Consider the following 230,686-nt stretch of genomic DNA (forward strand, 5'->3'; position numbering starts at 1 on the left):
TCCTTAAGTGGTGTTTAACTCACTCAGAATACAAGACCAAACAACAACAGCAATACCAATCATCCAGACTTCCAACGAGTCTATCGCCAAACCATACTTTGCTTACTTTAGAGTGTGTGTCCCTTTTAATTTTCTGAAACACTAATTCAATAATTGGGGCGTATCTCCGCTAATATTCGCTTATCAAGCAGATTGAGTTTACCAGCAACATCATATGAGGTTCTATTTGCAATAATTACGCTGGCAAGCCGTTCGTTTGGGTAGATTCGCATCTCTGAATGGTAACCAGCACCGCCACCTTCTTTATAGAAATAGGGCCTTCCATGGCTAGTAGATGTGTGCCAGCCTAAAGTCATTTTTATATCTCGACCGTTGCTATCTATCTGTTTAGTTAAAAGAAGTTCTTTAGAACTACCACTTAATAACACGGACTGTTCTTTTAATATGTCTTGTAGAATACTAAACATTCCTTCGGCTGTAGCAAAAACACCGCCATATGACGGGCCATAAACATGTACCGCTTTAATCTCTGTCCAAGACATGTCTATGTTGGTGAACAAATCTCTATCCAACATTAATGGTGCGATCATTCCCATAGGGCTGAAGCGCTTTAGGTGTCCTTTTGCTAACTTTGATTCATTAATAGTAAAACTAACTTGATCGTTCTTTAAGTTCAGAGGAGTAAGCACATTTTCTTCTATGTAAGTCTGATATCTTTTTCCGCTAACTTTTTCTATCACTTTACCTGCTAACCAATACCCTATGTTTGAGTATCGATACTTAAAGCCTGGTGGCGACTTGATTTTGTTGTTTGTCAACATGAGTGCGTTCAACTCATTATCTTCGTCAAATAACGCTTTCATTTCAGGAAGGTATACCCACTTTAAAGGTATCGGATTAGCTATTCCCGAAGTGTGAGTTATCAGGTGTCTAATATTGATTTCATCTGGATATGGAGTATCTAGTAAAGTGTTTATACTATCCTCCAACTCTAACTGGCCACGTTCCAATAGCTGTAAAATGGCTATTGCAGTGACTGTCTTAGTCATAGAAAATGTTGCCATTAAGTGTTGACGAGTTAACGGTTCCTTGCTGTTTACATCTGCCAACCCTGGTGAGGATGAAACTAGCAACTTGTCCTTATCACCTATTACGTATTGATAACCTGGTTCCATTTCATTCTCCCCACTTGTCTGTAGAACGGCACAACTAGCTACAACTAGAAGTGACAAAGAGATCCCTATACATCTCATTTGTTCTGAAATGCGAGTGTGAGTTGCTTTAGAGAGCTAGAAAGACATTTCAATTGTTCGCTATCAAGAGGAATATCTACTGTGTTTATTAGCGCTGCTTCTATGTCAAGTATTCCTGTAAGTACATGCGTTCCACGTTCGGTAAGTTCTATTAAACTCGAAGTCTTGTGGTCTGGATTCGAGGTTAAGGAAATTAAGCCTTTGCTTTGCATATTGGAGATCGTTTTTTGCAGATATTGTCTTGAACGTTGAGTCTTTCGAGCTAACTGTGGAATTGTCTGGAAACCCTCTGATTTCAAGATCAACATTACACCACGGGTGCAGCTATTGACCCCTTTTTCTTTGTGAATTTGATCTACTAACGTATTCATTTGATTCATAAAAGCACGAGAGCTTTCTATTATTTCGTATAAGGCTTTTGTATTATCCATTATCGTTGCTTCTCCACAGGAACACATACATATTATGACAACCTGATTGTCAATGTAGAAATAGATTGTCAATTTGTCAAGTTGATTGTCAAATGTGTAGAGCTTAGAGTATTAAAAGCCAATGCAAAGAAGGTGAGTGCTTATCGCATTGATATAGAGCCTGGCCCCTCTAGTACATTATGTTCAGTTCGAGCTAGATCTTTCAGAAGGTTCGCATAAAAATTCAACCTAGATTTACTGGTTAGGTATCCCCGCTTTTGAACGAAAATGGGAGATTCCGCGCATAAGTGATGCGCGGCCTGCCATTAGTAAAAGTCGGGCTAATTCCTGGCGGGGATTATCAGCGTTATGTTGCGCAAGCTCGGAATGGGGCAAAACCTTGTCAGAGCACAACGCAAACAGCATTGAAAAGTTTCGAACTTTATTGCCAGCTCTCGTCTTTATTGTCGAGTTTTCAAACTTGAATATTCGACGACACAAGCCAAATCACCAAACCAACAGAGTTTCATCGGCTGATTCATGTCTCTGATTTGCATTACCGCAGAAAGGCTCATGCGTTTGAACAAGCAATCGATAAGTTCTCCTCGTTACTTTTTGCAAAACATTATCTACGGCAACACCCCAATCAAAGCGCTAAGCTTTAGTGACGTGATTTTAACCAAGGTTAACAATTAGCTCTCCTAACCTATACACTTTAGATTTCCTAACTATGATGTCCTAGCTATGAAGGTAAGTAAGCCAATGAAAGTCATTCAACAACTGAACATCTTGATGTTTTCTTTGTTCATCACAGCAACCGCACATGCTTGGCAAGCAGAAAAAGTCGCCAGTGGGCTCTCGATACCTTGGGGGCTTGCCTACGTTGACGAACGTACCATGCTCGTGACTGAAAAAAACGGCACACTAAAGCGCGTCGACCTAATGACAGGCGATCACCATGTTCTCGCAACTGTCCCTGACGTATGGGCAAAAGGGCAAGGCGGCCTGCTGGATATTGCTCTCTCCCCTTTTGACAACAAAACTATCTATGCCACTTACAGCAAAAATATCGATGGCGATGGCGTCACAGCACTCGCTTCGGCGCAATTCAACAACAACACCATCTCCGGTTGGAAGGATGTGTTTGTTTCTCAATCTCAAACCGATACAGGCCGACACTTTGGTAGTCGAATCACCTTTGATAACGACAGCCTTTATTTTTCCATTGGCGATCGTGGCGAACGCGAGAATGGACAAAACACACTGACTCATGCGGGGGCTATCTTACGTTTGTCCCCTGATGGTAAAGCCCCTGCCAATAACCCATTCGTCAATGATGACAGTGTTCTAGATGAGATATGGAGCTTTGGTCATAGAAATCCACAGGGGTTATTTTTCGATATCGAAACCCAAAACCTCTGGTCAATCGAACACGGGCCTCGCGGGGGGGATGAAATCAATCTCATCAAAAAAGGCGCGAACTATGGCTGGCCAATGGTGTCTTTTGGCAAAGAATACTGGGGGCCAATCGATGTCGGTGAAGCGACAGAAAAAGAAGGAATAGAAGCGCCCGTTAAAGTCTATATCCCCTCTATCGCGCCAAGCAGCTTGGTTGTGTATCGCGGTGAAAAATTCCCTGAATTAAAAGGAAAACTTCTTTCAGGGGCGCTAAAGCTCACTCATATCAACATCGTTACGGTTAATCGTCAGGGGCAAGCCATCGAAGAGGAAAGGATTTTATCCCATTTAGGTGAGCGGATCCGAGATATCGAGATTTCTCCTCAGGGCGACGTCTTTTTCAGTACCGATAGTGGCAATCTTTATCGACTCAAACGCTAATTCAGTTATGATGAAGCAGCCCATCACCCAATAACCCATCAACAAGAACGATGGCAGACAAAATGGTTTGGTTTACGTGTCACATTTGAGTCCTTGTATTCATCAACGCGGTTTATACAACGCATTTTATGTAACCAAACCTGTTTGAAAACGTGCTTAGGGCACATTTGTAAGCAACATATCTCACCGCAATTCATTAAAGTTTGATTTACATTTTGGTCACTTTTAGACTCCTTAGCTCACCAAACAACAATAAAAAGAGCCGTCATGAAATTAGAGACCGTCGATTACCTTGCTGAAGATGCCGCTGAGCAGTTTGTAAAGTCACTAAAAGAAACCGGATTTGGGGTATTAAAGAATCACCCAATCCCTAAAGAGCTGGTTGAATCTATCTACGAGAATTGGTACCAGTTTTTCTCTACTGAACGAAAAAACGAATTTCAATTTAACGTAGAAACACAAGATGGGTATTTTCCTCCCAGTGTATCAGAAGTTGCCAAAGGCCATAGCGTAAAAGACATCAAAGAGTATTTTCATATCTACCCTTGGGGGCAAATCCCAGAGGAATTGAAAGCGCAAATATTAGATTACTACCAACGGACCAGCCAATTTGCAGAAGAGCTGCTCGGTTGGGTTGAAGCTCATGCACCAAAAGAGGTTCAAGAACGCTTCTCCATTGCTCTCTCAGAAATGATCAACGGGAGCGACAAAACCTTGCTGCGCGTGCTTCACTACCCACCGATGACTGGGGAAGAAGAGCCCGGTGCAATTCGAGCTGCCGCCCATGAAGACATCAACTTACTCACCGTTCTTCCTGCCGCCAATGAACCAGGCTTACAGGTAAAAAGTCAGGAAGGGGATTGGATCGATGTGCCTTGCGACTTTGGTAACTTGATTATCAATATTGGCGACATGCTTCAAGAAGCGTCTGGGGGCTACTTTCCTAGCACCACGCATCGCGTAGTGAACCCTGATGGTGGTCGTCAAGAGCACTCTAGAATCTCACTACCCCTGTTTTTACACCCGAAACCCGAGGTTGTTCTGTCAGACCGCTACACCGCAGACAGCTACCTAATGGAACGTCTGCGTGAGCTGGGTGTCATCTAAAATTAGCAACCATTAAAACTAACCGCAATAAGTGGCACGCCAGCCATTTCCCCTGGTGAGCGTGCCCAACAATGGCGAAATAAGCAGAAATAGGAAAAAGCTGAAACGCTGATGAAGAAAAACAGAGTAAGGAAAACAACCGGCCAGTAAAATGCTCCGGTTTATCTATTTTAGCCTTCAGAAACCATCACATCCCATCTATAAGTGCCGTCCTAAAACCAACCATATAGATCACAACTCAAATAATTACACCTCTAATCTTAAGCATTCAATACACTCTCAACCCACTGTTATTATTATATTTATTACCACTCCTTTCCAGTTATTACACTGCACACCTCAAAATAATGGTTTGAACTCTAATGATTTATCTGTCATTTTATAATTAATTGAACGTTCAATATAAAATAAAAAGGACCTCAACATGCCCAAGGTCGGGATGCCCGATATCCGAAAACCACAGCTTGTTAACGCAACCATGACGGTCATCGATCGTGTTGGCTTACACGCAGCAAGCATCGCTTTGATCAGCAAAGAAGCGGGAGTATCAACCGGGATCATTAATCACTACTTTGGCGGCAAGCAGGGCCTTCTTGAAGAAACCATGCGAGCAATCCTTCGCCAACACTCAAGCACCATAGGCTCCTTACTTAAAGCACTGCCCACGGATGCTCACCAGCAGAGAATCAATGCCATTATCAAGGGCAACTTTGAGGGCTATCAGGCAGAGAATAGGGTTGCTAAGACTTGGCTCGCGTTTTGGTCGTATTCAATGCACGACGCACAACTCAAGCGATTGCAGCGTGTGAATGAAAAACGATTGTTGTCTCATCTACTCATTGAGTTAAAAGCCCTATTGACTCACGAACAGGCAGCGCTTGTTGCACAAGGTATTGCCTCCCTCATTGATGGGATTTGGCTACGAGGCACATTGAACCCTGATGGGATCAACGCTGATAAAGCCCGCTTTATTATCAACGACTACTTGGATAAACAACTCGCGTTTTATTCGACACGTCCTAACACTACTAATGACTGAGTTTGAGCTTCAAATGGAAATGAATTCGTTATACATCGATTCCTTATATATCAATGGAAAGAGCACGCCTGCAACCTCTGGCGAAACATTCACAAGCATTAACCCAGCCAATGGCAAGGTCATCGCGACGCTAGGCCAGGCATCTGAGCAAGATGTACAAAGTGCGGTTGAATCGGCGCAGCGTGGCTTTGCCGTTTGGTCAGCCATGTCAGCCATCGAGCGCAGCCGTATTTTACTCAAAGCGGTAGAAATACTTAGAGCTCGAAACAATGAACTGGCAGCGCTGGAAGTGGCCGATACTGGCAAGCCATTACAAGAAGCCATTGAGGTTGATATTGCTTCTGGTGCCGACGTGATTGAATACTTTGCGGGGCTGGTTCCAGGAATGCAGGGCGATCAACAACCGCTCAGTGATACGCAGTTTTTCTACACACGCCGAGAGCCTCTTGGTATCTGTGCAGGCATTGGTGCATGGAACTATCCGATTCAAATTGCGATGTGGAAATCTGCGCCTGCACTCGCGGCAGGCAATGCCATGATATTCAAGCCTTCAGAAGAAACCCCGTTAACCGCCTTGAAGTTGGCGGAAATTTTCACGGAAGCAGGGTTGCCTGATGGTGTATTTAACGTGGTTCAAGGGGATTATCGCGTGGGTCAAATGCTGACCGCTCATCCTGATATCGCCAAAATCTCATTCACTGGTGAAACAGGCACCGGCAAAGCCGTCATGGCTGACAGCGCAAAAACACTCAAAAGCGTCACGATGGAGCTTGGTGGTAAGTCACCGATGATCGTGTTTGATGACGCCAAGATCGATGATGCTGTCTCTGCATCGATGGTCGCTAACTTCTACACTCAAGGCGAAGTGTGTACTAATGGAACACGCGTATTTGTTCACGAAAATGTTTATGACGCGTTCATCAACCAACTGAAAACGCGCACTGAGAAACTGATCATTGGCGATCCGATGAACATCGACACTCAGATCGGCGCACTGATTTCAAAAGATCATCTCTCGAAAGTACTCGATGCGATTGAACAGGCAAAGGGATCCGGTGCCACCCTACTGACTGGGGGCCATCAAGCCACTGACAACGGTTTAGACAATGGCAATTTTGTTGTCCCTACCGTGTTTGTTGATTGCCAAGACGATATGCCACATGTGCAAAAAGAGATCTTTGGCCCAGTGATGTCGATTCTCAAGTTCAGCGATGAAGACGATGTTATTCGCCGAGCCAACGACACAAAATACGGTCTTGCTGCGGGTATTTTCACGCAGAATCTCTCCCGCGCTCATCGCGTTATTCACCAAATGCAAGCGGGGATCTGCTGGGTGAATACATGGGGAGACTCACCCGCAGAAATGCCGGTCGGTGGGTACAAACTGTCTGGGATAGGCCGAGAAAACGGGCCTGAAACCCTACTCCATTACACGCAGACAAAGAGCATTCTTATCGAGTTAGGCGATTACGCCAGCCCCTATGCTTAATTAACCCGTCTAACGAATAATCAGTTTAGCCCTACCGACTTGCAACTAGGTAACTAGGTAACAAAGTAACAAAGTAACAAAGTAAGTAAGCAGACAAATCGGTGCAGGGCGACACGGAGACAACAGATGCAACACATACAACAACACTACGATTATATTATCGTCGGTGCAGGTTCGGCCGGCTGTGTATTGGCTGACCGACTCACCGAGAGCGGCAAACACAACGTATTGCTGCTAGAAGCCGGTGGCTCTGATAAAAGTATTTTCATTCAAATGCCCACTGCACTTTCTTATCCGATGAATACCGATAAATACACGTGGCAGTTTGAAACACAGCAAGAATCGGGGCTGGATGGCCGACAGTTGCACTGCCCCCGCGGGAAAGTACTCGGTGGCAGCTCGTCCATTAACGGCATGGTCTATGTGCGTGGCCACGCTTGCGATTTTGACGAATGGGAAGAACAAGGCGCAGCAGGTTGGAACTACCAAGCGTGTCTGCCTTATTTCAAACGTGCAGAAACGTGGATTTCAGGCGAAGACCAATACCGTGGTGGCAATGGCCCATTAGGTACATGCGGCGGAAACGAGATGGAACTCAACCCACTCTACCAAGCCTTTATCGATGCTGGAAAAGACGCGGGTTACCCTCAAACCGCTGACTACAACGGCTATCAGCAAGAAGGTTTCGGCCCAATGCACATGACCGTCGACAAAGGTGTTCGAGCATCAACGGCTAACGCCTATCTACGTCGTGCTCTCAAACGCCCAAACCTGACGCTCATGAAAGGCGTGGTCACTCGTAGAGTGCTCCTTGAAGAGCAAGAGAACGGGTTAACAGCGGTGGGCGTTGAATTTGATAAATCTGGCAAAACACAAACCGTACTAGCAACTAAAGAAGTCATTTCTAGCGCAGGTTCGATTGGATCGGTTCAGCTTCTTCAGTTATCAGGCATTGGCCCAAAAACAGTATTAGAAAAAGCAGGGGTTGACCTAAAACACGAGTTACCGGGCGTGGGTGAAAACCTTCAAGATCACCTTGAAGTGTATTTCCAGTATCACTGTAAACAGCCTATCACCCTAAATGGCAAACTCGATTTGGTCAGTAAGGGCTTGATTGGCGCAGAATGGCTATTAACGCGCAAAGGGCTTGGTGCCACCAACCACTTTGAATCTTGTGCGTTTATCCGTTCACGTAAAGGGCTTAAGTGGCCGAATATTCAATACCACTTTCTACCAGCAGCGATGCGCTACGACGGACAAGCGGCCTTTGATGGACACGGTTTTCAAGTGCATGTCGGGCCAAATAAACCGGAAAGCCGTGGCACCGTTTCTATTACCTCTGCGGATCCACATGTGGAACCCGAGATCAGATTCAACTACATCTCTACCGAGCAAGACCGCCAAGACTGGCGCGACTGTATTCGCTTAACTCGTGAAATTTTATCTCAGCCTGCGATGGACAGCTACCGTGGTGAAGAAATTCAACCAGGTGCTGAACTGACCTCAGATGAAGACATAGACCGATGGGTTAAGGAAAACGTAGAAAGCGCCTACCACCCTTCTTGCGGCTGCAAAATGGGCGCAGATACCGACGAAATGGCGGTTTTAGACGCTCAGTGTCGTGTACGCGGAATTCACCACCTTCGCGTCGTAGATTCATCCATTTTTCCAACCATTCCTAACGGCAACTTAAATGCCCCAACCATCATGGTGGCTGAACGCGCCGCGGATATGATCCTGGGTCATGTCATGCTCGAACCACAAAATGTGCCGGTTTGGATTGCACCAGAATGGGAAGAAAAACAACGCATCAATGCACCACTAAGAGCGATCGATAGCTTCACTTAATCGCTCGCAAAACCCATAGATAATTATTAGATACACAGAACATAAACTAAAAAGTCAGTCATCACATTTAGGAAACTGAGAGAAAGCAGTTTCAAGGTATGAAAAAAAGGAATCATTATGCCAACCATTAAAAAGACACTTACCGCACTCGCCATCAGCTCACTTGCGTTTAACGCATATGCCAACGCGTCTATGGAAGCGCAACAATGTTCAACCGTACGCTTTGCAGACGTAGGCTGGACCGACATTACAGCGACTACGGCAGTGACCTCAGAGCTGTTAAAAGGCCTAGGCTACACCACAAAAACCGATCTGCTCTCTGTTCCGGTGACCTATTCTTCAATGGCAAACAGCGATATTGATGTTTTTCTTGGCAACTGGATGCCCACCATGGAAGGTGACATTGCCAAATACCGTGAAGCAGGCACGGTAGAAACCGTTCGTGCCAATCTAGAAGGCGCGAAGTACACGCTTGCTGTGCCTAAATATGTTTACGATGCTGGCGTAACAAGCTTTGCTGATCTGGTAAAACACGCCGACAAATTCAAAGGTCGTATCTACGGTATCGAACCGGGTAACGATGGAAACCGACTCATTCAGTCAATGATCGACTCAGATGCCTTTGGTCTAAAAGACTTCAGCCTGGTTGAATCAAGCGAAGCAGGCATGGTGTCTCAAGTAACTCGTGCGGTGCGTCGTAATCAATGGATTGCCTACCTTGGTTGGGCACCACACCCAATGAACAGCAACGTTGACATGGAATATCTTTCAGGCGGCGATGACTATTTCGGTGCGAATTACGGCGGCGCAAATGTCTACACCAATGTTCGCGCAAACTACCTGTCAGAATGTAAAAACGTCGGCCAACTCCTGCAAAACCTCGAGTTTTCATTAGAAATGGAAAATGCGTTGATGGAAGCGATTTTGAACCAAGATATTCAACCAGAAAAAGCCGCTCAACAGTGGTTAATCAGCAACCCTGAGCAAGTAGAAGCTTGGCTAGAAAACGTAACGACTCAACAAGGTGAAGCCGCTACGAAAGCCGTAGCTGCATACCTAAAACAAGTGAAAGCGTAATCACTGTTTCGAGCAATCGATGGGCTTCGGTCCATCGATTGTTCGCAGACACAAGTAACACAACTCAATGCAACAAATCACAGAAATAAATAATTAAAGGCAATGACGTGAATTTTATTACGGAAAACAAAATCCCTTTTGGTCAATGGATGGAAACAGGTGTCGACTGGTTAACCATCAATGCGGCCGGATTTTTTGACGCGATTTCAATCTTCTTAGAGACGGTCATCCTATTTTTGGTCGATGTATTCAAATGGATGCCCCCTGCTCTGCCAATCGTAATAACCGCCGCTCTTGCTTGGTTTTTACACCGTAAACCGTCGCTGGTTATCTTTGTTGTTGCTGCGTTATTGACCATTCTCAACCTAGGTTACTGGCAAGAAATGCTGGAAACCTTCGTACTCGTGTTTGCAGCGACGTCTATTTCCGTGTTGATCGGTGTCCCTGTTGGCATCATGGCAGCGCATAGACCTTGGCTTTATACCGCACTGAGGCCCATTCTCGACTTAATGCAGACGGTGCCTACGTTCGTCTACCTTATCCCTACCTTGGTTTTATTTGGTCTGGGTATCGTACCGGGGCTCATTTCGACCATTATTTTCGCCATTGCCGCGCCTATTCGCCTGACTTACCTAGGTATCATCAAAGTCCCAGAAGAACTGATTGAAGCAGGCAAGGCATTCGGCGCAAGCAAAATGAAGCTTCTGATGAAAGTAGAACTGCCTGCCGCGTTACCCAGCATTATGGCGGGGGTAACTCAGTGCATCATGTTGTCCTTGTCAATGGTGGTGATAGCAGCACTGGTAGGTGCGGATGGATTAGGAAAGCCGGTTGTGCGAGCACTCAATACCGTGAACATTTCACAAGGTTTTGAAGCCGGACTGGCGATTGTGCTTGTCGCAATGATTCTTGACCGCCTATGTAAAACACCCAACCAAAAGGATGCCTAATCATGAACATGAATGTTGCAGATGCGATCACCATTAAAAATCTAGACGTTGTGTTTGGTGACAAAACAGCAAAAGCGCTCGAACTATTGGACGATGGGAAAACACGCCAAGAAATCATTGATGAAACCGGCCAAGTGGTAGGGGTCGACAATGTATCCCTCTCAGTCAAAGAAGGCGAGATCTGTGTTTTGATGGGGTTATCTGGCTCTGGGAAATCAAGCCTACTGCGCGCGGTTAACGGCTTAAACGACGTCAGCCGTGGCACTCTCGACATCAAAGACGGAAACCATCAGGTGGATGTTGCCCAGTGTGACGAATCAACCCTGCGCCATCTGCGCACTCACCGTGTTTCAATGGTGTTTCAAAAGTTTGCGTTGATGCCCTGGCTGTCAGTTTTGGATAACGTGGCGTTTGGCCTTGAGATGCAAGGTGTGGCGAAATCTGAACGTCGCGCTAAAGCCAGAGAACAAATAGAAATGGTGGGCCTTTCTGAATGGGAAACGAAATACCCGCATGAACTTTCTGGCGGTATGCAGCAACGTGTTGGTCTTGCTCGCGCTTTCGCGATGGATACCGACATACTGCTCATGGATGAACCTTTTTCGGCGCTTGATCCCTTGATTCGAGCGCAACTGCAAGATGAGCTGTTACTGCTGCAAAGTAAACTCAATAAAACGATTCTCTTTGTCAGCCACGATCTCGATGAAGCGCTTAAAATTGGTAATAACATCGCAATCATGGAATCAGGTAAGCTCATTCAACACGGCAAACCGGAAGAGATCGTCCTAGCGCCAAAAACAGAATACGTGAAAGACTTTGTGGCACATACCAACCCGTTGAACGTCTTAAAAGGTCGCTCATTAATGCAGCCTTTAGAATCGCTAAAGCAAGATAACGAACGCTGGCAAATCTGCGAGACCAAAGATGTCTGGATCAAACACCATCAAGGTGAAGTGGCTATTCACGGTGAATCAGAGGTGAGCTTGGTCAACGGGCAAGATTCTAAGGATGATTTAAGCAATATTGATGCGACAACGGTGGTGATGGCTAGCCCAGACATTAGTATGCGTGATGCAATCAAACTGAAACAGTTAAGCAATTACCCAATTCTGTTGGTCGAAAAGAACCAGTTGGTTGGCATTCTGGATGATAACGCTTTTTACAACGCACTCATCGGTAATTTGCAAACCAAGTCTGCCGCGTAAATCACCAGAATGAGCATCAATCTGAATGTGAAAGGCGTGAGATTCCCCTTTCACATTAGAAAAGATTGAGAATGGTGCGAACATCAGTACAATGCGAAAAATAGAGAAGTAATTCTTCCATTTCAACACTGCATTTAGATACTGCATTTAGACAAAGGTCCGTCACTTGGAAAAACATGATGAAATTCTCGTCGCTATCCGCCAAATCATTCGTGCGATCGACTTACATTCAAAAAAATTGAGCAAAGAGTACGGATTAACCGGGCCTCAACTCATTTTGATGCGTGCTATCCAAGAAATGCATAACGTGACCATCAAAGAATTGTCGAATCACACCAATGTTAGCCAAGCAACGACAACCACGATCATCGATCGATTAGAGCTCAACGGCTATGTACAACGTGTCCGTAGCGAATCAGATCGTCGTAAAGTACATGCTAACCTAACCGAAAAAGGCGAAGAGTTACTCAGTAAAGCGCCAAAGCCCCTGCAAGATAGCTTCGTCAATAAATTCCAAAATATGGAAGCGTGGGAGCAGAGCCTATTGTTATCGTCAATGCAGCGTGTCTCTTCAATGATGAATGCAGAAGATATCGACGCCGCACCTGTTTTACAGCTGGAAAGCATTTCAAAGCCTAGTGCCTAACCTTATTAGCGAGCACCATTAGCGAGCACCGATGGATTTAACGCCATTAATGAGCATTAATGTTCAGCACGAATAAAATAATCACGGGCAAATACAACGTGAACAAGAGAATAGAACAATGAACAACGAACTTGATGTAATCGATAACCTTGAAGAACTCGAAAAATTCCTGATTTCAGTAGAAAATGGTGGATTAGGTTTACAAGGTGTTTCTGGCGTCGGGATGGCAACCAACAACAGTGACGGTCGCCATTTTGTTGCGGTATTTGATGGCAACCAAAAACTGCTTTTGGCTCGTTGGATTACTCAAGAAGTCTTCGAGACAGGTAAGGACCTGGTTCGCAATGGGCCCAAGAAGTAATCAATGACTGACTTTTAAAGTCAGTCATTTGTCTATTCCAAACCGTATATTAGGACTCACACCCAGAGACAAGCAGGGTTATTTCCTTTTTAGACCACACCTGAATAACGTGAATGTCAAAAAGACATCGCCTCACATCCTAGTGATGAATACGAGGCGATGTTAAGACTCAATAGCACTCTATTTCATCAACGAAATGAGCGACCTTTAAGCGGTAATCGAATTTGCTTGAGGGTGTTTGCGACTCTTGGCTTACTCACCTCAGAGCGCTTGATGGATTCAAACAAAGCAGGATCGAATGCTCCAGGCTGTTTAAGGTCGTGGCACAAGTTGTCGATCAGTGATTTGTCTACGCCCCACATCGTGAACAGGTGAACATAGTGCCGCTGTTGTGTATCTTGGCCACCAAAACTCATGCTCTCTTTGGCAAGCGAGTAACGGAAAATAATCTCCTCATTGGGCTGGCAGAATATCAACGAAAGGGATAAAGGGGTTCTTTGCAGCCACAAATCCTTCGGCAAGTCAGCATCTTTGCCACGCCAATATTCAGCGACCAAAGATAACTGCTCATAGGTATATTGCGCCATTTTCTGTGCTTGCATCGCAAGATCGATCTGTTTCTGATAGCTGTTACGCGCAAAGTACTCCCAAAGTATTAGTGGAGAAAGTCCGTTTCGCGAACCGGCAAATGTGGTGTCGGGTGAGCCAATGTATTCTGGGTTATCGGGAGGGGATACCATGAATTTTTGTTTCGTCATATAAACACCGGTGGGCCACGGTGCACCCGGCCACTTATGTCCACTCGTCACAATAGAGTTAATCATCGGGTTACTAAAATCGAAGTTAGGTCCGGTATCGCTCCCCTGTTCGGCAAAGAAACGTTGGTACTCTGGACAATCTTTCGCCATCTTTATAAAAGGGAGATAGCTTGCGCCAAGCGCGCCATCCACATGCACCCAATAGCCGCTTCGCATCTCATAATCGCTCTTTGGATCTTGTGGATCGATGGGCACCTTTCTTTGCCATAGACCATTCTTTTTTAAGATAGGCGCCAAACGAGACGTTATGTGGTCAACATCATCATAGGCCCCTTTGAAGGTTGTCCCGCAGTTTAAAACCAATAAAATAGGGTGCCCTTTTTCAGCAAAAAATCTGACATATGCGACCAGCTTTTCCACGTCGATAGCGCCAGAACCGGCTGGAAGTTCAGCCGTAGGTTGTTCTGACTCAACCTCACTAGGCCAAGGCTTACCTAGAGTAACAGGGTTCTCCTTTGGATAAAGTCGGTTACCGAGCGCCCCAAACGTGTCGATTTTTTCAACCGCCATCGCCTTTACAATAGAGTAATGGGTGTCTTGTGAAAAAAAAGCCACAGGCGTGTAAGCATTAGCTTTTGCACGCGGTGTACAAGGGTAGTGAGCGTAAACTTCGTTATTGACCAAGGTGGCACCACTCACCGTTTCAGATTTTATCTCCTCTTCTAGTAACATCACACCGCTTAAATAGTCACGAGCATTAAGCATGGCATACAAGTTACCTTCTGTGCTTCCCATGGTGAGAACATAGCCCCAATAACTGTCAGGATCACCGGGGTGAAATTGGTCGTTTTTATCAATATACGGCCCTTGTGAAGGCCAACTTGCATTCCACAAACAAGCAAAATAATCCAGCACTGATCGCTCTACACATTTTGAGTTAATTGTGTAGTTTCCATTGACGAAAGGGTCACCCACATTATTTAGGCTCGCGTCAAGAAACGGAGAGAGCCGCTTTTGGTAGTTAATGTTTTCTTCGGTTTGATAGCCAAGAAAGTGCTGCTTTTGAACATCCACATAAGCAAGTAACTGGCTATACACTTGATCTTGCTCCGTCACCGTTTGTCCTATGGGTGGCAGTTCAACATCAAAGCTATCGACAGCCTGTTCGGTGTAATGAAAATCATAATTTCTTTCAGCATAAACCTTCGTTGGATCGGCGGAGGGGGGTGACACTTTCCCAAGCGCGAACTCGGGTACTTGCTCTATCCATGGCTTGCGCCCAGGGCCGTATTTTATCCTTGTCTGATCACTCATTGTGTTGCTCCAAGTTTTTAAGATTGATTTATTCGGAACAAGTAGCGCGAGTTTTTTCGCTACTTAGCCAACCACGAAAAATTCGTGTATCGCTAACTATAGGCACATTATTGAGTATGAGTTCAGTTACTTATCAATAAATTAAAAAATATCATATTAACTTCAACATGATGATCCTTATATTTTGAGTGCTTAGTTGCAAAAATAAACACATTACAAATATTGATAGTTTGACATTCAACAACTAAAGTCTAGTGTCAGCTTAGTTGCATATTGGTCCATTTAGAAAGCAAATAAGCTGCCATGGCTAGGTGATAGACTGATCGAATACTTCATGGACTGATTGTTCGGTGACATGAAATAAAAATAAAAGATCGGCGTCATCATAATATCGCTCTAACTATGTTCGAATATAGTGAGGTATAAGATGAAATTAGGCTTTAAATCAAGAATTTACTTCGGTGTCGGGGCGCTTGTCGCTGCGTCACTCATCGTGCTGGGAACACTGAATATACTGGCTATGCGCGACAACATGGTTGAAGGTTTGGTGGAAAAAACATCGGATAAACTCAGTTTCCATGTTTCAGAACTGGAACAGATGATGCAGTTCAAAACTCGGTCGATTAAGAATGGGGCTAAAAGCTTTAATCGTCAACTTAGCAGTGAAGACAATCAACGTTTAGTTGAACTTCTGGCTCAGAGTTCATCGCTTTCTAACGTTATCATGACCTATGAAGACGGCCGGGCATTCATGTCCTTAGAAGGCGAAAAGTATGATTTTCGTCAGCGTGATTGGTATCAAAATGCAAAAAATGCTCGTGACGCAATGATTACTGGTGTGTATCAAGATCAAGTCACCCAGCAAAAAGTAGTGAGTGTCACGACACCCGTTATCCAAGACGGGCAATTTATTGGTGTTCTTCTTGGGGATGTACAGCTAGGAGATGTGGTAAGCGCCGTCAGTAATATGCGTTTTGCGGGTGGTGCGGCAACGTTAACCGACAACAAAGCGGTCTTTTTTGCCAGTGATGACCCGAATGATATAGGAAAAACCCCCTCACAAATTAGCCCCAATTTCACAGACATGGAGCGCGCTTTTTTCTCTCAGCAATCGGGAAATCTTAGCTTTCCTTACCTTGGTATTCAATTTGATGGCTACTTTGAGCGCGTCAACCTTAGTCCTGATATGTATTGGACTCTAATGGTATTTGTGGACAAGGAAAGCGCACTGACTACCGTGTACGACGCTATGTATAAGTCACTGATGACTGGTACCTTACTGCTGCTTGTCAGTTTCGGGGCTATTTTTATCATTTTACAATACGCGTATCGTCCGCTACTCAAATTAAAAAGAGCGGTGTTGGATCTCTCAAATGGGACTGGCGATCTGACCCAGCGACTCAAAATAGAAGGCGAAGACGATTTGGCTCAAATAAGCCAGGGCTTTAATCGATTTGTAGAGAATCTACAAGAAATGATGCTACAGATATCACAAGCAAGTCAAAATATCTCAGTCAGCGCCAAGCAGCTAGGGGCAACAGCGCGAGAAAACAAAGGAATGCTCGTGACTCACTCTAGTGAAACAGAACAAGTGGTGACGGCCATTACTGAAATGAGTGAAAGCGCCAGAACGGTTGCCGAGAATGTCAATCAATCGAATCGTATTACAGAAGAGGCAAGCAAAGAAGCAGAATCATCGTTGCTTATTGTTAACAATGCAGTTAGTACCGTCAGTGCATTGGTGACAGAAGTGGAGGATATGTCCAACAGCATTCTTCGTATGAATCAAGACGCGAATAAAATCAGTAATGTGCTCAATGTCATCGGTGAAATCTCTGAACAAACTAACTTACTGGCACTCAATGCCGCGATTGAAGCAGCGCGTGCAGGTGAACAAGGGCGCGGTTTCGCGGTAGTGGCTGATGAGGTTCGGGCGCTTGCAGGCCGAACACAAAATAGCACAATGGAAATTTCAGAAATGCTAAGTCAGTTGCTGGGCGGGACAGAAAGTGTTGTTAAAGCGATGGATTCGACCAAAAGACAATGCCAAGAAACCGCCGACAAGACGGGCGAAGTGTCGGAAAGTTTGACCGTGATGAGCACATCAGTCAAAGAAATCGACGATGTAAGCACTCAGATTGCAGCAGCGACAGAAGAGCAAAGTACCGTTGCTGAAGAGCTAAGTCGCAATATGCTCTCTATCCGCGATATTGTAGAGTCCCTAGTCAACAGCGGGCAACAAACCGTGCAAGCGACAGAGTTACTCAATGATACGAATGATGATCTAAAACGTCAGGTTGCCAACTTTAAATTGAGTTAGTGCGATGGGTATTAGTGTAGTGGGCAATAGTTAGAAAGTGGCTAAAGCCCATCATACTGCACCGTTGGTCTCTTCAGTTTCTACCGTAAAACATTATCTTCTAACTAAAAAATGGCCTAGCTAACAACTAGGCCAATTTTAACTAAAATTAATACCTTAGGGATCGATGGGAGTATCAACTGCCATAGGTTCCACGTCTACATACCATCAAATAGCGTGCTCCAGCCGCCCAATTTTTCTGTCACCCATTTTTCTGTCACCCAATGGCAATTTAGGGAATTGAACTTATGAGGTAGCTAAATTATGCCTCGAGCAACGCCAACTCTTCGCCCCTCTTCCATTTCCCACTGAACCCCATACTTATCTAGCCAATAGAAAAATGAAATCGGGAATCCATTCAGCTTCTCAGGGTGATACTCTTCAGAAGTATCAATCATTGTGATTCCCTCTTGAGTCTTTAAGTAGTTGAACACTGCTGTGCAGTTAGAAACTTCAAGGGCAATATGTCTAGGCCCGCCGAGATCGTAGGTTTTTGGCTGAGGGGGTACCTCTGACTTTCCTTCAGGTCTTTGGTAGTGCATCAGTTCAAGATAAACGGAGGCGTATGGGTGCTTAAGAAACAAGACATCAACCTTAACGTCTTGATTCGCTAAGCCTGCATCTTGATTAAACTCATTCATTTCGACATTTCGATAGTCCATTTTTTCACCCTGAGCATCTAAAGCTCGCTCAAACCCTAGTACTCTATGATAGTAATCAGCGGCCTTATCGACATCTTCGACAATTATATTAATGTGAGACAAGCCAAGCACAAAACTACTGATGTCTCTTTGGGCAAGACGCTTCATTATTTCAGGTTTCACATTAGGGGTAATCTCTACAGCATACTTAGCTTCTTTACCTGAAGTTAAGTCTTCATTACAGACTAAATAATTTTTAGTTTCATGCTTGTGTGTATCACTTTTCCCCGGTTCAATCTGAACCTTCCAATGCTTGATTGCGAACCAGTCAGGGTTGATAACATAAGCCGCGGCTACTAAATCAAATGGAATAAATCCTTGTTTGGAGCCAAATATGAACGCCCACTCTAGCGCCCACACTCGAGAATGTTTTTCTAGATATTCGGCTAATGAACTTCCACGCTTCATCTCTTTAAGTTCATGAAAGTTGATCCAAAGATCATCACATATTTCAAACGGAATAAATGTTACTTTAATATCGCTATTAAGCACCACCTTAAACGCAGCTTCATCAACTTCGAAATTTAAGTCCTTAAATGGCCGGGGTTGACGTTGACTCACTATGAAGTGTTGTTCTTTGTTCCTTCGCCCTGCTACGCACACTACTTCTTGAATATTCTTGACTTGATCAGGAAAATGCTCGACCAGCAATGCAATATTGGTTAATGCTCCGATTGCCAGTATGGTAAGAGGCCCTTGTTTCAATTCTTCAGCTAGATCCCGTACAGAATCGGGAATATCTATACCCTGCGACTCAGAAAAAAATACAGAGCTACCCTTGGACACTCTTAGACTTGTCGGGCCAAATAAGGAAGTAAATTGAGTCGCAATTTTAGTAGAAATCTCAATATCATTAGTATTCCCTAATGTTGAGCTCAAACCAACGATATCTATTTCCTGACTTCTAAACAAAAGGCCAAGCGCATACCCGTCGTCAACATCGCAGGGGGAAAACCCGTTAACGTGACCGATCGTAATATCGGTATCTACCCAAACGCGTTTTTGAGGTTGCCTAAAGAACTCACTAGTTTCTAAGCTGCGCATAATATTTTCCTTTATTGGCTAAGAAATGAAACAGTGTCATGAACGGTATTGGTTAGAGGCTCTCTATTTCAAAACTATCGCTATGCATAACGATATTTCTGCCCGCTTCTTTCCCAGCGTATAACTGTTGATCAGCTAGCGTTAGTGCTTTTTTAAGGTTCAAATCTAACTGATTAAGCGTGATATTGTTGAGTGTTGATACAATAGGAATCGCGCCGATAGATACAGTAACGACATGATGAGGCAAATTATTCTTATGAGGAATAGACAATTCCAATACAGCAATTCGCAACGCGTCAATTTTGTGTATTAAGCTTGTTTTGTTATTGCTCGATAATATATAAACAAACTCTTCTCCTCCGAGACGGCAACCTAAGTCATGCGGCTCAAGAATGTCATTCATGGCGCTAGCCACGGCAGTCAAGGCATTGTCACCTTCTGTATGACCATAAGAGTCGTTGAAGCGCTTAAAATTGTCGATATCGCATATAACGACATAAACTAAGTTTCCCTTGAGCAAGGCATGTTGAACTATCTTAGCAGCGTGTTTTTGATATTTATATCGTGAGCCGATCCCCGTAAGAGGGTCGGTTTCTGTCTGGTTATGAAGAATACGCAATTGGTTTTTAATCTTGGTGATCAAACTCGAGTAAGAACGCGCAAGATCACCAATTTCGTCTGCTCTTTGTATTTCTGGAATCTGTGATTGGTCGATTTTTTCAATATCTTGCTTCATTGAAGTGGAAAGATCTTTTAGCGGGCTGACTAACCAATATGTAACAATATAAATAAGAACAAACGATATAAACAACGCTATGAACGCTTCATTTAAAATATTAGCTAGCAGTTTACTTTTTATGTCTTTTAAGTCCGTTGCGTCAAGCACCGCCCAGAGATACCCACCGTTTATGTTTCTTAGAGTTATTTGAATATGAAGTAAGTCTGAATCAACATCTAGGAAATAACCGACCTCTTGCATTTTTTCTGGGATCTGAGGGATGGGTTGAGATTGTAAATTAATGCTCTCAGTAATAACGTCAAGATCAACTTTAACTTTATTGATCAGATGGTTAAGCTTTTTTATATGAACCGTATTGTCAGCGGGTGTATCTAATAGATTACGTTGTAATTGGTTTAACTTTCCCGACAGTTTTTTTGCATCATCGGTGGAAACATCGAGCCGCCATCCTTTGCTTTTCTCTATTGAATATCTCACTTCAACCTGACGGTTCAAATAGTCACTCGTACCCGAAACACCAACAAACTTCAATTTAGGGATTGCTTTTAGGTTATCCAACGTTGATTGCATGAGAAGGTTGGCATAATTTCTACCGGCAACCGAACCAGAAAAAAAAGTGTTATACGCCTCAAGCTGGCTAGCCGACACATCTGCAAGGTACTCAACTTTGTTTATCCAATCGTTTTGGTAACGAGAATAAGACATACCAAAAATGATAGATAGAACAAGAGTAAGATGCGAAATAAACAGCATCTGGTTTATAGTCAACCAGCCAAACAGTCTATTACTCAAGGTATTAGTCTTTGTTATCTGTGTAAGGGCTTAATACCGGTTCGGCACATGTGCCATTGATACAGATATCTTTGTATGTTGTATGGCAGTTTTCACAGAAACTAGGCTGTAAAGATGGGTGCATTGAGGTGATATCTTTACCTTCTCTATCATAACTTCCATATAATGCCAAACCATCTATATGTTCGGTGACCCAAACAATTCCCTGCACCTCAGATACCGCCACAACCGTAGGTCCATCAGTGTATGGCCCATGTGTTTGGTATTGTTCCAACTTTTCAGGGTTGACTCTAATCGTAAGAGGCGAGCCTTGTCCATTGTTTATCCATGCATAAGCTCGAACAGATTCTTGTATGAACAAAGAGGTATCAGGTGGCAAAACAGTATCAGCAGGTAAGTTTACCGACTCTTTAACAATAGGCCATTGATCCCACCCCTCAGGGAAACTTGCATCTGACTCAGCATAAACCAAGTTGGTTGTTGTAAATAAGGCCAAAGCACCAGCAAAAACGGCAACTAGGCGTATAAAAGCTTGCATGTTATTCCTTAAGAGTTAACGACCACGTTCAGTTCATAGCTATAAAAGGCATAGACTGAATAGTGATTTCCTTTTCTGTTTACATTCAAACGCACGATATAGCACAGGTGTAGTTAAAATGTTGAAGTTTAGCATTATATTGATTACCACTGAAAATAACATGCAGCCACATCAATAGATGTTAAGTATGTTATCTATATCACCTCTCTTGAATCAGCAATAAGTACAAGTTTTGGGCAAGGGAAACCAGACATAATAACACAGCGACTCGTAGATCTACTCATATGCGGTTCGTCTAATACGCTGTTATTACTTAGACTATAAAGGAAGCTTTTTGAAGATAGGCAAACTTTGGTGCGATCGTAGTCATAAAAAACTCCCCAGTACAACGTACTAGAGAGCTTTATACTAGAAACAATGCTGAAGATAAATAAACGAACGCGATGGGTCAGTTGATAACTCAGGGTTATCCATTTCTGTAAGTAACCCTTTGAACAGGCTCACGCATCCTAACAAGAGCATAATCGTAAACGGCATGGCTGCCATAATGCCGAACGTTCACGAGCAAAGTGTTAAGCAATAACCGAAACGCGATTTCGACCACCTCGCTTAGCTTTATACAGTGCTTTATCAGCCCTATCTACGCACTCCTCCCAACTTTCCGTAAGCTGTAACTGTGCAATACCAAAGCTCGAGGTGAACGCTAACCGTGGTTTTCCATCGATAACAGTCTCGGCAATAGCATGTCGTAAATCGTCGATAAACGTCTGGGCATGGCTCAAGTCGTATTCGGGTAACAGGATGATAATTTCATCGCCCCCTAACCGAAACGCCGCTGCATTGTCAGGCAAGGTTTGTGTAATACTATCCGCAATGGCTTTAATCACCTCATCACCCACAAGGTGCCCATGCCCATCATTGATCGCTTTAAAATGATCAATATCTGACATCACTAGGCAAACTGGCGCATGGCTGGGGTTATATTTAAAATCAGACATTGCTTCATCTAACGCACGACGATTCTTAAGACCCGTCAACGGATCCTGATAGGATAAGCGATGGATTGAATGCAATAACCTGGCGTTAATCATCCAGAGCATCGAAAAGCTCATAGACACAATGAGAGTGACACTAAAAAGAAAAGTCAGCTGGTGGATCGTATTTGCGCTCATGAAGCTGTCTATTTCAGCTTCTGATAGGGAGACATAAGCCCTTATCAGCATAAACCCACCATAAGCGAGAAATGGTAATGCCATCATTCTCGTCGCGAGGGGCAAATCTTTGCGAGTTCCTTTCACCACGGCGATGGCTGTACTAATGGTAGTAAAGGCTAAATATAAGCTAATAACGATAATCCGATTGTTTATCGAAGGTACAAAATACGTAAAATAAACAAAGCCTACTAAGACGGCAAACAACAGCACGCGACTGTGATAAGTTAACGTCAAGGAATAGTTTCGGAAAATAGACAGACTATATAGCGTGAGATGAAAGCCGAGTGCAATGAGTACATTCGCCCCAATAATACTGAGAAAATCTGGAATAATGCCTCTTAAACTCAATAGCAATGGGCCAAACCCGATCAAAAATATAGATAGTGAAAACAGCGATAACCCTTCAATCGGCTTTTGAGCGACTTGAAACAATAGCAACCCAATACAATAAATCACCGAAAACAAGATCATGATAAAGTTAAGCGTTCTTATGTCTAGCGAAAAACTATCCATACAGCCCTTCTTTCTTCAAAATACCGCTCCAATCACTCATGAGTTTTACCGCTTGTAAAATGTGGTACTGACATATATTTTTTACTCTAAATAGAATAGCAATTTAACAGATATCTTGACGGATGGATAACTTAGTTGATAGATAACAAACGCTCATGAGCCGACACATAATCACGCTTTCTCTCTACGCGAAAGCTATAGTGTTACTACGAGGCATGGGGCAAGTCACGTTTCAAGAGAACGCTGCCACTGGCATTTTTGTTGCGATGGCTGTTGGCTTTCATTCGCTGCCATTATTCTCTGCGATGTTTGCTGGGCTTTGGGTATCTACTTGGGTCGGAAAAAGAGTCTGCAGCAACACACAAGATGTCACTCGCGGATTATACGGTTATAACGGGGCGCTAGTTGGCCTCGCCTTCTACACCCTATTCCAATCCATACCGTTCTTTTGGATGACACTCTCCATCTTCGTAGCCTCAGCAATTTGCAGTGTTATCCAATCTCGGTGGCGATCTTCTTTGCCTATCTTTACCGTGCCATTTTTACTGGTTACATTACTGTTTACTTTGTTGTTTACTCTTGTTGAGGGTAGTTTCAATCTGCCATTTGGCAAGCTCGAACCCTTGACTTCATTGCATAATGCAACTCAACGCACAATAACAGTATTAGATGGGCTCAAGGGAGTGCTTAGTGGCGTCGGTCAAATTATGTTTGTGCAACCTTTGCTACCCAGTGTTTTGATCCTCATAGGGATTGCTTGCTCTTCTCGTTCAACTGCTCTTTGGGCTTGTGTGGGTTCTGCGTGTGGAATGATGGTTGCGGTTACAATCAATCTTCCCAATTCATTGTCTCTTCAAGGTTTGTGCGGTTTTAGTGCTTCGCTCACGGCCATCGCACTGTCTCAACGATATGACCTACCTCAGTCAAGAGCCCTATCACGCTCAAATCTATTGGCAAAGGGCCGTATTATGGCAGGCGTGATTTTTGCGACTTTACTGAGCGTTTTTAGCGATTGGCTTGGTGTCGTGACTCTTACTCTGCCCTTTGTCCTTTCCTGTTGGATAATGATCTTAAAACGCACTAGCCCCTCAACGCCACCCCCTTAGAGCCACACCATTACTCTATCTTCCTTGGCCCTATCATACTTGGCTCCATTCCCTTTGACTTATAGACGTCCAATCTGATCATTCACTCAAATTGGTGATTTTTCGCCTCAAGCAACAAATTCGCTCCCGCATGGTCAACGCCCAATTTATCTTGAGGGTTACGTAACGCGCAGTTTTCTAAGGATAGGCAACCACAACCTATGCATCCGCCTAAGTCTTGCTGTAACGCTTTCAATTGTGTGATTCGTTGTTCTAGCAAATCGTGCCAAGAAGTAGCAAGCGCTTCCCACTGCTGCTTGGTTGGTGCTTGATGTTTCGGCAGGGATGACAAGGCACAGCCAATATCCTCTAGGCTTAATCCAACTTGTTGCGCTGCTTTTATTACCGCGACTCGTCTTAACACACTTCGGTGATACCGCCGCTGGTTACCCTCATTTCTCCAACTGCTTATTAACCCTTTTCTTTCATAGAAGTGCAACGCAGACACTTTGACTCCAGACCGCTTTGCCGCTTCACCAACGCTGATATCCATATCCCCTCCCTCGCTCTTTATAGAAAGCAACTCATACAGAAAGCTCCTAGTAGAAAAACTCACTAGGAAATAAGTAAACAAATCACTTTACCTTAACTTAAGTTGAGGTTTTACAGTAGCAACAAATGATATTACTTTCACGGATGAACACATGAAAAACAAAACCATACCTTATTTAACAGGAAGACTTTTCGACGGCATCTCTTCCGGGCTATTTATGATGGCTCTCCCTTGGGTCATGTTACAAACCCCGAATATGGGAACGTTTGTCGCTTTGGTCGCGTTAGCTTGTACTGTGGTGTCGTTTTTATTAACCCCTCTCTTTTCAACCTATATCGATAGGCATTCACGCAAGTTTCTGTTGATCTTGAATCAGGGGATTCAATCGCTAACCGCGGGGGTGGTGATGCTTGCCTATTGGTATGATTGGAGTTCTTACTGGTTGCTGGCCGGAGCACAGCTGTTCATTTGGGTTTCAAGTAACTTTGCGTGGGCGGCGAACAATGCGTTTACTCAAGAAAACTATGATCGTGACGAATACGCGGCTATTTCGAGCTACCAAGAAATTGTGATGCAAGGCACCACATTAGGCGCTGGGGCGTTAGGGGTGATGTTATTACAGATTTGGGGCATGTTTGAGTTTGCTTTGTTTGCAGCTGTCGCGTCTGCCCTTGCCGCGTTCAGTTACACATTGACGCCTTACCGTCAACAATTGCGCCCAAAGAGCCGTGTTCCATTTTTTAATCAGCTGATTGAGAGCAAATCGATATTTTCTCAGTCGCCAAAATTCTACGGTTTTTTAATGATTTCATGTTTGTCGTACCCTATTCTGACTTTCCTTGGAAAATTAGTGCCGATCTCTTTTTCAGAGCAAGGTTTGTCAGGCCAATGGTACGCTGCCTATAACATTAGTTTTGGCCTGGGTTCATTGCTAACAGGGTTCCTGCTACAACAAATATTGGCGAAATTTTCTCTACAAAATACCATCCAATACGCGATGTTTTTCGTCGCTCTCATGTTATTTGGCATGAGTATTTCTAGTGAACCAGAACTGCTGATGGTGTTCACATTCGGGTTTGGCTTTTTCAATGCCATCAACCGCATTGCAAGAACCAACTGGATGCACCATACCATTGCAATAGAACAACGGGGTCGAGTAGACGGTGGGCTCGCCATGTTTTCAACCCTAGCCCAGAGCTTGAGTTATGTCATGATTGCACTGCTTAGTCACTATCAACACATCTCAATGGGGTTTGCTATCGCCGCGGTTGTCGTGCTCATCGCAAGCATTATGATGCTCAATCTCGGCAGAACCCTGACGGGTAAATCATCGCTTGATATGAAAGGTGCAACAGCGAACAGTTAGGGCGTGGTTACTTCCTTGGAGATACTCTGAGGTATGATCTCGGATCTACACACTTTTATCCTCTTATAAAAAGGCTTGAGTTCGCTAAATCAGCCGGCACTGGCCTTTTTTAATTCTCGAATCAATGCCCATAATAGAAGCCCCCCCGTGACAGCCAAACCGATTCCGATCCCCGCCCAAATGCCACCCAGTTCGAACCGTTTCATAAGCCACCAAGCAGCGGGAAGCCCAAATAGCCAGTAACCGATCGCAGTAATAAAAGTCGGAGCAATAACTATTTTCATTCCTCGCAGCAGGTTGATCGCCAGCAGTTGCCAGGCGTCAACAATAAAACTTAGCGCCACCACCCAAATAATCCCCGACAGCATCGCGACCAGTTGTGGGTCGTTGAGTTGGAAAAATTGAGCGACTAGCCCTGGATTCATGATAAAAGCCCCAGACAAAGCAACACTAATGACGGTGACCAATACAAAACTGTTCCAAGAAGTCCGCTTCATTTCTTGATGATTACCTGCGCCAAAGTCGCGTCCTACCAGAATCGCGGCAGCTTGAGAAAGTCCAAAGTTTATGTTCCACGTCAGGCTCAGGCATTGAAGTAAGATTTGATGAAGTGCTAACGCAGCAATACTGATGGTTCCCGCCATCAAGGTGCCACCGTAAATAAGCCCATGCTCTAGAAGCGCAGCCACAGCGATCGGGATGCCCATTGCCAGTAAGGGGTTTATCAATGACAAAGAGTATTCTTCTCGATGTTTCCACGGAGCAAATATAGCAAACTCTTCGCGTTGAAATACCCAGATCCCATAACCAACGGTGACAAATAAAGTAGAAAGCGCGGTACCTAACCCGAGCCCAGCTAGCTCTAACCCCAGTGGAAAAGCCAACATATAACTGATTGGGATATTAATAATAACGGTAATGACGGACATCACCATCACAGAGCGTACATGTCCTAGTACACTCGTAAGACCTCGTAAAACAAGCAATAGCAGCGATGGGAGCATAGCCCACTTTAATGTATCGACATACACCATTGCCAATGCCACTACCTCTTCTGGTTGCTTCGCCATGGTTAACACCCAAGGGGCAAAGTGAAAGAGAGCGAATAAAACAGCGGACAAAATGAAGGAAAGTAACACCGCCCCTTTTACCGCGTAACGAATTTGTTGGTTACCATAATCAGGTCTTGCCACTCGCTGACCATAAGCAATCGCAATCAAGTTTGCGACACACCCCACCGTGCTACTGGCAATAATGAAAATGAAGAAATAGATCGATGCGCCTAAGCCACCCGCCGCTATTGCCATCACGCTAATTCGCGACATCATCCATACATCCGTCAAAACTAATGCCATAGCAATCAGCTGAGATATGATTAATGGGAATGCGAGTGATAGTATGTTTTTCATGGTGACCTCTATTATTTCTCGCAACATTAAGAGGGAATGTGATGGATTTCAAATGATATATAATCCAAACTAACATTACCTCAGATCATGTTAATGGAGAGTCGTCATCACCCCTTATTTGAATCTTCCTTATTCTCACAATGCACTCAAGGCTTATGAAGCGGTCGCGAGACTGTCAAGCTTTACTCTGGCAGCAGAAGAATTGTATGTGACTCAAAGCGCAGTCAGTCGCCAAGTGAAGCAACTGGAGTCTGAGTTGAATATGGCATTAGTTATTCGAAAACATCGGGCGATTGAGCTTACCAAAGAAGGGCAACAGCTTTATTTTACCTTGCAGCAAAGCTACCAATCCCTACAGACGTTATTTGAGTCTTGGCAAACGCCAAAAAGAGAGAAAATCGTCATTAAGGCCGCCTTAACGTATGCGACTCGCTGTCTTATTCCCAAGATTCATCAACTCAGCGAACGTTATCCAGAACATGACATTGTGGTTATCCCATCGTTAGAAGAAGAAGCCAGCCTCAATAACAGTGACTATGACTTATTGATTTTCAGCACCCGTTTAAAAGACCATTATCATCACCAGCCGGACATTTCATTTTTGCGTGATGAATACATGGCTCCAGTTTGTCGGACGAAAAGCACAGCAGAGAGCGAAGATCTTGCTTCTTTGCTAGCGATGCCACGGCTGCATTCGACACTCGCTCACGATGATTGGACAGATTGGCTGGCATCTCACCCACAGGCTCACTCTTCAAACGTTCGAAGCACGACATTCTTTACGCTCGATCTTGCCTTAAGTGCTTGTCTTTCAGGGCAGGGCGCCACAGTGACCGATCTCCTTTTAATTCTTCCTGAACTGCAACAACGCTTCTTGTATTGCCCTATTGGCACAGAAGTAAAGCCCAGTGCGTGGCAATACTATTGCCACAAGCGAACCAAATCCCCGCTGATTGATGATATTGTCGAGTGGGTGACCAACCTGGCTGCACAAGAAATTACGGCACTGAACGTATTGGCCCGTGGCAACAAATGGACAGGAAGCGTTGGAAATTAATGGGCTAGCTTTTCGATGATTCTCATCAACAGGCGAATACGCGGCTCAATAGATTCAAGCAATAAGTATTCTTTGTCACTGTGAAAATCAGCACCAATTGGCCCTAAGCCATCCAATGTTGGCACCCCTAAAATTGCGGTATTGTTTGCATCTGAGCCGCCACCTACTTCTTTCCAGCTAATATCAATATTAAGCTCTTTGGCACTTTGCTCCACCAGCTTGATCAGTGTTGCTGTCGCTTCACTGGCTAACATAGACGGTTTATAAGCTTCGCGTTTTAACGCCACGTGAATGCCATCCAGAAAGGGGTTGTGACTCAAGCCATTCAGTTGGCTATCAATCGCGTCATACTCATCGTTGCTCCAAAAACGCACATCCACTATCGCCTCGGCATAATCGGGAACGATGTTGGCCCCTGAGCCTCCAGAAACAACACCCACGTTCAACGTACTTCCCGATTCAAAGTTCGTCATCTTGTTCATGGCGATGATCCACTGCGCCATTTCAGTAATGGCGCTGCATCCATTTTGTGGTTCATTGCCAGCGTGAGCAGCCTGACCATGAAACATCAGCTTATAACGAGCCATTCCTTTTCGAGACTTCACCAAACCACCATCGGCACGAGCGGCTTCCACCACTAACACTTGCTTTGCATGTTTTGCGACCGATTGTATCCATTCAACCGAGTCTGCCGATCCTGTTTCTTCATCTGGGTTCATGCAAACGCATATCGAGAGGGTGTCTAATATTTTGGTATCAAGGTGGCGAAGTGCATAAACAACATTCAGCAATCCTGACTTCATATCAGACACGCCAGGCCCATAGGCTTTATGGTCGTCCACGCTCATTGGCCTTTTTGCTACCGTTCCAGGAGCAAACACCGTATCCATATGCCCAATCAGCATAATATCGATATATTCAGAATTCGGCTTATTGCGCACTTCAAGCCCCACACCTGCTGGCCCACAATCTCTGCGTTTAACATCCCACCTTTTCATCGCAGAGTATTTTTGTTCAAACTGAGAGGCAATGACCTCAATGCCATCAAGCGTGTATGTACCACAATCAACGTTGACCAATAGTTCGAGTTCTTCCAAATAACTTTTTAGTGAAAAATCCATGTTCATTCCTTGTGTGGCATTCTATTGATGCAAAATCGATATAATCAAAGCGCAAAGATAAACGCAAAGCACAGCGACGTGACACCGAGCAACCTTATTCCAGCCTATCTCTTTTTGATTAAAATTAATACGATTCAAACAGATCCGATGCGCCTCACAGCGAGTGTAAGCAAATGTGTATACACTGGTTTCCATCATCATTTCAAGGAGCGAATATGTATGAATAAGCTGTGGTTGTTACTCGGTGCTCTCGTCACTTTTTTTTCTACCCCGTCCTTTGCATCTGTCAACAATGAACAATACCTGTCACTCACCCAATCGACTGTCGGCTTTGCTGCTTTAGCGTTATTTACGGTCGCTTATATATTAGTCATGCTGGAAGAATACCTTCAGCTCAGAAAGTCCAAACCGGTACTGCTCGCAGCGGGTTTGATATGGGCAATGATTGGTTACGTTTACCAACAAAATGGCATGGGAGAGATAGCCAAAGCGGCACTTGAGCATAATTTACTCGAATACGCTGAACTACTGCTGTTCTTACTCGTCGCGATGACGTACATCAGTGCGATGGAAGAACGTAAGCTCTTTGACGCTTTACAAGCATGGATGGTCGGTAAAGGTTTTGATTTTAAAGCGCTCTTTTGGATTACGGGCGTACTGGCTTTTTTCATCTCACCTATTGCTGATAACCTAACCACCGCGCTTTTGATGTGCGCTGTGGTACTAAAAGTAGCAGGTGATAACCCCAGATTTGTTAATCTAGCGTGCATTAATATCGTGATCGCTGCGAATGCAGGGGGCGCGTTCAGTCCATTTGGTGACATCACCACCTTAATGGTGTGGCAAGCAGGGCATGTTTCATTCTCTGAATTTATGCCACTATTTGTTCCGTCAGTCGTGAACTATGTTGTTCCAGCTGCGATCATGTCATTTTTCATCCCTGCGACTAAGCCTAATGTGGTGCATCAGCACGTTGAGCTAAAACGTGGGGCTAGGCGCATTGTAGGCCTTTTTATTCTGACTATCGCCACGGCCGTTGCTTTCCACGCAGTACTGCATTTTCCACCGGTAATTGGCATGATGATGGGGCTGGCATACCTGCAGTTTTTTGGCTTTTTCTTGCGCCGGACTTTGCATTCTTCACTGTCAAAGAAAGCCGCACTGGCAATCGCAAATGGTGATGACTACGCCTTAAAGCGCTTAGGATCAGTGGCACCGTTTGATGTTTTCCGCCGCGTTGCTCATGCCGAGTGGGACACTCTGCTGTTTTTTTATGGGGTGGTTATGTGTGTCGGCGGGTTAAGCTTAATTGGCTACCTGGGCCTTGCGTCGGAAATCATGTATTCCCAGTGGGATCCTGTTTGGGCCAATATTATGGTGGGTATGTTATCGGCGATCGTCGATAACATACCGGTGATGTTTGCCGTGCTGACGATGGATCCGGTTATGTCCATGGGTAACTGGTTATTGGTGACGCTTGCGGCGGGTGTCGGAGGGAGCTTACTGTCGATTGGGTCGGCGGCTGGGGTTGCTCTGATGGGAGCAGCGCATGGCAAATACACCTTTTTTGGTCACCTGAAGTGGATGCCAGTCATCATGCTGGGATATGCTGCGAGTATTGCAATACATCTATTGCTTAATGGTCATCTATTTGCTTAACAGTCGTTTATTTAATTAACGCATATTCAACATAGTAACTCGGTGATGTGAACTTGATTTTATCACCTATGGGTAAAAGAGAAAGTGTGTGATTTTCTGTCTTGAAAGTTTCTGTCTTGAAAGTTAAGGCTGACTAGGCTCAAAGTTTTCTTTTACCCAAAAGTTCATCAAGCTATGTCGAGCGCACGCGCTGCACGTCAGCACTTCTCCGTCACCATGGATACGCATGACAAGATCGTCTCGCTTTTCTTTAGAACTGTTGCGGAATATCACATAAATCTCACTGCCATCAACTTCAAACGCTCGTGTCATGGTCTGATCACCAGCTTGATAGGTCATCACGCCAGCTTTGAATACCAGTGTATTACTGTTGTATTGATTGGAATAGACCCCTTCAAAAGATAGGGTTTCACGATTAGCGATCTTTTCTATCTTTTCTTGAAAACACCCCTGAATCGAGGCTAAAACTACCCCAATAACCATACATTTCAAAAACCTAGACCTTCCCATAGTCGCTATATTCCTTGTGCTAATTCACTTCTAGCTCTAATAATGCTTTTTTTGCGTCAATTCCGCCAGCATATCCCGTTAATTTTCCGTTTTTTCCGATAACTCGGTGGCAGGGAATGATTATTGATATCGGGTTTTTCCCATTTGCCATGCCAACGGCTCTGACTGCTTTCGGGTTATCAATATCGATAGCCAATTGCTGATATGTTCGTGTTTCACCAAAGGGAATCTCTTCTAGAGCTTGCCAAACCTGCTGCTGAAACGGTGTACCTTTAGGCGCGACAGGCACACTGAACTGGGTTCTCTTTTTGGCAAAGTACTCTTCAAGCTGCTGAATCGCTTCTTTAAGTATAGGGTGACCTTCGTCTTTTGTTCCTAATTGTTGAGGTAGCGTGGTATTAACGGGTAGCCAGATACCCAGCAATCCTTTCTCGTTAGCTTGAAGAGTCAATAGCCCTAGTGGGCTCTGGTAATAAGTGAATGATGTCATAATGTATACTCCCAGCAATGAAACGTCGCGTAACTGCCCCAGGGTGACACAGAAGCATGATTAAGTTGAGGCAATTTTTGCAGTACTTTTTTAACTATAAGATCACTACCTAAGAAGCAGTCGGGGTCTGAAACCCCTCGCAACAGGGCGTAATCAACCGTCCACGGGCCGATTCCTTTAATTGATAACCAATCTTGTGGGTTGTTATCTGGCGTATCGAGATAAAACTGTGCAAATCGCTTTAATGTTTCTTTTCGGCTTTGAGGCATTTTAAGAAAATCCAATTCAGCCTCAGCAACCTCTTGAGCCGTGGGAAAATGCACGTGGCTGCAATTGACACCTTCGACACCCTTGCTAGCACTCTGACCAGCGCTAAGCTTCGATGTCAATAAGTTCAACTGCCCAATAGCGGCTTTAACAGAGACCTGTTGCCCCAGAATCGCCCTAACACCAGCCTCCCACGCATTCCAGACACCGGGAATACGAATACCTTCATGATGTACAAGTTCAGGAACAACACTGCGCAGGTGAGCTTCTATCAGGTCGGTATCCGCATCAAGGTCAAACATGGTACGGATTCGAGCAACTAAGTGCCTCAATTGGCTGAGGTCTTCGAGTTTGAACTCAACATTGAGTGCATTTTTATTATGATGCATCTCCACCTTAAACCACGCATTGGTTCCATTAATGCATACATGTCGTTCATAAGTGGAATCTGTCACCAATTCAACACCTCGGATAGCGCGCTTTTGATAAAATTGAAGCATGTGCTGCCAATCAAAGTGCCCTCGAAAAGGTAAATAAATGGTATGTTCAGTTCGAGTTGTTTTTTCGGTTTTTCGCACCTGACTCGGTGTCAATTGCAGTGTTTTTCTAAACGCATCATTAAAGCGACGAACACTGTTAAACCCACTCGAAAATGCGATCTCTGAAATAGGTAAAGTACTCGAATGAAGCAGTTGTTTAGCAAACATCAACTGATGATTCTGGGCGTATTGCTTGGGGGATAGCCCTAGGTAGTTCCGAAACAATCGACGAAGATAACGGCTACTTATGCCTAAGCGCTCTGAAAGTGACTCAATACCCCCTGTTTGCAGTGCACCTTGCTCGATCAAGCTTATGGCTCGAAGAAACGTGGTTTCCACACCTTTCCACGCCCAAGAGTTTGGCGCGCTATCAGGGTGGCAACGTAAACATGGTCGATACCCCGCGTTCAACGCTTGCGCTTTATCAACAAAATACTCGACATTTTCTTCTTTAGGAGAATTAGCAGGGCAAATAGTCCGACAAAATATCCCTGTTGTTTTGACCGCAATAAAGAACTTACCATCAAAACGCGCATCTCTGGCTAAACGTGCACTTTGGCATTGTTTCGTGGTTAAAGTTGAATAGTCCGTGAACGCCACTTTCCTTGCCTCATGAAAATCATCGAATCACCAGTGTAGCAACAATTGCCGCTTGAATTCGCCACATTCGGAACTCAATGACCATAACGGAAATGATCATAACGGAATGAGAGTTCGTCCAGTTGACTACCATTCCATCTCCCTGACATATCCAGTGACATGCATACTCGTTCTATTAGAATACCTTGTCTATTGGACCACCATCTTTAAGCGTGCTGACAACCGTTGCTATTTACACTGAAAAGGGCGAGAAGGGGGAGGCTATTGCTCTATTGCTGGAGAAACGACATCCTGCTGATTGAATACCCACTTATAAAATTCTTTCGCGGGCATTGGGCGCGCAAAGTAATAGCCCTGCATGGTGATACCAGCAGCACGAAAGAAATCAGCTTGGTTTTTCTCTTCAATCCCCTCGGCAACCACGTCAACCTTTAGATGATTAGCCAGTGTAATGATGGTATCTACAATGCCAGTGCCTACTTGGCTGACTTTCATATTATCGACAAAACTCTTATCTATTTTTAGTTCATTAATGGGAAATACCTGTAGATATGCAAGAGACGAGTACCCAGTCCCAAAGTCATCAATAGATACACGAAAACCCTCTTGTTTTAACCCCTGCATTTGTCGTACGGCATTATCCACATCTTCCACTAGCATGCTTTCCGTCAACTCAAGAGTGATATGGCAAGGAGAAATTGACTCTGAATTAAAAAATTGGACTAATTCAGTGCATAAATCGACATTTTTACCTTGAGCTGCACTGATGTTTATAGACAGGCTAAAGGAATGATCGATCATTCCCTTTTCTTTAAGATGACGAAGCAACTGACAGCTGTCTTCCATCACTATTCTTTGTAAATCGTTTATTACACCAATTTCTTCTGCGACTGCAATAAATTCGAGAGGTGGAATAAGCCCCCGCTCAGGGTGAAGCCAACGAACAAGGGCTTCAGCGCCTTTAAGTCGACCATTTGAGCCAATCTGAGGCTGGAAATAGGTAACAATTTGCCCGAGCTTTATCGATTCTTTAAGCTCACTTTCGAAAGTGAAACGACTCTTTAGGCTTTCGTGAATTGAAGGATCAAAGAAACAGTAATCGGAGTGCGTGCTTCGCTTCGCTGAGTACATGGCGGTATCCGCACACATTAATATCTCGTCTGCATTCTTATCCTTGTCAGTCATCAAAGTGATCCCAACACTCGCTTCAACAGTGATGTTCCTTCCGCACAAAGAAAAAGGTTGATTTAGTACATTCAGTAACTGATCTGCAATTTGAGACGCGTAGTCCGTGAGCGGCTGCTCTTCATCAAAAAACTCAGAAAGTATAATGACAAATTCATCTCCCCCTATCCGAGAGAAAGTGTCATTGGGGTTGAGGCTGGTTGATAACCGAATACAAACATCTTTGAGTAAGTTATCCCCCACGGTATGGCCTAGTGTGTCATTGACACTTTTAAAGTTATTGAGGTCAATGTACAAAAGCGCCGTCATTTTCTTCGTCTCGATGAGCGCTGTAATGGTGGTTTTTAAGTGGTTAAGCAAATACCGTCGATTGGGTAAGTTGGTCAGTATATCCTGGTAGGCCAGTTCTTTTATTTTTTCTGCGGCTTCTTTTCTTTCTGTTATATCGCGTTCAAGCCAAAGTGCGTGGGATATCCCCTCAGCTTCTTTACCATATCCCTCAATTGGGGTGATTCGACTTTCATAATAGTGGAGGCCATCACTTTTCTGTCTTTGATACTCGAAGACTTTAAGGGTGCCACTTTCAATAGTACGTTCTATTGCTTCCTGGCAAGAACAGTTCTCAGATTGGCTTTCCCCAGAAAGAATAAGCTTGCCAGTAAGGCTTTTCTTCGGCGCACAATGGGGGCCCATATTGCTGCCATAATAATCGATACATTGCGCTTTTTGGTCATAGATAAAAATTTGATCCGGCAACACGCTAGTCATCGCCTCAACTTTGCTGTGGCTCAGTCTCAATTTTTTGTTGAGTTCAACTTCACGTTTAAACGCTCGGTGCTTTTCTATGGCCAAGCCCGTTAAGTGAGAGAATCGGTCAATGACGCGCAACTCGGCTTCTGAGGGCGATCTCGGTTGCGCATAATACACAGCGAACGTGCCCAGCACTTGATAATCGGTGGACAATATCGGGGTTGACCAGCAGGCGTGTAAGCCAAAGCCCATGGCGAGATCTTTAAAGTTCTGCCATTTAGAATCGGATCCAATCTCTTTCGCAATATAGCGCTCTTTGCTGAATGCTGCGGTTCCACATGACCCAACACTGGCTCCAATCACAACACCATCGATGGCTTGGCAATACGCTTTGGGCAAGCTGGGCGCAGCACCGTGGTAAAGAGTGTCGTTTCTGAGCAGCAGAATAGAACTCATTGCCTGTGTAGAGGAAAAGATCTGTTCGATGCCATTGCATATGTAGCCAAGCGCTTCTTTAAGGTCAACGCTCAGAGCAATTTTTTCAATCGCGCCTTGCTGAATCTCAAGTAGCTCATTGAGATGAGACGCAGAATCAAACTGATTGTTATCGATATCCGACATAGCATTCCCTTGGCGTTTGCACACAAGACGTAATTTTATGAAACAGGCTTCATTAACAATATAGCTATTGATTTATGCTTTAACACAACGGAGCAACGTAACTGTGAAGTTTGTATCCTGTCGCTTCTCACCGATTTGAGGGGGGGGGGGTTATTTAAATAAACACGCCCTGCACATTAGCTATTATGAGCCGCAGTCATTGTTAGTCGTTTCTATTTTTATTCAAACACGCGAGATTTTTTTCTTCTTTCTTCCGTGTTGCAATAACAATGAAACATTAATCAGCAAAATTAGGCTAAGTCACCCTAGCTTGGGTGAAGGAATGAATGCTAGTCATGTATTCGCTTTCTAAAATTGGCCTTAACGGGCGTGAACACACTAGTGATATACAGAGGATGTTATGTCTGAAACTGAATTTCGATTTGGGAAGAAGCGTTATTACGATAACAAAAAGTTCCCGCGCGGGTTTGCCAAATCTGGCGACTTCACCCTTGCTGAAGAAGAGCTTTTGATTCTCTATGGCGATACAATGAAAGCGCTTGAGCTAGGAGAAATCGATCCTGAGAATGCCGAAGAAAAACACTTCATAAAAACATTGAAGTCACCACAAAAGGCAAAATCAAAATTGGAAAAAGTGTGGCTCAAATATACGCAAATCGTAACAGGGAAAAAGCGTTTTCATTCGCTCAGCAGCAGTACCAAACCGCGAATGGAACCTCGCAATCAAACGATTCGTTCTTCAGAAATGGAGCACGATGAGACGAACTATGAGGCCGATGTTTCGTTAGATGAGTTGTCACTAGAAGAAGCCGAATTCAGCCATGCGAATGTATCTCATACATCCAATAATCAGGCAGCTTTAAACGATCGCCATTAAAGCGCTCATCATTAAGTGTATAGCATTCTTTGAAATCCATTAATTCAAAATTATGCTTTACAAACTGTGCGCTTATAAACCAGTCGCAATTAACTAATCACTATAAACTAATCACTATAAACCAGTGAGAAAATGCGGATAAGAATAACAGGCTATACCGAACGATGAATAAGGCTTTAAACCTTATTGTGCAAGTATGGCCAGTTGTTTTAAAAATGCATCTCGGCAACTGAGTTGGTTGTAATCAAGATGAAAACGTTTCAGCGAACAGACTTTAAGATCGACCCCTTCTCCACGCAAATGAATAGGGAAGCCATCATGTTTATTCAAAGCTTCGATACCGTCGAGTACTCTGCCTTGCGGCGTGATGCGCCCTTGTTTCATAACCGTCTCGTAGGCCTGCAATATTTGTGTCGGGTTTAAGCCATTCTTCATTGGACTCACTATTCTGAATTAAGACCTACTGAGTATGGATTCAAATGTGCTTCGGTGCAAAAGAATGAAACAAGAAACCATGTGATTCTCTCACCTATATCGCGTATTGATAAAGCTATCGCCTCCGGACAATACCACAGCCTGCTACCATTAAATTGTAAACGATTTTGAAGCTATCAATGCGCTGGTAAAAAGACAGCCTCAATAGTGAGACTCAAGCCATTCGATATTCACAGTGGTCAAAGAAAACACAAAAACTTGACCGAAAACAATAGCAGATCGCAAAAACTTATTTTATAATGCGAATTAATGTTTCAAGGCATCCAAAATTCCAATATTAGAGGCACAAAATGAGACTTATCCCGTTAAACAAAGCAGCACAAGTAGGCAAGTGGGCAGCGGCACACATCGTAAAACGCATCAACGATTTCAACCCAACCGCAGACCGCCCATTCGTATTAGGTCTACCAACTGGTGGAACGCCACTTGCAACTTATAAAGCACTGATCGAGCTACATAAAGCGGGTGAAGTTAGCTTCAAAAACGTTGTCACCTTTAACATGGATGAGTACATTGGTTTGCCTGCTGACCACGCTGAATCATACCGCACGTTCATGTACTCAAACTTCTTCAATCACATTGATATTCAAGATGAAAACATCAACCTTCTTGATGGCAATGCCGCAGACAATGAAGTTGAATGTCAACGTTACGAAGACAAAATTAAGTCTTACGGCAAGATTAACTTATTCATGGGCGGTGTAGGCAACGACGGCCACATTGCATTCAATGAGCCTGCATCTTCTCTCGCATCACGCACACGTATCAAAACGCTGACTGAAGACACTCGTATTGCAAACTCTCGTTTCTTCGATGGCGATATCGATCAAGTACCTAAGTACGCACTGACTATCGGTGTGGGTACTTTGTTAGATTCACAAGAAATCATGATCCTAGTGACTGGCCACAATAAAGCACAAGCCCTACAAGCGGCTGTTGAAGGCTCTGTAAACCACTTATGGACAGTGTCTGCTCTACAACTTCACCCTAAATCAGTGATTGTATGTGATGAAGCATCAACGCAAGAGCTGAAAGTGAAAACGGTAAAATACTTCTCTGAGCTAGAAGCTGAGAACATCAAAGGCTTCTAATAGTTATTAAACCAAAAGCATAAGTTTCGCTAGCACGATTCGTATGAGATAAAAAGCCACGCAAATGCGTGGCTTTTTAATTAGCACCTTCTCGCTTTTTATAATTTAAACCGCGATACCATTTGTTCCAGTTCCTCGACTTTACCATACAGCTGGCTAATCGCTTCAGCGCCCTCTTGCGTGCTTCGTACCGACTCGTCCGCAATCTGACTGATCGAGTTAATATCTCGAGACATCTCTTGTGCAGCCACGGATTGCTCATCACCGGCAATAGCGATCAACTCTATCATGCCATTGACATCTTTTGCTCTGGCCACTATTTGGACCAAGGCGTCTCCTGCTGAGTTAGAAAGTGCCACACCCTCTCCAACCATTTGGGTACCTTCACTCATTCTGGTGACCGCTTGGCGAGTCTCACTTTGGATGGACGTGATCAATCCTCCGACTTCCTCCGTCGCTTTTGAGGTTCGCTCAGCAAGGCCACGAACTTCATCCGCCACCACAGCAAAGCCTCGGCCTAGATCCCCCGCGCGCGCCGCTTCTATGGCTGCGTTGAGAGCAAGAAGATTGGTTTGCTCTGCGATATCATTGATCACTTTTATGACGTTACCAATCTCTTCTCCTCGCTTACCTAGGCTATCAACCGTGGTCGCGGTTTCATTAACCACTTCCGATATCCGGTTCATACCGTTTACCGTTTCCTGCATTAAATCACCACCATTGACCGCCTCTTCGCCGGCTTGTTTGGCATTTTCCGCGGCATCTTTACTCTGCTCGGCAACTTGGTTAACAGTGGCGGTCATTTCCTCGACGGCACTGGCAATCAGTGTTGCTTTATCCGCTTGTTCTTGAATGCCGGAAGCCACATTCTGACTCGTTCCATCCACCATTTTGGTGTATGAGGCCACTTCAGAGGCCACATTGGTTATGTTAGATATCACCGCTTTCAACGCAGTTTGCATATCATCAATGGAGCGAGCAAGCTCACCCAATTCATCTTTATTCTGTTCATTGATCAGCTCAGCCGATAGATCACCATTAGCAATGGCTTGAGCTCGATCGGAGATCACCATAAGTCGTCTTCTCAGCATTCGAGACAACAGTATCGCCACCGCAAACCCCACCACAATGACCGTCACAACATTAACCGATAACCACAACACAATAGTCGACATATTGTCATTCAATACCTTCAGCGCATTAATTGAGTCATCTCGCTCTTCTTGCGCTGAAGCATCCAGTATGTCTTCTATCGGTGTAAAAATAGAATGTTCTAATTCATCGACCGTACGTATCGCAGAGTTCTTATAGTACGGGTTGTAGCCATCAAACACTTGCTGAGCAACCTGAACGATTTCAGAAAAGTATTGCTCTATTTGTTTAATGTCTTTCACTTCATTCGGTTTTTGCTCTAGAGGTTTTAGCTTCTCTAAATAGTCAGAGAATGAAGCCGCGTCTTTTTTGAACGCCTCTCGAGCATCCGGATCGCCCATAATGTATGCATTGAGTGAGGAGATCATATCTCCCCCTTCGTCAACCAGCTCTAAGTAATAGCGAACCCCAGGCAGATCGTCATTGAGTGATTCACTTAAATCGGTGGTCTTGTACGCATCAGCGAACTCGCCGTCTTTCAGTTTGTCCAGAAGCTCTTCCAGTGGAATACCGACATTTCTAGTTAATTCGCTAATTTTCTTAATCGCAAGCTGTTCGGCGGCAGGATCGTATTTATTAAACACTTCTCTGTCCATCGTATCGATATAGTCATTGGCAAGATTGAGTATCTTGTCCATTTTTTCGATATCCGAAGGCTTGCCTGATTCAAGAGGCCTAAGCACAGAATAGTAGTAATGAAATTCCTTCGCGTTTTCTTTAAAGTTCTCATATTCATCGGCTTCACCATTGAGATACTCCAAAGCGTTGGTTTGTAAATCACCGATTTCATCTAATACGTTCAAATAAGCCAAAACACCGGGAACATCATCCGCTTCAATTTCAGCTGAGATAATGGCCGATTTATTCACCAGAGACCAAACCACGAAAGCTAACACCAGAGTGGTTGATATGATGACTGAAAAGCCCATGTAGAGGGCGTGAGTAAGACGAATGTTCATCCTTGATGCTCCATAAGTGTTAGTTCTTATTTACCTAAGTATGGTTAATTTATGGTCAGGTGCCATTTATTATTGATACTTTTGTTTTTATTTATTTAAATGATAAGGTTAGGAAGAAATACCAATATGTGAACAAAGCGATACAGACATAGACAGTGATTTTTAACGTCTAAGAAGAATGAAATATGAAAAGAGGAAATATGGGGGTATAGAGATAGGCAACCATATTCGAAGCCTATCTCATCATTACTGGCAAGGGAGGATTATTTTGAATTTACTGCTTTAATAAACGCTTCTTGTGCCCCTTCAACATTCAATGCTTTGGCTTCTTCTAGTAGGGCGAGGGCTTTATCTAACATTCCAGCATTGACTGCTCTTTCAATGCTATCAATATAAAAGCTCTGCTGATCTGGATTCAGGGTATCAGTTGACTTAGAGCTTTCACTTACAATGACGGTTGTTGCGGTCGCGCTTGCGGCAATAGCGGCTTGATTCTGTTGTTCAGCAAGATCAGCTTTAAATTTTTCTTGGGCAGTATCCGAACTTCCGACCGTAATCGGTTCCTCAAGCACTAAAGCATCATCCACTGAAGCTATTACGCTCAACTCACCAAAAGCTGAATGAGGGATCATTGGGTTCGGAACATCTGGTGGATAATTACCGCGAGCAATAGCATCAAGCTTAACTGGGTGAAGCACTTCAGTCTCGCCTTTAATTAACTCAGGTGTTGTGTAAATAAGTAACTTAACACGTTGCTTACCAACAGGCTGAATCGTGACTTTCGAGACTAAACGATCCCCCTGCATGCCGTAAGCATGCTTATATTCAAAATCACTGGTTTCAAATGTTTTAATAATTTGATTTTGTTCATTCAATAACACAGCGTTTGGATAGAAAACGGTTTTTTTAAAATGACTAATAAGCTCTAAATCAAGCTCTTTCCCTTTAGTATTAATATCAAAAGCAGCGATATAGCTCTGACCGTTTGAGAAAGTAAATTTTTGATTAGATTCTTTAATTGTAAAATTAATGCGCTTTGTTGGTTCAATGTTCGCCCAATTTACCTGGCCGTAACTTTCTGCTACCTGCTGTACATTTTCGGCATCGAACACAACTGTTTCTGTTGCCGTACATCCCAATAATGCCATGCTAATAGCGCAACCTAGAACGAGTCGTTTCATTTGAACCTCTTTTTACAACGATGAAAGCCGACACTTAAGCCGGCTTGATTTTTTACTTACTTAAATATGGACTATTTAAATAGGACTTCGTAATTCTTACCACCAAGCTTCCATTTGGATACCAACACTGAATTCAGTGTCGTCAGTCTTGTTTGCAAAGCTATCTGCTTCGTGATCCATGAAGTATGAACCGTATACACGGATTTCAGGGCGAGCCCAGAAGCTAGAACCAGCAGACCAAGCTTGTGCGATGGTTAATTTAGAACCAGACGCATCTGTTGTTGAGCCATCTTTCTTCGTTTCATCAGCAAAGTAACCCGCTTCGAAAACAGTCTTCATATGGTCATCCCACTTATACACAGGGCGAACAACGGCATTGTACGCTGTAATGTCACCATCTTTTGTATCTGATGCTTGAGCAAACATCACAGTGTGACCCACTTCCCAAGAATCCCCGAAGCCTTTCACGCCCCAGTTGATGATACGGAAACCATCTGCATCATTATTGTTATCAGCACGGTTATACCAACCGCCACCACCGTAAGTCGCCATCTGGTGACCATAAGCCGCTGTACCGTATTGAAGAACCGTTTGATTGAAACCGTTCTCAATTCCTTGACCTATAACTGCAGTTAGAAGCACACCGTTATCGGCAGCAACTGTTTGGTTTTTCGCTTCAGAAGCAAAATCGTAAGCAAGCGCAAGCTCTAAGTTAGCACCTTCCCAAAGATCGATGCCAGCGTAACGCATATCGAATGTGTAACCTGAAACAGTTTCATCTTTTGTTTTTGAAACAGTTTCATAATTGGTAGCATCACCTTCAACACCTAGCTCACACGCTTTATCACCGTTACATGCATTCCAAGCTGTCGAACCAGCTTTAGTTAAAGCACTTTCAACACCATCATCAACTTTTTGAGAGCCATCATCGTGCATAACAGCAAGAGAAAGCTTACCACCACCCAAAGAGATATTTTCGATACCACCACCAGCACCGCCAGATGTATCTAGGAAGTAGAAATCAGTGATGTGGATATCTTTACGTTGGTAGTAACGCTGACCAGCCCAAAGAACCGCTTCTTTATCGCTGAATAAACCTTGTGCTTGAACATTCATTACACGTAGAGCGTTAGCATTACCTTCCCAGTTGTTATTACCTGCTTGACCGTAAGCAACCAAAGACTCAAGTTTGAACGTAACATCGTTTTGGTTGTACAGTTCAGCGTTTAAACCAATCTCTGCGTACAAATCATCTTCATTACCTAAACGGCCTACTCTGTTCTTTTCATATGTTACGTGTGAACCTTCCCCACTCAGGCCTACACCACCACGAGCATAACCGTGGAAATCAACAGCCGCCGCAAACGCACCAGCACTTAGAGACGCAGCCACTGCAGCAGCAATTAAACTTACTTTTTTCATTATTAACTCCATTTAGGGTTTTTATTTTTATCATTTTCTCAACAACGCTCATAAAGGCAGAAATGGGCGACACCAAGAAAAAGTAAAGCGGGACTGAGTCAGTCCCCTCTCGTTTCAACTGTGGCTAGATTACCTAGGGAGTAGGAAGGCTGCGTCCTCCACCTTTGATTTATTTAGGGGGGATGAGTAAGGAGGAGAAAACACGTGATAAGTGATTTAACAGAGGTGGATCACATAACTAAGGGGGAGCACGACCAATTAGTACCCACTTTCACAGATCAAAATGAGTTCAAGCTCAAATTTTTTAATCGTATCGCAAAAAAACTGAAATAAAATTACATTCAAATATTATTACTAAGGCGCTTGACCAATGTAGAGCAAAGTCTTTTACTAAGGACTCCTAAATAAAAACAAAAATATAGTTACCATAATGATAGGCACAAGCTCTCAGCCATACCCTTTAGGGGCGACACTCAGCCAATGTGGGTGCAACTTTTCAATTTATGCTCCTGCTCAAGACAGCATAGCTTTGGTTCTTTTTGATGATGCAGGCAATCAACAGGTTCACCCGATTCACAATAACGATGCAGGTATCAAACATATCTTCATTGAAGGCATTCAGGCCAGACAAAAATATGGGTATCTCATAGAGGTAGATAACGCGCCTCACCTACTTTCTGACCCCTACGCAAAAGCCATTGATGGGCCACTTCACTATCAACCCCCATTTGATTCGACAACAAGTTTCTCACTACCAAAATGTTTGGTCACTAATGATGAGTTTGACTGGCAAGGCACTGCACCGCCTAGAATCCCCCGAGAAGAAACAGTTATTTTTGAAACGCATATTAAGGGCGTCACCAAGCTCAACTCTCATTTGCCCGCAGAGAAACAAGGTAAATATTTAGGTTTGGTTCAAGAGGAGATGCTGGATTTTTATCGAAAACAATCCATCAACACCATTCAGCTATTGCCTATTGCAGCATGCATGCACGAGCCACACTTGCTGAACATGGGCAAAAGCAACTACTGGGGATATAACCCTTATTTGTTCATGGCACCAGACCCTAGATATGGGGATGTAGATGCAGTCACTGAACTAAAGACCATGGTGAGGGAACTGCATAAAGAGGGCATTGAAGTCATTTTAGATGTGGTGTACAACCACACCGCAGAAGCGGGAGAAGACGGCCCTGTCTTTAATTTAAAAGCTCTCGATTCCCATTATTATCTTAAGCATGGGCCACACTTTGCGAACTACACAGGCTGTGGTAATACGGTCGATGTGAATCATCAAGCATCTTTAAACCTTGTCATGGATACATTGCGATACTGGGTTTCTGAATACCACATTGATGGGTTCCGATTCGATTTAGCAGCAACGCTTGGACGTGAAGGCGAACATTTCAATAATCAAGCTGCCTTCTTTAAAGCGGTTGCCCAAGACCCCATTTTAAAGCAAGTTAAACTGATCGCAGAGCCTTGGGATATTGGCCCTAACGGGTATCAAGTGGGTAACTTCCCATTAGGCTGGAATGAATGTAATGATCGCCTGCGTGATATAACCCGTAGCTTTTGGCGTGGCGATAAAGGCTATTTAAAAGAATTTGCTACTCGTCTTATGGGTTCACGGGATCTCTACAGTGCATCAAATTGGCCATTGAATATGACGGTGAATTACATCACTTACCACGATGGCTTCACCATGCAAGATCTAGTCTCGTATAAGCACAAACATAACGAGGCCAATGGGGAAAAAAACCGAGACGGGCACGGAGATAATCGTTCGGACAACTACGGGACAGAAGGCCCAACCGAGAATAAAGCAATCATCGAACTGCGTGCAAAGCAAAAACGCAACTTCATGGCGAGCTTATTGTTCGCGTTTGGTATTCCGCATGTACTCACCGCCGATCTGCTTTCTCACAGTCAACAAGGTAACAATAACGCTTATTGCCAAGACAACAACATCAGTTGGTTAAATTGGCAAGAGCAAGACACCAAAGCACGGTTCCAGTCTTGGGTTGCTGACATGGTTAAAGCAAGGAAAACCTATATGGTTCCTTTTATTCATGCGTTCAGCGGGGAAACACGTAACGACAACCGTATTTTTTGGCGTCGTATTGATGGCTCTTATATGGAGCATGACGATTGGAACAACTTAAGCTCAGTAGCGTTGCACTTAGGAATAGGGAAATCCGGTAATGAAATGCTGTATTGCATCAATCAAACTAATGCGCCGGCCCGATTTAGCTTACCAAACGCTCACCATCAGCAATGGAAAATGATTTGTAATACCGATTCCCATGAATTGCACAAAACGATTGATGAAAAACAAGTCCTTCTCGCTCCTACATCACTTGCCATCTTCCATCTCACAAAAAAATAACAAAAGTGTGATCGGTGATTTACATTCACCGCTCACTTTTAACCATAATCACTAGATTATTAGTCATTGATATGCATGGCCATTCACTCTACTATGGCGTCATAAAAATAAAATTATGACACTAACTGGCTTAACGACATGGCTTTACCCAAAATTCTTTTACGCACCCTCAGACCGTGCATCATGCTATTAACGATTGGAATGATATACCTTGCTTATCAGCAGCTAAAATCATCAGAGCACAAAGCTTATTTGCAATCTGAGGCCAATATCCATATCGCTTCTCTATTGGCGGCTTCTCATATTGAAGCGGCAGCCAGTAAGCTCTACTTGCTCAAAGAGGCGAAAAGCCATGCTTCATTTGAAACACTCGCAAAAAACATACTTCGTGGTAACTTATTTTACTCTGATATTTTGCTCGTTGACCCTTACATAGGTAGCTATCAAGCCATTGAACGAACAAACACTAACGCAGATACACTTGATCTCTTAAGTTGGCGATCGCCCCCCACTCTTTCTTCTGAATTTTCAGTGTCGCCGATTTATCAAACCAGCAATAATCGGTGGGTTTTTGCTGTTCGATACCAGCCAAATGAACGTGAAGCCATATGGCTAGAGCTCGATCTTTTACATGGTTCTACCCTACTAAAAGGGATGCGGACGCTAAATGAAGGGTACCTCTTTGTCGTTGATAAACTGACAGGAAAAATTGTCTTTCACCCAAACCCCAGACGTATCGGCAGTGAATCTATTAGTTATCAATCTGGCATCAAGGATTTAGTTAATCAAGGGCGTCGTTATGGGCAGCTAGAGTATTACTATAATAATCAATTCAAAGTGTCCGTATTTAACGCAGATAATGACAACAACTTCGTCTTTGTTGCAGGGACGAACAGAGCGGATATTCTTGCAAACTCTCATCAATTCACGCTATCAGCACTGGTTCTGGCTTCACTTCTCTTACTCACTATTGTGATTAATTACTTGATCTACCAAATAAATAGTTCACTTTCATTATTGAACACTAAAAATAATCTAGCCGATTTCAAGCACCAGTTGCGCTCCATTTTAGACCGATTCTGTCACCATCAAGGTGTTCAATTTTGTCTCTATGCACAAGAAACCGGGCAACTAACCACCATCGATTTTCATGGCAATGAAACGCTCATCCATACTGATAAACGATTCTCTACTGCCTACACCCCTGGTGATATTTACTATTTTGGAAAAAAAAGCGCTGATATGCTTGCCACAAAGCTGCGTATCAATACACGCCACTACGCTATTCCGCTCTTCAATACGCAAGGTCTTATCGCTATCATCTACATGCCAATGCGAATACCAACAAACCGTAGCTTATTGAAAATAATAAGAAATTATACGGAAATCACCTTAAACAATTTGCTTCTAAATCAAAAGATGCAGAGCAAAGATGTGATGACGAATCTAGACAATAAACTCACCATTCGCAGCTTGATTGATGAGCAATTGGGGCAGCAACATGTCTATCTAGCACTGATCGACATCGACCATTTTCGCGTCCTCAATGACAGATTTGGGTACCAATCTGGTGATAACATCATCATGCAAACAGCGAAATTGATGCAGATATGCTTTCCTAAGCCAAAGGCATTGAGCCTGGCTCGCTTTGGAGGAGAAGAGTTTGGCTTACTCTTTCAGGCGAATGACGAAAACCATGCCTATGACTTGTGCGAAATTCTGCGTCACAGAATAGAGCAAACGAGTCTAGACGATGGAAATAGCACGATAAAATACACCATCAGTATCGGGGTAACCTCGGTCAGTGACAGTCAGCATGCAAGTATTGGTCGGGCCGACAAGGCACTCTACCAAGCGAAAGGGCTTGGACGGAACCAAGTGGTTCTTAATACCTTTCAATCTTGATATTTACTGCATTCTAACGAGACAATACCGCGAAAGCGCTCGGTTTTTAGAATTCAATTTCTAGTAACAGATTTCTAGGATTAGATTTTGAGGCATCGGTTTTAAGGATTTAGAACGTTAAAGCCAATAATGAACATCCTAGTTTGATGCGTTCACCAAACTAGGATAACTCTAACGTGTATGAATCGTTCGCTGTGAGTATGTCTCTACGAGCAAGGTGTGAGATTGCGTTAGCTTTAACTACGCCAGCTTTAGATCGAATTGAGTGCGGTACATCACCATATCTTCAATCGTCAGGATTGGCATATTGTGTTTACGGCTAAACTCCACGAGCTCTGGTGTTTTCGCCATGGTGCCGTCTTCGTTTTGCACTTCACAAAGCACACCCGCAGGTTGTAACCCAGCCATTTGCATCAGATCAACCGTACCTTCGGTATGGCCTCGACGAGTCATCACTCCCCCGGCTCGTGCGCGCAGTGGGAAGACATGTCCAGGTCGAGCAAGATCATCCGGTTTGGCCATTGGGTTTGCTGCCGTTTTGATTGTCGTCACACGATCTTGCGCAGAGACACCAGTAGTCACACCCACTTTCGCTTCAATCGAGACAGTAAACGCCGTCTGATTCGCGCTGTTGTTGTTTACAACCATCGGTGGGAGCTCAAGCTTGGTCGCTTGCGCATCGGTCAAACAAAGACAGACGATGCCACTGCATTCTCGGATCATCAGTGCCATCTGAGCGTTGGTTAAGTGCTCAACAGAATAGATGATGTCACCTTCGTTTTCACGATCTTCGTCATCAAGCAAGATGACACCTTGGCCTTTTCTTAAAGCTTCGAGAGCGTTTTCAACACGAGTGATTGGGTTGCCAAATTCGGCAAGTAATGAAGACTGATTCATGGTTAAACTCCTAAATATCACCAGAATCAGGGCTGTATGAGGGATATAACATCCAAAACGAAATGCACCAGTAAGAAGCACCAATAATAGAGTGCCACTCGCTGATGTGTTTTCATTCTCTCTCATCCGGACTTTAACCGTCGGCTCTGGGTTTTCACCAGATCTGCTGACCTCGACGTATCGAGCGCTCGCGGGCTGATCTTACGCACAATCGTGCAATGCTGAGTAATGCAAAGCTAAGTAATGCAAAATAATGCGAAGGTAAGATTTACCGCCGGTGGGGAATTTCGCCCCGCCCTGAGAATAAAAATTAAAATAATGAAGCTAATTCGAGCTAAACGCCCAAAATAAAGCGAGGCAATGTTAACGTGTTATCGACCATAAAACTACAATCTACACCACGAAACAGACACGAAATAGCGATAAAACTAGCGGATAAACAGCCTACTGATGACCTTTTGAGTAACATTTCGCCATCTCAACATCATTCTACTTCGAGGCAACCAAGTTGGGGTCACGAGTACCGTTTTTAAATTTGAGAGTGCTTTAAAGCCTTCGATGCCGTGATAACGCCCTATCCCAGACTCACCACTGCCGCCAAACGGTGCATCATCCAACGCCACATGTAAGAGCGTGTCATTAATACAAACACCACCGCTGTGAGTGTTTTGGAGAACATGAGCTTGTAATGCTCTATCATTACTCATGATGTACAGTGCAAGGGGCCTTGGACGCTGGTTAATCCGTTCGATGACCTCATCCATAGAATCATACCCAATCACAGGCAGCAGTGGGCCAAAGATCTCTTCTTGCATGACCAACATATCTTCGGTCACATTCGTCAGAATATGAGGCAACATCTGACGCTCGACAAGTTGCGCACAGTCAATCGTCTCTATGTTTGCCCCTTTCTCTTTTGCATCATCAATATAATTCTGCAATCGTGAATATTGGGCTTGATTGATAATGCTAGTTAAGTGGCGTTGGCCTTTCTTCACGGGAAATAGATCTTCAAATCGCTTCAGATAAAGAGCACCAAATTCCGACACTTTATCTTTTGGAACAAAGACATAATCGGGAGCGACACAGATTTGACCGCTATTGATTGACTTGCCAAGCATGATGGCGTCAATCGCTTTTTGAAGACCCGCATCTTTACCCACAATCACTGGCGATTTTCCGCCAAGCTCTAAAGTGACAGGGGTGAGATTTTTAGCGGCGGATTGGGCCACTTTACGACCAACGGCAGTTGAACCGGTGAAAACTAAATGATCAAAGGCGAGTGAGCTAAATTGCGCAGCAATGGAAACACCGCCCTCTATCGAGTAGATATGATCACTCAAACAGGCAAAGACTCGATTTAGGACTTCATTGGTATGGGGTGTGGCTTCACTCAGTTTAACCATCACACGGTTGCCCGCTGCAATAGCAGTGACGATAGGGGCAAGACTCAAAAAAATAGGAAAATTCCAAGGGACCATAACGCCAACCACACCAACGGGTTGAAACTGAACCTGAGCTTTTGAGGGCGCAAGTAATAATCCAGCAGAACGATGGCTAGGTTTCATCCACTTCTTCAGCTTTTTTAGCGTGTAATTAATATGGCCAACCGTCGGCATCACATCACAAATAGTGCTATCAAATTCCGTTCGATAACCATAATCTTGATTTAACGCTTCAACTAACTCAGCTTGCGTGGCTAACAACTCTAACTTGAGCTTAGCAAGTAACCCAACACGCTCCTCATAACTCGAATAAGGCGATTGATGGTATGCTTTTTGAGCCAGTTCAAACGTGGCGACTAGCGCTTGTTCAGATTCTAATTGATCTTGATTACCACACACTAATTCCATGCATTTGCCCTCTTTATAACGTTAATCACTACGTTATATTATCTAATTGAACAGTGTTCAAGCTTTTTAATGATCCAAGTTTATACTGGTTTAAGATACACAGATTTCATATTGATCTATTGCCGTTTTTAACAAGTTGATCGGCTATGGATTGTTGTTTTTCTGTACACGCTTCTACGGCTTTTGCCGTTACTTGTAACGCCTGTGCCATTTGAGACACATTAGTGGTTGCAGACAATACCGTTGATTGAAGTGGTCTTAACAATAGCCAATAAATACAGCCGATAATGGCAAGTAACGCCAATACCGTCAGCGATACAATCAAGATCAGTTTAAACTTCACATCGTCCAGAAAAAGCTGTGTTTTGTCGCCCACCACTTGTTTAGATTGAGCAAAAGCAACCGGCAGCTGTTCAAGTGATTGAGTCGAAATATCGATAAGTTGATTGACATTATTAACCGTTAATTCAATATTTTTTTGTTGTTCGGGAGTGAAATCAGGGCTGGTAGCGATCGCATTTAAGGAATCAGCAAGAGAGTTGAGTGACTGGCTTGTGGTATCAATCGATTCTTCTATACCTTGCAGATCCAAGCTTACATTCACTTGAATGAATGCGTTTTTATTGGGTTTGTCTTTATCGGGTTCATCTTGGGAAGCAAAGGCGTTGGGAATCAGTAGCATCAAGCTAACAAGAGTAAAGCCAACCGATTTTAGCAGAGTTCCTTTATGTAACATGCTGTGTCCTTTAATGTTTAAGCATCTCATTTCGCGATCATTTTAATGCTATAACCATAGAAGGCTTAAGTTATAAATTCCAATTAATAATCAAATAGATAACATTAGAAATCAAACGTGAGGCCCACATTCAACTTATAGTCATTCCTATTGGGGATCACCCCGTCAGAGTCCACTTTCGGGTTTGAGTTATGATCCCAGATAAATTTCACGCTGAAATCAAGATCGTCCACCAACTCAACATCAACACTGATATCATTGCTATGACGAACACCTCCCGAAGCCGCATTGGCCCAGTTCAAATCGTAGCCATAACTCACATCGATGTCTTTGGTTAGCTCGTACTCCAAATCCGAAGAGAATACGACAATAGGGCTATTTTCAGTGGTACTTTGGCCTTCTAATACGGTATCAAATTGAGTTGTCTGAAAACCAGGACCAAGAGAGACATCCCATTCTAAATCTGACTGGGTAATAATAAAGTAACCCATCTGCATCGAGGCGTTGACCCGATAATCAATGTTTTGAAATTTATCGCTATTCACGGCCATTTTTATCGGGCGAAAGAAAAGCCGATTGCTGAGGTAGATATCGTAAGATCCATTGAACTGGTGATTTTGAGCCGTTTTTTCACCCGATGATTGAGTGATGTTTCCATTGTATTTGAGCAAGGTACGGGAGTAGACCGTTTGTCGCTTGCCATTTAGCTCTGCTGACACAGAGAGTTCATCAGTGTTGCCTTTGCTAAAGTTCGCGCCTAAAAAAAGATCCGTTTCCCAACGCTCTATTTCCGACTCCACACTGCTGTAGACTGATACCACAAAACTGACAGGGTAAATATATAGCTTGTCGCCTTGGATCGTCAGCTTATCATCAGCAATGGTTAACTGGCCTTGATGGGTTTCGCCATTGGCTAACCGAACTCGAAAAACATCGGCCGTTTGCAACACGGCGATATCTTCAACATCGATCTCCACATCGCCCAATTCCTCACTATCGAACTCAAGCGTCAGCTCGTAAGAATTGTGTTCATCTTTGACCGTTCCGGTTAAGCTTCCGAGCAATACCTCACCAGAGACTAACTGAACCCACCCTTGTCCTTTTTCGACGGTAATCGTTGGTTTAAGCTGCGTAGTGGGGTTAAGATCAACTGCGGATTTGATAGCATCTGACGATTCAAGCGGCGCATTACCCACTCCACTGTTTACCACCGATTTTTCGTTCTCGATCGTTTGCTCCTCAGTAAAAACCTGATCTTCTGCCACAACGGGCAAACTCAGTGGGAGCATCATCAAAAATGCTAGGGCAGTGGGTTTAATAATATTGGTCATCATTCCTGGAAATTTAACGATCTCGCATACCTATTGACGATTATATTGGTCTCTGCAGTACTCAATAAACTGAACACTCACACAGCACATGGAACAGGCTAATAATCGCACAGCAAGCGAGAAGACCGACAGGTGAGTGTAAAAAGTGTGAACATACTTACGCTATATTGAAGAAACCACACATTAAGTCAGTTTTCTTTTTCACGACTCTTTAGCCTCAAGGCATGCTCCTCCTCACAAGTTTAGTTTTTAGACTCCATGAAAATATTCCTATCTAACAATCAAATATACCGAGTAAACGACAATCACAGTGATTAAAGAATGTTCAATGATATTGATAAGCGACAACAGTATAATGGCATCACATCCTGCTCAAATGCAGTCCAAGGATAAACTCAAAGATAACTTTAAGTAGATAAATATGAATAATAAGGCGAGTCGCCGTCAGTTTTTAAAGTTCTCCGGCGCAGTCTCTGTTGGGGCCGCCTCTAATTTGGCCATACCCAAACTGGCGTTAGGGTCACCATCTAATTCAAGTTGCTGCACTATTAAAAATAATCCTTTGGGTTTTAACGGGCAACGTCGTGATCCTGTTACCGGTTGCTACCCTCTTGGGAATGGCTATCGACTGTATAACCCAAGGCTAATGCGGTTCAATGCTCATGACAGCCTGAGTCCTTTTGGAAAAGGAGGAACGAATGGGTATGCCTATTGTTTAGGTGACCCAGTTAACCAGAAAGATCCTAGTGGGCACTTTGCACTCCTCAGTTTATTAATCGGAGCGATTGTCGGGGCAGTTGTCGGGGCGATGGTCTCCGCTGCTGCTGAAGGCATACAAATGGCAATCAATCCCGATCATAAATTTGATTGGAAACAAGTGGGAATAGGAGCGGCTATAGGTTTTATTAGTGGAGGGTTTGGTGCTGCAGCCCAAGGCACTAAGGCCGGTGCTCAGATAGGACTGGCGGTGGCAGAGACAGTGATCTCTGGAGGCGCTGATTTTGCTTTGAACGTAGCAACAGGAACCCCAATAAAGCAGGCAGGAATTAATGCAGGTATGGGGGCTTTAATAGGATTAGGTGGATTTGGAATAGGGAAGAGCGTAGGAAAACTTAGTAGACCAAAGCTTGGAATAAAGAGTTTTTATTCAGGAAAACAAAAACTAGGTTTCAGCGACAATTTCAAAGGAACAGGGCAAGATGTAATTCTAACCCACGGAAGTTCAAATGGAAAATTACTCTCGCCAAGTGGAAAAGCAGTCTACCCAGCAGAGTTCGTCAACGATCTAAGGCGTTATTTGGGGGTGAATAATATAGCCAACAAAGATACGCCAATTCACTTAGTTGCATGTAACGCAACTAATGGTGGTTCCGCGCAGGAGTTAGCTAACATTCTAAATAGGCAAGTTATAGCGTATGGTAAAGGTGACTTGATTCAAACAGGGAAGATGTGGCTTGATCACATTGAAACTCCAGACTTTACTTTTGACGAAAGCTTCATGTTTGGCCTGATTCCCAAAAGAGCCAATCCCGTTGTCTTTAATCCGTTAAGATCAACCATTATAGATATGTCATTTTTAGATGAACCAATACCTCAGATTAAACATCTTTAGGTAAACTTTGATTGTTTCAAGCAATAACACCTGGATTAACTCGACAATATCAATTTTTATAATATATCTGTTATCAGCAGGCATAAATTCTAACTGATTATTTTTCTCTCTTTTCAGCTTTAATTGCAGAAGACCGGTTCGATTTGTTCAGGTCTAACTCCTTTTTTCGTCGCTTTCGTTCCAATTCTGCTATCGACCTTTTTATTGTGTAATGGATCATCTCTCATCCTATTCTAAATACGTGTTCGCTTCCCATTTTTAGGCTGCTAAGCTAATCTTGAAAATCACCCACATGGTTTTATACCAAGAGTAATGTGCAAGTTAAGGTAGATGACAATGATAGTAACAACAACCCAATCTGTTGAAGGCAAAAGAATCGTCGCTTACAAAGGTGTCATTGCGGGCGAAGCCATTTTAGGGGCAAACTTGTTTAAGGATATGTTTGCAGGGATACGCGATATGGTGGGAGGCCGCTCAGGTACCTATGAAAGAGAGTTGGAAAAAGCTCGCTTGATCGCATTTGAAGAGCTTGAAATGAAAGCAAAGGAACTGGGTGCCAATGCGGTGGTGGGTGTCGATATTGACTACGAAGTACTGGGGCAAGGAAACGGAATGCTGATGGTGTCGGCAAGCGGCACCGCGGTCGTCGTTAGCTAAACGATGAATTCGCTTATTAATACAAGCAATTGAAACCACACAGGGACGATAATAATGGAATATCCGATATCTGGAAGCTGCCAATGTGGCCAATTAACCTACCAAATAAAGCAAGCACCTACGATGGTACTCGCTTGCCACTGTACTGAATGCCAAAAGCTATCAACAGGGCCATTCAGTGTCACCGCTATCTTCCCTCGTGAAGCCATTGAATTTAGTGGGACGCTAAAAGAATGGACTCGCCTATCGGATAGCGGCAATACAAATGGTGCCAAGTTTTGTCCTGAATGTGGTAACCGTGTTTATCATTTTAATCCTGATGACCTTTCCACCCTGAAGCTTAAACTAAAACCCACCCAGTTAACTGATGACACTCTATTCGAGCCAACGGTGCACATCTGGGTAGGAGAAAAGCAAACATGGTATCCGATCCCAGAAGGGGTCAAAGCGCATGAAAAGCAGGCACAATAAAGCGACTAAAAATACGTGCAATACGATAAAAAAGAGGGACACATGGACTTAGCCTCAAGTTTCAAAATGTTGGCAACGTACAATCAACGAATGAATGAACAGCTTATCGCCGTCTGCCAGCAACTTACCGCTGAGCAGCTACAAAAAGAAACGCATTCGTTCTTTCCTACAGTAATGGATTACTGGAATCATATTTTATTCGGCGATCTCATCATGTTGCAACGCCTGGTAGCCAACAACATCGTCGTTCTTGATACCGCTACGGCCGAGCGATTACCAATTGCTAAAGGTATTCATGATACCTTTGTTGACGATCTCTTATCCTTAAAGACGCTTCGCCACACCGTAGATCGCGCTTATATTTCAATGACTCGTGATTTTGATACCAATACCTTTGATAAAAAAATCCATTACATCACGACAGAGGGTCAAGCCATTGAAAAAAACGTTGGGGAGTTTTGTCAGCATATTTTCAATCATCAAACTCACCATCGCGGTCAGCTTACCTGCTTATTGAGTCAGTTTGGACTAGACTTCGGATGCACCGATCTACCGATGATTGTTCCTGAAGGCTCGTATATTCAGTAATAACTGAAGTTTTTTACCCAACACCCGGTCTAATAAGTCACTGGGGAGTCATCCATACCGTTAAATGCAATCCAATTGAATTTAATCGCCGAAAAGGATACGTATGAAGCTTATCTACACTTGTGAAAACCAATTTCTGATCACAAACGCCAAAAACATCATCGATGCATTAGGTATCGAAACTTTTATTAAAAATGAATTTTCAACCGGTGCTGTGGGAGAAATATCCGCCTTCGACTGCTGGCCTGAACTGTGGGTTGTTGACGATACCGACTTCGAAACTGCGGTTCTTGCGATCGAATCCATGATCAAGCCGAAGAACACCTCAACTTGGGTTTGCCTGCACTGCAAAGAAGTGAATGAGCCAGCGTTTGAACTGTGCTGGAAATGCCAACACGACGCTTAATTCATAGTCTACAAAGTCTTAGTGATAAAAACCTTAACGATAAAACAATCCGTTACTAATAAAAATGGTGATAAAAGCCATTTACAGTGTAAACCCGGCCTTATTTAAGAGAGAAGGTAATGACCGCAATAAAAAAAGCAACGTTATATTATGTCTACGACCCTATGTGTTCGTGGTGTTGGGGGTACAGACCCACTTGGGAAAAAGTAAAGCAAGGAGTCAATGACCATGTTGATATTACCTATGTCCTGGGGGGATTAGCCCCTGACAGTGACGTTGCAATGCCTATTGATATGCAAAAGCAGATTGCCTCCTATTGGAAAAAAATAGAAGAGTATTTAGGGACCGAATTCAACTACGATTTTTGGACCAAGAATACCCCAAGACGTTCTACCTACCCTGCTTGTCGAGCACTACTGGCGGCGAGAGCTCAAGGTGCAGAAGAAACCATGTTGGCAGCGATTCAAAAAGCGTACTACCTTGATGCGCAGAACCCCAGTGATAACGAGACGTTAATTCAACTTGCTGGCGAACTGAACCTTGATCTGGACGCTTTTAAAAAGAGGCTGGTGTCGCAAGAGACACAAAATACCCTTTTGAGAGAAATTCAATTTGCTCGATCAATAGGTGGTAACAGTTTTCCATCGTTGTTTATTGAAAAAAAAGGTTCAGTAACGGAATTAAAAATTGATTACCAAGACGAAGCAGCAACGGTCAAGGCTATATTATCGGATTAAGGTCAAGCTCCATAAGCCAATTGAACTCAATGGCTTATGAAGCAAACAAAGTCTTACGAACTCGCTTCCGATTTAATAGAACGTATCAGTACCGAGGTATCCATTCTATTGTCGCCAGCCTTACTAAGCGCCTCATAGCGTTCATTGGTTTTGTCTGTCAATGGTAAAGAGATCCCCTGACGTTCCGCTTCATCTAAGCAAAACCCTAAATCTTTGATCATCCAATCAATCGCGAAACCAAAATCAAATTTATCTTGAGACATGGTAACTGCGCGGTTTTCCATCTGCCACGATCCAGCTGCACCATTTTTTAGGCAATCAACCAATGTCGGAATATCTAAACCGGACTTTTCCGCCAACATTAAGCCTTCTGATAACCCGGTTAACACGCCAGCGATGCAGATCTGATTCACCATTTTAGCCCGTTGACCCTGCCCAACTCTGCCCATCAGCACAGAAGACTTTCCGTACGCGCCAAAGACAGGTTGAAGTTCATCAAAGAGATCTTGATCACCACCACACATGATCGTGAGTACACCGTTTTCAGCGCCGGCTTGGCCACCCGAAACAGGCGCGTCCATAAACCGAAGCCCAGCTTTCATTGCCGCATTTTCCAGCTCTTCAGAAAGCAGCGCGGATGTAGTGGTGTGGTCGACAAGTATTGCGTTCGGCTTCATCGCTGCAAAGGCGCCCATTTCGCTGGTGGTCATAGAACGAACGTCGTCATCGTTACCGACACACAGTAAAACTACATCAGCCTCAGCGACACATTCAGCGACCGTTTCAGCCGTATTTCCAAAGTACTTTTCCTTCCAAGATAAAGACTTAGAGTAGGTACGGTTAAATACGGTGACATCAAACCCTGCCTTTTTTAAATGCCCTGCCATAGGGAAACCCATCACTCCCAGTCCGATAAAACTTATTTTCATTGCTTTTTCTCCCTGATTTAACTGGTGTGTTTTACTGCATTAACGTGACTCCTGACATCAGGGCATCGAACAATAATGTCAGCGCTTTCAATGTAATTTGTCTTTCTTTGTACACTAAATAAGCCTGTCGGTCACTACGATGATCATCATGTTGTACTTGAACTAAATTCATCTCGTTAGGAGTAAAGGTTTGGAACAATGATCAAGGGGGACAGGTTCTATGATCATAAAAAAACCGAGCACTAGAGGCTCGGTTTATCTGTCATAATCCGCTAAAGATTACAATTCTGCGTTATGGTAAACCTGCTGAACATCATCACAGTCATCAAGCATGTCCATAAACTTCTGGAATTTCTCAGCGTCTTCACCCGTTACTGGCGTGTGTGTTTGAGGAACAAAAGTGATTTCCTCAACATCTAACGTAAGCTCTGGAAAAGCACTATTTAGAGCCGTCTTCGTTTTGAAGAACTCGGTGTGCGGTGCAAATACCGTGACTACGCCCTCTTCCACTTCAACATCGGTCACATCTACATCTTCCATCATTAGCGTTTCTAAAATGATTTCGTCATCATCGCCTTTGAATTGGAATACCGCTTGGTGATCAAACATGTGAGAAACCGTGCCTTCAACACCAATTTTCGCCCCTGTTTTCACAAAGCACTGGCGTACATCTTGGAAAGTACGATTACCGTTATCTGTTAAGCAGTCAACAATTACACTGGTACCACCAGGGCCGAAACCTTCATAGCGAGCCGGTGTGTAATCTTCACCACCGCCACCATTTGCTTTATCAATCGCTTTATCGATAACGTGAGCTGGAACTTGGTCTTTTTTAGCTTTAGCAATCAAATGCTTAAGAGGTAGATTCATGTCTGGATCAGAACTGCCGTTCTTCGCACACATGTAAATCTCTTTACCGTATTTAGAATAAACTTTAATTTTTGCGCCTGCGGTTTTTGCCATTGAGGCTTTGCGCACTTCAAAACTTCTTCCCATCGGGATATTCTCTCTAATTCAATTTAACGCGAAGGATTTTAGCAAAAAGCTGAATCATTTCAATTTTTAGCTCAACAAAGACAAGGGATGTGTTCGACTACATCACACCCATGACTCGCTTGTACTTTGAAATAGACTGTTCAAACCATTCTCTTTGTTGCTCATCGGTGATGTTATTTTTTTGTTCAATAATTTCACTCGGAATCGCTTTTGCCTCTCGAAGTTTCCAAACTAAGAACGATGCTTGTTTATCAAGTTCAATCTTATTTTTTTCATCCGTCGGCAGTTGTGAGAGATTAATTGTCATAGCGGCTTGTCATAGTCAGTACATGGGCGGGAAATATATCACACAGGAGTTGATCTTTGGGGCATTTATGACGATTGAGATCAACTTATCATTGAAAATAATAAGGGTGGCTTGAGCGCCACCCTTGCTGTGTGTTGCAAATATTGTTAGTGCAGAATGCCTAACTCTCTTGCCTCTTCAATGGTTAAACCACTTTCGCGAATTTCTCGTAACGCTTCAATGCGACGACGAGCATCCGCTGATTTAACTTTGATAACTGGCTCTTGTGAATGCATCTCTTGTTCCTCGAGATCCCACTTATTTGCAATGTTAGTCATATCATCATGGTCAATAGAATTTATGGACATATTTCCTCCGAAAAAAACCATGTTTGGACAGGTAATCTGTAGCAAACCACCTTCCGCTTGTTAAGACTTTTCGATTCAGAATGTGATAAGCATAATGAATCTGATACCTAGTTAATAAATTACTCAATTAACGTTTGCACCCTTATAATTGTAGTCGTACTTTTAAGAGATTCCGCTCCAAACTTTCTGTTTGATCTAGATCTCAGTTTTATTTCTCTCTCGCTCCGCCCTTTTCTCTTTGAAGCGCATCAACTCTCTTCATGTTCCGATGCCCCAGAAAGTTATTTTTCGAGCCACTTCACTGTTTTATCTTTGTTAAGTGTTCCATTTAAAACAAATGCTAATGATAATGGTTATCATTTCCTTTATTTTGGACTATTTATGGATAACCGACCGTTAAATGACGCCTTTCATCCCGACCCTATTATTCGCGTCCGCCACCTGTGCGTGGACTACATTACCGATAACGGAGATTTCGAAGCCGTTAAATCCGTGAGTTTTGATATTGGTAAAGGGGAGATCTTTGGACTGGCTGGAGAATCAGGCTGCGGAAAAAGCACCATTGCCTTTGCGTTAAATCGCCTGCACAAACCGCCAGCTTTTATCTCAGGTGGTTCAGTCCACTTTGATGAACATGACCTACTCAAGCTCTCTGACAATGAAATCCGTGCACTTCGCTGGAGTGAGATAGCAATGGTGTTTCAAAGTGCCATGAACTCCTTAAACCCAGTCCTAAGTATCAAAGAACAGTTTTGTGATGTCCTACGCCACCACAAAGGAATGAGCGATGCACAAGCTCAAGACAGAGCTGAAAAACTGCTTGATCTGGTCAACATCCCTCGTGAACGTCTTAGTGAGTACCCACACCAGTTTAGTGGTGGAATGCGTCAGCGACTTGTCATCGCGATTGCACTTTCTCTTAACCCTAAACTCATCATCATGGATGAACCGACAACCGCCTTAGATGTGGTCGTTCAACGAGAAATTTTGCAGCAAATTTATCAATTGCGCGAAGAGTTCGGTTTTTCGATTTTATTCATCACTCACGACTTAGCGCTCATGAGTCAATTGTGCCATCGGATCGCAATTATGCGTCATGGCGAAATTGTTGAAGTCAACACGTCCGAACGAATTCGAAATGCGCCTCAACATCCCTACACTAAGAAGTTGTGGGCTTCCTTCCCCAACATTCATGAAACCTCAACACATCACCACCAGGGCGATTCTGTGCCGCGTAATGCACAAGAACAACAGCATTTTTCTTCTGTGAAACAGAATCAGCAGCAAGGAGCATCACTATGAACACCCCAATTCTTCAAGTAAACAATGTGGTTAAGGATTTCACTGTGGGGGGCGGCCTCTCTAAACAAGACACTTTCCGAGCGCTTCAAGGGATTAGCTTTAATATTCATGCCGGTCGGACATTAGCCCTAGTCGGAGAGTCTGGTTGCGGTAAAAGCACCTGTGCGCGCTTAATGACAAAGGTATACCCAGCGACAAAGGGAGAAATTCTGTTCAACGGACGTAACATCAATGAGCTCAAGTCTCGCAAAGAGATCCTGGAGTACCGTGGTAAAGTTCAAATGGTGTTTCAAGACCCATTTGGCTCGCTAAACCCGACCCATACGATTGAACATCACCTCACTCGTCCGCTTAAAATTCATAAACAAATCACTCATACCAGTGGACTGCCAAATCGTCTTCAAGAGCTGTTGGCTATGGTCGAGCTAGATCCGGATACACTTAAAAAATATCCACACGAGTTAAGTGGCGGTCAACGACAGCGAGTTAATTTGGCTCGAGCACTAGCAGTAGGTGCTCAAGTTATTTTGGCCGACGAACCGACCTCTATGCTTGATGTTTCCATCCGTTTAGGGGTTCTCAATTTAATGCAACGAATGAAGAAAGAGCTCGGAATAGGGTTTCTTTACATCACACATGATCTCGCGACTGCGCACTATATCGCTGAAGAAACAGCGGTGATGTACAAAGGGCAGATCGTTGAGTGGGGTGACACGCAATCCATCTTATCTAATCCCCAACACCCCTACACCAAACTGCTGATCTCCGCCGTTCCCGATCCTGATATGCCATTTGGTAAATTGGTTAAAAATGAACCAAACTATTCAGTGAATGCTGATCAAATTCGACAGCGATGCAGCCTTGTTCAAACTGAAACACAACAAGTTGGTATTAATCACTTTGTAAAACAATGGGATAGCGCAGCATGAATAAACTAGATAGTTGGATAACACAAATCGAATCTTGGTATCAACTGCGAAAGCATGATCAAGTGGCGTTACTTGAACCATTGATCCTCAAAACGCCAGATCAATTATGGGGACCAACTATCACCAATGCACAAAGCAAAGCGATTGCATGCTGGCTGGACGCTTGCTTACGGGTATTTGAACACAATCGCTATACTGCATCGGAAAAAGCGTTTCAGTACCTTCAGCTGGCATACAGTAAGCTTCAGCAGGTAGCATGCGATCCGCTATCCGATCGGGATCTTAAAGATTGGTCAATGAAGCGGGTGCAACATCTTGTTGTTTTACTGTTGGAGTTCTGTAATCAGCAGACGCAAGAAAACTGGCGGCATCAATCTTACCAACTGATTGAAGCCCATGTTCACTTTATGGCTGCCAATGATCACGAGAACATTGGTAGGAACGATGATCAAGGTTATCACGCATCGCGATCGTTTCATTAGTGGATCGTTTCATTAATCAATGCCCAGTTTAATAACTCTGCTTGTTAGCAGTGAACATTCTCGCGTTCTCCGAAAGCATGATCATAGATCTCCTTGATCATGCTTTCATAGATTATGTTAATGCTTGAATTTTAGGCAAAAAAAAGCGAGTTCTTATGAACTCGCCAACAATTCAGAATGTAACAAATATGAGCCAATCTATTTAGAAGGGACAAAAGGTTGTCTATTCGAGATAAATACTAGCTCTATCTATGAGTAACAATGTCAAATGTGTGTCAGAGCAATGTCTTAAAACGGTCTAAAAATCACTCACACAGCGTGTTGGGTCTCTATTTCCTAAACACTACGATAATTGAATGAAAAGTATCTGAGCTGTAGGTACGGCTAATGTTAGACCGCAACTTCGTCAAGTGCTCTAAACACGGTTTCATCCAAATGACCGTCAAATACTTGTTTGCATACTTTTCGTCTTACCGCTAATCCAGAAATTAAACGCTCAATGGAAAGATGCTTGTTTTCACTTTGTTGATTGTATAGCTCGACAAGCTTACTCAATGTTTCATACGGAAGCGGCACTTCTCCGACTCGAAGCCAGTCAAGCTTATCCAGAAGCTCTGTACACTCTTCTTTAATAGAAGAGTGTGAATGCCCTGTCATAGCTGCTAAAGCCGTTATACCGCGTTCTAGGGCTTCTTCAGAGGTATATTTGGATAGCGTGATGGTAATTTCATCCGCATTAATTTCTACAAGGTGTTTTCTCAACTTAACCCGGCGACCTAAACGCCCCCGAGGTGAAGGGGCTTTTCTCTGAATAGGCTCAAATTCACCATCAATGATCTCTGATAGCTCAGCAAGTTTCTGCTTGGACACCATTTCATGTCTTAACGGATTGGGTAGCGTAGGCGCCATATTGCGCTTACCAGCGTTCGTTGTGCGAGCACGAGAATAGCGTAACACTTCCTCTGCATCGCACTTAATATCGACTTGATAATCCGTGACTTTGTCTTTCTCGATCATGGTCGTGATCGTTAAATGATACCCCCAAAGGTTAACAACAAATAATTGATCATCGCCCTTCCCTTCTGAGAGTTTCTTTAATTCACGGATCAAATCCATCGAGAATCTTCGCCATTCAATATTACGTGCGAGCTTTTGGTTAAGCTCGGTCAGCAGCATGACATCGGTGTGGCGGCGCGACATACGAGTCCGAAAATAAGAGTACAATTGGAAGACCAAAGTATGCTGTTTCAAGATTTCTGGCGGGAATAAGAAAAAATAATCTCGGGTCATTAACTCTTCATAAAAAGAGGGCTCCCACACTAAAATATACAGATTAGGCTTAATTCTAATTTCGCCGTCAGCGTTTTCTGTTGGTGCTTCTTCTGAGGCCGTGATGGTACGCGCTAGAAATCGAAAACGGTCACTCTTAAAGCCTTCTGGCATATTTTCACTGAGCCAACGGCCAGTCAACTCATGCAATTGAAAGTCTGTAAACTCAATGCGATCAATACTATCTCTGATAGAGTCTCGTGCTGGACCACTGTCTTTTTTACCACGCAAAGACAAAATATCGGTGATGTATAACGGTGTTTTATTTGGGGCCGCTTGTGCTTCGAGTTGATAATCTTCTCTATGATGATCATGATATTGAACCGTCAAGGTGAACAGCGCGAATAAGGTCATTAAATCATCTACGGTCATGATATTTTTAGATGATCGAGTTTCAATGACTGCACGAGTACCTGAAATTGACACCATAGATTTTTGGTAATTTTTACGAGTTCTTGGCGGCGCTAGAGCTTGATCAATGATACCTGCCCAGTTGGTTGGCGATACTATGAATTGATCAGCCTCATCCTTCATTGTGGGTGGGATGTTCAATCCATGTTCATTTAGCAATCGCTTATTAACTTGTGTTTGAGCTAGCGCTTTAGAACGTTTTTGCTTTTCATTTTGCTTAACAGATTCAGTGACTAAGCTCGTTGAACCTAATACTGATATCAAGAGATTAGGGTTAACAAATTGATGCAGCATGGTTTTACCTGCCAATCCTTCTTCAAAACGAACAGGTAGTTGTTTGAAAAGGCCAATCGTTACAGCAGCGCGTAATCTTTGTTGAATTGCCGCTCGCGTTATTTGGCCGTCGGTGGCATCGATTAATTCAGTCGTAGAAACGTAGCCATCCTTGCTGCGAAAGCCTTGCAGTGAAATGAGATTCAAAAGTTCTACAATACTTTTGGTGACTCCTTTGAAGTGCTGATACTGCTCTACCCAGCCCACAGCAGCTTCTGATACTTCAAAAAGGTGTCCTCCCTTGTGACTTCGGGGAGATTTAATTAGTCGTTTTTCTTCTGAACTCATTATTGGATCCGGATCACGTTGGCCGTAATATCGCTGTAGTTCCAAGAGAATAAAGAAAAAAAGATCATAAAGAAAGAAAAATTTATTGCTTTTAAATAACTGATCTATTTGATTAAGATGATCTATATTGATTATATGATCTAATGATCCGAGTGTGTTTTTACTTGTAAGTGTCTGTATATAAAGAAAATAAAAAAAACACACATGAAAGCATGATCATCGTAACAATGAAACAATGATCATCTGTTCTATGAAAGCATGATCAATCATGGCCCTAAGCATGATCAATGAAATCGAGGATAGATGATCATTGTAATAACGAAAACATGATCATCATCTCTTAACACCTTATCCACAACCCTTCATGAAATTGAGCCATCCATTCACTCGTCTCTTTTTATTCCAACGGGTAGAGACGGTTTTCATTCCAGAAGCATGATCAAGAATGCGCATTATTTAAGAGCTTACGACACTTTATTGTTTGATTATTGACCAACAGTAAGTGCAACAGCAAATGGAGTATATATTAACCATCATCGATTCCACTGTTAGTCAATTCGAAAGCATGATCAAGAATAAGTGGATTTTGAAATGTATGTGTAGATAACCTCTTCATTTCACTTAGTCTACGGTGATTATTGCCGTTAACCATTATTACATCTACATTCTTCCGTAATTTGAGAGATAATTTACATGCTTCCGATGACGTATATTACTTGATCATCGTTCCGACTAATGATCCTAAATCAAGATCCGAATGAGGTGCTGAATTTGAAGGGATTTCACCTTGATCATCTTTCCATAAAAGCCGTTTTTCTTCGGAAGAATGATCATGATTTAGCTCTTGATCATTCTTCCGCTATTCATTCAATACGTGGTCCAGTACGGCATGACTGATTTTTGTTCTTTTTCCTATGGTTTGACTACTTAATCGAATGCTGAGTGAAAATTTGGTCTATTGGTAATTCAAATGACACTGACCGTAATTTATTCGACCTTTATAATCGTTCCGCACAGAATCTGTTCTCCGTCACCTTTTAATCAATAAAAACGCCTTTTACATTGTAAATTAGTGACGTGGTAACACTTTTGTTCTTTACTCTTTTCTGGGGTTAGTGCCATAGAAAGTAATGCACTATATTTCTATGAAATAGATATTTATCATCAATTACATCAATAATACTCTTATTAATGGAACACTAATCTTTTATTGAATGTTCACCTTTTTATTGAGTGTATCTTAAATTGCTGTACAATCGGGTGTTAGATAAATAACAACGGAATTTGGCAATGAAAAGAGAACAAACAATAAAGAATCTCTACCAGCTCGCTGAACAGACCCAACAAGTCCAAGCTGACCGTATTGAGATAGTGTTAGAAGAAAGAAGTGATGAGCATTTCCCTCCAATGTCTAAAGCATTGATGGAAACTCGTTCTGGGCTCACTCGAAGAAAACTCGATGATGCCATTAGTAAACTTGAGGCCGCTGGGCACCAATTTACCAAAAACAACGCAAATCACTACTCTATTTCGTTGCAAGAAGCACACATGCTAATGGATGCTGCGGGTGTCGCCAAATTTCATCAACGCAAGAAAAATGGCGATAATAAGCCTTGGATTATTAACGTTCAAAACCAGAAGGGTGGAACGGGTAAGTCAATGACGGCGGTTCATCTTGCTGCCTGCTTAGCTCTTAATTTAGATAAACGTTACCGTATTTGCTTAATAGATTTGGATCCTCAAGGTTCACTGCGTTTGTTCTTGAACCCTCAAATCAGTATCTCAGAGCATGAAAATATCTATTCTGCGGTCGATATTATGCTAGATAACGTACCTGACGGTGTCGAGGTAAATAAAGAGTTTTTGCATAAAAATGTCATGATGCCAACGCAGTATCCGAACTTAAAAACAGTATCAGCGTTCCCAGAAGATGCGATGTTCAATGCCGAAGCCTGGCAGCATCTTTCTAAGAATCAATCACTTGATATTGTAAAACTGCTGAAAGAAAAACTGATTGATAAGATAGCTGATGATTTTGATGTCATTATGATTGATACCGGCCCGCACGTTGATCCTTTAGTTTGGAATGCAATGTATGCCTCGAATGCACTGCTGATCCCATGTGCGGCCAAACGGTTAGATTGGGCGTCTACGGTTAATTTCTTCCAACATTTGCCGACCGTATATGAAATGTTTCCTGATGACTGGAAGGGGCTCGAATTTGTGCGTTTAATGCCAACCATGTTTGAAGATGATAATAAGAAGCAAGTGTCGGTATTGACTGAAATGAATTATTTGCTAGGTGACCAAGTGACCATGGCGACCATACCTAGAAGCCGAGCATTTGAAACGTGTGCTGACACATATAGTACGGTTTTCGATCTTACTGCTGGGGACTTTGAAGGTGGTAAGAAAACATTAGCAACCGCCCAAGATGCAGTCCAAAAAGGGGCGCTAGAGCTAGAACGTGTCCTTCACAGCAATTGGTCTTCACTAAATCAGGGGTAATGAAAAATGGCAATAAAAACGTCTGACTTAAACGCAAAACTCTTTGGTAAAGCGAATAAACGCAGAGCAACCACACCGTTAGAAGCGCAAACGGCGGCCAAAGAGCAAGCTCAAATTATTGAACTTGCGGTTGCGGGTGAACAATTGGTCTCTTTTGAGCTCGTCCGAATTCCAGCCAATGAGCTAGAACAACGCACGACTGTATTTGCCGAGAATGCTCGTGAGCAGTCTTTTCTTAACGAACATGCATTATCAGATGTATTGACAACGTTAAAAGAGAGAGGTCAACAGTACCCTGCGGTCGGTCGAAAAGGCAAAGATGGTAAGATCGAAGTTTTAGACGGTAGCCGCCGTCGTATGTCGTGTATTTTGGCAAACAAAGAGTTTTTGATCTATGTTGCTGAAGACATTAATGCAGAGCATGCGAAGTTTCTATCTGATGTCGCCAATGCTCATAAGCCCTTGTCATTATATGAAAAAGGCAAAGAAATGCTGGCCAAACTGGATAGTGGTGAAGCAGAAGATCAAAAAGCCCTTGCACGTATGTTTCAGTGCAGTGAAGCATTGGTCAGTGGTGCATTAAAAGCCGCTTCGCTACCTCTAGCGCTTTTGCAAGCGTACCCAAATGTCAGTGACCTAGGCCGCCCAACGATCGTAAAACTTCATAAGCAATACCATGAATTGTCTGAAGAACATCGCTCAACACTATTAGACAAGTGTCAGTCGAGTGATGGATATGTGTGGCAGCGTAGCCAAGTTCAAGGCGTGGCTCGGTTAACGAAAGAAGTGTCGGAAACGATAGAAAATTGGATTGATGAATTGTCCCCGCCAAAGAAAAGTGGGAACAGTAAAATTGATCTCATCAAAGGTCGCGCGACTTATAGTCGAAAAGGCGCGAACCTAGCATTGAACCTAAAAAAGGTCGATGATGAGACAATGAGGGACATTTTATCGTTCATTGAAACAAAGCTGGGTTAACTCGGCTCATTCTACAAGGCCGCGATTTCGCGGCTTTTTTTATGGTGTATGATAAGATTATCCCACCTAAATCAGCCTGAACGCATACTTATGTCTACACCCATCTCGTTTCTCTCCAAGCTATCTTCTATTGCGATTCAAAATCATATTCGTTTTGGTGTTGTACTGCGTGGACAAAAACATTGGCAAGAGCAGACTGTTCAGCAGTTTATGGATGTCATTTACCCGCGAACTATCTACCAGTTAGGGGGTGAACCTTTTTCATCTAGCGATACACTTTCATCCAGTCATCATGTGCCATTTAAGCAAGGCAAGCGCCTCCTTGGTCAAGAATGCCAACTTTTAATTTGTGACTTTTCACAAGGTTTTGACGCGAACAGTTTCAGTGCTGCTATTGGAACCTTGGTTGGCGGCGGTATTCTAGTTATCATTCCCAGCGATAGAAATAACGAGTGTTTAGCCCAATTAAGCTTTGATGCTCAATGGCTAGAAAAAGGGCTGTATCAGTTACTGAATATTGAGCAAAATAGCACACTACCAAGGCTCCCTGATGTTGCAGACATTCCGATAAATTCAGTCTATCACGAGCAAGAATACGCGATAAAAAAAATAGTCAGAGTGGTAGAAGGCCACCGAAAACGTCCATTGATGTTAACAGCCGATAGAGGAAGAGGAAAAACCGCGGCGCTCGGGCTCGCCTCTGCTCAGTTAATGATGTCGAAGTCGTTAGATATCATTGTTACTGCCCCGACGTTAACGATGGTTTCTCCCTTGTTTCACCATGCTGCTTTATCGTTGTCATTGCCGGTTACACGAATTGGCGAACTTGATTACAGTTCGGATCGTCATTCATCATCGATTCGCTTTGTCGCTCCGGATGATCTTATTCAATCAAAACATCAATGCGATCTACTGATCGTAGATGAAGCCGCGGCTATTCCGGTACCCATGCTAAAAACCTTAGTACAGCGTTATCACCGTTTGGTATTGTCTAGCACCATTCATGGCTATGAAGGTTCAGGACGAGGGTTTAGCTTAAAGTTCATACCTTGGTTGAAAAATGAAAGGCCCGGTAGTTCGGAATTGCATTTAAAACAGCCTATTCGTTGGCAGCAGCACGACCCGTTAGAGCTTTGGCACAATACCGCCTTTTTATTGGATGCAGATTGTCTAGATATTGATGATATAGATATCGATCGTATTGGTGCCTTGGTGGCCGAACAGCCCAACCTTGAAGCGCTGTCGCTGGTAAAAGTGGAAAAAAGTCAGCTGATTGGCGATCCCGCTTTGTTACGCCGATGCTTTGGTTTATTGGTGAACGCTCATTATCAAACATCACCGAATGATCTCTTTCATCTTTTAGGAGACAACCTCACCTGTCTTTATGTGCTGATGCTAAAGGATGAGTGCCTTGGTTGTATGGTAACGGTTGAGGAAGGAGGCCTGAGCAGAGAGATGGTCGAGCTTATCCAGCAGGGAAAGCGTAGACCGCCAGGCCAACTGGTCTCTGTATCCATCGTGAATCAGTTAGGCATTGCCAAAGCGGCTTTAGATAAAAGCTTACGCATCATGAGAATTGCTGTACATCCCGCTTACCAAGGAATCAACATAGGATCTCTGATGTTGAAACAGCTTCAGCAACGGAATAAGACTTCATTTTTGTCCACCAGTTTTGGTGCAACGTCAGAATTAATTCGGTTTTGGAGGAACAATCATTTCTCTGTAGTAAGAGTCGGAAGCCAACGAGATAAAGCCAGTGGCTGTTATTCTGTGACCATGATAAATGGTGATAATGTGGATTGGTTAGATAGGGCAGAGCAGATGTTTTCTGGTAGTTTGGAATATCGAGTGTCCGATAGTTTGACTGATATGGAATTCTCGGTTCTACGAGCGATATACCAACATGTCCCGTCTTCTCATCGTGACCTGTCACAGGAAGAGATGAATCTACTCCAGTTTTATGTTCAAGGCGGTGCCAGCTTTGACAGTATAGCGTTTATTTTACGTCGCTTAATCGCTTCTATATTGAGCCAAGAAAATGGCTTTAGTCTCAGTGTTCAACAGAGTGAATCTACCGCTTTCAAATCATCTTCTGCTTTCAAATCATCATCGACTTGCTTAGTGACCGATCTACTTATTGCTAAAGTTCTTCAACAGAAAAGTTGGTTGGAATGTTCTGCTGTTATTTCCGCGTCAGGGCGAAAACAAAGCGAGTCACAATTGAAGCAAGATATAGAGAGTTTACTCTGTAATTTACAGTGTAAACTCTCTACCAAAAATACATACCCGTAGTATTTACACTGTAAACTGGTCAAAACATCATTTAATTCAACCCCTTTGTTCAACAAATCCTACTAATAATAAAGTATTAGTAGGATTTTTTTGTTTAAAAGCGGTGGGTTTTTAAGTGATTAATAATTAAAGAAAAATAGGTGTTCTGCAAAGAACGCCGCATTTTTATTCATTCACAATCAAGTATCGACATTTGCGTATTAGTCAATTCTTCCTACACTCAAAATTAACGTCAATAGAGAAAAAAACAGCACCAGTAAGCACTAACAAGAAATAAACATAGGAAAAGATAATGGACTGTTTATTAGGTGAATCGCTAGAGATCTCCACCGTAATGGATGCAAAAATTCAATATGCGGAATGGCTTAAACAATCATCCTTGCTGCGCGTAAATGCGTCGCAAGTTTCTAAGGTTGATACTGCTGGAGTTCAATTACTGGCTTCCCTTTTTGTAAGTGCGAAACAATTGAATGTGGCAATTGAGCTTAGTGAAAGCTCGGCTGTGTTGACCGAGGCGTTCGTTACCCTTGGTTTAACGAGCGTTTTCAATGATGAAACGGATGGTTGAAGGTGAGTAATATGACAAAGATTTTAGCAGTAGATGATTCGATATCTATTCGTCAAATGGTAAGCCATACATTGAAAGATGCAGGGTATGAAGTTGAAACAGCCAATGATGGCAGCGATGCGTTAAAAAAAGCTCAACTGACAAAATTTGATGTGGTTATCTCGGATGTCAACATGCCGATCATGGGTGGATTTGATTTGGTAAGAGCAATACGCGGTAAGCCTCAATATAAGTTCATCCCCATTCTTATGTTAACAACAGAAACCAGTATTGAAAAAAAACAGGAAGGTAAGTCCGCAGGAGCAACGGGGTGGTTAGTCAAACCGTTCAATCCTGAAACATTGCTCAAAACATTAAAACGTGTGATCTAGCGAACTATTAAAACAAAAAATAATGTCAACTCGCAGGGATTAGTTATGGCTTTAGACATGGACCAGCTTCGCAAAATGTTTTACGAGGAATGTCGTGAAAATTTAGAAGTGCTGGAAAACGAGTTACTGAATATTGAAGTATCAAGTGTTGAAAAGGAAACGATCAACACCATATTTCGAGCTGCTCACTCAATCAAGGGTGGAGCGGCTACCTTCAATCTATTTGATATTAGCGAGTTCACCCACGCTATTGAAGCCTACCTTGACCTTGTTCGCAACGATGAAAAAGAACTGACCAAAAATAGCATCGATGTTCTGCTCAAAGGCGGAGACTGCATTAAAAATATGCTAGAAGGGCATGAAAGTGATGAAGTCGTTGATGAAGCACTGAAGGCCTCGGTTAATCAATTGCTTGAACAGTTGCTTAATAATACTGATGAAGACTCACGACTGAACCAAGAGCCTAATGCTGCCCAATGCTCAGAAGAAGTTGATTCGCCCGAACAAGCTATCCCTGAAACTGACAATAGTCAAGAGATCCCAACGTTGTGGGCGATTCAATTTACCCCCCATCGAGAAATGTTTTTTAGTGGCAATGACCCCCTGCGCATTCTTCGAGAGCTTTTGGAACTTGATCAGCAAGCAACGGTAGAAGTTTGTATTAATGAGCTTCCTGAAATAGCAGAAATAGAAGAGGAGTTGTCATATCTCTATTGGAAAATAGCGATCGACGGCTCTGTGGCGCTCGATGAAATACAAGAAGTGTTTGAATGGGTGGAAGATGAATGTGATCTCGCCATTGAGCCGATTTTTGATTCTGCGATAGCTGACGATTCTTCATTGATAAAAACAGAACAAGACGACACTTCAACAGATTTACCCGTTCACTCGCCAGAACCGTTGCAAAAATCCCTTCAGACAGGCCTTGATGAGTCAACGTCAGACCGTCAATCTGCAACTTCTAAGCCTACAGAGAAAGGCAAAAGCTCAGCGGCCAGTAAAGCCACTAAATCGGATTCAAGTGTGAGTTCCATACGCGTTGATATCGACAAAGTGGATGGACTCATTAATTTGGTTGGAGAATTGGTTATTACACAATCGATGCTCAATGAGATCGGTAACGACTTCTCAATGGACAAACTAGATAAACTGAAAGAAGGCCTCGATCAACTGCTGCAAAACAGCCGAGATTTGCAAGAAAATGTCCTCAATATTCGTATGTTACCGATGAGTTTTGCCTTCAGCCGCTTTCCTAGACTGGTTCGAGATTTGTGTGGGCGACTGGAAAAGCAGGTCGATCTTCAAATCAGTGGAGAAAATACCGAACTTGATAAAACGGTGCTAGAGCGGATAGTTGACCCGTTAGTTCACTTAGTGAGAAATGGGATTGACCATGGTATCGAGGTTCCGGAAATTCGTGTCGCGAATGGCAAACCTGAAGAAGGTGTTATCTCGCTTAATGCATACCACCAAGGCGGCGCGATTGTTATAGAGATTAAAGATGACGGTGCTGGGATCGACTGTGATGCACTTTGGAAAAAAGCCATTGAAAAAGGCGTATTGGATGCGGACTCTCGCCGAGAGGAAATGACCGATAAACAAGTACTGAATCTGATTTTTGCTCCAGGATTCTCTACCGCGGATGAAGTCTCTGATATCTCAGGTCGCGGTGTAGGTATGGACGTTGTAAAGAGGAATATTGAAGAGCTTGGTGGCCACATCGAGGTGAAATCAAAACTGGGCTTTGGATGCCACTTTACCATCAATCTACCGCTGACTTTAGCCATTCTGGATGGACAGTTAGTCAAAGTAGGTAGCGAAGTTTATGTCATCCCATTGTTGACCATCATTGAATCCATTCAAATCAGTACTGACTGCATTAAACACGCGTCTGGCGGAATAGAACTGTATCGCTTAAGAGATGAAAATATCCCTATTTTGCGTTTACAAGATGAACTTGAAATGGGAGAAAGCGGTGTGCTCAATGAGCGTATTCTCTGTTTTGTTGAAGCCGCAGGAAGCCGAGTGGGACTAGTGCTTGATGAACTGCTCGATCAGCAGCAAGTGGTTATCAAAAGCCTCGAATCCAATTACACCAAAGTACCCGGTATCTCAGGGGCAACGATTCTTGGTGATGGTTCCGTTTCTTTGATACTGGACATTCAAGGATTGATTACAAGCTATCTCACCAAGTCAGCAAATTCTGGCAACAAAGGAATAGCGGCCTAGGAGGCGATATGACGACAGAACTGCATGCTTCATCTTCAGACTTGGATTCTGGCTCTATCGGTATCCAAACCGGTCACTATGACGATAACAATGAAAGTGCTGACTTTCTTAGTTTTCGTTTGTCTACAGAGCTTTATGGCGTCGCGATTGAAGACGTAGAAGAAATTCGAGTTTGGGAGAGGCCAACAGCGATTCCAAGATCGCCAGAATTCGTTAAAGGTGTGATCAATCTAAGAGGCATGATCGTGCCTGTTATTGATTTGAGGGCTCGATTCTCTTTGGGAGATTGTCAGTACATTCCGACCACGGTGGTTCTTGTTCTAAGAAGCCGAAATGACGACGTTGATCGTTTGATGGGATTGGTTGTCGATGCGGTGAGTGACGTGGTTAGTCAAGGGGACAACGCGCTGAGCCCTGCTCTCGGTGAGTCTAAAGTCACGCCCTATTTGCAGGGTGTTCTCAATGTCGGCGATGAAATTATGTCTCTTCTTGATACCGAAGAGTTACTCAATATCGAACTGATTATAAAGGCAGAGTAGCAATGGAGAGACAAGAATTCTTAAGTTTTGTACTAGAGAACGAAGAATATGGCGTGCCTATTTTAGATGTGCGCGAAGTGAGGGGATGGAACCCGGTTCGTAAGGTCCCCAACTCTCCACCGCACCTGCATGGTGTTTTAGACATCCGCGGGGAATATGTCCCGATCGTTGATCTGCGGCTGCGGTTTAATTTAGAACCTGCGGAAATATGCGCAACAACCGTGGTTATTGTTCTTAATGATAGTAACAAGAATCCGCTAGGGGTGATTGTCGACGCTGTATCAGAAGTCTATGACCTGAAAGAGGATCAGATAAAACCTGCGCCACAGGTGTCTGTAACCGTGGACCAATCGTATATAGAAGGGATAGTTTCCGTAGCGAGTGGTCACTTAATACTTCTAAATTTAGAGGCTCTATTCGATATAGAAGAGCTAAATAACACGTCAGTTGAAGAAGAGACTGCTTAAGGGGTAACACATGGCTTTTTGGAACAAGAAAAAGGATGCAAGTGCTCAATTTGTAGCACACGCTAACGACAGTCTAATGAACGATATGGAATCTGAAAACGATAGTGGGGTCTCAAAATCACAGTTGTTGGCGGCATTAAACGGTGCCCAAACTGCGCTAATGATGATCGACAGAGACTTCAATATTACCTATGTAAATCAGCAGTCGTTGAATTTATTTAAAAAACATGAAGTACTATTCCAATCACAATGGCCCGGATTCTCTGCCGATGAAAAAGCATTGATTGGTTACTGCATCGACGGTTTTCATGCCAATCCTTCGCATCAACGTCAGCTTCTTTCTACACCCGAGAATCTGCCATATTCAACCGTCATTGATGTGCAAGGTGTTAAGATTGAGCTCAATGTCGGTGCCATTGTTGATAGTCAAGGGGACTATGTTGGGAATACCCTAGAATGGAAAGACGTCACCGCAAAACTAGCACGAGAACATGATATCGCCCGCTTGCAAACGGCTGTAGGCCAGGCACAGACAGCCATGCTAATGATTGATAGAGATCTTCTCATTACGTATGCCAACGATGCGACTATTAACCTCTTTTCGTCGATAGAAAGTGAAATGAGAAAAGTGTGGCCGGGTTTTACGGCCTCCAAAGAGTGGTTGATGAATCGCTGTATCGATGAGTTTCATGCAAACCCAGCCCATCAACGTCAATTGCTGTCAAACCCCGCCAACCTTCCTCACAAAGCGGACATACAAGTCGCAGATGTAAAAATTGAGCTCAATGTGGCAGCCATTACGGACGCCAATGGGGAATACATTGGCAATACCCTTGAATGGGCAAACGTAACGGAAGAGAGGGCCAAAGAGCAGCAAATTGGGCGTCTAGCGTCTGCCGTAGAAGGCATGACCACCAATTTGATGATGGCCGATAAAGAAGGCGTTATTCGTGATGTTAACCCTGCGTTGATGGCGTTATTTAAATCGCGAGAAGTGGAGTTAACAGAAGCACTACCTAATTTTGATATCAATAACTTAGTGGGTGCAAATATTGATGTTTTCCATAAAAAACCAGCCCACCAGCGCCATATTATCAGTAATCCTGATGCGCTTCCGTTCACGTCCAATATCGCGGTTGGAGGTTTAGAGTTCACCTTAACCTGCATTGCGATGCGAGATACGCAGGGGAATTATATTGGGCCAGCATTGCAGTGGGAAGATATCACTGAGCTGCAAGATGGGCAGCGTCAGGTAGAGGCGTTGATTAAAAAAGCCATTGTTGGGGATCTCAACGACCGAATAGATACCAGCGTTTATAGTGGCTTTATGAAAGAGCTTGGGGATGGGGTGAATAGCCTGCTTGATACCCTGGTGACGCCACTAGGAGAGTGCATTCAAGTGATGAGTGGCGTGGCCGATGGAAACCTCAACTCGAGTATGTCCAATGACTTTGATGGCGAGTTTGGCCGGCTGGCGAATGCAGTAAATACCTCCATTGTGAATCTAAGAAATATGACTGAAAAAATTACTACTTCATCGGCCAGAGTCGCGACTGCCTCTTCTGAAATTGCGGAAGGTAATGATGATTTGAGCCAACGAGTCGAGTCTCAGGCGGCAAATCTAGAGGAAACCGCGGCGAGTATGGAGCAAATGACGGCAACGGTGAGACAAAATGCGGATAACGCTAAAGGGGCAAATGAGTTGGCTGACGATGCGGCGAGAAAAGCAAGCAAAGGAGGCGATGTTGTTGGGCAAGCGGTCACGGCAATGTCTGGCATCAACAATGCGAGTAAGAAAATTGCCGATATTATTGGGGTGATAGATGAAATCGCCTTTCAAACCAACTTACTGGCGCTTAATGCGGCGGTAGAGGCTGCCAGAGCAGGTGAGCAAGGGAGAGGCTTCGCCGTTGTTGCTGGTGAAGTTCGAAATTTAGCGCAGCGAAGTGCGGCCGCGGCGAAAGAGATTAAAGGCTTAATCAACGACAGTGTTGAAAAGGTGGATGAAGGCTCTCGATTGGTCGACGAATCTGGTGAGACTCTAAAAGAAATCGTCGATGCGGTTGCCAAGGTGACGGAGTTAATTGCACAGATAGCAGCATCAAGCATTGAACAGTCGACAGGCATCGATGAAATCAATCGTGCGGTCGCCACCATGGATGAAATGACGCAGCAGAACGCCTCGTTGGTTGAAGAAACCTCAGCCGCAAGCCAATCATTAAAAGACGAAGGCAAAGTACTACTGAACCTGATGAACTTCTTCACAACGGACAGTAACGTTGAAACCTTAGAATCTAAAAAACCGGCAGTCAATACACCGCCTTCTTCTCAGAGTAATGTTAGCGAACTGCGCTCAAACAAAGCGGTGAACTCCAATTTTAGCATGAATGAGGATAGCGACGAATGGGAAGAGTTTTAACTCACGCTGAGGATGTAGCTGCCATGGATGAGGAGTTTGAGCTTACAGATCAAGACTTTAAGTATGTGCAGTGGTACATGCATAAAAGCGTTGGTATCTATCTGTCTGACCGTAAACGCACCATGGTATATGGGCGGTTGAGTCGACAGATGCGGGCGAAAGGCGTCCGGAAATTCTCGCAGTATCGAGAAATAATTGAAGGCTCAGAGACCGAGCGGGTTAACTTCATTAATGCGTTAACCACCAACAAAACGGAATTTTTTCGAGAGTATCACCACTTTGAGTTTGTGGAAGGCCCAGCTCTTGAGCAGTGGAAACACCAAGGAAACAGAAGCATTAACATTTGGTCTGCGGGTTGCTCATCTGGGCAAGAGCCCTACAGTTTTATTTCGTCGCTGTTCGTTTCGGGGGCGTTTGATGCGGTAGAGACGGTGAATGTGTTTGCGTCGGATCTCGATACCTCGGTTCTTGACCATGCTAAGGCTGGAATTTATGGCCAAGAAGTGATCGAGAGTATTCCCGAGCGCTACCTTAAACCCTGTTTTGTCAAAGGAAAAAGTGAGCATAAAGGTAAGATAAAAATCAAGAAAGGACTTCAACAGCATGTGAAATTCAATCAGTTAAACCTGTTTGATGAATGGCCTAAGATGCCACCTTTTGACCTTATATCGTGCCGCAATGTGATGATCTATTTTGATAAGCCAACGCAAGAAAATTTGTTGAAAAGGTTTCATCAAGCGTTAAAGCCTAATGGGATCTTATTTATTGGGCACTCGGAAAGTATTGGCGCTTGCAGTGATCTTTTCCACCATTTAGGTCATACGATTTACGTTAAGAAATGATCCAGACTGAATAAAAAAGGCGACGAATGATGACATTTGAAGTTCAAAAAAGACGCAGCGAAAATGCGCATTTTAGTCGCTTTTATCACCCTAAGCACAAACACCATGTGGTTAAGGTCATGCCTGGAGGCCTGTATTGCACAAAAAGTGATGAAGTTATTTGCACGGGCCTGGGTTCCTGTATTGCCGCCTGTATTTGGGATACAGAGGGACACTTTGGCGGCATGAATCACTTTTTATTGCCCTTTGATAACAGTGACCAATTAAGGCATTGGCAGGCCAGTGAAGTGGTTTCTACCGCGTCTCGTTACGGTAGCCATGCGATGGAGATGTTAATTAATCAACTCATCTCTATGGGGGCACAGCGAGAGAACCTGCGACTGAAGCTGTTTGGTGGCGCACAAATGTTAGGGCGTTATTCCATGATAGGTGAAAAAAACATCGAATTTATTAAACGCTATGTGGAGCAAGAACAACTTGTGGTTGAAGCTCATGATCTCGGTGGTATGGAACCCAGAAAAGTCATCTTTGACCCACTCACGGGTAAAGCCTGGCTAAAGCGCATTCCATTTACCGAAGTGCATCAACTTCAACATCAAGAAGAAAAATACGCCACTGAACTGGGCAAAGAAAGCCATAAGAATCACGATGACGATGTGGAGCTATTTTAATGAATAAAATTAAAGTGTTAGTCGTAGATGATTCCGCTGTATTTCGCGCATTACTGACGCAGTTGATCAACTCTGATCCAGAGCTAGAAGTGGTCGCGGCGGCTGAAGATCCCTATGAAGCGAGGCAGATGATCAAACAATACAACCCTGATGTGTTAACCCTTGATATTGAAATGCCAAAAATGAATGGGGTTCAGTTTTTACGTAATCTAATGCGGCTTCGCCCGATGCCGGTGGTGATGATATCAACCTTAACCCAGCACGGAGCGGAGCCGACGCTAGAGGCGCTGGAAACTGGGGCTGTGGATTACTTCCCCAAACCAGCGGTAGAAGCAACGGGGGAAATTGTTGAGTACAAAACAGAGATCAATACTAAGATTCGCATGGCAGCGAGAGCCAATGTACAAACTGCTAGCCCAATTGAAATCGCGCCAGAGGTTGATCCAAGTAAAAAACACATACATTGTGAGCTCATCGCTATTGGGGCTTCGACCGGAGGAACAGAAGCGGTGAAGAACGTCCTGTCAGCGCTTCCTGCTGGATTACCACCTATCATTATTACTCAGCATATCAGTGCCATGTTCACTCGTGCCTTTGCTAAGCGGTTAGATGATGCAAGCGACATCGACGTCAAAGAACTCACAGCATCCAAAGCACCGTTAATCAATGGCTGTGCCTATGTGGCTCCTGGGGATAAGCACATCACCGTCTATCGACGCGGTAATCATCTTTTCTGTCAACTAGATGACAGTCCAGCAGTGAATCGGCATAAGCCTTCGGTCGATGTAATGTTTAACTCGGTGGCAGAAGTCGTCGGAGATAAAGCAATCGGAGTGCTGCTTACAGGCATGGGCAACGATGGTGGTAAAGGCATGCTCAATTTAAAAAACAAAGGTGCGATAACATTTGCGCAAGACGAACAATCATCTGTCGTTTGGGGGATGCCAAAAGTCGCTTATGAGCTTGGAGCTGTCGATAAACTGCTTTCGTTAAGTCAAATACCCAAGCAACTGTTTCATTGTATTTACAAATAAAAAAAATAATAACGACAAACCATAAAATCATGTCAGGACAGGCTTATGAAAATCACTCGGCTTTCTAACAAGTCAAAGAAGCTTATTGCCTTAACAGTCCAGGTTGGGTTTCTTTCCACTTGGATGTTCTTATCGCAAAATCTCTTTCACTTAGGGTTAATGATCATCGTCGCGGCAGTACCTTGGTTGGTTCTATCCACATCAAGGCATGATGTCGACAGTATTGAAGTCGATGAAAAATCAGCGGGTATGTTCACTGTCCCAGAAGAGCTCAATCAAATATTGAAAGATGGTCTTCCTAAAATCTCAGAACCACTCGATAGCCAGCACAAAATCATTGATGAATCGGTCGAAACGCTGAACAACAGCTTTTTCAGTTTGCAAAGGGTGAGTGAAGAACAAAGCAAAGTAACGGGATCCTTAGTTGATGGGTTACTTGCCAACAAAGACAGTGAATATGACCTCACTTCTGTTTTACCCAAAATAGAAACCATCATTGCTGAATATGTCGCTACTTTTGTCAATATTTCAGAGAAAAGTATTTCCGCGGTGCACAGTATTCACGACATGTCCGATAAATTACAAACGGTATTCAAGCTATTAGATCAGGTGCGAGGCTTGTCTGAACAAACCAATTTGTTGGCACTCAATGCGGCGATTGAAGCGGCTAGAGCGGGCGAAGCGGGTCGAGGGTTTGCTGTCGTCGCTCAAGAGGTGAGAAATCTATCCAAACAATCAGAAGAACTCAATTCTAAGATAGAGAAAGAGATCAACATTGCTCAAACCACCGTCAAAGAAGCGAATGACACCGTGGGCGAGATGGCCTCTATTGACATGACGGCTGCGATTGAATCAAAGGAAAAAGTCGACAACATGTTGAAGGGAGTTCATCAAGTCAATATCGAAATAGAGCAAGAAGTGCATAAAATTAGAGAATTAGGAGGAGAGCTTAACGGGCATGTAGGAGACGGCATACGCGCATTACAGTTTGCCGACATCGTGCTGCAGCAAGGCGATTATGCAAAAGAATCCATTGAGTATTTGAAAGAAATAATGGCTGCGTTAGATAACCATCAAGAGACATCGATGCTAAGAGAAGTGTTGTCCGATATCTTGCAGCGTTCGAAACACCGCAGCGGGCCAGCAGCGAATCAGTCTAGTATTGATGAAGGCGAAGTTGAATTATTTTGAGGACAGTATATGACAGTTGAAACACAAGTAGACACCGCTTCTAAAAGAGTCACCATCGTCATTGAAGGCGCATTTGGTTTTAGTTTGGTGCAAGATTTTAGACGAAGCTACACAGACAGAAAAGAGTACTCTTTCACTGTGGATTTACGCAAAGTTGACTATATCGATAGTGCCGGGTTGGGGATGCTGCTCAATATGCAAAACTATTTGGGGCAAGCTGATGGTTCAATCACCCTCACCAACACGCTTCCACAAGTAAAAAAAATTCTTCTCATCTCGAGGTTTGATAAGAAATTTAAAATCGATTAATCATTTTTAGGTGAAGTTTTTGAAAAGTCAGTTTTAGAGGGAAGACATTATGCGAGTGATGATCGTTGATGATAATGCGACTAATCGTGAAATCTGTCGGTGTATGATACAGGATTTAGCCAGTCACATTGATACGTTTGAAAACGGTGAAGATGTTGTGCCATCAATGAAAAAGATGGAGGCACTGCCAGACATCATATTACTGGATGTCATGATGCCAGTGAAAGATGGATTCACAACCGCAATCGAGATTCGCGAAGCCTTCCCTAACATTCATATTGCGATCCTATTTCTCACTGTTCTTGATGATAATACCTCTTATGAACGTTGCCTTAACTTGGGGGATGACTTTATTTCAAAGCCGTTTGAGCGCACGGTTATTCATGCCAAAATTCAAGCCCATTACCGAATTGTGAAAATTCATAAAGAAGTCGTTCGTCAGCGTGACGAGTTGAGCCATTTCCACGAGCAAGTCCAGTATGACTATTCAATATCAGAGTCAATTTTTTCCAATTTAGTGGAAGAAATGAGTGCACAAACGAGCCATATTTTCGGCGTGAACTATATTTCAACCCCCTCCACCGTTTTCAATGGGGATTTGATTATTGTTGCTAATCGTCCTCATGGTGGGGCTTATGTTATGGTCGCGGATGCTACCGGTCATGGGCTTCCTGCCGCTATTTCGGCGATACCGGCTACTCGAGCATTCTTTAGCATGGCTGAGAAAGGATTGTCTCTTGGTGAGATCGTCAACGAAATTAATAACTCGTTAAGTAAGTTTCTACCGATAGGCATGATGCTCGCGGCCAGTATTTTTGAAATCAGAGCCAATGGGTTTGAAGTTTCTTGGTGGGGAGGAGGCTTACCCGACACCTACGTGTTGGATGAAAACAGTAAAATTATTCGTCGCCTCGTGTCGAAGCATATGCCCCTAGGGGTGCTCGATTCTCATGAATTTGAAACCGATATTGTGCATTTGATTTTAGAGCCAGGTCAGCAAATAGTTAGCTATACCGATGGCATAACCGAAGCGATGAATGAACATGGGGAGCAATTTGGTCAAGAGCGTCTAGAAAAAGCATTAGAAAATGGTCAAGCACATATCACCACTGTGCACGAAGCGGTGCGGGCGTTCTCTAATATGAAAGCGGGGGATGATTTGTCTATCTTGTCGATGACATTCCCGATTATCAATGGTAATGATAACAGTTTGCAGCTTACAGACTTCTATTACAGTAAAATTCCTATGAAAACGGGCCTACACTTTCCCGCTCATGTGTTGAGAACCGCCAGTGTTCTTAGTGAGGTTCGTCAATATCTATCGGGTATTTTAAATGGAGGCCAACACCTAGATTTGGTTTGCTCAGTGTTATCTGAACTGTTTGCTAACGCGATTGAACATGGATTACTCGGACTTAAGTCTTCTTTAAAAGAAAGTCCGGATGGTTTTTTTGAATTTTATCAGTTGAGAGAAGAAAGATTAAAAGACCTGAGCCCTGATGCTTGGGTGAAGTTAGACATAGATTACCAACCAGAAGAGAAAATCATCACTATGTTGCTAGAGCACAATGGAGAAGGGTTTGATTACCATCATTTAAACTTGTCGGCTCAAAACGGAACGACCCATGGTCGTGGGATCGTATTGGCGACTGAATTATGTGATTCGCTTGAGTATTCAAATGAGGGTAAAAGCGTTACTGCGGTTTATCACTTTAACGCTTCGCATCGTTTTCCTAGTTCGGCTTGATTGTATTCGATTCAAATGTTTGTGGTTGGTGGGTTTGTTGGTTGGCCATTTGGCTAACCGTTCATTTTACTCACGGTCCACCAAACTAACTATTCATTAACCCCGCTTTTAACCAAATTAACTCTTCACCAAATTAGCTAAGAAGTACCGGATAATCATCATGTGGGTGCTCGATGACCGTTACATTGAAGTTGTATACGTCTTCAATGGTGGTTTTTGTTAACACGTCCCAAGGTGTGCCATCGGCGACAATGTTGCCCTTGTTTAATATCATCACTCTATCGGCGTACTGTGCTGCAAGGTTTAAGTCGTGCATAACGATAACCACCGCTGCTCCTTGTCCAGTTAAGGTTTTAGCGAGTGACAACGTCTGATGCTGATGAGACAAATCTAAGGCGGATGTCGGTTCATCTAACAAGAGGATCGTTTGTTGTTCTGATTGCGCTAACTGAGTTAAAACCCGAGCAAAATGAACCCGCTGCTTTTCACCACCAGAGAGGCTAGGGTACATACGATCCGCAAGGTGTGCGGTATCGGTCAATCGCATATTTTTTGCGGCAATATCGGAAATCCTTTTGGCACTTTCGGCGAGCGGAATACCGCCCAATTCGACCACCTCTTTGGCGCTGAAGTTAAAACTTAGGCTGCTTGATTGAGGTAATACACCCAAGTGTTTTGCCAATACCTGAGGCGACCACTGATCTGATTTACAGTCAAAGAATTCGATTCCTCCTTGAGAAGGGTACTCGCCTGTGATCATCTTTAACAGTGAGCTTTTCCCGGTGCCGTTAGGGCCAAGAAGAATGGTCAATTCCCCTGTATTTATGTGAGTACTCACTTTATCCAAAATAACCTTTTTCCCAAGCGTTAGGCTGAGGTTACTGAGTGAGATTGCGTGGCGTGAGCTCCCTTGATTGAAGTTCGTGGGCTTGTGTTCTTTAGATTTGCATGGGGTCGATTTGGAGACAGCGTTATTACCAGCCATTGGTAACGTTGGGGTCTGTGCGGTTGTGTGTGTCATCAGATACGACCTCTTTGTTTTATCAACAACCAAATGAAGAATGGCGCGCCAATCAGTGCCGTAACAATACCGACAGGCATATCTAATGGGGCTACCGCAGTTCGAGCGATCATATCGGCAATCAGAAGCAGCAAAGCCCCGATGAGCATGGCAATAGGTAGCAGTGACTTATGATTTGGGCCAATGAGCATTCGCCCAAGGTGAGGCACGATCAAACCAATGAAACCGATCATGCCCGCTAAGGCGACCGTCACGCCAACGCCTGCAGCGGTCAGTAAAATTAACTGTCGTTTTAGCTTTTGAACTTCGATACCCATGTGCTTAGCCTCTGCCTCGCCTAGAAGTAGAGCATTAAGGGGCTCGGCGTTACGATAAAATAAAATGAATAGAGTGATTAAAGTGGCAAAGGCCAAGATTAATGCTCCCCAGTTGGCCCCCGCCAAAGACCCCATTGTCCATAATGAAAGATCGCGCAAAGCTTGGTCATCGGCGTAATAGTTCATTAAACCAAGGCCTGATCCTGCCAGTGCGCCAATGGCAACGCCTGCCAATAACATCATGGTGACTGAGGTGCCATTTGCACCAGTGCCGAGGCGATAAACAATCACCGTGGTGAGTGCCCCGCCGATAAACGAGAACACCGGAACCGTACCAAAGAGTAAGAGTTGCGGATGACTTTGAGCAAGCGAACCAAACAGGACGATTGCCAGCGCTGCACCTAACGAAGCACCAGCACTCACCCCGATAATTCCAGGATCAGCAAGCGGGTTGCGAAACAAACCTTGCATTACGGTCCCGCATAGCGCCAAAATCGCGCCAACTGCAATGGCTAATAGAGTGCGGGGAAGACGAATTTGCTGAATCACCAAAGTAATGTGCGTTGGTATTTCCACGTTACGTAATGACGCTGGAATCAAGGCATGCAGACTATCGAGCAGTGAGATATTCATTGGCCCTATCGCAACAGAGCTGATCACGGCGAAGTAAAGTGCGACCAACCCAATAATAAATAGAGTGGTGGTTGGAGCACGAGAAAAGCTGGAAACAGACATGATGAATTACTTATTAATTAAGTGTAATGGATTGATTGAGTGTAAAGTGCTGATTGAGCTTCTTAGCCAGCTCAATGCTTTGCAGGCCAAATCCACCAATCAAAGCGCTACTTGGAACAGAGATGATTTGTTGGTTTTTTCCTGCTGGAGTCGCGGCCAATAACGGAAGCTTTTTAATGATGTTGTCTTGCCCGCCAAAGCTCTCGATGGTTCGTTCACTGACTAGGATGTAATCTGGCTGTAGGGCGATGATCGCTTCATATGAGAGCGGCTTGTAAGACTCGATCATGTCTGAGGCTGGGTTCTTAGCGCCAGACAGTGAAATAATGGTATCAACAGGGGTGTTGGTACCAGCCGCGGTTGCAGGACGATCTTTACTCAGCATTAAGAAAATCACATTAGGTGGTGTGCTTAAGGAGCCTTGTGATAAAAACTCAATATCGCTAAGCACCGAACGCTTGAGCTGTTCTGCTTGTTGCTGCTTACCGGTTATTTCTGCAATGGTATCAATACGCTGATTAAGCGCTGATAATGAATTTTCTGATGACAACGTCAATACCTCTACATTGCTTGCTGTGATGAGCTTTAATGTGGTTTCTGGCCCCATTTCAGGCGAGCCAATGAGGTGAGTAGGGTTGAGCGCCATAAGGCCTTCCGCTGACAGCTGTCGGTGATAGCCAACCTGAGCAATACCGGTTCCTTGAAGATAACTTTTACTGGTGGAATCTGCGGCAACTAAGTAATCCTCAGCGTTGAGTGCGAAAAATAGCTCTGTGATATTGGCCCCTGCGCTGACGATACGTTCTTGTGCGTGAGCAGAAAAAGAAACACTAAGCTGGAAAACACTAAGCAGTAATACGGTATTAAATGTGGTGAACAATTGAGTCATGGTTATTTCTCTTCATCCATAATGATGCTGGTGGCGTTCATGTCATTTTTTTGCATGAAAGCCAGGAGTTGAAGCATTTTTTCGACGGGCACGTTTTTATCAGAGCCAATCACAAGTGAGCGTTTTGGGTACTGATTCGACACATCGATTAACGCTTGCGTGAAGGTATCCCAATCTTGAAATGTTTGTTTTTCAATGGCCCAGTTAGGCGCGTCGAGCATAAGATTAATTGCGATGACGTCGGAATCCACATCGGTGAGTACGGTTTGCTCGTTAGTCGTGGGGATGTCGACATCCATGGTTTTAATGTCAATATTTGCAGTCAATAACAAGAACACCATGACGATAAAAATAATATCAAGCAGCGGAGTTAGGTCGGGCTTTAGATCTTCAGCACCGATGTTTGAATGCATCTTGCTAGTGATCATGCGGCTTGCTTTCCGTTCTTTTCAGGTGCTTGTTCGGTACATGATGCGGGTGCTGACCGATCTTCTGATGCCGAATCTGATGATAAGCATGATGAGACAGAAGATTGCTGCGTTGATCCTGCGCCACATTCTTTTTGCATGCCCTTCTTATCTACTTCGAAATACACCCCTTCTAAAAGCAGATTACAGTGGTTTAGGCCATGTTCAATTTTGTTGAGTGTGTTGTCTGCCCATAAGTGAAAAAGCTGCGCTGCGATGATGGCAGGTAACGCAATCAATAAACCCGCAGCTGTTGTCGACATGGCAAGTCCTAATCCTTTGGCAAGCAAAGAGGGTTCAATAGAGCCTTGAAAATCACCAAGGGTTTTAAACATCTCAATGAGGCCTAAGACGGTGCCAAGTAGCCCAACTAAAGGCGCAATAACACCAATGATAGACAGTACTTTCAGCCCTGAGGTATAGGAGTGGCGTTTTTTCTGTAGCCAGATAGAAACCGCTTCTTCTCGAAGTGATTTAGTAAAATAGCGGTGCCCAAGTAGCATGCCTGCCCCTTGTTCAAGGGTGTGTTTCTTTGCGGTGAGTGTTTGTGAAGAGGCATCTACTTTTTGTGCATCGTTCATATCAAGCTGACGCAGTGAGCACAGTAACGATTTACTATGGGTCCGTGTATTCAGTAATAAGAATACGCTTCGTTCCAGTAAGATCATGACGACAATCATAGACATAATGGTCAGTGGCCATGTCATCATGCCAAGCTGAGAGTGAATAGAGTTAAGAATATGCATAATCAATGTAATTTGAAGTTAATAGGAATTTGAACTCGATGAGCGATGGCTTGCCCGTCATTTTTGTGGTGACGAAATTGCCACTCTGATATCCCTTTGAGTGCCGCACTGTCGAGTATTTGATGACCGGATGAACTCACGATCGTCAATTTTGTTTGATCGCCTTCTGGGTCAAGCCACACTTCAACCAATACCACTCCTTGAATGTTACGGCGCTTGGCACTGCGTGGGTAATCAATGGCTGACGGCCTGGTTTCAAACGTTGGCTTTTTCACCAACTTAGGCGCTGCGGGTGCGGTGTTATTGGCCGCTGTCACAGGTTCAATGGTTCTTTCTGACTTTTCATTCACTGCTCGATTTTCGTTAATTACTCGCTTTTTTTCCGTCACTGAAACGGGTTCTGCTTGTTCCTGTTTTTCCTTTTCGGTCACCACTTGTTTGGTCACCCTATGTGTCGGTGAAGCGATGACAGGCTCAGGTTCGGTCGCTGTTTTTACTTTTTCTACTGTTGCTTTTTTAACTGGAATGGCTTTTTTAACCGAACTCGGTTTTTCAACAGCAATAGGTTTTTCAATCGCCTGCTTTGGCTCTTTTTGTGCGGGTAGATCCGTCTTCTTCACCACCGTGGTTACTTTGGGTTTTTCTGGTTTTGGATTAAGTTCAGTTGGCGGTTTTTTTTCAGCAGTAGACATCGTAGCGCCCTTGACCACTTGCGAAGGAGCAGCAACAAATTGAATACTGACGGCTTGGCCCAACGGGGTCTCCATTGGTGACGTTATGGGTGAAACACTTAAAGGTTTATAGCTGGCTGAAAATGCAACACTATGAATTGTCAGTGAAAGTCCAGCAAAGATGGCGTACCGTTTGAGGTCCATTTTTGCTCCTTGAGATGAGTTTGATCGTTGAGAGGCTTTTATTATCCATCAAACGCGAATGAGATCAATTATTATTTGCATTTCTTTTTGATAAGTATATCATCCAGTAAAATTCGCTCTACCTAAGCAAATCAAAGAACCAAAGATTATGTTTTTAATTGATACATCTGATCCAGATTTAGTGGGTCGCTCGACCCCAGATCCCCTTCGGTACGCATTTAGCCGAAAAAAAGGGGCACATGCTGGTGGGCGTATGGACGTCATTGAACCCAATCAGGTTCAGAGTCGACTCCAAAATGCTCTGGAGCTATCTAATACTCAAACTCATCCCCGAACAACGAACGGGCGATGTTTATATATTCATATCCCTTTTTGCCGAGTGCGTTGTACCTACTGTAATTTTTTCCAATACGCCTCTTCAAAGCAGTTAATGAATCGTTATTTTGAGGCGCTTGTTAAAGAGATACAGTGGAAATCCTCATTTAGTTGGTCTCAATCGGCACCATTCCAAGCGGTGTATGTTGGAGGCGGCACGCCAACTGATCTGTCGTCGCAACAACTAAAAGAACTTGGCCAGTTACTGAGTTCTTCGTTTCCGTTAACCCGTGATTGTGAAATAACTCTGGAAGGACGAGTGAATCGCTTCAACGATGAAAAATTCGAAGCGGCATTGGAAGGCGGATTCAACCGATTCTCTTTTGGTGTTCAGAGTTTTGACAATACGGTTCGTCTGGCAGCTAAACGTCTTGATAAGCGAGACTATGTGATGGAACGATTGCAATCCATGGTGAGTTATAACGCTGCACCGATTGTGATTGATTTGCTCTACGGCTTGCCGCATCAAACGTTAGACAATTGGCGACAGGATCTTGAAAGCTATCTGGAATCGGGCGTTGATGGCGTTGATTTGTATCAGCTGATCGAGATGAAAGGCTTGCCAATGGAACTGATGGTTAATCAAGGGCGTTTGCCTATGCCTGCTGACACGGCAATGAAAGCCTCTATGTTTCAAATGGGTGTCGAATTTATGGCTAAGCACCATCAAAGGAGGCTGAGTGTTAATCACTGGGCTTCGGGTAATCGTGAGCGCAGCATTTACAACAGCTTGGCAAAAACGACCGCCGAGGTATTGCCTCTTGGGGCGGGTGCCGGCGGCAATGTTAACGGTGTCGCCACGATGCAGCTTAGGGACATGGATCAGTACATCAAGGCGATTGAAGATCAGAGGTTTCCAGTCGCGGGGGCCATGAATGTCCCACCCAATGCCGCAATAGAAAGCGCGATTAAGTCGCACTTTGATCGTGGTGTCCTATCCAAAGCAAATTTGGATTCAGTGGCGAATTTCCCGGTATTTGATGCGTTAATTCCACTGTTCAAAGCGTGGCAAAAAAATGGCTTGGTTGAGGTGAGTCAGCAATATGTCGAACTCTCGCTCGCTGGGCAGTTTTGGTCGACAACGTTGGCACAAAATACTATCCAAGTGATTCGACCGCTTTTTAATCAAAGTCAATCAAACACAAATGTAGCTTAATGGAGTCATGATGTTTTTAAGCAGTTCTTACATCGAAGTCAAAGAAAAAGTCGCTCAGTCGCTAGAAAAAGAAAGCGGTATTGCAGTATCAACGTTAGCGGAACAACTTGGCCTAACAGAAGGTGAGGTTACGCTCGCACTGCCTGACGAGTGTGTTTCAGTGACCGAAGGAAAAAACACCGAAGCCATTCTTAGCCAACTGCCTGAATGGGGTAAGGTCACCACAATCGTGCACTCTTTTGGGTCGATATTTGAATTCAAAAACCCGTTTCCTAAAGGAAAAGTGGCGCATGGATATTACAACATTATGGGTAAAGAAGGGCTACATGGTCATTTGAAAATCGACCTTGTAAAGCACATCGCGTTTGTTAGTAAGCCATTTAGGTCGATGGAAAGTCACTACATGGGTTTTTATACACAGCAAGGACATTGTGTTTTTAAGGTGTATCTTGGGCGCGACAAAAGCCGTCAATTAATTCCACAACAAATCGAAGCATTTAAAGCGTTAAAGAAGGAATACACAGCGTGATAGACAAACAACAGAGACTACAAGATCGCATAGGACCAGAAATTCAAGAGTTTAGAGAAAGTTGCCAAACACTCCAATTGGCGACCTTGAATCATGGTATTCCTCACGTGAGCTACTCTCCATTTGCTCACACATCGCATGGATACTTCATTTTGATCAGCGATATTGCTCAACATGGGCAGAATCTAAAACACGCCAAATCGGTCTCTATCATGATGATTGAAGATGAAGCAGAGGCGAAATCGATTTACGCTCGTCGCCGACTCACTTTTGACACCCAAGCTGCCTGTATTGATAAGCAATCAGACATCGGTGTTGAAGCGATAGCGGCCATGCGACATCGTTTTGGTGAGATTATCGATAACCTTAGTACGCTAGGCGATTTTAACCTTTATCAACTTGTCCCCGAAAAAGGCCGCTACGTGAAAGGCTTTGGTAAAGCGTTTAACGTAAGCGGTGATGAGTTACTCAGTTTTATGCACCTCACCGAAGGGCATGTTCAAGAGCAGAAACGAAGCACAGAGAGCAGTGAAATAAGCTAGCCGTAATACATAAAATTCAATAGAGCACTCAAATAATAAGGGCAGTTCATGACGATCTGCTCAACGGACTCTATTGCCCAAAATTTAGGAATAGGAACAAAAATGCTTAACAAAAAACCTTTAGCCGTGGTGGTTGCTGCGATTCTTTCATCAAATAGTGCCGTTGCTTTGGCACAAGATGAAGTATTCACGTTAGATCAAGTTGTGGTGTCTAGTACCCGCACGAATCAAACTATTCAGGATACCGCTGCCTCTGTGACGGTCATCAGTGATCAGGAAATTGAAGAGAATTTGGCGAACAGTGTCGATGACCTTTTCAGCTATACACCTGGTGTTGATGTTCAATCGGACTCTCGCCAGGGCATTCAGAGCATTAACATTCGTGGAATGGAAGGAAATCGAATTAAGATTTTGGTGGATGGCGTTTCACAGCCAAACCAATTCAAAAATGTCTCTTCCTTTATCAACTCGGGTCGAGTAGACGTTGATATCGATATGATCAAATCCGTTGAAGTGGTGAAAGGTGCGGCTTCTTCTTTACAAGGCAGTGATGCCATTGGCGGTATTGTTGCATTTGAAACTAAAGATCCGATTGATTTCTTAGCGGACGGAAAAGACGTTGGCGGCCACGCTAAGTTCAACTTTTCATCGGCAGACAATACCTTCAGTGAGTCGGTGGCACTGGCAAATCGTTTCGGTGATTTAGAAACCTTAGTCGCGTATACAAGACGAGATGGCGAAGAAATCGATAATTTTGGTCATGTGGATCCACAAAGTTCTGATGCCAATAACGTATTGCTCAAACTTCAATATCAATTGAATCAAGCGCACCGTTTAGAATTTACTGGCGAATACGTCAATAGCACGATCAAGACTCAGTTTTCCGATGATTTATATACCGACTACTCGGGTGAAGACATCAGTGATCGTTATCGCATTGGCTTGAAACATATTTGGGCGATGGAATCCTTAGCCGCGGACAAGTTGACGTGGCAGTTGGATTATCAGGTCAAAGATCAGAACGGCATTACAGATCGTACGTTTGCAAGTAGGAGTCGCGGTTATACTCCGGGTAACGTGCAGAAAAAAGATTACGTATACAGTGACGAAGGTATTCAAGCTGATATTCAGCTCGATAAGTTTTTTGAAGTAGGTTCGACCGAACATTTTGTTGTCTATGGTGCTTCGTTCTCAAATAAAGACATTGCTAACACCAACAGTGAGTACAACTCGCTAAACGCTGACCAAGTGGTTTTCTACATGCCGGAAGCGTCTGAAACGCGTTACGGTTTTTTTGCCCAAGATGAAATCACGATGGGCAATCTGATTCTAACTCCAGGTGTTCGATTCGATTCTTTTGAAACCGATCCGGGCAATAACTTCCCCGAAGGTGGAATGTACGACCCTACGCTCTACAAAGCCTATTCTGATTCAGCGGTGACTGGCCGTTTAGGGGCGCTTTATTCTCTTAATCAAGAGAATAAAATCTTTGCTCAAGTCAGCCAAGGCTTCCGTGCACCTGATTTCCAAGAGCTTTTCTATTCTTTCGGTAATCCGATGCACGGCTATGCCAGCATCCCTAACCCGGATCTAGAAGCAGAAGAGAGTGTCTCTTACGAGCTAGGCTGGCGTCATGATACAGCGATGAGTTCAACCGAAGTGGCGGTCTTTTACAGTGACTACGACAACTTTATTGATTACCAAAACACAGGTATGAACGGTCGGGTTGCTGAATACCAATATGTGAACATCAACCAAGCGACCATCAAAGGGGTTGAGTTTGCCAATACATTGGATTGGTATGAACTCACAGGTCGCGCTGAGGGCGTGAGCACGCGTGTTGCCGCAGCGTATACAGAAGGCAAAGACGGAAACAAGGATCCATTGAATTCAGTGAATCCTTGGAATGCGGTACTGGGCCTAAACTACGATGCACCGTCAAATGTTTGGGGAAGTTCACTAAAAGTGACTTACACCGCGAAGAAAAAGCAATCTGACGTAACTGCAGAAACTAACCGTATGGGACAACCTAGTGAGATGTTTACGCCTAACAGTTCAACGGTGGTTGATTTAACCGCGTATTACGTGCCGATGAAAGACGTCACGTTACGAGCGGGTATCTTCAACGCAACAGATGAAGAGTACTACAACTGGAGTGATGTTCGTGGTCAAACGGAAGAAGATAAGTTCTATACTCAGGCTGGTCGAAGCTTCGCGATTACCGCTAAGTACGATTTCTAAATTCTCTTAGCCTCCACGGATAATCTAAACCGACCGCTCTTCTTATGCAGAGCGGTCTTATTGTATAAGACGAGAAGTATTTTGCCGACGTTATTGATCAATAGAACCTGGCTAATAGAGCAGGCCGCTAAACACAAACACAAAATCATGGTAGCGAATGTTGTTGCCATTTTTGCCACACTTTTGAGTGTTCCCATTCCGTTATTGATGCCACTGCTCATTGATGAAGTTGTTTTACAACAACCCGCTGCCGGCATTGCATTGTTAGATTCATTTGTTCCCCAGCCTTGGCAGACTCCGGTTGGGTATGTCGTTATTGTCACCTTGCTGGTTGTAGTCATGCGATTGGCGAGTCAAGCATTGAATATATACCAAACAAGGCAGTTCACTTTAATATCGAAATCCCTAACAGGAATGGTGCGCGAACAGCTACTCACAAAGCTGGGCAACATAAGCATGCGTCAATATGAAGAACTAGGCAGTGGCAGTCTTACCGCCCATTTTGTTACCGATGTTGAGACCATCGACCAATTCATTGGCGGCGCATTAAGTCGTTTCTTAATTGCCGTTTTAAGCACGCTTGGGATCGCGGCGGTTTTATTTTGGTTAGATTGGAAGCTAGCGCTTTTTATCGTGCTGCTTAACCCTGTCATCGTCTATTTTTCTCGATTAATGGGACAAAGAGTTAAGACGCTGAAAAAGCGTGAAAATCGCTCATTTGAACGTTTCCAACAACGACTCGTTGAGACACTGGAAGGCCTTTATCAACTGCGCGCTTCTAGCCGAGAGCAGCTGTATCTCACCAAACTCAAGGAAGATTCCAACAATATTCGAATTGATGCTGATAGTTACGCCTGGCAATCTGACGCGGCAAATCGAGTCTCTTTTCTCATGTTTCTCGTTGGGTTTGAAATCTTTCGTGCAGTGGCGGTTGTGCTCGTGTTGATGGGGGATCTCAGTGTTGGCCAAATCTTTGCCATCTTCGGTTATCTTTGGTTCATGCTTTCGCCTATTCAAGATTTACTGAGTATCCAATACTCGTGGTTCAGTGCCAGTGCCGCGATGAAACGCATCAACACCTTGTTAGCTCTGGAAGACGAAAAAAGACCGGTTTCGATCGTAAACCCGTTTAAAGACAACGAGTCATTTGAGATTGAATGCAGGAACGTTTGTTTTTCATTTGATGGAGAGAGGACCGTGCTGGATAACCTAAATTTGACCATCAAAAAAGGTCAGTGCGTGGCGTTGGTGGGAGCTTCTGGTGGAGGTAAATCAACCCTGATTCAATTACTCTTGGGGATTTACCAGAAAGAAAGCGGTGACATATTGATCAACGGCCATCCGATTGAGTCGGTGGGTTACGAAGCACTTCGGAAGAGAATCGCGCCGGTATTGCAACAGCCGATTATTTTCAACGATACGGTAAGACAGAATCTAACGTTAGGCGAACAACATACCGATGACGAGCTGTATGCGGCGCTTAGTGTAGCCCAGTTAACGGAAGCCATTAACAGCATGCCTGAAGGGTTAGATTCGCAATTGGGACGACAAGGTGTACGGCTTTCAGGTGGGCAAAGACAGCGCCTAGCCATTGCTCGGATGGTGTTAACTAATCCAGACTTCGTAATCTTAGATGAAGCGACATCAGCGCTAGACACAGCAACGGAATCATCACTTCATCAAGCCATGAAATCGTTTCTTGTGGGTAAAACGACACTCATTGTTGCGCACCGTTTATCGGCAGTTAAGCAAGCTGACGTCATCTATGTCCTAGAAGATGGCAAAGTGATTCAATCAGGCCAACACCAACAATTGGTGATGGAAAACGGCCTGTACCAGACTTTGTATGGCTAGGGCGTGTGGGAATGGTTTAAATATGAATAATCCAGCTGAGTGGCAAGATTATTGCTTCTTATAACAACGTCTGCTGATACCGCTAAGGCGAGATAATGTGCTATCAGCAGAAGACAGCTAGCATTAAGTGGCAAGCAGTTTTGTGGAAGAGATATCACCTTAGTGATGTACGCCTTAGTTTTGAGACTGATGTATTTTTCACCCAAAACAAATTGTATAAACTGAATCAAATGGTTGCATTCCTTTATTAGGTACGTTGTATGTGGAAAAAATTCATCTCACTGTCAGATAACGGACAGCAGGTGATTGCTCGTTTACCCGCAGCGATCACTGTCGACAAGAATTTCGATTCAACAGGGCTTCAAGAGACGTTAGTGGATCTTGAGGCTGATCACATGTTCGTCTTAGAAGAGGATATGCTGCGTTTTGTTAAGCTGGCTAAAGACCTTAAAAAAGACGCCTATGATGGGGTTGTTATCGCGGAAGTTCGCAATGCGCAAGCTAAAGTCGATTTATCAGACGGGGATATGCTGGCAAGCATTACTGTTACAGGCGCTTATGGTGGCCGAGGGCTGAGAGGCAATGAAATTATTCATTGTCTGGCGCAGGCGCAAGTGACGAAAGGGATTAACAAACTTGCGTTGAAAAAAGTACTCGTGATGAGTAATCAACTCAAGCCAGGAGAAACGTTTACTCAACCTGTTGCGAAAGGCATGAAACCGGTAGAAGGAAAAGATGCCAAGTTTGTCGCCTTAGTTGAGGATGTCACTCACCAAGTTTTGGCCCCGCAGGCGAATGATGGTGGCGATAAAGTGGATATGCTTGACCTTGGCGAAACGATCACGGTCGACATCGACGAGCCTTTAATGGAGCGTATTCCTTCCACCAAAGGGACTCCAGGTATGACGGTTCAAGGTAAAGTCATTCCGACTAAGCCCGGACAAGACAAGGCGCTGGTGGCAGGGAAAGGCTCTCATATTTCCCCTAATAATCCCAATTTATTGCTGGCCAGTGTCTCTGGTATGCCAATCATAAAAGAGAAGACGGTCGACGTAGATAATGCCCTTTGTTTAGGCAATATTGGTGTTGCGACGGGCCATATTAAGTTTAAAGGCTCTATTGTGGTGAAAGGCAATATTGAGTCTGACATGATGGTGAGAGCGACGGGTTCGATCACCGTTGGTGGCTTTATTGAAAGTGCCAATGTGCAAGCTCAAGGTAATATTGAAGTGGCGAAAGGGATCATTGGTCACACCGTTTCTGAAGGTGATCCCAAAAGCTGTATTGTCAAATCAGGTGGTTCGATCAAAGCCAATTATGCACAATTTTCAGAGCTGCAAGCGGCGGAAGATATCCACCTGTCAGTACACTGTTTAAACAATGTTCTCCGCTGTGGTAAAGATTTGCATGTTAGCGATAGCAATGGCAAACAAGGAACGCTGAGTGGCGGAGAAGCAAAAGTCGGGGGTAAGGTAACTTGTATTAACCTTGGGGTGGAAGGTGATACCGCCACTCATTTAGAAGGCTTTGCAAAGTTTGCCATGTATAAAGAGCGAATCTCTAAGCTTAAAGCGAGTTATAAGGAGGCTCAAGAATCGACAATGGACGTCGTGAGACGAGAGCTAGAATTCAAGAAAACACCGAAATCTGAGCGCAGTGATGAAGATGAGCAGAAATTGGAACAGTTGAAACTGCGAGAAAACAATAAGCTAGAAAAAGCCAAGCTTGCGGTTGAAATGTGTAAAGAAGAGTTTGAGGCCTTGTTGGAGACGAACACCGTGGAAGCCAAGAATAAGGTCTATTCCCATGTGACGGTCCAGTTTGGCGATGAAAAGGTGATCACGAAGCGCAGCCATGGCCCGAGTGTGTTTACCTTTAATCAGTATGAGATTAACTGTGTATCAATGATGGGCGATGAAGCGGTGACAGAATTGTAGCGCACTCGACAGTTAATAGGATCCAAATAGGGTCTGTAAATATTAAAGCTGGCAATAAGCCAGCTTTTTGTTTTTGAAATCTACACTTATAAAACCTACGTTTATAAATGGTTACCCTTACTTTTCTGGATGTAGACCAGATAGATATTGGTAGGGTTATTACAATTCACGTTTATGCAGTTTTTGCATCTTTACTGGTGTCTTTCCAGTATTGAACTCTAATGCGATGCAATTGCGCTCTTCTCATTTTTTTCATTTTATCCTCTCTTCATTTTATCGAGGCTTTCGTGAGTGTTAATATAACTCAATGTTTTTATTTAGCCTGTATTCAATCTAGCCTTGAATCTTCATTATCGCCACGATCTAAGTCACATTATTAAGCAAGATGATAGGAGTATTAGAATAATGATGTGATCAGTGTCTATTAAACTATGATGTGTTCAGCCAGTGCAGAGATGTACGGAAAATCGAGTAAAATCGATCATTAATCATTGGGCATTCAAAAAAAAAGAGCCAGCGGCTCTTTTTTATCATGAACATCAACGACTTTATTGGCTATCTTCACCGATAAAACCACCGGTTTGATTTGTTGTAATTTTTATATAAATAAAATCAATTAGTTATGTTTTATTGTTTTGTTGGGTGGCGACAAAGTGGCGACGAATTGAGCTGAGTGACTTATCATCGCCACAATTGTGTCAAGTATTGGACTCCTCAAGTTGGTTCTCAAAATTAGTTTGTTGCTATGAGAATAAGAGCATATTTTTGCGTTGTACTTCTAGCTTGTATGTAGAGGATGTTTTTTCTTAAACGTTAATGAGTAGGATAGGAATTACTCCAACACCTTTGCTTGCTGTGTTTGGATAGCCCGGGTTCTTTGAAGCTCGGGCTTATTTTTTGGTTGTTGATAAATGTGGCGGACCATGAATATTTCTAAAAACTCGTGTTCATATTCCCAACATCCATATTTAAGTCAGTACCTTTATCTGTTTTTGCCTGGTCGACCGCTATAGGTTTATCAGATTTAATCGTCAGTGATACTTCAGACTTACTTTTCATGGTCTGTGGGGCCAACGGCTGATAAGGTCGATATTGATTTTGGGCCGCAAGCCCTCCGCTTTGATAGCCACTGTACCCTTGTCGCTCTGTTCGGTTATGAGTTTCAGTGGTCGTAATACCTAGCCTGGCGTTCTTGTCTTTAATTTTATCCATCTTGTTAGCAAGTTTATCGACAGACTTTCCGGCTTCATCTGTGGCGGTTTTCCAATCATCTGGAATCAGAGAGTCAGGCAGTTTGTTAATGAGCTTCTTGAACTCATTCCACAACCAAAGAATTCCGTCCCCGATCTCTTTTATTACTTTATCCAAGCCTATAAATTTATCGACTAGGTATATGATAGCGATAACTGCGGCCATGACCGCCGAGACAATTAAGCCGATCGGGTTCGCCAATATCACCGCGTTTAGTGCAATCATAGCGACTTTAAACATGGCAACCGCAGCAACGATCTCGCGGAAGTATTGAGACACAAAGATAATGCCCTTACCAAGCAATGTTAGCCCGTTATAAAGACCAGTAACTGCGTGAGTCACTTTGGTTATTGTTTCATCCCGCCATTTAGCGTTCTTGAATTTGGTAGTGAATTCACCAAAAGCTTGAGTTGCTTTTTCCATGATAGGGGCGAGGGCTGCATACTTGATGGACTTGATACTTTCTTGGATACGCTGTAGCGCGTCATTGTAAGCTTCTGCTTTAGCCGCATATTCTGCTTTTGCACCGCCGCCTAAGTCTGCCAACTCTTTACGTGATTTGGCTAATCCGTCAGTACCTTCTCTGAGTAGTAGCAGCATCTTTCGCCCGTCTTGCCCAAAGGCGGCGTCAGCGAATGCCATTTGTTCTTGAGCTGTTTCGAGTTTGGAAAATGACTGCAATAGCTGTTCGTAGGCTTGCTGAGTATCTTTGGCGCCTTTTAAGTCACCGAAAGCGCTATTACCGCTCCTTTTCAGATACGAACCAAGAATTCCACTTTCAGTGCTTTGTAATACGCCTAGACGTTTTGTGAATCGAGTGAGTGCCGATGACATGGCCTCTTCGTCAACGCCTGCATGTGATGCTTGTTTGCGCATGGCTTGCAGCTCACCAATCGACATCTTGAGAGTAGCTGATTTTTTCGCGAGTGCGTCCATTTCAGTCGCCGCACTGTTTAACTCAGTCACTAAGCCTGCAACGCTAAAGCCGCCAAGTAAGGCCGCTCCCTTACCTGTCATTGCGCCGCCAACTTTAGGGAATTTGATTTTACCATTCAGCTTCTGGACTGGGGACAAGGCGGATTTTAAACGAGAGTAACGCTTTGTGAGTTTATTGATTTCATCGCCATGGCTTTTGTATCGTTTATTCAGACGTTGATACTCATCGTCAAGTGACCCAATCGTAATGCCAGTTTTGCTAAAGTGTTTTCTTAGCTGTGACAAACTTTTTTTGTTGTGGTTTTGATTCGTTGTGAGCTTCTTCAGTTTAGCCGTCTGCTTGGCGATTCTTTCGGTTAGCTGGGCACTTGGCGCTTTAAGCTCTTGAGATTTTTTCTTGAGCTGCTTTAGCTTTTCAACTTCAGCTTTGATAGTGGTGTTATTGCGATCTTTGGCTTTCTTGAGCTCTTTGTAGGAGTCAATCATTGCCATTGTGCTGGCATCATCAGCTTGTGCCTTTTGCACTTTTTTTATTTTCTTGGCGTAGAGGTCTGACTCGCTAGCCATCCCTTTGAGTACAGGAGATGCTTTGTCTTTCATCCCCATTACAACCGATAAGTTCATCTTCATTGGATGCATCCTTTTTTGACATAAAAAAGAGAGCTTATTCGCTCTCTTCTTGTTCGGTTCTTTGTCGTGCTTTTTCGCGGAACAGCAATAGGTCTTCGTAACTGAGTTGGTCTATTTCGCTTGGTGGCCAGTGAAACACCATGGCTAAGTCAGCGTAATAGTCTTCCACTCTCTCGATTACAGTTCCACATTCACGAAAAAAGAGGCGATAGTCGTCAGTATTGGTGCCCAGTTCTCAACAGGCATATTTAAAACATCACGTTCGTTTAGATTTGATATCCGTGGTAACAGTATTTCACCTGCTTCAAACTTCATCTCACACACATCAACGAGACTAAGGCCGCGAAGATTGCCAGATTTAGGCTTTTGAATATCAAGCGTTTTGATTTCTACGCCATCCTTTTCAATGGGAGTGGGTAGTTCTGCTTTTTTAATGTCTGATTGGTCTTTAATGGGGTTCATAGCCCAGCTCCTGTTTTAAATCGTTGAGCTTAGTTTTGCGGCCACCTTTAGTTGAATCTAGCTTCATCACGAGTTCAAAGAGGTTATGCGCTTGCTCTTTTTGTCCTTCATCAAAGTACCAATCACCGACTAAGCGGAACATTTTTACTTTAAGAGGTGCGTTAGTGGCGAGTTCACCGGAAAGCAGGTCTTTCACCGCATTGATTAGATATTCGCGTTTAAACACCTTTTTTGCTTTATAGGCATTGTTTGAGTATTGGAACACGTAACCTAAAAATGCGGTTTGCCCATTCATCTTCCAGCTTGTTGGCGTTTCCAGGCCTGCGCCAATTGCCGTGCGAAAATCATCATGAATGACTTCTAATTGGCCTAAATCGATTTGCCATAAGTAGAACCACCACATTACGTCTAAATTGCCGTAGTTGCCTTTATGGGTGTCGAGTAACTTCTCAACTAGTGGGCGGTACTTCTTGATTAGCTCTTCTTTGAAAGGGTCTTTCTCTTTAGAGCCTGACAGGGTTTTTAGGTAGCTAAGGTCTTGCTTTAGCGCGGCTTGAGTTTCTTCCCAAGGTTTGTCGTGAAAAGCAGGGCGAGCCGTCACGCTCACCGCTGGCTTGTCTACCTGCTTCGAGACTTGTGGCGTTGACTGTAACTGGTGCTTTCTTTTCATGAGGATAGATAGCATGAGGTTACTCCTTACTGAGGGATCAGCTCTTCGCCGTTCAGCATAATTTCAAGCTGACCGTCTTTCACAGTGAGCGACAAAGGATCTGCTGAGAAAGCTTCTTTAAGTGTGTACGTCTTACCGCTATTGGTTTCTAGCGTGACGTTTTCATCAACTAGATTGGCGATTGCTTCTTCATCAGTATCTTTTGCATGAATTATGGTTGCCTTGATGAACGGTGCATCAGAGTACTCTTCTGAGTACCCCAAAACACCGTCATCGCCCATTACAGGTGTGCGCTTGAGGTTGCCAAAGCCAATCTCTGCACCTTCTTTAATCGGCAGTCGTCCTAACGAACCCGCGTTAATGACTGCACGGCTAGTAATTTTCGTTGACATAAGTTACTTCCTAAATTGAACCTTACCGGCGGTAATGATTAGACCATTCACGAACTGTGGAGAATCTTGATAGTTCACACGTTGTTTGTTGGTATCGTCTAGTTCAACAATGAGTGACTTCTTGTAGCCGTCAAAGTCTTGAACAATACCGTTGTATTCCAGCTCTCGATACAAGGCGAGCAGCTCCGTTTTAAGCATGCTTGGTGTCACGATAACCTGACCGCGAGCAAACTTAGTTCCATCTTTCGCTAGCTTGTGTCGAGCGTACTTGCTGAGAATGCGTGAGCGTTGTTTCTGACGGAAATACATCGCTGTGGCAGGTGTCATCACATCGAGATAACTGTTATCTGCAATACCAGCGGCGTTTTCTGTGTAAGCGGTAATAGGGCGCTCAACCATCACTTCTTTTGCTGAGCTAACGGTGAATGTACTGATACCTTCGTATAACAGCATATTGCGCTCTGCAAATGTCCATTCACTTGCCGCCTTTGAGTAAACGCCACTAAGCTTTAAAGTTTGCAAAGGTCGGCAAGGGTCAGTAGCAAGCGAAGGGGCAATTTGACCAACCCAAGCACCAATTGCAGCCGCATCACTGAGATCATTATTTGCTGAATCACAGGATTGATTGATAGGCATAAAGCTAATCAACGGGCAATTACTCACAGGGGCGAAGGTGATTAGCTCTGCGTGCGTACCTTTTTTCGGCATGTAAGCTAACCCAGGGATTTGGTTCATCGCGTCATAACGTTCTTCAAGCAACTCACCTAACTCTCGAATTGTTGTTTCATCATTGAGCGAGCACATGATGTGGTGATATTGAACATCTCCCAAAGCGGCTAGAGCACTGGTGATATCACCAGCGTCAACACTGACTGCGAAGATAGGCATGACTTCATCTTGCTTACGGAAGTATTTCACCATTTCCACAATTTCAGAGGTTACGCCATCTTTACCGAAGTTCTCTGCGGCGATGGTTTCGTCCATACACAAAGTCACGGTATTTGGCCCAACTTTGGCATCTGCAATCGCATTACCAATGGCTAAGATGATTTGCTGTTCTTCTGCACTGTTCGCTAGGCTATTATCGATCTCGATAAAACAACCTGGTACGCGAATATTGCTAGGAACTTCGTTGAAGCTAATACTCATTATTTAGCATCCTTCTTGGTGGTCGTTTGTTTTGTCGAAGTGTCAACAACCGTGCAGTCACCATCTTTGACACGACGTAGCCAATAGGTATTACGTGGTTTGCTTTCACCTGTCGTTTTTAAGGGTTCAAGAGTTTTAGGGTCTTTTACAGTGACGCCTTCTTTGGGCTTGATTTTGAATGTAACTACGTCTTTCTTTTCCATTACGCTGCATCCTCTAGTGCAAAGTGTTCCGCTGCCATTGCTAGTAGCTCTCGCTCTAGAGCTGGCGTCCAACCAATGAAGGTACGCTTTGGCATTGTGTAATTTCGTTTAGTCATTGTGCCGCCTTTCCAGCGACCAACCTTGCTGTCAAAAAAGCCGTTTACTCGAGTAGTAAATGAAACCTGTGAGCCTGCGTTGTGCTCTCGTCCGATATCGCCAGCGACACCTTTAATCCCGACTTCAAAATTGTCTTCAGTCACAATGGTTCGCATTGACCGACTAAACCCTAACATCATGTTTTTGTTGTTGGCGGTGTGCGCGCCTTCCATATTTTCCCGAATCTTGACTTTCTTTCTTCGCGTTCGGCTTTGGTATGGGTTGTTATCAATATCTCGCTGAGCTCGAATTTGACTGCGGAAAAACTGCCTAGCGCGATTTGCCATTCGCTTGTTCAGGTCGAGTTTTTCAGACGCAGTGAGCACTAAGCTTTCAACCACCTGCGTTAATTGTTCGGGCGTTTTTAGCGTGAGTTCTGACATGGCAAGTCATTCTCGTGACCGACAAAGTAAACCAGTTCACCTAACTCATCTTCATCAACTGCGGCTTCAAACTGGTTATCACATCGGTATAGATCACCGGCTTGTTTCCAATCGCCTTGCTCATCTTCGATCAGGTTGTACTCTTCACGAATATCGAGTTTTAGCTTTATGTCGTACCGCCCTTGGTCTAGACGCTCGACAGCAAATGTCGGCATGGCTAAACCTTTCTCGCTTCGGTGTTGGTCATACTTGTTTAGCCAACTGACAATGTGCATAAACAAATTGTCTGGATTGAGAGAGGCATTTTGTACAAAGATAATGGCGGTATATTCAACTTCAAAACCGTCAATTTCATCGCCTTGAGTGCAAAAAATAGCGCCGTCTTCTGCCCATGAGTCAAAGCTTTTTGCATCAACAATATGCGTTTTGAACAGGTCTGTTAGGTTTTGCAAAGCTTTCATTACACCCTCTCAAAGCAGTAGGTTTCTTCACCATGAATGAGCATGTCTACCGCCTGGCGGTACTGGACTTCACATTCTTCTTTCTTGTCTGTTAGGGCCTCTTGCCTTTCTGCCGCGTCTTTAGTCGCATCACCGCTCATTTGTGTGCTAATAAGTTGTGCGGCGGTAAGCGCAAACACGGCTTGCTTGTAGAGTGTCTCGCCTGACTCTTCATCATCAAACCGTGCTTGCGACAACTCGGCCAAGTTAGCAAAAGGTTCTAGGGTGTCTTTTAGCTCTGAATGAACTTTCACACGCGATACTTTGGCGTGGTGTAGAATGCCTGCCTCTGTCTCATTGCTTTGGAAATGGAACAGAGACTGAAACTCTGAAACTTTTAGTGCTGGATACTTGCCAGAAGCAGGTAGCTCAGAGTCGTATATATCGTTTTTGTTTCCGACATACTCAGCCATGACTCAACCTTATTCAGTGGGTTAGGGGGATGCAGGCAGCACTCGCGATTATCATTAAGTGCATAAGCACACATGAAGCAGCGAGAGAGCCTGCATTTGTGGGGTGTATATTTCTATCTAATGTCTACGTTTAGGCGGTTATACCCAAGCGCCTTCAATCCAGAGCTTGACGTTCTTGAACTCGATAGCCGCAGCTTTGCCGACTTCTTCAATGACGTAAGCCATGTTCATGGATTCGAAGTTTTCAATTTGGTCTTTCTCGTCGTTCTTTTTACCAACAGAGCGGCGAAGAGAGCCTTCTTGAATGTAGATAGATAGGTTGTCGTAACTGGTCACCATGATGCCTGTTGACGGGAAGCCAGGTACTTTCACCGCTGGCAAGCCGCCGTAGGTGCCAATAACCTGCAACTCTTGAATTTTGCCTTTTTCGCTAGGGGTATTGCCATGTGCTTCATAGAACTTGGCTTTTTCGTAAGCAAGCAGATCAGAGCCTATGATTGCGATTAGGTTTGAATCGTTTTCACACGCATCGTGCAGTAGGGTTCTTGTATTGAGTACCGCAAGATCTAGGTTAATAAAGTCCCCTTTCTCTTTGCCAACAGAGCCGTCACCACCTTCACCGATACGAACTATTCCGGCAGATTTACCTTCAGTGATTAAGCGACCAGCATTGTTGTCTCGCATGGCCTGAAACCAACCTTTATTGACGTCTTCACCGTTGGGATTGGCGCCAGAGTCGGTGTCGACAGCGACACTTTCACCATACCAACCAATGGTGATTTTGTTGGCCGCGATTTGTTCGCGAGTTTGTTCAGAGATGATTTTATTAAAGCGTTTGTCATGTGCCCAGGCATCCAGCTTGGCGTAGCGAATGGCGGTGTCAAAATTGGTTTGTTCACACATGTAATCCATGGCACCCATGCTTGAATGGTCTTTCGGGGTGCGCTTACCTGCGCCAGTGGTATCAGTGCGGCTTGCAATCATACCTGTCACACCGAGGCCAATGGATTGCCCTTTTTGGTTTTTAACCGCAATGACGTTGATGGCTTTTAGAAACCAGTTTGATTCACGCAATTGAACAATGATTTTCTGTGTGCCGTTTGGGGCTACGTTGAACTTTTGTGTTGCGTCATCCACATCGTTTTGTGTGGCAACGGCTTTGATGAAAGCATTCAGCTTTACTTGAGTACCTTTTTGCATAGTTTTATCTCAATCAAATTGGTTGTAGTAGGGGTTCGACCTGTTAGAAACTGGCTATAAATACGTATCTGCTTCGCCGCCTTCTCCAGCTAGTTGGCGTTGCTCTTCGTCGGTCAGCTTGCTGAATTTTTCAAGCTGGCCGCTGAGTTCGCCAACTTGTGTAGAGAGTGTTTCTACTTGACCTTTTAGTTCGGTGACTTCTTTGCTGCCTTCGGTTTCGTCGGTCTGGCCTTCTTCACCTTCGTTTGAATCACCGTTTTTAGACAACTTAGTGATCAATAGGCTTAGGTTGCTGTTAAGTTCTTTGTTCTGCTCAACGCTTTGCTTAAGCAGCTCTTCGGTTTCTTTAGACATGGTTTCCGATTCCTCTTGTTTGGAAAGCTGCTCTTCTTGTTCTCCAGGTGCGAGTTTGAGCAGGTTATAAAGTTTGGTTAGCAGTGAACGTTCTTGTGTCGATTCACCTTTTTTAGAGAGTTGTTCTGTTTCGTTAAGCGTTAGGCCTGTTGATACGTGAATGGCTTTTTCTTCACTACGTTGCGCAGATAAGTGCACTTGGGTTGTGCCTAATGATGCTGGCTTATCCGTGAACGCAAGACCCGTTAGGTACGCTTTTCCTGTATTGGCAAAGTCTTCCAAGTACTCACACGAGGTATGCAATAGCTGGCCGTTTTCAATATTTCTTAGCAAGAAAGAGTTAGGTTTAATTTCAGCCCAAAGTTCATCGTCACGCTTTTCAACCGACAGTACAGAGCCTCCTTTCCAGCTCCAATCCGAGTGGTCTTCATTAATGCGAGCTGTGTACTTTAGCGGGTCGTACGTTTCTGCGATGTCATCGATGACTTTCTGTGGGGTATCTCTTCCGTCAATGGTAGGCCCTGCTTTTAAAATACAAATTGGCTCTGACTTGAACATGCCTAAACTCTCCTAATTTCGATGACTCCAATCTAACCAATGGCTCTTTCTTTTTGTATTCATCCCCTTTCTAAAACATCGATATAGAACGTGCTCAAGCTGAGTAATTACGGGGGCTATAGCACTATGCAAGCATGGATACGAATGTTAGTAGCGAAGCGCTATACACCGCAGACCAATCTAGAGCCCTTGCGCTTTTTTTACGCCAACGAAAGCCGCCAGAAATTGCGGAGGAAGTTGGCGTAGCTACGCGTACGGTTCAGAAATGGATTAAGCAATTTGATTGGGCAACCTTGCGAGACGATTCCCCCATTGAGCTAATGCTTAGGCAGCGTATCGCCTATTTGATGTGGGGTGTTGACCATAAACTTGAATGCCAAGAACGAGAATTAAAAATGCTGTTTGAAGAGCAACGTAAGCGTGAAGAGGCAGAGAATCGCCGTACACGACCAGCTAGCCGTAGTGATGGTGATAAAAAACGTGGTCGTAAATCGAATAAGGTTAAAAATGACATTTCCGGTATCACCAAAGAGATGCTGGATGAATACCGTGAAAAAACGTTCTTTGGTTACCAAAAAGAGATTCATGCTCATAAGCAAAGCGATGATATCAATGAGATTCGCTTTTATCTTAAATCTCGCCAGATTGGTTTGTCGTTCTATTTTGCATGGGAAGCGTTTGAAGATGCAGTGCTTAGCGGAGATAACCAGGTGTTTATTTCTGCGTCCAAGAAACAGGCGTACATCTTTAAAAATTACATTCGCAAGTTTGCCCTAGAGCTTGCTGGCATTGATTTAAAAGGTAAAGACGACATTGAATTAAGCAATGGCGCTAACCTTATTTTCTGTTCAACCAATGTTTCATCTTCTCAGGGCTTTAACGGTCACATGTATTGGGATGAGGTTTTCTGGATACCTCGCTTTGGGGCACTTGATGACTATGCAGGTGGTATGTCGATTCAGGCTCAGTACCGTACAACCTACATATCAACCCCTTCTACTATGGCGCATGAGGCTTACCCAAAATGGTCTGGTAAGAAAGAAGACAACATTGACCTAAGCCATAAAGCACTAAAAGACGGTGCGCTTGGCCCCGACTACATCTTCCGTCAAATGATCACGGTTGATGATGCCATTGCCAAAGGCGGTGACAAGCTCTTCAACATGGAGAAGCTTAAGCGTAAGTATCCGGTTAAAGAGGTATTCGACAACCTGCTTCGCTGTAAATTCTTGGATGATAGCGCCTCGTTCTTTGCGCTCAAGGCGTTGTTGGCTTGCAAGACGGATACAGACCTTTGGCAGGACGTAGACCACGACAAAGCGAGCCCCGTTGGTAATGCAGAGGTTTTGGTTGGTTATGATCCAAGAGGTGGCGGTACCGGTGAAGGTTCGGACGATGCAGGTTTAGTTGTCGCACTGAAACCCAAAACCAAGGGCGGCGTATTTCGGACTATTGAGAAACTTCGTTTGAAAGGTTCGAGCTATGAACAACAAGCTGAAACCATTCGAAGCATTACCGAAAAGTACAATGTGGTTTATTTAGCGATGGACACTGGCGGCGTGGGCTCGGCGGTAGCGGAGTTGGTACGTAAGTTTTACCCGGCTTTGGTTGAGTTGAACTATTCACCAGAGATGAAGCGCATGATGGCATATAAAGCGCGAGAGATTATCAATAATGGACGCTTCTTGTTTGATGATGATTGGGATGACCTAGTGCATTCCTTCTTGATGATTCGCCAGCAAACCACCGATAAAAGCGGACAAGTAACCTTTGTTTCCAATCGTAGCAAAATAGGTTCGCATGCTGATTTAGCATGGGCCTCAATGCACGTTCTAGCGTGGGAACCAATAGATGTGAATGCAGATAACGATACAAGCGTAACGTTCTTCTAAGAACTGGAGAGAGCAAGTGATTGAGATTGAATTTTCTAAACCTGTAAGTGTGATGAATAGCGATATTCTGAGCTATTTAGAAGTGGCGTTAATTGACGGCTTATATGAGCCGCCAATACCGCTTGATACTTTGGCTAAGGCCTTGCGCGTGAACCCCATGCATGCCAGCGCAATAGAATTCAAACGTAATACGCTGATTTTAGCTATTGCGCTGAGTGGGTTGTTATCTCGCCAAGATGCCAAGCGCTTTATTCAAGACTATTTAACGTTTGGTAATGGCTACCTGCAAGTTATACGCAGTTTCCGCGGGCTAGGTGAGCCTGTTAAGTTGAAGCACTTGCCCGCACTTTATATGCGCAGGCGTGAAGACTTAGGCTGGACATACAAACCACGCGCTTACGATGACGAAGGGCGCATTGACTATAAACAAGGGCAAGTATTCCATTTGGGTGATTATGATATTGCTCAAGAGCTTTACGGTTTACCAAGCCATGTGAGCGGCCTTACCTCTATCTGGCTAAATGAAGATGCAACTTTGTTTCGTCGTCAGTACTTCCGCAATGGTAATCATGCTGGTTACTTGCTGTACATGAATGAGCCAACAATGACCTCAAAGCAGGAAGAAGAGATCAAGAAACAGCTTCAGGCACAAGAAGGCATGGCATTCAAAAACCTGTTTGTTAATGCGAAAGGTAAAGATACCAAAGCACCGGAATTAAAAGCGATAGGGCAGGTTGAAGCGAAAGATGCGTTTAAGGATGTGAAGAACCAGACCATGACGGATGTATTGGCCCTTCATCGTGTCCCTATCGAGTTAATGAGTGTTCGCCGCGAGAGTATTACGTCACTCGATCTCAGTAAGGTTGATTGGTTGTTTCACAAGAATGAGCTTTTGCCGCTGATTGATATGATGCAAGAGTTGAATGAATTTACGGGGCAAGAGGTTATCACCCCGAATGAGTACATGCGTTTGGATGTGGCTTAGTATCGAGTATAGACAGATACGTCTCTACTGCATTGAGGGTTTGAGTTGTGCTTTTATCCATGTTTGTAGCGATAGCAGTTGTTGTGCGTTTTCAGCACAGGTTTGTACGTTAGATACATCCTCCGCTAGGACTTCGGCGTCTCGCTCGTAACTTGTAGCGGTTTTGGGGGCACCATCAGTGACGGTGGAGGGTTGCTGAATACCGATTGCTCGATTATGCGCTCGCACTGATTCGGCGCGGATGTGCATCCAGTCAGGATCATTAACAACGCACTGCTTATCATTGTTCTTTTGAGCATACTTGATCACCTCTTTTTCTATCTCTCGAAACTCAATTCGAATATCAGGCTTTTGGTTAGCGAGTTTTACGGCTAATTGGAAAGCCTCGTCTTGTTTTTGTTCTACTTTGTCCCACAGGGCATTTTGTGCTTTTAGGGCCTTAGCTTCTGTCGTTGTTACGCCGTAGTCATAAGAGAAATACACCACACAGCCAAGAACGGCGACAATGCCAAGGGTTTTGAATAGGGTTAGGTAGTTGGCGAACATTGTGACTCTCCTTGCTTACCATCCGTACAAACAAACGTTTTCTTCTTTCGTTCGGCGTTTGGGAATACCGGCACAGTTGTTTTGTTTTAATCGGCAGTTTTTCCCGTTGACGAACACCCACCTTTGGTACTCGTTACAGGCGCCCAATTGATCGCCTTGGTTGAATTTTTTTAGTAGCGTTGAACGAGAGAAGTTACCCGCGCCTAGGTTATAAACAAAGCTCACCATCATGTCGTATTCGCCTTGTTTTGGCGTTTGGGTGATGTGTTTTTTAACTACTTTCTCTGCGGCGGCTACGCTTTCAACAAAGCTTTCTGCGGCTTGCTGTTCGGTGATATGCGTGTCCTTGGTCACGCCTTTGGTATTGCCTAGACCGACCGTCCAAACATTCGCACTGCATTGGTATGACTTGAGGCGGCAACCTTCTTCATTGGCGATATGGCGCAAACCGTTTTCACTGACGTTTAGCTCTGAGTCGATAGTAAAGACAATGGCAAGAACTGAAGTGACAGAGCACACCACCGCCTGTATTGCTTTGGTTTTTAGGCTCATACTGCACCGTCCTCTTGAGAGTTCAGCTTGTCTAGTTTGGCTTGGTTGAGCTTTGTTGCTACGGAGTAATGGCGAAATGCCATAACGCCAGCCGCAATACCTACCGTAACGGAAATCACTTGTAAGGTATCTATCACACCAAAGCTGATAATGGTTGCACTAATGGAAGTGAGGACTTTCTTTAGGCCAGTCGCATCTAGCAAAGATATGACGAGTGTTTTTGCCTCTGTTTGATTCATTGATTTTTCTCTCGTAACTAGTGATTAGTGCCCCACAAAACCAGTGTATCGGGCTGAGGTTTAAAGGGTACTTATGGCATTTCTAGTGCGGAGATATAGAAGTTTGGGAAGTCAGAAAGAACAAACCCAGCGGCTAGGCTGGGTTTGGTGGTTAGTTGATTGGCGCTTCTGGGTATGGGTTCTCCGCTTTGATTTTGGCTTCTAGCTCGTTGATGCGATTAGAGAGTACTTGTACTTCATCGGTTTTGCCTTGCCGCGCCTTACGTGCAAGCTCACTTTCTAGTGGGTCGGTGAGTTGGGTATAAAGCGTTGAGCGAGTAGCATCCACTTGCGCATAGTCGTGAATGTATTTATTGCTTAGGTTGGTTACCCAAGAGTCATTAATCCATTCATCCCATTGTGTTGATGGTTTTTCTAGTGTGTATTCGTCCGTGACCAAAGACGCATCATCAAACACTTTCGATTCATGGGTTTGCTTATGGTAAGCCGTTACTTCAACGGGCTTTGGCTCAACGAGCCACTTTTGGTTTTGTACATCAAATTTGGCTTGTTCGGTTTTTTCGTCAAACTCTGCCGTGGCAACCCAAGTAGCGAACTGCGGTAAAATATAATCTTCATATCCTGCAATGTTATCGACATTGCTCTTACCTAAATAGACTAATGTTTTAGGGTCATAGTGATACGCAACTTTCATTACATCCAACCTCGGTGTATTTTGATGGAAAGGTTTCCAGTGTATGGGCGGTTTTCTGTCGATGTCGGCACAACCTTAGAAGCATCAAATTCAATAGTTCGGTTAGCTCCCGGATCTGCTCCAATCACGCCCACTTTGGCTGGGCTACTTCCATATTCTTCAAGAGATAAAGCCCCAGTATTAGTTTTAAGTGGCCCATAAACTGAACTTACTCCACCTGTAATGTTCCGAATCGCATCGCCTTGAGTTGAACCATGAGAGACATTTGATGGATTACCACGAATAAAATGACCCAAATGGTGATTTGGCAAAGTAAAGGTTGTGGCACCATCACCATCGCCAAACTTCATTGCGTGAATCATTGGATCGGCGTCTTTTGTTGCCTGATCGATTACCATTCCAGCCGCTACCGCATAGTCCCAAAGTAGTTTATCGGTAATTCTTGATAATTCGCCGCCTTTTAGGTCAATCCAAGCAGGCTTTTCTCCGGATTGATGGAATTCACCTATCATTCCTACCATGTTTGCTAGTGCTGCTTTAATCGGCGCTAGGTGTAGCTCATTCAATTCAGTTTCAGTCACAAACTCACTGTGTTTAAAAATAACTTGTCCAGCTTCACCCGAAATCGCCGCTTTGAGTGTCACCATACCGCCAATGCCTTTCGGCAAAGCGACTTTGGGTGTCGAGCACTCGATCACGGATTGATTGTTGCTATCTAATACATGGATTTGGTGTAGGTATTCATCAAAGTGCTGCTCAATGGGCAGATTCAAGATAAAGGTTAAAACGCCATTGTCATCGTAGTAACTGGTTTCAATGGTGTTTTCGTAGAATGAATACAGTGATTCACTTGGTGCGTCATGGGTTAACGCGCCAATGAGCCGATACTTGGTTACAGTATTTTTCAGCTCACTGTTTAAAATATCTATCCCGTGCTGAGTCGGAATAGCTTGCAGTGTGCTCATTCGGTGTCTCCTATTTCAAGTTGCCAAGTAATGGCAGTGCGGCACAAGATTTGAGTTTCAGCGTCTATTTCTAACTGTGAGCTCAACTCTGGCTTTATTGTTAAGGCGGTGGCCTGTTCAAATTGGGTTTCGGCTTCCAATGGGTAAAGCCAGTGAAACTCGGTGTGAGGTAATCGAACATTTTCAAATGCGTTAATGGCTGCGCCATTGTCATAGCTGAAGAGGTCAATCAAAATCAGATTGGGCCTTTTCACATCGTCATAAACCAAACCATTTGAGCCCATTGTCCCAAGTAGGCTTTGATAATCTCGAATCTTCCAGCCAAACCCTTGCTCTTCAAACTCTGTTAAAAGCGATAATTTAATATCGTCATGGGTTTTCTTAAAGTCTTTCGCTATACCGTTAATGGTATTGGTCAGCTCTGCGTTCTCGGTGTCTTGCCAGTATTCGCCTTGAGGCAGTAACCCACGATAAGCATCAGCAAAATCGCCTTCGCTGTATTCAATGATTAAGTCGGAGGTGTCCATGAGACGGCTCCTAATACATGAATCTGGTTATTGTTTATAGCCACTTCGCCCACAGGCTCTTTGACAATAAAGTTATTGGTCACCGTTGAAATGACTAACACAATTTCAGTGTTGGTGATGGATTCAGGCTTTTTAGTTTCTGGGTTTATCTTGCCCATTTTCCCTTTCACAAAGCTTTCAAGTGCTGTGACGACATCATCACGAATCGCTAGGTCTTCAATGCCTTGAATCTCTATAGCGAGTGGTGCTTTTTCTGGAAGGTGCGCAAACGGATGACAACCCGCGAGTCGGTTAGCTTCAAAGGTCTCTTGAACAAGATTGACCACTTCACTGCTTAGCGTTGGGTCGTTTTCACGGGCGCCAATGTAGACCTCTACCATGCCGCGCTCTGGTGTGTTATCGAGTGCCCAAGCAAAATCTACATCAGAGTGAGCCGACACTGCCCACACTTCGTAGTCTTCTGATTTGCCGATCAGTTCATTCTTCTCAAAGGCCACAATTACTCGCGCTCGCCAGTGCTCTAACTCTTCGATATCTGCACCACCTTCAATACCAAGCGATAAGATATTATTTGGGTCGATACCGCTTAGTCCTTCAGTGAGAGTGAGTTTGGCGCCATTTGGTAAATTACTGGCTGTCCCTGATTCAAGTGCAATGACGTCTACAGGCACATTGCTGTATTGCTCTTTAGTGGTTTCATACTCTTTATCACCGTAGATTAGGTGAGTACCTTTGGCGATCACTACTGTTCCGCCTAGTTCAGTAAACTGCACTGTACCTTTTGCAAAAGTAGGCAGTAGTCGTGGTGTATTGTGGCGATTTGCATGCAGGTATAGCCATGCTTCAGAGCAGGTTTCAGGGTGCAATTGTCTGAAAAGCAAATCTTGATAGCCATATTGCCCATAGCTGACGCCAGCAATAGCAGAGGCTATCGCTTTGGTGGCTGGATTACTTTGCCCTGTTTCTGCCGTTAGGTTGGCTTCAGCACGAGCGATTAAGCTCTCAAGGCTCACTTGTGTACTCATTTATCTACCTTCGATAGTGGAACATCAAATGTTGAGCCATCAGTCAGGGTTATCATGATATTACGGCCCATTTGGTTTGGTTTCTCTCTCCAAACGGTGACTTCAATAGCTTTGGCGTGACCTTGCTGAATTAACCAGGCGAGAGCTTCTTCATAAAAGCGTTTAGCAAGCCTTAAGGTTTCATCGGTTAATTTGGCTCGTTTGAGCGTCCAGTCACGAGAGCCGACAATCTCTATCAGTTCATTACTCCAAGTGCCACCGCGTTCATTGTTGTCCATTCTGGCGCGGTCATTCTTGGTTGACTCAGCGTAGTTGTAGACGCTTTGCAGTACCGCATGAGTCATGCCGTCTTTTTGGCTTATTGGTGCCGTCAAAGCGTTTAATTTAAAGTACTTCAATTGACTGGCTCCTCCGACAATCCGCAATTACATGGGTGTTTATGGGTTTCAACGACAATACCGCCGAACTCACCAGAACCACCCGTGGCTTTGCCCTTAATATCAACATCACCAGCAAATTCAGACAGAGGCGTATCAAATACGATTTTTGTCGGAGCCTTGAGTTTGATTCCTTCCTCGGTGAAGTGAACGAGGTTGCCTTTGTCATCGAGCATGGCGACTTCGCCAGGTTTTAAGTCGATTTGGTAGCGTTCGTCTTCCACATTGACGGTAATACCACGCGCAGTTACACCGCCAATAAACAGGTTGTAAGCCTTGGCTTCGGGTAATGGTCGGCTCATGAATCCGTAGTTGTGGACGCGCTTAATGCGATCATTGGTGCGGCCTGTTGCGGTTCTGATTTGCAGCATGCCAGTGGTTGCGCCAGTCACCGTTCCTGTTCCAATCACATTCTTGATGCGAGCCATTAATCGCTGTTGTTGCTGGCGTTGAGCACTAGACATGGCTTTGCTCCTTAAACGGCCTAACCAACTCAACGGAAGTACTCGCGGAGCTTTCGGACACCGATAGGCCAAGAGACTTAATCACCAGCATTTCACTAAAACTCTGCTCTTTGTCGATTACTCGAATCACTCGGTTTAATCCATCAATCGCAAGCTGAGGAAAGATATCGGCGACAGACGTGGAAGCGGTTAGGCTTTCCGCTATGGCTAAGTTGTGTTCATATTTGGCGCGAGATAAACACGCTGCACTGCTTTGCAGTTGGTCACAGGTGATCACCATCGTGCGCGAGCTATCAATGTTTGGGTTGGTGACTTGGGCGCTGGCATCATCCCACTGGCCCTGCACATCAATAGTATGAAACTGCTTATTGAAGGTGCGTTTTATCTTTAAGCTGTCTATGTTGTTGCCTATTTCAAGGCCAACATTGTTAATCGTTCCGTGCGCCGTGTTCTCTATAGTCAGCACGCCATTTCGCTCGATGAGCATGTAGCCTTGCTCACGGATGAGCTGAGCCACATTTTCAACCGGAGACTCAGCGTTAATCTGAAACTCTTCAATCTTCGGCATGCCTTTAACGAGGCTCTTTACCCCTAAACCAAATGGTTTTGCCAGCTTTCTTAGCAACTCTTCAACATTGAGGTTATAAATCGCATCCATTGTGATGCGCGAGTCAATCATGTTCGCGCTCTCGGAACGTCCTACTATTGGCATAGTTAAAGAGCTTGCGCCTGTCTCGCTTTCTGCTTCATCTATCTGACCGATTAAGATGGATTGGTCATTAAGGAAGAACTCAACCGACAACGGGCGATCAATGTTCATCGGTTCAATCGAGCAGTTAAAGGTGTGGGCCAATTGCTCTGTTGAGTAGTTCAAGTTGGCTTGGTAAAAAGTGTGCGGATTCCCGTCAATGTGCATCGTGAGTTGATTCATCGTGCATCCCTCATTGCGATATCACCACGGATAAACAAAGGGTGCTGAAGTGCATTCATTTTGGTAATGACGTTCTCATTGGTGTACTCGTCATGGGCAATACTCAGCGCTGACTTAAAGTGAGGTGATTGCACGGTTCTGTGTGCTTTGGTTCCTTCTGTCACTTTATCGTGCTGAGTCTGCACATTGCTTTTTAGTAACGTGAGTGCGTCATAGAGCTCTATGCTTTCTTGCGTAGAGACTTGAGTCGTTTCCTTGATGCGGTCATCAACGTTGACAATGAGAGTTGAGAGATCACTTTGAATAATCTCTGGTTGCTTTTGGGCTAGGGTGATCTCAAAGCTGTCATTTGCTTCTAGGTCAGTCACGTCTTTACTCATCTTCACCGCGCCCGTGACCATCTGCACGTTGTGGTGTTTCGTTGGGCTATCGGTTTTTACTTCGCCAAGCATCAAAGCTTGAGCACTGCGTGAGTTATCGACGGCTTCACTCTCGGAAGCAGGCTCTGATTGAACACCTTCAGACACCGTATCGACAGCACTAGAAAAAAGATCAGCGAACTCAGTGGGGTTAGTGCTCAAGCTGCTCACGGCAGAGAAAGCTTCATTTATCGCTAGGTTAATATCTTGTAGTGAATCATCGGCTAGGTTCAGGCGGTTAGTAATATCAACCAGCACATTGAGCGCATTGGTTGCATTGCTTTGGATTTCGTTGATTTGAGAAACATCCAGCCCTTTAACCTCTTCAGTAAATGATTTGTTAGAGAGGCTTTCTACTAGGTTAGCCTGTGCTTTAGTACGAGCTGTTGTCGGGGCAGTGATTGAAGGTGAAGTACCAGAGCGCACGAACTTAAGGCTTAATGTCACTAAACCTTTCTTCGTACTGAAGCTTAGCGAGTGGTCTTCAAAGACTAGCGGTAGCTCACCTAGCCAAGGGTGCTCAAGTTCCCCTTGTGGATTTGCTTCAAGGTTATCAATGAGTGCGTTCGCGTCAGCTAGCGAACTTGTACCCACGAACACAACTTCAAAGGTGAAGGCTCGGGCTTTGGTGCCCATGATTTTTATGTGTGGTAGGTCAGCGTATGGGATTTCACTCACTTGCAGACGCTTACCACCATCAAAGGAGGTAGACAGGATATTGAGCTTCAGCCCATTCCATCTCGCGTGCTCGTGTTGTCGTTCCCACATTAGAAAACCTACCCATTGATGAACAAAAAACAGAAATTGGTAAAGTGCTGGAAATTAGAGGGCGAAATAGGGGCTTTAGGCTTCGCTCGGACTCACCCCTCCCTCCACACCGAAATTCCACACTGCAATTTTGCGATCCTTAAAGTGATCGTGCTTTGGTAGGCTTTAGTACAACACAGCCCCCAGTGTATCTACACTGAGGGCTGTTTTAGATTGGGAATATAGAGATCGTTGAAGATCGTTTTCGTGCGCTTTAACTTAATAAATGAGTTGTAGATAAAATTAACTATAACTCAGGTACTTGAACGTTAAGATAATGTTTTAGTGCTGCCCCGTAGAATCGCCCTAGCGTATAATAAGCGTAGTATTGAACTGGGCTGAAGTTGACATCAACAGTGGATATATGAGGGAACTCACCTATTTTATCTGTCCCACTCAATATTTCGAGAGTTGCTTTTGAATAACTATCAAAAGTAGGGTGCTGATTGGCGTAATCTGAATACGCGTCGAGAGCACGAAGCTTAATGTAGAATATGTTCGCTACTATTCCATCTTCGTTTTCTATTTTCGCTTCAAGTATTGGAGAAAGCTCCCAGTCCTTAGCCTCTCTATATTCATCTAAACCTCTACCATCAAATGCGATCGTAAGGCATTGCTCTGTACCATTATAAATACATTCGTTCAGTTCGTTGATTGGTTTGCCATCATGATAGAAAACGATTCGGGTATCGCCTTTGATATGCTTAGCTAACTTCCCTCTATTATCGTTATTGAGGTACTTTTCACTTTCATAACTCAGGTGTTTGGCTAGTCTTCTTAAACCTTCAATAGTTCCATTTGGATCAGCTTCCGCATCCGAAATAATGATGTTCTTAAAGCCTCTTTTTATTAGTGAGTAAGCTCCTAAATTATCAGAGTGGCCTCCGTCGGATAAGTAAGCTGGTTCACTGAAGTCTTTAGGGTTTAGTGAGTAGTCACCTAACTCAATACCATACCAACTAAGAGCCGTTAGTCCTACTGTACCGCCAAAGCCTGTGTATGGTGTGACATCAACAGCAGCTCCAGATAGGGCCACATAATCTGAAACAGTTCGCAAGCAGCCGCCATCTTCTGCCATCCCATTGCACTTCATTGCACTTGCTTCGGTGGTTGTCATGTAACCTGTAGTACCTGAACCAATAGCAAACGGACTAACCTCGTAAATACTGTTATATAGTGGCTCTGTCACAAATGGGTCTTTATATAGTCGAGTAAACCTAAAATCATTATATGGGGCGACAGTAGTATTTATAATCCAAACTGGAGGGTTATCTGCCTTATTCGTGTCGTAAAGTTTTTTAATTTCTGGGAGGTAAAGGTTATCCGCATGTTTTTTATGACCACTCCAAGAGCGATTAGCATTAGTGTCCCCAACGAACGAACCTTTCATTACTCCTGTATGATTGTTAGGTGTAGGAACTAAACCATAAGTCCGCTCAAGACCTCGTCTATAGTAGTCTCTGGCTGGGGCGCTGTTGTTATCTGTGCCAAATAGTTCGAGGACATTACTTATTGGAGCTTCTATAATTGTTCGTAGGCCAATAGGAACGAAATGTCCCCAATGCCAGTCATCTTCAGCCCCTGCTTTCATTGTGTGCTCTTTGAGAATCAAAGAGTTGTTAAATAAGTGCCTTTGAAATCGATAACTACGATCTTTGGCCGCATCAGCATCTTTACAGGATATGTCTTGCTCTAGAAGCTCTTCGTTCACCGAAAAACAAAGTTTAAATAGATCGTCAACTGTATAATCAGTCTTATAAATAGGATTTTGGTAATGCAATTTGGAGAAGTACCAATAAGAAGCATAAGTTCCTCCAGATACACTGGAAATCGAGTCGAGTTTGTTAAGTTCTCCAATTTCCTGCAAGCCAGCTAGAACTCCAATATTGAAGGAAGCTGAACGAGTTCCTCCTCCTGATAAAGCTAGTCCCGTAGGAGCTGGTTTGTTTTTGTAGAATTGCTGTTCAGTCTCATGAATTTGGTCAAAAGAAGTTGCAACGTTTTCTTGTACGCTTGTACAAGCAGAAAGAAAGAGAGCGATGATAATGGTTGAGGTCATTCTAATGTTATACATTCACTTGCTCCATTATTAGTGAAGATAACATACTAGTATGGAATGGATGGCTTATAAGAATAACTGGTCACATATTTACAACAAAGTATGGGTTGCTTTATATACAGATGGAGCACTTTCAGACTTCAAATATATCCATCTGGTTCACATCGCCCTTACACAACTCTGGCTGTAGCTCTGGGCAGGGCGGTTCGCCCACTGAATCAACAATGCCTTCAACTGATGTGAGCGTATGGAAACGAACGCCGCAATTGAAGTTCAAACATTGCCAGTAGGCTTTTCTCGTCTCGTTACTCATTTCTTGAGAGGTGACGATTCGGGTTTTGCATCCGCACTTAGGGCATGGCATCAACATTTAATATCTCCTGTCTCTGAATGAAATCGCTCAATACCCACCCCTAAGTAATGAACTTGGTAACAAATCACTAATCTCGAATACGATCATACCTACTGCTTTTGCGTGGTATAGGTAATGAGTCGGTTTCTATTGGCTTGCTGTAGTCATCGGGAGAGTGTTCCCGGTTAATGAACTCCTCCCATTCTGGATCGGAGCGGTTTAGCTCTTGTTCTAGGAAGAAGTTATTGAGTATTTTTTGGCTTCTTGGTGGAATTCTATAGTTATTGCCACTGGACCAAGGGCAGTCGCTCCCGCTCCTTTCAGAAGCCTCCGACGAGTCGGAGACTTTCTTAACCAGTTTCCACTCTGTCTCACGAGTAAATACCACAAGTCCCGATCCCTCAAGTCCATCGGTCACTTCGACAATCTCACCATATTTGTTTTCACGCTCTTTCTTAAGAATCTTAATAGGGCGCATAGAAGCACTCAGGCGGTGACCGCCCATGTAATCCATATAGGCAGAGAAAAAACCGTAATCAGCAGCGCGTCTTGCTTTCTCGAATAGACAGAATTCTTGGGCTTCATCAATGCGTCGAAGCTCTCGCCAAATGGTCACTGGGGGAGTGCGTTGAAATTGGAATTGGCGAAAACAGAAAGTACGAGACCAGGCTGTTACGTTTTTAACCGTATCTTGTAGCTTTGCCCGTTTATTATCAGAGTCGGTCAAATCCTCTAATGCATGGCCATCAACGTTTTTAGAAATGTACTTAGCAAGGTAAGCAACGGCGCCGCCTGAACCTTCCGTAATAAACTTCGCATCAAAACGAGCTTTCATCGCTTTGGTCTTCGCTGTGCCGTCTTCAAAGTATAGGTCTTTAGTCTCACGGAATTGATAGTCTTGTAGGCCACCGATAAACGCTTTTGCTTGCTCAAGAGGCATGAAGAAAACGCCGTGCCAGTGCGGTGTTCCATCTTGATGAGGCTCAACCACTCGCATTCCATAGTAGGTTAAATCGCGGTAATCAGCCCAAGCACGGAATAACTCCCAACCCTTACTTAACCATGCATGAGCATCCTTTGGTGTGCTGCCATCAAAGTTATGATTTTCAATCCAGTATTTGCCGTGCTTCTTTAAACGGTGAAAGCGGCTAGGGGAAGTCATGGTCACGAACACAGCAATGTGATGATTGCTTTCTGCATACTCTTGGCAACCTGCAATGCGCGTCATTAACTCATGACGGCGATTAGCAGGGTTACTTTGCGACGAATCGATCACCGTTTGCAGATCAACGGTGTCCCCATTGCAAGATTCGATAGCCATTAGCTCAATCCATTCACGCTGCCTGTCTTGGCGTACAGTGAGCCATTCACAGGCAGAAATAGAAGCGTAAGGCGAAGTGTGGGGCGAGACCATACCAGCAGCACGACGCGCATTTTCAAACACCGCAACGGTGATACGGCCAAGCGCTTTACGCCAGAAACCGTCATCCATTAAACGAATGACGGCCGAAAACGCGTCATCCTCATCTTTTACATAAGTGAACTTAGGTAGCCACAGAGAAGCACCCACAAACTCATTAATCAGTGAAAGAGTTTCAATGGGTGACATGCCTTTTTGCGCAGCAAGTCGAACGTGATTACCGCAACGACCTGCCAATTCAATGGCTAACTTAGCTCGCTTAATTTCATTATCTACTTTCCACCAAGGCTCAGGCAGAACAGAAAACGCCGCCGCAACCGCACCACTGCGCTTTTCAATGAAGTTAATGGCCTTTTTGAAGCCATGTTTACGCAGGCGGCTGGCGGCAGCTTTATCAATATAGTTGCGAATATCAAACGGCAGTTTTAGCTTATTTGCGGTGGTCGATGCGAACTCAAAGACAAGCTCTTTGGGTGTTTGCTTGCCATCGTGAACCCATTCACCATTCACAAATTCCAGTTGTGATGAGCCTTTCTTCTTATCCAGAAACGTCATCAGCTCCTTATGGATATGACTAGGGAGCCGATTTATCGGATTATTAAGGTTGATTTTATGCTGTTTCATGGTCTTCTCTAGAGCGTTGAACCACTCTGTTAGGAAGCGATAGAGCCTTGACCTTGAGCTTTTCTTTCCATATTCCTTTTCGTCTTTCTCGCTCTGTTTGGCCTCCATTTCTCATTTCTTCAAACTCGGCCTTAACCTTTTTTAGCAACTCTAGGCCTCGCGCTTTATCCGCTTGGTTTAAAGAGTGGTGCGGTAAATCAGGGCAGGGTTTATGGCTTGGGTCAGAGTAAGTTTGCATAGTCATAGTAAACCTCACATTGCAGAGCTAACGTTGAAAGTTAAAATATCGTTTGAGCCGAGAAACATAAGCACCTCGTCCAAAGAAGGAAAAAGCTGGAGGTTTCGGCCATGAGAGACCAAATAAACCGCCTCGTCATGTTGTTGGCTAAACACCGAAACAGCCCAACCTAAGAAATTGTTCTGTGCATCAGTCTTAATGAACGCACAGGGTGGGTGATTGACAACACAATCAATCTTGCTAGCAATGGCGCAGAACTCATCTGCACACACGCCAGTTTCACCAGGGAAGAGTTGAATGCCTTGCTTTAGTTGGGTAACAGTCATACCGCTGCTAGCTCCTGTGCATCAACAACCATGTAACCGCCAGCGCCTTCACCTTGGCTCAAAACGCCACGTAGTAAGTGATTGCATTCCAGTTGAGCGCAAGCTTGTTTGACGGCATCTTCAAAGCTTTCACAGTCACCTAGCTTGGTGACTTCTGGCTCAAATGTTTTGGTGTGGCGCTTCATAGCACCATCACCAAATAATCGAAGGGCAAAATATTCCATCAGACAGCCTCCAAAGTTGGGTGACCATGAAGAGGTTCACAGTCGCGCCACCACATTTGCATGGTGGCTTTTTGGCTAGTGTCTCGAACGCAGGCGGACACAAAGAAAAGGGCACGGATAGCGCCAAGCGCTTGGTTATGCATTACTGGATCAGTGGACTGGTTAAACACCACAACCCAATATATCCACCAAGCTGTGATGAAGTCAGAAAGACATAAGCCTTGTTCTGTGCCATTCACGTTAACCAACATTGCACGAGTTGAATCAAGCTCTAGCATGTTGCCCTGGCTAGATTCCACGACATTAAAAATGCGCACAAACTGCTCAATCTTCCGAGTAGTAAAGCCTTCATTGCGCAGGCCAAACTCAAGGTCCGTTTGGTAAACGGTGATGATGCTCATACTTCCACCTCAATAACTTGTGGTCCCATACCCACTACAAGCGCCCCTTCATCATCAAATAGAAATAATTGACCTTTGTATAAAACCCCTTCTTCCGTAAAAAACTGGTCGGCTAGAGCGTCGCTTTTACTCGCTTGGTCGTGTAGCAGATTTGCTGCACCTTCAAGCTGCTTTTTGTATTCATGTCTGGCAGCACTCGCTTCTTGCTCTAGTTTTTCTTTCGTTGCTTTACTCTCTACAACGCCATCGAGCATTTGCAGAACCTCTTTTGAGATGGATTGCTTTTTCATGCCGAACCTCCGATCACTTCTAAACAGTACTGCTCGAACTGATACAGACCTTCATCGTCCCAACGGCCTAAATCACGAAGCGCTAACATCTCAATGAACAAGTGACGGTTGTACATATCAAGTTCAGACCAATGATGAAGCTGAGAGGCACGCTTCGCAGAGCCAGAGCGATACCAGCTAACGAACGAATGACCGAAGAACAGACGAGCGCGTTCACCCTTCATGGATTCCTTGATATCGGCTAACACTTCGCTTTGAGGTCGATGCGTTGCAATAGGCGGAAGCTTCTTAGCGATAGCATCTAATTGGATCAACATCTCTTGTTGCTGTTCCATACGGCTTCGCACAAAGCGATTATTGATTTGTTCTATAGATTGATTGAGTAAGAAGTTTTCTAGATTTTCCATAACTACACCCCTGTAGAAAGTTAAGAAAGAACCGGTAAAGCTGCCCCGCTAGCAAGTAAATCAACGCCCACGCTAAAGAACGAGTGCGTGCTACCAGTGCGGCTTTCTATGTCATTGATAAGAAGCATCAAGCTGCTAATGCCTGCCTGAGCTGTCCCGATAATTGAATTTCGAGTAGAGCGGGGAAGAGTTCTATTGCCAGCGTTATCAAGTGCCAGTTGCGAAATCTCCCCAGCTAAAATGGAATTGTTCAGAGCACGTTTAATGAAGCTTTCTGTTTCGCTACCTGAGGGAATGTGTGCGGTAACGAGCTCAAGCTTGCGTAGCACAACTTCTAAAATCACGTAATCATTCGAGGCTTTAGAAATTGCCATCATCTCTGGTAATGAAAGAACGTGAGGTTGTTCAGTATTAAGCTTATTACGTAGCATGTTTGGTCGAATGCCACAGACTTTAGCCACAGCCGTTAGATCGTGACGTGCACGAAACAGTGCGCACGCTTCCCAATACTCTTCCTGTGCGTCGTGCAAAAAGGCGCACATTGTTTGATTTTCGTCCATGATTGATACTCACCTTAAGGGTTTGGTTCAGTGTTTGTTCCCACAGCCGAGCTTGCTTAAGTAGCTCGCTAATTCGGCATCAATGACGTCTTTTTTGATGCCGTTCTTAAGCTGCGCTGCAATGTATTTGGTTAAGTAAGCGGCTTGATTGTGCATAGTGATGTCTCCGGTTAAGTGGCGTAGTGCCGACAGTGTTGATAGATAGAGTTAGCCAAGTTGTTCCATCGCTTCACGGGCGGCGAGTTCATGCATGGCCACCATATTGATCAGCGTCTTTTCTCGTGGAAGTGTTTTTGGCTTGATGAGGATTCGACCTTGAGAAATGTATTGCCTTACTGTTCCGTCGGCCAAACCCGAAAGAGCGCAGTAGTGCTCAACCGTGACATAAGGGCAGGCAATGGTGGTCATCAGTGGCTGGCTCATAGCGGTGCCTCTTGAGTGGGAGTTGAAAGCAGATCTAATAAACGTAAACGGGTGGTTTCACGCTCATCGGCTTGCATTGGCGTTTTAGAAACAAACTCTTTCAATGCACTCTGGCGACGCAAATCAATAAGATCAGCTAGGTCATCTACGTGCACCATGAACGGGCTGCGTTTGTTGTCGTCCATACGGAAAACAGGAATAGGTAATGAATGGCTGTTAGCTTTGCCCTTCGCCGTATCTTCATTGATATGGAAGAACTCTTCACAAACATCACTTAAAGCCAACAAAGGTGTGCCAAAACGAGCGTGGAGTGCGTATTTCGTATTCATAATCAGTGCCCTACATCACTACACGCCTAGACGTGTATGTGCTACATTGGTAAATCGGCGTCTATCGCCGTCTATCTGACAAACAGTGATACAAACCATTCTGTTTGTTTGTGTTTATGTAGAAGCTATACCGCATACAGGTCTCTGTCAAACTGTTTGTCGGTGTTTATCGGTGTTTGTATGAAAGAGTGGTTTTTGAGTGCGGACTTAGTTGGTTTAGATGGAATGCCAAACTCTGTAACTGGAGTGTCTCAAAAAGCTAGACGAAACAAATGGTTATCAAGGCCGTCCAACACATCATCTAAGGTGTTTGAGTTTCATATATCCAATTTCCACCCAGATCTTGTTCTGGAATTACGTGAAAAATTTGGCGATGACTCCATTCCTGAAAATGTGACGGAAATCTCAAACGTTAAATCGGTCAGAACCGTATCTGCAATGGATGATATGTGTGCTGTGCCTGTTTATAACGTTTATGCTTCGTGCGGCTTTGGCGCTCAGAACGGCGCTGAATATCAACTAAGAACCGAGTTTTTACCTTGCCTGTGGCTGAAGCGTTTTGGCCTAACGGAAGAGTCAGCACGCATCATTATTTGTCACGGTGACTCAATGGAAGACACATTGAGTGACGGTGATGAAGTGTTAGTAGATATCCGAGAACTCGACCACCCAGTAAAACACGGGGTGTATGTGGTTCGAATCGGTAAACACGTTTATATAAAGCGTTTGAAATACGACATAATGGCTGAAGGTTATGAAGTCATTTCAGACAACAAAGCAGAATATGATCCCTTCATTGTGAACGAAGAAAAACTAGAAGACTTCGCGGTGATAGGAAAAGTGGTCACCACCGTCATGAAGGCGGTGATATAGAAGAATAAAGGCATCCTACGGGGTGCCTTTTTATTTATTGATAAAACTAATACTTGGGTTTTCCTTACTTTATCAAGGAAAAAAACATTAACGAACAATAGACATAGAGAGCAAACTTAATGAGTGAAACTGCTCAAATTGCCAAAATGGCAGAGGTGGTATCCAAAGAGCTTTTTGGTGCTTTTAAGTGGAAACAAAAGGTTTCTCAAGATCACAGTTGGGACTGTGTTGCTTCAGATGAACATGGTGGAAAAGACTCGCACCCATCAGATTGCGTAATGTACTACCGCGACCCGTATGATCGTCAGATGAAGTATGTTAATACAGACTTAAAAAGTTACGCAAAAACCTCAATAAATAAGGTGCAGATTCGCAAAGCAATGCATTCACTGACATATGCGACAAACTGTGCTCAATATAATGAGAACTGGTCTAGACTCTTTAAGCCTGAAGATTCCTTTGAAGTTAAGGGGATGCTTTTTGTTTATAACCACTGTGATAGTTACAATGGGAACTTCGATGATATCTTAAAAGACATTAATGAGTCCGATAAGGACAGACCCAAAGTAAACCATTTGGATGGTTACTCACAGGTATACGTGATGAGTCCTTATAAGATTACTGAGCTAGTGAGTATTGCAAAAGATCTAAAGCTTATGAATGCTGATGGTTTACTGCCTAAAAGCGATAAGTATTGCTTTTTTCACCCAAGTGAAGTTTTAAATAAGAACCACTTTTCTAATAAAGATTACTCAGAACCTGCAACGCTAGAGGTACTTTTTTCTTCTTGGATTATTGTGAAGCATGATGCTGCTGAGCATCGAGAAGCTGGCTACGTAATTTACTACATGGAAGATGGAGAGACGGTTGAAGAGTTTACCTACCTTTTAGATGCGCTTTCCTATTATCAAATTTTAAATGACAAGGGCTCTGTTGATATTCGCTTAGTAAAGAAAAATAAATATGGTTCACTAAATCTTCAAGAGGCTATTAATCAATACTTTGGGAGTATCGGTTATAGCAATAAACAAATTGAAGAGCTAAAAAAAGAGATATGTGTTCAAACTATCGGTAGGTTCACACATCAATTTTCTGACATTGAATTAGGGCTGATGGACTAATGACTGAAGAACATAAAAGTGTCGGCAATAGACTGTACTTCATGAATGACAAGAATATTCGTGATGGCCTTACTGCACAGCGAGTTAAATCTGAGCACTTGATTACTTTTCTGGCAAAAAAAGGTATTTATGTAGCTCAAGATAGCTCTAAGTTGAGATTAATAGATATGGTGCAAACAATGCGATTTGATCATGCAGATTATCTCTATATATCTTCTTTATTGGAAAACCCTGATCGTCGAGACAACCAATCTACAACTGAGTTACCAGCAGATTTCAATGTTGGGAAGGTTAATACTGCGTTGACTGCTGTAACAACTAAACTTCAAAGTAAAGAAGTTGGAATAAAGGTCAAAGCATCTGGAAAAAAAGTTATGGTAGAAGCAAGTTATGTTGATACCGACTTTTCAAAAGCCCCTATGAGGCAGCGGACACCAAAAACAGCCTTGATTGAAATTGATGTATCTGGCTCTAAGGATACCAGTATTCGCTTTCCGGCAAACGAAATGGGTAAAGAACTGCGTGATCTCATTGTGTCTGAAATGAATAAGCAGCTGACTCAGTCGGTTAAACCCATCGAGATTGACTTTGAACACCATCCTCATGAACTGCGAACCAAGTTTTTTACTAAACTCCTAAGTCTTGATGATTATCAGATATTTGATGTGATTAATGTAAATGTGCGTAATGCTCGAGGGGACAATGAAGAGAATGATGTAGCTAGCCAACTGAGACATGTAGCTCTATCTGGTAAAAATTTACTTACTTCAAATATTTACCAAAGCTTAGCCCAAAATAAATACAACATCTATAGAATGTCTTGGAAGGTGCGTAAAGCTGTTACTATTAAAGTAGATCCAAAAGATGCGAGTAAGGACGTTTTCAGTTTTGATATGTCTGATTGTTTTACTATAGAAGCTAAGTTTGATGACAAAGAGAGATCTAAAGGTTTCAATTACAAGGTGAAAGCTGTTCATCGTTACAATAAGTCAAAGGGTGTACTTAATGTTACGACAGGGCAACTTAACAATCATGAAGTTGATGAGTTATCAAAACTTTTGGTTAAATCAGCTACAGCTGCGTTTGTCGAATTGACATCTGATAAAGGTGAGGAATAAAGGTATGAGTCGTATCTCGCTATTTGAGTTTAAGGTAGAACAGAGTATTCGTGAGATTGCTAATTCCCTTCTTAAAAAGAGATATGCCCCAAGCATGAAGTCAGGCTTTATGTTAGTTAAAGCGGACAATGAGTCTATTATTGCTAAGCATATTACAGAGGTTATTTCTGAGCGAACCATAACAAGTCCATTTGGTGACACAGAGGTAAGTTTGGTGAAAGACTACCTTGTTAATGAAATTGAAGTCAGAAGCGGGCTAATAAAAGTAATTGACCCGACTAAAAGTTTGTCTCAATTTAAGCAAGACCTTTCTTCTGCGCTGAATTACCTTTGCTCGATATCTCCACTTAATGTTGACTTGAAAAAGTTTGTGGGCGTCATTCATGAAAATGATGGTATCACTGTTACCGCTATCGAAATTATGTCTCAGGAGTTGATGACAGATACAACAGCTAGAATGTCTATTGCAAGTAGTAATTGTTTGATGAGTAGGGTTTCAGAATATTTAGAGGGTAAATCTTATACTATCAAAAAGCTAAAAATTGACATCCATGGAGTAGGAACAGCTGAGTTAAACAGCAAAGGGAATATTAAATTAGATGATAAACCTGATCAGAAGCATCTATATAATGTCCTCAGAGACAATATTTTGTCAGAATAATATAACTCTTAGCTAAAAAGCCGCTTATATAGCGGCTTTTTTATGGAGTAATTGTACTAATGTAATCACTAGGGTCAGGTCACTGCTTCTTGTCACGCTAAAGCTAAACGGCTCCTTTTTTGTGCTTGCTCACCTTCCTTCAAACTTTAACCATTCTAAGCCGTGCGTCGCAATCATATTGAGACTTACTACTTGGACAAAAACCTAGATCAGACATACATGCCTTAATAGCAGCTATCGATAACAATTTACTCATTTAAATCACTCTTAAACAGTTTGTTAGGCTTCAGTTTATCACCACAATTTTGTGGCGAACGCCTAAGGTTTTTGCACGATGTTTTAATTCTTCGGGTAGCTCTCTTTCCGTAACGAGTATGGACTCAACATTAACCAAGTATGGTGCATGCTCTGCTTTCTTAACTTCACGGTATTTGACACATTGATAAATACCTCGCTGAAGATCATCATCTGAAGATTTTATAGACTTAACTTCAACCATTTTGAAGTCCGTGCCAGAAGCAAATGTCACGTCAACGATATCTCCCGATAAAAGTGATGCTTCTTCATCACCAACTCCGAATCGAGCACCAAGTCCAATAGATTTAGGGTTGTTAGCAATATAATGCTTTAGACTTTTATGCTCATCACTCTCGCCACCAGAGCCATACTGATGATCGTCGAATTTGGTTGGTGTATCAATTAACTGAACTTCATTCCCAAATAGGCTTTCACTTATTTCATTCCAATGTGGGTAGTTAAAAACAAGTTCTCTTTCATGTTCAACGACTGCTATTTGCTCGTCCTTAGGCAAAGAATCAAAGTTTTTATACTTTCGTTTTCTGTATCGATCATACAGATAACCGGAAACCCCTGCTCCAGGGATACCGTTGCCTCTCGTAATCAGTACATTAATTAAGGGAGCATTCTCATCTAGCTCTAAAATTTGATGCATCAAAGAGCCTGCAACATGACCAATTTGTGTTGGGAAAATCGTATCTACAGCCCATTGCTTTTCAAGCTCGCGCTTAATTGAGCCATAAGTAACAAATGGCTCTCCGCTTTCCAGAGCGTTTAACAGCAAAGCCATTGCGTATTGAGGACCATCATCTCGTAACTGTTCTACTGTATAGCTAACCATTTGTAATACCTAACTTATTATTGAAGCCTAACGCCAAGCGTTGCGAATAACTCTTAAATGCTTGTTAGGTCATTTCTTGAGGCTTGGTAAATTCAGAAGCCCAAAGCTGCTGAGCCCAATCAAGTTGCCCTTTCCCTAACTCAGGACAAACCTCTAAAGCTTGCTGCAATTCGTCTAACTTGTGCTCTAGTTCAGGTTGGCTTACGTTATTTGTAATTATTTTACCCAGAGTCCAACTAAGCAAGATATGAATCAACGTGATTCTGGTAGCTTTATTTGAATCGTAAGTATCAAAACCGAACTTCATATTCAGAGTAATGCTGCCACAGTCTTCCAATGTTGCATTATCGATCACTTCAAGTTGCCATCCTTGCAATTCTCGAGAGTAGTGGGCATATGGTTGTATTGAAGAACAGAACTCTCCAAAATATTCTCCCCAGCCTTGTGACCACAAGGATTTACTATAATGTTGCCAAACATTCTGACTTAATCTTTTTCTGATTGCTCCAGAACTTTTTGATCCTTGGACCCATGCCGTAACTAATTCTGACGAAAGGCTTCGATCTTTTAAGAAGCCGCATTCAATTAAAGTTAACGCTTCGACACTTTGACGAGTTAAGCTTAACGCTATTGCATGTTTGCCCTCTCGATTTGCGTCTGCGCTTGCCATTAAGCATTGAACGTAATGAAGAATTGAACATTGGACCGAAGTTTTACTGTCCAATGACAAGTCTGATAATTGATCTGCCAGTTGCATAGCTACACCAGACACCTCGCCAATTAACTGACTACCAACTTCAAACCATTTTGGTTTATTACTCAAATTTTTCTCCCTGACCTAACGCCGCGTTAAGTGGTGAGCAACGCTACCACCAAACCTAAATCATTGTTCCGTAAACACTTAAGCTGAAGCAAACCGAAAATGCCAAGCGTTGGGAATCCGTCTTAAACGCTTTGTTAAATTTCAGTTGCGTCGATCTGAGCCTTAAACGAATATTGAGGAAAATCTAACATCATGCCTCTTTCGATAGAGTATTTATCAAATATATATTGCTTTACAGCTTCCTCATTACTTCGAGGAATGTCGCAGTCAGCGACCATGACATTCTCTTTAGTTTCGAGATCGACAAGGTCAAATATTCCGATTTTTCCAACGAACTTAGATAGAAAAGAAGAAGCTTTAAACTCTGTGTAGTTTGGTGATTTATCGTTAACAAGCAAAACAACGTTTCTATTTGTGATGAGAAAAACACCATCTATGATATTTCTATGCTTAAAGAACTCGCTATGATAAGCGTAGTAACAGCTTGATGCTTCACTGGACTGAGATTCAAAGTCAATGATGTACTTTCTACCATAAAGCGTTGAAATTATTTGCTCAGCTTGTGTACCTTGCGCTACACCATTTGCAACAATAAAAAGTAAGCAGAAATCACTCTTTGTATTTTCTTTCTGCGCTTTCAATTGCTTTATTCCCTTATCTATAACTCCTGAGATACGGTTACGATAACCTGTAGTCCCAACGTGCTCAAATACGCCACCTTCAGCTAACTCTTTTTGTTCACGCTGATGTAATGCTTCATCGTCTGATTTTTCCTTCAGTTCGATCAAAACGACTTCTTCCTGTTCAATCAGAAAATCAGGTGTTTTTTCGTCAGACTCAGCAATTTTTCGAGCTTCTACAGAGAACTTTTTGAAGTATTCAATGACTTCATTTTCTAAGTTTTTCATCTATGTCCTTTATGAAATTTAACGCTTTATAGGCGCAATTTTTCCGTATTTGCATTTCACTTATGTTGCGGTCATTCATTATGAAACTCAACTAATATCAATCCTTTGTGTGAATCGAAAGCGAATTTCATGAGAAAGCTACGAAAAATTTCCGTATTACACCTCAGACACTTGAATTAGATTACTTTGGTCCGATTTGGATCATTTTAGGGAGTCAGTTCGGTGGCTCCATTGTGCATTTAAGATCACTTAGTACATTGAAAAAACGGACCTAAAAATATACTGTTTACTTATACAGTATTTGTGGGGTGTTTTCTTTGTCTATTCGTAACCTAAAAGATGGCTCTAAAAAGCCATGGATATGTGAATGCTACCCGCAAGGGCGGGGCGGAAAGCGTGTTCGTAAGAAGTTCGCCACCAAGGGTGAGGCTAAGGCGTTTGAACTGTTCACCATGAAAGAGGTGGACGATAAACCATGGTTAGGTAAGAAAGCCGATCACCGCCGTTTACAAGACTTACTGGATACCTGGTGGGATACTCACGGTCACACAGTCAAAACAGGCAAGAATACTTATGTCGTATTAGCTAAAACAGTGCAAATGTTAGGAAACCCATTAGCCCGTCTTTTTACTGCTCAAGACTACCTTCAGTATCGTGCTAGCCGAGTAAGCCATCACCCAAGTAGGCCTGACATTATAATCTCTGCTGCTACGCATAATATTGAACTAAAAACCCTTCGAGCTATGTTCAACAAGCTCATTAAGTACGGGCAATGGACACAGCCTAATCCACTTCTTAGTATCGAGCTGGTGAAAAGCAGCGAGAGAGAATTAGCCTTTCTAACCAAAGAGCAGATCTCCGATGTTCTAGAAAAGGTGCGACAAGATAATAGCCCCTCAGCAAAACAAATATACGTTGCTTGTAAGATCTGCTTGGCAACCGGTGCTCGTATCAGTGAGGCGTTAAACTTAAAACGCTCTCAGGTAAACCAATACAAATTGTTATTTACTGAAACTAAAGGAAAGAAGAACCGCTCGGTTCCTATATCTTGCTCTTTGTATGATGAAATCGTTGAGGTGGCGATAAGTGGGCATGCTATCTTTGATGTGCGTTACTATGCGGCTTGGGAGTGCGTAAAACGCGCTTTGCCAGAGCATGTTCCTAGTGGGCAAGCAACCCATGTATTAAGGCATACTTTTGCTAGTCACTTCATGATGAATGGCGGTGATATTTTGGTATTGCAGCGCATTCTAGGCCATAAGAAAATCGAGCAAACCATGGCTTATGCTCACTTCTCTCCAGACCATCTCATGCAAGCTGTTCAGCTTAATCCACTCGAAAATTAATGGCGACAAAATGGCGACAAAACTCAGTTATTGTCGGTTATAGCCCGTTATTGTCAGATTTTTGCTTTTAGATAGGAACCCCTAACCTAATGTAATCAATAGGTTAGGGGTTTGTAGGCTAGTCGCTTATGAAACCACCGGTTTGATGCGCCCACAATTGAGCATAAATCCCTTTTTGGCTGATCAATTCTTGGTGGGAGCCTTGCTCCACAATCGTACCTTGATCAAGAACGATCAAGCGATCCATTGCTGCGATGGTCGATAATCGGTGCGCAATTGCGATAACCGTCTTACCTTCCATTAGCTCATTTAAGCTCTCTTGAATTGCGGCTTCAACTTCTGAATCGAGTGCAGATGTCGCTTCATCCAAGACCAATAAAGGTGCGTCTTTTAACAGAACTCGTGAGATGGCAACTCTCTGGCGTTGGCCTCCAGACAGTTTGACACCTCGCTCGCCAACTTGCGCATCATAACCGGTGTTACCAAATGGGTCGGTAAGGTCTTGAATAAACGTATCAGCGTGAGCTTGTTTGGTCGCTTTGATTAACTCTTCTTCGGTGGCGTCGGGATTACCATACAAGATGTTGTCACGAATCGATCGGTGTAATAGCGAGGTATCTTGGGTCACCATTCCGATGTTACTACGAAGCGAATCTTGAGTGATGTCTGAAATGACTTGCCCATCGATCTTAATTTTTCCACTTTCTACATCATGGAAACGAAGCAGCAGATTCACTAAGGTGGATTTACCTGCTCCAGATCTTCCCACTAACCCGACTTTTTCGCCTGGCTTAATGTCGAGATTAAGGTGGCTAATGACACCTTTGTTTTCGCCATAGTGAAAACTGACATCTTCAAAGCTGATTCCACCGTGCGGGACCTCTAGTGGCTTAGCTTCTGGCTTATCGACAATATCCACCGGTTTAGCTAGGGTTTTCATGCCATCAACAACAGTACCCATATTTTCAAATAGGGCACTGACTTCCCACATGATCCACATCGACATACCATTAATACGAAGTGCTAAGCTTATTGCAATAGCAATGGCCCCAACCGTAATGGAACCGTCCATCCATAAAAATATCGACATAGCCGCTACGGCAAAAACCAGCACATAGTTGGTGATTTCGACCAAGACATCAAAGCCTGTTACAAGGCGCATTTGCTTGTAAACAGTATCCAGGAAGCCTTTCATGCCTTCTTCGGCATAGTCGGTTTCGCGTTTACTATGTGAAAACAGCTTAACGGTCGAGATATTGGTGTAGCTATCGACTATTCGTCCTGTCATTGTCGATCGAGCGTCTGCTTGGTCTGCGGCAACGCTTTTTAGTTTAGGGATAAAATAAAGCTGAATTCCTACGTAGCAAGCTAGCCAAATGACCATAGGGATCATTAAACGCCAATCTGCATAAGCGAGCAGTACTACCATCGACGTAAAATAGACCGAAACATAGACGAAGACATCCATGGTTTTCATGACGGTTTCACGTACAGCGAGTGAGGTTTGCATGACTTTTGTTGCAATGCGGCCAGCGAAATCATCTTGATAGAAGTTCACGCTTTGCTTTAGCAAGTATCGATGCGCCAGCCAGCGAATCGACATTGGGTAGTTGCCAAGAAGCGTTTGGTGGATGAGCAGAGAGTATGCCACGGCGAGAACAGGCATGATCACGAGCAATAGTATTCCGTAACCAATTAATACGCTGCTGTTGTCTTGCCAGAACGTTTCAGGGTTACTGGTCGAAAGCCAATCGACCAACTGTCCCATTGCCCCAAATAGAGAGACTTCAACAATCGCAACAATGGTAGACATGATCGACATGATAATCAGTGGGACTTCAAACCCGCGCGTGTAATAACGGCAGAAAGCAAAAATCCCTTTAGGCGGTTGTTTGGGCTCTTCATTGGGGAAAGGTTTGGTAAAACTTTCAAACTTTTTAAACATAAATCATCCTAATAATATGCCAATTCTCAGTGTTTTTATCGGTGTACTTGTCATTCATGAGAGGAAAAAAGAGGCGTCGCTATGGTATAACGATTGGATATGAAATGTCACTAATATGTTATGTGCACCAATACAACGGTTTTTACCTAACGCATACGATAGGGTATACATGACAGTAAATATTACTGCTAAACGATAATTTCCCAGTTAATAGTTGGATTTGATAATGGAGATGCTCGTTAATTCAGTAAAAACACAGTTAACAAAGTGTTTACAATTGCGAATCGTAAGTAAAAAAGAGCTAAGACGATGTTGCAAAGTAAAAAGCCAGCAGCTTTACCTAATCAGACTGCTAATACTCAAAATGCCAATTGTGTCCTCATGGTGCCACCAAAAGAGTTTACTTTTAACCCTGAGACGGCAAAAGACAATGAGTTTCAGCATCAGCTCGATCTGACCCCTGATCAAATTCATCAAAAGACGATGGCGGAGTATCGCGCTATGCTCTCTGGCTTGCGTTCAGAAGGGGTTCAAGTGATCGATTTTGATTATCAGCCCTCTGAGACAGCCACTCCTGATGCCGTGTTCCCAAACAACTGGTTTAGCACGACTTCTTCTGGTGAGCTATACACCTTCCCTATGGCGTGTAAAAACCGACGACATGAGGTGCGTATCGAACAGTTGGTAGCCTCTTTAGAGGACGCGGGTCGCCCCGTGAAGTACATTGACTCGCTGCAAGAGTACACGGAGCACAATGCGTATTTAGAAAGTACGGGTGTGATGGTGAAAGATCATACTAATCGGACGATATACGCCGCTTTATCACAACGCTGTGACCGAGAGGTTCTGGAAGAATATGCGAAGCGCATAGGTTACAATCGAGTGATTTCGTTTCAGACGGCTTTAGAATCAGGTCAGCCTGTTTACCATACGAATGTAATGATGGCGATTGGAGAAACTTTCACGGTGATATGCGATGAAGTTATCCCAGAGTTTGAACGACGTTTTGTGCTGAAGTCGTTGTCGAAATCGAAACAAGTGATTTCAATATCGATTGAACAAATGAATCAGTTTTGTGGCAATATTCTTCAGCTTGAAACCGTGAACGGAACCAAGGTGATTGCCATGTCTCTTTCAGCTTATAACGCTTTTTCACCGGCGCAGATAGCCCAGCTTTCAACCCATGGGAAGTTATTGCCATTTGATGTCAAGACAATTGAATCGATTGGTGGAGGCAGTGTTCGCTGTATGCTAGGGGAAGTGTTTTTGCCGACTAGGAAGAAGTTGCTTTAAAAGATGTAAACCGCAAGCTATTCATTCGGATCTTAAAACGGAGTTCGCATTACTTGTGAACTTCGTTTTTTTGGGTCTGTTTTATGAAGAAAAGCCCGCATGTAGACAATCAACGAGCACAAAAAAGGCCGCCAATGGCGACCTTTATATATTCTATTAGCTAATGCTAGTAGAGCTAAATTAGATAGCTACTACGTTGCTAGCTTGAAGGCCTTTTTGACCTTGCTCTACTTCGAAAGACACTTTTTGGCCTTCGTTAAGAGTTTTGAAACCTTCAGAAGCGATAGCACGGAAATGTACGAATACGTCTGCGCCGCCGTTATCTTGAGTAAGGAAACCGAAACCTTTAGTTTCGTTGAACCATTTTACAGTACCAGTAATTGAGTTAGACATGTTATGTCCCTTATTTATTTAATTTAAGAAAAAGTTCAACATTAGCCAAATGCCAATGAGTTGAATTATGTCATGTTACGCTAAAATAAAAGGGAAACGCCTAGCTACAAAAACGTGGTTTTAATAGTGGATGTTTTACTTGTACTTGATGCTGCATTTAATAACTCTCTGAACAACTGAGCGGTATAATACACGCTGTGTTTTTATTGTACAGTACTTTCTTCTTTTATTTAGAGTGTCGCGTCATGGAGTATTTAGAATAGACGCAGTTTGAGTCATTTTTGCTTCATGAGCATGAAATAAATATGAATAGCAGCCTAGCGTCACGCGCTACGCTCGTTCTGTAACTTTGTGTGTTTTCTAACACGTTACTCTCGTGTTTTTCATCTTTGCTCGCTATTTTCACGTACATTCCCACATTGATGACGTAAAGAGGGTTAGGAATTATTGAGCAGTATGCTTGTCTTGAGCAGGAGTGTGCTAACATCTATTGCATCAGAAATGCAGACATTCAAACACTGTCATTTCGATTGAACTTACAATGATTAACCAAAGAGAATATGAGCAATGAGCAAGTTAAATGCCGAAGAACGCAAAGCGCGTGATGACGAGCGTTTTTCACAAAGGGTGAATGAACGCAGAGAAAAAGGCGAAGACGTAATAGCTTATGCTCTTACTAATAAAAAAGCGGTTAAATTTCTTACTAAATCAGAGCGTAAAGCGCTGAATGAAAGAAAATTAGCCCGCCAAGAAGAAATTAAGTTGAAAGAGCAAGAAGAGCTAGAGAGAATTTCTGCGGCATTTACGACTCCAGACCCAGACGATCTAGTTTAGAACGTCATTTAGATCTGTTTGTACTGTGTATAAAACAAAACCCCAACGGTGTGCTGTTCGGGGTTTTTTGTCTTTTGATGTCAGTTATTTCTTTTCTATATACAATATTATCTCACCAACATTAATGCCCCACTTCGACATATCGGTTTTGTTAAACAGACGCTTTTCGTCTATCAGGAACATCCAATCGTCTAGAGTGACTTGATAAGTGGTTCCATCAACGGGAATTTCTAGGTCGTACTGCCAATATAAGGCAGCACCTTCTGTTCTGCCTGTCGCTGTGCCTACCACGTCTTCAGCCGTCCCCTCATACTGGTTATTGCCAATGTTTTTGAGCTGCCAATTACGAGTCGACTTCTCACCGTCATCAAACTCAAACCATTCTTTTATCTCTCCTGTATCACCTTGCCAAGAGGCGAGCAGTTTGACTTCAAAACGACGTAACAGATTACCTGAGCGATCCAAAACCATGCCGTAGGCTACAAGTTCACCATCAAAAAATTGCTCTAACTTGAGCTCAGGAAAGGTATCTTTATGTTTATCTAACGTTGCATTTCCGCATGCGCTTAGCATGATGGTCAACGCTAAAATGACTATTTTTTTCATCTATTTAATCCCAGTAATTGACGACGAAGCTCTGGCTCAGAGGTTTTTTCCGACAGCCATATCGAGAGAAATGCAGTCCCAAAGCTTTCTGAACGTATGGTGCCTATGAGCTCATTATTGAAGTAAAATTCGCTACGTCCATCTTCTTCAAGCAGCAGAGTCAAGGTGTTGCCTGGTTCAACGTTTGGCCAAAGGTTTTCTAACGACGCTGCCCATTGTTCAATGTCATTAGCGTCATAATTTAAGTGCTGCCATTGCTCTATGGTGGCTTGAATAAGCGCTTTGCTTTCTATTGATTTCAGATATTCAATCTTGAGTGCTTGCCTATTTTTATCGGGTTCACCTGTAATAGCGTGCTGGCCCGAGTAGTATTCAGCTTCGTATATTGTCCAGAACAGGTAACTCATCTCTCCGGTTCCGACTTTGCTGAGATCTCTAATCGGCGACGCTAAAACAGTACTGCTGATCAGCAGAAAACATAAACAAAACCATTTGTACATAAATCACCCCGTTACTGGTTCACATGTCGGTCGTTCTATTTTCCTTCTTAGAAGGACAAAAGTGGGCATCAATATTGCCCAGACCAACATTAACGACAATATGACTTGGTGTGCAGGCAGCAGTGGTTCAATCACGCCTGCTTTTATTCCTCCCCAGTAACTGGCGGTTCCACCTAGGGCGCCAATGACAGCAAGTGGCAATGAAGAAAACCGGTTCAACCAACTTAAGCTGTGATTCAGGCTGATAATGAACATGATCCAAATCAGCAGAAGCCACATAGGGAAGAATTCGCTACCAACGGAAAAGACACCTAAATGCAATTGAAGCTTGTCTGCGGCTAATCCGATAGGGAGCAGTAGCAATAAATTCAGGTCTTTCTTCTTGGTTGGCGAGAGTAAAAAATGGACGACCAACAGCCCGGCCATGAGTGGCCCTGCATGTTGGTTTAAGAACGCTGCACAAAACCAACTGGCCTGGAAAATAACCAGATTAATAATCCAGAATCGCTGCATCACTTTGTCCTCTGTATCGTGGCTTTCTTGCAACGACATGGTGGGTACTGATCACTCGTTGTAAGAATGCACCTTCGCAGTAGCACAAGTAAAAAGTCCACAATCGTTTAAACTCTTCGTTATAACCAAGCTCAACCAATTGAGGCCAAGACTGTTCAAATCGCTGACGCCAATCGTGGAGCGTGCGAGCGTAATGAAGGCCAATATCATGCAACTCATGAGTCACTAAATCGGTGCAGTTGGCCATCTGTTGCGTCATGATCGACACCGACGGTAAACAACCACCTGGGAATATGTATTTTTGAATGAAATCGACATTTTTGCGGTAACGATCGTAACGGCTGTCGGCGATCGTAATGGATTGAATTAACATCTTTCCATCGGGTTTTAGTAAGTCGGAACACTTTTTGAAAAATGTTGGCAAGTACTCATGACCTACCGCTTCAATCATTTCGACAGACACTAATTTATCGTACTGACCGGTCAGTTTTCGGTAGTCACTTTTGAGTAAAGTAATTTTGTCTTCTAAGCCGAGTTGTGAGATTTTCTGCTCTGCGTATTCATGCTGAGCATCGGAGATGGTGGTGGTGGTCACATGGCATCCGAAATGCTGTGCCATGTAGATCGCTAGACCACCCCAACCAGTACCTATTTCTACTACGTGGTCGGTTTCTTTGAGTTCCAGTCTTTCACAGATGGTTTGCATTTTTAGTTGTTGCGCATCATCTAAAGTCGTTGCGTTTGAACCATACACAGCGCAAGAATACTGCATAGCAGGGTCTAAAAATCGGGTGTAGAGTTCGTTGCCAATATCATAGTGAGCGAGAATGTTTCGTTTGGATCCATCTTCAGAATTGGCATTTTTAAAACGTAGGAACTGTTTCTTTATCTTGCTGACCCAATGTACTTTGTTTTCAATTTTGTCTAACTGGTCTTGGTTGATAGCCATCACTTGAATGAGATTGGTTAGGTTCGGGCTCGTCCATTTTCCATCGATGTAGGCTTCTGCTGCGCCAATGCCACCGTTTAGTACCATATTTTTGTAGAAAGAAGCGTCGTGTATAACAATGGTCGCATGCAGCGATGATGCTTGATCACCAAACCGTGTACGTTCATCCCCGTCAACAATTTCTAGGCTCGCGTGGTTGATATGAGTGAGTAGAGAAAATATCAACGTTTTGTATTTATTGGTTGAACGACTTTCAATATTTTCGTTACTGTAAGCTAAGCCTTGAGCTTGTTTCGCAGATTGTTCCATGTGAACCTCACTTGAGAAAACGGTCATTATTGTTGTGAAATATATTTTGTTTGAAACTCGTATTGCTGCTAAACATGAGTATCGGGATGCGGGACAAAAGGAACCCGCTTCAAGAACAATTTAAGAGCTTGCCAATAAATACCTGAGACGATTTTTAACGTCATCATAGGTATAGAACGAACTGTCTTTCCGATCTCTTTTGCACTGAATTCGTGTTTCTTTAGCGCTAAAGTCGCATCAAAAACTTTGTCTTTCTTGTGGTTTTCGATATGAACCAATGTGTTCTTATTGGGCGGCGTTATTGTCCAGTGGTAATCCATATCCATATCCATAAAAGGTGAAACGTGAAAGTCTTTCTTAACCTTCGTTTCTGACGACATCTTTATTAAATAGTAGTGGCGTTTGTTCCATGGCGTGTTACTCACTTCTGCAAGTAAGTACTCGCACTCACCAGAGTCTGCATAGCAGAAGTAACAATTAATCGGGCTAAAGTACAAACCGACGCATCGAGCTTGTGCAAGTAATACCACTCTATTCCCTGCAGACCAGCTTCCACCTAACTGCTCTACCTTGTTACTTATACGTTGCTTGAGTTCCCCTGGTTCATTTTTTAAGTAATCTTTTTCATTGAAACGAATGGGGTTATACCACCGTTCACCAAACAACCAGCTCTTTTGGACTAAAGCGGGCAACTCATCAAGGTCGATACTCAGCATATATAGCTGGTAGCTAAATTCGTGCTTCACCGCCCCTAAGCGGCGATGACGCACGTTCCCCCAATAGATACCGCTGTTCTGTGTCATAGTGTTTGGCCGAATCGTTGCGTAACGTCTAGCGCACTTTTAACGCCATCTTCATGAAAGCCGTTGTACCAGTATGCGCCAACGAAATGGAAACCATTCTGACCGCAGATGGTTGATCGTAGGTTTTGCGCTTTAACGCTTGATGCATCTAATACTGGGTGATGATAGACAAAACTTCGAATCACTTTCTCTGGGTTTATGGCTTCGGTTTGATTGAGGGTGACACAGAAAGTGTCGTCACTTTGAATGCCTTGTAAGATATTCATATTGTAAGTGACGCATGAAGGTCGAGATAAATCTCCATCAAGCATGTAATTCCAACTCGCCCAGGCCAGTTTTCGATCTGGAAGTAAGCGGGTATCGGTGTGCAGTACGACTTCATTTCGGCTATATGGAATACCAGAAAGTACCTTGGTTTCTTGCTCTGTAGGTTGTGCGAGTAGTTTTAATGCCTGGTCTGAGTGGCAAGCAAAGATGACATCATCAAAAGCGTGCGATTCACCGGTTTCCATTGTCACAACCGCCTGTCCATCGATACGACTGACGTGTTTGATGTCTGCATTAGTGATGATGGCCTTGCTTAATGTTGACTGAATCGCTTGAACGTACTCTCGTGAACCACCAGGTACCACATACCACTGAGGTCGGTCGACGATATTCAGTAGCCCGTGGTGATAAAAGAACTGAATAAAGAATTTGAGTTCAAATTTTTCCATCTCTTCAAGGCTGGTCGACCAAATGGCTGCGCCCATCGGTAGAATGTAGTGCTGGCTGAAAAATGAAGAGAATCCGTTGTCTTTTAAGAATTCACCTAACGAAGACTGGCTTTGTATATTATTTTCTCTAAACGCTTTTTTACACAGGTTGTTGAATTTAATAATTTCATAAATTAAACGCCAGAATTTTGGTTTCAGTATGTTGCTTCTTTGGGCAAACAGCGCATTAATTCCGTGGCCGTTGTATTCAAACTTGGTTTGTCGGTTATGAACACTGAAGCTCATTTCCGTCTTCTGCTGTTTTATCCCTAATTGTGTCAATAGCTCAATGAAGTTTGGGTAGGTTCTGTTGTTGAAGACGATAAACCCGGTATCAACGGTGTATTCTTTCCCTTGATGCTCAATATCTACCGTGGCGGTGTGTCCACCGACATAATCGTTTTTTTCGAAGACGGTGACATCGTTTTTTTTATCGAGTAAATAAGCACAGGTTAGGCCGGAAATTCCCGAGCCAATAATCGCTATCCTTTTCATAATTATCCCATTTTAGTCGCAATTCGGTTCCAAAGTGATGAAGGTAAAAAGCGTAAACATTTCATCATAAATATAAACAGGGTGGGGAAGCTGATGTCAGCTTTCCCTTTCTCTATGCCATCGATAATCTTATGTGCAGCCTCTTGTGTTGAGACGATCATCGGCATTGGGAATGTGTTTTTGTCGGTGAGTGGGGTTTTGACAAAACCAGGATGAACAACTGTAACATTGATATCGTGTTGGGCCAGGTGCGCAGACAACGTTTTGCCTAAGTAAGTCACGGCTGCTTTTGAGGATCCATAAGCTTCCGCTCTCGGCAATGGCAAAAGGCCAGCACTTGAACTCACGAGCACCAGTCGGCCTCCTGACTGAAGTGATTTGAGCCACGTTTGAAGCCCATATCCAATAGAAATGAGGTTGATATTGATGATCCGTTCGAATTTTTTCGCATCAAAGTTGAGAGGGTCATCAATATATTCGCAGTCACCAGCATTAAAAATAAGCAGATCTAATGCTCCCCATACGCCCTGGTCACTTGGGTAGTTATCATAATCGGTTAAATCGAAGCAAAGCGGCTGTATGTTGGGGTGTTGTTGATTGAGCACATTAAGCTTTTCTTGGCTTCTGCCACAGGCGATCACGTCATGTCCTGCCTGAGCGTAGTTCAGTGCGAGCTCTTTACCTATTCCTGAAGTCGCCCCCGTGATTAATATACGCATTATTTTCCCGCCCTATGTTTTAACTTTTTCACCACCGGACCCAACAGGGGTACATGTTCATAAATCATCGCACCAACGTCTAAGTAGTCTCGGTGAAAAGTCACCACATCGTTGTCTGATTTTAAGTGAGAGTGTCCCTGGACTGATATAGGTTCTTGTTTATTTAAGCTTTTGTGGCGAAATGTCATGGTCCAATATACAGCGGCTTCAGATTCAGACTCAAAGGCATGCTTGATGTGAAATTCACAACTGATGATATTGGTGTAGCTTCGATCGAAACTGGCTATCAGGTCTTGCACACCTTCAACTTTGTGGAGAGGGTCAATAAAAACCACGTTCGGGTGATAGATACTCGCAAGGGTTGAAAGGTTGTCGGTTCCTAACTCACGGTATACATCGATGAATTTTTGTAACCATAATGAGCGCTGCATACTGTCTGCCTTACTGTAGTTTACCGCCAGACATTGAAGAATTTAGCCTGTCAGCAAATGATGTTGTTTGAAAAAATCGAGTGCCCTTTGTCTCGCATCTTTGTGGTCAACAATTGGAGAGCAATATGTATCTCGAATGCCATTAACTTCCAAATATTGATGAGGGAAATGAATGTCTTTGTTGGGAATATTGTTCAATTCTGGTAGATACTTACGAATAAAATCGCCATTTGGATCAAACTTTTTACTCTGCGTGATGGGATTAAAAATTCTAAAGTAGGGTTGAGCATCGCAGCCTGTGCTCGCAGCCCACTGCCAGCCGCCGTTATTAGCGCTGAGGTCACCATCAATTAATTTAGACATGAAATATTTTTCGCCCTGTCTCCAATCGATCAACAAGTGTTTGGTTAAAAAACTGGCCACGACCATTCTTAAACGATTGTGCATCCAGCCAGTGGTGTTTAACTGTTTCATCGCCGCATCCACCAAAGGGTAGCCTGTTCTGCCTTCACACCAGGCTAAAAAGAGCGAGTGGTTGGGTTGCCACACCATGCCCTTGTATTTGTCCTGGAAGCTTTCGCCTTTTGCTAGGTTGGGAAAGTGAAACAACAGATGTTTATAAAAATCACGCCAAATCAGTTCATTGAGCCAACTGAAAGCGGGTAAGTTGGTATCGTGAACAATATCCGGTTGATGTTGAATCAGTTGAATGGCGAGCCATCGTGGGCTAATGGCCCCAATTGCGAGATAAGGAGACAGGCCTGAGGTCCCTTTTATTCCGGGGTAGTCGCGGTTCTGTTGGTAATCGTTCAGCTTAGTCTCGAAAAATCGTGGTATCACAGACTGCATTACTGCATCACTCAGGGGCCAGCGGGATGAGTCTACCTTAGGGTAATCAAGAACAATGACACGACTTGTTTGGGTTGATGCTAATTCAGGATCCAACTGGTGAGTCGATGACTGAGGTATCTCATTGAAACCAATGCCTGTGAGTTGCACGCGCTTGAGCCATGCGTTCTTAAACGGGGTAAACACTTTGAACATGGTCTCTTGCTTATTGAGTACCGTGCCTACAGGTAAAATGGTATCGCAATGGAAGATTTTTAATTCAATATGTGGGTGTTTGAAACTTTGGTCTCGTTCAAGTTCATTGATCTCTGGCTCACTATTTGCGCACACAGCATCAATACCCTGTTCTTCACAATATGAAGTGAGAACGTCAATTTGCGAACGGTAATCGGTAGAGGGTAGGTGTATAAGCTGTATCCCTAGCTTTGCTAAAGGCTCGGCTAGGGCGCAGAGATGTCTTTCAATAAAGTCAGCTTGTATCGGGGCTAAGTTATGCTGTTCCCATTGCAATGGAGTGGAGATATAAACAGCGGTTTTGGCCCCTAGTTTTATGGCTTCGCAAAGAGCAGGGTTATCATGAATACGTAGGTCTCTTCGGATCCAAAGTAATGCGCTCAATACCCATACCTCAAGCGGAGTTCTTTAGGGTGTGGATCCAAATACACTTGACTTGCCAGATACTCATTCGGGTACTCGAGCAAATAGTGTTTTATCAAGGTGACCGGCACCAGTAACGGTGTTAAGCCCTGGCGATAAGCTTCGATTTCATCACTGAGTTCTTTGCGTTTTTCTTTGTTCAGTTGTTTCTTAAAGTACCCTTGTAAGTGCTGTAACGTGTTGGCGTGGCTCTTGCGGGTGGCTTTAATGGTCAATGCTTCCATTAGCATGGCAATGTATTGGTTTGCGACCGTTTCGATAGGATCTTGCGGATCAGCCAGAAGGCGCCCGAGTGCTTTATAGCTTTCAATGTTGTGACTCATCAGTAAATATTTGTGATTACTGTGGAATGTGATGAGTTTGTGGAGCGTTATTTTGCTTTCTTTCAGATCTAACCATTTTTGATAGGTGAAAATGCGCGTAATAAAGTTTTCGCGAATCACAGGATCGTTCAACCGCCCGTTCTCTTCACAAGGCAATAATGGGTTATTTTCCATTATTTGCTTAGAAAACAGACCGACGCCTGTCATCTCTGAGCCTTTACCATCTTCTTGATAAACTTTGACTCTTTCCATGCCACAGCTTGGACTTTTGGCACAAAAGATAAACCCAGACAAATCCTGGGATTGCTTAGCGTGTGCGATACCAAATTCAGTTAACGCTTCGGTGACATCACTTGTACCGTCAGGTCTTGAAACGGTAATGACGTCGCCTTTGGAAATTTGTCTTATCGTAGGACGAGGGATGGGCAACCCGACGGCGACTTCAGGGCAAACGGGCTTAAAATCTGCGAATTCACTGAGTTCTTCCATGCAGAAGTAAGAGCGTTTGTGGCTTTTGTCGTAACGAACTTCTTGTCCTGTTACGCAAGCACTAATGCCTATTTGTAATTTTTTCATCATACTGTCCTTGAAAAGCGCCTTTGATAAAAGTGTGGCGCTTACTAGTAAATGAGCTTCCCTAATGGGTTAAAGAGTTGACTTACCCCTTGGGTGAAATGTAACGAATCACTCGATACAGTTAAGCACACGCAGCCATCTTGTGTAGTGGGTGTGTGAGTGTTTTTTGCATCTAACCAGATGAAGTCCCCCGCATGGTAGGTGTCCATTTCATCTTTAAAGCTACCTTGGAGTAACAGGGTTATTTCAAAGCCTCTGTGCGTATGAGAAGGAACATGTCCACCTTTATCGATATGTAATAGGCTTGTTCTTCGTTTTTCATCATCAAGGTTTAATCGAGCCCTGGATATCTTGCCAAGTCCTTGCCATTCATTCAAAGAAAGAGAGCGAATGGCGTTCGGTAATGAGACTCGTGTCCCAGACACCTCTATTTCAGTCACTGTTATTGGCATTGACATCGGTTGAGCTTGCGGAGTATCGGTGATGCTTTGAATTAAATCGATCGCTGACGTTTGTTGCTCAGGAAGATACTCATCCTCAAATCGACTGTTTTCAAACTGGGCACCTTTTCGCAGATCAACTTGTGTCTGTTCACCTTCTAGCCATGGGTCGCTCACGCCAAAAGCACACATGGCGGCGTTTTCGGTAAGTTTTGCGACTTTTTCTTGGCATTCATGGCACATTTCAACATGGCTAGAAACGATAACAGCAACAGAAGCCACCATTTTCCCCGATACAAACTCTTCTAACAGAGCGTCACTTGGGTGGTATTTAATCATAATGTTGATCTCCCATCTTCTGTCTGATTTTTTCTAGCGCAAGTCGCAAACGTGACTTTATGGTACCAATGGGTACTCCTAACTGCTGCGCTAATTGTTCTTGTGATAATTCTTGAAAGTAAACCGCTTTGAGTACGACTCTCTGAGCATCAGGTAATTCATCAACGAGTCTTTGAATGCGTTTGTCCATCAAGTGGTCAGCAAAAGGCGGTGATTCAACCTCTCTCTCACTAGACTCTTGCTCCAACGGCCAGATATCATCGCCCAAGTTTTGAGCCGCGTTGTTTTTATTTTTTCTGAGCTGGTCAAAGGAAGCATTTCTCATGACGGTGTAAACCCAAGTTGTGGCAGCGCCTTTGGATTTATCGTATAGGTGTGCTTTTTTCCACACATTGGTCATGGTGTCTTGTACGAGTTCGTTGGCTTGTTGTTCATCTCTATATTGCTTTATTCCAAAACGTTTTATTTTTGGCGCAAAGAATTCGAATAACTGAGTAAAAGCCTCTTTATCTTGGTTTTGAGCGACCGAAGCTAGGTGCAATGACAAATCTTCGTGGGCTGCTGAACTAGGCTTAGTAATTGGGTTTCCTCCCTGTTTATGTTCGGAACTCCCTTCAATACGATGCATTAGAAATCACCCTTACTTAATTATTTAAAACACACTACGTTAGGATGAAGTGATAGGATCACTTTTCTTTTGATTTTTTTCACACATTGAACTTAGGAGTTCTTTTAGTTGTGCGAAGCTAATATCTTGAATAAACATTTCTTTCTCTTCCAAAGAGAGAGGAATGATTTCAAGCAAACGAGCACACACCCATTTAGAGTAGCGTAAGTAACGGGTTTGATATAGGGCAGAGAACTCATTGTGGGTGTCAAAGACACTTTTCAATGTGTCCGATAGCCCAACAACATCGTCATCCTCAATCGATGTTGTGTCTTGATCTGATGACCAGTGCGCTAGTGGTTCAGATTCGGCGATCACAAGGCCATCTCTCTGTGTATCAATATTGACGAACTTCACCATACTTTCCGCCAAAACATCGATGGTTAAGACCCCATCTTCTCCCATGTCAAAGTTGACGATTTTCACATGGGTTCCCCAATCAGCGACTGAAAATGGATTGTCTTTTTTAAAAAAGCCGATAATAAAACCATCATTCTGAGTGGCTTGGGACACCATTTTTAAATATTTGGGTTCGAAAATTCTTAGCCGTTGCATCCCGCCACTGAGAAGAAAAATAGGAAGTGGAAAAACCGGTAGCCAACGTGTGCTTGTGTTATCTAATTTTGTGCCTTGTTGGGCTAAACATGAATCGCTCATGACGTTTCTCCGCCTCCGTATCAGTCATTTTTACTTATGCTGATACTACGTCGCTGAGGTGGTGATCGATCATATTTGTTTCTAGATATTACCTATTTACCGCCACTCGAATGGTGCGAACCTTTAGGCTGCTGGATGAATCTTTCCGTGCAATAACGTTCAATACTCTTGCCGGTTTATGGTTTATTTTCTCAGTCAAAGGAGAGTAATCATGAACAGTGTATTTTTTGCCATGGTGGTGTTTGCATTCGTCGGCTCTGTGACCCCAGGTCCCGTCAACTTACTGGCAACGAGCACCGCCATAAATCGGGGTGTAGAAGATGCGCTCAAACATGTTGCGGGGGCTTCCATTGCCTATGCGTTTGTTGTTTTTGTGTCTGGTAGTGTGATGCAATCAATTGTGATTCTATTGCCTCAACTCGAAGTAATGATGAAGCTATCTGGCAGCGTATTTTTAGTCTATTTGGCGGTAAAGATTTATACAGCACCAACAGACAATATGAAGATTGAATCCCCTAGTTTGATGATCTGGTGGTCGGGCGCGTTGACCCAAATTCTAAACCCTAAGGCGTGGTTGGTTGCGATGTCAGGCGTGAGTTTGTATGTGATTGGTCAAGACAATGCGCAACTTTCTTTGTTTTTGTTTACCAGTGTTTCCTTGTTTGCCTGTTTTATTGGCGTGGGTATTTGGGCGGTTATTGGACGAGTTCTAGCCAAAAAACTTGAAAATCCCACCAAACAACGTCAGTTTAATAGGGTAATGGCCGTCTTGCTGGCCGTTTCCGTCGCTATGATTTGGTTATAGTGTTTTGCCGTTAGAGCTAAACTTGAGAGATCAGACCGTTTAGATAAATATAGTTGATAGGGATTGATCATGAAAATAGACAACAGCGCTCACTTTAAGCAAAGTACCACGCTGCCATGGATTGAACTGCGCATCGCTGATAGAAGTACAGCCTGTTATCAAGCACATTCACATGACGAATTCTCATTTGGCCTGATACAACAGGGCCATGCCACCTATCAAAATCGAGGTCACACGCATCAAATCGGTAGTGGAGACATTGTTACGATAAACCCTGCAGATGTTCATTCGTGTAACCCTGAAGCGGGAACGTGGTCATACTGCATGCTGTTTGTTGATGCTTTTAAAATGGGTGAGTTTCAACAAGATATTCTAGGTAACGACAATAACGCCTATCTTAATGACTATGTGCCGTTTTTGCATGATCTAGAACGCAGTGAGTATGCACAGAACAAGTTTCAAAGGCTATTTAGCGCGTTACATTCAGAATCAAGCCCATTGACTATTCAAACTTATTTGTATGATTTTCTAGCGTCGAGTTTAAGTAAAATCCCCATTCAATCTAAGCGAGAGCCACTGACCCCAAGCCTTGGTCGGGTTCGCGAAAAGCTGCTTGATGAAGTGAAGCATAGTATCCAATTAGAGGACCTCGCTAAAGAAGTAGGGTTGAGCCGCTATCAGTTATTGCGAGCATTCAAAGGCCAGTATGGTCTACCGCCACATGCTTATTTAATGGATGAAAAAATTAAGCGTTCAAAACGTATGCTTAAATCGGGTCTTAATATTTCTGAAGTGGCGTATCAGCTAGGGTTTTCCGATCAGGCCCACTTCCAGCGTCATTTTAAAAAGAAGCTGGCGGTAACGCCTAAGTTCTATCAGTCTCACTTTATCAATGAGCCCGCATCTTAAGAGAATGTTAAGAGCGTGTTAAGAGGTAAGGTGGCTGTGGGCTTGACCTCCTATTTCAAGATCAAACCCATGACAAGCATGCTTTTAATTATCGATATGCAGTCGTCGTATGGTTAAATTTCTTTCATGGCAGAAACGACAGAAGGGTCATTGATCAAGTTAAACAACAGGCTTTTTGCAGAGGATCTTTGGGCGTCGGATAAGACCTTTTTCGGATTTTCTCTCGATTGTATCAGGATGTTCTTAACGAACTTACTGTTGGTGCCTGAAAGCTCATAGACAAATCTCAGCGTGTCGAGTAATTCATCTTGTGCCAAGCTGTAAACAGCCATTTCACAACTGAGTTTATCCATAGATAGGAAGTTGTTCACCACTAACTTACGCTCAGCTTTAAATTTCTCACTGGCTTCATATGAATCAATTAAAGCCTGAACTCTATCAGCGATAGCGATAGGCACTTCCATGGTTTTCGTTTTTGTTGTCATTACTGATTCTCTTGATCTAGCTTGAATTTAATCACGAATCCAGTTTACGCGGTCGTTCATGTTTTGGCATCTAGTTTGGTACAAATATAGAGAATAGTTAGGCATAGTGTGATTTTAATTATGCAAATGCGAACGGTAGATGATAGCTGAGTGTGTTAAACATCCATTTTGGGCGTAACAATAAAAACGCCGCAAACGGTTTAGTCTGCGGCGTTTTAACGTTTATGTTGTGTTACTTGATAAGTGGAAGAATATCAAATTTACGGTTTGGCTGCTCCATTGCACCTTGAAGTGCCTGTACGTTTTTCGCTTCTCCAGAGAACCCTGCCATGCCTGTCTCAAGCAGTTGACCTAGCGTCGTTTGCTGCAGTAACACTTGAGAGAAATCCGCTTTATGAATGAAGAAGGTTGTATCGGCACTCTGCTGCTTGTCTGTTTGCACTGTCGTCATGTTACCATTTGATACCTCAGTGTAGAAAAACTCGTTGGTATCTGGGTGAACGGTCGTCAACGTGAAGTCTAGGCCTGCTTCGATGGCTTTCACCGAATTTAGTCGCACAGCAAACATATCAAAGATTTTAGCCGTAGGAGAGTTTGCGATGATGTCGGCTGACATCTGATTCACGCCATCTTTTACTTCATTAGTTCGCAGTTCCACCGCACCTTGCAGGTAGCTATTACGCCATGCCATGGTTTCTGATTGGTAACCTTGTTGTTCAAAGCTATCTGCTAGTGCATTGCGGAAGGTTTCATTCGTTGGGTCACATTGAACCAAGTCATTAAACAGTTGTGAAGATTGTTGGTAACGGCCTGCTTCAAAGTGAACCATACCAGCACTGTATAGTGTTTCCGCCCCAGCTGCTTCCACGTACGTACATGATTTATCGATGGTGGTCAGTGGGTTTGTATTGACTGGGTTCATGTCGTGGTAACCAAGATACAGGTTAACAACGGCACGTGCATTGTGGCTGTATGAACCGTGGTAACCGTTGGTGTGCCAAGTATTGAATTGAACTTCTGGAATGATCTTCTCGATTTCACGACCTACATCGTTAATGGTTACGCCATTGTTGGCTAAACGCATCGACTGGTTGTGAATGAAGCCATAGTTGTCACGTTGAAGCGTGATGTATTCATTGATCGCTTTATTGTCCCAAACAGGAGCCGAGTGAGATGACGTCAATGCTTCAATACGATCGCCGTACGCAAGCTTAATTTCAGTCAGGTACTTAGTCCAAGCTAGAGAGTCACGTACTTTTGCACCGCGGAATGTGTAGATGTTGTGCATGCCGTGGTAAGTCAGTTCGCCAGTAAATAGCGTGTTGTACTCTTCTACCCAGGTTAGGATTTCAACTGGTGCTTCTGCGCCTGGTACGTTAGTGAATTCGAACGTTAAACCATCGATTTTATGTTGCTCAACTTTATCCGTGATTTCAACGTTAGGCGTGATCAGCGTTAAGCCGCCTTTCGTTCCTTTGGTTAGACCAATCGCCATGTCCACTTGGCCACGAGCATTTAGACCAAGAGTTGTACCATATTGATAATCTGTACGGCGCGACATTGCATTACCTGCCACCATATTCTCATCAGCAAGCGCAGAAACAAAACCCTCAGGTGCGATGATTTTGACATCATCAGCAAAGTCAGCTTCTAGGCCTCGAACGCCTCCAAAGTGATCACCGTGTGGGTGAGAGTAAATAACGGCATGAATAGTATGAGGAGCTGGAAGATGCAGTTTTGCAAATTCCCATGCATCTTTAGTCGTCTCGTCGAGTAGGCCAGGATCATTTAATACGTAGCCTGTTTCTGTTCGAAAAACGGTAATGTTTGAAACGTCACTACCACGGATTTGGTAGACACCCTCTACGACTTCGTACAACCCCTGAGCTTGGTAGTTCATTAACCCTTGGCGGAAAATAGAAGGGTTAACGGTATCTGGGTATTGCTCTGGGTTGACGTTTTGCATGAAATCAATAAATGGAATACGGGCTAATCCTGCATCGTGATCGCCAAAAGAAGCGATAAGACCTCGTTTTTGCTCTTCAAACGCGGTGCGATCTTCAAATGGAAGACGGTTAGCCAATGCACGGTTCGCTTCAACAGTATGTTCTGTGGCTGCTTTACCTTTATAGCGCGCCATTTCTAGCGCGTCGAAGTGTTCGTGATCGTGTGATTGTGCAGAGACATTTAAAGATAACGTACTTAGGATAGCAATAGCTAGAGTCGTATTTCGCATTTTTGTTTCTCTTATGACAAGTAATCAACAGTGGGGTTTAAGGCGTAAAGAAAAGTGCGACTCTGGCCTCAAACGTTATCTGTAGATTACGCCCAGCAATGATAAGAACCAATAAACACAACTTTAGATAAAACATGAATAAATCGTATGTGTTAACATTTATATAGATGAATATATATTAATTAATGAGGCAGTATGGAACAGCGATTTGATTTCAACTTATTGAGGATCTTTCTAGAGGTGTACCAACAACGTTCAATCACATTGGCCGCTGATTCACTCGGCTTGACCCAACCGGGCGTGAGCTATGCATTAAAACGACTGCAAAAGACATTGGGTGTTGAACTGTTTGTTCGTGAGGGAAGGGGAATATCTCCAACGCTTAGTGCAATACAACTGGCTAATCAAATTTCACCCGCTTATAGCACGGTCACAAATGCCATCAATAATGTGTCTGGGTTCGACAAGCAAACACCTCGGTCGTTTTTGGTTCATGTGAATGAGTCAATGATGAACTTGTTGCTGCCATTAACGCTAAACGATGACGATATGGGGAATTGTGATATTCAATTCCAACTCACCCCAAACAGTGAAGATGAATTGTTGCAGCAGTTGAACTTACAGCAAGCGGATCTCGCCATCGATATTGGTCAATTACCGAGCCAATCTTATAACAGCCAGTTTTTGTATCAAGAAGAAGCGGCGTTGATTTGTCGTGAAGATCATCCTCGCATTCAAGATTCGATTACCAAGCAACAGTTTTATCAAGAGAAACATATTACGTCTAAATTGCGCCGTGAAGACTTAACGGTGTTGGAATACATTTCAGACGAAGTGATGTCGGAGCGAAAAGTGAGCTGTGAATGCAGCTCATTAGTCTCGTTGATGGGCCTTATCTCGGAAAGTGATTGTATCGGTATAACGTCAACCAGTCTTGCGGCTAAATACGCGAATAAGTTGGGGCTCAAGAGCTTAACACCACCAATAAAAAGTAAACCTGTAGTACACAATATGTTTTGGCATAAGAGAAATGAACACCATCCAGCGCATATATGGCTTCGCAGTAAGTTAACGTCGCTCGTAATGGATCCACAGTAGCTTCGGTTCATCAGTGTGCACTTCTAAATCATCCTTAAACCAAGTACGTTTCAAGCGCCAGATAAAAATAGATTAGAGTTCTAATTAAAATGATGTTCGATAATAGAATTTATGTAGATCCCTGTCACGTAATTTGACTGTTAAACACCATTTATTTGATTTATATCTCTCAATCAGGATGATAGTTACTGAAATAATCATTTAGAGTTCAAAGGAGTTGTAACTGCGTATGATCGCATCAGCATTATGGGCGGCGTATCCCGAAATAAAGAAAAACACGAGCAAGAAATGGTCGTTTTCTGAACCTTCAGTAGAAGATGGCAGTGATGTTTCTCACCTGATTGCTGCTTGTCCACCTCTTGACGTTAACTCATCTTATTGTCACTTTCTTCAATCTATGCATTTTAGCCAAACATGTGTTCTCGCGCGGTACAATGATGATATCGCTGGGTTTGTTTCGGCGTATAGAAAACCCGATGAGCCCAATACATTATTTGTTTGGCAAGTGGCGGTTGCGCCAAGATTTCGAGGTAAAGGGCTGGCATCGAGCATGCTAGATGAATTGCTAAGTCGAGATCATCTTAGCAGCATTAATTCGGTTGAAACGACGATCACTGAGAAAAATGATGCTTCGTGGGCCGTGTTTCAAAAGCTGGATAAAAGCAATGGAGAGCGTGGAGAAGTCAGCACGTTCCTTGAAAAAAAGACACATTTTAAGGGAAAGCAGGATACTGAGTATCTGTACCAAATTCCGCTAATTGAACTGCAACCTAAAGGCAGATAGCCGGAGACTTATTACAGTAGAGACCCTAAGAACGCACATCAAAGAAAAGAACACTCTTATTTGATTGGAGACAGATAGAGGGTGTGACGGAATTGGCCAGTGAACATGGCGTATTTTCAGTTAATTGGGTGGTTTACTCATTAACTAAAAATACGCATTTGGATGTCTTTACCGATCGTTTCAGTGCCGTACCGATCGTTCTATGTACCGCAAAACGTTCGATAAGGGCCAAAACCACTCGGTGCAGGGAGCTCAAATTCCTCACAATCGGGCTGTACTTCAAAAGGATTCATTAGCACTGACAGTAATCGCTCAAAAGGCTGAAAGTCGTTTTGTTGCTCAGCCGCCGATAATGCTTCCTCTACCTTGTGGTTTCTAGGAATATAAACGGGATTGTGAGCGTTCATCAAAGAGACTCTTTCTCCTTCAGCTATTGCCTCTCTTTCTATTCTCGCAAGCCATTTTGTTTTCCATTCTCCCCATCGTTCTACGTCAGAAAAGAGTGTGAGTGTGCTGCTGTCATTCGATAGGAGGGCAGATGATAATGATCGGAAAAACAGAGTAAAGTCGATGTGTTGTTCATGAAGCATGGTCAGCGTGTCTTGCACAAGTGTAAGATCGCCATCTTCTTGATTGGTAAGGCCTAACTTGGTGCGCATGCCATCTAGCCATAATTGGTTATACAAACTCATGAACTCATGCAGCGTATTAGTGGCTATTTCTACCGCTTCCTCTTCACTTTCTGCAAGCAGCGGTAAAAGCGTTTCTGCAAATCGAGCTAAATTCCATTGCGCTATTTGAGGCTGATTGCTGTATGCGTATCGACCATTTGCATCAATGGAACTAAATAATGTATTTGGATCGTAGTGGTCCATAAAGGCACACGGCCCATAATCAATCGTTTCCCCTGATACGGTGGTGTTGTCTGTGTTCATCACCCCATGAATGAAGCCAACGAGCTGCCACTTGGACACTAAAATAGCTTGTCGCGCACAGACAGATTTGAGTAGTTCAAGATAACGTGAATCGGAATTTTTCACTTCTGGGTAATGACGCTCAATCGTATAGTCAGCCAATCGTTTTACGTCGTTGGGATCACCTTGAGCGGCAAAGTACTGAAAAGTCCCCACTCGAATATGGCTAGCGGCGACGCGGGTTAGCGTTGCACCATCTACCATGTGATCACGCCAAATTTGTTCGCCAGTGGTCACCGCTGCGAGTGCGCGTGTTGTTGGAATGTGAAGCGCATGCATCGCTTCCGCGGCTAAGTATTCACGGATCACAGGGCCGATGGCTGCTTTACCATCGCCTGATCGCGAGTAAGGGGTTCGCCCTGAGCCTTTGAGTTGAATGTCTTTTCGTTGCCCTTTGACGTCAATAACTTCTCCGAGCAGCAATGCGCGTCCATCCCCAAGCTGCGGGTTGTAATGGCCGAACTGATGACCAGCATACGCTTGAGCTATTGGGTCTGATCCTTCTAAACGCTGTTGACCAGAGAAAACTTGTGCTAATTGTTCATCGTCAGCTTGAGTTACATCGATATTGAGTGACTTTGCCAGCGCGTAGTTGAACGCGACAAGCTTGGGAGAGGGAGCGTGTTCAGCACCTTGTTGATGATAAAAGCCTTCCAGATCTCGCACATAGCTGTTATCGAATTGGGCATGAATTGTCTTTTTTTCTGAGGTTCTTGCAGTCATTATCGCTTCCTTGATGTGTGATTATCTCAGATGAGCTTTCGTCAATTTAGTGTACCTTACACGTTTTATTGCGATAATCGCATTAAAAAGTACCCGTAAAATTTGTGATGATTTTATGATGATGGAAGCATCCTGAGGGGATTTGATAACTGATCTCGACCATTAAACTAAGTATTTAGTAGAATAAAAAGGTGGGCTAAGGACTCGATGTAACAAATTTTGGATTGGAAAGCAGCAGGAGCCTCAAGAGCGATCTACTGCTTAGAAGAATCAGAGTAAAGTAGTCAGAGGGGGTAGTTTTTCTCTGTAAACGTTATTTGATAACGTCCAATACCCTCATAATCAACCGTTGCTGGCGTGTCGAAACCTACTTCAACAATGCCACAATACGAGCCAGAAATGATGGCTTCTCCCACTTTGAAATGCATACCTCGACGTGATTCTAGGTACATGACTTTCATTTTTTTCGCAACATTGGAATCTTGAGTCCTTCTTCGGCTGACGCGATCAAAACCCTGAGCCTTCTCAATCGAGTTTCTTCTTTTTTCGCGCTCATTACCCACCAAATGGAATCTCTTTTATAGGACGGTGCCAAACGAGTGAAGACTGACCAAGCTGATTGGTTTGCCTTTATTCGCTCTTTATAGTCTTGTAAAAGGGCCACGTTTCTTTGTCGAGAAGAATATCCTTGAGTGTCGGCTCTGTTATTAAATGCGTGTAGACCTTCTGGCCGCATCTTGCCAAGTGACTTAAGTGCATCGACTTTTTGTACGTTTATAGCGCTCCATACACTATTAAACTTTCGCGGTGTAAACCGGATCTTATAGCTATGTTGGTCCACCGTTTTACGAATACCATCTATCCAACCGAAACAAAGTGCGGCGTCGACAGACTCTGACCAACTGATACTTTGTCGGCCAGTGTTCTTTTTGAAGTACCCCACCCAAATTTCAGTGGTTTGTCGATAATGACCGCTTAGCCAGTCCTGGAACTCTTCTTCGGTTTTAAAAAAGATGACGTTGTCCATATTTTCCTTGATCAAGCCTATTTCGTTCATTGATGTTTATGGCAGTACCAACCATCGATATGAGGTGGTTGGTACAGATTAGAAGGTTAATTATTAAGAACAAGCGTCTTGTTGTTTTAACCAATTTAAGATTGCGGTGGTTGTTTCTTGCGGTTTTTCTTGTTGAATCCAGTGTCCACAATTTAGGCTTACTACTTCGGCATGAGGAACGAAATCAGTCAAATATTTAAACTGTGGAATAACATCTTGGTCGCCATGAATCATTAGTGTTGGCTGATGAATTATAGGGTGTGCATTTGCTAATAAGCGCCAGTTACGGTCGAGGTTCCTATACCAATTTATGCTCCCTGTAAACCCTGTTAATTCAAACGCAGAGATAAAAACATTAAGTTCGCTGTCGTTCATAATTGGCTCACCGTGTGGTTGTTCGCTTTGAGCTATATTGACCATTACCATGCCCTGATTCGGTTCAGCAATCGGTAGGTTTTTGCGATAAAGGTTGCGAAGAAACTGAGCCGTGTTTATATCCAAAATGGCGTCTGCCACTCCAGGCTGTCTATTAAAGTGGACAAAATAGTTGTCTTGTCCAAATATTTGTTCCATGAACTCGATCCACGGGACTTCTCCGCGTGGTTGATACGGTAAACTCAGATTAATCACCTTGCTCACTCTATTTGGGTGCAATAGTGTTAAACCCCAGACGACCATTGCTCCCCAGTCATGTCCTACAAAAGTGGCATCTTCGTATCCATAATGGTCGAGGAGTGCAACGAGATCACCCGACAAATGCTCAATATCATAATCAGTCACTTCTATCGGGCGAGATGATTTCCCATACCCCCTCTGGTTTGGAACGATGACATGGTAGCCTGCTTGCGCTAGTGAGGGTATCTGATAACGCCAAGAAAAGGCATGTTCTGGCCACCCATGACAAAGTACAATCGGATTTCCAACATTTTGCAAACCCGCTTCGAAGACTTCGATCTGTACACCATTGACTGGAATAAGAGTGGATTTGGGGAAATCGGTTGGATCAAACATTTTATTTATCCTTCATCTATTGGGAATGTTTAGGTTGCCATCCCTTCCTTTTTGGATGGCAATTTTGCCAGCTTTACGGATGTACTTTACAGCGTCGTAATCTTCTTGCTGGCGCGTTGGATTAAGTATATAAGTTAATGGTGCCATATATTGACACCATTAACTGGAGCCCATTTATAAATGAATGTTCGTCAACGACAAGACGCAATCGTGCGCAGCCTTCGCCGTAATGGCACATCGACGGTCGCCGATTTAATGGAAGAAGTGGGTACATCTCGGCGTACAGTGCTACGTGATATCTGCGCACTGCGCGATGAAGGCTTCATTATTCATTCTGAACCTGGACGGGGAGGGGGCCTTCAACTTGATCCTCGCTCTATTCAAACCACAGTACGCCTTTCAGTTGCAGAGGTTTTTGCACTTCTCATTAGTGTTGCTTCGATGTATGCGACTGGAGGTATTCCATTTTCAGGTCTCGCCGATGTTGGGCTTGCTAAAATAGAAAAAGCCTTGCCTTCAGACAAGTTACGTGACTTACGCCGTCTACTAGATTGTTTGTATGTTGCGAAACTTGCACCGCAGGTGGACATCACTGATATGGGACAAATGGATCCCACATTGTTGCCAGCTTTCGAGACAGCTTTTCTGAAAAAACGGCACCTGCGTTTTCAATACCGAGACGCAAAAGGGGCGGTAACCAATAGACTTGTTGAACCTCAAGCTATGCTGATTTTGCCACCACTATGGTATTTAGTCGCATGGGATTCTACCCGTAAGGATTTCCGTCATTTTCGAATGGATCGGATCAGTCAGCCTGAATTCATCGAAGGCACAACATTTCTTCGACGACATGTGTCGTTTGAAGATCACGTTTCTCCAATTCGTAATCTAGCTCGTTGATTATTATGTATTTTGTGTATTCATTCGTTTCGATACGTTAATGTTAAATGAGTAATTCGTATTGATGATATGAATTTAAATAAAATATAATTATCATATTTATAATGTATGATAATTTTTATTAATATTTTCCTTTGCTTATACTCTCTTCATCGAAACAAGGTATGACACAAATTCTTAGAGATTGGAGCAAATTATGAAAATGAATCACGTAGGTATTATGGTTGGCGATATGGACAAAGCGGTTGAGTTTTACACCAAAGCGCTGGGTCTAAAAATAGTGATGAATAACACCAAAGTTATCGAAGAGCGCGAAACAGCGATTGGTCGTATGTGTATTGCTGTTTTCGGTGAAGGCTTTAAAGGTTTTAACATCGCACACCTGGTTACCTCTGATGGTATTGGTGTCGAAATGTTTGAGATGAAAGAACGTCAAGAACGCCATGAAGTGGATTTCTCTCGTCTTGGTATCTTCCATTTTTGTCTGCAAACTGATGACTTTGAAGGTGTGATTGAGCGCACTGAACAATATGGCGGTAAGGTTCGCATGGATATTATGCGCTACCACCCAGAAGATGACAGCAAGACTGCACAAATGGTTTACCTAGAAGACCCGTTTGGTAATTTGTTTGAGCTCTACTCGCACACCTACGAAGAGACTTACGCGTCAGATTACGAGTAATATCTTGGGTTATAAGAATTGATTAAAAAGGACTGGCCACTAGCCAGTCCTTTTTGCGTTGTGAACATTTAAAAACTTGGACAAAAGCCAGTGAGGTCCATTTTTTAGTTTGGTTCAATCTTCTTTAATCCAGACTCGTTTATGAGTCAACATATAGGGCTGAAAATCATCGCAAAAAATGATCTACAGTTCATCATGGCACTGTTTTTCCGTCGGTATCTTAGGGGGATTGGTTTTATCTGGGACCCAATTGTAGTCATGTTTCTCAGTATGTTCATGCCATAACCCCCAAGCTCTAAGTGTGCTTTCGACATAATCCAAAGTATCAATACTTGGAGTATAATGACCAGACCGGACAGAAACCCAAACTATTTTTCCATACTTTATCTCGAGTGCCCCTGCTGACCAAACTTTACCTGGATAGTAATCATTCGATCCATACGATATTTGAGTATGGCGGACAAACATATGATGCGGCTCGTCTTCATTAGCAGGATTCCCTTCATAGGAGTAGCGTGTACTTCCATCACTAAAATACCCTTTGTCATCAGGCCTATCTGCACGACGAATAATAAACTCATTACCGTGACTATCATTACCACCAAATAAATACACATATATATATAGGCCGTCATCATCAGACGATAAATCCACTCTATCATAAAGGGTTTTCATGTATCCTGTTTGTGATTTTTTTATAGCATCTGTTGACATTGGTAGTTGATATTTCTTATCTACATCTCTAACAACGTTTGGATTTGGTCGAGTTAATGTCCAACCATTTCTATCTGGCTCTTCAGCAGAAACAATAAAAGATATAAATAAGTTATAAGAAAGAACTAATAATACAATCCATTTAAATGTCATTATATATACCTCAGTTATTCAGGTGCTTCACACCAAGAAGATGAAAAATTAGTATCATTTTTACTGTGTACTTTATAGGAAGGATAATCCTCTGAATGTCTGATAACTGATGTCGCTATAATGGCTGCATCAATTGCTACTGCTCCAGCACATAAACCACCAGAGCTGAGGGCTATAGATGCTGGATTACAACCTAGAAGAGCAACTGCTGATAATTCAAGAGCTTCAAAAAGGTGAGAGAAAAAAGAAGACCTCTGATGGATTGTTGAGCGGTTCGTCACTGGTATAGAGTCATGTGATAAAAACAATTGGAGTTTATTTTTATCACCAGGATGTATACTGACAATACCTATGTAAGGATCTTTCATTATAACGCCATAATAATCATCAGAATACTCAAGACTTTTACCACTCTCTCGCCATTTAATGTAACGTAATTTACTCCCATCATAATCTTCAAATACATTAGCTAATGCATCTTCATACTGGTCGCTACTTGTTGAATTTGTTTGGTTTTTTAGTACTCCAGAATCCCATGATTTAAAAACTCTAAAATTTTCGTCAAAAAGAGCTATTTCTAGTCGGAAAAAATCTGGATGCCAATTTTTTCCATATCGACTAGAAAATATAATAGGAGGTTTTATTTCCAATTCTTCCTTAGAATAGCCTAAAGAATAGAGATCTATAAATTGTTCCCTTGTAGCCCAATTACTAGAGGTTTTAAAAGAACTTCCTTCAATCCCACTTTTTACGATGAATTTCCCATTAGTCTTCCAAGATTTTAATTTGTCGGGACTATTTAGTATGTTAGGTGGCATTATAAATAATACTTGATCTTCTAATCGACCTCGAGTTCCAGAGTGTTGCCATTTTATAAATCTTAATCCGGCTCCATAATGAGTGATTTTTGAAGAAATTTGATCTTTAACGTTTGCATCACTATTGTGGTTCTTATGACCACTTCTCCACTGTTTAATGACATTAAGATCTTTATCGAGCAATGTTATGTTTAAACTATATTTTCCAGAATGTTCAAGGTTTGAAAATTGTTCAGAAAATACAATGGGTGGTTGTTGGTCCAAAACTCTTGGAGAAAAACCATTTTCAACTAGATCAATAACTTGCTCTTTACTATGCCAACTATCACTGTTTATATGAAAGCCACTATCCTTACCATCAATGATGGCATTCCAATGCTTTCCAGTGGTTTTCCATCTAGATAAATTGCCCTCCGAAGCATTTGAGTTTTTTATGAGATTAATTAAATATGGGTTTGTTAGATGAGAATAATGTTGCTCGTCATAATTATCATTTACTGCTACCTCTGAGATTTCGAGAAATCGACCGTACTTTGATATTTTAATAAAATAAATGGCCCCGTAAGGAAGGTCGTTAAAATCGTAATTATATTCGAAAACTGTGGATTTTGATTCAATGACTCTTGTATCTATTTCTTGATTGGAACTATCTAGCAAAGAAATGACAGCACTATTAACTCTATTGGGATTTTTTGTATGTATACTGACAGTAAGGTCAGAACTGTTATTATTAGGGATTTTAGCCATCCACCAAGGGGAAGTATCTTTTCTACCAGTAATAAATTTTGAATCATAATTATTATCTATAACGTTAGATGGTTTATAGTTACCATTGTAAGAACTACTTGTTGCATCATATAGCTTCATCGTTGCGTAAGACGAAGAAGCAAATGAAAGCAATAAAAATATCAAACCAAACTTATAAATAACGTTAAGAGTTATTTTCATGCTACTATTATTTATATTAATCATAAATGGTCCTAGGTTTTATATTGGAATGTATAAATTACCCACTAAAAATAATTAACCTGGTGTGAATGATATTAATATTAGATATTTTAATAATAACTTAACGGTAACGATATCGTTATGTTAGAAATAATAAGGCGATAAGTATGAGGTATCCCGGATAGATTTATAACACTAGTAATGAAAATAAACATGTATAAATATAAATTTTAGATGGTTTAGTTCAGAATATATTCTGTAACATGTAGAGGTTTACTTATTCTCTTGAACGAAAACGAAATATTTTTAGCGTACATGATATTGTTATGTTCCCTAATAGGAAATGTCATATTTTCTCACTAAGCAGATAAATTTCAATGGGACACGAATGTTAATAGGACATAAGTTGGCATCAATAGGAATATACTCATTTCTCAGCGGGATATAGGGATAGACGACGATACAGGAGAAACTTATGTTAGCGATGTTCTCAAGCGGTGGAAGCGTTTTTTCCTTAGAAAATCATGTGACTAATATTCAACAACTAGGATCTCATTTATATGCCTGAAGCTTTCAAAAATATTTTTAATCCTCAACTGGTAGAAAACCTCGCTTGTCAGCTAAAACAAGTTGATAACCAGTTCGATGACAGTGCGTTCGTTGCAGCGGTTAACAGCCAACTGGAAAGTCTGGAGCTAAAACAGCGTAGTGACCTCATATGTCATCAGCTAAGCAACTACTTACCTAAGGACTTCGAGCGCAGCAGTGAAATTCTGCACCGAGTGCTGGGTGAGCGAATTGATGCTCAGGCACCTGATGCCACCATTTCGAAACCAAGTACACAACGTGGTGTGAATGGCTGGGCGATCATGCCGCTGGCGGATTATGTCTCGCGTCATGGTATGCAGCATTTCGACTTGTCAATGAAGTTACTGAAAGAGATGACTAAACGCTCAAGTTCAGAGTTTGCCATTCGACCATTTTTGGATGAACAGCCGGATCAAACAATGCTGGTGGTTCATCAGTGGGCCTTGGATGAAGACGAGCATGTACGTCGTCTGGCTAGTGAAGGCTCAAGGCCGCGCTTGCCCTGGGGAATGCGCCTTAACAAGTTTGTTAAAGACCCTCAGGCGTTGTTACCGTTACTGGAAAAACTCAAAGATGATCCAAGCGAATACGTTCGTCGATCAGTGGCTAACAACCTGAATGATATCAGTAAAGATCACCCTGATTTAGTGGCGCAAGTTGTCGGAGGCTGGTTGATTGGTGCCAGCCAAGAGCGAAAAAAATTGATCAAGCATGCTTGCCGTAGTTTGATAAAATCAGGACACCCGGCCACGTTACAAGCGTTGGGGTATGGCGATGTAGAATTGGATGAGTGTTTACTCGATATTTCCGCGCCAAAGCTCATGTATGGTGGCTCAATCCAACTGAGTGCAACGATTAAATCGACAATGAAACACGTTAAACCGTTGATGATCGACTACATTGTTCACCATCAGAAAGCGAACGGCACTACGTCACCTAAGGTATTTAAATGGCGTGTTGTCGATATAGAACCTGGTAACAGACTGACAATAAAGAAAAAGCATACAATAAAACCAATTACTACCCGGGTCTATTACTCAGGAATACATAAGGTCGAATTGCAGGTGAACGGTAAGGTAGTGGCACAGAATGAATTTGAATTAGTAATGTCATGCTGAGGGTGAAAAATTCTTGCTCTTAATTAGTTAGAACCATCACAGTATGTAGGCACCGCACCTCGATATATTCTTCCAGTGTATTAAAGGAAAAGTGTATTAATGGAGGATGCAAAAACAATGAATCTTGAGCAACAACGACAAACCGTCCAGTTAGAGTTTGTGAACAGCAAACAAAACCTAAAACTTGGTGATCTTAATGCTATTCCACTGACTTTAGACCAGCTGAAAAAAACAACCTCTCAAAGCCCTTACGTTGTAGAAACATTCAAATCAGGGTTAACTGCGATTGTGTATCATATAAGAATTGAGGGTAAAGATTGGACGCTAAAGACTAAGCGGTCGGAAAGTTTAGTACAGAATATCGATGGGCAAACTTCTTTCCTAAATGAAGTTCAAAGAAGAATTGACCTTTCAGCCTTGAAGCAATCCAACCCTGAAGATTTCCAACACATAGTGGAAACTCAATACGCTTCATTTCAAGACGGCATCATTCTTTCGCCATGGATTGACGGCGCACCATTACAGCGCCTTGATAAATCCGTGTTTGACCAAATCTTTAACACGGTTATTCATTTAGAACTCCGTGGCCTTTTTGAGTGGGATTTCTGTCCTGGCAATATTTTGCAATCAGACAGCGCTAGAATTAAGTTGTTTGATTTCGGGTACATGTACCGATTTGACCCAAAAATTCATTTCAATAGTAACGGAGTAGACACGCCAATCTTTCATGGTGTAGAACGATTTGAAACTCGCTTCTTCTTTGACTATTTATTAAAAAACCCGCTTCAGCTGTCTGAAGCTGAGAAGTTTGATCTTTACAAGCTAGAGAAACACTGTGCTCTTTTGGCCTACCAAAACAAGCTTAAACAACTAAAATTGCTTGGTGCTAGTGCTCACGTTATTGAGCATCAAACGGCCATCAACAATAACTGGGAATTGGCGATCCAGAGTGCAGAAGCACTGCAAGATCTTTTTATTCAGGAAAGCTTTCGATCTAATCTTCTGGATCTTCTGGATGATATTCATGGAAAATCGTGCTCTTCCTACACAATCCAAAAATCTGATTTAGTACTCGATATGCTCACCAATAATTTTGAAAAACTTAAGAGTAACGATGGTTTCTTCTTTGGTGATGAACATCTTGATAAGCAACAGTTGTTGGTAAAGTACCAAGAGTTAAAGCAAAAAGCGTTAGATTATCAATTAATTGGAAGTACAGCGTAGTAACGACAAAATGAGCGTTGACCTAGATTGAATTTGCTTTCTCATTTTAACTGTTAGTTTCCATACAAAACCTCATGATGATTTTGCAAAATGGTTTTTATTCAGTCATATGAACTTAACAATTCAATAATTATGGTCTTTAATTCCTATTATTGATTGTTTTGGGTTTTAATTCTGGAATATATGTGCGTATTTGGTTTTATGTATTGATAATATATTAATAGGCGAGATAATAAGCTTGTTGTTAATTTATTGTTAACCATTTGGTCGTAAGCCAAATAAGGACAAGTCATGGAAATGGAAAATAAAATTCTCATCGATGCTTTTCAAACCCCGAATGAAGTCGCACCGACACTTTGTCCGTACTTTGATGATTTACCCGTTGATAAGTATGTCGACAGTGATCATCGCTTCCGCTCATATGCGCGGTTTAAAGCGAATAAAGAAGGAGTCGAGAGATTACCTCACTGCACCTTTAATCAGTCATCGGAATTTAACCGTCTTGTTGGTGATGTAGAGCGAGATTTCGCAGAGATGGATCACGACATGGTGAACACTGTGTATTTCCAACATTTACTCAAATCGTTTATGCAAAAAACAGGGACTGACAAAGACAGCTCTGTGGTTGAGGTTCATCAAATTCGAGTGACTTGCGATTCCGATGCCACCAGTTCTCCAGCTCCTGAAGGTATTCATCAAGATGGTTATCGTTTTGTCGGTATTTTTTGTGTTCAGCGCAAAAATATAACCGGGGGATTTACCAAGATTTATATGTCCCCTGTGGAACAGCACGCTCATTTAAATACTATTTTAGAAGAGAATCAGTTCGTTATTTTGAACGATTCTCGATTTTTCCACTATATTTCCGAAACTCTGTCGAGTGAAGCGGGCAAAAAAGGGGTTCGTGATGTCTTCGTATTTACCGCTTAATTCAAGCAACGTTATGAGTTTACGTGAGCAGTTCCCTGCGTTAGGGAATCTGAACAATGGTCTGTCTCCAGTGTATTTTGATGGCCCCGGTGGAACGCAGTTACCCACTTCCGTCATCGAAGGGTTTGGCGCTTATCTTCAGCATGGTAATTCAAACCTGGGCGGGCGATTCTCTGTGAGTGAAAATACGGTCAGCCTAGTGGATGTTTGCAGGCAGAAAGCCGCGGCTTTATTTGGCGCAAGTTCAAAAGATGAAATCGTATTTGGTGCAAACATGACGACAGTGGCGTTCCATTTCAGTCGTGCAATCAGCCAAGATTGGCAGGCAGGGGACGAGATCATTCTTAGCGATGCTGATCACGGGGCCAATCGTTCTTCATGGGCGATGGCGGCCGAAGACAAAGGTGTAACAGTTCATTATGTTCCCATTAAGGATGCCAGCTGTAATCTTGATTTAGAGGTTTTCCAGTCACTGCTTAATGAAAAAACACGCCTTGTTGCGATGACCGCAGCCAGCAATTTGTCTGGAACTTTCGTTGATATTAAGAAGGTGACTGATCTTGCCAAAGCAAATGGCAGTGTAGTGTTTATTGATGCTGTCCATCTTTTGCCTCATCAAATTCTCAATGTCCAGAAGTTAGGTGCTGATTTTGTTGCTGGCTCTGCTTACAAGTTTTTTGGCCCTCACTTAGGGGTACTTTTTGGTCGTCAAGCATTGTTGGAGAAATACCGACCTTACAAGGTTGAACCGGCTCCAACGTATGCTCCCAACTGTTGGGAGACTGGGACACTTAACTTTGAAGCACTCTCAGCGTTCTCTGGCGCAATTGATTACCTAGCTTCGTTAGGCGAAGGACCAAGCTTGCGTGCTCAACTAGAGTCGGCATATGGCAATATTCATCAGTATGAAACGTCACTGTCGAGCTATTTTTTAGAGCGCCTAAATGAATTTCCTACCATTGAACTTCTGGGTGAATCTGGTACAGATAATCGAACGGCGACCTTTGCCCTTCGTTTTGGTGAGGTTGACCCTGCAAAGGTGGCGACACACTTAGGTGAGCATGAAATATATACGTGGAGTGGTCACTTATACGCGGACCGGCTCACCGATGCACTGGGTGTGACGCAAAAAGGAGGCATTCTTCGTGTCGGCTTGATGCACTACAACACCAAAGAAGAGATCGACCGATTTTTTCAGGTATTGAGCGACATGTTTGTTTAGTACGCTTCTGTTAATTGTCCGTTCTTCTTATCATGATCAAAGAGCCACAACCTGAGGCTCTTTGATTATCTACCATCATTGTCTGCCATCATTATTTGCTATCATCCTCTATCGATTTTTTCATGACAATCGTAAAGTCGCGTTGGTCATACCCATCAATAAGTTCCACGTTGTCGCACAGGGTTTTACAATAGCGAACGATTCCTTGTTTGTTGTACCCCGTTAAAAAAGGTTGCTTGGGAAAGGTGCTTGAATCGAGCAAGTTAAAGATGATGGCTTCATTCGCCATGACATACATATGCGAAATCATACCTGTCAGATAGTCAGGCTCTCGGCTGTGGTAGTTCAATGAGCCGCTCGCTATGACAATATCGGCATTGTTGGCGGTGAATTTGCTGATATCGCCATGAACAAATTCACATACGTCCCGTTGCTTAGCCAATCGCTTTTTTGCTTGGGCTAGAAACTGTGGCTGCTGATCAACGCCAGTGTAACGGCTCAAGGTATGGTATTGAGTGAGGTAATCAAACAGTTCCCCATAACCACACCCCAGGTCAACAACGTATTTGTTATGAAATTCGCAGGCTTGTTGAATGATTTTAAATCGGTTGTGCTGCGATTCAATACTCGTCCAGCCCTGTATTTTTGAATTGTCTCCGGCCCAGTTTTTTATTCGATTTCGATGATAAAAGTAGATTCTGAGTCGATCAAGAAAGTGCATTATAGAAGGGAGACCTCTTCAACTTCGATAACCGAATGAGCATTGGCTCTCTCGATGATTTTCAGTAGAACCGTTTGGATCACTTCGCTTTCCCGAGCGTCTGTATCACTGTTGAAACGCTCTTCCTGTACTTCGCCAGTTTCCTCTTGTAAAAACTGGACAGCCACCTCAGTCGCGCAATCTTTACTGGTTCCGAAGTATGTTATGGTGATTTGTGGGTAGCCTTTAAAGCCTTTTTTTACCTGTTTCGCGATTCGTTTTTTCGCTTTATCTAGATTCATTTTTAATCCTTGCCAACATGGAAACCGAGAGAAGAGGTTACTTATTTACATTGTAAACTGCGGATGTGTTATTGCAGACTACCATCATAGCTCGCAAGAATCATTGTTCATTCGTCTGTTGTTAATAAAGCCGTTGCTGGTGGCGAAGAGTCAGATGAGAAATCAGTTTTTGCCATTTTTCGGCTAGATGAAACTGTTGCTCTTGAAGCAGTTGGTACTGCACGCTTTCAATCATGTTAAGCGGCATGCTTTGATAGAGGTATTCAAAGGTATTCTTATCAAGCTCAGAAACATCGTTTGCCCAGTTTAACTCGACAGATAACCCAGAAGCATAGATGCGTGCGGCCTGCGTTTCGGGTGAGGACACTTCGGTTTCCATCAATTGCTTGATGAGTATCTTGAGTCGCTTAAATGACATTTTCACAACGATTTCTCCTTAAGGCGGTATAAAGATGAATAGACTCACTTCGTTATGCCTGACTTTTTTGAAGATAGTATTGTTATAGCTCAAAAAAACATCGGGAGGATCGGTTTGGTGAGGAGAAGGGTTATTTTTTATCGATGGCAGTGTTTACTGACTTTATTGAGACGTCGACTAAACCGTTAATTGCAGCGGTATTGGCGGGAAGATTCGAGACTTCATGCTTTGTTTAAAGCTTTGTTTAAAGCTTTGTTTAACGTGCCGTTTAATGCTCTGCTTCGTGTTCTGCCTAGCGATCAGTTAGACGAGTGAAATACGGTTACTCATCGTCATTCAACCAGAGACAAGAAACCCAGTAATGTGTATTACTGGGTTTTGCTTGGATGTCTGTTCACGGTTTGAATGCCAGTTAAATAATATCTGCTGCTAGAGAAATACCGGCTACTAGAGAAATAGGTCAGCTAGAGAACTGAACAATACCTAAATCAATGGCATCTTGAAGGTCGAGGTCATCTTCAATGAGCGCATTCAACGCCGCTTCACTTAATAGCATCACTGATAATTTTGCTTGTGAGGTTGGAGAGGAATGAATATCGAGCTGGTTGCCTTGCGTCACTTTAGACCAAAGATGGCTGTCGACAAGGTAAATATACGACACCGATTCGAGCGCGCTTGAGTGTTGCTTAGCCATCAATTTTAACCACCAACTCACTCGCCTTAGCCCTTGCTTCCCATCTAAAGCGTCTACCTGTTTTACATGGTTTTCCTCTAAGGCGTTTTGTGTCGCAATCGCAATATCAAGTGATCCTGGAAAGCTTTCTGTAAATGGGTTATTAAACTGTCCATCATAGGAACAAGCTTGCACGGGCAAACTTGTTCCTAATGACATCACCATACTCAATAAAACCCATGAGCGTATTGGCTTCATATCACCTTCCTATGGCGTTGAGATATTGAACCAGAAATTGAACGTATCTAGCATACCAACGAAGTCTTTAAATACTTTTGTATCACCTTTTAATCGGATATCACCATTTGAAATGGCTTTTTCAAGCGTAGTAATACCAAGTTGAACATCATCAAGTGTTGCTTTGGTTAATACTAACGATACATCTGGGTCGTCATTGAGCATTCTTGTGTGGTTAAGCACCGAGTTTTCAATGTATAAGGTGTACTGTTCATCAAGGTCAGTAAAGTCGAGATTGATCGCGTATTCTTTTCCAGCGGCTTTCTCTGGTAGTAGCCTTACCGCTAGGTAATCGAACAGCATTTCCGGTGGCATATTTTTAATAATATCCGGCGAAGCGGTATTGGTTCCTCCAGCAGAAGGGGTGCCATTTCTCAGCTCATAGGCTCCTTGTAGGTACACTGAGCGCCAAGGGCCAGACTCCGATTGGTAACCAAGCTGTTCGTAGGTATCGGCAAGTAACGCTTTGCCTTTTTTACTTTGGGGGTTAGCAAATACCACATGCTTAAGTACTTCGGCTACCCATCGATAGTTACCTTTGTCGAAGTCTTGTTTGGCTTTCTCAATGACTGCTCGTTCACCACCCATATATTCGATGTATTTCACAGCAGCGTTGGTAGGTGGAAGGTTGTTTAAGTCGGAAGGGTTACCACTGTACCAACCCATGTAACGTTGATAGACCGCCCGGCTATTGTGACGAAGCGTTCCGTAGTATCCGCGGGTGCTCCAGTTGTTTTCTATTTCGTCAGGGAACTGAATAATTTCTGAAATTTCAGACCCAATGTAGCCTTGGTTCATTAAGCGTACGGTTTGGTCATGTGTGTATTTATACATATCACGCTGTAGCTTAAAGTAGTCAACGATCTCTTCTTGGCCCCACATTGGCCAGTGGTGGCTTTGAAATTTAACGTCGACGTCATCGCCCCACATTTCAATGGTTTCATTTAAATATGATGCCCATTTTAATGCATCACGAACTTGAGCCCCACGCAGCGTCAAAATATTGTGCATGGTATTCGTGCTGTTCTCCGCCATCCAGAGCGCTTTTTTCTCGGGGATCCATGTGTTTATTTCAGTAGGGGCTTCTGAGCCAGGTGTATACTGGAACACCATTTTGACGCCATCAATGACATGCTCTTCACCGGTTTTTTCGATAACCAGTGTAGGGCTGATCAGCGTCGCAAGGCCCGTGGATGTTGTTTGCCCTAAACCTCCGTTAACGCCACCTTGTGCGTTTCGTGGAAGCAGCGCTCCGTACATGTAAATTGCACGTCGACCCATTGCATTACCCGCAATAACGTTTTCAGAAACCGCATGCTCGGTAAAACCGTGTGAAGCTATGATTTGCACTTTACCTGCTTTGACATCTTCTTCATCAACAATACCACGCACACCACCAAAGTGATCAATATGACTGTGGCTGTAGATCACGGCCGTTACGGGGCGCTCTCCTAATTCTGCATTAATGAAATCGAGGGCCGCTTTTGCCGTTTCTTGAGAGATAAGAGGGTCAAACACAATCCAGCCAGTCTCACCTTCAACAAAGGTAATGTTCGATAAGTCGTAGCCGCGGATTTGGTAAATACCATCTGTTACCTTAAACAGGCCATTGATCACGTTTAATTGTGCATTACGCCACAGACTTGGGTTTACGCTGTCGGGTGCTTTAGCCTCGAGCGTAATGAACTTTTTGTATTCTTCTAAGTCCCAAACAACGTCACCATTTTCATTGGTGACCGTGACAACATCTTGCTTAGCAATAAAGCCTTTTTGTGCACGTTCAAAGTCTTTTGTGTCTTTAAATGGAAGAGTGTTATACAGGGCGTTATTCGTGTCTATTGTTGCTTGAGTTGCGGGCTTAGATTCCTCAGCGATACTCCCCGTCGAGATAACCATCGCCAATAGCGAGATGGTGAAACACTTCATAGTCAGTCCCTTCTTTATGAATGATAATGTGTAGGTAAAGAGTAGAAGCTAACGTTATAATTCGCCAAGAAAAATGCTTTTATTTCACTGAATCCACCTAGGTCATTTGAGAAGGCGATAACTGAAAGTGGCGTTTAAACTCCCTGAAGAACTGAGATTGACTGCTGTACCCTACAAGGTTTGCTGCTTCGCTTGCTCGCTTACCTTCAATGGTAATCAGTTCTTTTGCTTTATCGAGTCTCACTTTCTTGACATATTGCATGGGTGAGTCACAGGTCACTTCTTTGAAAGCACGATGAAATGCCGAGACACTCATGTTGGCTTCTTGTGCTAATTCATCAACATTAATCGGAGAAGAAAAGTTGCCGTGCAGTTTACTGAGTACTTTTGCAATGCGAGCATAGTGACTGTCTTGTTGAACCAGTCCCATTAGTGTATTTCCTTGCGGTCCGGTCAGCACACGGTAAACAATTTCTTTCACCAAGTCTTTGCCAAATATGGCCATTTCTGTTTTATCTTCAAGGCATTTTAGTAACCGAATACAGGCGTCTTCTAAGTCGGAAGTGACCTGGGCTTTTTGTAACCCTCGCGATGATTTTCCTGGGTTTGGAATTGAAGTGTTGAGCTTTTCGACCAGGGTATTGAGTAAGGGTAAATCCACATCGATACATAAGCTTAATAATGGCTCATTACTGCTGCTAAATGCTTCACATTCGAGGGGAAGAGGAACGCCAATAACAAGATAATCACCAACACCATAACTGACGGATTCGTCGGCTAAATGAATGCGCTTATGCCCCTGGCCCATGATGATGATGCCTGATTGATAAAGAAGAGGGCGACGAGGGGTTGATGTACTCGAATAATAAAAGCTGACACCTTTTAGGTCGGTCTTTATGACTTGTTCAGTGCATTCTAAAGAGTGTGTGTTCGCGTAGGCTTGCATCGCAGTTGTCAGTGTTTTCATTGTCTTCATCAATGGTGTGCATTGGTGTCGAATGTACATAAAAAAGCAGAAATAGGCAATAAAACACGACTAATATACCTTTTTAATATCTATATTGAGAGTAATATGCACTTGTAGCAATGATGAAGACCTATAATTATTAAGGAACAACAGATGAAATTCAATTACGTGAATCCAACTCATATACTTTTTGGACAAAACCAAATCGCGGCGGTCAGCGCGCAAATCGCGCCAGAAAGTAAGGTACTGGTTATCTATGGTGGCGGTTCGATTAAAGCCAATGGCGTTTATGATCAAGTGACCGAAGCGCTAAAAAATCATAACTGGATTGAATTTTCTGGTGTTGAGCCTAACCCAACAAGAGAGACGTTAGACAAAGCGGTGGCAATGGTACGCAGTGAAAATGTCGACTACATATTGGCAGTGGGCGGTGGGAGCGTGATTGACGGCTCTAAGTATGTAGCGGCTTCCGCAATGTATGATGGCGATGGGTGGGATATCCCTGCTGGTAAGCACCAAGTTACGCAGGCTGTGCCATTAGGTGCAATTTTAACATTGCCAGCAACGGGCTCTGAGTCAAACGGTGGTGCGGTGATTACTAATGGCGCAACCAAAGAAAAATTAGCGTTTATGTCGCCAACCGTTCAGCCACGATTTGCTGTCATGGATCCTGATGTGATGAAAACATTGCCTGACCGCCAGTTAGTCAATGGCGTTGTGGATGCGTGGGTTCACGTGTGTGAGCAATACATTACGACGGTTGATGGTGCCTATGTGCAAGACGGTTATGCGGAAGCACTATTGCGCAGTTTATTAAAACTAGGTCGTGATTTTGAACAGCGTGACAATGACGCATGGCGTGCAAACCTGATGTGGTCAGCAAATCAAGCTCTAAATGGTTTGATCGGTGTTGGCGTTCGTCAAGACTGGGCAACCCATATGATTGGGCACGAGTTGACAGCAGCATACGGTGTTGATCATGCTCGTTCACTGGCGATTGTGCAGCCTTCATTACTTCGTAATCAACTGGCGCATAAACGTGCGAAATTAGAGCAAATGGGCATTAACGTGTTTGGTTTAGAGCAAAGTGATGATTTGGCAGAACGCACGATTAATGAGATTGAAAGCTTCTACCAAAGTTTGGGGGTTGCAACTCAATTGACGGAGCATGGTTCAACGGCTGAGCAAGCAGTAGAAAACATTGTCGCTCAACTTGAATTGCACGGTTTGGTTGCGCTGGGTGAGCATCAAGCGATCACTCTCACTGAAAGCCGTCAAATTTTACAAGCTGCTATTGTTTAGAAATCAATTGTTTAGTGACCGATATTCAGCATTGATATCAATGTTAGATAGCTAAATCGAAAGAGAAAGTAGAACGCCACGAGTTAATCTGTATAGAATGACTCGTGGCGTTTTTTATGATTTTGCCTAAAACTGAAGGTATGCGGAAGGTCGTTACCATGGCCCTTTCTGTTTTTAATGGACTATTTTATGTGGAACAAGGGTTTATCGATGAAAAAAAGCGTATTGCTGCTAATGGCGGTTCTTTTGCAAGGGTGTTTAGGTATGCCAGATACAGTCAAACCCGTTTCTGATTTTGAACTCAATCGATATTTAGGAAAATGGTACGAAGTGGCTCGCTTAGACCATTCATTTGAACGCGGCCTTACCCAAGTTACTGCGGAGTATAGCCTTAAAGATGACGGCGGTGTGGCGGTGCTTAACCGAGGTTATTCAGTCGAAGAATCGGAATGGAGCGAGGCGGAAGGCAGAGCATACTTTGTTGAAAGTGAAAATGACGGGTACTTAAAGGTGTCATTCTTCGGGCCTTTTTATGGGTCTTATGTGGTGTTTGAATTGGATCACCAGAATTACCAATATGCCTTTGTTTCTGGGCCAAATACGGACTACTTGTGGCTTTTATCGAGAACGAGTTCCGTTCCTCAAGACGTAAAGGACAAGTTTGTTCGCATGGCAAAAGAGCGAGGCTTCAACATCGACGAACTCATTTATGTACAACATGATTAGGGCGTGTTGATGCTCTTTACACGTATGACTTAACTTCCCGCTGGTAGTGTTGATCGATCAGGTGAGCAAGTCGTTCAATCCCTTGTTTTTCGCTGGATGTTCCTTCTAAGTTTGCGTAGGTTAAGCGCAAGCAGTGACCAAACTTGTTATTGGTGCCGAAAGCGACACCCGGGTAAATCCCGATTTTCTCTTTTTTACACTCAAGATAAAGTAGATGGCTATCAATATGTTCTGGCAGGGTTAACCACATGATAAATGATCCTGAAGCCTTGGTTAGGTGGTATCGCCCTTGCAATGATGGGTACTGATTCAAGGCTTCCGTTAACCACTGATGTAGCTTTTTACCGTTGGACAAGTATACGCGCTTCATTTTATTAATATGAGAGCGATACTTACCGGTGGTGAGGAACTCCGCGACGGCAGATTGCATCAAATTAAGGCTGCCCATGTTGTCGCTGATAAGAAGCCGTTCAATGTGTTTCTGGTATCGCCCCGATAAAATCCACCCAATTCGTAAGCGAGAATCGAGTGTTTTGGAAAGAGAGTTGATGTAGATAACGCGATCTTGGGTATCTAAAGACTTCAAGCTTGGTATGCTTTCATCCGAACTTAACGCGCCAAACACATCATCTTCAATGATGGGAATACTCTTAGAGACGGCCAGCAAGCGTTGGCGCTTTTCTAAGGTCATTCGTGATCCAGTTGGATTGGAAAAATTGGGCGTAACAATAATAGCTTTAATATCCCACTGGCTTATGGCTTTGTCTAATGCTTCAGGGCTGATCCCTGTAGCAAGGCAGCTTGGAATTTCAACCACTTCTAATCCAAGAGATTCCATGAGTAACAAGTTACCAAAAAAGCAAGGAGACTCTACTGCTACGATGTCCCCTTTGCTGGTTAAGGCTCGAAGCGCCAGGCTAATTCCTTGCTGAGCACCGTGAGTGACGGCAATATCACCATAATGGGCAGTAATGCCAAGGTCATGACTTATTTTAAGAAGTTGTTTTATCAGCAGGTTGTTGCCTGGAGGAATTTGGTATTGGCTGGGTAATTGGCTTTGTATTCTACTGTGTCGACCTATTTCTGCGTACAGGCTTTTAATCGCTGGGAATTTGATATTGGGATGGGCTGATCCGGCGGGAAGCCGCTCTTTCTCGCTAGAGTAGGTAAGAATGGATTTACAGATGGATAAGAGATCAACCTTACTGGGTGGGTGGTTTGAGGCGTTTAATTGGCTATCTGGCTGAGAGATCGCTTTGACACGGTAGCCAGACTTAGCAACCGAATAAATAAGACCTACCGCTTCAAGTTCTTGATAAGCGCGAATCACCGTATTTTTGCTGACGTTTTTGTCGGTACTCAGTTGTCTAATCGAAGGCAGTTTGTCTTCTGGTTGATAGACTCCTGCGGTAATGGCCTGCCGCAAATACCGCTCAATTCGATCATACTTGTTCATTGTGTCCATTCTGTACCCATAAAAACCGTCCTGTTTGTGCCTTTTTTACATTGCTGTACCTAATTAAAGTAACAGCATTGTTAACACTTTGGCTAGTGGGTTTTTTATGTTGATACGGATGATCCCTTTTGTATTTGTAATGTTGTGGGCCTCGGGTTTTGTAGGTGCCCGTTTTGGGTTGCAATACGCCGAGCCTGCGACCTTGCTTTCTATCCGTATGGTTGCCAATGTGGTCTTGTTTTTGTTGTTGATTGCGGTACTCAAACGTTCGATTCCTAAAGGACGAGCCTTGATCCACTGCTTAGTCGTCGGTATTTTGATCCATGGTTTCTATCTTGGTGGCGTTTTTATGGCTATTTCCTTAGGTATGCCAGCGGCGCTAAGTTCTCTGCTTGTGGGGATTCAGCCCATTCTAACCGCCGTACTGCTGCTGACGTGGGGGAGTGAAAAGTTTACCTTGTCTCAATGGTTAGGGTTGGGACTGGGCTTCATCGGTATAAGCTTAGTTCTCGTTGGCAATATAGAATGGCAGTCAAAGCAGTATCAATGGCTAGCTATCTCGATTACCTTATGTTCACTGTTTGGTATGACGTTAGGTACCTTGTATCAAAAGAAATTCTGCCAGAAAGTAGATATGGTTGGCGCGGCTATGCTCCAGTATGTGGCTGCCGCTGGACTGTTTATTCCTTATGCGTTTATGTTTGAAACTAGGCAAGTAGAATGGACTTCGGAGTTTATTCTTACCTTACTATGGCTAGTGGTGGTGTTGTCGTGTTTCGCGGTGCTGCTGCTACTGTATATGGTGAAGAATGGCGCGGCTTCTAGTGTTGCCTCGGTGTTTTATTTGGTGCCACCTACCACAGCGCTACAAGCGTGGCTGATGTTTGGCGAATCCTTTGATTGGCTTGGTGGTATGGGTTTTGTTTTTGCCAGTGTTGCTGTGTATCTTGTGGTCAAAAAACCGACATTAGCATGGCGCCGATCAAAGAGAGCGGTTGTCTCGACTTAAGTATGAGCAGTCCTATGTATGAACGCTCAGACTTCAGATGGTCACGGGAACACAAGCCGCGTAAACCCGTGGAGTCTCTTTAAAACTCGAAGAACTCCACGTCAAATTAATCGGTTTGATTGTACGGGCTAAGCCGCCGTTAATTGGGTCGCTAACTCTCGGCCATTACCCCTAAAATTATCGATGGTTGCTGAGAATTCTGAAGAAATATGGAGTAGCCTCGCGTCGGGATGTTCAGCGATGTAGAGAACTTTTTGCTGATCATCAGCCAGTGCATCCCAGTCGTCATTAATCGCGTGAGCAAAGTGCAACAATACCGCCAATTTTGGAGACAATTCCGCTTCTCTTGGATCATTGTAGTGCTTTATCGCGTCAACCATGTGATCGGGGAACTTCCACGTTTTCGCGAGTTTTGCCCCAAGTGAGGGCGCAGAGATATCCAGCACTTGTTCTTGAGCATCGATAGGGTTTATTCCGGAATCGATGAGCGCTTGAATTTTTAGTGCTTCTTCTGGCACTAAGGTATGAATCATTAACTCACCAATGTTATGCAAAATACCCGCAGTAAAAACCTCGTTACCATCCATTCCTATTTCTTTAGCGAGTTTGCTTGAAATGACAGAGACCTCAAAGGTATTGGTCCAGTATTTATCCATGTCTAGGGTCTTAATGCTTGGAAACGCACTGGATAGAACCGAGGCCACGACTAAGGTTCGTACTGCGCCGGTACCGACTCTCAGCAATGCTTCATTAACCGATGAAACGGTTTTACTGCCGCCAAAGTGGGCGGAATTGGCCATGCGGAGTAACCTTGCACTGAGTATTTGATCGACCGATATTTTCCTCGACAGCTCGCCAAAATCAACATCGTCTTGGTTAACCATATCGAGAAGCTCTTGCAATACTGCCTGTATTCTAGGCAGCTCATTTAATCGTGAAATTAGTGCCGACTGATTCATGAAGATCTCCTTTCTTGTGAGTACAATGACTATAGTTCAGTAATCTAATTTTTGGCAAAGTTGTCTAGGCACACGAGAATGTTTAGCAAAGATTAATGAGGGTGAAAGAGATTATTCGCCCGCTTAGTTTCTTGTTATGATGTTGTTTTTATTGCTAGGAAGCTTTCATGTCTGTTCACTCTTCGCGTTCAACCACTCCGATTGTTTTGACTATTGCTGGTTCAGATAGTGGTGGTGGTGCTGGGATTCAAGCCGATATTAAGTCAATTTCAGCGACAGGGGGTTATGCCTGCTCTGTGATCACCGCTATTACGGCTCAGAATACCTGCGGCGTGTCGGCCATTTTTCCCATCCCTTTAGAGCACGTAGAGAAGCAGTTAGACGCTGTGTTTAGCGATCTTAAAATTGTGGCGGTGAAAATAGGAATGTTGGCTGATGCTGAAATCATTGCATTGGTGGCGAAAAAGCTTCGTCAATACAAGCCTCAATTTGTGGTGCTTGATCCTGTTATGGTTGCAACCAGCGGCGATCTGTTGCTTGAACCTGCTGCCATTGGCACCCTTAAAACGGAACTTCTTCCTTTAGCGGATATTGTCACGCCCAATCTTCCTGAAGGGGTGGCACTGACCGGATCATCGATACCGAAAGATCAGGCAGAAATGACAATATTGGTAAAACAGCTGATGTCACTGGGTGCCAAAAGTATGTTGTTAAAAGGTGGGCATCTTGATCAAGACGCACAAAGTAATGATTTACTGATCATCGATGATGAACTTCAAGTGTTCACAACCCAGCGAGTCGCGACCAATAATACTCATGGCACGGGTTGTACGCTCTCTTCGGCAATTGCTTCTTATTTGGCCCAAGGCTATTCATTAGCAGAAGCGGTGGGTCAGGCCAAACAATATATTTTCGAGGCCATTGCTCATGCGGATAAGTTAGATATTGGTGCTGGGCATGGGCCAGTGCATCACTTTTATGCCATTTAGTTTCGCTTAAAGGGGTTCTTTTGTTTCTTGATATTAACAAGCTATCGATAGTGGGTGATCGATAGCGGGTGATTTTTCATCAATCTGACATTCAGCTGATACTTTCTAAACACGTTATCCGTTAATATTGCGCTACTTTTGAGACTGCCGTTAAGAAAATACATTGAAGAGCCTATTTGATAGTAAAATCAGGGGTTTGATCCTTCTGGGGCTTATGCTGTTAGTGTTAGTCCCTATCTCACTGTTGACCGATAATATCGACTTAACATCATCGGTTTCACCGGGTTTTGGTGGTTCCATTGCGTTAGCCACGGATTCTGCTGGAAGTCGAGGGTTTCTCATTACTTTAACTGTTTTCTGCTTCGCAGTATTGATGCTGAAATTACCTAAGAAAACACTGATTGCACAGATGATGGTACTCACGGTTCTTCTTTTGGTTGGGTTTGTAAGTAAGACCAGCCTAAAGCTGATGACGGAAAGCCCTCGCCCTTATACTGAGCTACTTGCAAAAGAGTTACTGATTCCAAAGCCTTCTCATTTCTACAAGTTGGATTCTGAGAAGCAAATGCAATTGATCGATAGTGTTTCTGAGGAAGTTAGCCCTTGGCGTGTCTACCACTGGCAAGGTGAGACAGACTATTCATTCCCATCGGGGCATACGATTTTTGCTGCTATCTGTGTTGCTTTTTTTGGTGGGCTATTCTGGAAACACAAACGATACTCTTGGGCGATTGGAGTGTTAGCGTGGGCTTCAGCGGTCGCCTATAGTCGGTTATGGTTAGGAATGCATCGGCCTATTGATCTTGTTGGGTCCACACTATTTATTGCTGCGGTTTATGCGGTTATGCCGAGTTTCGATACAATAGCTAACCGGCTGTATTTGCGGTTGCCTAAAGCGATTCAACATATGTAAATAAAAACACCAGCCAAGCGCTGGTGTTTTTATTTAGGTAACGTATGGGGTGAACTAGACTAAACCGTAAAGCGCCCAACCAGATCATACAGCTCTTTCGCCCGCCCATTCAGCTGTTGGCTACCGGAACGGTTTTGATTCGCCAGCCCAGCCGATTGGCTACTTTGATCTGAAATAACCACAATGCGCTGTGATATTTCTTGTCCAACAATGCTTTGCTCTTCTGTTGCGGTCGCGATGAGTGAATTCATATCCATGATGGTCACAATAGACTCTTGAATTTTCACTAAGGCTTGCGCAGCTTCATTCGCTTCTTTGACAGTACTATCGCCACGCGCTTGGCTTGAATCCATTGCTTTAACCGCATCATCGGAAGCGGATTTCAATTGCTCTATCATAGAGTGAATCTCGCCGGTACTCTCTTGTGTTCGACTGGCGAGTTTACGGACTTCATCAGCCACGACAGCAAAGCCTCGGCCTTGTTCACCTGCACGAGCCGCCTCGATCGCTGCGTTAAGCGCTAATAAGTTCGTCTGCTCTGCGATATCTTGGATAACTTCGAGAGAAGAAGAGATGTTCTTAACATCACTTTCTAGTCGTGAGATAACATCACTGGCTTGCGACACTTCGAGCGCCAACTCTCTCACCGAATTTGCCGCGGAGTTAACAATTTGTTGAGCATCTTTGGCGTGGCTTTCCGCTTCGTTTGCGGATTCGGCGGCATGGCTAGCGTTGTTTGAAATCTCGCCGGCGGTCGTGGTCATCTCTGTCATTGCCGTGGCCACCTGTTCGGTCTCTTCACGCTGCCCTGAGGCAAGTTCATCAACTTGTGCTGCTCGGCTGGACATATCATCGGTTTCACTGACAACCTGCTGCCCTACATCACTCACATTACGAATGATATTTTGTAAGCTCTCAACAAAGCGATTGAAATTAGCACTGAGATCGGCGAATTCAGGTATTTTGAAGGTTTCCATGCGAGCGGTCAGATCCGCATTACCACTGGCAAAGGATTTGATGGATTTATCTAAAACATCAATAGGATGCAAAATACTGCGGGTGACGAATATGGCAAACGCAGCAACAAAGGCGGCGATCACAACACAGAAAAAGACGATCGCTTCAAGGGTTTCATTGAGTGCATTATGAGCGGACTCTTGCATTTCAACAATCACTGCATCAATATCATCGGTATAAAAACCAGTCCCGATGACTAAGTCCCACTCCGCAATGAACATTGAATAGCTAAGTTTTGGCAGTGCCACGGTTCCACCCGGTTTCGGGAAGTAGTAGGTGGTGAACTCTCCGGTTTTTGAGTTTTTAATCAGGTCTTGAATTAGGTAATTACCTTGCTGGTCCTGCAAGTTAAAAAAGTTATCACCAATGCCCTTGGTTCCTTTACCCACCACGATTCGCACCCCTTTTGAATCGTAGCCAAAGACATAACCCGATTCGCCATACTCGAGCGATTGCAGTGTTGGCAAGGCTTCTTCTAAGGTTGCGCCGCGTTGTAAAAATGGATCGATAGAGGATTTAGCCAGTTCTAGATAGCTATGTAATTCGGCTTGTTTCATTTTCATCATATTCGAGCGAGTCAGTTCGATTTGTTGCTGATTGAACCCCGTGGTTTTTAAATAGGTAAACCACATCATACCAATGGCGATAATCAGTAATGGCACAATGGATAAGATGTAGAGTCGATTGCGAATGGATAAATTCATAGTTACTTCCTTGGACGTACGCTGAGGTTTGCTCCCCAGTCGAAATAATTGTTAATTCTTGTCCTTTTAGATTAGATAAAGTTGACGCTGTTGGGCAAAAATCGTTCGGTTATTGGTCTCTGTATCACAGAGAAGTTGTTTTCTTGCTCTCATTACATAGAAAAGTGAGTAATTTCAGTCAGTCACGGATTTTGAATTTTGTCTATCCTGACCTAGATAGGAGTGCCAGTTTTGGGAGAGGTTGTGATATTCAAATTCGCAAAACTCTTGGCGCTCGGATAGGTAATCCGGTTCAACTTCATTAAGTAGATTCTGATGGGTTTTAGGGTCACTGCCGTAGACTAAGCATAAGGTGGAAAAATAGCGCTGAAGGTCAAAGCTATGTTCATCAATGTATTCACCAAAATCGTAGTAGTCGGGCCTATCGTCAGATTCAAATGCGAACATATCAGCTGCGCTAATAGCAACATCGGCACCGTTATCAATGTATTCAATCAACATAATCGTGGCAAAGTTATCAACCGCATCTTCTTCTTTGCCCAATATTGGAATTTTCTGGTCATGGATATAAGCGTGTCCGGCTTCATGAAGTAGAGTATGAAATAAGGTATCTATCGCGCCCTGTTGGGCAGGTTTGTTAAAACGTTTCTGGTAGTCATTCTTGGTAAAGTACTGCAGGGATTGTTGATAAAACGGATAAGGGATGGATACCTGATGAAGCTCTGGATCGTATAGTGGGCCATCTTCACTGCCGTATTGAATTACTAGGGGTTTATTGAAAGGGAAATGGGAGTGTGCAAGCTCAGAGACGAGCTCGTTAATTCCGCTTTCTTTGATGGCTTGCTGTGTGTGCTTGTCTTGATCTGTGGCGGGGGTTAGATAGTCGATGGTGATGGAATCTTTTGCGGCTAAAGGGGTGGACACCATTAGCAGTGCGGCTGCTAATACTGAGAGAATTCGGTCATGCATGGTCTATCATCCTTGTTATGAATGCGGTTTAGTCAGTTTAGTGGATTCTGCTTAATTAATTCAGCTTATTTATTCTGTTTATGGGGTAGGGGCTGTTTCAACCATTCTATGCCTGTATCCGTTTATGGTTGGAAATTTACCGTCAAGAAGAAAGAGAATAGTGATGGAAAAACCATAGAATAACGATCTATGGGTTGGTAGTAGAATGTGATATACTCCGCGCCCAAAGTTCATCCAAGAGTCATGAGTCATGAGTTCAAAAAAAGAAGTACAGCAATTAAATCACCGCCTAGATAAGTGTAAGTTTAAGTTAGATGCGGCGAAATCTCGTGGCGATCAGGCTATGATCTCAAAATTTACGGATGAAATTGAGAAAATTAACAAAAAGATCGCCCAACTCAAACACAAGCAAGATTACGATCTTAACAAAGAGCGTAAAGACCTATCCGATATGCCGTTCTCTCGTGAAATTACCAAAGCTGAACAGGCGGATATGGGCAAGTTGAAAAAATCCGTAAAAGGGTTAGTGATTGTTCACCCAATGACGAAGCTGGGTAAGGCATTACGTTGTGATGTGATGACAGGTTTTGCACCTAAGAAATTCTAGTCGCATGTGATGTTTATTGTTTACAAAGATCAATGCAGAAACGCCCCAACAAGGATAACTTGTTGGGGCGTTTTTTTGGTGTATCTACAAGAAGGGCGAATTTAAAACCCCATCAGTTGCAGTAAATGCTCGGCGGTTCTTATTGCTTCTTTACGATTAGCAATATTGAGCTTTTGATACAAATTTCGGATATGGGTTTTAATGGTGGTACCTGCAACATCCAGTTCTTGGGCTATTTGCTCATTACTAAACCCAGAATAAATTAACCCTAAGACTTGCCATTCTCGCTGGGTAAGAGGGCTCGTTCTCACCAGTTCGGGAATATTGGGATGATTCACTAACTTCTCGACAAATTCTTCATCAAAGTGAACCGATCGGCTGCGTTGAGTGGTTGAGATATCTTTGGTGAGTTGTTGTGCACGGTGGCGTTCAAGATCGCCCAGTTCAGATTTAGTACTGAGTTTTTCAAGCAGGTGGCCAATCTTTCCACCGTCGATGAGAAAGTTGCCTAAAATCCCAGTTTGATTCGTTAACTCTAGGGCTTGCTTCAACTTATCTTTGGCCTGATCTTCATTCCCTTGTTTTACCGAGAGAACACCTTCCACAATGAGGTTTCTATTTCTGTCAGTGAGGAGGTGCGCTTTTTGGGCTTGTTCTTGAATAAAATCAAGCGTTTTTTGCGCGTTGTCTGTTTCCCCTAAATTGATATAAGCCCGTGCGATATTACGCCATTGAAGTTGTGTAAAGTGATTGCACGCCTCTTCGGGCCTTACTGCGGTATCAAGCCACTGGCGAATAGCGTCTTTATCGCCGCGGGCTTGCCAAAATAAGATCAATGAAAGCGATGCGTTTGCTGTCCAATCAACGTGGTAGGTTGATTGTTTTAACAGATGGACGATTTGGTCGATAAATTTGGCGGCTTTATCCAGTTCTCCTCGTCCAATAGCGATACGTGCCAGCATGGAGTAGCTGTGCAGATGCTTGCTTGGATCATGTTTGCCTAACACATGTAACCCTTTATAAGCGCACTCTTCGGCTTCATCGAGTCGATTCCAGCACCAAAAAACTTGAGCGCGTAAACGCAGTAAAAATTCATGCATTGGTACTTGCTGAAGTTGCTGCTCTTCAACCAATTTAAACGCGTTGTCTTGTACTTCAAAAGCCGCCTGAACATAGCCTTGAGCGATCAAGATTTCACTTTGTTGCAGCATGGCCCATAGCGCTTGGTGGTAAACTTGATATTGACGGGCCAGCTTTTCTGTTTGTTGCATCATGGGTAAGGCTCGGCTCAAGTGGCCGGTAACGTGATTGACTTCCCCCACGACAGAGGTCGCGACAATTCGGCTGCGGTAGACCGTATGATCAAGTTGGCTCAGGGCCAGTTCCGCGAGTTCCAGTGCTTTTTGTGGCTCATTTCGGTTAATCGCGACTTGCGCTCGTAATGCGTTAAACTCCCCTTGCTCTTTGGTTGTAGGGGTTACGTTGTACAGCGGCATCTGCTCATCAGCTTGGGCGAGCAAATCACCTACATCATTATATCGGTGCTGACTTTGTGCTAACCAGGCTTCCAACATACACAGCTTTGGTTCGGTATAGAGTTGAGTGGGCTCTAGTGTTTTAATCGCTCGTTCAAGTGTTTGTAGCTCTCCTTGGTTGAACATTTTCCAACCATAGCTGGTTAAAATTGTTGCAACGAGCTCGCTGTCTTTGGCTTTTTGCGCATGCTGCAACGCTTGGTGTGGCGACTCTAACTTCAACCAAGCTTGTGCGGCGGTTTTATGCAAATGTTGCTCTTGTTGAGGAATGCGAGCCATACGTTCATGGGCGAGAAACTCGGCGAATAAATTGTGGAATCGGTACCAGTTTTTCTCGTCTTCAAGAGGGTAAATAAATAACCCGTAGCGATTCAAAGACTCGATCATGCTGAGAGCATCGTCTCGTTGGGTCAGCGCACAGACGAGCTGATCATTGAAATGATCCAGTACCGAACATTGTAATAAGAACTGCCTTGTTTCTTGGTCAAGCAAGTCGAACACTTCTTCTACCAAATAATCCCATAAATGCGCGTGATTAAACTGCGATACAGATTCTGCTGACTGGGCCAATGTTCGTTTTTGATGCTGAGCCTGGAGAGCAATTAATTGCAGTGCGGATGGCCAACCTTCAACGTAGGTTTGCAGGTTCTTTGCCGTGTCAGTATCAATGCCATCGGTGACACGCTGGTTAAAGAATCGTGTGGTTTCTTCTGTATCAAAAGCCAGTAACTCATTGCCAATCTCAATCATCAGATCACGCACACGCAGGTTAGCGGTTCCTAATGGCGGCGCTGCTCGGCTTGTTACCACAAGCGTAAGGTTCTCAGGCATATGCTTAAGGAAAAACCGCATTGCTTCATGGATTTCATCATCCGAGATCAGGTGGTAGTCATCGAGTACGACGTAGCATTCTTGGTGAAAATTTGAAAGTTCGGCAAAGACTTCGCTAAAGAGAGAGTGAAGAGAAGAAAACTGGCGTTTCTCTGCCAAGGTTTGCGCATTTGGGCAAGCGTTATTGGTGCTTTTGTTGAGAGCTTGTAAAAGATAGTTGATGAAGCGAAACGGATCGTTATCACTTTCATCAATGCTGTACCAACCAACATGAGATTTGTCGGATAGCCATTGAGAAGCCATGGTGGTTTTCCCGTAGCCAGCAGGCGAACGAAAAAGAACCAACTTATAGCAAGGGGCTTGCTGTAATAGGTCAAGGACTCTAGGGCGAACAATCGCATTATGAAGTCGACCAGGTCGAGTTAATTTCGATGGAATCCACATATTTCTAATCCGTTGTCATGATGGTTATGGAGCCGATAGGTTGGATACTACTGGAACTCATCAATGACCGTTATTGATCCCACCCCGTTTTTTTAAGGGGATCGCTTCAAATTTACCACTACGCCCTGTAAATGTGATGTGAATCACTAATTGTTCGATTTTGATGTGTCATGTAAATGTAACTTGTACGAAAAATCATGAAACTTGCATCATTCGAGGAGAAACTATGAGAACTATTTCTCATTTTGTATCAATAGTGAAACTCGGGTTGATACTTTTTTAATGAATACAGAGTAGGGTAAACAGCTAGGGTGTGTGAGGTGAATCACGGCTGATTTGTCATGTACAGCGATTATTGAGATTTAGATCACCGCTCATAGTGGGGTACGCCCTCTACGCCCTAACCTCTCCTCCTCTTCATCATAATACCTAGGAGGATGTTTAGAATACTGTGTAGATGCACGATATGTCACAGATGAATTAGAACTATTAAAAGCGAGATTTCTGAAATGAAACCAACTCAGCAAAAAACTTTCGATAAAGTGTCGTTCCAAGAGAGCGTTAAGAAACATTTATCTGCAACCTACGCAACAACAATTGAAAATGCAGATAGCCGCGCATGGTACCTGGCAATGGGCCGTGCTCTTGCAGAGCTAACGACTTTTGACCTGCTAGAAACTGAAAATGATGAAAAAATTAAGAACGCGAAGAGCGTTAACTACCTTTCATTAGAGTTTCTGATTGGCCGTTTAACAGGCAACAACCTGATCAGCATGGGTCTGTACGAGCAAATCACTCACGCGATGGAAGAGCTAGGTCAAAACCTAACTGACCTTCTAGAAGAAGAACGCGACCCATCACTCGGTAATGGTGGTCTTGGTCGTCTTGCTGCTTGTTTCATGGATTCTTGTGCCGCTCAAGAGTATCCAACAGTGGGCTACGGTCTTCACTATGAATACGGTCTATTCAAACAGTCTTTCCAAGACGGTCGTCAACAAGAAGCACCTGACGCATGGCGTGGTGTTGAAGGTTACCCATGGGAAGTGGCTCGTCCAGAACTAGCGCAACACATCGGTTTTTACGGCCACGTTGATGTTGAATACATCGACGGTAAAGAAGTTCGTACTTGGGTTCCAGGTATGGAAGTAAAAGCAATGCCTTGGGATCTGCCTATCGTAGGTTACGAGTCAAACACGGTTTACCCGCTGCGCCTTTGGGAATGTCAGGCAATTGCACCATTCTCACTCGCAAGCTTTAACAACGGTGACTACTTCGAAGCGCAACACTCGCTAATCGATGCAGGTAACATCACTAAGGTTCTTTACCCGAACGACAACCACGAGAAAGGTAAGACTCTGCGTCTAATGCAGCAGTACTTCCACTCAGCCGCCTCTGTTCGCGATATTCTACGTCGTCACGAAGCAGCTGGTTTCTCTCTAGAAGATCTGCCTAAGCAAGAAACGATTCAGCTTAACGATACACACCCAACGATTGCGATTCCTGAGCTAATGCGCATCTTGATTGACGAGAAAGGTCTATCTTGGGACCAAGCATGGGAAATCAGTGCACATACGTTCGCATACACGAACCACACACTACTTCCTGAAGCACTAGAGACTTGGTCTGAATCACTGATCAACCGTCTTCTTCCACGCCACATGGAAATCATTTTTGAAATCAACCACCGCTTCATGCAAGAAGTTCGCAAGATGTGGCCAGGTGACGGTGAGAAGCAAGCGAAGCTTTCTATCATCCAAGAAGGTTTCCACCGCATGGTTCGCATGGCAAACCTATGTGTGATTGGTTCTTACAAAGTCAACGGTGTAGCTGCGCTTCACTCACAACTGGTTAAGAAAGACTTGTTCCCTGAGTTCAACGAAATCTTCCCAGGCAAACTGACTAACGTAACGAACGGCATCACGCCACGTCGTTGGTTGAAGTTCTGTAACCCAGGTCTATCTACGCTAATCACAGGTAAGATCGGCACTGAGTGGCCTGCAAAACTTGAGCAGCTAGAAGGCATCGCTAAGTTTGCAACAGACGCGAAATTCCAAAAAGAATTCATGGCTGTTAAGAAAGAAAACAAACAGCGCCTAGCTGATTGGGTTCAAGAGAACATGGGTATCAAGCTAGATACGAACGCTATCTTTGACGTTCAAATCAAGCGTCTTCACGAATACAAGCGTCAGCACCTAGATTTGCTACACATTCTCTCACTGTACCACCGTATTCTTAACGAACCTGGTTTCGAGTGTGAGCCACGCGTATGTTTCTTCGCAGCGAAAGCAGCACCGGGTTACCACCTAGCGAAAGAGATCATCTTCGCGGTGAACAAGATTGCAGAGAAGATCAATAACGACCCTCGCATCGGCAACAAGCTTAAAGTGGTCTTCATCCCTGACTACCGTGTCAGCATGGCTGAAATCATAATCCCTGCAGCAGACGTTTCTCAGCAAATCTCATTAGCGGGTAAAGAAGCATCGGGTACGGGCAACATGAAGATGGCGCTAAACGGCGCGCTAACTATCGGTACGATGGATGGTGCAAACGTTGAGATTCGTGAAGAAGTGGGTGATGAAAATATCTACATCTTCGGCCTAGAAGTGGATGGTGTTCAAGCACTGAAAGCTCAGGGTTACAACCCATACGACTACTACAATGCAGACCCACTACTGAAAGCATCTCTAGACCTATTGACTGGCGATGAGTTCACTCCGGGTCAACCAGGCCTTCTACGTGCAACGTTTGATAGCTTGTTAGACGGCGGTGACCCATATTTATGTCTTGCTGATTTCGCCTCTTACGTGCAAGCACATGAAGACATGGGCAAACAGTACAAAGACCAAGCAGGTTGGGCTCAGAAGGCGATTCTTAACACTGCACTGGTTGGTAAGTTCACCTCAGACCGCTCAATCCGCGACTACGTGAACAACATCTGGAAATTGGAAGCGGTTAAGCGGTAATACGTCCAAATAATAGCCAAGGCGTACCTTATTTTAGGTCTCGATCGCCTTGGCTTCATTCGTATTAGGCAATGCGTTATCTATTACAATCAATAAAACCCGACGTTGTGAAGGTAATAATAACCTTCGGAGAGAGCGATGACAGATCAAACAGCATTACAACAAGTCGCCGAAATGGCTCGACTCGCTGATAGCTATATCAGTGCTTGGGGAGAAGAAGCAAAAGTAGAAGATGACACTCTTTTACATTTATTAGGCTCGCTAGGGTACGACACACGCAATGACGCAGCATTACTAAGTTCTGCAGAGAAAAAGCACAAGAAATCTGTACTTGAACCCGTCATGGTTATTCGTGATGGGGAAGCGATTGAAGTGGAACTTAACCTTGGCGCGAGCGCCAGAGAGAGTGAATTCAGTTGGCGTTTGGAAACAGAGCAAGGCCAGGTACTTGAAGGCTATCTTCAATCTCAGATTGTTAGAGATGAGCGAAAAGAGGGTGGCCCTTTAGTATTTACCTTACCCAACGATCTTGAGTGGGGCTACCACACTCTTATTGTTTCGAGAAAGCGTCGTAAAACACCGTATGTGATGTCGTTGATTCTCACTCCTCAGTCGTGTTTCAAACAGCCTAAAATGAATGACGGCAAGAAAATGTGGGGACCAAGTATTCAGCTTTACACATTGCGTACTTCTCACAATTGGGGCATTGGTGATTTTGGTGATCTAAAACAGCTTGTCGCTGATATCGCTTCTCGCGGCGGTGACTTTGTCGGTCTTAACCCAATTCATTCTCTTTTTCCAGCGAACCCAGAAGGGGCAAGCCCATACAGCCCATCCTCTCGTCGTTGGCTCAACATTTTATACATTGATGTGAGCTCAGTGCCTGAGTTTGCACTCAGCGCTAAAGCGCAACAGACGGTTGGAAGTGCTGAATTTCAGCAGCGTTTACAGCAGGCTCGAGATTCACACTGGGTGAACTATACAGAAGTGGCTGAGCTAAAAAATCGCGTATTGCCAATGCTTTATGCAGAATTTAAATCTCGGCACCTAGATAAAAACAGCGAACGTGCGCAAGCATTCTTGGCGTTTGTTGAACAAGGTGGTGATAGCCTAATCCATCAGGCGGCGTTTGATGCTCTGCATATTGAGCTGCATAAACAAGATTCTAGTGTTTGGGGATGGCCTGTTTTCCCTGAAGAGTTCCGCAAGTTTGATAGCCCTGCGGTGCAAAAATACATCAAAGATAACCAAGACAGTGTGCACCTTTATATGTACCTGCAGTGGATTGCTGACACGCAAATCAATGAAGCACAGACACTGGCAGAAGAAAAAGGGATGGCGGTTGGCCTATACCGAGACCTTGCTGTCGGTGTGGCAGATTCAGGCTCAGAAACTTGGGCAGATGACGGCAGCTTAGTGCTTGATGCAAGCATTGGCGCGCCACCAGACGTATTAGGCCCACTTGGTCAAAACTGGGGATTACCACCGCTGAACCCTCAAGTACTAAAAGAGACCGGATATCGAGCGTACATCAACTTGCTTCGTGCCAATATGAAACACTGTGGCTCACTGCGCATTGATCACGTATTAGGATTGCTGCGTTTATGGTGGATTCCGAAAGGTCAAGATGCGACGAAAGGCGCTTACATCTATTACCCTGTTCAAGACATGCTAGCGATACTGGCGCTTGAATCGCACCGTCAGCAATGCAGTGTGATAGGTGAAGACTTGGGTACGGTACCCGATGAGATTGTTGATATTTTGCGTGATGCGGGTGTGAACTCTTACAAGGTATTTTTCTTTGAGACATCAAAGGAAGACGGTGGTTTTATTTCACCGGCACATTACGCTGAACAATCTATGTCAGCGTTATGTACGCACGATATGCCGACACTCCGTGGCTTCTGGCACTGTGATGATCTAAAAATGGGCCATGACATTGGTTTGTACCCAGACGAGCAGCAACTCGAAAGCCTGTATCAAGATCGTTTGGTCTGTAAACAGGGTATTTTGGATTCAGTAGCATGGCATGGATATTTACCAGAAGGCGTGGGTCGTGATGCCTCTCAAGTGCCGATGGATTCGTACTTAAGCGAAGCGCTTCATTTACACGTTGCCGCTGGCTCATCTTCTTTGCTGAGTGTACAACTTGAAGATTGGTTAGAAATGGACCAGCCAGTGAATATACCAGGCACGGTCAATGAATACCCTAACTGGCGTCGTAAATTGTCAATGAATCTGGATGAAATATTTGCTCGCGAAAGTGTTAACCGTATTACTAAGCGTTTGACTGAAGTTCGTTCTAAAGCAGGGTAAAGCGATCAATAGAACCGATAAAGCGGCCATTGATACCAGTCGCATAGAAAAGTATAAACTTGGTCACTCTAAAAGAGGCTTAAGTTCGGTAAACTACATCCACTAATTATTAAGCCTGCTGACTAGTAGGCTTTTTTAGTTAACAAGTTGCTAATTTATATAAAAATTTATTATATAGAAACGATCATTCAGCAGCGGGTACTTATATAAGAAATCGATTGTCGAAAGTTAGGTTAGGAGAACTTACATTGAAACAAACAGGGCTTAATAAAATTACACAAGTGTACACCCAACTTTCACAAGCTGCGTTTGCCGATCCCTTCTCATTTATTGGGCCGTATTTGCCTGAAAAACAAGGTGCATTGCGCGTATGGATGCCAGATGCCGATGGTGTAGAGTTAGTGATTGAAGGCGAAGAGAGAATTCCGCTGACTCGCGAAGATTCTTCTGGTTTTGTGCTGAAACAGTCGCGTGACCTTCGTTTTACCCACTACAAACTGGCGGTTAATTGGTCTGGTACCGAGCAGTTAATTGACGACCCATATCAATACCACGCTTTATACGCTGGCTACGACGAATTGCATAACCCGAAAGAAATGTATCACCAAATGGGGGCTCAATTTGTCACCTTAGAACGAGATGGAAAATCCATTTCGGGTACGCGTTTTCTTGTTTACGCACCTCATGCTTCAGCCTGTAGCCTGGTTGGTAACTTCAACTCATGGGACGGACGTCGTCACCCTATGCAGCGCTTAGATTACGGGATATGGGGAATATTCATACCTGGTCTAGAAGAAGGTGCCCAGTACAAATTTGAAATGAAAGGCCCAGAAGGGGAAGGCTTACCGCATAAGGCCGATCCTTGGGGTTTTTATAGCGAGCAACATCCATCGTTTTCGTCGGTCACTTATAATCATGATCGCTACGACTGGCAAGATACAAAATGGCAGAGTCGACCTGTCACTGAAAAGCGCCGTGAAGCCCTCTCTTTTTACGAGCTTCATGCCGGCTCTTGGAAGCGAGATCAGCATGGTAACTTCTTAAACTATCGTGACCTTGCCGCTGAGCTTGTCCCGTATTTGGTTGATCTTGGTTACACCCACATAGAACTCATGCCTGTTTCTGAGCATCCATTTTATGGTTCTTGGGGCTACCAACCGATCGGTTTATTTGCGCCGACGAGCCGCTTTGGTACACCGGATGATTTCAAATATTTTGTTGATCAGTGCCACCAAGCCGGTTTGGGCGTGGTTCTCGATTGGGTGCCTGCGCACTTTCCATCCGATGACCATGGTTTAGCAAACTTCGATGGTACGCCACTGTTCCACGATCCTGATCCTCGTCGTGGCTGGCATCAAGATTGGAGCTCGTACATCTATGATTTAGGCCGTGAACACGTTCGTCGCTTCTTAGTCTCAAATGCGTTGTATTGGTTTGAACAGTTCCATATTGATGGTATCCGAGTCGATGCTGTGGCTTCGATGCTCTATCTCGATTACTCGCGCAGTCATGACCAATGGGTGCCGAATGTCGACGGTGGTAATGAAAACTACGATGCCATCGCCACGCTGAAGTGGATGAACGAAGAAGTGTATAAGCACTTTCCGAATGCGATGACGATTGCGGAAGAATCGACCGCTTTTCCTGGTGTATCAGCACCGACCTTCATGGGCGGTTTAGGTTTTGGCTTTAAGTGGAACATGGGTTGGATGCACGATAGCCTAGCGTACATCAAAGAAGATCCTATTCACCGTCAATATCACCACGATACCATCACCTTTCCATTAGTGTATGCACACAGTGAAAACTACGTATTGTCACTTTCTCATGATGAAGTGGTGTACGGCAAAGGGTCGATACACGATAAAATGCCAGGTGATGAGTGGCAAAAAACCGCAAACCTTCGCGCTTACATGGGCTACATGTATGGCCAGCCGGGTAAAAAGCTGAACTTCATGGGGGCTGAAATAGGTCAAACTGCCGAATGGAATCATGACGATCAATTGCAATGGTTCTTACTCGAGTTTGACCGTCATAAAGGGGTTCAAAACTTAACGCGTGATCTGAATAAGATGTACCGAAACGAACTCGCGCTGCATGAGTTAGACAGTGACCCTCGTGGATTTGAATGGCGTTTACAAGATGCGGCAGACGTGAGTATTTTGGCTCATGAGCGAATCAGCGAACAAGGTGAACGTGTTCTCGTTGTCACTAACTTTACACCAGTTCCACAAGACGAGTTCGTATTAGGTATGCCAGTACCTGGTGAGTATGAGTTGTTATTGAATACTGATAACGCACACTACAATGGCAGTGATTATCATGTGTTCGACACTGCGGCAACTCAAACGGTGGAAAGTGAAGGGTTATCACAATCACTTTCATTACGTATACCGCCGCTTGCGACCGTATTCTATAAGCTGAAATAACCGCATAAATCGGCTACAGCACTAAACAGGGTATGTTCTTACATACCCTGTTTCTTTATTGGCTAGACGGAATTATTCAGTATCCGCTTTGTGCTGAACTATGTCGATATTAATACCGGCAGGGTCTTCAACCATAAAATGAATTTGGCCCCATTCTTCTTCCTTCAATGGCATTGAGAACGTCATATTCAAGCTTTGTGCTTGTTCATAGGCGGCAACCGCGTTGGGTACTTCCAAGCTAATGACGTAGCCTTGTGGATCAAATAGACGGTGAAGGAACTCAGGTTGGCTTGGATGATCAGGAACCAAAAAGCCAAGTTGAACCCCTGTGTCCATTGACACTAAATGAAGGTAAAAATCTTGTTGATAGTAAACGGACTGAAAGCCAAAAAATGTCTCATAGAAGGTTTTTATCTTCTCTAAATCTACCGCTACCATGACTGGGAACATCGCGCTAAATTCAATCATACTTATCTCCTTTATTATGTTTGTGCGTTGTCAGGGAGAATAATGGAAGATTGAGGAGAGGGATTCTTGTACAAAACGGACATCTTCAAAAATTGATTCGGTGGGCTCCCAGTGAGTTGTTTAAACTCTCGTGAAAAGTGGGATTGATCAAAATACCAGTCTGCCCAAGCTCTATTATCTTTCATTGTACGCCATGCCCTCAGAGTGTTCTGGAAGCGGACGACTTTGCAAAATGCTTTAGGGCTAACACCAAGATATTGCTGCGTTAACCTCCTCAATTGACGGTCGGTTATACCCAGTATGTTGGGCGATAATTCACTCAAGGGTAATGCGTTATCACTGTGATGGCAGTAGCGAATGAATTTAAGGATTCTAGGATCGATGACTGGCCGCTCTATGGCACTGACGATGGCTTTTGCTAAACGAAGGCTTTTTTGTTCGAACGACTCGCTAAAAGAGAGATAGTGCTCAATTTGTTCTATCAATTGCGCAGGAAATAGATCTTTTATTTCAGTTTGGTCGCTGTCAGATGCCCATTCACTAATGGGTTCAGACAGTAACGCATGTTGGCCCAGTAAACGAAACCGAACACCGAAGTATCGTGCTGGGCCTGCCAAAGGGTAGATGATTGGAGAGGTGAAAGGGGAAACCAAAACGGCGTCATTCAATTGATCCAGATTAATGATCAAGTCAACGCAGTTATCAGGAACACTCCGATAATAAAAATCCCCAACTGGAACAGACAGTTGCCAGAAATAATGTACCCAGTGACTGACAGGCGCGGGCGGCGTCCAGATTTGATATAAATCGTGCCCGTGTACTTGGCCTTGAAACGGTGTGAATTCAGGATCTAACATTTGATCAAGTATAATTAGGTAAGAGGTCATTGACTAGCGTGATGTGATTTTAAAATTGCATAGAGTCTGTCAAGAGAACCAAAGGGGTCATATATGGTCCGCCTCGTATTGCAAGAAAAAGCTACTCTTGAAACAGAAAAGTTTGCTTCCATATATCCGGCCTTGGGGTGAAGCTCTTAACGCTTCTGGCCCTGATGGAATTCGCGCATACCGGTCTCATCAGGTCTTCGGCTTCGTATTGAGCCCTAGACCCCAGCAGACTTACTGATATGCAGGTTTTACCTTTTATGCCATCACTTGAGTTTTATCTACGCAATTAGGTTAAACGGTGTTGCTTGTTATTTTAGGTTAATGTTGCTCGTTGTGGTTTAAGCCGCTTTGGCTTGATAAATGGATTTATTACTTAATAAGGCCCAAGCCACTCGAACATTTTTGTTGGCAACCGCTACCGCGGTAATATTTTTACCACGGCGTATTTCTGTGCTGGCTATCCATTGATTACGCTGGTCGGTATGCTTGCCGGCTACCCGTACAACGGTACGCCCACCGTGAATGAGTAAGGTGCGAAGATAGGTATCACCTCTTTTACTAATCCCGAGTAATGTTGGCTTGCCGCCCGTCGAGTGCTGCCTGGGCACTAAGCCTAACCACGCTGCTAATTCTCGACCACTTTTGAAGGCAGCAATGTCTCCAATGGCCGCGAACATAGCGGTCGCACTGAGTAAACCAATGCCGGGAATAGTAAGAAGGCGCTGACACTCTTCACTTTGAGCACAAATTACCTCGAGCTTACTTTCTAGTGTCTTAATTCTTCTGTCTAGATGGAGCATTTCATCAAAGAGACCTGCCAGAAGTTCCCTAAAGATAGACGTTAGTTCATTAGTTGCATCTTCTAACTATAGGACCCCGTATAGTAGTTCCATGAGAATAAATAACTTCATACGTTTTTCGCGTGGATATAGCGACCAATTATCAATGACCGATACTCTATTCCCCATGATCAATGACGAGTGAGACCGATGTTTTTATGAACCATAATGCGATTTCTCGCGTAGTGGCGAGCGTTGGATGTTGATAATGCTTAAGGAAAGAAGCGCTATCATGATAAATGCGATTGGACAAAAAACGATGAAAAAATCACAACTGCCAAAAAAGGTATGTGTCGTTTGTCAAAGACCATTCAATTGGCGAAAAAAATGGGAGCGTGATTGGCCTATGGTTAAATATTGCTCCAAACGTTGTCAGTCTTTACGAGGTAAAACCAAACAATAGAGGGTTATAGGCCGATTTATGTAAAAGGGTAATACCTCATGGCACTCATTGGTTCGTTTCTTTGGTCTACTATGTAATTAGGATTCTAACTTCAATAATGGGCCCAAAGTATCGAGTCTTTCATGGTAAACAAGATTAAACCACGGTCTTTAATTCTACTGACTGCGGTCTACCTACTTATTTCTCATAGCCTGATCAGTTTTATCACTGGCATCTTTGTTCATAAGCAAATGCAGTTAGGAAGAGAAGATGTTCAGCATGAACTGGATTTGGTTCGATATAGCATTGAGGCGAATGTCTACCGTGATACGTATCTTGCTGACAGCTTTGCTTCTGTTATTGCACTTGATCCTCAGTTTGCGATGAACAACTGGAGTTTTGTCTCGGAACAATTCTTGTCGAAAGCAAACCTTGTGCGAAATATAGGGCTCGCACCTAATGACATCATTTCTCATGTGTACCCTTTGGAAGGTAACGAAAAAGCCATTGGATTAGATTTTCGCACTGTTCCCAACCAATACCGATCCGTACAACTTGCTAAACAGCAAAAAAAGTGTTTGTCGCAGGGCCACTAGAACTTGTGCAAGGAGGGATGGCACTGGTTGCTCGATATCCAATATTTACCGATATACCACAAAACAACGAATATTGGGGCGGTCTCAGTGTTGTGATTGACTACGACAAGCTCATTGCACAATCTGCACTGAGCACTTTAAAAGGCGCGACCATTGCTTTAACCGGCCACAATAATCAACTGATAGAGGGTGATGAAAAGGTTTTAGCCAATTATGACGCCAGTTACCCAATCTATATGCCTAATGGCAATTGGAATTTGTTTGCTAAATATACGGGATTTGAGCAAATAGACAGTATTCAGCGCTTTAACGTTCTGTTTCGTGCGCTAGGTTGGGCAACATTTAGCGTGATCTATATTTTAGTGTTGTTCCTGATTAGAAACTACATACGGGTTCAGAAGCTATCTCTTCATGACGAGTTAACAAAGTTGCTTAATAGGCGGTTCTTGTTCCATGAATTGAACAAAGTGATGTCTCGCAATGATAACACTGTACATTTCACAATTTTAAACATGGATTTAGACAAGTTTAAGGACATTAATGATTCACTAGGGCATGAAGCGGGTGATGCAGTCTTGAAATATATCGCATCATTGCTTACTCACAGCTTACGCTCGACAGATTTTGTTTCTCGAGTCAGTGGGGATGAATTCATTGTGATTTTACAACGATTGACCATCCCAAATGATGTTCAGAAAGTAATTGAAAAGATAAAAATAAACGTTAAGCAGAATGCATTTCAATGGTAAGGACAAGAGACCCCCTTATCCCTCAGTATCGGCTATTGCAGTTACAGTGGTAACCCCGACCCGACTGTGATTAATGACTTATTGTCAAAAGCAGATAAAAACATGTACAAAGAAAAGCGCAATGATAAATCGACGTAGTGTATTTAGAACACTGACCATAGCGCTTTTCTTCTGGGGGGGGCTTTATCTAAGACAGAGATTGCATCAATTTCCAAGCGATAAACAGCATGATAACGCCAAACAAGAGATCGATGATTCGCTGAACTTTTGGCCTATTTAAAATTGGGGCCATTTTAGCCGCTACCGTCGATAGACTGAAAAACCAGAAGAAAGAAGCCGCGACAATCCCAAGTGCAAAGGGCAGGCGGTCTGGTTGAGCGTAGCTTGCACCAATGGAGCCGAGCACAACAAAGGTGTCTAAATAGACGTGTGGGTTGAGCAAAGTGACGGCCAGTGTCGCCGAAATGACCATGGTTCGAGACATGACTTTCTGGTTGGCTTTGAAGGCGTCACTCTGAGATTTCCATGCTCGGTGCAGCGAACTCAGCCCATAGAACGACAAAAACAAAACGCCAGCGCAAGTAATGACAGTCAACGCCAGAGGCGAAGCGGTGAGTAATTTACTGCCCCCAAATATTCCCGCAAAGACCAACAATGCATCACACATTGCACAGATAGCCGCAACAATTAGATGATGCTGCTTTTTAATTCCCTGATTCAATACAAAGGCATTTTGCGCACCAATTGGGATAATCATTGCCGCGCCCATTCCAAATCCTTGTAGCCATACCCAAGTGCTCATGTTTTTATCCGTTATGTTTGATTTTTCGCTAGATTATGCGATAAACATAAATAAGTAACGCTAATTAAATTAATGCCTGATAAGGAGCTCTAATGTGAATGTGGATTACAAGGCCGTTGCCGCTTTAGACGCGGTCATTTCGCTCGGCAGCTTTGATTTGGCGGCGCAGAAACTATTTATTACTCAATCGGCCATTTCACAACGAATTAAACAGCTTGAACAAAACATGGCTCAGCCTCTGCTTATTCGTTCGGTGCCACCGAAACCGACAGAAGCCGGACAGCGATTGTTGGGGTTATATCAGCAAGTGAAGTTGCTTGAACAAGAGTGGTGGCCAGACAAACAGTTATCAGTCACTGAGCTGAGTTTAGCCAGTAATCATGACAGCCTAGCACTGTGGTTGTTGCCTGCGCTTAGGTCGGTGCTGAGTGCCCATGAGATCTCGCTCAATATCGTGATGGGGGATGAAAAACATACGCTAGAAAAGTTACGCAGCGGTGAGGTGTTAGCCGCGATCAGTGCTGAGAAAATGCCATTAAAAGGGTGCAGCAGTGACTATCTTGGGCAGATCAATTACCGTTGTGTCGCCAGCCCAGATTTTTACGAGCGATACTTCTTTAATGGCGTAACCAGTGAAGCTCTAAAAGCGGCACCTGCTGTTATCTTTGATCAATATGATGAGATGCATCATCGTTTTCTAGAAGCGCACTTTGGTCTTAAAGAAGGGCAATGGCGCTACCATACACTGCGATCCCCAGAAGCGTTTATTACGATGGCGGAATTGGACATTGGCTATGGAATGATTCCTGATTTAATGATCGAAGATAAACTAAAGAGTGGCCATTTAGTGGATCTGCTGCCTAATCACGGCTTTGCCCGCGATCTTTATTGGCATCGTTGGGCATTAGAACAAGGAATCCTCGCCGAGGTGACTGACGCAGTACTAAACAAGGCTAGCTTTCTGCCTCAATACCAAAAACCGAATGGGGTGTATTGATCGTTGCCCCTCGCTTGCTGAAATGAAGGTTGGTTTAGTAGGCGCTCTAAACGATGACTGATATGATTGTGCTTGTTAGTTTTTTTCACGCTATTTTTGAAACAATGAGAGCAAAAGCAGTGAACGTGAATGACGCAAGGAGAACCTGTGCAGTACGTAACGATTAAAGAAGCGATTGTTGAGCAGATTGCATCCGGTATGCTCTCTCCAAGACAGAAGCTCCCATCAGAGCGTAAGTTGGCGGAGTCGTTTGATACGACTCGTGTTACGTTGCGCGAAGCGTTGTCATTGCTAGAGTCAGAAGGCACGATCTATCGAGAAGATCGACGAGGCTGGTTCATATCGCCGACGCCATTGCACTATGATCCGGCCCAAACGCTCAACTTTACCAATAGGGCATTGGCCCAGAATCGAGTTCCTAAAACAGAAGTCGTCGCGGCCAAAAGTATGCTGGCGAATAAACAGGCTTCGAGCTTACTCAATCTCGGCCCTTTCGCGAATGTTATTCGTGTTGATAGAGTGCGTTTTTTGGATCAGCGCCCAGTGGTGTATGTGACCCATTATATGTCCCCTGAGCGGTTTCCCAATATACTCGATCATGATTGTTCACTGTCGCTAACGGACATTTACCGAGAGCATTATGGTGTGACTTACCACAAAACGCAGTATCGAATATCTAGCCGTTCCTTGATTGGAGAAGTTGCGCAATCATTGCGTGCCACCTCAGGAACACCAGCCATGGTGATTGAGAGAGTGAACTATCACGTAAATGGTGATCTGATTGATTGCAGTATTGAGTATTGGCGTCACGATGCCATCTGCATTTCGTCTGTTTCAGAGCTAACTCAGTTTTAGAGCGAGTAAAGCGAGATTGGCTTCGTGCCGATCGATCATTCACAGCAAAACCCAATAAAAACCACAATATTTTTATTCGGTTTTTTATTAGCGGCTAGACCATGAGACGGTATTGTCACCTACACTGTGAATTCTATTTAAAAAGGAGAAACTCTCATGATCACAGCGCTTTATGCGTCAGTTCTCGCCAGTTTAATGATTTGGCTATCCGTACAGGTTATTAAGCAGCGGCGGAGTAATAAAATTGCCTATGCTGATGGCGATGTAGAGGCACTTAAAATCGCTCGGAGTGCACACGGTAATGCGAGTGAATACATTCCGATCACATTGATCTTGATGGCATTGTTAGAGCATAACGGTATAGGGTTATTGTGGATTCATGGGTTAGGAAGCGTTTTTGTAATTGGTAGAGTGATGCACGCTCGCGCTATTTTGAGTAACACGCTACCGGGCAGAAAAACAGGGATGCTCATGACTTTTGCCACAATGGCGTTGTTGATTGTATTGAATCTTCTCTACTTGCCAGTCGATCAGCTATGGTGATTTCCATTGGCCGTCAATATGATTCACGCTAGCAATTCAATGTTCTAATGAATAATCCTTTTCGCCATGAAACTGTTTCATGGCGTCAAAGTAAACTGTAAGTACTCTCTATATTTATCAAATTGCCAATTTGGCACCCCACCCAATGTGATTAAAATCACGCAACTGACCTCTAAAATCCTCAATACTCAATCTGTAAGCGGTTTCAAGCGCCGCGCCCAGATTGAAAATTAGAGGTTCCATTGGCAACGATAAAGCATGTATCTGAATACGCAGGTGTTTCACAAGCCACTGTATCTAGGGTCATTAACGGCACTAGCAGAGTCAGTCATGACAAGAAGCTAAAAGTAGAAAAAGCCATACAGCATTTGGGGTATCGCCCCAACTCAATTGCGCAAGCATTAGCATCAAGTCGTACCGGCAGCATTGGCATTATTGTTCCTGAGTTAGGTGGGCCTTTTTTCTCTGAAATTTTACACAATTTGGAGGGTAACTTTCGTCGCTTTGGCTACCACGTTGTGGTCACAGCAGGATCAAATACCGAACAAGGACAGCAAGAGTCAGTTGAATTTTTATTAGGTCGTCGTGTCGATGCTATCGTCCTGCACGCTCAGCAGCTTACCGATGACTATATAATTTCTCTAGAAGAACAGGGTGTACCAATTGTATTGATAAACCGATTTATTCCTGAGATTTCAACTAGCTGTATAGATGTTGATAACGAGCTTGGGGGCAAACTTGCGACTCAACATCTACTAAAAATGGGGCACCGCCAAATCGCTTGTATTACAGGGCCGCTCGATAAGTCAGATGCTCGGGGGCGTCTGCAAGGGTATCGAATCGCTCTGGAAGAAGCGGGTTTGCAATATAACGAAGCGTTGGTTTCTGAGGCGGGCTTTACGGAAGAAACAGGTGTCAGTGCAATGAAGAAATTACTTAAACGTGAATGTGAATTTACGGCGGTATTTGCTTCGAATGACCACATGGCATTTGGGGCGTACGAAGTGTTAAAAGGAGCAGGAAGGTCAGTGCCAAAGCAGGTATCACTGGTTGGCTTTGACAACATTCTTTTTGCTCGTTATCTCACTCCGGGGCTGACCACGATTAACTTCCCCATTGAACAGATGAGCGTAGAAGCCGTACAGCTCGCTATTCAAAAACTCAATAAAAATAAAAGAGACGTGAACTTCAAATTATCACCGAGGCTGGTGATGCGAAATTCGGTCAAGGACCTACTCAATACCCTATAAAAATATTAAGGATAACACATGAAATTTAAGACCTTAGCGCTTGCTAGTGCGGTTGCTCTTGGACTTGCTGCTACCGCTCACGCCGCAGACAATCAAATTCGTTTCGATGGCTTTCCCGATTTTGATAGCAGCTTGAAAGTACTGCTGCCTGATTTTGAAAAGAAAACAGGTATCAAAGTGGATTACCTAATGAATAACCACGGGGATCACCACACTAAGCTGACGACTAACCTAGCAACAGGTTCTGGTGCGGGTGATGTCATCGTTGTTGACGTTGAAAAAATCGGCCCATTTGTGGCGTCTGGTGGTCTTGTTAACCTGTCTGAAAAATACGGTGCCGATAAGTTTGAAGAAAGTTTTGCACCGTATGCCTGGGCGCAAGGTAAAGGCGCTGACGGCGGCATGTACGGTATTCCAGTGGATCTAGGCCCTGGCGTTATGTATTACCGTACTGATGTGTTTGAAAAAGCGGGTATTGATGTAGAAGAGGCAATTAAAGATTGGGACTCTTACATAGCAGCAGGTGTTAAGCTCAAAGAGCAAAACGTACAGCTTATCGCTTCAGCGGCGGATGTGGCTCAAGCCATTATCTTTACCACTGTACCGGAAGGTGAAGGCCTTTACTTCGATAAAGACGGCAATCCGGTGGTCACTTCTGAGCGTTTCGTTCATGCCTTTGAAGTCGCCAAACAGATTCGTGATAAAGGCCTAGATGCGCGCATTCTGGCGTGGTCAAACGAATGGTACGAAGGTTTCCGTAACGGTACGTTCGCAACACAACTTTCTGGTGCATGGTTGTTGGGTCACCTAAACAACTGGATTGCACCAGATACTGCAGGGAAATGGGGCGTAGAGAACCTTCCTGATGGTATTTACGGAAGCTGGGGTGGTTCATTCCTTTCAATTCCAACCCAAGCGTCAAACCAAGATGATGCGTGGAAACTGATTGAATACATGACGACGGATCGTGACGTTCAACTTAAGAGTTTTGAAACGATTGCGGCCTTCCCATCGAACACCACAACTTACGATGCCCCAATGTTTAAAGAAGGCGTTGAGTTCCTCGGTGGTCAACAAGCCCGACTACTCTTTGCTGAAGTTGCTCAGAATATCAAGCCTGTACAACCAGCAAAAGGCGACCATGTTGCTCGTTCAATCATCTTAGAAAATGCGTTGATGGAAGTGCTGGATGAAGGAAAAGACATTAATGTCGCTCTTAGTGAAGCTGAGCGTTTGATTAAACGTCGTACACGTAATCTTTAACCCATCATTTTAGTAAGTAGCCAAGAAGGTGTGACAACGCACCTTCTTGGTAAGAGGTCGTTACTATGAGTCAAGCAGCGAGCAACGTCATGGAAGCATCAGAAAGTAAAAGCTTTTTTTCTCGTTTGAATTTGAAAGCGCTTACACCATATGGATTCCTACTGCCGTTCCTGATCATTTTTTCTGTTTTTGGGATTTTCCCGTTACTGTTTTCAATCTTTCTTTCGTTCCAAGTGTGGAACCCTGTTGAGGGGATGGATGCCATGCGATTTGTGGGGTTTGAAAACTACCATATTGCATTGACTGACCCGTGGCTGTGGCGTTCATTGAAGAATACACTTTGGTTAGCCGTCACGTCTGGCGTCGCGCAGCATTTAGTGGCCATTCCTGTCGCGTATATTCTGGTTTCAATGGGCGACCGAATGCGTCACTGGTTAACCTCGGCGTATTTTTTACCGTTCATCACATCGACGGTGGCGGCATCGTTAATCTTCTTCAACATGTACTCACCGAACTCTGGAATCATTAACCAAACCTTGATCGCACTGGCTGACAGTTCGCTATTGGGCTGGGCTTTTGCATGGGTTAACGATTACCAACCGATTCGTTGGTTGGATGATGCAACCATGATCAAGCCCTCTATCGCGATCATGATTTTTTGGAAATACACCGGGTTTAACATCGTTTTATACACCACGGGTTTGATGACGATTCCCAAAGAAATTTTAGAAGCGGCTCGTATGGATGGTGCTAATGCTTTCCGTCGTTTCTGGAACATCTCATTACCTATGATTCGTCCATTTGTCTTCTTTGCCATCACGATGACCATCATCGGCAACTTACAAATGTTTGAAGAACCGTTCGTCTTAACTCGTGGCAGCGGTGGTGTCGGCCAATCAGGTCTCACTATCTCAATGTATCTTTATAAAGTGGGTTGGGAATGGCTTGAGATGGGGACAGCCTCTGCTATTTCATGGTTACTCTTTGCCTTAATCGCAACCTGTACCGCAATTCAATTCTTATTCTTTGGTAAAAAAGGGTTAGGGGAATAATAAGATGACGACTTCAACTCAGTTAAAATCATCGCCTCTATCAGGGCTGATGCCAAGTGACCGTACGCTTCACATCATGACCAAAGTCGCCATGGTGATGCTCGCAATACTGCTGATCATTTCAGCCATTGTTACGGTCTTCCCATTTGTATGGTCAGCGCTATTATCAACCCGTGACCGCTCTGAGATTTTCGGTTCAGGCATCAGTTTTGCTATCGGCGATAGCTTAATGGTCAACTACGCAAAACTGCTAGAGATCATGCCGTTTTGGAAAGCGATGTTTAACTCAATTTACGTGGCTTTCTTAGGTACAACGATTTCATTGCTGTTCTGTAGCATGGGGGGATACGCGTTTGCGGTATTCAAGTTTAAAGGTAAGAACTTTCTGTTCGGTATGCTCGTGGGTTCAATGGCGATTCCGCCCGTATTGAGCCTGATTCCATACTTCATGATCGTCAAATTCCTAGGGCTACTTGATAACCATATTGCGGTCTGGCTACCGTTCACGACAACGCCATTTGGTATCTTTTTAATGCGTCAGCACGTGATTGCATCGATTCCAAAAGAGCTATTAGAAGCGGCTAAACTGGATGGTGCTGGTGAGTTTAGAACGTACTGGAGTGTGGTTCTTCCGTTGATGAAACCCGCGTTGGCCACGCTGGCTATTGTGCAGTTCGTTTTCTTTTGGAACATGTTTATGCAGCCGTTGGTTGTCCTTAATAACCCAGACAATTATGTCATCACACAAGCACTGCGAAGTGTACAAGGTATTCCGAATACACCTTGGGGCGCAGTGATGTTGGGGACGACTATCTCTATCTTGCCATTGGTTATTACCTATCTGTTTGCTTCTAAGCAGATGATTTCAGGGCTTACATCTGGCGCGGTTAAGGGTTAATTAAGATGACTATAATGAATAAATACCAGCTTCCAAGTGATTCAAAGCTGCTGCAATCTGATTTTGTTTTTGGTGTTGCGACATCGTCTTACCAAATTGAGGGAGGGGTAGCAGAAGGCGGACGCGTCCCATCGATCTGGGATACGTTTTGTAATACGCCGGGCAAAGTTGATAACGGTGACAATGGCGACATTGCTTGTGACCACTATCATCTATGGAAACAAGACATTGAAATGATTCAAGGTTTAGGGGTCGATGCGTATCGTTTGTCCATCGCCTGGCCACGAATCATGACGCAAGACGGTGTGGTAAACCTTGAAGGGCTTGCCTTCTATGAGCAAATTATCGATGAATGCCATGCACGCGGTATGCAGGTTTATGTGACCCTTTATCACTGGGATTTACCGCAATATCTCGAAGATAAAGGCGGTTGGTTAAATCGCGAAACAGCGTACAAGTTTGCAGAATATGCCCAAGCTGTGAGTGCTCACTTTGGCAACAAGATTGACGTCTACACGACACTTAATGAACCGTTTGTTTCTGCTTTCTTAGGTTATCGCTGGGGCATTCACGCTCCCGGTATTAAGGGCGAACGTGAAGGCTTCTTAGCTTCACATCACTTGATGCTTGCACACGGTCTAGCAATGCCGATTTTGCGCAGCAATGCCCCTCTCTCCAAACATGGTGTAGTGTTTAATGCAACGCCGGCTTATCCCGACCGCGCCAAAGACCAGGGGGCGGCAGACTACAACGAAGCTGAAAATTACCACTGGTTTATGGACCCGGTATTGAAGGGTGAATACCCAGCGGCCGTGGTTGAACGCCAAGCGGTCAATATGCCCATGATCCTCAAAGGGGACTTGGAGATCATTAGCGCGCCAGTGGATTACGTCGGTATTAACTATTACTCACGTGATGTGATGCGTTTTAACGAGAACGGTGATAGTGAAAAAGTGACACAAGACGCTGAGCACACGTTCATTGGATGGGAAATCTATCCGCAAGGTTTGACCGATTTATTAGTGCGTATCAACCAACGTTACGACGACCTTCCACCACTGTACATCACAGAAAATGGGGCAGCGGGCGATGATCAGACCGTGATCAATGGCGAAGTGAACGATGAACAACGCGTTCGCTATTTTCAAAGTCACTTGAACGCCGTTGACCAAGCGATTCGAGCGGGTGTCAGAGTTGATGGTTATTTCGCCTGGAGTTTGATGGACAATTTTGAATGGTCCTTTGGTTATTGCCAACGTTTCGGCATGGTTCATGTCGACTATAAAACCCAACAAAGAACATTGAAACAGAGCGCAATTGCGTATCGCAATACGCTGCTAGCGCGCGCTGAGGAGAACAAGTAATGGCTAAAGTAGAATTTAAGAACATCAAAAAATCTTTTGGAAATGTAGAAGTGGTGAAAGAGTTTGATTTCACGGTTAACGATGGTGAATTTGTGGTTTTCCTTGGCCCATCAGGCTGCGGTAAATCAACCACGCTTCGTATGCTCGCAGGGCTAGAAGATATTACCTCGGGTGATATTTACGTTGGCGACAAGCACATGAACAAGGTGGATGCGAAAGATCGTGACCTTGCGATGGTATTCCAAAGCTACGCGCTTTACCCGCACATGACGGTGTACGAAAACATCGCGTTTGCACTTAAACTGAAAGGCATGCCAAAAGCGGAAATCGATGCTGAAGTACGTAAAGCGGCAAAAATGCTTGAGCTTGACCCACTTTTAGATCGTAAACCCAAAGAGCTTTCAGGTGGCCAGCGTCAGCGTGTTGCCATGGGCCGTGCGATGGTGCGTACCCCGAAAGTTTTCTTGTTTGACGAACCGCTTTCAAACCTTGATGCAAAACTGCGGGGTGTCATGCGTGAAGAGATCAAACACCTTCATCGAGAGCTAAAAACGACCACCATTTACGTCACTCACGATCAAATTGAAGCGATGACCCTTGCTGATCGTATTGTGATTCTTAAAGACGGTTACGTGGCTCAAGTTGGAACACCAACAGAAGTCTTCCAGCGCCCTGCGAACAAATTTGTGGCTCAGTTCATCGGTAACCCTTCAATGAATATGTTGGAAGCCAAGTTAATTGACAAAGAGGGGGAGTACTTTGTTGAACTGGGTGATGTGCATATTCCACTTCCTGAGCGTTTTAAAGCCCATGCCTCTAAAAATCTCGCGCTTCATTTTGGTGTTCGTCCAACGGATATCCATTTGCGCAAAGAACAAGTGGATCATGATCGCGTGTTGCCTTTCCCGGTGAAAATAAAAGATAAAGAGCTACTTGGCGCAAGTATCTTGTTGAAAACGGAAATTGGTCATCAACCGCTTATGGTGGAAACCCAAGCCGCTGAAGTGGACGTTGATAGCCTCACTATGTACCTAGATCTGGACGCATTCCACCTCTTTGATGCGTTGAGCGAGAACTCGCTAGCCAGCACTAAATCGAGTTCTAAAATCGAGTTCTAATGGTGACCAGTCCATGAGGTAAAGGCTCACCCTCATGGACTGTGCCCCATTGCACCTCTACCCCATTACGCCTCAATAAATAGAGTCAGAGTAGGGTTAAAGTGAAGGCCGCGAATAGAACGCTTTTCCATTAAGATCCCGTTTTTCAATGATGCAGATTGAATTCATACACGTCCTGAGTAATCTGCCTCCCTTGCTTGCTAATTTGGGTGTACAGATGATGACAAAAAAAAACAAAACACCGACGGTCTATGATGTGGCAAAACTCGCAGGTGTCTCACCGAGTACCGTGTCGCGTTTTCTCAATCGCACTACTTATGTCTCTGATGAAAAAAGTCAAAATATTGAACAAGCGATCAAGACCATAGGGTATAAACCAAGCTATCCCGTACAGCAGAAAAGTAATCGCCGCTCGATGACGATTGGTGTCTTGATTCAACACCCAGAGAGCCCGCACACAAGTCGAATTTTAAACGACATGGAAAAAACGCTTATCGCTCAAGGGTACTCGCTTGTCATCGCAACGGGACATTGGCAAAGCAAATTGGAAGTGCATGCACTGGAGTATTTGATTAAAAATAATGTCGATGCCGTCATTATTGTCACGGGTCATTTGAAACCGGATTTGATTGTTAAAACCGCAGAATCGATTCCTGTCGTGACCGTGGGTTACGATGTGGAAGGACCGAACATTCGTAGTTTGAACTTGAATAATACACTGGGTGGCTATATTGCAACCTTGCATTTGTTGCAGCAAGGGCACGTTAATGTTGCCCACATCAAAGGGCTATCCAATCAACCAGACTCTGGAGCGCGTTATGAGGGGTATAAAAAGGCGTTGGCGGAGTCAAATATTAAGGTCAACCCCAAGCTCGTTATGCAAGGGGACTTTAGCTCTGAAATTGGCTATGAAAAAACCATCGAGTTGCTGGATTCTAAGGTGCATTTTTCGGCCATTTTTGCTGCCAATGACCAAACCGCTTATGGCGCCATAAAAGCACTCACGGATAATGGCTACAAAGTACCTGAAGACATTTCAGTGGTTGGTTTTGATGATCTTCCTGTATCAAAGTATTTCACGCCAGCGCTCACCACACTAAGACAGCCTGTTGAAGAGATTGGTGTTGTGTGTGCCGAATCGGTTCTAAATCTATTATCTGGCGAGAGACACGAAGCACGTCTTCCCCCGATTGACTTGATTGTTAGGCAGTCCACAAAATCGATTTATCGTTAAATTTAAATCACCGAGTAGAACTAATCCTTAGCGAATTTATCAATCTGGCTTATGATTTCCTTAATGCTTAATCGTCTTGGAGTCTGAGAAAATGGAATTGATCGTCAATAAGTTGTTATTGAGCTGTTTGTGTCAAGAAGGGGATCATTCAATTGCTGTCTTCAATCCAGCCGATCAGACGGTTTTGGGCCATATCCCTTCTTTATCGCGTTCAGAAATTCACCTAAAAATTGAAAAATCCAAAGCGGCTCAGCAGAAATGGCAGGAAAAAACTGCGTCAGAACGAAGTGCGGTATTACAGCGCTGGTATCAACTCGTGATAGAAAATGCTGAAGACTTAGCGCGGTTGATGACTCTTGAGCAGGGTAAGCCGTTAGACGAAGCGAGAGGCGAGGTCATGTATGGCGCTTCATTTATTCAATGGTTCGCTGAGGAAGGTAAGCGTGCTTACGGAGAAACCATCCCAACCCCCTTAGCCAATAAAAGAGTTATGACGATTCGGCAACCCGTGGGGGTAACTGCCGCGATTACACCGTGGAATTTCCCAATGGCAATGATTACTCGTAAAGTTGCACCAGCGTTAGCCGCAGGGTGTAGCTGCCTGGTGAAACCGGCAAATCAAACCCCTTTGTCTGCATACGCTCTTGCCGAATTAGCTTACCAAGCCGGTTTACCGCAAGATTTATTGGCGGTGGTGAATAATCACTCTTCAGCAGAAGTGGGTGACATATTTTGCAGTCATGAAGACATTAAAAAGCTCTCTTTTACAGGCTCAACAGAAGTAGGCCGAACCCTTATTAAATTGACCGCAAAAACGGTAAAACGAACCTCAATGGAATTAGGAGGCAATGCCCCGTTTATCGTTTTTGATGATGCGGATATTGATGCTGCGGTTGCTGGAGCAGTGGCGTCGAAATTTAGGAATGCGGGTCAAACCTGCGTGTGTGCTAATCGTTTTTACATCCATGATTCCATTTATGATCAGTTTATTGATAAATTTGTTGCTGCGGTGAGTCAACTGAAAATTGGTAATGGCCTCAAAAATGGCGTATCCATCGGACCGTTGATCGATAAAAAATCGAAAGAAAAGATAGAAAATTTACTAGAGGAAGCGATATATCAAGGAGCAACGCTTCGTTATGGCGGTAAACGTTTATCTGGAAATTATATCCAGCCTACGATATTAACCGACGTTACTCAGGACATGAGCATCGTTAAGCAGGAGATTTTCGGGCCAGTTGCTCCTTTGCTGAGGTTTACTGATATCAACGATTTGATTGAAAAAGCCAATGACACGATCTATGGCTTGGCGAGCTACTTTTATACCAAGGATTTGACCCAAGCGTTTTATGTGGCGGAGTCGTTGGAATACGGCATGGTCGGTATTAATGAGGGCATTATTTCAACCGAAGTTGCGCCTTTTGGTGGGGTAAAGCAATCGGGCTTTGGTCGGGAAGGGGCAAGGCAAGGAATGGATGAGTATTTAAATATTAAGTACCTGTGCCTCGGTGGAATGTAAGACTTGATCACTCTTAAGGCTTGCTATTGATGAAACAAATGTTTGCGATGGCTAGAGGACTGGTATTACTTAAGGGCTACTCTTACTTAACGGCTATTCAGCCTTAAAGGGAATAGTGACAAAGAGAGCCGTGATTTAAACGTAAAAGTAGCAACGTTGTCTTATCGCTTTTGTTCGGTTCGTGCGCGATCGGTATCAGCAAATTTCATTTGGTACATATTGTGGTCAGCAATGGATATGAGCTGGTTAATTTCTTTCGAATCGTCCGGGTAAATACTCGTTCCGACACTGCACCCTAATCGGGTGTTATAGCCACCTTTAAGGTGTATCGGTTCTTCAAAGCAAGCTTCAATAAAACCGTTCATTTTACGAATTTCTTCTTGGCTATTTGAGTTTAAAATCAGTGCGAATTCATCGCCGCCCATTCGGTACACTTGGTGGTTTTTTGATGGGATCTTGGTCCTGAGTCGCCAAGCTATTTGAGTGAGAGCTTCATCTCCTGCTTGATGACCGAAGCTATCGTTGACGGCTTTAAATCCATTTAGATCCAAAAGAAACAGTGAAAAAGGCTGATTTTTCTGTTTATGATTTAGAGCTTCAAACAAAGAGAAGCGATTAGAAATCCCAGTGAGCGTATCGGTAAAAGCCAATGCTTTATGGTGCTTAGATTCTTGATAATAAATATAACTCACAAGTCCAATGCAGCTGAACAGTAAGAGCATAAGTATGTACTGGATATTGGCGATTTGCTGCGCCTGTTGCATACGTTCCTTGTGGATGTGGTTTTTCAACCGATAGTTTTGATTAATATAAGCAATCATATCCGCATAAATTTGATTGAGTTGCTCACTAATCATCAAGACATCATCTTGAGTTTTTATGTTCTCAAATGGCTCTTCTAGGTTTTGAAATCTAAAGAACAGCGATTCAAAAAAGTCATGAGCCCCTTCTAAAGACATAAACCCATGAGATTCTTGATTGTAAAGCAGGATGTCAAATCGGCTCCAAGTGAGCTCGTATTTTAGCCATGTTTTCTTATATTCTGCGTCACCATCCAATGTATAAGGGGTAATGGCCGTTAGCTCCGATAATTCTTTCGATAACTGAAGTAGAAACCAAGTGGCCTGATTTTGTGAGTTGGTATAAGAGCGAGTTAATTCGCGTGTTGTCGATAGAATATAGAAGTTCGCGACAATCAATAGTATTGACAGAACAATGAGTAATTTTTTCGATTTAGAGATAAAAGTCTTCATACGATATCAACGGTTCTTTACGGCTTCGAGTGAATGATAACTTCGTCAATTTGCCAAACCATTTGGTTGTAAAAGACATCGTTAGCAATCTCAGGGTACTTGTCTACATTAAAGACCAGCCAGTAAGGGCCTTTATTTCGTACCTTCATTTTTTTTTCGTCCATCATGTAGGCAATGATGGGGTCATATTTCAGAATATCGTCGATATTTGAGTTTGCGGCGTAGTCATTTAATGCAATAAAAGAGACGGAATGAATGCTCTCGGAATCTTTATTCAAATAATCGATTAAATCGATGACTCGCATACCTGAATATGATTTTGGTTGTTTGAACCAAGGAAGCTTGGTTGAAAAGGAGCTAACCGGAATATCTTGACTGATTTGTTCGTAGGACAAAGTTACAACGGCATCATCGCTGCGGATGACCAGAGGCGTCGCCAAAGCTGCAAAACTGAAGAAAAGTAAAAGTATTAGTGAGAAAATCCATTTCATGCCGTTAACCTTTAAATCAATAGAACTGCCTAATTAACCTCCGTTTTAAGGTCATGAATTAGACAGTGGATTAATCCTAAGTATAAGGGAACAGCCATTGCTTTACATTAAATAGTAACCAATTAGTCAGTAGTATCACCAATTAATATGCAACAGCGTTGTTTTTGTGAAGTGAAAATAAAAAGAAACCCCGCCGAGGCGAGGTTTTTATCGGGTTCTATACATCATTCATCATTCATCAGACACAAGAATGCTCATAGACATAAAGATTGAACGGCCGTGTTTAGAAGATAATATGTGCCACACCTGCGATCACGGGAAGCGTGATCAGAGTTCGAAGTATGAATATCGCAAACAGTTCAAAAATGTTCACTGGGATACGGCTACCGAGTAGCAACGCACCGACTTCAGACATGTAAATAAGTTGAGTAACAGACATCGCTGCAATGACAAACCGAGTCATTTCACTTTCTATGGATGCGGCAAGAATAGCGGGGATAAACATATCAGCAAACCCAACAACGATAGTTTGCGATGCTTGCGCCGCTTCAGGAATACCTAATAGTTCAAGGAATGGGATAAATGGCTGGCCAAGAACCGAAAATACAGACGTATATTCAGCAATAACCAGTGCGACAGTTCCTAAACCCATAACAACAGGAAGTACACCAAAGACCATATCAATGGCATTTTTTACCCCTTCCCCAAACACTGACTTAAGAGACGTTACTTGCCCTGCTTTAGTTAACGCCAATTCAAGGCCCCAAGAGAAAGTCGAGTGGCCGGCTGGGATCGCATCGGCGTCTTTGTCACGTTCTGACCCATCAATGAAAGTGTCTTTTTTTCGACTCAGTGGTGGCAATCGAGGAATAATGATCGCAGCAACAAGACCAGCCAGACACACCGCACCATAAAAAGGAAGAAACAAGTGTTCTAGCTCAACCTGTGCGATGACAACAAGGCTAAAAGTAATCGAAACGGCAGAGAACGTCGTACCGACAACGACAGCTTCTCGCTGAGTATAGAATTTATTTTCATACTGCTTACTTGTAAGCAAAATACCGACACTGCCATCCCCAAGCCATGAAGCCATACAATCAATCGCACTGCGTCCTGGCAGGTTGAATACAGGGCGCATAATTTTGCTCAGTAGAGTGCCAAATAGCTCAAGCAACCCAAAATTAAGCAAAAGTGGGAGGAGTAAACCGGCAAAAATAAACACAGAAAAAAGCGTAGGTAATAAGCCTTCTAAAACTAACCCGCCAGTATTTTCTTCCCAAATGGCCGTCGGACCAACTTGGAAAAAAGTCATCAATACCGCACAGCCACCCACAAGCCGAACCGCTAACCATAATGGTGAAGGGCTAAATAGGCCGTGCAAAAAAGCATTGTTCTTAATAAAGGTTGGTTGGTAAACCTTATAAACCAAAGATGCAATAGCCATGAAAGCAATGATTGACGCAATGATTGCGACAAGGTGATCGCCAAACAGAGCTTGAATTGACTTAGCAAGCACTGCGACAGGGATAGTCAGATTGCCATCATAGCTAATAGGCGCCATGAATAGGAATAAGCCGACGAGCGACGGGATGAAGAACATCCAAAAGTTGCCCTTGTGTTTCGGCGTTTCAATTGATTGAGTTTGATTATTCATTGTTTTGCTCATGTTACTACTAGTCAAATTTTGCTCATATCCGTAGCGAAAAAATGTCTAAACATCCTTATTGTTTTACTGGTGGCAAGAATAACGATAAAGGTTCTCCTGTGCAAGAATATTCATTAAATATCGCTAAATATTCAGTTTCTATCTCTATGTGTCTGACTTTTAGGTGTATTTAGTATTGTTTGTATAAAGAATGTTGGTATTTTGTGTGGTTTTTGGATTTGATACTCTAGGGGTATTCAAAGCAAGAAACCATTGTTCGGACGGATAGGCTCCCTCACAGATTATTTTGATGAACCCACAGCTGAAGTCAGTAATATGAATTGACGCTTTATTTACCAGCCGCTTACCTTTAACCCATAGGGCACACACAAATTGTGATAGCGTATCGTAAAGTATAGAATACCACTCACTGCTCCTTCTCCCTTATGTTGTTAGAGTCTTTGGCCATGAAAAAACGTATTTTACCTATTCCACTTATTTTGCTGATTCCGATTGTTCTTTTAGTGGTGGTTATTGTCGCGGGCGTCTATCGATTTAGCTTGAGTGATGAACAGATCATGCAAAAGTTTCCAAAACATGAGGTCGTAAACAATGCGATTGTCTCGCAACTTTTTGGTGTTAATTCAAGCAACCCATTGACGATACAAGTGCCAGAAACTCACGCGTTTGCATTTGTGAATTACCTTAACGAGAGAAGTAAAAAGGCGATAGGCGAGTACGATGACGGCAAAGAGCGTGGCAGTATTTTTATCGATACGCAGCGGTTGATGTCTATTGAGGCAAAGAATGAGAAAGTGTTTGTTGCTCCGCTCGCGGTGTCGAACCAAGGCAGTGGCGTTTTCTACTATCTGGCGTTATTTCGTTATGACGCGCAAAGAGATCGAATGATATTAGGGGATTATCAATTGCTCGGTGATCGGGTCGACATTCAAGAGCTTGCTATTTATCCATTCGTAGAGGAAAGAAATCAGTCTCAGGAAAAAGAACTGACTCATGAAGAATCTGCGGCGCCAGATGATAAAAATCGTGTGGAGGGCGTTTCTGTTTTGTTTTTAACTCGAGCTATCGATCAAGCGATGTCATCCCCTGCGTCAGTTGGAGAAGAGCACCGCTACCAAGTTACGGAGGATTACCGTTTGGTCCGTGTCTTACTCGACGCTACTCCAACTCCAGATGGTACATCTTAGCTGCGCATCGTAGCGGCTATCGGTTTGCTCAGGCGGATACGGTTATGTTGTTTACGCAAATGTAAGGTAATTATTATAAAGATGTGATGTAAGCGCTTACTACGCTCTTTGTGCTTTCATGTATTGCGGCTATAGCTAATGAAACGCACAGTTTTGTACTGAATATTCGCTAGCCTGATGACATTTTATAGAGAAACCCTTAACCTAATCGCCAGATACTGTATTTAAATTGGAATGTTTTGTGAGTTCAAATTCAATCGTAAGCCGCTACTCTTCGCTCTCTAAGCGAAAAATAATGGTCGCCATTAGCTTACCTATCGTCGCCTTCATTCTTGTTTCATCGCTTAGCCCAAGTTCAATGCAAAAGACAGTTGAGCTTTCGTTAACGAGTTCAAATCCTGTTAATGAGTTTTTAGACAGTTCCGTTAGTTCCGACAGTGCTGTTAGCCGCATCGAGATACCGGACTATGAATATGTTATCCAGCCGGGCGATAATCTCAGCTCGATCTTTCAGCACCTTGGATTTCGCTACCAAGATATGATGCGGATTATGGAAACAGACGTGAACTACTTAGCGTTAGATACCTTAAAACCTGGGAATACATTGCGCTTTTGGCAAGGTGAGCAAGGCTCAGATCTCAAAAAAATGGCGCTTGAATTCAGTATTGTGGATCAGGTGGTGTATACGCGGTTAGAAGATGGTGACTACGAGTTTGAAGAGATACGCATTCCTGGTAGTTGGGTTGAATTCCCGTTGGTTGGGGAGATCAATGGCAGTTTTTCTCAGTCCGTTAATCGTGTGGGGTTAAACAGTGCTGAAATTGAGCATGTTGTGTCGTTACTCAAGGATAAAATTAATTTTTCTAGAGACTTAAGAGCGGGTGATCAGTTTGAGATTGTCCAGTCTCGTCAATATGTCGATGATACATTAACCGGTAACCGAGAAATTCAGGCGGTAAAAATTGTTAACCGAGGAAGAGAAGTATCGGCTTACCTTCATCGAGATGGGCAGTACTATGACCATGAAGGTAACAGTTTACAACGTGCGTTTCAGCGCAAGCCGGTGAATGGTTCATACCGATTAAGCTCTCATTTTAATCCTAAGCGTCTTCACCCTGTTACGGGCAGAGTCTCACCACACAACGGAACCGATTGGGCAACCCCAACTGGAACGCCTATCGTATCAACAGGGGATGGCGTGGTTGTTATGACCCGGAATCATCCTTATGCGGGTAAATATGTGGTGATTCAGCATGGCAATACTTACAAAACGCGCTATTTGCACCTAAGCAAAATATTGGTACGCAAAGGCCAAAAAGTAAGTCGCGGGCAGCGCATTGGATTGGCCGGAGCAACAGGACGTGTGACTGGCCCGCATATTCATTATGAATTGATGGTTCGTGGCCGAGCGGTGAATCCAATGACAGCCAATATCCCGATGGCAAATTCAGTACCTAAGAAAGAATTGGCTGGCTTTGTTGCAAGACGGAACGAGCTAAATAATCTCCTCAGCGAGCAAAGCCTTAATGTGGTCACCAATTAATACCTAAAGCACAGCTCATGAACGAGATGAAAAGACATGAGTTGGCGCAGTTTTAATCACTTAATTTCTTTTCTATGCCGATTTTATTTTTTCAATGGTGTTAGCTCGTTCAAAATAGTCTTTGATTAACTCTATTGGCGTTTTGGGGCGGGAAAAATAATACCCTTGTATTTGTGTGCAACCCATCAGGTAGAGTTTGTCGAGGGCCTCTTTTGTTTCAACGCCTTCAGCGACTAGAGAGACATTCAGTTGTTCTGCCAATTGTATAATCAGTTTGACTACACGTTCCGACTTTTGATTGTTCAGCATGTTTCGCACGAAACTGGCATCAATTTTTATGCAATCGATGGGGTATTGGTGAAGGTAGTTCAAACTGGAGTATCCAGTTCCAAAGTCGTCCAGCGCGATGGTGAATCCAAATGCTCTCAATCGGTCTAGAACGGACTTTACTTTATCGCCATGTGTGATCAGAACCGTTTCCGTAAGCTCAATGACAAAATCATGGGGATCACACTCATGGGCGCTGAGCGTACTCGTCAGGTGCTGGATATATCGTTCTGAGCTGCTCAGTTCATGCGCAGAGCAGTTAATACCTAACTTTACTTTGTGTCCCAATCCTTTTTCAAGCTCTAACTTTGCTTCGCAAGCCAGCTGTATGATCCGTTCTCCCAGCTCAATAATTAATCCAGATTGCTCTGCCGCCTCAATAAACTCAATGGGAGAAATAACGCCTAATTGCTTACTATTCCAGCGAGCAAGAACCTCAAAATAACGCCAAGAGTCGCCGTGTTTATGGACGATAGGTTGAGTAGCGACAAAAATCTCGCTTAGCTGTTGCTTTGATTTTTTCAGTTCATTTCTCAGTGCCCTGATGATCATGTTCTTGCGATGGTATAACCCACTTAATTGGGAGTTATAACAACGTATTTGTGTCCCCGACGTCTTTTTACAGTCTTTTAGGGCAAGGCTGGCATTGTGAAGGAGTTGATCTGCTGTGAACATTTTGTCTTGGGTTCTGGTGATTCCAATACTAACCGGAATACTCACGTAGTGTGCTTTATCTTTGTATCCTTGTTGCAAAAGGTGAATGATTTCGTGGCAGACTTGAATGGGGTCTCTATCGTAAGTAATGAACGCAAACTCATCGGCAGATATCCTAAACGCCAAGTGTTGTTCTGGGACATTATCGCTAATTGTACTGGCGACAAAGCGCAACACCTGATCACCGATATAGTTACCATAGAGATCATTAATGGATTTGAAATTATCAATATCAACATAGGCCAAGGTGAAAGAATATGGCGAAGATTGAATAAGCACTTCTAGTTGATCCGATAGGCTGCAGCGATTTCGTAAACCCGTCAAGTTATCGTGAGAAACCTCATAATTCAGCTGATTGACTAGGCTCTTAGATCGCTTAGCAAGCCATTTCTCACGTAAGCTATGGACGATAATGTTCGCGAATAATTGGTGGTAAGCTAAAACGCTCTCAGGGCCATCAATAGGTCTATCAAATGTGGAAAGTAATACACCTAGTGTTTCGCCTTTGTGATTTTTTAGCGGGATACCAATATAAGCATGTAAGTGATTTTCTTGGATATAGCCGTCGAGAGGGTAATACGTGATGAGGTTATCGGTGTAAAAAAGGTATTCGGATTGTTTCCAGTGTACTTGTCCTCTCAATATTGGTTCACTAAATACTTGCTCTCTAAATATTTGTTCACAAGGTGTGTTTTTAAGTGGGTAGATGAAGTTTTCTTGCACCGATTGATTTCGGACACACGATAATGTCTTCGCTTGGTAGCGAAGTTTATCGAACTCAACAATGGAAGTAGAAAAACTCTGAAATCGCTGATTCAATTTAAGAGTGACATGGTCGAGCAGGGCGGTGCCTTCCATAAGCAGAGTCTCGTTCACTTCATCTAAGCCTATAGCACCCGTGTTTGTTAGCCTCATAGCCATATTGAGATCTCACGTTGTGGTGTGTTGTAAACTTTTTATAATATGTGTATGCACTTAAGCACTATGGTAGAGATCACGCTTTATTGCAAATGCAATAAGGTGCACTTAGTAAAGGGTGATTATTATTTTATGGCGAATCAGAGCGTTAAAGAGCAAAATAAATTTTTTCACAAAATTGGCGTTTTTTTTGCTTCTTTTTTCAATTTTTAGTGAGATTCTTTGTACAACTTTTGCCTTATTGCGTTCAAAAAATCGGCTTAAATACTGATGTGATGATTAGTTCAGTTGAACGTTATACAATGGGGTTTGAATCTTTTGTGAGTAATGACAATGCAACAAAACGAGTTTGAAACACTAGTCAAAGCGTTATGCCAATTAGAAGGGCTTCCACAAGCACTGGAAGCATTAAAAGCCAGTGAAGACCCTGACATTGCGGAAGTCGCGGCTTCACTCAGTGGTCAGTTTTCCTTAGCTGACGTTGAAGGTGAATCGCGCATTTATCACGTAACAGTGGAAGAAAATGAGCAAGGTGAAGAACAAGAGTTTGTCGAGCATGTGATGAACGAAGGCGATGATGTCATTAAGTTTGTTGCCTGGTTCTTTGATGCCCAGTTTGGAATGAAGCAGAAAGAAACCTACCAGGCGGCGGGTAAAACCTACCGTCAGCCGAAACGCGGTTAGATTATCTTCACCTCATAAATGAAGCCCCTTGAATGATCTCAGTATCATCAAGGGGCTTTTTCTGTTGCTGACTGCTTTGGTTCTATCTGTCAGCATTTATTTCATCTAACGGTAAGGTTGCTTTTAATGATCAGCAAGAACTATCTGATTGGACGATTATTAATCACTTTCAACCCGCTGTGGTGCTATTGGGCTCCATAGGAACGACGTTATCTGGGATACCTTCTGGCTTATTAACCTTTATCCACTCTTCGAGATTATCTGCTCCGCCTATATATTGATCATCAAGCCAGATCTGTGGAACCGTGACGGGGGTCTTTTGACCAATATGTGCTTTGACTTCCGGAATCATGCGGTAAAGTGCAGCACTGTCTTTAACCACATCGTGGTAACGGTATTCAATCCCTGCATTGTCTAACAGGTTTTTAGCTTTCACGCAGAATGGGCAAGTCGCTTTGCCATAGACAATATTACCCTTAAGTGTGTCTTTCTTAACCCACTCTTGAATGACCGATTGAACCAGCACGCCACGATTGAGTGCTTCCCCTTGGCTGATCACTTTGCCCTCAACCACAAGGATGGGTGCATGCCAGGAACCCAGTTTGAGTGGCTCCCACCAATGAGATAACCAGTCTTTGACCTCAAGTTCGACAGGAATACCTTCTAACTCGGTTTCAAAGGTATCGAGTAAGATATCTTTGGTTAATGTGCATTCTCCACAAGGTATATTCACTTTGAATGGTCCCCAGCTGCCGCCCCAGCGATACAGTGTAATCTTAATTGGTGTCGTCATAATCTTATCCCAATGGCTCGTATAACGTAATAGAACGGAATGCAGCGCGATAAATTTCATGAAAAGTAACATAAAACTACCGAAGAGGTAGGTTGAACTCGCTCGGTTTAGAGTCCTGCTTGGCGAGGTTGCCATAAAAAGCATGTGGAATGAGGTTTAACCCGTTGTATATCCAGTTCAATGGATTGCAGGTAATGGCTCAAGCACTACCGGACTCAAATATTAGGAAGCAGAATCACATAAGCATCGAATCAAAGAGTTACCCTAATAAAACAGTATTCAAAATTCATCAATCTGATGTTGCTTGTGGTATTTGCTTTGTGAATAAGGTTGTATCATTTGAGTTTTATTCTGTATGTCTGCATTCTAAAAGTGTGATTTAGAACGCCTATTTTATGAGTGTGTCAACTTGTTAACCAGTTCACATTTTTGATTTGGAATGAGATGTGCGCTGTAACTCTATGATTTTTAATGTTTCACATTAATTTATATACGGTTTTTTTTGTTTTACATCATTTTATGCAACTTTTCCTGATTCGCTAGGTACAGTCGATGTACTTGTTAACCAAGGTGTAACACTACTACATGGTGAGGCATCGGGTTGTCAGTGGACAAACCAAACGTATATATGGACTTTAAAATGAATAAAAAATTTCTAGCTGTAGCAATCGCTGCTTCTACATTCGCTGCTCAAGCAGTTGCTGTTGAACTTTACAACAACGACGGTACTACGTTCTCTATGGGCGGCCACGTTTCTGTTAACCTTAACGGTTCAGAATCTGGTAACACAGATGTAGGTACTAACTCTCCACGTATCAACTTCACGGCAACTCAAGACCTAGGTAACGGTTTTGAAGTCGATGCTCGCGGCGAATGGGCACTTAACTACCTGACTAACGGTGATAATGCATTCACTACTCGTCTTGGTTACGTAGGTCTTACTCATGAAGAGCTAGGTCGCGCCGTAGTTGGTACTCAATGGGCACCATTCTACGACGTAGCGGGTGTGACTGATATGCCAATCGCGTTTGCCAATGACTTCTTATACGACGGCCACCTAGGTGGCGATTTCGCTAAAACAGGCCAGACTCGTGCGGACAATATGATCTCTTACCGTAAAGGTTTTGATTTTGCTGAAGCTGGCGCACTAAACGTTGGTGTTGCATGGCAAGGTGCTTATGATCAAAAAGTTGCTAATGTCGTGACTCGTGAATACAGCGATCGTGTTCAAGCAACGCTTGCTTACGAGTTCATGGGTGCTTCTTTAGGTTACGCATACAGTACTGGTGACGTTGCAACAGCGACAACGGGTTCTGCTAAAGGCTCTCTAGATATCCACGCTATTTCTGCTACTTACGGCTCATACGGCAACGGTCTATACCTTGCTGGTGTTTATCAGATGACTGAAGATAAAAACGTAATGCAAGAAGAGCTTGACTCTTATGAGTTAATCGCGGCTTACGCATTGGCAAACAGCCTAAATTTCAGCATCAACTACGAAACTGTTGAAGCTAAAGACACAGTAACAAATGTTAAAGATACTGATCGTGAAGAGATGGCTTTGCAAGCTGAGTACAACTTTGCTTCAAACATCGTCGGTTACACAGGTTACCAATTCGATCTTAAGAGCGAAGATGGTTACAAGTCTGACGACAAGTGGGTTATCGGCGCACGTTTCTACCTATAAGCCTTTCGCTTAAAGGAAACAACGCAGCAGTAACGGCTTAACGTTACGCTAAATAGTGAAACACCTTCTATTTATAGGAGGTGTTTTTTATTGTCTAAAGAAAAGGAATGAGTAGAGCATAAACGATAACGGCGAGGTATCGGGTTCATAACTTTGAGTGGATGATCTTAGTTTTACATTTAAGTCGCTAGGTTTGTCTTAAAAGTCATATAAATAACGCTCGACTCGGTTATTATTTGCGCTCGATTGTATTTGGCTCTGTTTTTTATATTCAAGGAAGAATCATGCATAGCGTACGAGTTGATGACACCACGGTAACCCCTTCTAAAATTGTTTGTATTGGCCGCAACTACCTTGAACATATCCAAGAACTGAATAACGCCATTCCCGATGAAATGGTGGTGTTTAATAAACCCAATAGTGCGCTAACCCATCGTCTCTTATCGAATGCTGCGCGATCGGGTGGTCTGCAACTTTCAGAATCCGACACCATCCATTATGAAGGTGAAATCTGCTTTGTGATCAAGAATGGACAAATTGATGCAGCAGGTATTGGCCTTGATCTCACCAAACGCGCATTGCAATCTGAATTAAAAGGAAAGGGGCTTCCATGGGAACGCGCCAAGAGCTTTGATGATTCTGCCGTCTTTAGCCGTTTTGTTTCAATGCGTGATATTAATATTCAACAACTTCAGATCGAACTGTTCATTAATTGTATGCGTGTTCAGTGTGGCAGTGTGAATGAGATGATTTATTCTCCATCAACTATTTTGGCTGAGCTTCAAACCTATACGACACTCTGCGATGGCGACATCATTATGACAGGCACCCCAAAAGGGGTCGGGGAAGTTCACCAAGGCGATATTTTTCTTGCGCGTCTAAAGTGTGGGGAAACGACGTTAATAGAAATAGAATGGGTAGCTGAATAACTTATGGCTCCATAACTTACCACTGAATAACTGCGCATTTCTGTAATGGTGTTATTCGCTCCATTTTTCTCTATAAGGCACACTTATGTTACCCGATGTTATTATCTTAAACGGAACAGGAAGTAGCGGCAAAACCAGCATTGCTAAGCAACTTCAAGAGCGGCTTCCATACCAGTTTCTTAATTTTAGTATCGATGCGGTATTGTATTCACTTCCTCCAAGTGATTTGCAAGCCATGATGGAAGGCCGACCCATTGATCGGCAGGGCTACGATTACGCCCAATTGGTTGAGGGGTATCACCGCTGCATCCCGAGTTTATTAGAATCTGGCGTGAAGTTGATACTCGATAATGCATGGGTAGATAAGGAAGAATACCAACAACTCCGTTCACTTCTTTCATACTACACTGTCTGTACGATCGGTGTTAAATGCGATTTGGACGTCGCTAAAAAGCGAGAAAAAGCGCGTGGAGACCGAGCCATCGGGTTAGCCGAATACGAATTTCCTCTGGTGCACCAGGGCATGGATTACGATTTTGTGATCGATTCAAGCCATCGTTGCCCGCAAGAACTGGCGCAAGACTTACTCCATCAACTAACCCTATCTTCGTTTTCTACTGCTTAAACCTTAAGATGACATTATCTAAACAGAGTGATTACTTTCGGCAGATTGGGACTCTTTACCTCGTCTGCCAGCTTGTTCGTTTCCCCTAATCGAATATAGAAGAGCTCTCTCCTCCTTGGTATCACTGCCATACAACATAACTGACCAATAATTTTACGATTCTCAGCGTCGAGTTCTAACCCTGTTTGTTCGTGAGACATAGCCGTTTGTTGCTATCACTTTCTTGCGCATTTGATATTCCCTACTAGCATTAGTTAACATAAATGTAACAAAATGTTCTGGAATAGCTGTTTCTAGGGAATTTACCATACTGAATTTTAAATGGGTCATTGCCATTTAAATGGTTCACTAAGGTTGGTGGTGTATGGGCAGAGGAGAACTCTTTTGAAAAGACGATCAGTCACGAGCTGGCTATGGAGTGGCATAGCGCTGCTCTTTACTTTTTCACCTTGCGTTTTTGCAGAATCATCAATGAATATGACTCAAGGCGTGACGGGTATTAGCCAGCAAGTCTACGATTTGCACATGCTTATTTTTTACATTTGTTGTGCGATTGCCCTCGTTGTCTTTGGGGTGATGTTTTATTCCATTCTTAATCACCGTAAATCTAAAGGCGCCGTTGCCGCTCACTTCCATGAAAGTACCAAAGTCGAGATTATCTGGACGGTGATACCGATCATCATTTTGGTGGCGATGGCGATTCCGGCGACGAAAACGCTCATTGCAATGGAAGATACGTCTCAGTCTGAACTGACAATTAAAGTAACGGGTTCTCAATGGAAATGGCACTACAGTTATTTTGGAGAGGATGTTGAGTTTTATAGTTTACTGGCAACGTCCTCAAAACAGATCGAAGGTATCGAAGAGAAAGGTGCGCATTACTTACTCGAGGTTGATCATCCACTCGTTGTCCCTATCAATCGAAAGATTCGCTTTTTAATGACGTCCGACGACGTTATCCACTCTTGGTGGGTACCAGACTTTGCTGTCAAGAAGGATACGATTCCCGGCTTTATTAATGAAGCTTGGACCAAAATAGATAAGCCTGGTGTCTATCGCGGTCAGTGTGCCGAGTTATGTGGCCGCGCCCATGGGTTTATGCCTATCGTGGTTCATGCCATGGAAGAATCACAATATGAAACCTGGTTAGCCGATAAAAAAGCAGAGATAGCGCTGGCTCAGCAACAAGCCAACGCGGCGCTGACTGCCTCGTTGTCACTAGAGGAATTAATGACTCAAGGCGAACAGATCTATGTGGATCGCTGTGCCGTCTGTCACCAGGTGGCAGGTACGGGGATACCGGGTGCCTTCCCTGCGATTAAAGGCAGCAAGATCGCGACGGGTAACATCGATGATCATTTAGACATCGTGGTGAATGGGCGTTCAGGAACGGCAATGCAAGCGTTTGTGAATCAGCTTAGTGAACAAGAATTAGCGGCGGTGATTACTTATCAACGGAATGCGTGGGGCAACGATACGGGTGATGTCGTTCAGGCCTCTGATGTCAACGAGTTCAAGGGAAAGTCGTCTCAATTAGAAGATCCTAAGGAAGCAGCGCAATGAACAAGTCTATGGATAGCAAAATAAAAGCGGCGCAAGCTACCGATGCCGATATGGGCGGTGCGCATGGCGCTGATCATGATGAACATCATACTCCGACTGGGATAGGGCGCTGGCTATTTTCAACCAATCACAAAGATATAGGGACTCTATATTTGTGGTTCAGTCTCATCATGTTTTTCACCGGTGGGGCGATGGCGATGGTGATTCGGGCGGAATTATTTCAACCAGGATTGCAGCTCGTTGAGCCTGATTTCTTTAATCAAATGACCACAGTCCATGGTCTTATCATGGTGTTTGGTGCCGTGATGCCAGCCTTTACCGGGCTCGCGAACTGGATGATACCTATGATGATTGGTGCGCCTGATATGGCGTTGCCGAGAATGAATAACCTCAGCTTCTGGATTCTACCTTTTGCCTTTTTAATACTGATTGGATCACTCTTTACACCTGCTGGTGGCCCGAACTTTGGTTGGACATTCTACGCGCCGCTATCAACCACCTTTGGCCCAGATAGTACCGCGTTATTTGTGTTTTCTGTGCACATCATGGGGATCAGTTCAATCATGGGGGCCATTAATGTCATTGTGACCATTGTAAATATGCGAGCTCCAGGTATGACTTGGTTCAAAATGCCGTTGTTTGTTTGGACATGGCTGATTACCGCCTTTTTGCTTATCGCCGTCATGCCGGTGTTAGCCGGTGCCGTGACCATGGTTCTGACTGATAAGTATTTTGGCACCAGCTTTTTTGATGCGGCGGGGGGCGGAGATCCGGTCTTGTTCCAGCATATATTCTGGTTCTTTGGACACCCTGAAGTTTACATTATGATTTTACCGTCGTTTGGGGTTGTTTCCGCTATATTACCCGCTTTTAGTGGTAAAAAGCTGTTTGGTTACCATTCAATGGTGTACGCAACGTGCAGTATCGCTTTGTTATCGTTCCTTGTTTGGGCTCACCACATGTTTACCACGGGAATGCCGGTTTTTGCGGAACTGTTTTTCATGTATTGCACCATGTTGATCGCAGTGCCCACGGGGGTTAAAGTCTTCAATTGGGTCGCAACAATGTGGCAGGGTTCGCTGACGTTTGAAACGCCTATGCTGTTTTCTATCGCGTTTATTGTGCTCTTTACGATTGGTGGCCTTTCTGGATTAATGCTTGCGATCGTCCCCGCTGATTTTCAATATCACGATACTTACTTTGTGGTGGCACATTTCCATTATGTGTTGGTGTCGGGAGCGGTCTTTTCAATTATGGCCGCAGCGTACTATTGGCTTCCGAAATGGACCGGGAATATGTACGATGAAAAACTCGGCCTGCTGCACTTTTGGTGCTCTGTTATCTCGGTGAATATTCTCTTCTTCCCTATGCACTTCTTGGGTTTGGCCGGTATGCCAAGGCGTATTCCTGATTACGCCATCCAGTTTGCCGATGTCAACCAAATCGTCTCAATTGGTGGGTTCATCTTTGGGTTTTCGCAACTGATTTTTTTATGGGTCGTGATCAAATGTATCCGTGGTGGAAAGAAAGCGCCGGCGAAGCCTTGGGATCGCGCAGAAGGGCTCGAATGGACAGTGCCTAGCCCTGCGCCCCATCACACGTTCACCACGCCACCTAAAGTGGATTAATGGAGTTGAGTGCAATGAATGCAAAAAATCAACCCAGTAAACCCCATAAAAAACTCACGATAAAACTGCTGTTCGCGGTGGTGGCAATGTTTGGATTTGGTTTTGCATTGGTGCCTATTTATGACGTGATGTGCGACACATTGGGTATCAATGGAAAAACCAATACGAGCTCAGCGATACAGCCAAAGGGAATGGAACCTGATACTTCTCGAACCGTTCGTGTGGAGTTTATGGTCCATATTAATCAAGGCATGCCTTGGCAATTTGCGCCTAAGCAAACCGTGATGGATGTTCATCCTGGGCAGGTGATACAAACGGCTTATATCGCGTACAACGAATCGGACACGGCACTTGTTGGCCAAGCGGTGCCTTCTGTTTCTCCGGGCCTTGGCGCTGCGTATTTTAATAAAATCGAGTGTTTCTGCTTCAATCAACAGCCGCTGGCAGCCAGTGAAAAAGCGGAAATGCCACTTATTTTCTACATTGAACCCGATATCCCAGATTCCATTCATACATTAACTTTGTCCTATTCTTTATATGACATCACAGATGTTGAGAAAATCAGCCCAACATTGGCGATACAGACCGGGGCGATACAGGCGGATGAAATACGTATTGCAAGGAGCAAACCATGAGTTCTAAACATCAACATTATTATGTTCCTGCGCACAGTAGTTGGCCTATTCTCGCCGCCGTCGCGTTGTTTCTCGTCGCGGTAGGCGCTGGGTTAACGGTACAGAACTTAGAATCCCAAGGCGCTGGAAGTACTTTTGGACGGATTGTGTTATCTATCGGATTTGTGGTGCTACTCGCGATACTTGCAGGTTGGTTTGCCAATGTTGTATCGGAGTCACTGTCTGGTCTTTATTCCGATCAAATAGATCGTTCATTTCGACAAGGAATGAGTTGGTTTATTTTTTCTGAGGTGATGTTTTTTGGTGCGTTTTTTGGTGCGTTGTTTTATGCCCGAATGATATCGGTTCCTTGGATCGGTGGGGCGGGTAACAATGCCATGACTCACGAGGTTTTATGGCCCGCCTTTGAGGCTATGTGGCCTTTGGAGTTGACGCCTGGAGGAGAAACCACTCAAGCGATGCCATGGCAGGGAATACCTCTTGTTAACACCATTTTGTTGCTGCTTTCTTCCATTACTTTGCATATGGCACACATTAGCCTTGAAACCAATAAACGCATGGCTTTAATCGTCTGGTTAGAGCTGACGATTGTCCTGGCTGGCTTCTTCTTATATTACCAAATGGTTGAATACAGCCACGCTTATCAGGATATGGGGCTCACGCTGTCGTCGGGTATCTATGGCAATACGTTCTTTTTATTAACCGGCTTTCATGGTTTGCATGTTTTCCTCGGGACCCTTTTCTTGGTGGTGCTTCTAGGGAGGATTGCAAAAGATCACTTCACACCCCACGACCATTTCGCTTTTCAAGCGGGGAGTTGGTACTGGCACTTTGTTGACGTAGTGTGGCTGAGTTTGTTTATTTTCGTTTATGTCATCTAGCTATGTCACCTGGCTATGTCCTCTAAGAGTGCCATTAATAAGGACGAGAATTAGGTTCTATGAAACCTCCCATCAGCGCAATGAGAATAAGGATGACGACGAAAGCGGAAATCATCACCCGTCGGCCCAGGTAATAGCTCATGGATCGCTGGGTGCCTTTTTGGGAAGAAGTAGAGTGCTCTGAGTCAGGACTTTGCTCTGAACAAGAACTTTGTTCTGAAGAGGGAGCTCTCACCATTCTGACTAACGCGATAGCGAGATTGATAACGATAAACAGCAGAAGCAGGATCAAAATGACTTTAAAGAGAAACGACATAGTTTGGCCTTTAAGGACGTTATTGAGTTCAATACGTTTTTGGCTTGGTATGTTGTTAACTGTGGTTGTCTTTTCTGCTTTGGTCAAACTGGGTTTTTGGCAGTTGTCGCGGGGTGAGGATAAGCAGCAAGTCGAATCTGAATTGTCGCAACGACTTGATGCGTCTTCGATTTCTTTAGATTTGGCGGTGAGCCGCTTTGACCTGCACTCATTGACTGGGGTTAAAGTCTCAGTGGATGTCACTCCACTCCCGTTGAGCGATGTCGCGACAGTGCTGTTAGACAACCAAACCTTTGAGGGGAAAGTTGGGTATCTTGCGTATCAGGTGGTGTCTGACGGTGATCAACGGTTTTTTCTGCTTGAACGAGGCTTTGTGGCAGGTTTAAAGCAGCGGTCACAACTTCCAAATGTGACATGGATAGATGAGCCACAGGCGATGGAAGGGCGTTTGTACCAAAAGTCGATCAATCCATTAAGCAGCGATCTTGGCTTAGAAATGACCAATCCATTGCGGATTCAAAACCTCAACATCCCCGAGCTTTCTCGTGAACTGGGCCTCACATTAGAGCCGTTTGTCTTTCAACCTCAGCAAGATGGCTGGCCTTATCAACAACCCTGGCAGCCTGTCCCTATGCGTTCAGCTAAGCATTTTGGGTACGCGGTTCAGTGGTTTTCAATGGCGCTGGTTTTTGCGCTATTAAGTGGTTATGTACTGGTGCGCGCAGTGAAAAAAATAAAGAGACAAGGCCATGATGTCGATGCGAATAACCCGGTTTTGGACGTTAACCAAGATGGCTCAAAAAATATGGACTATGCTTTAGAAACTAATGGTTTAGTAGAGGATAAGGGGTTAACAGAAAATACGGGCTTAGCAGAAAATAATCGTCGTCATAAGGAAAAAATATGAAAAATACTGTTTGGCGGGGCCGGCTTTTATTGTTATCGCTTATTTTTGTTTTTGCGATACCAGTGATCAGTGCCAAGTTGATTCTAGCAAACCATTGGTATGAACCCGGTGTCACTAACCAAGGGGTGTTAATCGAGCCTTCGACAACATTCAGTCAATTGGGTACGGATAACCCACTAGAGCAACAAAGTTGGCAACTGGCCTATGCCGTTCCCGAGGTATGCGACACATTCTGCGAAAAACAACTCCATCTTTTGGGCCAAAGCTATATCGCCCTCGGCCAATACAAAGAGCGAGTCGAACCCGTACTTCTATTGACACAACGAAGTGATACCAATGCGGTGAAAGACTTTCATTATCGATCTATTGAAGTGACGGAAGCTTTTTCTGAGCGTGTGGGCGAGTTTGAAACCGTCATCGTTGACCCACTAGGTCAGCTGGTCATTCGATACCCGAAAGCCGTCAATGAAGGCGATCTTGTGGATCAGAGTAAAGGATTACTCGCAGACTTTAGAAAGCTACTCAAATTATCTCGAGTTGGTTAAGTTGAGTATTTGAGCCGTTAAGTATTGAATCTTTACGTAGTGAGAACTTACGTAAAGAGAAATAAGCGATGTCTTTCTTGTAGAAGCAAGAAGCAAGGAACAAGAAACAGGTAGTAACCAGAAACAGTTAGTAACACGAAACAGTTAGTAATACGAGGCAATAGGGAACATCTAGAAACAAGGAATGTGTATGAAATTGATGGTGTTAGTTCGAACCGCAATAGTTTTGTCGATTTTTGTCATTGGGATGGGAGCCTATACACGTTTGGCGGATGCTGGATTAGGTTGTCCAGATTGGCCAGGATGTTATGGGCAGATTCTAGTGCCAAGCGGACAAGAAATTTCAGAGGCGAACAGCGCATTTCCAGAGCGAGCGGTTGAACCCCAAAAAGCGTGGTTAGAAATGATTCATCGCTATTTAGCGGGGACATTAGGTCTGATCATTTTTGCTATAACCGCCTTGTGTATCCGTCAAAAATCAATGACACCAACGCTACCCATTACATTGAGCGTGGTTACTATCTTTCAAGCTTTGTTAGGGATGTGGACAGTCACGCTAAAACTATTGCCCATTGTGGTGATGGCGCATTTAATCGGTGGATTTTCCGTATTGGCCTTATTATCGATGATCGCGTGGCGATTGAATCGACAGCGTGAACCGATCAATCATACGATGATTCCTCCTTCACTGAGAGCCGCTGCATTATTCGCTTTCATTGTGGTCGTCTTACAAGTCATGTTAGGTGGGTGGACTTCCTCAAACTATGCCGCATTGATGTGTAGCAGCCTACCTATTTGTGAAGGTAACTGGATCGAACAGCTCAATTTCTATTCTGCTTTTGATTTTTTCCAAGCTGGCCACTCCAATTATGAGTTTGGTGTTCTGGATTACAGCGCTAGGATGACAATTCATGTGTCACACCGGATCGGTGCCATCATTACCGCTCTCGTCGTCATTTATTTGGCTGCTCGATGCATTGCGAGCGCAGAACCTCAGCTTAGTGGAGTAGGCTGGAGACTACTATTGGTATTGATGCTGCAAGTGGCTCTTGGGGTGAGTAATGTTCTGCTTTATCTGCCACTCGGCATTGCGGTTGCCCATAATTTAGGGGCGGCACTATTAGTGTTAGCGGTATTGCATACCAATTTTTTACTTTGGCAGCCTAATAGGGAAATAGAGTTCGGCAAGGAGAGTGTTCATGAATAAATCACAAATGGTCATAGAGGAAAGTGTCCAATCTCGACCAAGATCGAAACTGAAGTCTAAACCGAAATGGAAAGTCTATCTCGCATTAACCAAGCCCAAAGTGATCGCCTTGATGCTATTAACTGCAGTGGTGGGAATGTGCTTATCGACGACCAGTCATTTGCCGTGGCAGCCAACTCTGTTTGGGCTGATTGGTATTGGTTTGATGGCCAGCGCCGCCGCCGCATTTAATCACCTAATAGATAGAAGAATCGATGCCATCATGGCTCGAACTTTTAAACGCCCTTTGCCTTCCGGAGAAGTGGCCGCAGTGCGTGTTTTCCTGTTTGCTTTATCACTGGGTATCGTTGGTTTTACATTGTTATACGCCATGGTGAATAGTTTAACCGCATGGTTAACGTTTGCGAGCTTAATCGGTTATGCCGTTGTATATACTT

Annotated in this window: 220 protein-coding genes, 2 pseudogenes and 1 riboswitch (1 of these 223 cut by a window edge); of the genes and pseudogenes, 105 read left to right on the forward strand and 117 right to left on the reverse strand. The window is 43.6% G+C overall.

What is annotated here, in order from left to right; all coding sequences use genetic code 11:
- Positions 1-146: 146 nt before the first annotated feature.
- Positions 147-1,175, reverse strand: a complete 1,029-nt coding sequence (locus A1QO_RS18685; RefSeq protein WP_017041869.1) for a serine hydrolase domain-containing protein — start codon at positions 1,173-1,175, stop codon at positions 147-149.
- Positions 1,176-1,249: 74 nt separating this feature from the next.
- Positions 1,250-1,684 carry a MarR family winged helix-turn-helix transcriptional regulator gene (locus tag A1QO_RS18690; RefSeq protein WP_017037481.1) on the reverse strand — a complete coding sequence of 145 codons (435 nt, stop codon included), beginning with the start codon at positions 1,682-1,684 and terminating at the stop codon, positions 1,250-1,252.
- A gap of 741 nt (positions 1,685-2,425) precedes the next feature.
- On the opposite strand from A1QO_RS18690, the gene A1QO_RS18695 reads away from it, so the two are divergent.
- The 10 genes from A1QO_RS18695 to A1QO_RS18740 all read left to right on the forward strand — a co-directional run bounded on the left by A1QO_RS18695 (position 2,426) and on the right by A1QO_RS18740 (position 13,224).
- Positions 2,426-3,502: a PQQ-dependent sugar dehydrogenase gene (locus A1QO_RS18695; protein WP_017039510.1), complete on the forward strand. Its 1,077-nt coding sequence runs from the start codon at positions 2,426-2,428 to the stop codon at positions 3,500-3,502.
- Positions 3,503-3,769: 267 nt separating this feature from the next.
- Positions 3,770-4,609, forward strand: a complete 840-nt coding sequence (locus tag A1QO_RS18700) for an isopenicillin N synthase family dioxygenase (RefSeq protein WP_017037483.1) — start codon at positions 3,770-3,772, stop codon at positions 4,607-4,609.
- A 424-nt stretch (positions 4,610-5,033) separates the two neighbouring features.
- Entirely contained in the window at positions 5,034-5,648 is a 615-nt protein-coding gene (gene betI / locus A1QO_RS18705; protein WP_017036448.1) for a transcriptional regulator BetI, read from the forward strand.
- A 13-nt stretch (positions 5,649-5,661) separates the two neighbouring features.
- On the forward strand, positions 5,662-7,137 hold the full coding sequence (gene betB, locus A1QO_RS18710) for a betaine-aldehyde dehydrogenase (protein WP_017039511.1): 1,476 nt from the start codon (positions 5,662-5,664) through the stop codon (positions 7,135-7,137).
- Positions 7,138-7,272: 135 nt separating this feature from the next.
- Positions 7,273-8,985: a choline dehydrogenase gene (gene betA / locus A1QO_RS18715; protein ID WP_026026847.1), complete on the forward strand. Its 1,713-nt coding sequence runs from the start codon at positions 7,273-7,275 to the stop codon at positions 8,983-8,985.
- Between the two features lie 117 nt (positions 8,986-9,102).
- The gene (locus tag A1QO_RS18720; protein ID WP_017041870.1) at positions 9,103-10,062 is read left to right on the forward strand and encodes a choline ABC transporter substrate-binding protein; all 960 of its coding nucleotides are present in this window, start codon (positions 9,103-9,105) and stop codon (positions 10,060-10,062) included.
- 107 nt (positions 10,063-10,169) lie between these two features.
- Positions 10,170-11,012, forward strand: a complete 843-nt coding sequence (gene choW / locus A1QO_RS18725; RefSeq protein WP_017036452.1) for a choline ABC transporter permease subunit — start codon at positions 10,170-10,172, stop codon at positions 11,010-11,012.
- Positions 11,013-11,014: 2 nt separating this feature from the next.
- Positions 11,015-12,217 carry a choline ABC transporter ATP-binding protein gene (gene choV, locus A1QO_RS18730; protein WP_017040104.1) on the forward strand — a complete coding sequence of 401 codons (1,203 nt, stop codon included), beginning with the start codon at positions 11,015-11,017 and terminating at the stop codon, positions 12,215-12,217.
- Positions 12,218-12,383: 166 nt separating this feature from the next.
- Complete coding sequence (locus A1QO_RS18735; protein ID WP_017036454.1) at positions 12,384-12,863, forward strand: MarR family winged helix-turn-helix transcriptional regulator; 480 nt, start codon at positions 12,384-12,386, stop codon at positions 12,861-12,863.
- Positions 12,864-12,981: 118 nt separating this feature from the next.
- Positions 12,982-13,224, forward strand: coding sequence for a hypothetical protein (locus A1QO_RS18740; RefSeq protein WP_017037488.1), 243 nt, complete (start codon positions 12,982-12,984; stop codon positions 13,222-13,224).
- A gap of 188 nt (positions 13,225-13,412) precedes the next feature.
- Here the strand turns inward: A1QO_RS18740 and A1QO_RS18745 are convergent, their stop codons facing one another.
- Positions 13,413-15,296 carry a pyridoxal-dependent decarboxylase gene (locus A1QO_RS18745; protein ID WP_017040103.1) on the reverse strand — a complete coding sequence of 628 codons (1,884 nt, stop codon included), beginning with the start codon at positions 15,294-15,296 and terminating at the stop codon, positions 13,413-13,415.
- Between the two features lie 427 nt (positions 15,297-15,723).
- On the opposite strand from A1QO_RS18745, the gene A1QO_RS18750 reads away from it, so the two are divergent.
- Positions 15,724-17,616: a methyl-accepting chemotaxis protein gene (locus A1QO_RS18750; protein ID WP_017040102.1), complete on the forward strand. Its 1,893-nt coding sequence runs from the start codon at positions 15,724-15,726 to the stop codon at positions 17,614-17,616.
- Between the two features lie 296 nt (positions 17,617-17,912).
- Here A1QO_RS18750 and A1QO_RS18755 read toward each other — a convergent pair whose 3' ends face one another.
- From A1QO_RS18755 to A1QO_RS18770, 4 genes are all read right to left on the reverse strand, one after another.
- Positions 17,913-19,400: a nucleoside hydrolase gene (locus A1QO_RS18755; protein WP_017040101.1), complete on the reverse strand. Its 1,488-nt coding sequence runs from the start codon at positions 19,398-19,400 to the stop codon at positions 17,913-17,915.
- Positions 19,401-19,452: 52 nt separating this feature from the next.
- Positions 19,453-20,931, reverse strand: coding sequence for a sensor domain-containing diguanylate cyclase (locus A1QO_RS18760; RefSeq protein WP_241790489.1), 1,479 nt, complete (start codon positions 20,929-20,931; stop codon positions 19,453-19,455).
- Between the two features lie 4 nt (positions 20,932-20,935).
- The gene (locus A1QO_RS18765; RefSeq protein ID WP_017036460.1) at positions 20,936-21,469 is read right to left on the reverse strand and encodes a hypothetical protein; all 534 of its coding nucleotides are present in this window, start codon (positions 21,467-21,469) and stop codon (positions 20,936-20,938) included.
- 572 nt (positions 21,470-22,041) lie between these two features.
- Positions 22,042-23,196, reverse strand: a complete 1,155-nt coding sequence (locus A1QO_RS18770; protein ID WP_017040100.1) for a GGDEF domain-containing protein — start codon at positions 23,194-23,196, stop codon at positions 22,042-22,044.
- A 155-nt stretch (positions 23,197-23,351) separates the two neighbouring features.
- Between A1QO_RS18770 and A1QO_RS18775 the strand changes: the two genes are divergently transcribed.
- Positions 23,352-24,302, forward strand: coding sequence for an urea transporter (locus A1QO_RS18775; protein WP_017040099.1), 951 nt, complete (start codon positions 23,352-23,354; stop codon positions 24,300-24,302).
- An 82-nt stretch (positions 24,303-24,384) separates the two neighbouring features.
- On the opposite strand, the gene soxR is transcribed toward A1QO_RS18775, so the two are convergent.
- The gene (soxR, locus tag A1QO_RS18780) at positions 24,385-24,834 is read right to left on the reverse strand and encodes a redox-sensitive transcriptional activator SoxR (protein WP_017040098.1); all 450 of its coding nucleotides are present in this window, start codon (positions 24,832-24,834) and stop codon (positions 24,385-24,387) included.
- 151 nt (positions 24,835-24,985) lie between these two features.
- Between soxR and A1QO_RS18785 the strand changes: the two genes are divergently transcribed.
- Complete coding sequence (locus tag A1QO_RS18785; protein WP_017036464.1) at positions 24,986-26,200, forward strand: MFS transporter; 1,215 nt, start codon at positions 24,986-24,988, stop codon at positions 26,198-26,200.
- Positions 26,201-26,289: 89 nt separating this feature from the next.
- Here A1QO_RS18785 and A1QO_RS18790 read toward each other — a convergent pair whose 3' ends face one another.
- Positions 26,290-27,609: an MATE family efflux transporter gene (locus A1QO_RS18790; protein ID WP_017037496.1), complete on the reverse strand. Its 1,320-nt coding sequence runs from the start codon at positions 27,607-27,609 to the stop codon at positions 26,290-26,292.
- Positions 27,610-27,715: 106 nt separating this feature from the next.
- Between A1QO_RS18790 and A1QO_RS18795 the strand changes: the two genes are divergently transcribed.
- Positions 27,716-28,666, forward strand: a complete 951-nt coding sequence (locus A1QO_RS18795; protein ID WP_026026547.1) for a LysR family transcriptional regulator — start codon at positions 27,716-27,718, stop codon at positions 28,664-28,666.
- Here the strand turns inward: A1QO_RS18795 and A1QO_RS18800 are convergent.
- Complete coding sequence (locus A1QO_RS18800) at positions 28,663-29,787, reverse strand: M20 family metallopeptidase (RefSeq protein ID WP_017040097.1); 1,125 nt, start codon at positions 29,785-29,787, stop codon at positions 28,663-28,665. The two genes, A1QO_RS18795 and A1QO_RS18800, sit on opposite strands and share 4 nt — an antisense overlap.
- A 219-nt stretch (positions 29,788-30,006) precedes the next feature.
- Between A1QO_RS18800 and nhaD the strand changes: the two genes are divergently transcribed.
- Entirely contained in the window at positions 30,007-31,446 is a 1,440-nt protein-coding gene (nhaD, locus tag A1QO_RS18805) for a sodium:proton antiporter NhaD (protein ID WP_017041871.1), read from the forward strand.
- Positions 31,447-31,569: 123 nt separating this feature from the next.
- On the opposite strand, the gene A1QO_RS18810 is transcribed toward nhaD, so the two are convergent.
- The 4 genes from A1QO_RS18810 to A1QO_RS18825 all read right to left on the reverse strand — a co-directional run bounded on the left by A1QO_RS18810 (position 31,570) and on the right by A1QO_RS18825 (position 36,408).
- Entirely contained in the window at positions 31,570-31,929 is a 360-nt protein-coding gene (locus A1QO_RS18810) for a hypothetical protein (protein ID WP_017036469.1), read from the reverse strand.
- A gap of 46 nt (positions 31,930-31,975) precedes the next feature.
- On the reverse strand, positions 31,976-32,446 hold the full coding sequence (locus tag A1QO_RS18815) for a methylated-DNA--[protein]-cysteine S-methyltransferase (protein WP_017036470.1): 471 nt from the start codon (positions 32,444-32,446) through the stop codon (positions 31,976-31,978).
- A complete protein-coding gene (locus A1QO_RS18820) occupies positions 32,443-33,852 on the reverse strand; it encodes a DNA-3-methyladenine glycosylase 2 family protein (protein WP_017040096.1) in 1,410 nt (469 codons plus the stop codon). Before A1QO_RS18820 ends, A1QO_RS18815 begins: the two co-directional genes overlap by 4 nt.
- Positions 33,853-34,113: 261 nt before the next feature.
- Positions 34,114-36,408, reverse strand: coding sequence for a sensor domain-containing phosphodiesterase (locus tag A1QO_RS18825; protein ID WP_017041873.1), 2,295 nt, complete (start codon positions 36,406-36,408; stop codon positions 34,114-34,116).
- A 400-nt stretch (positions 36,409-36,808) separates the two neighbouring features.
- On the opposite strand from A1QO_RS18825, the pseudogene A1QO_RS20740 reads away from it, so the two are divergent.
- A pseudogene (locus tag A1QO_RS20740) lies at positions 36,809-37,114 on the forward strand (DUF413 domain-containing protein); the annotation flags it as partial.
- A gap of 354 nt (positions 37,115-37,468) precedes the next feature.
- On the opposite strand, the gene A1QO_RS18835 reads toward A1QO_RS20740, so the two are convergent.
- Entirely contained in the window at positions 37,469-37,720 is a 252-nt protein-coding gene (locus A1QO_RS18835) for a DUF3081 family protein (protein ID WP_017036475.1), read from the reverse strand.
- Positions 37,721-38,070: 350 nt separating this feature from the next.
- Between A1QO_RS18835 and nagB the strand changes: the two genes are divergently transcribed.
- A complete protein-coding gene (gene nagB / locus A1QO_RS18840) occupies positions 38,071-38,871 on the forward strand; it encodes a glucosamine-6-phosphate deaminase (protein WP_017039855.1) in 801 nt (266 codons plus the stop codon).
- A 98-nt stretch (positions 38,872-38,969) separates the two neighbouring features.
- Here the strand turns inward: nagB and A1QO_RS18845 are convergent, their stop codons facing one another.
- The 3 genes from A1QO_RS18845 to lamB form a co-directional block, all read right to left on the reverse strand.
- Positions 38,970-40,982: a methyl-accepting chemotaxis protein gene (locus A1QO_RS18845; protein WP_017039854.1), complete on the reverse strand. Its 2,013-nt coding sequence runs from the start codon at positions 40,980-40,982 to the stop codon at positions 38,970-38,972.
- 263 nt (positions 40,983-41,245) lie between these two features.
- Positions 41,246-42,163 carry a MalM family protein gene (locus tag A1QO_RS18850; RefSeq protein ID WP_017039853.1) on the reverse strand — a complete coding sequence of 306 codons (918 nt, stop codon included), beginning with the start codon at positions 42,161-42,163 and terminating at the stop codon, positions 41,246-41,248.
- Positions 42,164-42,259: 96 nt separating this feature from the next.
- Positions 42,260-43,585, reverse strand: coding sequence for a maltoporin LamB (lamB, locus tag A1QO_RS18855; protein ID WP_017036479.1), 1,326 nt, complete (start codon positions 43,583-43,585; stop codon positions 42,260-42,262).
- A 430-nt stretch (positions 43,586-44,015) separates the two neighbouring features.
- On the opposite strand from lamB, the gene glgX reads away from it, so the two are divergent.
- Both glgX and A1QO_RS18865 read left to right on the forward strand, forming a co-directional pair.
- Entirely contained in the window at positions 44,016-45,974 is a 1,959-nt protein-coding gene (gene glgX / locus A1QO_RS18860) for a glycogen debranching protein GlgX (RefSeq protein WP_017039852.1), read from the forward strand.
- A 183-nt stretch (positions 45,975-46,157) separates the two neighbouring features.
- A complete protein-coding gene (locus A1QO_RS18865) occupies positions 46,158-47,879 on the forward strand; it encodes a sensor domain-containing diguanylate cyclase (RefSeq protein WP_017039851.1) in 1,722 nt (573 codons plus the stop codon).
- Between the two features lie 240 nt (positions 47,880-48,119).
- Here the strand turns inward: A1QO_RS18865 and ribB are convergent, their stop codons facing one another.
- The 4 genes from ribB to A1QO_RS18885 all read right to left on the reverse strand — a co-directional run bounded on the left by ribB (position 48,120) and on the right by A1QO_RS18885 (position 52,696).
- The gene (gene ribB, locus A1QO_RS18870; protein ID WP_017039850.1) at positions 48,120-48,776 is read right to left on the reverse strand and encodes a 3,4-dihydroxy-2-butanone-4-phosphate synthase; all 657 of its coding nucleotides are present in this window, start codon (positions 48,774-48,776) and stop codon (positions 48,120-48,122) included.
- 110 nt (positions 48,777-48,886) lie between these two features.
- A riboswitch (FMN riboswitch) is annotated at positions 48,887-49,085 on the reverse strand.
- Positions 49,086-49,204: 119 nt separating this feature from the next.
- Positions 49,205-50,629, reverse strand: coding sequence for a coniferyl aldehyde dehydrogenase (locus A1QO_RS18875; protein ID WP_017039849.1), 1,425 nt, complete (start codon positions 50,627-50,629; stop codon positions 49,205-49,207).
- Between the two features lie 106 nt (positions 50,630-50,735).
- Complete coding sequence (locus A1QO_RS18880) at positions 50,736-51,365, reverse strand: hypothetical protein (RefSeq protein WP_017039848.1); 630 nt, start codon at positions 51,363-51,365, stop codon at positions 50,736-50,738.
- 104 nt (positions 51,366-51,469) lie between these two features.
- Positions 51,470-52,696: a DUF481 domain-containing protein gene (locus A1QO_RS18885; RefSeq protein ID WP_017041874.1), complete on the reverse strand. Its 1,227-nt coding sequence runs from the start codon at positions 52,694-52,696 to the stop codon at positions 51,470-51,472.
- 421 nt (positions 52,697-53,117) lie between these two features.
- Here A1QO_RS18885 and A1QO_RS18890 point away from each other — a divergent pair, with 421 nt between their 5' ends.
- From A1QO_RS18890 to A1QO_RS18915, 6 genes are all read left to right on the forward strand, one after another.
- Positions 53,118-54,308: an RHS repeat-associated core domain-containing protein gene (locus tag A1QO_RS18890; protein WP_241790490.1), complete on the forward strand. Its 1,191-nt coding sequence runs from the start codon at positions 53,118-53,120 to the stop codon at positions 54,306-54,308.
- A gap of 336 nt (positions 54,309-54,644) precedes the next feature.
- Positions 54,645-54,965 (forward strand): heavy metal-binding domain-containing protein, encoded by a 321-nt coding sequence (locus A1QO_RS18895; RefSeq protein WP_017036491.1) that lies wholly within the window; start codon positions 54,645-54,647, stop codon positions 54,963-54,965.
- A gap of 54 nt (positions 54,966-55,019) precedes the next feature.
- Positions 55,020-55,436: a GFA family protein gene (locus A1QO_RS18900; RefSeq protein ID WP_017036492.1), complete on the forward strand. Its 417-nt coding sequence runs from the start codon at positions 55,020-55,022 to the stop codon at positions 55,434-55,436.
- A 42-nt stretch (positions 55,437-55,478) separates the two neighbouring features.
- On the forward strand, positions 55,479-56,024 hold the full coding sequence (locus A1QO_RS18905; protein WP_017036493.1) for a DinB family protein: 546 nt from the start codon (positions 55,479-55,481) through the stop codon (positions 56,022-56,024).
- A 103-nt stretch (positions 56,025-56,127) separates the two neighbouring features.
- Positions 56,128-56,430 carry a DUF2007 domain-containing protein gene (locus A1QO_RS18910; protein ID WP_017036494.1) on the forward strand — a complete coding sequence of 101 codons (303 nt, stop codon included), beginning with the start codon at positions 56,128-56,130 and terminating at the stop codon, positions 56,428-56,430.
- A 119-nt stretch (positions 56,431-56,549) separates the two neighbouring features.
- Positions 56,550-57,167, forward strand: coding sequence for a DsbA family protein (locus tag A1QO_RS18915; protein ID WP_017039844.1), 618 nt, complete (start codon positions 56,550-56,552; stop codon positions 57,165-57,167).
- A 53-nt stretch (positions 57,168-57,220) separates the two neighbouring features.
- Here the strand turns inward: A1QO_RS18915 and A1QO_RS18920 are convergent, their stop codons facing one another.
- From A1QO_RS18920 to A1QO_RS18935, 5 genes and pseudogenes are all read right to left on the reverse strand, one after another.
- Complete coding sequence (locus A1QO_RS18920) at positions 57,221-58,096, reverse strand: NAD(P)-dependent oxidoreductase (RefSeq protein WP_017039843.1); 876 nt, start codon at positions 58,094-58,096, stop codon at positions 57,221-57,223.
- 31 nt (positions 58,097-58,127) lie between these two features.
- Positions 58,128-58,271 (reverse strand): annotated as a pseudogene (locus A1QO_RS20675) (LysR family transcriptional regulator); the annotation flags it as partial.
- Between the two features lie 104 nt (positions 58,272-58,375).
- Positions 58,376-59,092, reverse strand: a complete 717-nt coding sequence (locus A1QO_RS18925) for a YebC/PmpR family DNA-binding transcriptional regulator (RefSeq protein WP_017036497.1) — start codon at positions 59,090-59,092, stop codon at positions 58,376-58,378.
- Between the two features lie 97 nt (positions 59,093-59,189).
- Positions 59,190-59,399 carry a DUF3283 family protein gene (locus A1QO_RS18930; protein ID WP_017036498.1) on the reverse strand — a complete coding sequence of 70 codons (210 nt, stop codon included), beginning with the start codon at positions 59,397-59,399 and terminating at the stop codon, positions 59,190-59,192.
- A gap of 146 nt (positions 59,400-59,545) precedes the next feature.
- On the reverse strand, positions 59,546-59,746 hold the full coding sequence (locus tag A1QO_RS18935) for a PA3496 family putative envelope integrity protein (RefSeq protein ID WP_017036499.1): 201 nt from the start codon (positions 59,744-59,746) through the stop codon (positions 59,546-59,548).
- Positions 59,747-60,127: 381 nt separating this feature from the next.
- On the opposite strand from A1QO_RS18935, the gene A1QO_RS18940 reads away from it, so the two are divergent.
- The 3 genes from A1QO_RS18940 to A1QO_RS18950 are packed head-to-tail and all read left to right on the forward strand — an operon-like array spanning position 60,128 to position 62,459.
- The gene (locus tag A1QO_RS18940) at positions 60,128-61,048 is read left to right on the forward strand and encodes an ABC transporter ATP-binding protein (protein WP_017039842.1); all 921 of its coding nucleotides are present in this window, start codon (positions 60,128-60,130) and stop codon (positions 61,046-61,048) included.
- On the forward strand, positions 61,045-61,977 hold the full coding sequence (locus A1QO_RS18945; RefSeq protein ID WP_017036501.1) for an ATP-binding cassette domain-containing protein: 933 nt from the start codon (positions 61,045-61,047) through the stop codon (positions 61,975-61,977). The genes A1QO_RS18940 and A1QO_RS18945 overlap by 4 nt, the downstream gene beginning before the upstream one ends.
- Positions 61,974-62,459, forward strand: coding sequence for a hypothetical protein (locus A1QO_RS18950; protein ID WP_017036502.1), 486 nt, complete (start codon positions 61,974-61,976; stop codon positions 62,457-62,459). The genes A1QO_RS18945 and A1QO_RS18950 overlap by 4 nt, the downstream gene beginning before the upstream one ends.
- Positions 62,460-62,849: 390 nt before the next feature.
- Here the strand turns inward: A1QO_RS18950 and A1QO_RS18955 are convergent, their stop codons facing one another.
- The gene (locus tag A1QO_RS18955) at positions 62,850-64,820 is read right to left on the reverse strand and encodes a replication initiator protein RctB domain-containing protein (protein ID WP_017036503.1); all 1,971 of its coding nucleotides are present in this window, start codon (positions 64,818-64,820) and stop codon (positions 62,850-62,852) included.
- A 1,290-nt stretch (positions 64,821-66,110) separates the two neighbouring features.
- Between A1QO_RS18955 and A1QO_RS18960 the strand changes: the two genes are divergently transcribed.
- From A1QO_RS18960 to A1QO_RS19030, 15 genes are all read left to right on the forward strand, one after another.
- Positions 66,111-67,328, forward strand: a complete 1,218-nt coding sequence (locus tag A1QO_RS18960) for a ParA family protein (protein ID WP_017036504.1) — start codon at positions 66,111-66,113, stop codon at positions 67,326-67,328.
- 6 nt (positions 67,329-67,334) lie between these two features.
- Entirely contained in the window at positions 67,335-68,306 is a 972-nt protein-coding gene (locus A1QO_RS18965; RefSeq protein WP_017036505.1) for a ParB/RepB/Spo0J family partition protein, read from the forward strand.
- 90 nt (positions 68,307-68,396) lie between these two features.
- Positions 68,397-70,598 carry a GNAT family N-acetyltransferase gene (locus A1QO_RS18970; protein ID WP_017039841.1) on the forward strand — a complete coding sequence of 734 codons (2,202 nt, stop codon included), beginning with the start codon at positions 68,397-68,399 and terminating at the stop codon, positions 70,596-70,598.
- Positions 70,599-70,890: 292 nt separating this feature from the next.
- Positions 70,891-71,166, forward strand: a complete 276-nt coding sequence (locus A1QO_RS18975) for an STAS domain-containing protein (protein ID WP_017036507.1) — start codon at positions 70,891-70,893, stop codon at positions 71,164-71,166.
- An 11-nt stretch (positions 71,167-71,177) separates the two neighbouring features.
- Positions 71,178-71,537 (forward strand): response regulator, encoded by a 360-nt coding sequence (locus A1QO_RS18980; protein ID WP_017036508.1) that lies wholly within the window; start codon positions 71,178-71,180, stop codon positions 71,535-71,537.
- 45 nt (positions 71,538-71,582) lie between these two features.
- Positions 71,583-73,766, forward strand: coding sequence for a chemotaxis protein CheA (locus A1QO_RS18985; RefSeq protein ID WP_017039840.1), 2,184 nt, complete (start codon positions 71,583-71,585; stop codon positions 73,764-73,766).
- A gap of 8 nt (positions 73,767-73,774) precedes the next feature.
- Positions 73,775-74,305, forward strand: coding sequence for a chemotaxis protein CheW (locus A1QO_RS18990; protein ID WP_017036510.1), 531 nt, complete (start codon positions 73,775-73,777; stop codon positions 74,303-74,305).
- A 2-nt stretch (positions 74,306-74,307) separates the two neighbouring features.
- Positions 74,308-74,772 (forward strand): chemotaxis protein CheW, encoded by a 465-nt coding sequence (locus A1QO_RS18995; RefSeq protein ID WP_017039839.1) that lies wholly within the window; start codon positions 74,308-74,310, stop codon positions 74,770-74,772.
- Between the two features lie 10 nt (positions 74,773-74,782).
- The gene (aer2, locus tag A1QO_RS19000; protein WP_017039838.1) at positions 74,783-77,191 is read left to right on the forward strand and encodes an aerotaxis transducer Aer2; all 2,409 of its coding nucleotides are present in this window, start codon (positions 74,783-74,785) and stop codon (positions 77,189-77,191) included.
- Positions 77,176-78,033: a CheR family methyltransferase gene (locus A1QO_RS19005; protein ID WP_017036513.1), complete on the forward strand. Its 858-nt coding sequence runs from the start codon at positions 77,176-77,178 to the stop codon at positions 78,031-78,033. Before aer2 ends, A1QO_RS19005 begins: the two co-directional genes overlap by 16 nt.
- Before the next feature lie 29 nt (positions 78,034-78,062).
- Positions 78,063-78,704 (forward strand): hypothetical protein, encoded by a 642-nt coding sequence (locus A1QO_RS19010; RefSeq protein WP_017036514.1) that lies wholly within the window; start codon positions 78,063-78,065, stop codon positions 78,702-78,704.
- On the forward strand, positions 78,704-79,738 hold the full coding sequence (locus A1QO_RS19015) for a protein-glutamate methylesterase/protein-glutamine glutaminase (protein WP_017037520.1): 1,035 nt from the start codon (positions 78,704-78,706) through the stop codon (positions 79,736-79,738). Before A1QO_RS19010 ends, A1QO_RS19015 begins: the two co-directional genes overlap by 1 nt.
- 45 nt (positions 79,739-79,783) lie before the next feature.
- A complete protein-coding gene (locus A1QO_RS19020) occupies positions 79,784-80,929 on the forward strand; it encodes a methyl-accepting chemotaxis protein (protein WP_017036516.1) in 1,146 nt (381 codons plus the stop codon).
- A 9-nt stretch (positions 80,930-80,938) separates the two neighbouring features.
- Positions 80,939-81,238, forward strand: a complete 300-nt coding sequence (locus A1QO_RS19025) for an STAS domain-containing protein (RefSeq protein ID WP_017036517.1) — start codon at positions 80,939-80,941, stop codon at positions 81,236-81,238.
- A gap of 49 nt (positions 81,239-81,287) precedes the next feature.
- Complete coding sequence (locus tag A1QO_RS19030; protein WP_017041875.1) at positions 81,288-82,985, forward strand: fused response regulator/phosphatase; 1,698 nt, start codon at positions 81,288-81,290, stop codon at positions 82,983-82,985.
- 133 nt (positions 82,986-83,118) lie between these two features.
- Here the strand turns inward: A1QO_RS19030 and A1QO_RS19035 are convergent, their stop codons facing one another.
- Genes A1QO_RS19035 through A1QO_RS19060 form a run of 6 tightly spaced genes read right to left on the reverse strand, consistent with a single transcriptional unit; the run spans position 83,119 to position 88,035 of the window.
- Complete coding sequence (locus A1QO_RS19035) at positions 83,119-84,006, reverse strand: heme ABC transporter ATP-binding protein (protein ID WP_017039826.1); 888 nt, start codon at positions 84,004-84,006, stop codon at positions 83,119-83,121.
- Entirely contained in the window at positions 84,006-85,058 is a 1,053-nt protein-coding gene (locus tag A1QO_RS19040) for a FecCD family ABC transporter permease (protein ID WP_017036520.1), read from the reverse strand. The genes A1QO_RS19035 and A1QO_RS19040 overlap by 1 nt, the downstream gene beginning before the upstream one ends.
- A gap of 13 nt (positions 85,059-85,071) precedes the next feature.
- Positions 85,072-85,947 (reverse strand): heme/hemin ABC transporter substrate-binding protein, encoded by an 876-nt coding sequence (locus tag A1QO_RS19045; RefSeq protein ID WP_017036521.1) that lies wholly within the window; start codon positions 85,945-85,947, stop codon positions 85,072-85,074.
- A gap of 2 nt (positions 85,948-85,949) precedes the next feature.
- Positions 85,950-86,375 carry an ExbD/TolR family protein gene (locus A1QO_RS19050; RefSeq protein ID WP_017036522.1) on the reverse strand — a complete coding sequence of 142 codons (426 nt, stop codon included), beginning with the start codon at positions 86,373-86,375 and terminating at the stop codon, positions 85,950-85,952.
- The gene (locus A1QO_RS19055; RefSeq protein ID WP_017039825.1) at positions 86,372-87,160 is read right to left on the reverse strand and encodes a MotA/TolQ/ExbB proton channel family protein; all 789 of its coding nucleotides are present in this window, start codon (positions 87,158-87,160) and stop codon (positions 86,372-86,374) included. Before A1QO_RS19055 ends, A1QO_RS19050 begins: the two co-directional genes overlap by 4 nt.
- Positions 87,161-87,162: 2 nt before the next feature.
- Positions 87,163-88,035, reverse strand: a complete 873-nt coding sequence (locus A1QO_RS19060; RefSeq protein WP_017036524.1) for an energy transducer TonB — start codon at positions 88,033-88,035, stop codon at positions 87,163-87,165.
- 148 nt (positions 88,036-88,183) lie between these two features.
- Here A1QO_RS19060 and hutW point away from each other — a divergent pair, with 148 nt between their 5' ends.
- The 6 genes from hutW to A1QO_RS19090 all read left to right on the forward strand — a co-directional run bounded on the left by hutW (position 88,184) and on the right by A1QO_RS19090 (position 96,669).
- Positions 88,184-89,566, forward strand: coding sequence for a heme anaerobic degradation radical SAM methyltransferase ChuW/HutW (gene hutW, locus A1QO_RS19065; RefSeq protein WP_017039824.1), 1,383 nt, complete (start codon positions 88,184-88,186; stop codon positions 89,564-89,566).
- 10 nt (positions 89,567-89,576) lie between these two features.
- Positions 89,577-90,095, forward strand: a complete 519-nt coding sequence (hutX, locus tag A1QO_RS19070; protein WP_017036526.1) for a heme utilization cystosolic carrier protein HutX — start codon at positions 89,577-89,579, stop codon at positions 90,093-90,095.
- The gene (gene hutZ / locus A1QO_RS19075) at positions 90,092-90,637 is read left to right on the forward strand and encodes a heme utilization protein HutZ (RefSeq protein WP_017039823.1); all 546 of its coding nucleotides are present in this window, start codon (positions 90,092-90,094) and stop codon (positions 90,635-90,637) included. The genes hutX and hutZ overlap by 4 nt, the downstream gene beginning before the upstream one ends.
- Positions 90,638-90,739: 102 nt before the next feature.
- Complete coding sequence (locus tag A1QO_RS19080) at positions 90,740-92,878, forward strand: TonB-dependent hemoglobin/transferrin/lactoferrin family receptor (protein WP_017039822.1); 2,139 nt, start codon at positions 90,740-90,742, stop codon at positions 92,876-92,878.
- A gap of 147 nt (positions 92,879-93,025) precedes the next feature.
- Positions 93,026-94,732: an ABC transporter ATP-binding protein gene (locus A1QO_RS19085; protein ID WP_017039821.1), complete on the forward strand. Its 1,707-nt coding sequence runs from the start codon at positions 93,026-93,028 to the stop codon at positions 94,730-94,732.
- Positions 94,733-94,992: 260 nt separating this feature from the next.
- On the forward strand, positions 94,993-96,669 hold the full coding sequence (locus tag A1QO_RS19090; protein ID WP_017036531.1) for a DUF342 domain-containing protein: 1,677 nt from the start codon (positions 94,993-94,995) through the stop codon (positions 96,667-96,669).
- 933 nt (positions 96,670-97,602) lie between these two features.
- Here the strand turns inward: A1QO_RS19090 and A1QO_RS19095 are convergent.
- The 12 genes from A1QO_RS19095 to A1QO_RS19145 all read right to left on the reverse strand — a co-directional run bounded on the left by A1QO_RS19095 (position 97,603) and on the right by A1QO_RS19145 (position 105,926).
- The gene (locus A1QO_RS19095; RefSeq protein ID WP_017041876.1) at positions 97,603-99,486 is read right to left on the reverse strand and encodes a hypothetical protein; all 1,884 of its coding nucleotides are present in this window, start codon (positions 99,484-99,486) and stop codon (positions 97,603-97,605) included.
- Positions 99,487-99,520: 34 nt separating this feature from the next.
- Complete coding sequence (locus A1QO_RS20185) at positions 99,521-99,655, reverse strand: GpE family phage tail protein (RefSeq protein ID WP_017041877.1); 135 nt, start codon at positions 99,653-99,655, stop codon at positions 99,521-99,523.
- An 8-nt stretch (positions 99,656-99,663) separates the two neighbouring features.
- Complete coding sequence (locus A1QO_RS19100) at positions 99,664-99,948, reverse strand: phage tail assembly protein (protein WP_017041878.1); 285 nt, start codon at positions 99,946-99,948, stop codon at positions 99,664-99,666.
- A complete protein-coding gene (gene gpM, locus A1QO_RS19105) occupies positions 99,935-100,633 on the reverse strand; it encodes a phage terminase small subunit (RefSeq protein WP_017041879.1) in 699 nt (232 codons plus the stop codon). The genes A1QO_RS19100 and gpM overlap by 14 nt, the downstream gene beginning before the upstream one ends.
- 11 nt (positions 100,634-100,644) lie before the next feature.
- Positions 100,645-101,010: a phage tail tube protein gene (locus tag A1QO_RS19110; RefSeq protein ID WP_017041880.1), complete on the reverse strand. Its 366-nt coding sequence runs from the start codon at positions 101,008-101,010 to the stop codon at positions 100,645-100,647.
- A 3-nt stretch (positions 101,011-101,013) separates the two neighbouring features.
- Positions 101,014-102,159: a phage tail sheath subtilisin-like domain-containing protein gene (locus A1QO_RS19115; RefSeq protein ID WP_017041881.1), complete on the reverse strand. Its 1,146-nt coding sequence runs from the start codon at positions 102,157-102,159 to the stop codon at positions 101,014-101,016.
- Complete coding sequence (locus A1QO_RS19120) at positions 102,159-102,362, reverse strand: DUF2635 domain-containing protein (protein ID WP_017041882.1); 204 nt, start codon at positions 102,360-102,362, stop codon at positions 102,159-102,161. Before A1QO_RS19120 ends, A1QO_RS19115 begins: the two co-directional genes overlap by 1 nt.
- Positions 102,362-102,901 (reverse strand): phage virion morphogenesis protein, encoded by a 540-nt coding sequence (locus A1QO_RS19125; protein WP_017041883.1) that lies wholly within the window; start codon positions 102,899-102,901, stop codon positions 102,362-102,364. Before A1QO_RS19125 ends, A1QO_RS19120 begins: the two co-directional genes overlap by 1 nt.
- Positions 102,883-103,362 (reverse strand): phage tail protein, encoded by a 480-nt coding sequence (locus A1QO_RS19130; protein ID WP_017041884.1) that lies wholly within the window; start codon positions 103,360-103,362, stop codon positions 102,883-102,885. The genes A1QO_RS19125 and A1QO_RS19130 overlap by 19 nt, the downstream gene beginning before the upstream one ends.
- Positions 103,362-103,814, reverse strand: coding sequence for a head completion/stabilization protein (locus tag A1QO_RS19135; protein WP_017041885.1), 453 nt, complete (start codon positions 103,812-103,814; stop codon positions 103,362-103,364). The genes A1QO_RS19130 and A1QO_RS19135 overlap by 1 nt, the downstream gene beginning before the upstream one ends.
- Positions 103,815-103,952: 138 nt before the next feature.
- A complete protein-coding gene (locus tag A1QO_RS19140) occupies positions 103,953-105,014 on the reverse strand; it encodes a phage major capsid protein, P2 family (RefSeq protein WP_017041886.1) in 1,062 nt (353 codons plus the stop codon).
- Positions 105,015-105,068: 54 nt separating this feature from the next.
- Complete coding sequence (locus A1QO_RS19145; RefSeq protein ID WP_017041887.1) at positions 105,069-105,926, reverse strand: GPO family capsid scaffolding protein; 858 nt, start codon at positions 105,924-105,926, stop codon at positions 105,069-105,071.
- Positions 105,927-106,060: 134 nt separating this feature from the next.
- Between A1QO_RS19145 and A1QO_RS19150 the strand changes: the two genes are divergently transcribed.
- Positions 106,061-107,818: a terminase large subunit domain-containing protein gene (locus tag A1QO_RS19150; protein ID WP_017041888.1), complete on the forward strand. Its 1,758-nt coding sequence runs from the start codon at positions 106,061-106,063 to the stop codon at positions 107,816-107,818.
- Positions 107,819-107,834: 16 nt separating this feature from the next.
- Positions 107,835-108,803 carry a phage portal protein gene (locus tag A1QO_RS19155; protein WP_017041889.1) on the forward strand — a complete coding sequence of 323 codons (969 nt, stop codon included), beginning with the start codon at positions 107,835-107,837 and terminating at the stop codon, positions 108,801-108,803.
- A 24-nt stretch (positions 108,804-108,827) separates the two neighbouring features.
- On the opposite strand, the gene A1QO_RS19160 is transcribed toward A1QO_RS19155, so the two are convergent.
- The 24 genes from A1QO_RS19160 to A1QO_RS19270 all read right to left on the reverse strand — a co-directional run bounded on the left by A1QO_RS19160 (position 108,828) and on the right by A1QO_RS19270 (position 124,062).
- On the reverse strand, positions 108,828-109,349 hold the full coding sequence (locus A1QO_RS19160; protein WP_017041890.1) for a hypothetical protein: 522 nt from the start codon (positions 109,347-109,349) through the stop codon (positions 108,828-108,830).
- A gap of 15 nt (positions 109,350-109,364) precedes the next feature.
- Positions 109,365-109,901: a lysozyme gene (locus A1QO_RS19165; protein ID WP_017041891.1), complete on the reverse strand. Its 537-nt coding sequence runs from the start codon at positions 109,899-109,901 to the stop codon at positions 109,365-109,367.
- Positions 109,898-110,140: a hypothetical protein gene (locus A1QO_RS19170; RefSeq protein ID WP_017041892.1), complete on the reverse strand. Its 243-nt coding sequence runs from the start codon at positions 110,138-110,140 to the stop codon at positions 109,898-109,900. The genes A1QO_RS19165 and A1QO_RS19170 overlap by 4 nt, the downstream gene beginning before the upstream one ends.
- 151 nt (positions 110,141-110,291) lie before the next feature.
- Entirely contained in the window at positions 110,292-110,834 is a 543-nt protein-coding gene (locus tag A1QO_RS19175) for a hypothetical protein (RefSeq protein ID WP_017041893.1), read from the reverse strand.
- A complete protein-coding gene (locus A1QO_RS19180) occupies positions 110,834-111,799 on the reverse strand; it encodes a hypothetical protein (RefSeq protein WP_017041894.1) in 966 nt (321 codons plus the stop codon). The genes A1QO_RS19175 and A1QO_RS19180 overlap by 1 nt, the downstream gene beginning before the upstream one ends.
- Entirely contained in the window at positions 111,796-112,326 is a 531-nt protein-coding gene (locus tag A1QO_RS19185) for a hypothetical protein (protein WP_017041895.1), read from the reverse strand. The genes A1QO_RS19180 and A1QO_RS19185 overlap by 4 nt, the downstream gene beginning before the upstream one ends.
- Positions 112,308-113,351 (reverse strand): baseplate J/gp47 family protein, encoded by a 1,044-nt coding sequence (locus A1QO_RS19190; RefSeq protein WP_017041896.1) that lies wholly within the window; start codon positions 113,349-113,351, stop codon positions 112,308-112,310. The genes A1QO_RS19185 and A1QO_RS19190 overlap by 19 nt, the downstream gene beginning before the upstream one ends.
- Positions 113,348-113,695: a phage GP46 family protein gene (locus tag A1QO_RS19195; protein ID WP_431354865.1), complete on the reverse strand. Its 348-nt coding sequence runs from the start codon at positions 113,693-113,695 to the stop codon at positions 113,348-113,350. The genes A1QO_RS19190 and A1QO_RS19195 overlap by 4 nt, the downstream gene beginning before the upstream one ends.
- Positions 113,696-113,745: 50 nt before the next feature.
- A complete protein-coding gene (locus A1QO_RS19200; protein WP_017041898.1) occupies positions 113,746-114,252 on the reverse strand; it encodes a phage baseplate assembly protein domain-containing protein in 507 nt (168 codons plus the stop codon).
- The gene (locus tag A1QO_RS19205; protein ID WP_017041899.1) at positions 114,245-115,183 is read right to left on the reverse strand and encodes a tail protein; all 939 of its coding nucleotides are present in this window, start codon (positions 115,181-115,183) and stop codon (positions 114,245-114,247) included. The genes A1QO_RS19200 and A1QO_RS19205 overlap by 8 nt, the downstream gene beginning before the upstream one ends.
- Positions 115,180-116,370, reverse strand: coding sequence for a DNA circularization N-terminal domain-containing protein (locus tag A1QO_RS19210; RefSeq protein WP_017041900.1), 1,191 nt, complete (start codon positions 116,368-116,370; stop codon positions 115,180-115,182). Before A1QO_RS19210 ends, A1QO_RS19205 begins: the two co-directional genes overlap by 4 nt.
- 286 nt (positions 116,371-116,656) lie before the next feature.
- A complete protein-coding gene (locus A1QO_RS19215; protein ID WP_017041901.1) occupies positions 116,657-118,483 on the reverse strand; it encodes a hypothetical protein in 1,827 nt (608 codons plus the stop codon).
- 118 nt (positions 118,484-118,601) lie between these two features.
- Positions 118,602-118,838, reverse strand: coding sequence for an ogr/Delta-like zinc finger family protein (locus A1QO_RS19220; RefSeq protein ID WP_017041902.1), 237 nt, complete (start codon positions 118,836-118,838; stop codon positions 118,602-118,604).
- 70 nt (positions 118,839-118,908) lie between these two features.
- On the reverse strand, positions 118,909-120,864 hold the full coding sequence (locus tag A1QO_RS19225; RefSeq protein ID WP_038132196.1) for a replication endonuclease: 1,956 nt from the start codon (positions 120,862-120,864) through the stop codon (positions 118,909-118,911).
- Positions 120,851-121,108 (reverse strand): hypothetical protein, encoded by a 258-nt coding sequence (locus A1QO_RS19230; protein ID WP_017041904.1) that lies wholly within the window; start codon positions 121,106-121,108, stop codon positions 120,851-120,853. Before A1QO_RS19230 ends, A1QO_RS19225 begins: the two co-directional genes overlap by 14 nt.
- Positions 121,109-121,116: 8 nt before the next feature.
- Positions 121,117-121,428, reverse strand: a complete 312-nt coding sequence (locus A1QO_RS19235; RefSeq protein ID WP_017041905.1) for a hypothetical protein — start codon at positions 121,426-121,428, stop codon at positions 121,117-121,119.
- A complete protein-coding gene (locus A1QO_RS19240; RefSeq protein ID WP_017041906.1) occupies positions 121,425-121,652 on the reverse strand; it encodes a hypothetical protein in 228 nt (75 codons plus the stop codon). Before A1QO_RS19240 ends, A1QO_RS19235 begins: the two co-directional genes overlap by 4 nt.
- Positions 121,652-122,053 (reverse strand): hypothetical protein, encoded by a 402-nt coding sequence (locus A1QO_RS19245; protein ID WP_017041907.1) that lies wholly within the window; start codon positions 122,051-122,053, stop codon positions 121,652-121,654. The genes A1QO_RS19240 and A1QO_RS19245 overlap by 1 nt, the downstream gene beginning before the upstream one ends.
- Positions 122,050-122,343, reverse strand: coding sequence for a hypothetical protein (locus A1QO_RS19250; RefSeq protein WP_017041908.1), 294 nt, complete (start codon positions 122,341-122,343; stop codon positions 122,050-122,052). The genes A1QO_RS19245 and A1QO_RS19250 overlap by 4 nt, the downstream gene beginning before the upstream one ends.
- A complete protein-coding gene (locus tag A1QO_RS19255) occupies positions 122,340-122,750 on the reverse strand; it encodes a hypothetical protein (RefSeq protein ID WP_017041909.1) in 411 nt (136 codons plus the stop codon). Before A1QO_RS19255 ends, A1QO_RS19250 begins: the two co-directional genes overlap by 4 nt.
- A gap of 20 nt (positions 122,751-122,770) precedes the next feature.
- Complete coding sequence (locus tag A1QO_RS19260) at positions 122,771-123,310, reverse strand: phage regulatory CII family protein (RefSeq protein WP_017041910.1); 540 nt, start codon at positions 123,308-123,310, stop codon at positions 122,771-122,773.
- A gap of 27 nt (positions 123,311-123,337) precedes the next feature.
- On the reverse strand, positions 123,338-123,466 hold the full coding sequence (locus A1QO_RS20720; RefSeq protein ID WP_017041911.1) for a hypothetical protein: 129 nt from the start codon (positions 123,464-123,466) through the stop codon (positions 123,338-123,340).
- A 51-nt stretch (positions 123,467-123,517) separates the two neighbouring features.
- Entirely contained in the window at positions 123,518-123,733 is a 216-nt protein-coding gene (locus A1QO_RS19265) for a hypothetical protein (RefSeq protein ID WP_017041912.1), read from the reverse strand.
- The gene (locus tag A1QO_RS19270; protein ID WP_017041913.1) at positions 123,730-124,062 is read right to left on the reverse strand and encodes a pyocin activator PrtN family protein; all 333 of its coding nucleotides are present in this window, start codon (positions 124,060-124,062) and stop codon (positions 123,730-123,732) included. Before A1QO_RS19270 ends, A1QO_RS19265 begins: the two co-directional genes overlap by 4 nt.
- A gap of 180 nt (positions 124,063-124,242) precedes the next feature.
- On the opposite strand from A1QO_RS19270, the gene A1QO_RS19275 reads away from it, so the two are divergent.
- From A1QO_RS19275 to A1QO_RS19290, 4 genes are all read left to right on the forward strand, one after another.
- Positions 124,243-124,935, forward strand: coding sequence for a S24 family peptidase (locus A1QO_RS19275; RefSeq protein ID WP_017041914.1), 693 nt, complete (start codon positions 124,243-124,245; stop codon positions 124,933-124,935).
- Positions 124,936-125,054: 119 nt separating this feature from the next.
- Positions 125,055-126,056 (forward strand): hypothetical protein, encoded by a 1,002-nt coding sequence (locus A1QO_RS19280; protein WP_017041915.1) that lies wholly within the window; start codon positions 125,055-125,057, stop codon positions 126,054-126,056.
- Entirely contained in the window at positions 126,056-127,174 is a 1,119-nt protein-coding gene (locus A1QO_RS19285; RefSeq protein WP_017041916.1) for a hypothetical protein, read from the forward strand. The genes A1QO_RS19280 and A1QO_RS19285 overlap by 1 nt, the downstream gene beginning before the upstream one ends.
- A 4-nt stretch (positions 127,175-127,178) precedes the next feature.
- Positions 127,179-127,835 (forward strand): hypothetical protein, encoded by a 657-nt coding sequence (locus tag A1QO_RS19290; RefSeq protein WP_017041917.1) that lies wholly within the window; start codon positions 127,179-127,181, stop codon positions 127,833-127,835.
- 286 nt (positions 127,836-128,121) lie between these two features.
- Here A1QO_RS19290 and A1QO_RS19295 read toward each other — a convergent pair whose 3' ends face one another.
- The 3 genes from A1QO_RS19295 to A1QO_RS19305 all read right to left on the reverse strand — a co-directional run bounded on the left by A1QO_RS19295 (position 128,122) and on the right by A1QO_RS19305 (position 130,704).
- Positions 128,122-128,973, reverse strand: coding sequence for a hypothetical protein (locus A1QO_RS19295; RefSeq protein WP_017041918.1), 852 nt, complete (start codon positions 128,971-128,973; stop codon positions 128,122-128,124).
- A 64-nt stretch (positions 128,974-129,037) separates the two neighbouring features.
- A complete protein-coding gene (locus tag A1QO_RS19300; RefSeq protein ID WP_017041919.1) occupies positions 129,038-129,796 on the reverse strand; it encodes a hypothetical protein in 759 nt (252 codons plus the stop codon).
- 134 nt (positions 129,797-129,930) lie between these two features.
- Positions 129,931-130,704, reverse strand: a complete 774-nt coding sequence (locus A1QO_RS19305; protein WP_017041920.1) for a hypothetical protein — start codon at positions 130,702-130,704, stop codon at positions 129,931-129,933.
- A 317-nt stretch (positions 130,705-131,021) separates the two neighbouring features.
- Here A1QO_RS19305 and A1QO_RS19310 point away from each other — a divergent pair, with 317 nt between their 5' ends.
- On the forward strand, positions 131,022-132,050 hold the full coding sequence (locus A1QO_RS19310; protein ID WP_026027104.1) for a phage integrase: 1,029 nt from the start codon (positions 131,022-131,024) through the stop codon (positions 132,048-132,050).
- 118 nt (positions 132,051-132,168) lie between these two features.
- On the opposite strand, the gene A1QO_RS19315 is transcribed toward A1QO_RS19310, so the two are convergent.
- Complete coding sequence (locus A1QO_RS19315) at positions 132,169-133,995, reverse strand: ABC transporter ATP-binding protein (RefSeq protein ID WP_017041922.1); 1,827 nt, start codon at positions 133,993-133,995, stop codon at positions 132,169-132,171.
- A gap of 309 nt (positions 133,996-134,304) precedes the next feature.
- Here A1QO_RS19315 and A1QO_RS19320 point away from each other — a divergent pair, with 309 nt between their 5' ends.
- The gene (locus A1QO_RS19320; protein WP_017037530.1) at positions 134,305-135,288 is read left to right on the forward strand and encodes an arginine deiminase-related protein; all 984 of its coding nucleotides are present in this window, start codon (positions 134,305-134,307) and stop codon (positions 135,286-135,288) included.
- 180 nt (positions 135,289-135,468) lie between these two features.
- On the opposite strand, the gene cspE is transcribed toward A1QO_RS19320, so the two are convergent.
- Positions 135,469-135,681 carry a transcription antiterminator/RNA stability regulator CspE gene (gene cspE, locus A1QO_RS19325; protein WP_017036534.1) on the reverse strand — a complete coding sequence of 71 codons (213 nt, stop codon included), beginning with the start codon at positions 135,679-135,681 and terminating at the stop codon, positions 135,469-135,471.
- A 567-nt stretch (positions 135,682-136,248) separates the two neighbouring features.
- Between cspE and A1QO_RS19330 the strand changes: the two genes are divergently transcribed.
- Positions 136,249-136,515 carry a hypothetical protein gene (locus A1QO_RS19330; RefSeq protein ID WP_017036535.1) on the forward strand — a complete coding sequence of 89 codons (267 nt, stop codon included), beginning with the start codon at positions 136,249-136,251 and terminating at the stop codon, positions 136,513-136,515.
- An 84-nt stretch (positions 136,516-136,599) separates the two neighbouring features.
- On the opposite strand, the gene A1QO_RS19335 is transcribed toward A1QO_RS19330, so the two are convergent.
- From A1QO_RS19335 to A1QO_RS19395, 13 genes are all read right to left on the reverse strand, one after another.
- A complete protein-coding gene (locus tag A1QO_RS19335; protein WP_017039819.1) occupies positions 136,600-137,121 on the reverse strand; it encodes a DUF3833 domain-containing protein in 522 nt (173 codons plus the stop codon).
- Positions 137,118-137,621: a chalcone isomerase family protein gene (locus tag A1QO_RS19340; protein WP_017039818.1), complete on the reverse strand. Its 504-nt coding sequence runs from the start codon at positions 137,619-137,621 to the stop codon at positions 137,118-137,120. The genes A1QO_RS19335 and A1QO_RS19340 overlap by 4 nt, the downstream gene beginning before the upstream one ends.
- Before the next feature lie 3 nt (positions 137,622-137,624).
- Complete coding sequence (locus A1QO_RS19345; protein ID WP_017037533.1) at positions 137,625-138,134, reverse strand: DUF2878 domain-containing protein; 510 nt, start codon at positions 138,132-138,134, stop codon at positions 137,625-137,627.
- Positions 138,112-139,392, reverse strand: a complete 1,281-nt coding sequence (locus tag A1QO_RS19350; protein ID WP_017039817.1) for an SAM-dependent methyltransferase — start codon at positions 139,390-139,392, stop codon at positions 138,112-138,114. Before A1QO_RS19350 ends, A1QO_RS19345 begins: the two co-directional genes overlap by 23 nt.
- Positions 139,393-139,460: 68 nt before the next feature.
- On the reverse strand, positions 139,461-140,195 hold the full coding sequence (locus A1QO_RS19355) for a DUF1365 domain-containing protein (protein WP_017039816.1): 735 nt from the start codon (positions 140,193-140,195) through the stop codon (positions 139,461-139,463).
- A complete protein-coding gene (locus tag A1QO_RS19360; protein WP_017037535.1) occupies positions 140,192-141,445 on the reverse strand; it encodes an NAD(P)/FAD-dependent oxidoreductase in 1,254 nt (417 codons plus the stop codon). Before A1QO_RS19360 ends, A1QO_RS19355 begins: the two co-directional genes overlap by 4 nt.
- A gap of 2 nt (positions 141,446-141,447) precedes the next feature.
- The gene (locus tag A1QO_RS19365; RefSeq protein WP_017034847.1) at positions 141,448-142,164 is read right to left on the reverse strand and encodes an SDR family NAD(P)-dependent oxidoreductase; all 717 of its coding nucleotides are present in this window, start codon (positions 142,162-142,164) and stop codon (positions 141,448-141,450) included.
- A complete protein-coding gene (locus A1QO_RS19370; protein WP_017034846.1) occupies positions 142,164-142,595 on the reverse strand; it encodes a nuclear transport factor 2 family protein in 432 nt (143 codons plus the stop codon). Before A1QO_RS19370 ends, A1QO_RS19365 begins: the two co-directional genes overlap by 1 nt.
- 42 nt (positions 142,596-142,637) lie before the next feature.
- The gene (gene phrB, locus A1QO_RS19375) at positions 142,638-144,062 is read right to left on the reverse strand and encodes a deoxyribodipyrimidine photo-lyase (protein ID WP_017041923.1); all 1,425 of its coding nucleotides are present in this window, start codon (positions 144,060-144,062) and stop codon (positions 142,638-142,640) included.
- Positions 144,059-145,003, reverse strand: a complete 945-nt coding sequence (locus tag A1QO_RS19380) for a YbgA family protein (protein WP_026027105.1) — start codon at positions 145,001-145,003, stop codon at positions 144,059-144,061. Before A1QO_RS19380 ends, phrB begins: the two co-directional genes overlap by 4 nt.
- A gap of 41 nt (positions 145,004-145,044) precedes the next feature.
- On the reverse strand, positions 145,045-145,779 hold the full coding sequence (locus A1QO_RS19385) for a ChrR family anti-sigma-E factor (protein ID WP_017034843.1): 735 nt from the start codon (positions 145,777-145,779) through the stop codon (positions 145,045-145,047).
- On the reverse strand, positions 145,772-146,407 hold the full coding sequence (locus tag A1QO_RS19390; RefSeq protein WP_017034842.1) for a sigma-70 family RNA polymerase sigma factor: 636 nt from the start codon (positions 146,405-146,407) through the stop codon (positions 145,772-145,774). The genes A1QO_RS19385 and A1QO_RS19390 overlap by 8 nt, the downstream gene beginning before the upstream one ends.
- Before the next feature lie 39 nt (positions 146,408-146,446).
- Positions 146,447-147,103 (reverse strand): LON peptidase substrate-binding domain-containing protein, encoded by a 657-nt coding sequence (locus A1QO_RS19395; RefSeq protein ID WP_017040298.1) that lies wholly within the window; start codon positions 147,101-147,103, stop codon positions 146,447-146,449.
- Between the two features lie 211 nt (positions 147,104-147,314).
- Here A1QO_RS19395 and A1QO_RS19400 point away from each other — a divergent pair, with 211 nt between their 5' ends.
- Together A1QO_RS19400 and A1QO_RS19405 are read left to right on the forward strand one after the other, a co-directional pair.
- Entirely contained in the window at positions 147,315-147,908 is a 594-nt protein-coding gene (locus A1QO_RS19400; protein WP_017034840.1) for a LysE family translocator, read from the forward strand.
- 69 nt (positions 147,909-147,977) lie between these two features.
- Complete coding sequence (locus tag A1QO_RS19405) at positions 147,978-148,817, forward strand: AraC family transcriptional regulator (RefSeq protein ID WP_017041925.1); 840 nt, start codon at positions 147,978-147,980, stop codon at positions 148,815-148,817.
- 113 nt (positions 148,818-148,930) lie between these two features.
- Here the strand turns inward: A1QO_RS19405 and A1QO_RS19410 are convergent, their stop codons facing one another.
- Positions 148,931-149,302, reverse strand: coding sequence for a hypothetical protein (locus A1QO_RS19410; protein WP_017041926.1), 372 nt, complete (start codon positions 149,300-149,302; stop codon positions 148,931-148,933).
- A gap of 232 nt (positions 149,303-149,534) precedes the next feature.
- Positions 149,535-151,538 carry an alkyl/aryl-sulfatase gene (locus tag A1QO_RS19415; RefSeq protein ID WP_017034837.1) on the reverse strand — a complete coding sequence of 668 codons (2,004 nt, stop codon included), beginning with the start codon at positions 151,536-151,538 and terminating at the stop codon, positions 149,535-149,537.
- A gap of 195 nt (positions 151,539-151,733) precedes the next feature.
- Here A1QO_RS19415 and A1QO_RS19420 point away from each other — a divergent pair, with 195 nt between their 5' ends.
- Together A1QO_RS19420 and ectA are read left to right on the forward strand one after the other, a co-directional pair.
- A complete protein-coding gene (locus A1QO_RS19420) occupies positions 151,734-152,636 on the forward strand; it encodes a LysR family transcriptional regulator (protein ID WP_017034836.1) in 903 nt (300 codons plus the stop codon).
- Positions 152,637-152,865: 229 nt separating this feature from the next.
- Positions 152,866-153,420 carry a diaminobutyrate acetyltransferase gene (gene ectA / locus A1QO_RS19425; RefSeq protein ID WP_017037540.1) on the forward strand — a complete coding sequence of 185 codons (555 nt, stop codon included), beginning with the start codon at positions 152,866-152,868 and terminating at the stop codon, positions 153,418-153,420.
- Between the two features lie 200 nt (positions 153,421-153,620).
- Here the strand turns inward: ectA and A1QO_RS19430 are convergent, their stop codons facing one another.
- The 4 genes from A1QO_RS19430 to A1QO_RS19440 all read right to left on the reverse strand — a co-directional run bounded on the left by A1QO_RS19430 (position 153,621) and on the right by A1QO_RS19440 (position 157,185).
- On the reverse strand, positions 153,621-155,117 hold the full coding sequence (locus tag A1QO_RS19430; protein WP_017034834.1) for a protein adenylyltransferase SelO: 1,497 nt from the start codon (positions 155,115-155,117) through the stop codon (positions 153,621-153,623).
- Positions 155,118-155,401: 284 nt separating this feature from the next.
- On the reverse strand, positions 155,402-155,569 hold the full coding sequence (locus A1QO_RS20490; protein ID WP_170746660.1) for a hypothetical protein: 168 nt from the start codon (positions 155,567-155,569) through the stop codon (positions 155,402-155,404).
- A gap of 5 nt (positions 155,570-155,574) precedes the next feature.
- Positions 155,575-156,144, reverse strand: a complete 570-nt coding sequence (locus tag A1QO_RS19435) for a YdeI/OmpD-associated family protein (protein WP_017040301.1) — start codon at positions 156,142-156,144, stop codon at positions 155,575-155,577.
- A gap of 93 nt (positions 156,145-156,237) precedes the next feature.
- Complete coding sequence (locus A1QO_RS19440; protein ID WP_017041927.1) at positions 156,238-157,185, reverse strand: alpha/beta fold hydrolase; 948 nt, start codon at positions 157,183-157,185, stop codon at positions 156,238-156,240.
- 180 nt (positions 157,186-157,365) lie between these two features.
- Between A1QO_RS19440 and A1QO_RS19445 the strand changes: the two genes are divergently transcribed.
- Both A1QO_RS19445 and A1QO_RS19450 read left to right on the forward strand, forming a co-directional pair.
- Positions 157,366-158,085: a helix-turn-helix transcriptional regulator gene (locus A1QO_RS19445; protein ID WP_017034829.1), complete on the forward strand. Its 720-nt coding sequence runs from the start codon at positions 157,366-157,368 to the stop codon at positions 158,083-158,085.
- Between the two features lie 196 nt (positions 158,086-158,281).
- Positions 158,282-158,767, forward strand: a complete 486-nt coding sequence (locus A1QO_RS19450) for a VOC family protein (RefSeq protein WP_017034828.1) — start codon at positions 158,282-158,284, stop codon at positions 158,765-158,767.
- A 183-nt stretch (positions 158,768-158,950) separates the two neighbouring features.
- On the opposite strand, the gene A1QO_RS19455 is transcribed toward A1QO_RS19450, so the two are convergent.
- Together A1QO_RS19455 and A1QO_RS19460 are read right to left on the reverse strand one after the other, a co-directional pair.
- Positions 158,951-159,634 (reverse strand): hypothetical protein, encoded by a 684-nt coding sequence (locus A1QO_RS19455; protein WP_017040304.1) that lies wholly within the window; start codon positions 159,632-159,634, stop codon positions 158,951-158,953.
- Positions 159,635-159,648: 14 nt separating this feature from the next.
- Positions 159,649-161,424 (reverse strand): hypothetical protein, encoded by a 1,776-nt coding sequence (locus A1QO_RS19460; protein WP_017041928.1) that lies wholly within the window; start codon positions 161,422-161,424, stop codon positions 159,649-159,651.
- A gap of 536 nt (positions 161,425-161,960) precedes the next feature.
- Here A1QO_RS19460 and A1QO_RS19465 point away from each other — a divergent pair.
- From A1QO_RS19465 to A1QO_RS19480, 4 genes are all read left to right on the forward strand, one after another.
- Positions 161,961-163,106, forward strand: a complete 1,146-nt coding sequence (locus tag A1QO_RS19465) for a DNA alkylation repair protein (protein WP_017034825.1) — start codon at positions 161,961-161,963, stop codon at positions 163,104-163,106.
- A gap of 117 nt (positions 163,107-163,223) precedes the next feature.
- Positions 163,224-164,330: a hypothetical protein gene (locus A1QO_RS19470; protein WP_026026956.1), complete on the forward strand. Its 1,107-nt coding sequence runs from the start codon at positions 163,224-163,226 to the stop codon at positions 164,328-164,330.
- A gap of 291 nt (positions 164,331-164,621) precedes the next feature.
- A complete protein-coding gene (locus tag A1QO_RS19475; protein WP_017034823.1) occupies positions 164,622-165,260 on the forward strand; it encodes a 2OG-Fe dioxygenase family protein in 639 nt (212 codons plus the stop codon).
- The gene (locus A1QO_RS19480) at positions 165,238-166,482 is read left to right on the forward strand and encodes a cysteine desulfurase-like protein (protein ID WP_017041929.1); all 1,245 of its coding nucleotides are present in this window, start codon (positions 165,238-165,240) and stop codon (positions 166,480-166,482) included. The genes A1QO_RS19475 and A1QO_RS19480 overlap by 23 nt, the downstream gene beginning before the upstream one ends.
- Positions 166,483-166,573: 91 nt before the next feature.
- Here A1QO_RS19480 and A1QO_RS19485 read toward each other — a convergent pair whose 3' ends face one another.
- The 6 genes from A1QO_RS19485 to A1QO_RS19510 all read right to left on the reverse strand — a co-directional run bounded on the left by A1QO_RS19485 (position 166,574) and on the right by A1QO_RS19510 (position 171,765).
- Entirely contained in the window at positions 166,574-167,203 is a 630-nt protein-coding gene (locus tag A1QO_RS19485; RefSeq protein ID WP_017041930.1) for a class I SAM-dependent methyltransferase, read from the reverse strand.
- Positions 167,203-167,484, reverse strand: a complete 282-nt coding sequence (locus A1QO_RS19490; protein WP_017034820.1) for a hypothetical protein — start codon at positions 167,482-167,484, stop codon at positions 167,203-167,205. The genes A1QO_RS19485 and A1QO_RS19490 overlap by 1 nt, the downstream gene beginning before the upstream one ends.
- A gap of 121 nt (positions 167,485-167,605) precedes the next feature.
- Positions 167,606-167,902, reverse strand: a complete 297-nt coding sequence (locus tag A1QO_RS19495) for a hypothetical protein (protein ID WP_017034819.1) — start codon at positions 167,900-167,902, stop codon at positions 167,606-167,608.
- Between the two features lie 460 nt (positions 167,903-168,362).
- Positions 168,363-168,833 carry a hypothetical protein gene (locus A1QO_RS19500; RefSeq protein WP_017041931.1) on the reverse strand — a complete coding sequence of 157 codons (471 nt, stop codon included), beginning with the start codon at positions 168,831-168,833 and terminating at the stop codon, positions 168,363-168,365.
- Between the two features lie 9 nt (positions 168,834-168,842).
- Positions 168,843-170,798 (reverse strand): alkyl/aryl-sulfatase, encoded by a 1,956-nt coding sequence (locus A1QO_RS19505; RefSeq protein WP_017041932.1) that lies wholly within the window; start codon positions 170,796-170,798, stop codon positions 168,843-168,845.
- Between the two features lie 97 nt (positions 170,799-170,895).
- Positions 170,896-171,765, reverse strand: coding sequence for an AraC family transcriptional regulator (locus A1QO_RS19510; protein ID WP_017034816.1), 870 nt, complete (start codon positions 171,763-171,765; stop codon positions 170,896-170,898).
- Positions 171,766-171,918: 153 nt separating this feature from the next.
- On the opposite strand from A1QO_RS19510, the gene A1QO_RS19515 reads away from it, so the two are divergent.
- Both A1QO_RS19515 and A1QO_RS19520 read left to right on the forward strand, forming a co-directional pair.
- Positions 171,919-173,067, forward strand: a complete 1,149-nt coding sequence (locus tag A1QO_RS19515) for an iron-containing alcohol dehydrogenase (protein ID WP_017041933.1) — start codon at positions 171,919-171,921, stop codon at positions 173,065-173,067.
- Positions 173,068-173,277: 210 nt separating this feature from the next.
- The gene (locus A1QO_RS19520; RefSeq protein ID WP_026026554.1) at positions 173,278-173,793 is read left to right on the forward strand and encodes a lipocalin family protein; all 516 of its coding nucleotides are present in this window, start codon (positions 173,278-173,280) and stop codon (positions 173,791-173,793) included.
- A gap of 16 nt (positions 173,794-173,809) precedes the next feature.
- Here A1QO_RS19520 and A1QO_RS19525 read toward each other — a convergent pair whose 3' ends face one another.
- Positions 173,810-175,258, reverse strand: a complete 1,449-nt coding sequence (locus A1QO_RS19525; protein WP_017034813.1) for a PLP-dependent aminotransferase family protein — start codon at positions 175,256-175,258, stop codon at positions 173,810-173,812.
- A gap of 97 nt (positions 175,259-175,355) precedes the next feature.
- On the opposite strand from A1QO_RS19525, the gene A1QO_RS19530 reads away from it, so the two are divergent.
- On the forward strand, positions 175,356-176,258 hold the full coding sequence (locus tag A1QO_RS19530; RefSeq protein ID WP_026026805.1) for a DMT family transporter: 903 nt from the start codon (positions 175,356-175,358) through the stop codon (positions 176,256-176,258).
- A gap of 128 nt (positions 176,259-176,386) precedes the next feature.
- Here the strand turns inward: A1QO_RS19530 and A1QO_RS19535 are convergent, their stop codons facing one another.
- Positions 176,387-177,217, reverse strand: a complete 831-nt coding sequence (locus A1QO_RS19535) for an HDOD domain-containing protein (protein ID WP_017039208.1) — start codon at positions 177,215-177,217, stop codon at positions 176,387-176,389.
- Between the two features lie 167 nt (positions 177,218-177,384).
- Between A1QO_RS19535 and thiD the strand changes: the two genes are divergently transcribed.
- Together thiD and A1QO_RS19545 are read left to right on the forward strand one after the other, a co-directional pair.
- Positions 177,385-178,206 carry a bifunctional hydroxymethylpyrimidine kinase/phosphomethylpyrimidine kinase gene (gene thiD, locus A1QO_RS19540; protein ID WP_017039207.1) on the forward strand — a complete coding sequence of 274 codons (822 nt, stop codon included), beginning with the start codon at positions 177,385-177,387 and terminating at the stop codon, positions 178,204-178,206.
- A 163-nt stretch (positions 178,207-178,369) separates the two neighbouring features.
- Complete coding sequence (locus tag A1QO_RS19545; protein ID WP_017039206.1) at positions 178,370-179,119, forward strand: phosphatase PAP2 family protein; 750 nt, start codon at positions 178,370-178,372, stop codon at positions 179,117-179,119.
- Positions 179,120-179,178: 59 nt separating this feature from the next.
- Here the strand turns inward: A1QO_RS19545 and A1QO_RS19550 are convergent, their stop codons facing one another.
- Positions 179,179-180,840 (reverse strand): methyl-accepting chemotaxis protein, encoded by a 1,662-nt coding sequence (locus tag A1QO_RS19550; protein ID WP_017034808.1) that lies wholly within the window; start codon positions 180,838-180,840, stop codon positions 179,179-179,181.
- 174 nt (positions 180,841-181,014) lie between these two features.
- Complete coding sequence (locus A1QO_RS19555; protein ID WP_017039205.1) at positions 181,015-181,809, reverse strand: DUF4344 domain-containing metallopeptidase; 795 nt, start codon at positions 181,807-181,809, stop codon at positions 181,015-181,017.
- Positions 181,810-182,059: 250 nt separating this feature from the next.
- Between A1QO_RS19555 and A1QO_RS19560 the strand changes: the two genes are divergently transcribed.
- The gene (locus A1QO_RS19560) at positions 182,060-182,416 is read left to right on the forward strand and encodes a YibL family ribosome-associated protein (RefSeq protein WP_017034806.1); all 357 of its coding nucleotides are present in this window, start codon (positions 182,060-182,062) and stop codon (positions 182,414-182,416) included.
- A 101-nt stretch (positions 182,417-182,517) separates the two neighbouring features.
- On the opposite strand, the gene malT is transcribed toward A1QO_RS19560, so the two are convergent.
- Positions 182,518-185,226 carry an HTH-type transcriptional regulator MalT gene (gene malT, locus A1QO_RS19565; protein ID WP_017037557.1) on the reverse strand — a complete coding sequence of 903 codons (2,709 nt, stop codon included), beginning with the start codon at positions 185,224-185,226 and terminating at the stop codon, positions 182,518-182,520.
- Between the two features lie 509 nt (positions 185,227-185,735).
- Between malT and A1QO_RS19570 the strand changes: the two genes are divergently transcribed.
- The 3 genes from A1QO_RS19570 (at position 185,736) to glgB (ending at position 192,934) form a co-directional block, all read left to right on the forward strand.
- Positions 185,736-188,189 (forward strand): glycogen/starch/alpha-glucan phosphorylase, encoded by a 2,454-nt coding sequence (locus tag A1QO_RS19570; RefSeq protein WP_017039204.1) that lies wholly within the window; start codon positions 185,736-185,738, stop codon positions 188,187-188,189.
- Between the two features lie 138 nt (positions 188,190-188,327).
- Positions 188,328-190,505: a 4-alpha-glucanotransferase gene (gene malQ / locus A1QO_RS19575; RefSeq protein ID WP_017034803.1), complete on the forward strand. Its 2,178-nt coding sequence runs from the start codon at positions 188,328-188,330 to the stop codon at positions 190,503-190,505.
- A 248-nt stretch (positions 190,506-190,753) separates the two neighbouring features.
- A complete protein-coding gene (glgB, locus tag A1QO_RS19580; RefSeq protein ID WP_017041934.1) occupies positions 190,754-192,934 on the forward strand; it encodes a 1,4-alpha-glucan branching protein GlgB in 2,181 nt (726 codons plus the stop codon).
- 72 nt (positions 192,935-193,006) lie between these two features.
- Here the strand turns inward: glgB and A1QO_RS19585 are convergent, their stop codons facing one another.
- The 3 genes from A1QO_RS19585 to A1QO_RS19595 form a co-directional block, all read right to left on the reverse strand.
- Complete coding sequence (locus tag A1QO_RS19585; protein WP_017034801.1) at positions 193,007-193,402, reverse strand: VOC family protein; 396 nt, start codon at positions 193,400-193,402, stop codon at positions 193,007-193,009.
- Positions 193,403-193,416: 14 nt separating this feature from the next.
- Positions 193,417-194,289, reverse strand: coding sequence for a helix-turn-helix domain-containing protein (locus A1QO_RS19590; RefSeq protein ID WP_017041935.1), 873 nt, complete (start codon positions 194,287-194,289; stop codon positions 193,417-193,419).
- A 338-nt stretch (positions 194,290-194,627) separates the two neighbouring features.
- On the reverse strand, positions 194,628-195,089 hold the full coding sequence (locus tag A1QO_RS19595; protein ID WP_017037562.1) for an IS110 family transposase: 462 nt from the start codon (positions 195,087-195,089) through the stop codon (positions 194,628-194,630).
- A 298-nt stretch (positions 195,090-195,387) separates the two neighbouring features.
- On the opposite strand from A1QO_RS19595, the gene A1QO_RS19600 reads away from it, so the two are divergent.
- The 3 genes from A1QO_RS19600 (at position 195,388) to A1QO_RS20685 (ending at position 196,855) form a co-directional block, all read left to right on the forward strand.
- Positions 195,388-195,531: a DUF2256 domain-containing protein gene (locus A1QO_RS19600; RefSeq protein WP_198926658.1), complete on the forward strand. Its 144-nt coding sequence runs from the start codon at positions 195,388-195,390 to the stop codon at positions 195,529-195,531.
- Positions 195,532-195,653: 122 nt separating this feature from the next.
- Positions 195,654-196,106 carry a hypothetical protein gene (locus A1QO_RS20680; protein WP_241790492.1) on the forward strand — a complete coding sequence of 151 codons (453 nt, stop codon included), beginning with the start codon at positions 195,654-195,656 and terminating at the stop codon, positions 196,104-196,106.
- Positions 196,085-196,855 (forward strand): sensor domain-containing diguanylate cyclase, encoded by a 771-nt coding sequence (locus tag A1QO_RS20685; RefSeq protein ID WP_241790493.1) that lies wholly within the window; start codon positions 196,085-196,087, stop codon positions 196,853-196,855. The genes A1QO_RS20680 and A1QO_RS20685 overlap by 22 nt, the downstream gene beginning before the upstream one ends.
- A 187-nt stretch (positions 196,856-197,042) precedes the next feature.
- On the opposite strand, the gene A1QO_RS19610 is transcribed toward A1QO_RS20685, so the two are convergent.
- On the reverse strand, positions 197,043-197,624 hold the full coding sequence (locus A1QO_RS19610; protein ID WP_017037564.1) for a LysE/ArgO family amino acid transporter: 582 nt from the start codon (positions 197,622-197,624) through the stop codon (positions 197,043-197,045).
- A gap of 127 nt (positions 197,625-197,751) precedes the next feature.
- Here A1QO_RS19610 and A1QO_RS19615 point away from each other — a divergent pair, with 127 nt between their 5' ends.
- The 11 genes from A1QO_RS19615 (at position 197,752) to A1QO_RS19665 (ending at position 209,750) form a co-directional block, all read left to right on the forward strand.
- Positions 197,752-198,654, forward strand: a complete 903-nt coding sequence (locus A1QO_RS19615) for a LysR family transcriptional regulator ArgP (RefSeq protein WP_017037565.1) — start codon at positions 197,752-197,754, stop codon at positions 198,652-198,654.
- Between the two features lie 147 nt (positions 198,655-198,801).
- Positions 198,802-199,509 carry a phosphonate utilization transcriptional regulator PhnR gene (gene phnR, locus A1QO_RS19620; RefSeq protein ID WP_026027106.1) on the forward strand — a complete coding sequence of 236 codons (708 nt, stop codon included), beginning with the start codon at positions 198,802-198,804 and terminating at the stop codon, positions 199,507-199,509.
- 156 nt (positions 199,510-199,665) lie between these two features.
- The gene (locus A1QO_RS19625; protein WP_017041937.1) at positions 199,666-200,052 is read left to right on the forward strand and encodes an MAPEG family protein; all 387 of its coding nucleotides are present in this window, start codon (positions 199,666-199,668) and stop codon (positions 200,050-200,052) included.
- Between the two features lie 242 nt (positions 200,053-200,294).
- Positions 200,295-201,302: a LacI family DNA-binding transcriptional regulator gene (locus A1QO_RS19630; protein WP_017041939.1), complete on the forward strand. Its 1,008-nt coding sequence runs from the start codon at positions 200,295-200,297 to the stop codon at positions 201,300-201,302.
- Between the two features lie 18 nt (positions 201,303-201,320).
- Positions 201,321-202,565 (forward strand): ABC transporter substrate-binding protein, encoded by a 1,245-nt coding sequence (locus A1QO_RS19635; RefSeq protein ID WP_017037570.1) that lies wholly within the window; start codon positions 201,321-201,323, stop codon positions 202,563-202,565.
- A gap of 65 nt (positions 202,566-202,630) precedes the next feature.
- Positions 202,631-203,617, forward strand: a complete 987-nt coding sequence (locus A1QO_RS19640) for a carbohydrate ABC transporter permease (RefSeq protein ID WP_017034788.1) — start codon at positions 202,631-202,633, stop codon at positions 203,615-203,617.
- Positions 203,618-203,666: 49 nt separating this feature from the next.
- Complete coding sequence (locus A1QO_RS19645) at positions 203,667-204,515, forward strand: carbohydrate ABC transporter permease (protein WP_026026558.1); 849 nt, start codon at positions 203,667-203,669, stop codon at positions 204,513-204,515.
- 14 nt (positions 204,516-204,529) lie between these two features.
- Positions 204,530-205,879: a GH1 family beta-glucosidase gene (locus A1QO_RS19650; protein WP_017039193.1), complete on the forward strand. Its 1,350-nt coding sequence runs from the start codon at positions 204,530-204,532 to the stop codon at positions 205,877-205,879.
- Positions 205,879-206,997: an ABC transporter ATP-binding protein gene (locus A1QO_RS19655; RefSeq protein WP_017037574.1), complete on the forward strand. Its 1,119-nt coding sequence runs from the start codon at positions 205,879-205,881 to the stop codon at positions 206,995-206,997. The genes A1QO_RS19650 and A1QO_RS19655 overlap by 1 nt, the downstream gene beginning before the upstream one ends.
- A 217-nt stretch (positions 206,998-207,214) precedes the next feature.
- Positions 207,215-208,231 (forward strand): LacI family DNA-binding transcriptional regulator, encoded by a 1,017-nt coding sequence (locus A1QO_RS19660; RefSeq protein ID WP_026026559.1) that lies wholly within the window; start codon positions 207,215-207,217, stop codon positions 208,229-208,231.
- Positions 208,232-208,322: 91 nt separating this feature from the next.
- Positions 208,323-209,750, forward strand: a complete 1,428-nt coding sequence (locus tag A1QO_RS19665) for an NAD-dependent succinate-semialdehyde dehydrogenase (protein ID WP_017034783.1) — start codon at positions 208,323-208,325, stop codon at positions 209,748-209,750.
- A 161-nt stretch (positions 209,751-209,911) separates the two neighbouring features.
- Here A1QO_RS19665 and A1QO_RS19670 read toward each other — a convergent pair whose 3' ends face one another.
- The 3 genes from A1QO_RS19670 to A1QO_RS19680 form a co-directional block, all read right to left on the reverse strand.
- Entirely contained in the window at positions 209,912-211,003 is a 1,092-nt protein-coding gene (locus tag A1QO_RS19670) for a GGDEF domain-containing protein (RefSeq protein ID WP_017039192.1), read from the reverse strand.
- Positions 211,004-211,020: 17 nt separating this feature from the next.
- Entirely contained in the window at positions 211,021-211,494 is a 474-nt protein-coding gene (locus A1QO_RS19675) for a hypothetical protein (RefSeq protein WP_017037577.1), read from the reverse strand.
- Positions 211,495-211,777: 283 nt separating this feature from the next.
- Positions 211,778-213,148 (reverse strand): YjiH family protein, encoded by a 1,371-nt coding sequence (locus tag A1QO_RS19680; protein WP_017041940.1) that lies wholly within the window; start codon positions 213,146-213,148, stop codon positions 211,778-211,780.
- Positions 213,149-213,606: 458 nt separating this feature from the next.
- Between A1QO_RS19680 and A1QO_RS19685 the strand changes: the two genes are divergently transcribed.
- Both A1QO_RS19685 and A1QO_RS19690 read left to right on the forward strand, forming a co-directional pair.
- Positions 213,607-214,347 (forward strand): hypothetical protein, encoded by a 741-nt coding sequence (locus A1QO_RS19685; protein WP_017037578.1) that lies wholly within the window; start codon positions 213,607-213,609, stop codon positions 214,345-214,347.
- A gap of 295 nt (positions 214,348-214,642) precedes the next feature.
- The gene (locus A1QO_RS19690) at positions 214,643-215,890 is read left to right on the forward strand and encodes a peptidoglycan DD-metalloendopeptidase family protein (RefSeq protein WP_017034778.1); all 1,248 of its coding nucleotides are present in this window, start codon (positions 214,643-214,645) and stop codon (positions 215,888-215,890) included.
- 72 nt (positions 215,891-215,962) lie between these two features.
- Here the strand turns inward: A1QO_RS19690 and A1QO_RS19695 are convergent, their stop codons facing one another.
- The gene (locus tag A1QO_RS19695) at positions 215,963-217,852 is read right to left on the reverse strand and encodes a putative bifunctional diguanylate cyclase/phosphodiesterase (protein WP_017034777.1); all 1,890 of its coding nucleotides are present in this window, start codon (positions 217,850-217,852) and stop codon (positions 215,963-215,965) included.
- 330 nt (positions 217,853-218,182) lie between these two features.
- On the opposite strand from A1QO_RS19695, the gene A1QO_RS19700 reads away from it, so the two are divergent.
- Entirely contained in the window at positions 218,183-218,533 is a 351-nt protein-coding gene (locus tag A1QO_RS19700; protein ID WP_017039188.1) for a hypothetical protein, read from the forward strand.
- A gap of 169 nt (positions 218,534-218,702) precedes the next feature.
- Here the strand turns inward: A1QO_RS19700 and A1QO_RS19705 are convergent, their stop codons facing one another.
- Positions 218,703-219,326, reverse strand: a complete 624-nt coding sequence (locus tag A1QO_RS19705) for a glutaredoxin domain-containing protein (protein ID WP_026026560.1) — start codon at positions 219,324-219,326, stop codon at positions 218,703-218,705.
- 640 nt (positions 219,327-219,966) lie between these two features.
- Here A1QO_RS19705 and A1QO_RS19710 point away from each other — a divergent pair.
- From A1QO_RS19710 to A1QO_RS19740, 7 genes are all read left to right on the forward strand, one after another.
- Complete coding sequence (locus A1QO_RS19710; protein ID WP_017041942.1) at positions 219,967-221,013, forward strand: porin; 1,047 nt, start codon at positions 219,967-219,969, stop codon at positions 221,011-221,013.
- Between the two features lie 284 nt (positions 221,014-221,297).
- On the forward strand, positions 221,298-221,942 hold the full coding sequence (locus A1QO_RS19715; protein WP_017034771.1) for a fumarylacetoacetate hydrolase family protein: 645 nt from the start codon (positions 221,298-221,300) through the stop codon (positions 221,940-221,942).
- A gap of 85 nt (positions 221,943-222,027) precedes the next feature.
- A complete protein-coding gene (locus tag A1QO_RS19720) occupies positions 222,028-222,567 on the forward strand; it encodes a chloramphenicol phosphotransferase CPT family protein (RefSeq protein ID WP_017037583.1) in 540 nt (179 codons plus the stop codon).
- 384 nt (positions 222,568-222,951) lie between these two features.
- Entirely contained in the window at positions 222,952-224,130 is a 1,179-nt protein-coding gene (gene coxB / locus A1QO_RS19725) for a cytochrome c oxidase subunit II (protein WP_026027107.1), read from the forward strand.
- A complete protein-coding gene (gene ctaD / locus A1QO_RS19730) occupies positions 224,127-225,758 on the forward strand; it encodes a cytochrome c oxidase subunit I (RefSeq protein ID WP_017041944.1) in 1,632 nt (543 codons plus the stop codon). The genes coxB and ctaD overlap by 4 nt, the downstream gene beginning before the upstream one ends.
- Entirely contained in the window at positions 225,758-226,393 is a 636-nt protein-coding gene (locus A1QO_RS19735) for a cytochrome c oxidase assembly protein (protein WP_017034767.1), read from the forward strand. Before ctaD ends, A1QO_RS19735 begins: the two co-directional genes overlap by 1 nt.
- Complete coding sequence (locus tag A1QO_RS19740) at positions 226,390-227,274, forward strand: cytochrome c oxidase subunit 3 (protein ID WP_017037587.1); 885 nt, start codon at positions 226,390-226,392, stop codon at positions 227,272-227,274. Before A1QO_RS19735 ends, A1QO_RS19740 begins: the two co-directional genes overlap by 4 nt.
- Before the next feature lie 34 nt (positions 227,275-227,308).
- Here the strand turns inward: A1QO_RS19740 and A1QO_RS19745 are convergent, their stop codons facing one another.
- Complete coding sequence (locus tag A1QO_RS19745; protein ID WP_017034765.1) at positions 227,309-227,590, reverse strand: DUF2909 family protein; 282 nt, start codon at positions 227,588-227,590, stop codon at positions 227,309-227,311.
- 22 nt (positions 227,591-227,612) lie between these two features.
- Here A1QO_RS19745 and A1QO_RS19750 point away from each other — a divergent pair, with 22 nt between their 5' ends.
- The 4 genes from A1QO_RS19750 to cyoE form a co-directional block, all read left to right on the forward strand.
- Positions 227,613-228,497 (forward strand): SURF1 family protein, encoded by an 885-nt coding sequence (locus A1QO_RS19750; protein ID WP_241790494.1) that lies wholly within the window; start codon positions 227,613-227,615, stop codon positions 228,495-228,497.
- Entirely contained in the window at positions 228,494-229,042 is a 549-nt protein-coding gene (locus tag A1QO_RS19755; RefSeq protein WP_017034763.1) for a hypothetical protein, read from the forward strand. The genes A1QO_RS19750 and A1QO_RS19755 overlap by 4 nt, the downstream gene beginning before the upstream one ends.
- A 190-nt stretch (positions 229,043-229,232) precedes the next feature.
- A complete protein-coding gene (locus A1QO_RS19760; RefSeq protein WP_017041945.1) occupies positions 229,233-230,249 on the forward strand; it encodes a COX15/CtaA family protein in 1,017 nt (338 codons plus the stop codon).
- Positions 230,242-230,686 carry the start of a heme o synthase gene (gene cyoE / locus A1QO_RS19765; protein ID WP_017039180.1) on the forward strand. It continues 482 nt past the right edge of the window, so only the first 445 of its 927 coding nucleotides appear in the window; the start codon lies at positions 230,242-230,244; the stop codon falls past the right edge of the window. Before A1QO_RS19760 ends, cyoE begins: the two co-directional genes overlap by 8 nt.

The organism is Vibrio genomosp. F10 str. ZF-129 (assembly GCF_000287055.2).
Lineage (GTDB): Bacteria > Pseudomonadota > Gammaproteobacteria > Enterobacterales > Vibrionaceae > Vibrio.

Excerpts from the sequence above, each read along its gene's own strand:
- A1QO_RS18685 (WP_017041869.1), bottom strand. The coding sequence starts at position 1,175 with ATGGAACCAGGTTATCAATACGTAATAGGTGATAAGGACAAGTTGCTA.
- A1QO_RS18690 (WP_017037481.1), bottom strand. The coding sequence starts at position 1,684 with ATGGATAATACAAAAGCCTTATACGAAATAATAGAAAGCTCTCGTGCT.
- A1QO_RS18695 (WP_017039510.1), top strand. The coding sequence starts at position 2,426 with ATGAAAGTCATTCAACAACTGAACATCTTGATGTTTTCTTTGTTCATC.
- A1QO_RS18700 (WP_017037483.1), top strand. The coding sequence starts at position 3,770 with ATGAAATTAGAGACCGTCGATTACCTTGCTGAAGATGCCGCTGAGCAG.
- betI (WP_017036448.1), top strand. The coding sequence starts at position 5,034 with ATGCCCAAGGTCGGGATGCCCGATATCCGAAAACCACAGCTTGTTAAC.
- betB (WP_017039511.1), top strand. The coding sequence starts at position 5,662 with ATGGAAATGAATTCGTTATACATCGATTCCTTATATATCAATGGAAAG.
- A1QO_RS18720 (WP_017041870.1), top strand. The coding sequence starts at position 9,103 with ATGCCAACCATTAAAAAGACACTTACCGCACTCGCCATCAGCTCACTT.
- choV (WP_017040104.1), top strand. The coding sequence starts at position 11,015 with ATGAACATGAATGTTGCAGATGCGATCACCATTAAAAATCTAGACGTT.
- A1QO_RS18740 (WP_017037488.1), top strand. The coding sequence starts at position 12,982 with ATGAACAACGAACTTGATGTAATCGATAACCTTGAAGAACTCGAAAAA.
- A1QO_RS18745 (WP_017040103.1), bottom strand. The coding sequence starts at position 15,296 with ATGAGTGATCAGACAAGGATAAAATACGGCCCTGGGCGCAAGCCATGG.
- A1QO_RS18750 (WP_017040102.1), top strand. The coding sequence starts at position 15,724 with ATGAAATTAGGCTTTAAATCAAGAATTTACTTCGGTGTCGGGGCGCTT.
- A1QO_RS18755 (WP_017040101.1), bottom strand. The coding sequence starts at position 19,400 with ATGCGCAGCTTAGAAACTAGTGAGTTCTTTAGGCAACCTCAAAAACGC.
- A1QO_RS18765 (WP_017036460.1), bottom strand. The coding sequence starts at position 21,469 with ATGCAAGCTTTTATACGCCTAGTTGCCGTTTTTGCTGGTGCTTTGGCC.
- A1QO_RS18770 (WP_017040100.1), bottom strand. The coding sequence starts at position 23,196 with ATGGATAGTTTTTCGCTAGACATAAGAACGCTTAACTTTATCATGATC.
- A1QO_RS18775 (WP_017040099.1), top strand. The coding sequence starts at position 23,352 with ATGAGCCGACACATAATCACGCTTTCTCTCTACGCGAAAGCTATAGTG.
- soxR (WP_017040098.1), bottom strand. The coding sequence starts at position 24,834 with ATGGATATCAGCGTTGGTGAAGCGGCAAAGCGGTCTGGAGTCAAAGTG.
- A1QO_RS18785 (WP_017036464.1), top strand. The coding sequence starts at position 24,986 with ATGAAAAACAAAACCATACCTTATTTAACAGGAAGACTTTTCGACGGC.
- A1QO_RS18790 (WP_017037496.1), bottom strand. The coding sequence starts at position 27,609 with ATGAAAAACATACTATCACTCGCATTCCCATTAATCATATCTCAGCTG.
- A1QO_RS18800 (WP_017040097.1), bottom strand. The coding sequence starts at position 29,787 with ATGGATTTTTCACTAAAAAGTTATTTGGAAGAACTCGAACTATTGGTC.
- nhaD (WP_017041871.1), top strand. The coding sequence starts at position 30,007 with ATGAATAAGCTGTGGTTGTTACTCGGTGCTCTCGTCACTTTTTTTTCT.
- A1QO_RS18810 (WP_017036469.1), bottom strand. The coding sequence starts at position 31,929 with ATGGTTATTGGGGTAGTTTTAGCCTCGATTCAGGGGTGTTTTCAAGAA.
- A1QO_RS18815 (WP_017036470.1), bottom strand. The coding sequence starts at position 32,446 with ATGACATCATTCACTTATTACCAGAGCCCACTAGGGCTATTGACTCTT.
- A1QO_RS18825 (WP_017041873.1), bottom strand. The coding sequence starts at position 36,408 with ATGTCGGATATCGATAACAATCAGTTTGATTCTGCGTCTCATCTCAAT.
- A1QO_RS18835 (WP_017036475.1), bottom strand. The coding sequence starts at position 37,720 with ATGAAGAATGGCTTAAACCCGACACAAATATTGCAGGCCTACGAGACG.
- nagB (WP_017039855.1), top strand. The coding sequence starts at position 38,071 with ATGAGACTTATCCCGTTAAACAAAGCAGCACAAGTAGGCAAGTGGGCA.
- A1QO_RS18845 (WP_017039854.1), bottom strand. The coding sequence starts at position 40,982 with ATGAACATTCGTCTTACTCACGCCCTCTACATGGGCTTTTCAGTCATC.
- A1QO_RS18850 (WP_017039853.1), bottom strand. The coding sequence starts at position 42,163 with ATGAAACGACTCGTTCTAGGTTGCGCTATTAGCATGGCATTATTGGGA.
- lamB (WP_017036479.1), bottom strand. The coding sequence starts at position 43,585 with ATGAAAAAAGTAAGTTTAATTGCTGCTGCAGTGGCTGCGTCTCTAAGT.
- glgX (WP_017039852.1), top strand. The coding sequence starts at position 44,016 with ATGATAGGCACAAGCTCTCAGCCATACCCTTTAGGGGCGACACTCAGC.
- A1QO_RS18865 (WP_017039851.1), top strand. The coding sequence starts at position 46,158 with ATGCTATTAACGATTGGAATGATATACCTTGCTTATCAGCAGCTAAAA.
- ribB (WP_017039850.1), bottom strand. The coding sequence starts at position 48,776 with ATGAATCAGTCTTCATTACTTGCCGAATTTGGCAACCCAATCACTCGT.
- A1QO_RS18875 (WP_017039849.1), bottom strand. The coding sequence starts at position 50,629 with ATGGAATTAGTGTGTGGTAATCAAGATCAATTAGAATCTGAACAAGCG.
- A1QO_RS18880 (WP_017039848.1), bottom strand. The coding sequence starts at position 51,365 with ATGTTACATAAAGGAACTCTGCTAAAATCGGTTGGCTTTACTCTTGTT.
- A1QO_RS18885 (WP_017041874.1), bottom strand. The coding sequence starts at position 52,696 with ATGACCAATATTATTAAACCCACTGCCCTAGCATTTTTGATGATGCTC.
- A1QO_RS18890 (WP_241790490.1), top strand. The coding sequence starts at position 53,118 with ATGAATAATAAGGCGAGTCGCCGTCAGTTTTTAAAGTTCTCCGGCGCA.
- A1QO_RS18895 (WP_017036491.1), top strand. The coding sequence starts at position 54,645 with ATGATAGTAACAACAACCCAATCTGTTGAAGGCAAAAGAATCGTCGCT.
- A1QO_RS18900 (WP_017036492.1), top strand. The coding sequence starts at position 55,020 with ATGGAATATCCGATATCTGGAAGCTGCCAATGTGGCCAATTAACCTAC.
- A1QO_RS18905 (WP_017036493.1), top strand. The coding sequence starts at position 55,479 with ATGGACTTAGCCTCAAGTTTCAAAATGTTGGCAACGTACAATCAACGA.
- A1QO_RS18910 (WP_017036494.1), top strand. The coding sequence starts at position 56,128 with ATGAAGCTTATCTACACTTGTGAAAACCAATTTCTGATCACAAACGCC.
- A1QO_RS18915 (WP_017039844.1), top strand. The coding sequence starts at position 56,550 with ATGACCGCAATAAAAAAAGCAACGTTATATTATGTCTACGACCCTATG.
- A1QO_RS18920 (WP_017039843.1), bottom strand. The coding sequence starts at position 58,096 with ATGAAAATAAGTTTTATCGGACTGGGAGTGATGGGTTTCCCTATGGCA.
- A1QO_RS18925 (WP_017036497.1), bottom strand. The coding sequence starts at position 59,092 with ATGGGAAGAAGTTTTGAAGTGCGCAAAGCCTCAATGGCAAAAACCGCA.
- A1QO_RS18930 (WP_017036498.1), bottom strand. The coding sequence starts at position 59,399 with ATGACAATTAATCTCTCACAACTGCCGACGGATGAAAAAAATAAGATT.
- A1QO_RS18935 (WP_017036499.1), bottom strand. The coding sequence starts at position 59,746 with ATGTCCATAAATTCTATTGACCATGATGATATGACTAACATTGCAAAT.
- A1QO_RS18940 (WP_017039842.1), top strand. The coding sequence starts at position 60,128 with ATGGATAACCGACCGTTAAATGACGCCTTTCATCCCGACCCTATTATT.
- A1QO_RS18945 (WP_017036501.1), top strand. The coding sequence starts at position 61,045 with ATGAACACCCCAATTCTTCAAGTAAACAATGTGGTTAAGGATTTCACT.
- A1QO_RS18950 (WP_017036502.1), top strand. The coding sequence starts at position 61,974 with ATGAATAAACTAGATAGTTGGATAACACAAATCGAATCTTGGTATCAA.
- A1QO_RS18955 (WP_017036503.1), bottom strand. The coding sequence starts at position 64,820 with ATGAGTTCAGAAGAAAAACGACTAATTAAATCTCCCCGAAGTCACAAG.
- A1QO_RS18960 (WP_017036504.1), top strand. The coding sequence starts at position 66,111 with ATGAAAAGAGAACAAACAATAAAGAATCTCTACCAGCTCGCTGAACAG.
- A1QO_RS18965 (WP_017036505.1), top strand. The coding sequence starts at position 67,335 with ATGGCAATAAAAACGTCTGACTTAAACGCAAAACTCTTTGGTAAAGCG.
- A1QO_RS18970 (WP_017039841.1), top strand. The coding sequence starts at position 68,397 with ATGTCTACACCCATCTCGTTTCTCTCCAAGCTATCTTCTATTGCGATT.
- A1QO_RS18975 (WP_017036507.1), top strand. The coding sequence starts at position 70,891 with ATGGACTGTTTATTAGGTGAATCGCTAGAGATCTCCACCGTAATGGAT.
- A1QO_RS18980 (WP_017036508.1), top strand. The coding sequence starts at position 71,178 with ATGACAAAGATTTTAGCAGTAGATGATTCGATATCTATTCGTCAAATG.
- A1QO_RS18985 (WP_017039840.1), top strand. The coding sequence starts at position 71,583 with ATGGCTTTAGACATGGACCAGCTTCGCAAAATGTTTTACGAGGAATGT.
- A1QO_RS18990 (WP_017036510.1), top strand. The coding sequence starts at position 73,775 with ATGACGACAGAACTGCATGCTTCATCTTCAGACTTGGATTCTGGCTCT.
- A1QO_RS18995 (WP_017039839.1), top strand. The coding sequence starts at position 74,308 with ATGGAGAGACAAGAATTCTTAAGTTTTGTACTAGAGAACGAAGAATAT.
- aer2 (WP_017039838.1), top strand. The coding sequence starts at position 74,783 with ATGGCTTTTTGGAACAAGAAAAAGGATGCAAGTGCTCAATTTGTAGCA.
- A1QO_RS19005 (WP_017036513.1), top strand. The coding sequence starts at position 77,176 with ATGGGAAGAGTTTTAACTCACGCTGAGGATGTAGCTGCCATGGATGAG.
- A1QO_RS19010 (WP_017036514.1), top strand. The coding sequence starts at position 78,063 with ATGACATTTGAAGTTCAAAAAAGACGCAGCGAAAATGCGCATTTTAGT.
- A1QO_RS19015 (WP_017037520.1), top strand. The coding sequence starts at position 78,704 with ATGAATAAAATTAAAGTGTTAGTCGTAGATGATTCCGCTGTATTTCGC.
- A1QO_RS19020 (WP_017036516.1), top strand. The coding sequence starts at position 79,784 with ATGAAAATCACTCGGCTTTCTAACAAGTCAAAGAAGCTTATTGCCTTA.
- A1QO_RS19025 (WP_017036517.1), top strand. The coding sequence starts at position 80,939 with ATGACAGTTGAAACACAAGTAGACACCGCTTCTAAAAGAGTCACCATC.
- A1QO_RS19030 (WP_017041875.1), top strand. The coding sequence starts at position 81,288 with ATGCGAGTGATGATCGTTGATGATAATGCGACTAATCGTGAAATCTGT.
- A1QO_RS19035 (WP_017039826.1), bottom strand. The coding sequence starts at position 84,006 with ATGACACACACAACCGCACAGACCCCAACGTTACCAATGGCTGGTAAT.
- A1QO_RS19040 (WP_017036520.1), bottom strand. The coding sequence starts at position 85,058 with ATGTCTGTTTCCAGCTTTTCTCGTGCTCCAACCACCACTCTATTTATT.
- A1QO_RS19045 (WP_017036521.1), bottom strand. The coding sequence starts at position 85,947 with ATGACTCAATTGTTCACCACATTTAATACCGTATTACTGCTTAGTGTT.
- A1QO_RS19050 (WP_017036522.1), bottom strand. The coding sequence starts at position 86,375 with ATGATCACTAGCAAGATGCATTCAAACATCGGTGCTGAAGATCTAAAG.
- A1QO_RS19055 (WP_017039825.1), bottom strand. The coding sequence starts at position 87,160 with ATGCATATTCTTAACTCTATTCACTCTCAGCTTGGCATGATGACATGG.
- A1QO_RS19060 (WP_017036524.1), bottom strand. The coding sequence starts at position 88,035 with ATGGACCTCAAACGGTACGCCATCTTTGCTGGACTTTCACTGACAATT.
- hutW (WP_017039824.1), top strand. The coding sequence starts at position 88,184 with ATGTTTTTAATTGATACATCTGATCCAGATTTAGTGGGTCGCTCGACC.
- hutX (WP_017036526.1), top strand. The coding sequence starts at position 89,577 with ATGTTTTTAAGCAGTTCTTACATCGAAGTCAAAGAAAAAGTCGCTCAG.
- A1QO_RS19080 (WP_017039822.1), top strand. The coding sequence starts at position 90,740 with ATGCTTAACAAAAAACCTTTAGCCGTGGTGGTTGCTGCGATTCTTTCA.
- A1QO_RS19085 (WP_017039821.1), top strand. The coding sequence starts at position 93,026 with ATGGTAGCGAATGTTGTTGCCATTTTTGCCACACTTTTGAGTGTTCCC.
- A1QO_RS19090 (WP_017036531.1), top strand. The coding sequence starts at position 94,993 with ATGTGGAAAAAATTCATCTCACTGTCAGATAACGGACAGCAGGTGATT.
- A1QO_RS19095 (WP_017041876.1), bottom strand. The coding sequence starts at position 99,486 with ATGAAGATGAACTTATCGGTTGTAATGGGGATGAAAGACAAAGCATCT.
- A1QO_RS19100 (WP_017041878.1), bottom strand. The coding sequence starts at position 99,948 with ATGAACCCCATTAAAGACCAATCAGACATTAAAAAAGCAGAACTACCC.
- gpM (WP_017041879.1), bottom strand. The coding sequence starts at position 100,633 with ATGCTATCTATCCTCATGAAAAGAAAGCACCAGTTACAGTCAACGCCA.
- A1QO_RS19110 (WP_017041880.1), bottom strand. The coding sequence starts at position 101,010 with ATGTCAACGAAAATTACTAGCCGTGCAGTCATTAACGCGGGTTCGTTA.
- A1QO_RS19115 (WP_017041881.1), bottom strand. The coding sequence starts at position 102,159 with ATGAGTATTAGCTTCAACGAAGTTCCTAGCAATATTCGCGTACCAGGT.
- A1QO_RS19120 (WP_017041882.1), bottom strand. The coding sequence starts at position 102,362 with ATGGAAAAGAAAGACGTAGTTACATTCAAAATCAAGCCCAAAGAAGGC.
- A1QO_RS19125 (WP_017041883.1), bottom strand. The coding sequence starts at position 102,901 with ATGTCAGAACTCACGCTAAAAACGCCCGAACAATTAACGCAGGTGGTT.
- A1QO_RS19130 (WP_017041884.1), bottom strand. The coding sequence starts at position 103,362 with ATGAAAGCTTTGCAAAACCTAACAGACCTGTTCAAAACGCATATTGTT.
- A1QO_RS19135 (WP_017041885.1), bottom strand. The coding sequence starts at position 103,814 with ATGGCTGAGTATGTCGGAAACAAAAACGATATATACGACTCTGAGCTA.
- A1QO_RS19140 (WP_017041886.1), bottom strand. The coding sequence starts at position 105,014 with ATGCAAAAAGGTACTCAAGTAAAGCTGAATGCTTTCATCAAAGCCGTT.
- A1QO_RS19145 (WP_017041887.1), bottom strand. The coding sequence starts at position 105,926 with ATGTTCAAGTCAGAGCCAATTTGTATTTTAAAAGCAGGGCCTACCATT.
- A1QO_RS19150 (WP_017041888.1), top strand. The coding sequence starts at position 106,061 with ATGGATACGAATGTTAGTAGCGAAGCGCTATACACCGCAGACCAATCT.
- A1QO_RS19160 (WP_017041890.1), bottom strand. The coding sequence starts at position 109,349 with ATGTTCGCCAACTACCTAACCCTATTCAAAACCCTTGGCATTGTCGCC.
- A1QO_RS19165 (WP_017041891.1), bottom strand. The coding sequence starts at position 109,901 with ATGAGCCTAAAAACCAAAGCAATACAGGCGGTGGTGTGCTCTGTCACT.
- A1QO_RS19170 (WP_017041892.1), bottom strand. The coding sequence starts at position 110,140 with ATGAATCAAACAGAGGCAAAAACACTCGTCATATCTTTGCTAGATGCG.
- A1QO_RS19175 (WP_017041893.1), bottom strand. The coding sequence starts at position 110,834 with ATGAAAGTTGCGTATCACTATGACCCTAAAACATTAGTCTATTTAGGT.
- A1QO_RS19180 (WP_017041894.1), bottom strand. The coding sequence starts at position 111,799 with ATGAGCACACTGCAAGCTATTCCGACTCAGCACGGGATAGATATTTTA.
- A1QO_RS19185 (WP_017041895.1), bottom strand. The coding sequence starts at position 112,326 with ATGGACACCTCCGACTTAATCATTGAATACAGCGAAGGCGATTTTGCT.
- A1QO_RS19190 (WP_017041896.1), bottom strand. The coding sequence starts at position 113,351 with ATGAGTACACAAGTGAGCCTTGAGAGCTTAATCGCTCGTGCTGAAGCC.
- A1QO_RS19195 (WP_431354865.1), bottom strand. The coding sequence starts at position 113,695 with ATGACTCATGCGGTACTGCAAAGCGTCTACAACTACGCTGAGTCAACC.
- A1QO_RS19200 (WP_017041898.1), bottom strand. The coding sequence starts at position 114,252 with ATGTCTAGTGCTCAACGCCAGCAACAACAGCGATTAATGGCTCGCATC.
- A1QO_RS19205 (WP_017041899.1), bottom strand. The coding sequence starts at position 115,183 with ATGAATCAACTCACGATGCACATTGACGGGAATCCGCACACTTTTTAC.
- A1QO_RS19210 (WP_017041900.1), bottom strand. The coding sequence starts at position 116,370 with ATGTGGGAACGACAACACGAGCACGCGAGATGGAATGGGCTGAAGCTC.
- A1QO_RS19215 (WP_017041901.1), bottom strand. The coding sequence starts at position 118,483 with ATGTATAACATTAGAATGACCTCAACCATTATCATCGCTCTCTTTCTT.
- A1QO_RS19220 (WP_017041902.1), bottom strand. The coding sequence starts at position 118,838 with ATGTTGATGCCATGCCCTAAGTGCGGATGCAAAACCCGAATCGTCACC.
- A1QO_RS19225 (WP_038132196.1), bottom strand. The coding sequence starts at position 120,864 with ATGAAACAGCATAAAATCAACCTTAATAATCCGATAAATCGGCTCCCT.
- A1QO_RS19230 (WP_017041904.1), bottom strand. The coding sequence starts at position 121,108 with ATGACTATGCAAACTTACTCTGACCCAAGCCATAAACCCTGCCCTGAT.
- A1QO_RS19235 (WP_017041905.1), bottom strand. The coding sequence starts at position 121,428 with ATGACTGTTACCCAACTAAAGCAAGGCATTCAACTCTTCCCTGGTGAA.
- A1QO_RS19240 (WP_017041906.1), bottom strand. The coding sequence starts at position 121,652 with ATGGAATATTTTGCCCTTCGATTATTTGGTGATGGTGCTATGAAGCGC.
- A1QO_RS19245 (WP_017041907.1), bottom strand. The coding sequence starts at position 122,053 with ATGAGCATCATCACCGTTTACCAAACGGACCTTGAGTTTGGCCTGCGC.
- A1QO_RS19250 (WP_017041908.1), bottom strand. The coding sequence starts at position 122,343 with ATGAAAAAGCAATCCATCTCAAAAGAGGTTCTGCAAATGCTCGATGGC.
- A1QO_RS19255 (WP_017041909.1), bottom strand. The coding sequence starts at position 122,750 with ATGGAAAATCTAGAAAACTTCTTACTCAATCAATCTATAGAACAAATC.
- A1QO_RS19260 (WP_017041910.1), bottom strand. The coding sequence starts at position 123,310 with ATGGACGAAAATCAAACAATGTGCGCCTTTTTGCACGACGCACAGGAA.
- A1QO_RS20720 (WP_017041911.1), bottom strand. The coding sequence starts at position 123,466 with ATGCACAATCAAGCCGCTTACTTAACCAAATACATTGCAGCGCAGCTT.
- A1QO_RS19265 (WP_017041912.1), bottom strand. The coding sequence starts at position 123,733 with ATGAGCCAGCCACTGATGACCACCATTGCCTGCCCTTATGTCACGGTT.
- A1QO_RS19270 (WP_017041913.1), bottom strand. The coding sequence starts at position 124,062 with ATGAATACGAAATACGCACTCCACGCTCGTTTTGGCACACCTTTGTTG.
- A1QO_RS19275 (WP_017041914.1), top strand. The coding sequence starts at position 124,243 with ATGAAAGAGTGGTTTTTGAGTGCGGACTTAGTTGGTTTAGATGGAATG.
- A1QO_RS19280 (WP_017041915.1), top strand. The coding sequence starts at position 125,055 with ATGAGTGAAACTGCTCAAATTGCCAAAATGGCAGAGGTGGTATCCAAA.
- A1QO_RS19285 (WP_017041916.1), top strand. The coding sequence starts at position 126,056 with ATGACTGAAGAACATAAAAGTGTCGGCAATAGACTGTACTTCATGAAT.
- A1QO_RS19290 (WP_017041917.1), top strand. The coding sequence starts at position 127,179 with ATGAGTCGTATCTCGCTATTTGAGTTTAAGGTAGAACAGAGTATTCGT.
- A1QO_RS19295 (WP_017041918.1), bottom strand. The coding sequence starts at position 128,973 with ATGGTTAGCTATACAGTAGAACAGTTACGAGATGATGGTCCTCAATAC.
- A1QO_RS19305 (WP_017041920.1), bottom strand. The coding sequence starts at position 130,704 with ATGAAAAACTTAGAAAATGAAGTCATTGAATACTTCAAAAAGTTCTCT.
- A1QO_RS19315 (WP_017041922.1), bottom strand. The coding sequence starts at position 133,995 with ATGTTTAAAAAGTTTGAAAGTTTTACCAAACCTTTCCCCAATGAAGAG.
- A1QO_RS19320 (WP_017037530.1), top strand. The coding sequence starts at position 134,305 with ATGTTGCAAAGTAAAAAGCCAGCAGCTTTACCTAATCAGACTGCTAAT.
- cspE (WP_017036534.1), bottom strand. The coding sequence starts at position 135,681 with ATGTCTAACTCAATTACTGGTACTGTAAAATGGTTCAACGAAACTAAA.
- A1QO_RS19330 (WP_017036535.1), top strand. The coding sequence starts at position 136,249 with ATGAGCAAGTTAAATGCCGAAGAACGCAAAGCGCGTGATGACGAGCGT.
- A1QO_RS19335 (WP_017039819.1), bottom strand. The coding sequence starts at position 137,121 with ATGAAAAAAATAGTCATTTTAGCGTTGACCATCATGCTAAGCGCATGC.
- A1QO_RS19340 (WP_017039818.1), bottom strand. The coding sequence starts at position 137,621 with ATGTACAAATGGTTTTGTTTATGTTTTCTGCTGATCAGCAGTACTGTT.
- A1QO_RS19345 (WP_017037533.1), bottom strand. The coding sequence starts at position 138,134 with ATGCAGCGATTCTGGATTATTAATCTGGTTATTTTCCAGGCCAGTTGG.
- A1QO_RS19350 (WP_017039817.1), bottom strand. The coding sequence starts at position 139,392 with ATGGAACAATCTGCGAAACAAGCTCAAGGCTTAGCTTACAGTAACGAA.
- A1QO_RS19355 (WP_017039816.1), bottom strand. The coding sequence starts at position 140,195 with ATGACACAGAACAGCGGTATCTATTGGGGGAACGTGCGTCATCGCCGC.
- A1QO_RS19360 (WP_017037535.1), bottom strand. The coding sequence starts at position 141,445 with ATGAAAAGGATAGCGATTATTGGCTCGGGAATTTCCGGCCTAACCTGT.
- A1QO_RS19365 (WP_017034847.1), bottom strand. The coding sequence starts at position 142,164 with ATGCGTATATTAATCACGGGGGCGACTTCAGGAATAGGTAAAGAGCTC.
- A1QO_RS19370 (WP_017034846.1), bottom strand. The coding sequence starts at position 142,595 with ATGCAGCGCTCATTATGGTTACAAAAATTCATCGATGTATACCGTGAG.
- A1QO_RS19380 (WP_026027105.1), bottom strand. The coding sequence starts at position 145,003 with ATGATGAAAAAATTACAAATAGGCATTAGTGCTTGCGTAACAGGACAA.
- A1QO_RS19385 (WP_017034843.1), bottom strand. The coding sequence starts at position 145,779 with ATGATTAAATACCACCCAAGTGACGCTCTGTTAGAAGAGTTTGTATCG.
- A1QO_RS19390 (WP_017034842.1), bottom strand. The coding sequence starts at position 146,407 with ATGCATCGTATTGAAGGGAGTTCCGAACATAAACAGGGAGGAAACCCA.
- A1QO_RS19395 (WP_017040298.1), bottom strand. The coding sequence starts at position 147,103 with ATGAGCGATTCATGTTTAGCCCAACAAGGCACAAAATTAGATAACACA.
- A1QO_RS19400 (WP_017034840.1), top strand. The coding sequence starts at position 147,315 with ATGAACAGTGTATTTTTTGCCATGGTGGTGTTTGCATTCGTCGGCTCT.
- A1QO_RS19405 (WP_017041925.1), top strand. The coding sequence starts at position 147,978 with ATGAAAATAGACAACAGCGCTCACTTTAAGCAAAGTACCACGCTGCCA.
- A1QO_RS19410 (WP_017041926.1), bottom strand. The coding sequence starts at position 149,302 with ATGACAACAAAAACGAAAACCATGGAAGTGCCTATCGCTATCGCTGAT.
- A1QO_RS19415 (WP_017034837.1), bottom strand. The coding sequence starts at position 151,538 with ATGCGAAATACGACTCTAGCTATTGCTATCCTAAGTACGTTATCTTTA.
- A1QO_RS19420 (WP_017034836.1), top strand. The coding sequence starts at position 151,734 with ATGGAACAGCGATTTGATTTCAACTTATTGAGGATCTTTCTAGAGGTG.
- ectA (WP_017037540.1), top strand. The coding sequence starts at position 152,866 with ATGATCGCATCAGCATTATGGGCGGCGTATCCCGAAATAAAGAAAAAC.
- A1QO_RS19430 (WP_017034834.1), bottom strand. The coding sequence starts at position 155,117 with ATGACTGCAAGAACCTCAGAAAAAAAGACAATTCATGCCCAATTCGAT.
- A1QO_RS20490 (WP_170746660.1), bottom strand. The coding sequence starts at position 155,569 with ATGTACCTAGAATCACGTCGAGGTATGCATTTCAAAGTGGGAGAAGCC.
- A1QO_RS19435 (WP_017040301.1), bottom strand. The coding sequence starts at position 156,144 with ATGGACAACGTCATCTTTTTTAAAACCGAAGAAGAGTTCCAGGACTGG.
- A1QO_RS19440 (WP_017041927.1), bottom strand. The coding sequence starts at position 157,185 with ATGTTTGATCCAACCGATTTCCCCAAATCCACTCTTATTCCAGTCAAT.
- A1QO_RS19445 (WP_017034829.1), top strand. The coding sequence starts at position 157,366 with ATGAATGTTCGTCAACGACAAGACGCAATCGTGCGCAGCCTTCGCCGT.
- A1QO_RS19450 (WP_017034828.1), top strand. The coding sequence starts at position 158,282 with ATGAAAATGAATCACGTAGGTATTATGGTTGGCGATATGGACAAAGCG.
- A1QO_RS19455 (WP_017040304.1), bottom strand. The coding sequence starts at position 159,634 with ATGACATTTAAATGGATTGTATTATTAGTTCTTTCTTATAACTTATTT.
- A1QO_RS19460 (WP_017041928.1), bottom strand. The coding sequence starts at position 161,424 with ATGATTAATATAAATAATAGTAGCATGAAAATAACTCTTAACGTTATT.
- A1QO_RS19465 (WP_017034825.1), top strand. The coding sequence starts at position 161,961 with ATGCCTGAAGCTTTCAAAAATATTTTTAATCCTCAACTGGTAGAAAAC.
- A1QO_RS19470 (WP_026026956.1), top strand. The coding sequence starts at position 163,224 with ATGAATCTTGAGCAACAACGACAAACCGTCCAGTTAGAGTTTGTGAAC.
- A1QO_RS19475 (WP_017034823.1), top strand. The coding sequence starts at position 164,622 with ATGGAAATGGAAAATAAAATTCTCATCGATGCTTTTCAAACCCCGAAT.
- A1QO_RS19480 (WP_017041929.1), top strand. The coding sequence starts at position 165,238 with ATGTCTTCGTATTTACCGCTTAATTCAAGCAACGTTATGAGTTTACGT.
- A1QO_RS19485 (WP_017041930.1), bottom strand. The coding sequence starts at position 167,203 with ATGCACTTTCTTGATCGACTCAGAATCTACTTTTATCATCGAAATCGA.
- A1QO_RS19490 (WP_017034820.1), bottom strand. The coding sequence starts at position 167,484 with ATGAATCTAGATAAAGCGAAAAAACGAATCGCGAAACAGGTAAAAAAA.
- A1QO_RS19495 (WP_017034819.1), bottom strand. The coding sequence starts at position 167,902 with ATGTCATTTAAGCGACTCAAGATACTCATCAAGCAATTGATGGAAACC.
- A1QO_RS19500 (WP_017041931.1), bottom strand. The coding sequence starts at position 168,833 with ATGAAGCCAATACGCTCATGGGTTTTATTGAGTATGGTGATGTCATTA.
- A1QO_RS19505 (WP_017041932.1), bottom strand. The coding sequence starts at position 170,798 with ATGAAGTGTTTCACCATCTCGCTATTGGCGATGGTTATCTCGACGGGG.
- A1QO_RS19510 (WP_017034816.1), bottom strand. The coding sequence starts at position 171,765 with ATGAAAACACTGACAACTGCGATGCAAGCCTACGCGAACACACACTCT.
- A1QO_RS19515 (WP_017041933.1), top strand. The coding sequence starts at position 171,919 with ATGAAATTCAATTACGTGAATCCAACTCATATACTTTTTGGACAAAAC.
- A1QO_RS19520 (WP_026026554.1), top strand. The coding sequence starts at position 173,278 with ATGAAAAAAAGCGTATTGCTGCTAATGGCGGTTCTTTTGCAAGGGTGT.
- A1QO_RS19525 (WP_017034813.1), bottom strand. The coding sequence starts at position 175,258 with ATGGACACAATGAACAAGTATGATCGAATTGAGCGGTATTTGCGGCAG.
- A1QO_RS19530 (WP_026026805.1), top strand. The coding sequence starts at position 175,356 with ATGTTGATACGGATGATCCCTTTTGTATTTGTAATGTTGTGGGCCTCG.
- A1QO_RS19535 (WP_017039208.1), bottom strand. The coding sequence starts at position 177,217 with ATGAATCAGTCGGCACTAATTTCACGATTAAATGAGCTGCCTAGAATA.
- thiD (WP_017039207.1), top strand. The coding sequence starts at position 177,385 with ATGTCTGTTCACTCTTCGCGTTCAACCACTCCGATTGTTTTGACTATT.
- A1QO_RS19550 (WP_017034808.1), bottom strand. The coding sequence starts at position 180,840 with ATGAATTTATCCATTCGCAATCGACTCTACATCTTATCCATTGTGCCA.
- A1QO_RS19555 (WP_017039205.1), bottom strand. The coding sequence starts at position 181,809 with ATGCATGACCGAATTCTCTCAGTATTAGCAGCCGCACTGCTAATGGTG.
- A1QO_RS19560 (WP_017034806.1), top strand. The coding sequence starts at position 182,060 with ATGAGTTCAAAAAAAGAAGTACAGCAATTAAATCACCGCCTAGATAAG.
- malT (WP_017037557.1), bottom strand. The coding sequence starts at position 185,226 with ATGTGGATTCCATCGAAATTAACTCGACCTGGTCGACTTCATAATGCG.
- A1QO_RS19570 (WP_017039204.1), top strand. The coding sequence starts at position 185,736 with ATGAAACCAACTCAGCAAAAAACTTTCGATAAAGTGTCGTTCCAAGAG.
- malQ (WP_017034803.1), top strand. The coding sequence starts at position 188,328 with ATGACAGATCAAACAGCATTACAACAAGTCGCCGAAATGGCTCGACTC.
- A1QO_RS19585 (WP_017034801.1), bottom strand. The coding sequence starts at position 193,402 with ATGATTGAATTTAGCGCGATGTTCCCAGTCATGGTAGCGGTAGATTTA.
- A1QO_RS19590 (WP_017041935.1), bottom strand. The coding sequence starts at position 194,289 with ATGACCTCTTACCTAATTATACTTGATCAAATGTTAGATCCTGAATTC.
- A1QO_RS19595 (WP_017037562.1), bottom strand. The coding sequence starts at position 195,089 with ATGCTCCATCTAGACAGAAGAATTAAGACACTAGAAAGTAAGCTCGAG.
- A1QO_RS19600 (WP_198926658.1), top strand. The coding sequence starts at position 195,388 with ATGAAAAAATCACAACTGCCAAAAAAGGTATGTGTCGTTTGTCAAAGA.
- A1QO_RS20680 (WP_241790492.1), top strand. The coding sequence starts at position 195,654 with ATGGTAAACAAGATTAAACCACGGTCTTTAATTCTACTGACTGCGGTC.
- A1QO_RS19610 (WP_017037564.1), bottom strand. The coding sequence starts at position 197,624 with ATGGGCGCGGCAATGATTATCCCAATTGGTGCGCAAAATGCCTTTGTA.
- A1QO_RS19625 (WP_017041937.1), top strand. The coding sequence starts at position 199,666 with ATGATCACAGCGCTTTATGCGTCAGTTCTCGCCAGTTTAATGATTTGG.
- A1QO_RS19635 (WP_017037570.1), top strand. The coding sequence starts at position 201,321 with ATGAAATTTAAGACCTTAGCGCTTGCTAGTGCGGTTGCTCTTGGACTT.
- A1QO_RS19640 (WP_017034788.1), top strand. The coding sequence starts at position 202,631 with ATGAGTCAAGCAGCGAGCAACGTCATGGAAGCATCAGAAAGTAAAAGC.
- A1QO_RS19645 (WP_026026558.1), top strand. The coding sequence starts at position 203,667 with ATGCCAAGTGACCGTACGCTTCACATCATGACCAAAGTCGCCATGGTG.
- A1QO_RS19650 (WP_017039193.1), top strand. The coding sequence starts at position 204,530 with ATGAATAAATACCAGCTTCCAAGTGATTCAAAGCTGCTGCAATCTGAT.
- A1QO_RS19655 (WP_017037574.1), top strand. The coding sequence starts at position 205,879 with ATGGCTAAAGTAGAATTTAAGAACATCAAAAAATCTTTTGGAAATGTA.
- A1QO_RS19660 (WP_026026559.1), top strand. The coding sequence starts at position 207,215 with ATGATGACAAAAAAAAACAAAACACCGACGGTCTATGATGTGGCAAAA.
- A1QO_RS19665 (WP_017034783.1), top strand. The coding sequence starts at position 208,323 with ATGGAATTGATCGTCAATAAGTTGTTATTGAGCTGTTTGTGTCAAGAA.
- A1QO_RS19670 (WP_017039192.1), bottom strand. The coding sequence starts at position 211,003 with ATGAAGACTTTTATCTCTAAATCGAAAAAATTACTCATTGTTCTGTCA.
- A1QO_RS19675 (WP_017037577.1), bottom strand. The coding sequence starts at position 211,494 with ATGAAATGGATTTTCTCACTAATACTTTTACTTTTCTTCAGTTTTGCA.
- A1QO_RS19680 (WP_017041940.1), bottom strand. The coding sequence starts at position 213,148 with ATGAATAATCAAACTCAATCAATTGAAACGCCGAAACACAAGGGCAAC.
- A1QO_RS19685 (WP_017037578.1), top strand. The coding sequence starts at position 213,607 with ATGAAAAAACGTATTTTACCTATTCCACTTATTTTGCTGATTCCGATT.
- A1QO_RS19690 (WP_017034778.1), top strand. The coding sequence starts at position 214,643 with ATGGTCGCCATTAGCTTACCTATCGTCGCCTTCATTCTTGTTTCATCG.
- A1QO_RS19695 (WP_017034777.1), bottom strand. The coding sequence starts at position 217,852 with ATGGCTATGAGGCTAACAAACACGGGTGCTATAGGCTTAGATGAAGTG.
- A1QO_RS19700 (WP_017039188.1), top strand. The coding sequence starts at position 218,183 with ATGCAACAAAACGAGTTTGAAACACTAGTCAAAGCGTTATGCCAATTA.
- A1QO_RS19705 (WP_026026560.1), bottom strand. The coding sequence starts at position 219,326 with ATGACGACACCAATTAAGATTACACTGTATCGCTGGGGCGGCAGCTGG.
- A1QO_RS19710 (WP_017041942.1), top strand. The coding sequence starts at position 219,967 with ATGAATAAAAAATTTCTAGCTGTAGCAATCGCTGCTTCTACATTCGCT.
- A1QO_RS19715 (WP_017034771.1), top strand. The coding sequence starts at position 221,298 with ATGCATAGCGTACGAGTTGATGACACCACGGTAACCCCTTCTAAAATT.
- A1QO_RS19720 (WP_017037583.1), top strand. The coding sequence starts at position 222,028 with ATGTTACCCGATGTTATTATCTTAAACGGAACAGGAAGTAGCGGCAAA.
- ctaD (WP_017041944.1), top strand. The coding sequence starts at position 224,127 with ATGAACAAGTCTATGGATAGCAAAATAAAAGCGGCGCAAGCTACCGAT.
- A1QO_RS19735 (WP_017034767.1), top strand. The coding sequence starts at position 225,758 with ATGGAGTTGAGTGCAATGAATGCAAAAAATCAACCCAGTAAACCCCAT.
- A1QO_RS19740 (WP_017037587.1), top strand. The coding sequence starts at position 226,390 with ATGAGTTCTAAACATCAACATTATTATGTTCCTGCGCACAGTAGTTGG.
- A1QO_RS19745 (WP_017034765.1), bottom strand. The coding sequence starts at position 227,590 with ATGTCGTTTCTCTTTAAAGTCATTTTGATCCTGCTTCTGCTGTTTATC.
- A1QO_RS19755 (WP_017034763.1), top strand. The coding sequence starts at position 228,494 with ATGAAAAATACTGTTTGGCGGGGCCGGCTTTTATTGTTATCGCTTATT.
- A1QO_RS19760 (WP_017041945.1), top strand. The coding sequence starts at position 229,233 with ATGAAATTGATGGTGTTAGTTCGAACCGCAATAGTTTTGTCGATTTTT.